Origin of the sequence: Salmonella sp. 741265073_HBA, assembly GCF_046569105.1 — a bacterium.
Taxonomy (GTDB): Bacteria; Pseudomonadota; Gammaproteobacteria; order Enterobacterales; family Enterobacteriaceae; genus Salmonella; species Salmonella enterica.
In genome coordinates this window covers 1-203,873 of sequence record NZ_JBKFRY010000008.1, presented here as the reverse complement: position 1 = coordinate 203,873, position 203,873 = coordinate 1, and the positions used below count along the sequence as shown (strand labels likewise).

Annotated in this window: 170 protein-coding genes and 5 pseudogenes; 68 read left to right on the top strand and 107 right to left on the bottom strand. The window is 54.1% G+C overall.

What is annotated here, in order from left to right; all coding sequences use genetic code 11:
• The 9 genes from ACLD3P_RS13335 to fkpA form a co-directional block, all read right to left on the bottom strand.
• On the bottom strand, positions 1-282 hold a 282-nt coding region (locus tag ACLD3P_RS13335), incomplete at its 3' end, for a GTP-binding protein (RefSeq protein ID WP_001707331.1).
• Between the two features lie 71 nt (positions 283-353).
• Positions 354-2,468 (bottom strand): elongation factor G, encoded by a 2,115-nt coding sequence (gene fusA, locus ACLD3P_RS13330; RefSeq protein WP_000124693.1) that lies wholly within the window; start codon positions 2,466-2,468, stop codon positions 354-356.
• Between the two features lie 96 nt (positions 2,469-2,564).
• Positions 2,565-3,035 carry a 30S ribosomal protein S7 gene (rpsG, locus tag ACLD3P_RS13325; protein WP_411006708.1) on the bottom strand — a complete coding sequence of 157 codons (471 nt, stop codon included), beginning with the start codon at positions 3,033-3,035 and terminating at the stop codon, positions 2,565-2,567.
• Between the two features lie 95 nt (positions 3,036-3,130).
• Entirely contained in the window at positions 3,131-3,505 is a 375-nt protein-coding gene (gene rpsL, locus ACLD3P_RS13320; RefSeq protein WP_000246815.1) for a 30S ribosomal protein S12, read from the bottom strand.
• A gap of 125 nt (positions 3,506-3,630) precedes the next feature.
• A complete protein-coding gene (tusB, locus tag ACLD3P_RS13315) occupies positions 3,631-3,918 on the bottom strand; it encodes a sulfurtransferase complex subunit TusB (protein ID WP_000903398.1) in 288 nt (95 codons plus the stop codon).
• A 7-nt stretch (positions 3,919-3,925) separates the two neighbouring features.
• Positions 3,926-4,282: a sulfurtransferase complex subunit TusC gene (tusC, locus tag ACLD3P_RS13310; RefSeq protein ID WP_000820705.1), complete on the bottom strand. Its 357-nt coding sequence runs from the start codon at positions 4,280-4,282 to the stop codon at positions 3,926-3,928.
• Positions 4,282-4,668, bottom strand: a complete 387-nt coding sequence (gene tusD / locus ACLD3P_RS13305) for a sulfurtransferase complex subunit TusD (RefSeq protein WP_001268010.1) — start codon at positions 4,666-4,668, stop codon at positions 4,282-4,284. Before tusD ends, tusC begins: the two co-directional genes overlap by 1 nt.
• A complete protein-coding gene (locus ACLD3P_RS13300; RefSeq protein WP_000091471.1) occupies positions 4,668-5,390 on the bottom strand; it encodes a transcriptional regulator in 723 nt (240 codons plus the stop codon). The genes tusD and ACLD3P_RS13300 overlap by 1 nt, the downstream gene beginning before the upstream one ends.
• A 276-nt stretch (positions 5,391-5,666) precedes the next feature.
• Entirely contained in the window at positions 5,667-6,485 is an 819-nt protein-coding gene (gene fkpA / locus ACLD3P_RS13295) for an FKBP-type peptidyl-prolyl cis-trans isomerase (RefSeq protein WP_000838222.1), read from the bottom strand.
• A gap of 219 nt (positions 6,486-6,704) precedes the next feature.
• On the opposite strand from fkpA, the gene ACLD3P_RS13290 reads away from it, so the two are divergent.
• Entirely contained in the window at positions 6,705-6,923 is a 219-nt protein-coding gene (locus tag ACLD3P_RS13290; RefSeq protein ID WP_001152701.1) for a protein SlyX, read from the top strand.
• A 187-nt stretch (positions 6,924-7,110) separates the two neighbouring features.
• Here ACLD3P_RS13290 and slyD read toward each other — a convergent pair whose 3' ends face one another.
• The 4 genes from slyD to kefG form a co-directional block, all read right to left on the bottom strand.
• Positions 7,111-7,701, bottom strand: coding sequence for a peptidylprolyl isomerase (gene slyD, locus ACLD3P_RS13285; protein ID WP_000861341.1), 591 nt, complete (start codon positions 7,699-7,701; stop codon positions 7,111-7,113).
• Positions 7,702-7,795: 94 nt separating this feature from the next.
• Positions 7,796-7,996: a YheV family putative zinc ribbon protein gene (locus ACLD3P_RS13280; RefSeq protein ID WP_001007735.1), complete on the bottom strand. Its 201-nt coding sequence runs from the start codon at positions 7,994-7,996 to the stop codon at positions 7,796-7,798.
• Positions 7,997-8,006: 10 nt separating this feature from the next.
• Positions 8,007-9,812, bottom strand: a complete 1,806-nt coding sequence (gene kefB, locus ACLD3P_RS13275) for a glutathione-regulated potassium-efflux system protein KefB (RefSeq protein WP_000398141.1) — start codon at positions 9,810-9,812, stop codon at positions 8,007-8,009.
• Positions 9,812-10,363, bottom strand: a complete 552-nt coding sequence (kefG, locus tag ACLD3P_RS13270) for a glutathione-regulated potassium-efflux system ancillary protein KefG (RefSeq protein WP_000081820.1) — start codon at positions 10,361-10,363, stop codon at positions 9,812-9,814. The genes kefB and kefG overlap by 1 nt, the downstream gene beginning before the upstream one ends.
• 265 nt (positions 10,364-10,628) lie before the next feature.
• Between kefG and ACLD3P_RS13265 the strand changes: the two genes are divergently transcribed.
• Positions 10,629-12,536: an ABC transporter ATP-binding protein gene (locus ACLD3P_RS13265; protein WP_023197510.1), complete on the top strand. Its 1,908-nt coding sequence runs from the start codon at positions 10,629-10,631 to the stop codon at positions 12,534-12,536.
• Positions 12,537-12,551: 15 nt separating this feature from the next.
• Positions 12,552-12,773, top strand: coding sequence for a LysR family transcriptional regulator (locus ACLD3P_RS13260; protein ID WP_001054021.1), 222 nt, complete (start codon positions 12,552-12,554; stop codon positions 12,771-12,773).
• 1 nt (position 12,774) lies between these two features.
• Here ACLD3P_RS13260 and ACLD3P_RS13255 read toward each other — a convergent pair whose 3' ends face one another.
• On the bottom strand, positions 12,775-13,086 hold the full coding sequence (locus tag ACLD3P_RS13255) for a monooxygenase (RefSeq protein ID WP_000047689.1): 312 nt from the start codon (positions 13,084-13,086) through the stop codon (positions 12,775-12,777).
• A gap of 197 nt (positions 13,087-13,283) precedes the next feature.
• Between ACLD3P_RS13255 and ACLD3P_RS13250 the strand changes: the two genes are divergently transcribed.
• The 3 genes from ACLD3P_RS13250 to ACLD3P_RS13240 are packed head-to-tail and all read left to right on the top strand — an operon-like array spanning position 13,284 to position 15,487.
• Positions 13,284-14,351: a hydrolase gene (locus ACLD3P_RS13250; protein ID WP_001214117.1), complete on the top strand. Its 1,068-nt coding sequence runs from the start codon at positions 13,284-13,286 to the stop codon at positions 14,349-14,351.
• Complete coding sequence (locus ACLD3P_RS13245) at positions 14,348-14,566, top strand: YheU family protein (RefSeq protein ID WP_000586568.1); 219 nt, start codon at positions 14,348-14,350, stop codon at positions 14,564-14,566. The genes ACLD3P_RS13250 and ACLD3P_RS13245 overlap by 4 nt, the downstream gene beginning before the upstream one ends.
• Positions 14,567-14,617: 51 nt before the next feature.
• Entirely contained in the window at positions 14,618-15,487 is an 870-nt protein-coding gene (locus ACLD3P_RS13240; protein ID WP_001274690.1) for a phosphoribulokinase, read from the top strand.
• A 95-nt stretch (positions 15,488-15,582) separates the two neighbouring features.
• On the opposite strand, the gene ACLD3P_RS13235 is transcribed toward ACLD3P_RS13240, so the two are convergent.
• Positions 15,583-15,987, bottom strand: coding sequence for an OsmC family protein (locus ACLD3P_RS13235; RefSeq protein WP_001148919.1), 405 nt, complete (start codon positions 15,985-15,987; stop codon positions 15,583-15,585).
• 307 nt (positions 15,988-16,294) lie between these two features.
• Between ACLD3P_RS13235 and crp the strand changes: the two genes are divergently transcribed.
• A complete protein-coding gene (crp, locus tag ACLD3P_RS13230; RefSeq protein WP_000242758.1) occupies positions 16,295-16,927 on the top strand; it encodes a cAMP-activated global transcriptional regulator CRP in 633 nt (210 codons plus the stop codon).
• A 48-nt stretch (positions 16,928-16,975) separates the two neighbouring features.
• Complete coding sequence (locus ACLD3P_RS13225; RefSeq protein ID WP_000269311.1) at positions 16,976-19,063, top strand: YccS/YhfK family putative transporter; 2,088 nt, start codon at positions 16,976-16,978, stop codon at positions 19,061-19,063.
• A 42-nt stretch (positions 19,064-19,105) separates the two neighbouring features.
• Here ACLD3P_RS13225 and ACLD3P_RS13220 read toward each other — a convergent pair whose 3' ends face one another.
• The 5 genes from ACLD3P_RS13220 to ppiA form a co-directional block, all read right to left on the bottom strand.
• Positions 19,106-20,323, bottom strand: coding sequence for an aspartate aminotransferase family protein (locus ACLD3P_RS13220; protein ID WP_411006647.1), 1,218 nt, complete (start codon positions 20,321-20,323; stop codon positions 19,106-19,108).
• A gap of 85 nt (positions 20,324-20,408) precedes the next feature.
• Positions 20,409-20,972 carry an aminodeoxychorismate synthase component 2 gene (pabA, locus tag ACLD3P_RS13215; protein ID WP_023203590.1) on the bottom strand — a complete coding sequence of 188 codons (564 nt, stop codon included), beginning with the start codon at positions 20,970-20,972 and terminating at the stop codon, positions 20,409-20,411.
• A gap of 31 nt (positions 20,973-21,003) precedes the next feature.
• On the bottom strand, positions 21,004-21,606 hold the full coding sequence (locus ACLD3P_RS13210) for a putative adenosine monophosphate-protein transferase Fic (protein WP_001280675.1): 603 nt from the start codon (positions 21,604-21,606) through the stop codon (positions 21,004-21,006).
• Positions 21,596-21,763, bottom strand: coding sequence for a YhfG family protein (locus ACLD3P_RS13205; protein WP_001519136.1), 168 nt, complete (start codon positions 21,761-21,763; stop codon positions 21,596-21,598). Before ACLD3P_RS13205 ends, ACLD3P_RS13210 begins: the two co-directional genes overlap by 11 nt.
• Positions 21,764-21,871: 108 nt before the next feature.
• Positions 21,872-22,444, bottom strand: coding sequence for a peptidylprolyl isomerase A (gene ppiA / locus ACLD3P_RS13200; RefSeq protein WP_000920478.1), 573 nt, complete (start codon positions 22,442-22,444; stop codon positions 21,872-21,874).
• A 276-nt stretch (positions 22,445-22,720) separates the two neighbouring features.
• On the opposite strand from ppiA, the gene tsgA reads away from it, so the two are divergent.
• From tsgA to ACLD3P_RS13165, 7 genes are all read left to right on the top strand, one after another.
• Positions 22,721-23,902, top strand: a complete 1,182-nt coding sequence (gene tsgA, locus ACLD3P_RS13195) for an MFS transporter TsgA (protein ID WP_000185268.1) — start codon at positions 22,721-22,723, stop codon at positions 23,900-23,902.
• Between the two features lie 319 nt (positions 23,903-24,221).
• A complete protein-coding gene (nirB, locus tag ACLD3P_RS13190) occupies positions 24,222-26,765 on the top strand; it encodes an NADPH-nitrite reductase large subunit (protein ID WP_411006646.1) in 2,544 nt (847 codons plus the stop codon).
• A complete protein-coding gene (gene nirD / locus ACLD3P_RS13185) occupies positions 26,762-27,088 on the top strand; it encodes a nitrite reductase small subunit NirD (protein WP_000084814.1) in 327 nt (108 codons plus the stop codon). The genes nirB and nirD overlap by 4 nt, the downstream gene beginning before the upstream one ends.
• Positions 27,089-27,352: 264 nt before the next feature.
• Positions 27,353-28,162 carry a nitrite transporter NirC gene (nirC, locus tag ACLD3P_RS13180; RefSeq protein WP_000493576.1) on the top strand — a complete coding sequence of 270 codons (810 nt, stop codon included), beginning with the start codon at positions 27,353-27,355 and terminating at the stop codon, positions 28,160-28,162.
• An 11-nt stretch (positions 28,163-28,173) separates the two neighbouring features.
• Positions 28,174-29,547 carry a siroheme synthase CysG gene (gene cysG / locus ACLD3P_RS13175; RefSeq protein WP_076935747.1) on the top strand — a complete coding sequence of 458 codons (1,374 nt, stop codon included), beginning with the start codon at positions 28,174-28,176 and terminating at the stop codon, positions 29,545-29,547.
• 337 nt (positions 29,548-29,884) lie between these two features.
• Complete coding sequence (locus ACLD3P_RS13170) at positions 29,885-35,527, top strand: autotransporter adhesin BigA (RefSeq protein WP_411006707.1); 5,643 nt, start codon at positions 29,885-29,887, stop codon at positions 35,525-35,527.
• A 193-nt stretch (positions 35,528-35,720) separates the two neighbouring features.
• Positions 35,721-35,891 carry a YhfL family protein gene (locus tag ACLD3P_RS13165; protein WP_000472323.1) on the top strand — a complete coding sequence of 57 codons (171 nt, stop codon included), beginning with the start codon at positions 35,721-35,723 and terminating at the stop codon, positions 35,889-35,891.
• 144 nt (positions 35,892-36,035) lie between these two features.
• On the opposite strand, the gene trpS is transcribed toward ACLD3P_RS13165, so the two are convergent.
• The 12 genes from trpS to ACLD3P_RS13105 all read right to left on the bottom strand — a co-directional run bounded on the left by trpS (position 36,036) and on the right by ACLD3P_RS13105 (position 46,321).
• A complete protein-coding gene (gene trpS / locus ACLD3P_RS13160; protein ID WP_000165562.1) occupies positions 36,036-37,040 on the bottom strand; it encodes a tryptophan--tRNA ligase in 1,005 nt (334 codons plus the stop codon).
• Positions 37,033-37,791 (bottom strand): HAD family hydrolase, encoded by a 759-nt coding sequence (gene gph / locus ACLD3P_RS13155; protein ID WP_411006488.1) that lies wholly within the window; start codon positions 37,789-37,791, stop codon positions 37,033-37,035. The genes trpS and gph overlap by 8 nt, the downstream gene beginning before the upstream one ends.
• Positions 37,784-38,461: a ribulose-phosphate 3-epimerase gene (gene rpe, locus ACLD3P_RS13150; RefSeq protein ID WP_000816286.1), complete on the bottom strand. Its 678-nt coding sequence runs from the start codon at positions 38,459-38,461 to the stop codon at positions 37,784-37,786. Before rpe ends, gph begins: the two co-directional genes overlap by 8 nt.
• 17 nt (positions 38,462-38,478) lie before the next feature.
• The gene (gene dam, locus ACLD3P_RS13145) at positions 38,479-39,315 is read right to left on the bottom strand and encodes an adenine-specific DNA-methyltransferase (protein WP_000742132.1); all 837 of its coding nucleotides are present in this window, start codon (positions 39,313-39,315) and stop codon (positions 38,479-38,481) included.
• Between the two features lie 180 nt (positions 39,316-39,495).
• Complete coding sequence (gene damX, locus ACLD3P_RS13140) at positions 39,496-40,773, bottom strand: cell division protein DamX (RefSeq protein WP_411006489.1); 1,278 nt, start codon at positions 40,771-40,773, stop codon at positions 39,496-39,498.
• Between the two features lie 97 nt (positions 40,774-40,870).
• The gene (gene aroB, locus ACLD3P_RS13135; RefSeq protein ID WP_000439820.1) at positions 40,871-41,959 is read right to left on the bottom strand and encodes a 3-dehydroquinate synthase; all 1,089 of its coding nucleotides are present in this window, start codon (positions 41,957-41,959) and stop codon (positions 40,871-40,873) included.
• A 56-nt stretch (positions 41,960-42,015) separates the two neighbouring features.
• Positions 42,016-42,537, bottom strand: coding sequence for a shikimate kinase AroK (gene aroK, locus ACLD3P_RS13130; protein ID WP_000818621.1), 522 nt, complete (start codon positions 42,535-42,537; stop codon positions 42,016-42,018).
• 464 nt (positions 42,538-43,001) lie between these two features.
• On the bottom strand, positions 43,002-44,240 hold the full coding sequence (hofQ, locus tag ACLD3P_RS13125) for a DNA uptake porin HofQ (RefSeq protein ID WP_017441586.1): 1,239 nt from the start codon (positions 44,238-44,240) through the stop codon (positions 43,002-43,004).
• Positions 44,155-44,556, bottom strand: a complete 402-nt coding sequence (locus ACLD3P_RS13120; RefSeq protein ID WP_000648140.1) for a HofP DNA utilization family protein — start codon at positions 44,554-44,556, stop codon at positions 44,155-44,157. The genes hofQ and ACLD3P_RS13120 overlap by 86 nt, the downstream gene beginning before the upstream one ends.
• The gene (locus ACLD3P_RS13115) at positions 44,546-45,019 is read right to left on the bottom strand and encodes a hypothetical protein (protein ID WP_134944500.1); all 474 of its coding nucleotides are present in this window, start codon (positions 45,017-45,019) and stop codon (positions 44,546-44,548) included. The genes ACLD3P_RS13120 and ACLD3P_RS13115 overlap by 11 nt, the downstream gene beginning before the upstream one ends.
• Positions 45,003-45,542: a PilN domain-containing protein gene (locus ACLD3P_RS13110; protein ID WP_111761321.1), complete on the bottom strand. Its 540-nt coding sequence runs from the start codon at positions 45,540-45,542 to the stop codon at positions 45,003-45,005. Before ACLD3P_RS13110 ends, ACLD3P_RS13115 begins: the two co-directional genes overlap by 17 nt.
• Complete coding sequence (locus ACLD3P_RS13105) at positions 45,542-46,321, bottom strand: DNA utilization protein HofM (RefSeq protein ID WP_134944499.1); 780 nt, start codon at positions 46,319-46,321, stop codon at positions 45,542-45,544. The genes ACLD3P_RS13110 and ACLD3P_RS13105 overlap by 1 nt, the downstream gene beginning before the upstream one ends.
• A gap of 120 nt (positions 46,322-46,441) precedes the next feature.
• Between ACLD3P_RS13105 and mrcA the strand changes: the two genes are divergently transcribed.
• The gene (gene mrcA / locus ACLD3P_RS13100) at positions 46,442-48,994 is read left to right on the top strand and encodes a penicillin-binding protein 1A (RefSeq protein ID WP_411006490.1); all 2,553 of its coding nucleotides are present in this window, start codon (positions 46,442-46,444) and stop codon (positions 48,992-48,994) included.
• 95 nt (positions 48,995-49,089) lie between these two features.
• Here mrcA and nudE read toward each other — a convergent pair whose 3' ends face one another.
• The gene (gene nudE, locus ACLD3P_RS13095) at positions 49,090-49,653 is read right to left on the bottom strand and encodes an ADP compounds hydrolase NudE (protein ID WP_000045725.1); all 564 of its coding nucleotides are present in this window, start codon (positions 49,651-49,653) and stop codon (positions 49,090-49,092) included.
• A 322-nt stretch (positions 49,654-49,975) separates the two neighbouring features.
• On the opposite strand from nudE, the gene igaA reads away from it, so the two are divergent.
• The 4 genes from igaA (at position 49,976) to hslO (ending at position 54,156) form a co-directional block, all read left to right on the top strand.
• A complete protein-coding gene (igaA, locus tag ACLD3P_RS13090) occupies positions 49,976-52,108 on the top strand; it encodes an intracellular growth attenuator protein IgaA (protein WP_000104092.1) in 2,133 nt (710 codons plus the stop codon).
• A 64-nt stretch (positions 52,109-52,172) separates the two neighbouring features.
• Positions 52,173-52,841 carry a GMP/IMP nucleotidase gene (gene yrfG, locus ACLD3P_RS13085; RefSeq protein WP_001520508.1) on the top strand — a complete coding sequence of 223 codons (669 nt, stop codon included), beginning with the start codon at positions 52,173-52,175 and terminating at the stop codon, positions 52,839-52,841.
• 10 nt (positions 52,842-52,851) lie between these two features.
• The gene (gene hslR, locus ACLD3P_RS13080) at positions 52,852-53,253 is read left to right on the top strand and encodes a ribosome-associated heat shock protein Hsp15 (RefSeq protein WP_000660719.1); all 402 of its coding nucleotides are present in this window, start codon (positions 52,852-52,854) and stop codon (positions 53,251-53,253) included.
• Positions 53,254-53,277: 24 nt separating this feature from the next.
• On the top strand, positions 53,278-54,156 hold the full coding sequence (hslO, locus tag ACLD3P_RS13075) for an Hsp33 family molecular chaperone HslO (RefSeq protein ID WP_001135571.1): 879 nt from the start codon (positions 53,278-53,280) through the stop codon (positions 54,154-54,156).
• Positions 54,157-54,266: 110 nt separating this feature from the next.
• Here hslO and ACLD3P_RS13070 read toward each other — a convergent pair whose 3' ends face one another.
• On the bottom strand, positions 54,267-55,976 hold the full coding sequence (locus ACLD3P_RS13070; RefSeq protein WP_411006491.1) for a DUF4153 domain-containing protein: 1,710 nt from the start codon (positions 55,974-55,976) through the stop codon (positions 54,267-54,269).
• Between the two features lie 379 nt (positions 55,977-56,355).
• On the opposite strand from ACLD3P_RS13070, the gene pckA reads away from it, so the two are divergent.
• Complete coding sequence (gene pckA, locus ACLD3P_RS13065; protein WP_411006492.1) at positions 56,356-57,975, top strand: phosphoenolpyruvate carboxykinase (ATP); 1,620 nt, start codon at positions 56,356-56,358, stop codon at positions 57,973-57,975.
• A 74-nt stretch (positions 57,976-58,049) separates the two neighbouring features.
• Here pckA and envZ read toward each other — a convergent pair whose 3' ends face one another.
• Positions 58,050-59,402: a two-component system sensor histidine kinase EnvZ gene (envZ, locus tag ACLD3P_RS13060; RefSeq protein WP_001253818.1), complete on the bottom strand. Its 1,353-nt coding sequence runs from the start codon at positions 59,400-59,402 to the stop codon at positions 58,050-58,052.
• A complete protein-coding gene (ompR, locus tag ACLD3P_RS13055) occupies positions 59,399-60,118 on the bottom strand; it encodes a two-component system response regulator OmpR (protein WP_001157751.1) in 720 nt (239 codons plus the stop codon). The genes envZ and ompR overlap by 4 nt, the downstream gene beginning before the upstream one ends.
• A gap of 225 nt (positions 60,119-60,343) precedes the next feature.
• Between ompR and greB the strand changes: the two genes are divergently transcribed.
• The 6 genes from greB (at position 60,344) to ACLD3P_RS13025 (ending at position 67,645) form a co-directional block, all read left to right on the top strand.
• The gene (gene greB, locus ACLD3P_RS13050) at positions 60,344-60,817 is read left to right on the top strand and encodes a transcription elongation factor GreB (RefSeq protein WP_000856695.1); all 474 of its coding nucleotides are present in this window, start codon (positions 60,344-60,346) and stop codon (positions 60,815-60,817) included.
• A 98-nt stretch (positions 60,818-60,915) separates the two neighbouring features.
• Positions 60,916-63,246, top strand: a complete 2,331-nt coding sequence (locus tag ACLD3P_RS13045) for a Tex family protein (RefSeq protein WP_350426728.1) — start codon at positions 60,916-60,918, stop codon at positions 63,244-63,246.
• Positions 63,247-63,682: 436 nt separating this feature from the next.
• Entirely contained in the window at positions 63,683-63,910 is a 228-nt protein-coding gene (gene feoA, locus ACLD3P_RS13040; protein ID WP_001160955.1) for a ferrous iron transporter A, read from the top strand.
• Between the two features lie 18 nt (positions 63,911-63,928).
• Positions 63,929-66,247 carry a Fe(2+) transporter permease subunit FeoB gene (gene feoB / locus ACLD3P_RS13035; RefSeq protein WP_000736970.1) on the top strand — a complete coding sequence of 773 codons (2,319 nt, stop codon included), beginning with the start codon at positions 63,929-63,931 and terminating at the stop codon, positions 66,245-66,247.
• A 12-nt stretch (positions 66,248-66,259) separates the two neighbouring features.
• A complete protein-coding gene (gene feoC, locus ACLD3P_RS13030; protein WP_000157589.1) occupies positions 66,260-66,496 on the top strand; it encodes a [Fe-S]-dependent transcriptional repressor FeoC in 237 nt (78 codons plus the stop codon).
• 234 nt (positions 66,497-66,730) lie between these two features.
• Positions 66,731-67,645 (top strand): Rpn family recombination-promoting nuclease/putative transposase, encoded by a 915-nt coding sequence (locus tag ACLD3P_RS13025; RefSeq protein WP_131046768.1) that lies wholly within the window; start codon positions 66,731-66,733, stop codon positions 67,643-67,645.
• Positions 67,646-67,680: 35 nt separating this feature from the next.
• Here ACLD3P_RS13025 and bioH read toward each other — a convergent pair whose 3' ends face one another.
• A complete protein-coding gene (gene bioH, locus ACLD3P_RS13020) occupies positions 67,681-68,451 on the bottom strand; it encodes a pimeloyl-ACP methyl ester esterase BioH (RefSeq protein WP_000998138.1) in 771 nt (256 codons plus the stop codon).
• Positions 68,452-68,488: 37 nt separating this feature from the next.
• On the opposite strand from bioH, the gene gntX reads away from it, so the two are divergent.
• The 3 genes from gntX (at position 68,489) to gntT (ending at position 71,499) form a co-directional block, all read left to right on the top strand.
• Positions 68,489-69,172 carry a DNA utilization protein GntX gene (gene gntX, locus ACLD3P_RS13015; protein WP_000958733.1) on the top strand — a complete coding sequence of 228 codons (684 nt, stop codon included), beginning with the start codon at positions 68,489-68,491 and terminating at the stop codon, positions 69,170-69,172.
• Positions 69,173-69,230: 58 nt separating this feature from the next.
• Positions 69,231-69,806, top strand: coding sequence for a Fe-S biogenesis protein NfuA (gene nfuA / locus ACLD3P_RS13010; protein ID WP_000619387.1), 576 nt, complete (start codon positions 69,231-69,233; stop codon positions 69,804-69,806).
• Positions 69,807-70,182: 376 nt separating this feature from the next.
• Positions 70,183-71,499, top strand: coding sequence for a gluconate transporter (gntT, locus tag ACLD3P_RS13005; RefSeq protein WP_001131737.1), 1,317 nt, complete (start codon positions 70,183-70,185; stop codon positions 71,497-71,499).
• Between the two features lie 118 nt (positions 71,500-71,617).
• Here the strand turns inward: gntT and malQ are convergent, their stop codons facing one another.
• Both malQ and malP read right to left on the bottom strand, forming a co-directional pair.
• The gene (gene malQ / locus ACLD3P_RS13000; RefSeq protein WP_411006493.1) at positions 71,618-73,696 is read right to left on the bottom strand and encodes a 4-alpha-glucanotransferase; all 2,079 of its coding nucleotides are present in this window, start codon (positions 73,694-73,696) and stop codon (positions 71,618-71,620) included.
• 9 nt (positions 73,697-73,705) lie between these two features.
• Positions 73,706-76,099 carry a maltodextrin phosphorylase gene (malP, locus tag ACLD3P_RS12995; RefSeq protein WP_080250467.1) on the bottom strand — a complete coding sequence of 798 codons (2,394 nt, stop codon included), beginning with the start codon at positions 76,097-76,099 and terminating at the stop codon, positions 73,706-73,708.
• A gap of 593 nt (positions 76,100-76,692) precedes the next feature.
• On the opposite strand from malP, the gene malT reads away from it, so the two are divergent.
• A complete protein-coding gene (malT, locus tag ACLD3P_RS12990; protein WP_000907030.1) occupies positions 76,693-79,398 on the top strand; it encodes an HTH-type transcriptional regulator MalT in 2,706 nt (901 codons plus the stop codon).
• Between the two features lie 67 nt (positions 79,399-79,465).
• Here the strand turns inward: malT and ACLD3P_RS12985 are convergent, their stop codons facing one another.
• The 3 genes from ACLD3P_RS12985 to glpE all read right to left on the bottom strand — a co-directional run bounded on the left by ACLD3P_RS12985 (position 79,466) and on the right by glpE (position 81,550).
• Positions 79,466-80,224 carry a DeoR/GlpR family transcriptional regulator gene (locus ACLD3P_RS12985; protein ID WP_000815084.1) on the bottom strand — a complete coding sequence of 253 codons (759 nt, stop codon included), beginning with the start codon at positions 80,222-80,224 and terminating at the stop codon, positions 79,466-79,468.
• A gap of 93 nt (positions 80,225-80,317) precedes the next feature.
• Complete coding sequence (glpG, locus tag ACLD3P_RS12980) at positions 80,318-81,148, bottom strand: rhomboid family intramembrane serine protease GlpG (RefSeq protein WP_000928701.1); 831 nt, start codon at positions 81,146-81,148, stop codon at positions 80,318-80,320.
• Between the two features lie 75 nt (positions 81,149-81,223).
• Complete coding sequence (glpE, locus tag ACLD3P_RS12975; RefSeq protein ID WP_000434523.1) at positions 81,224-81,550, bottom strand: thiosulfate sulfurtransferase GlpE; 327 nt, start codon at positions 81,548-81,550, stop codon at positions 81,224-81,226.
• A 198-nt stretch (positions 81,551-81,748) separates the two neighbouring features.
• On the opposite strand from glpE, the gene glpD reads away from it, so the two are divergent.
• The gene (gene glpD, locus ACLD3P_RS12970) at positions 81,749-83,257 is read left to right on the top strand and encodes a glycerol-3-phosphate dehydrogenase (RefSeq protein ID WP_000448178.1); all 1,509 of its coding nucleotides are present in this window, start codon (positions 81,749-81,751) and stop codon (positions 83,255-83,257) included.
• A gap of 91 nt (positions 83,258-83,348) precedes the next feature.
• Here the strand turns inward: glpD and glgP are convergent, their stop codons facing one another.
• The 6 genes from glgP to asd form a co-directional block, all read right to left on the bottom strand.
• Positions 83,349-85,796, bottom strand: coding sequence for a glycogen phosphorylase (gene glgP, locus ACLD3P_RS12965; RefSeq protein ID WP_000993424.1), 2,448 nt, complete (start codon positions 85,794-85,796; stop codon positions 83,349-83,351).
• Between the two features lie 19 nt (positions 85,797-85,815).
• A complete protein-coding gene (gene glgA, locus ACLD3P_RS12960) occupies positions 85,816-87,249 on the bottom strand; it encodes a glycogen synthase GlgA (protein ID WP_001197669.1) in 1,434 nt (477 codons plus the stop codon).
• The gene (gene glgC, locus ACLD3P_RS12955) at positions 87,249-88,544 is read right to left on the bottom strand and encodes a glucose-1-phosphate adenylyltransferase (RefSeq protein WP_109161860.1); all 1,296 of its coding nucleotides are present in this window, start codon (positions 88,542-88,544) and stop codon (positions 87,249-87,251) included. The genes glgA and glgC overlap by 1 nt, the downstream gene beginning before the upstream one ends.
• A gap of 14 nt (positions 88,545-88,558) precedes the next feature.
• Entirely contained in the window at positions 88,559-90,535 is a 1,977-nt protein-coding gene (gene glgX, locus ACLD3P_RS12950; RefSeq protein WP_017441607.1) for a glycogen debranching protein GlgX, read from the bottom strand.
• On the bottom strand, positions 90,532-92,718 hold the full coding sequence (gene glgB, locus ACLD3P_RS12945; RefSeq protein ID WP_000098553.1) for a 1,4-alpha-glucan branching enzyme: 2,187 nt from the start codon (positions 92,716-92,718) through the stop codon (positions 90,532-90,534). Before glgB ends, glgX begins: the two co-directional genes overlap by 4 nt.
• Positions 92,719-93,065: 347 nt before the next feature.
• Positions 93,066-94,172: an aspartate-semialdehyde dehydrogenase gene (gene asd / locus ACLD3P_RS12940; RefSeq protein WP_000799940.1), complete on the bottom strand. Its 1,107-nt coding sequence runs from the start codon at positions 94,170-94,172 to the stop codon at positions 93,066-93,068.
• Between the two features lie 234 nt (positions 94,173-94,406).
• Between asd and ACLD3P_RS12935 the strand changes: the two are divergent.
• Positions 94,407-94,481: pseudogene (locus ACLD3P_RS12935) on the top strand (MarC family protein); the annotation flags it as partial.
• 114 nt (positions 94,482-94,595) lie between these two features.
• On the opposite strand, the gene gntU reads toward ACLD3P_RS12935, so the two are convergent.
• The 5 genes from gntU to ACLD3P_RS12910 all read right to left on the bottom strand — a co-directional run bounded on the left by gntU (position 94,596) and on the right by ACLD3P_RS12910 (position 99,827).
• A complete protein-coding gene (gene gntU, locus ACLD3P_RS12930) occupies positions 94,596-95,936 on the bottom strand; it encodes a gluconate transporter (protein WP_000105950.1) in 1,341 nt (446 codons plus the stop codon).
• On the bottom strand, positions 95,933-96,466 hold the full coding sequence (gene gntK, locus ACLD3P_RS12925) for a gluconokinase (RefSeq protein ID WP_000108342.1): 534 nt from the start codon (positions 96,464-96,466) through the stop codon (positions 95,933-95,935). Before gntK ends, gntU begins: the two co-directional genes overlap by 4 nt.
• 138 nt (positions 96,467-96,604) lie before the next feature.
• Positions 96,605-97,600 (bottom strand): gluconate operon transcriptional repressor GntR, encoded by a 996-nt coding sequence (gene gntR / locus ACLD3P_RS12920; RefSeq protein WP_000730239.1) that lies wholly within the window; start codon positions 97,598-97,600, stop codon positions 96,605-96,607.
• A 370-nt stretch (positions 97,601-97,970) separates the two neighbouring features.
• Positions 97,971-98,666, bottom strand: coding sequence for a pirin family protein (locus ACLD3P_RS12915; RefSeq protein ID WP_000639789.1), 696 nt, complete (start codon positions 98,664-98,666; stop codon positions 97,971-97,973).
• A gap of 123 nt (positions 98,667-98,789) precedes the next feature.
• A complete protein-coding gene (locus ACLD3P_RS12910; RefSeq protein ID WP_220569591.1) occupies positions 98,790-99,827 on the bottom strand; it encodes an oxidoreductase in 1,038 nt (345 codons plus the stop codon).
• A 444-nt stretch (positions 99,828-100,271) separates the two neighbouring features.
• On the opposite strand from ACLD3P_RS12910, the gene yhhY reads away from it, so the two are divergent.
• From yhhY to ACLD3P_RS12885, 5 genes are all read left to right on the top strand, one after another.
• Complete coding sequence (gene yhhY / locus ACLD3P_RS12905) at positions 100,272-100,760, top strand: N-acetyltransferase (protein ID WP_001290279.1); 489 nt, start codon at positions 100,272-100,274, stop codon at positions 100,758-100,760.
• A 263-nt stretch (positions 100,761-101,023) separates the two neighbouring features.
• The gene (locus ACLD3P_RS12900) at positions 101,024-102,238 is read left to right on the top strand and encodes a PfkB family carbohydrate kinase (protein WP_000667440.1); all 1,215 of its coding nucleotides are present in this window, start codon (positions 101,024-101,026) and stop codon (positions 102,236-102,238) included.
• A gap of 15 nt (positions 102,239-102,253) precedes the next feature.
• On the top strand, positions 102,254-103,015 hold the full coding sequence (locus ACLD3P_RS12895; RefSeq protein WP_001066509.1) for a glutamine amidotransferase: 762 nt from the start codon (positions 102,254-102,256) through the stop codon (positions 103,013-103,015).
• Positions 103,016-103,068: 53 nt separating this feature from the next.
• Positions 103,069-104,040 carry a DMT family transporter gene (locus tag ACLD3P_RS12890; RefSeq protein ID WP_411006494.1) on the top strand — a complete coding sequence of 324 codons (972 nt, stop codon included), beginning with the start codon at positions 103,069-103,071 and terminating at the stop codon, positions 104,038-104,040.
• Complete coding sequence (locus ACLD3P_RS12885) at positions 104,037-105,071, top strand: phosphotriesterase (RefSeq protein WP_052921496.1); 1,035 nt, start codon at positions 104,037-104,039, stop codon at positions 105,069-105,071. The genes ACLD3P_RS12890 and ACLD3P_RS12885 overlap by 4 nt, the downstream gene beginning before the upstream one ends.
• 44 nt (positions 105,072-105,115) lie before the next feature.
• Here ACLD3P_RS12885 and ggt read toward each other — a convergent pair whose 3' ends face one another.
• Positions 105,116-106,858: a gamma-glutamyltranspeptidase gene (gene ggt / locus ACLD3P_RS12880; protein ID WP_411006495.1), complete on the bottom strand. Its 1,743-nt coding sequence runs from the start codon at positions 106,856-106,858 to the stop codon at positions 105,116-105,118.
• Between the two features lie 125 nt (positions 106,859-106,983).
• Here ggt and ACLD3P_RS12875 point away from each other — a divergent pair, with 125 nt between their 5' ends.
• Complete coding sequence (locus ACLD3P_RS12875) at positions 106,984-107,400, top strand: DUF2756 family protein (protein ID WP_000826041.1); 417 nt, start codon at positions 106,984-106,986, stop codon at positions 107,398-107,400.
• 12 nt (positions 107,401-107,412) lie between these two features.
• Here the strand turns inward: ACLD3P_RS12875 and ugpQ are convergent, their stop codons facing one another.
• The 11 genes from ugpQ to livK all read right to left on the bottom strand — a co-directional run bounded on the left by ugpQ (position 107,413) and on the right by livK (position 117,895).
• Positions 107,413-108,153 carry a glycerophosphodiester phosphodiesterase gene (gene ugpQ / locus ACLD3P_RS12870; RefSeq protein WP_000073548.1) on the bottom strand — a complete coding sequence of 247 codons (741 nt, stop codon included), beginning with the start codon at positions 108,151-108,153 and terminating at the stop codon, positions 107,413-107,415.
• A complete protein-coding gene (locus tag ACLD3P_RS12865; protein WP_411006496.1) occupies positions 108,150-109,220 on the bottom strand; it encodes a sn-glycerol-3-phosphate import ATP-binding protein UgpC in 1,071 nt (356 codons plus the stop codon). Before ACLD3P_RS12865 ends, ugpQ begins: the two co-directional genes overlap by 4 nt.
• A 1-nt stretch (position 109,221) precedes the next feature.
• Positions 109,222-110,067, bottom strand: a complete 846-nt coding sequence (gene ugpE, locus ACLD3P_RS12860) for a sn-glycerol-3-phosphate ABC transporter permease UgpE (RefSeq protein ID WP_000572196.1) — start codon at positions 110,065-110,067, stop codon at positions 109,222-109,224.
• Entirely contained in the window at positions 110,064-110,951 is an 888-nt protein-coding gene (gene ugpA, locus ACLD3P_RS12855) for a sn-glycerol-3-phosphate ABC transporter permease UgpA (protein ID WP_000094074.1), read from the bottom strand. The genes ugpE and ugpA overlap by 4 nt, the downstream gene beginning before the upstream one ends.
• A gap of 104 nt (positions 110,952-111,055) precedes the next feature.
• Positions 111,056-112,372, bottom strand: coding sequence for an ABC transporter substrate-binding protein (gene ugpB / locus ACLD3P_RS12850; protein ID WP_411006497.1), 1,317 nt, complete (start codon positions 112,370-112,372; stop codon positions 111,056-111,058).
• Between the two features lie 232 nt (positions 112,373-112,604).
• On the bottom strand, positions 112,605-112,883 hold the full coding sequence (locus ACLD3P_RS12845) for a hypothetical protein (RefSeq protein ID WP_000621260.1): 279 nt from the start codon (positions 112,881-112,883) through the stop codon (positions 112,605-112,607).
• A 163-nt stretch (positions 112,884-113,046) separates the two neighbouring features.
• Positions 113,047-113,760 carry a high-affinity branched-chain amino acid ABC transporter ATP-binding protein LivF gene (gene livF, locus ACLD3P_RS12840; RefSeq protein ID WP_000416114.1) on the bottom strand — a complete coding sequence of 238 codons (714 nt, stop codon included), beginning with the start codon at positions 113,758-113,760 and terminating at the stop codon, positions 113,047-113,049.
• 1 nt (position 113,761) lies between these two features.
• Positions 113,762-114,529: a high-affinity branched-chain amino acid ABC transporter ATP-binding protein LivG gene (gene livG / locus ACLD3P_RS12835; RefSeq protein WP_024797726.1), complete on the bottom strand. Its 768-nt coding sequence runs from the start codon at positions 114,527-114,529 to the stop codon at positions 113,762-113,764.
• Positions 114,526-115,803: a branched chain amino acid ABC transporter permease LivM gene (gene livM / locus ACLD3P_RS12830; RefSeq protein ID WP_000803764.1), complete on the bottom strand. Its 1,278-nt coding sequence runs from the start codon at positions 115,801-115,803 to the stop codon at positions 114,526-114,528. The genes livG and livM overlap by 4 nt, the downstream gene beginning before the upstream one ends.
• Positions 115,800-116,726, bottom strand: a complete 927-nt coding sequence (livH, locus tag ACLD3P_RS12825) for a high-affinity branched-chain amino acid ABC transporter permease LivH (protein ID WP_079787505.1) — start codon at positions 116,724-116,726, stop codon at positions 115,800-115,802. Before livH ends, livM begins: the two co-directional genes overlap by 4 nt.
• Before the next feature lie 59 nt (positions 116,727-116,785).
• Positions 116,786-117,895 (bottom strand): high-affinity branched-chain amino acid ABC transporter substrate-binding protein LivK, encoded by a 1,110-nt coding sequence (livK, locus tag ACLD3P_RS12820; protein ID WP_000822976.1) that lies wholly within the window; start codon positions 117,893-117,895, stop codon positions 116,786-116,788.
• A gap of 421 nt (positions 117,896-118,316) precedes the next feature.
• Here livK and panM point away from each other — a divergent pair, with 421 nt between their 5' ends.
• On the top strand, positions 118,317-118,700 hold the full coding sequence (panM, locus tag ACLD3P_RS12815; protein ID WP_000778873.1) for an aspartate 1-decarboxylase autocleavage activator PanM: 384 nt from the start codon (positions 118,317-118,319) through the stop codon (positions 118,698-118,700).
• Complete coding sequence (locus ACLD3P_RS12810) at positions 118,678-118,812, top strand: hypothetical protein (protein ID WP_131046763.1); 135 nt, start codon at positions 118,678-118,680, stop codon at positions 118,810-118,812. Before panM ends, ACLD3P_RS12810 begins: the two co-directional genes overlap by 23 nt.
• 83 nt (positions 118,813-118,895) lie before the next feature.
• Here the strand turns inward: ACLD3P_RS12810 and livJ are convergent, their stop codons facing one another.
• The 5 genes from livJ to ftsY all read right to left on the bottom strand — a co-directional run bounded on the left by livJ (position 118,896) and on the right by ftsY (position 124,615).
• Positions 118,896-119,999 (bottom strand): branched chain amino acid ABC transporter substrate-binding protein LivJ, encoded by a 1,104-nt coding sequence (gene livJ / locus ACLD3P_RS12805; RefSeq protein ID WP_001839269.1) that lies wholly within the window; start codon positions 119,997-119,999, stop codon positions 118,896-118,898.
• 321 nt (positions 120,000-120,320) lie between these two features.
• Positions 120,321-121,175 (bottom strand): RNA polymerase sigma factor RpoH, encoded by an 855-nt coding sequence (gene rpoH, locus ACLD3P_RS12800; protein WP_000159621.1) that lies wholly within the window; start codon positions 121,173-121,175, stop codon positions 120,321-120,323.
• 245 nt (positions 121,176-121,420) lie between these two features.
• Positions 121,421-122,476, bottom strand: a complete 1,056-nt coding sequence (gene ftsX, locus ACLD3P_RS12795; RefSeq protein WP_001081707.1) for a permease-like cell division protein FtsX — start codon at positions 122,474-122,476, stop codon at positions 121,421-121,423.
• Positions 122,469-123,137 (bottom strand): cell division ATP-binding protein FtsE, encoded by a 669-nt coding sequence (ftsE, locus tag ACLD3P_RS12790; protein WP_000617729.1) that lies wholly within the window; start codon positions 123,135-123,137, stop codon positions 122,469-122,471. The genes ftsX and ftsE overlap by 8 nt, the downstream gene beginning before the upstream one ends.
• Positions 123,138-123,139: 2 nt before the next feature.
• Positions 123,140-124,615, bottom strand: a complete 1,476-nt coding sequence (gene ftsY, locus ACLD3P_RS12785) for a signal recognition particle-docking protein FtsY (protein WP_079972306.1) — start codon at positions 124,613-124,615, stop codon at positions 123,140-123,142.
• Positions 124,616-124,740: 125 nt separating this feature from the next.
• Here ftsY and rsmD point away from each other — a divergent pair, with 125 nt between their 5' ends.
• Complete coding sequence (rsmD, locus tag ACLD3P_RS12780; protein WP_000743275.1) at positions 124,741-125,337, top strand: 16S rRNA (guanine(966)-N(2))-methyltransferase; 597 nt, start codon at positions 124,741-124,743, stop codon at positions 125,335-125,337.
• A complete protein-coding gene (locus ACLD3P_RS12775; RefSeq protein WP_000906759.1) occupies positions 125,327-125,596 on the top strand; it encodes a DUF1145 family protein in 270 nt (89 codons plus the stop codon). Before rsmD ends, ACLD3P_RS12775 begins: the two co-directional genes overlap by 11 nt.
• A 21-nt stretch (positions 125,597-125,617) precedes the next feature.
• On the opposite strand, the gene ACLD3P_RS12770 is transcribed toward ACLD3P_RS12775, so the two are convergent.
• The gene (locus ACLD3P_RS12770) at positions 125,618-125,989 is read right to left on the bottom strand and encodes a DUF2500 domain-containing protein (protein ID WP_076935788.1); all 372 of its coding nucleotides are present in this window, start codon (positions 125,987-125,989) and stop codon (positions 125,618-125,620) included.
• A 141-nt stretch (positions 125,990-126,130) separates the two neighbouring features.
• Here ACLD3P_RS12770 and ACLD3P_RS12765 point away from each other — a divergent pair, with 141 nt between their 5' ends.
• From ACLD3P_RS12765 to tcp, 3 genes are all read left to right on the top strand, one after another.
• Positions 126,131-126,757 carry a lysoplasmalogenase gene (locus ACLD3P_RS12765; protein WP_000964735.1) on the top strand — a complete coding sequence of 209 codons (627 nt, stop codon included), beginning with the start codon at positions 126,131-126,133 and terminating at the stop codon, positions 126,755-126,757.
• Between the two features lie 80 nt (positions 126,758-126,837).
• The gene (zntA, locus tag ACLD3P_RS12760; protein WP_000106652.1) at positions 126,838-129,036 is read left to right on the top strand and encodes a Zn(II)/Cd(II)/Pb(II) translocating P-type ATPase ZntA; all 2,199 of its coding nucleotides are present in this window, start codon (positions 126,838-126,840) and stop codon (positions 129,034-129,036) included.
• Positions 129,037-129,235: 199 nt separating this feature from the next.
• The gene (tcp, locus tag ACLD3P_RS12755; protein ID WP_001646581.1) at positions 129,236-130,879 is read left to right on the top strand and encodes a methyl-accepting chemotaxis citrate transducer; all 1,644 of its coding nucleotides are present in this window, start codon (positions 129,236-129,238) and stop codon (positions 130,877-130,879) included.
• Positions 130,880-130,902: 23 nt separating this feature from the next.
• Here tcp and tusA read toward each other — a convergent pair whose 3' ends face one another.
• Positions 130,903-131,148, bottom strand: a complete 246-nt coding sequence (gene tusA / locus ACLD3P_RS12750) for a sulfurtransferase TusA (protein WP_001541054.1) — start codon at positions 131,146-131,148, stop codon at positions 130,903-130,905.
• Positions 131,149-131,317: 169 nt separating this feature from the next.
• Between tusA and ACLD3P_RS12745 the strand changes: the two genes are divergently transcribed.
• Both ACLD3P_RS12745 and ACLD3P_RS12740 read left to right on the top strand, forming a co-directional pair.
• Positions 131,318-131,983 (top strand): 7-cyano-7-deazaguanine/7-aminomethyl-7-deazaguanine transporter, encoded by a 666-nt coding sequence (locus ACLD3P_RS12745; protein WP_076936452.1) that lies wholly within the window; start codon positions 131,318-131,320, stop codon positions 131,981-131,983.
• A 72-nt stretch (positions 131,984-132,055) separates the two neighbouring features.
• On the top strand, positions 132,056-132,613 hold the full coding sequence (locus tag ACLD3P_RS12740) for a DcrB family lipoprotein (protein ID WP_001245277.1): 558 nt from the start codon (positions 132,056-132,058) through the stop codon (positions 132,611-132,613).
• Positions 132,614-132,616: 3 nt separating this feature from the next.
• Here ACLD3P_RS12740 and ACLD3P_RS12735 read toward each other — a convergent pair whose 3' ends face one another.
• Entirely contained in the window at positions 132,617-133,876 is a 1,260-nt protein-coding gene (locus ACLD3P_RS12735) for an MFS transporter (protein WP_131046761.1), read from the bottom strand.
• Between the two features lie 89 nt (positions 133,877-133,965).
• On the opposite strand from ACLD3P_RS12735, the gene ACLD3P_RS12730 reads away from it, so the two are divergent.
• The 3 genes and pseudogenes from ACLD3P_RS12730 to nikR all read left to right on the top strand — a co-directional run bounded on the left by ACLD3P_RS12730 (position 133,966) and on the right by nikR (position 136,138).
• Positions 133,966-135,015, top strand: coding sequence for an AI-2E family transporter (locus tag ACLD3P_RS12730; RefSeq protein WP_000179589.1), 1,050 nt, complete (start codon positions 133,966-133,968; stop codon positions 135,013-135,015).
• Between the two features lie 51 nt (positions 135,016-135,066).
• Positions 135,067-135,645: pseudogene (gene acpT, locus ACLD3P_RS12725) on the top strand (4'-phosphopantetheinyl transferase AcpT).
• Positions 135,646-135,736: 91 nt separating this feature from the next.
• Positions 135,737-136,138, top strand: a complete 402-nt coding sequence (nikR, locus tag ACLD3P_RS12720; protein WP_001190057.1) for a nickel-responsive transcriptional regulator NikR — start codon at positions 135,737-135,739, stop codon at positions 136,136-136,138.
• Between the two features lie 102 nt (positions 136,139-136,240).
• Here the strand turns inward: nikR and ACLD3P_RS12715 are convergent, their stop codons facing one another.
• The 4 genes from ACLD3P_RS12715 to ACLD3P_RS12700 form a co-directional block, all read right to left on the bottom strand.
• Positions 136,241-137,365: an ABC transporter permease gene (locus ACLD3P_RS12715; RefSeq protein WP_001214750.1), complete on the bottom strand. Its 1,125-nt coding sequence runs from the start codon at positions 137,363-137,365 to the stop codon at positions 136,241-136,243.
• On the bottom strand, positions 137,365-140,106 hold the full coding sequence (gene rbbA / locus ACLD3P_RS12710; RefSeq protein WP_000202924.1) for a ribosome-associated ATPase/putative transporter RbbA: 2,742 nt from the start codon (positions 140,104-140,106) through the stop codon (positions 137,365-137,367). Before rbbA ends, ACLD3P_RS12715 begins: the two co-directional genes overlap by 1 nt.
• Complete coding sequence (locus ACLD3P_RS12705) at positions 140,103-141,170, bottom strand: HlyD family secretion protein (RefSeq protein WP_131046759.1); 1,068 nt, start codon at positions 141,168-141,170, stop codon at positions 140,103-140,105. Before ACLD3P_RS12705 ends, rbbA begins: the two co-directional genes overlap by 4 nt.
• Positions 141,171-141,475: 305 nt before the next feature.
• On the bottom strand, positions 141,476-142,672 hold the full coding sequence (locus ACLD3P_RS12700; RefSeq protein WP_131046758.1) for an NAD(P)/FAD-dependent oxidoreductase: 1,197 nt from the start codon (positions 142,670-142,672) through the stop codon (positions 141,476-141,478).
• A gap of 230 nt (positions 142,673-142,902) precedes the next feature.
• Between ACLD3P_RS12700 and pitA the strand changes: the two genes are divergently transcribed.
• A complete protein-coding gene (gene pitA, locus ACLD3P_RS12695; protein WP_000902764.1) occupies positions 142,903-144,399 on the top strand; it encodes an inorganic phosphate transporter PitA in 1,497 nt (498 codons plus the stop codon).
• A gap of 139 nt (positions 144,400-144,538) precedes the next feature.
• On the opposite strand, the gene uspB is transcribed toward pitA, so the two are convergent.
• Complete coding sequence (gene uspB, locus ACLD3P_RS12690) at positions 144,539-144,874, bottom strand: universal stress protein UspB (protein ID WP_000626193.1); 336 nt, start codon at positions 144,872-144,874, stop codon at positions 144,539-144,541.
• A 387-nt stretch (positions 144,875-145,261) separates the two neighbouring features.
• On the opposite strand from uspB, the gene uspA reads away from it, so the two are divergent.
• Both uspA and dtpB read left to right on the top strand, forming a co-directional pair.
• Positions 145,262-145,696, top strand: a complete 435-nt coding sequence (gene uspA / locus ACLD3P_RS12685; RefSeq protein ID WP_000323565.1) for a universal stress protein UspA — start codon at positions 145,262-145,264, stop codon at positions 145,694-145,696.
• Positions 145,697-146,019: 323 nt separating this feature from the next.
• On the top strand, positions 146,020-147,492 hold the full coding sequence (gene dtpB, locus ACLD3P_RS12680; RefSeq protein ID WP_001098275.1) for a dipeptide/tripeptide permease DtpB: 1,473 nt from the start codon (positions 146,020-146,022) through the stop codon (positions 147,490-147,492).
• Positions 147,493-147,583: 91 nt separating this feature from the next.
• Here the strand turns inward: dtpB and rsmJ are convergent, their stop codons facing one another.
• The 3 genes from rsmJ to ACLD3P_RS12665 all read right to left on the bottom strand — a co-directional run bounded on the left by rsmJ (position 147,584) and on the right by ACLD3P_RS12665 (position 151,844).
• Positions 147,584-148,342 carry a 16S rRNA (guanine(1516)-N(2))-methyltransferase RsmJ gene (gene rsmJ / locus ACLD3P_RS12675; protein WP_023181737.1) on the bottom strand — a complete coding sequence of 253 codons (759 nt, stop codon included), beginning with the start codon at positions 148,340-148,342 and terminating at the stop codon, positions 147,584-147,586.
• Positions 148,343-148,348: 6 nt separating this feature from the next.
• The gene (gene prlC / locus ACLD3P_RS12670; protein ID WP_000184178.1) at positions 148,349-150,391 is read right to left on the bottom strand and encodes an oligopeptidase A; all 2,043 of its coding nucleotides are present in this window, start codon (positions 150,389-150,391) and stop codon (positions 148,349-148,351) included.
• A 181-nt stretch (positions 150,392-150,572) separates the two neighbouring features.
• On the bottom strand, positions 150,573-151,844 hold the full coding sequence (locus ACLD3P_RS12665) for an acid phosphatase (RefSeq protein ID WP_000766150.1): 1,272 nt from the start codon (positions 151,842-151,844) through the stop codon (positions 150,573-150,575).
• Between the two features lie 210 nt (positions 151,845-152,054).
• Here ACLD3P_RS12665 and ACLD3P_RS12660 point away from each other — a divergent pair, with 210 nt between their 5' ends.
• On the top strand, positions 152,055-152,897 hold the full coding sequence (locus tag ACLD3P_RS12660) for a 23S rRNA (adenine(2030)-N(6))-methyltransferase RlmJ (RefSeq protein ID WP_000954233.1): 843 nt from the start codon (positions 152,055-152,057) through the stop codon (positions 152,895-152,897).
• 104 nt (positions 152,898-153,001) lie between these two features.
• Positions 153,002-154,354, top strand: a complete 1,353-nt coding sequence (gene gorA, locus ACLD3P_RS12655; RefSeq protein ID WP_411006498.1) for a glutathione-disulfide reductase — start codon at positions 153,002-153,004, stop codon at positions 154,352-154,354.
• Between the two features lie 46 nt (positions 154,355-154,400).
• On the opposite strand, the pseudogene ACLD3P_RS12650 reads toward gorA, so the two are convergent.
• The 3 genes and pseudogenes from ACLD3P_RS12650 to ACLD3P_RS12640 all read right to left on the bottom strand — a co-directional run.
• A pseudogene (locus tag ACLD3P_RS12650) lies at positions 154,401-154,731 on the bottom strand (asparaginase domain-containing protein); the annotation flags it as partial.
• Positions 154,664-154,891, bottom strand: a pseudogene (locus ACLD3P_RS12645) (phosphohistidinoprotein-hexose phosphotransferase); the annotation flags it as partial. The pseudogenes ACLD3P_RS12645 and ACLD3P_RS12650, both read right to left, overlap by 68 nt.
• 147 nt (positions 154,892-155,038) lie before the next feature.
• On the bottom strand, positions 155,039-155,758 hold the full coding sequence (locus ACLD3P_RS12640; RefSeq protein WP_076935806.1) for a GntR family transcriptional regulator: 720 nt from the start codon (positions 155,756-155,758) through the stop codon (positions 155,039-155,041).
• A gap of 325 nt (positions 155,759-156,083) precedes the next feature.
• Between ACLD3P_RS12640 and ACLD3P_RS12635 the strand changes: the two genes are divergently transcribed.
• Entirely contained in the window at positions 156,084-157,733 is a 1,650-nt protein-coding gene (locus ACLD3P_RS12635) for an alpha,alpha-trehalase (RefSeq protein WP_220569579.1), read from the top strand.
• 12 nt (positions 157,734-157,745) lie between these two features.
• Here the strand turns inward: ACLD3P_RS12635 and ACLD3P_RS12630 are convergent, their stop codons facing one another.
• Positions 157,746-159,347 (bottom strand): STY4199 family HEPN domain-containing protein, encoded by a 1,602-nt coding sequence (locus tag ACLD3P_RS12630; protein WP_411006499.1) that lies wholly within the window; start codon positions 159,345-159,347, stop codon positions 157,746-157,748.
• 280 nt (positions 159,348-159,627) lie between these two features.
• On the opposite strand from ACLD3P_RS12630, the gene ACLD3P_RS12625 reads away from it, so the two are divergent.
• Complete coding sequence (locus ACLD3P_RS12625; RefSeq protein WP_411006500.1) at positions 159,628-159,984, top strand: glycoside hydrolase family protein; 357 nt, start codon at positions 159,628-159,630, stop codon at positions 159,982-159,984.
• A gap of 5 nt (positions 159,985-159,989) precedes the next feature.
• Here ACLD3P_RS12625 and ACLD3P_RS12620 read toward each other — a convergent pair whose 3' ends face one another.
• Positions 159,990-160,592, bottom strand: coding sequence for a response regulator transcription factor (locus ACLD3P_RS12620; RefSeq protein WP_001196081.1), 603 nt, complete (start codon positions 160,590-160,592; stop codon positions 159,990-159,992).
• 631 nt (positions 160,593-161,223) lie between these two features.
• Between ACLD3P_RS12620 and ACLD3P_RS12615 the strand changes: the two genes are divergently transcribed.
• The 3 genes from ACLD3P_RS12615 (at position 161,224) to ACLD3P_RS12605 (ending at position 164,897) form a co-directional block, all read left to right on the top strand.
• On the top strand, positions 161,224-162,123 hold the full coding sequence (locus ACLD3P_RS12615; protein ID WP_001556251.1) for a LysR family transcriptional regulator: 900 nt from the start codon (positions 161,224-161,226) through the stop codon (positions 162,121-162,123).
• Between the two features lie 72 nt (positions 162,124-162,195).
• Positions 162,196-163,224, top strand: coding sequence for an inner membrane protein YhjD (gene yhjD, locus ACLD3P_RS12610; RefSeq protein WP_000191230.1), 1,029 nt, complete (start codon positions 162,196-162,198; stop codon positions 163,222-163,224).
• A 350-nt stretch (positions 163,225-163,574) separates the two neighbouring features.
• Positions 163,575-164,897, top strand: a complete 1,323-nt coding sequence (locus tag ACLD3P_RS12605) for an MFS transporter (RefSeq protein WP_001148981.1) — start codon at positions 163,575-163,577, stop codon at positions 164,895-164,897.
• 39 nt (positions 164,898-164,936) lie between these two features.
• Here ACLD3P_RS12605 and ACLD3P_RS12600 read toward each other — a convergent pair whose 3' ends face one another.
• Together ACLD3P_RS12600 and pdeH are read right to left on the bottom strand one after the other, a co-directional pair.
• Entirely contained in the window at positions 164,937-166,997 is a 2,061-nt protein-coding gene (locus ACLD3P_RS12600; protein WP_023225078.1) for an AsmA family protein, read from the bottom strand.
• Between the two features lie 109 nt (positions 166,998-167,106).
• The gene (pdeH, locus tag ACLD3P_RS12595; RefSeq protein ID WP_000595623.1) at positions 167,107-167,874 is read right to left on the bottom strand and encodes a cyclic-guanylate-specific phosphodiesterase; all 768 of its coding nucleotides are present in this window, start codon (positions 167,872-167,874) and stop codon (positions 167,107-167,109) included.
• A 228-nt stretch (positions 167,875-168,102) separates the two neighbouring features.
• Here pdeH and ACLD3P_RS12590 point away from each other — a divergent pair, with 228 nt between their 5' ends.
• Entirely contained in the window at positions 168,103-169,032 is a 930-nt protein-coding gene (locus ACLD3P_RS12590; protein WP_000037571.1) for a sugar kinase, read from the top strand.
• 60 nt (positions 169,033-169,092) lie between these two features.
• Here the strand turns inward: ACLD3P_RS12590 and ACLD3P_RS12585 are convergent, their stop codons facing one another.
• The 9 genes from ACLD3P_RS12585 to bcsR all read right to left on the bottom strand — a co-directional run bounded on the left by ACLD3P_RS12585 (position 169,093) and on the right by bcsR (position 184,949).
• Positions 169,093-170,580: a M16 family metallopeptidase gene (locus tag ACLD3P_RS12585; protein WP_001163182.1), complete on the bottom strand. Its 1,488-nt coding sequence runs from the start codon at positions 170,578-170,580 to the stop codon at positions 169,093-169,095.
• A 219-nt stretch (positions 170,581-170,799) separates the two neighbouring features.
• The gene (dctA, locus tag ACLD3P_RS12580; protein ID WP_000858228.1) at positions 170,800-172,086 is read right to left on the bottom strand and encodes a C4-dicarboxylate transporter DctC; all 1,287 of its coding nucleotides are present in this window, start codon (positions 172,084-172,086) and stop codon (positions 170,800-170,802) included.
• Between the two features lie 157 nt (positions 172,087-172,243).
• Positions 172,244-174,250, bottom strand: coding sequence for a sensor domain-containing phosphodiesterase (gene hmsP / locus ACLD3P_RS12575; protein ID WP_411006501.1), 2,007 nt, complete (start codon positions 174,248-174,250; stop codon positions 172,244-172,246).
• Between the two features lie 173 nt (positions 174,251-174,423).
• Positions 174,424-177,966 carry a cellulose synthase complex outer membrane protein BcsC gene (gene bcsC, locus ACLD3P_RS12570; RefSeq protein ID WP_131046753.1) on the bottom strand — a complete coding sequence of 1,181 codons (3,543 nt, stop codon included), beginning with the start codon at positions 177,964-177,966 and terminating at the stop codon, positions 174,424-174,426.
• Positions 177,948-179,057 (bottom strand): cellulose synthase complex periplasmic endoglucanase BcsZ, encoded by a 1,110-nt coding sequence (bcsZ, locus tag ACLD3P_RS12565; RefSeq protein WP_131046752.1) that lies wholly within the window; start codon positions 179,055-179,057, stop codon positions 177,948-177,950. Before bcsZ ends, bcsC begins: the two co-directional genes overlap by 19 nt.
• A 3-nt stretch (positions 179,058-179,060) precedes the next feature.
• The gene (bcsB, locus tag ACLD3P_RS12560; protein ID WP_131046751.1) at positions 179,061-181,361 is read right to left on the bottom strand and encodes a cellulose biosynthesis cyclic di-GMP-binding regulatory protein BcsB; all 2,301 of its coding nucleotides are present in this window, start codon (positions 181,359-181,361) and stop codon (positions 179,061-179,063) included.
• A 10-nt stretch (positions 181,362-181,371) separates the two neighbouring features.
• Entirely contained in the window at positions 181,372-183,996 is a 2,625-nt protein-coding gene (gene bcsA / locus ACLD3P_RS12555; protein WP_001275331.1) for a UDP-forming cellulose synthase catalytic subunit, read from the bottom strand.
• Positions 183,993-184,745, bottom strand: a complete 753-nt coding sequence (gene bcsQ / locus ACLD3P_RS12550; protein ID WP_000996123.1) for a cellulose biosynthesis protein BcsQ — start codon at positions 184,743-184,745, stop codon at positions 183,993-183,995. The genes bcsA and bcsQ overlap by 4 nt, the downstream gene beginning before the upstream one ends.
• On the bottom strand, positions 184,746-184,949 hold the full coding sequence (gene bcsR, locus ACLD3P_RS12545; protein ID WP_000282616.1) for a cellulose biosynthesis protein BcsR: 204 nt from the start codon (positions 184,947-184,949) through the stop codon (positions 184,746-184,748). It abuts the gene before it with no gap.
• A 244-nt stretch (positions 184,950-185,193) separates the two neighbouring features.
• Here bcsR and bcsE point away from each other — a divergent pair, with 244 nt between their 5' ends.
• From bcsE to bcsG, 3 genes are read left to right on the top strand one after another with little or no spacing between them, the layout of a single operon-like run.
• Positions 185,194-186,765 (top strand): cellulose biosynthesis c-di-GMP-binding protein BcsE, encoded by a 1,572-nt coding sequence (gene bcsE / locus ACLD3P_RS12540; RefSeq protein ID WP_023197652.1) that lies wholly within the window; start codon positions 185,194-185,196, stop codon positions 186,763-186,765.
• Positions 186,762-186,953, top strand: coding sequence for a cellulose biosynthesis protein BcsF (bcsF, locus tag ACLD3P_RS12535; RefSeq protein WP_023219985.1), 192 nt, complete (start codon positions 186,762-186,764; stop codon positions 186,951-186,953). The genes bcsE and bcsF overlap by 4 nt, the downstream gene beginning before the upstream one ends.
• Positions 186,950-188,629, top strand: coding sequence for a cellulose biosynthesis protein BcsG (gene bcsG, locus ACLD3P_RS12530; protein ID WP_000192021.1), 1,680 nt, complete (start codon positions 186,950-186,952; stop codon positions 188,627-188,629). The genes bcsF and bcsG overlap by 4 nt, the downstream gene beginning before the upstream one ends.
• Before the next feature lie 81 nt (positions 188,630-188,710).
• On the opposite strand, the gene ACLD3P_RS12525 is transcribed toward bcsG, so the two are convergent.
• A complete protein-coding gene (locus tag ACLD3P_RS12525) occupies positions 188,711-188,818 on the bottom strand; it encodes a type I toxin-antitoxin system toxin Ldr family protein (protein WP_001537650.1) in 108 nt (35 codons plus the stop codon).
• A 372-nt stretch (positions 188,819-189,190) separates the two neighbouring features.
• Between ACLD3P_RS12525 and ACLD3P_RS12520 the strand changes: the two are divergent.
• Both ACLD3P_RS12520 and ACLD3P_RS12515 read left to right on the top strand, forming a co-directional pair.
• Positions 189,191-189,343: pseudogene (locus ACLD3P_RS12520) on the top strand (PLP-dependent transferase); the annotation flags it as partial.
• A gap of 117 nt (positions 189,344-189,460) precedes the next feature.
• Entirely contained in the window at positions 189,461-190,759 is a 1,299-nt protein-coding gene (locus ACLD3P_RS12515; protein WP_131046750.1) for an aromatic amino acid transport family protein, read from the top strand.
• A 309-nt stretch (positions 190,760-191,068) separates the two neighbouring features.
• On the opposite strand, the gene dppF is transcribed toward ACLD3P_RS12515, so the two are convergent.
• The 7 genes from dppF to ACLD3P_RS12480 all read right to left on the bottom strand — a co-directional run bounded on the left by dppF (position 191,069) and on the right by ACLD3P_RS12480 (position 199,831).
• The gene (dppF, locus tag ACLD3P_RS12510) at positions 191,069-192,082 is read right to left on the bottom strand and encodes a dipeptide ABC transporter ATP-binding subunit DppF (RefSeq protein WP_000103561.1); all 1,014 of its coding nucleotides are present in this window, start codon (positions 192,080-192,082) and stop codon (positions 191,069-191,071) included.
• Complete coding sequence (dppD, locus tag ACLD3P_RS12505) at positions 192,079-193,062, bottom strand: dipeptide ABC transporter ATP-binding protein (RefSeq protein WP_001196509.1); 984 nt, start codon at positions 193,060-193,062, stop codon at positions 192,079-192,081. Before dppD ends, dppF begins: the two co-directional genes overlap by 4 nt.
• Positions 193,063-193,072: 10 nt before the next feature.
• The gene (dppC, locus tag ACLD3P_RS12500; RefSeq protein WP_000084690.1) at positions 193,073-193,975 is read right to left on the bottom strand and encodes a dipeptide ABC transporter permease DppC; all 903 of its coding nucleotides are present in this window, start codon (positions 193,973-193,975) and stop codon (positions 193,073-193,075) included.
• Positions 193,976-193,984: 9 nt separating this feature from the next.
• Positions 193,985-195,004: a dipeptide ABC transporter permease DppB gene (gene dppB / locus ACLD3P_RS12495; protein WP_000938843.1), complete on the bottom strand. Its 1,020-nt coding sequence runs from the start codon at positions 195,002-195,004 to the stop codon at positions 193,985-193,987.
• 156 nt (positions 195,005-195,160) lie between these two features.
• Complete coding sequence (gene dppA / locus ACLD3P_RS12490) at positions 195,161-196,768, bottom strand: dipeptide ABC transporter periplasmic-binding protein DppA (RefSeq protein ID WP_000028049.1); 1,608 nt, start codon at positions 196,766-196,768, stop codon at positions 195,161-195,163.
• Positions 196,769-197,323: 555 nt separating this feature from the next.
• On the bottom strand, positions 197,324-198,649 hold the full coding sequence (locus ACLD3P_RS12485; RefSeq protein ID WP_001136079.1) for a uracil-xanthine permease family protein: 1,326 nt from the start codon (positions 198,647-198,649) through the stop codon (positions 197,324-197,326).
• A 57-nt stretch (positions 198,650-198,706) separates the two neighbouring features.
• Positions 198,707-199,831 carry an aryl-sulfate sulfotransferase gene (locus ACLD3P_RS12480; protein ID WP_023212599.1) on the bottom strand — a complete coding sequence of 375 codons (1,125 nt, stop codon included), beginning with the start codon at positions 199,829-199,831 and terminating at the stop codon, positions 198,707-198,709.
• 150 nt (positions 199,832-199,981) lie between these two features.
• On the opposite strand from ACLD3P_RS12480, the gene ACLD3P_RS12475 reads away from it, so the two are divergent.
• The gene (locus tag ACLD3P_RS12475; RefSeq protein ID WP_411006502.1) at positions 199,982-200,989 is read left to right on the top strand and encodes a substrate-binding domain-containing protein; all 1,008 of its coding nucleotides are present in this window, start codon (positions 199,982-199,984) and stop codon (positions 200,987-200,989) included.
• Between the two features lie 72 nt (positions 200,990-201,061).
• Here the strand turns inward: ACLD3P_RS12475 and ACLD3P_RS12470 are convergent, their stop codons facing one another.
• Together ACLD3P_RS12470 and ACLD3P_RS12465 are read right to left on the bottom strand one after the other, a co-directional pair.
• A complete protein-coding gene (locus ACLD3P_RS12470; protein ID WP_134944473.1) occupies positions 201,062-203,029 on the bottom strand; it encodes a helix-turn-helix domain-containing protein in 1,968 nt (655 codons plus the stop codon).
• Between the two features lie 339 nt (positions 203,030-203,368).
• Positions 203,369-203,873: phage integrase central domain-containing protein (locus ACLD3P_RS12465; RefSeq protein WP_411006706.1), on the bottom strand; the 505-nt coding region annotated here is incomplete at its 5' end.

The window sequence follows — 203,873 nt, the reverse complement described above, 5'->3', positions numbered from 1 at the left end:
GGTGATCATGTTTTTAACATAGTCGGCGTGCCCCGGGCAGTCTACGTGTGCGTAGTGGCGGGTTGGGGTATCGTATTCAACGTGAGAAGTGTTGATGGTGATACCACGCGCTTTTTCTTCCGGAGCGTTATCGATCTGGTCGAATGCACGAGCAGCACCGCCGTAGGTTTTAGCCAGTACGGTGGTGATTGCAGCGGTCAGGGTAGTTTTACCGTGGTCAACGTGGCCGATGGTGCCGACGTTAACGTGCGGTTTTGTACGTTCAAATTTTTCTTTAGACACGGCTATATTCCTTACTATAGCGCTCTCCCCTTCAGGAGAGAGCACGGGATTTTGGTTTTTAACCCTGCGGCTTATTTACCACGGGCTTCGATTACGGCCTGAGCAACGTTGTTCGGCGCATCATCATACTTCAGGAATTCCATAGTGTACGATGCGCGACCTTTGGTCAGAGAACGCAGCTGAGTTGCATATCCGAACATTTCAGACAGCGGTACTTCAGCGTGGATCTTAACGCCTGTAACTTCAGATTCCTGACCTTTGAGCATACCACGACGGCGGCTAAGGTCGCCGATAACGTCACCGGTATTCTCTTCAGGTGTTTCTACTTCAACCTTCATGATCGGCTCAAGCAGAACTGGTTTTGCTTTCTTAAAGCCTTCTTTAAAGGCGATAGACGCAGCCAGTTTAAACGCCAGCTCAGAGGAGTCAACGTCATGGTAAGAACCGAAGTGCAGACGCACGCCGAGATCAACTACCGGATAACCCGCCAGCGGGCCAGACTTCAGCTGCTCCTGGATGCCCTTATCAACGGCCGGGATGTATTCGCCAGGAATTACACCACCTTTGATATCGTTGATGAACTCGTAACCTTTCGGGTTAGAGCCCGGCTCCAGCGGGTACATGTCGATAACAACATGACCATACTGACCGCGACCACCAGACTGTTTCGCGTGTTTACCTTCGATGTCGGTAACTTTCGCGCGAATCGCTTCGCGGTAAGCAACCTGAGGTTTACCCACGTTAGCTTCAACGTTGAATTCACGCTTCATACGGTCAACGATGATATCCAGGTGAAGCTCACCCATACCAGCGATGATGGTCTGGTTAGATTCTTCATCAGTCCATACGCGGAATGACGGGTCTTCTTTCGCCAGACGGCCCAGAGCCAGACCCATTTTTTCCTGGTCAGCTTTGGTTTTCGGTTCTACCGCGATGGAGATTACCGGCTCAGGGAATTCCATACGTTCCAGAATGATCGGGTTTTCCGGATCACACAGGGTGTCACCGGTAGTCACGTCTTTCAGGCCGATAGCAGCCGCGATGTCGCCCGCGCGAACTTCTTTGATCTCTTCACGTTTGTTAGCGTGCATCTGAACGATACGACCGAAACGCTCACGTGCGGTTTTCACGGAGTTCAGTACGGTATCACCAGAGTTAACCACACCGGAGTACACACGGAAGAAGGTCAGGTTCCCCACAAACGGGTCGGTAGCGATTTTGAACGCCAGCGCAGAGAACGGCTCGTCGTCGCTTGCGTGACGCTCAGCCGGAGTATCTTTACCGTCGTCCAGAATACCGTTGATCGCAGGTACGTCTACCGGGGATGGCAGGTAATCAATTACCGCATCCAGCATCGCCTGAACACCTTTGTTCTTGAATGCAGAACCACAGGTTACCAGGATGATTTCGTTGTTCAGAACGCGCTGACGCAGAGCTTGTTTGATCTCTTCTTCAGTCAGTTCTTCACCACCCAGGTATTTTTCCATCAGCTCTTCAGAAGCTTCTGCGGCGGACTCGATCAGGTTCTGGTGCCATTCGTTAGCCAGGTCCTGCATGTCAGCCGGGATATCTTCGTATTCGAAGGTAACGCCCTGGTCGGCATCGTTCCAGTTGATGGCTTTCATTTTCACCAGGTCAACAACGCCGGTGAAACCTTCTTCAGCACCAATTGCCAGCTGCAGCGGAACCGGGTTCGCGCCCAGACGGGTTTTGATCTGACCAACAACTTTCAGGAAGTTCGCACCCATGCGGTCCATTTTGTTAACGAACGCAATGCGCGGAACTTTGTATTTGTTTGCCTGACGCCATACGGTTTCAGACTGCGGCTGAACACCACCAACTGCGCAGTAAACCATTACCGCACCATCGAGAACACGCATGGAACGTTCTACTTCGATAGTGAAGTCAACGTGCCCCGGGGTGTCGATGATGTTGATGCGATGCGGTTCATACTGCTTAGCCATACCAGACCAGAATGCAGTAGTCGCTGCGGAGGTGATAGTAATACCACGCTCCTGCTCCTGCTCCATCCAGTCCATGGTAGCTGCGCCGTCATGAACTTCACCGATTTTGTGGTTTACACCGGTGTAGAACAGAATACGTTCGGTAGTAGTGGTTTTACCGGCGTCGATGTGCGCACTGATACCGATATTACGGTAGCGTGCGATGGGTGTTGTACGAGCCATTTGATTCCTCGTTGATATCTTTAGGCGTTCAGTTAAGTTATCCAAAACGGGCGACTTACCTGAAGCGCCCGCCTGGTGACTATGACTCCGAAGGGATTACCAACGGTAGTGTGCGAACGCCTTGTTGGCTTCTGCCATACGGTGAACGTCTTCACGTTTCTTAACTGCAGTACCTTTGTTGTCTGCAGCATCAGAAAGTTCGTTCGCCAGGCGCAGAGCCATGGATTTATCACCGCGTTTACGAGCAGCTTCTACGATCCAACGCATTGCCAGAGCATTACGACGGACCGGACGGACTTCAACTGGTACCTGATAAGTAGAACCACCTACACGGCGGGATTTAACTTCTACAGTCGGGCGAACGTTTACGAGAGCGACTTCGAAAGCTTCCAGTTCAGATTTACCAGAACGCTGAGCCAGGGTCTCCAGCGCGCTGTATACGATTGATTCTGCAGTAGATTTTTTACCATCTACCATCAGGATATTGACAAATTTAGCCAGCAGTTCTGATCCGAACTTCGGATCCGGCAGAATTTTACGCTGACCAATGACGCGACGACGTGGCATGGAAATACTCCGTTGTTAATTCAGGATTGTCCAAAACTCTACGAGTTTAGTTTGACATTAATTTAAAACGTTTGGCCTTACTTAACGGAGAACCATTAAGCCTTAGGACGCTTCACGCCGTACTTAGAACGAGCTTGCTTACGGTCTTTAACGCCGGAGCAGTCAAGCGCGCCACGAACGGTGTGGTAACGAACACCCGGGAGGTCTTTAACACGACCGCCACGGATCAGGATCACGGAGTGCTCCTGCAGGTTGTGACCTTCACCACCGATGTAGGAAGTCACTTCAAAACCGTTAGTCAGACGAACACGGCAAACTTTACGCAGTGCGGAGTTCGGTTTTTTAGGAGTGGTAGTATATACACGAGTACATACGCCACGTTTTTGCGGGCATGCTTCCAGCGCAGGCACGTTGCTTTTCGCAACTTTGCGAGCACGTGGTTTGCGTACCAGCTGGTTAACTGTTGCCATTAAATAGCTCCTGGTTTTAGCTTTTGCTTCGTAAACACGTAATAAAACGCCCTCACACAATATGAGGACGCCGAATTTTAGGGCGGTGTCGAAAAGGTGTCAAGAAATATACAACGATCCCGCCATCACCAGGCCATCTGGTTGGCATACTTAACCGTGAGTCTGACAAACTCAGTATAGTCAACCCTGACGACACTGTCTGAAATTTGACCACCCAGGCCGCGGGCGTCAATGTCTTCTTTCAAGGCATAGACCGTTATGGGGGCATCGCGCAGACTTTCAAGGAAGCGGTTACCTTCAATCGCGACGGTAACGCCATCCTGGAGCAACAAAAGCGCATCACCCTCTTTTAGCAGGCGCAGCAAAGCGGGAAAATCAACGCCCGAAGCGCAATGAGGTAAGGTATGCAGCATAAACGCCTCAGAATCTCAGGATGACATCATAGTTGCCAAGCTCGCGGCGTAACGCCACGGGTTCCAGCGGCGTGGCGTCTACCACAAAATTAACGTTTTCCAGACCACGCTCGCGCAGCGATGCCGCGCAGATCCAGCATTGATCAATATCGTACAAATCAAAGAGCTTGAAAGTAGCAATATAGTCACGCGCCAGCACAGCGTCTGGTTTTTGTCCCGGTAATAACTGAAAGACGCCGTCGCTGATAAAAAAGACGCCCAGCGCTTCCGTTAGCGCTGACGTCGCCAGCAGCGCATCCAGCCCTTCACGACCTGAGGCGCTACCATGTGGCGCGGTGGAAAAGACAAATGCAATACGTTTCATTAAAACTGCACCACCCGATCGCAGGTGAGAGATGCCTCCGCCAGCGCGCCCAGTCCGCTTAGCGTAAAGCCCGGCTGAAGATTGGCGGACGGCAACGCCAGTCTGCCGGCTTCAGTTTCATCAATAATACCGCGACGAAGCGCCGCCGCGACACAGATGTTCAGCGCTACGCCATGCTGCGTATTCAATTTCTGCCAGGCGCGTACCAGATCATATTCATCGCTCGCCGGCGAGGTCAGGAGATTGGCGTTATAGACACCTTCCCGATAGAAAAAGACGCTGGCTAACTCATGCCCCTCATTGAGCAGCGCGTGGGCGAACTGCAATGCGCTACTGGCCTGCTGGGTGCCATATGCCGGCCCGGTGACCATAATGGCATAACGCATTATTTATCCTGCCCCTGAAAGTCGCCGCTTTTGAACTGGCGAATATAGAGGTAAACCGTGTGTTTTGAGATATTCAGACGATCGGCTACCTGATTAATGGCATCTTTAATATCGAAAATGCCTTTTTCGTACAGGTTAAGGACGATCTGACGATTTTTCGCATTGTTAGAGACATTACGATCGGCATTTACCTCTTCGATCGTGAACTCCAGCGTCTGGGTGACTAAATCTTCGACTGAGGAGGCAAAATTAACCGCTGAACCCACTTCCGGCGTTTCCGGCGGAATAAAGGTATTCATAATCTGTGAAAATGGCACATCAAGATTCATGTTGATGCACAGTAGACCAATGACGCGCTGCTCGCGGTTGCGAATGGCAATCGTCAACGACTTCATCAAGACACCGCTTTTCGCGCGCGTAAAATAGCATTTCGACACGCTACTGTCCGCCCCTGTCATGTCGTGCAACATGCGCAACGCCAGGTCGGTAATCGGCGAGCCAATTTTACGGCCCGTATGTTCGCCATTGGCAATACGAATGGCTGAACATTTTAGATCCTGCAAAGAGTGCAATACGATTTCACAATGGGAACCTATAAGCATCGCTAACCCGTCCACTACCGCTTCGTAGGATTTCAGAATATCGAAGTCGGTTTGCTCGAAGGGACGCTGATCCAGCAAATCAAGTTCACTGGTTTCGTTGGTTAAAAGCGACCTGGACATGAAAAAAAACACTCCTTTTCAGGAGCCTGTCGTTATGTTTTCAGGGCAGGCTCATTATTTACGCGGATGATTAAATTAATACAGTGAGGGTTCATCTTTCCAGTACTAATTTGCTCGTCTATTTCAGACTACGTGTGCGTTGGCGGTCATTCAGCCTACGGTCTCGCCCTTAACGACCAGCGCAAGCGCCGTTATCCGCAAATCAAATTATGGTGAGTAATATATCCGGCCTGAATAAAAAAAACCGCCGCTATTACAAGCGGCGGCTCTCAGTTTTTATTTTTTAGCAGCATCTGCGGCTTTAGCGTCAGCCGCATCGGCAGGTTTAGCATCCGCTTTCGGCGCTGGTTTGATATCCAGCAGCTCTACGTCGAATACCAGGGTGGAGTTCGCCGGGATACCCGGGACGCCCGTTTTACCGTAGGCCAGCGCCGGTGGGATAACCAGCTTGATCTTGCCGCCTTTCTTAATATTTTTCAGGCCTTCAGTCCAGCCAGGGATAACGCCGTCCAGACGGAAGGAGAGCGGTTCGCCGCGCGTGTAAGAGTTATCAAACTCTTTACCGTCGATCAGCGTACCTTTGTAGTTCACCACAACGGTATCGCTATCTTTCGGCGCCTCGCCTGTGCCTTCTTTCTCTACTTTGTAAAGCAGACCGGTAGAGGAGGTTTTCACGCCTTTCTCTTTAGCAAAAGCGTCGCGGAACGCTTTACCTTTTGCTTCGTTATCGGCAGCGTCTTTTTCCATCTTCGCCTGAGCAGCGCTCTTCACGCGTGCTTCAAACGTCTGCAGCGTTTGCTCAATTTCCTGATCGGACAGTTTGCTCTTATCGGCAAAGGCATCCTGAACGCCGGCAATCAACTGATCTTTATCCAGTTTGATGCCTAACTTTTCCTGCTCTTTAAGCGAATTTTCCATGTAACGACCCAGCGAGGCGCCCAGCGCATAAGCCGCTTTTTGATCGTCGTTTTTAAATGCTGCTTTGCTATCAGCGGTAGCTGCCGGTTTCGCCGCATCAGCAGCAAAAGTGATCGGTGCGTGCATAGCAACGGCCATCGTAGTTGCCAGCAGCGTGGCTTTAAACAGTGATTTCATCCATATCTCCAGGGCCGGGGCATCTCACCCCATGTTAACTTACGTAAGAAGCGTACTATAAATCGTTGCAGAACAAATCAACATACGAACACGCCCTATTATCACTTCTTTTCAGACTCTTTTTGTTTAAATTAGTTTCGTAGGGCGCGTAATGGTTGCTGTGAAAGCCGGTAAAGTTAAGTAGAATCCGCCGACGGAGACAACATAAAGAGGTACATCATGCAGGATATCACGATGGAAGCTCGTCTGGCTGAACTGGAAAGCCGTCTGGCGTTCCAGGAGATTACCATAGAAGAACTAAACCTGACGGTAACCGCACATGAAATGGAGATGGCGAAGCTGCGCGATCATCTGCGTTTGCTCACGGAAAAGTTAAAAGCCAGTCAGCCGTCAAATATCGCCTCTCAGGCAGAAGAAACGCCGCCGCCGCATTATTGAGACGGAAAAAAAGCGGGGATAACCCGCTTTTTTGTGCCCGATGATTTATCGAACCAATGATAATACCCTAAGGATTTCGAGTCACAGCAAGGCGGCAAGCTTGAAAATTCCCCGGGAGCATAGATAACTATGTGACCGGGGTTTGAAAGCGTAGCCAACACCGCGGTGGCTTGAAAGACGACGGGGATTAATGGCAACCGCAACCGCCTTTACCACCACCGCCGCAGCAGCCTTCGCCGCCGTGCTCGTGACCATGGTCATGACCATGACCGCCACAGCAGCCGTCTTCACCGTGATCGTGGTGGTGATCGTGCGCGCCGTGAACATGACCGTGAGCCAGTTCTTCTTCAGTCGCTTCACGAATCGCAACAACTTCTACGTTAAATTTCAGATTCTGGCCCGCCAGCATGTGGTTACCATCAACCACAACGTGATCGTCTTCCACTTCGGTAATCTCTACCGGTACCGGGCCCTGGTCGGTTTCCGCCAGGAAACGCATCCCTACCTGCAGTTCATCAACGCCCATAAAGACGTCTTTAGGCACACGCTGCACCAGATTTTCGTCATACTGGCCGTAAGCGTCGTTCGCGCCAACAGCGACATCAAATTTGTCGCCAACTTCATGGCCTTCCAGCGCGGTTTCCAGACCAGAGATCAGGGAGCCGTGACCGTGCAGGTAATCCAGCGGCGCACTCACCGGAGACTCATCAACCAACACACCGTCTTCTGTACGTACCTGATAGGCCAGGCTGACCACCAGGTCTTTTGCTACTTTCATGATATCTCCTGAGCATGGGAAGAATAGTGGCGCAGATTGTAGCGGAATTCTGCAGCCGTGTACCCCTTAGCTTAAAAAAACCTGCGGCATATCGCTAGTCCGGATGAAAAATCCCGATCACTTGCTCTTCTTTGCGAACATGCTCGCGAACGTCTTTATCCGCTTCCCGCATTTGATGCCCGCACTTAACGCATTCAACAATATCGACATTATTTTCACGCCACATCGCCATTGTGTCCTGCGCCTGACAGGCCGGACATTTCGCGCCTGCAATAAAACGTTTACGGATTGCCATTGTTTTACCCCTACTCAAATTCATCCCAGCCATCCAACTGGCGCCGTTCCTGTTGCATTTCGCGCTGAAAAATCTCCTCCAGTTCGCGTCGGGCCTCTCTGGCGCGCGAAATCTGTACCATGTCGCTATGCTCCGGGATCAGCTCCCGCAACATTCGCATATCCAGCCGACGAAAATGCAACTGCGCGCGTTGCGCCTGATGCGGATGCATACCTAACGACACCAGAGTTTTACGTCCCAATTCCAGCGCGCTGGAAAACGTTTCACGGGAAAACTGCGTGACGCCAGCCTGTAATAACTCATGGGCCTCCACACGTCCACGCGCTCGCGCAAGAATATGCAGATGAGGAAAATGCTGCTGACACAGCGCCACCAGCTTCATCGTGTCTTCCGGTTCATTACACGTGATGACTATCGACTCCGCCGCCTCCGCGCCCGCAGAACGCAGCAGCTCGACTTGTGTAGCGTCGCCGTAATACACTTTATAACCATATTTGCGCATCAGATTAACGGCGCCGATATCGCGTTCCAGCACGGTGATACGCATCTTATTCGCCATCAATAAGCGAGCGATCACCTGACCAAAACGGCCAAAGCCGACGACAATCACCTGGGGCTTATCATCCTCAACCCACGGCTTTTCATCATTCTCTTCCGGGCCATTAAGGCGGCGCGATAACCACTTATCAATCCCTTTCATCAGTAGCGGCGTGGTCATCATTGATAACGTGACAGTCACCAATAATAACGCCATCTGATCGCCCTGAAACAGGCGCTGAGAAGAGGCGGTAGAAAAGAGCACAAAAGCGAACTCGCCCCCCTGACTCAGCACGCTGGCAAACTGCATCCGTTCAGAACTTCTTATTCCATATAGCCGCGCCAGCAGATACAGCGTCAGCATTTTTATGACGACCAGAATAACAACGCTCGCCGCCACCCACAGTAAATGGGTATAAAGTACGCCGAGATTTAGCGACATACCGACGGAGATAAAGAACAGCCCAAGCAGTAAACCTTTAAAGGGATCGATAGCGTTTTCCAGCTCATGCCGGTATTCGCTCTCTGCCAGTAAAACGCCGGCAATGAAGGTTCCCAGGGCCATCGACAGTCCCAGCGCGTCCATAAATAAGGCGGCGCTCAACACCAGCAACAACGTCGCGGCAGTGAAGACCTCCCGCACGCCGGACGCAGCAATAAAACGAAATACCGGGCGCAACAGGTAACGACCGCCAATCAGCATTACCGCGAAGGCCAATACCTTCATTGCCACTTTAAACCAGTCGAAATGCTCGTCGACCGATCCCGCCAGTAAAGGCACCAACGCCAGCGCGGGGATCACCGCTAAATCCTGAAACAGTAAGACGGAAAACCCTAACTGCCCGGACTCGCTACGGTTCATGCCTTTCTCGCGCATCAGTTGTAGCGCCATCGCCGTCGAAGACATCGCCAGGCCAATCCCGCCGACGACCGCCGCCTGCCATAAGAAATCAGCAAGCATCAATAACCCCGCCAGCACCGCCGCGCTTAACAGCACCTGAGCAGCGCCGACGCCGAAGATAGAGCGCCGTAGTTGCCAAAGCCGGGACGGATTGAGTTCGAGACCAATGATAAACATCAGAAACACGACGCCCAGTTCGGAAAAGTGCAGGATCTCGTCAACGTCGCTGATAAATCCCAGCCCCCACGGACCGATGGCGATTCCCGCCAGCAAATACCCTAGCACCGCGCCGATGCCCAGCCTCGCGGCTAACGGCACCGCCGCCACCGCCGCGAAGAGGAACAACACTCCCGCTGTCAATAAATCAGCACCTTCCATCAATAGCCTCCCGCGCTCACAGGATTCGCCAGCCACTCGCCATAGGCTTTCGCATGACTGGCCAGCGTCTGCGGCGACTGGCGGCGCGCCCAGTACACAATAATGGGCGGCATCCAGTGCATCCGGCACATGGCCGCGGTCAGTTCAAAAGGGCGGAGTACATCGCTCATTGGATAGCGGTTTAGCGCGTCATACCGGTAAGCGCTCTCCGGCTCGCCGGTCGTAATCACGCTACGCCAGTACTTTCCCACCAGTTGGTTTCCCCCTGGTCCGCTGGCGAACCCCCGACTCAAAACGCGATCAAGCCATTCTTTCAGTAAAGCCGGACAGCTATAGGTGTAAAGGGGATGCTGAAAAACAATGACGTCGTGCTCACGTAACAGGGCTTGTTCATAGGGCGTGTCGATAAAAAAATCAGGATAGCGCGCATAAAGATCGTGCACGGTTACGTTATTGTGCTGTATGGCCGGTTTAAGCAGTACCCGGTTAGCAACCGAGTCCTGAGATTCCGGATGGGCATACAACAGCAAGACTTTCGCTGGCTGAGACATCAATCCCCCTCCCGGTTGTTTTGGGTCGATACATGCCATTCTTCAGGCCGCTTCTACGTTGACAGCGTTTGTTCAACTCAGGAACGTACTCTATGTCCGCCGCTTGGGATTAATGAGAGATATTCTTGTCCCTCACCAAAGGCGGCCTGAATGATTTTGTGTATCGTTGTTGTTTTGAGCTACCATTGCGCTCCAGCGCGGCGGTACGCCCGAATATTACATTATCATAATGATAAATTAACATAGTCTGAACATACGGCGCCTTATGATTGTTTTCTCCTCGTTACAAATTCGTCGCGGCGTGCGCGTCCTACTGGACAATGCCTCGGCTACCATTAATCCAGGCCAGAAAGTCGGCCTGGTGGGTAAAAACGGCTGCGGTAAATCTACCCTGCTGGCATTGCTAAAAAATGAAATCAGCGCCGATGCCGGGAGTTTTACCCTGCCCGGAACCTGGCAATTAGCGTGGGTGAATCAGGAAACACCTGCGTTGCCTCAGCCAGCGATTGAGTATGTCATTGACGGCGACCGTGAATACCGGCAGCTGGAGGCGCAGCTTAACGACGCCAACGAACGTAACGACGGACATGCTATCGCCTCCATACACGGCAAGCTGGACGCCATCGATGCATGGACCGTTCGCTCGCGCGCCGCCAGCCTGCTACACGGCCTCGGCTTCTCTAACGATCAGCTGGAACGTCCGGTCAGCGACTTTTCCGGCGGCTGGCGGATGCGCCTTAACCTGGCTCAGGCGCTGATTTGCCGCTCCGATTTACTGCTGCTCGACGAACCGACCAACCACCTCGATCTGGATGCCGTTATCTGGCTGGAAAAATGGCTGAAGAGCTATCCGGGCACCCTGATTCTGATCTCCCACGATCGCGATTTTCTTGACCCGATAGTGGATAAAATTATCCATATCGAACAGCAGACTCTGTTCGAGTACACCGGCAACTACAGCGCGTTTGAAGTTCAGCGCGCCACGCGCCTGGCGCAGCAGCAGGCGATGTATGAGAGCCAGCAGGAGCGTGTGGCGCATCTGCAAAGCTACATCGACCGTTTCCGCGCCAAAGCGACCAAGGCCAAGCAGGCGCAAAGCCGTATCAAGATGCTGGAGCGTATGGAGCTGATTGCGCCGGCTCATGTCGACAACCCGTTCCATTTCAGCTTCCGCGCGCCGGAAAGCCTGCCGAACCCGCTGCTGAAGATGGAAAAAGTCAGCGCAGGTTATGGCGATCGCATCATTCTGGAATCCATCAAGCTGAACCTGGTGCCCGGCTCGCGTATCGGCCTGCTGGGCCGCAACGGCGCGGGGAAATCGACGCTGATCAAGCTGCTGGCGGGCGAACTGGAGCCGCTACATGGTGAAATTGGCCTCGCCAAAGGCATTAAGCTCGGCTACTTCGCCCAGCACCAACTGGAGTTCCTGCGCGCCGATGAATCCCCGTTGCAACATATGGCGCGTCTGGCGCCGCAGGAACTGGAGCAGAAGCTGCGCGACTATCTCGGCGGCTTCGGTTTCCAGGGCGACAAAGTAACGGAAGAGACGCAACGCTTCTCTGGCGGCGAGAAAGCGCGTCTGGTGCTGGCGCTGATCGTCTGGCAGCGTCCAAATCTGCTGCTGCTCGATGAACCGACCAACCACCTGGATCTCGACATGCGTCAGGCGCTCACCGAAGCGCTGATTGATTTTGAAGGCGCATTGGTCGTCGTGTCGCACGACCGCCACCTGATTCGCTCCACCACTGACGACCTCTATCTGGTGCACGACAAAAAGGTCGAGCCGTTCGACGGCGACCTGGAAGATTATCAGCAGTGGCTGAGTGACGTGCAGAAGCAGGAAAACCAGGCCGACGACGCACCGAAGGAAAACAACGCCAACAGCGCCCAGTCACGCAAAGATCAGAAGCGTCGCGAAGCCGAGCTACGCACTCTGACGCAGCCGCTGCGTAAAGAGATTACCCGTCTGGAAAAAGAGATGGAAAAGCTCAACGTCCAGTTAGCGCAGGCAGAAGAGAAGCTTGGCGACAGCAGCCTGTATGACCCCAGCCGTAAAGCGGAGATGACCGAGTGCCTGCAACTGCAGGCCAGCGCCAAATCCGGGCTGGAAGCGTGTGAAATGGCATGGCTTGAGGCGCAGGAGCAGCTTGAGCAAATGATGCAGAATGACTAACGCGCGGGGCGGACGATGAACCTGTCAATCACCGATGACATTATTTTCCGCAAGCTCACCATCTTCATGATGTTTGTGGAGAAGGGTAACATCGCCCGCACCGCCGAGGCGCTGCACACGCTGGAAGAGAACGTTCGGTGTCCGCTGTTCGTCCATAAAGGCCTCTTCGGTACTCGTCCCGGTATAAAGATTACCGTTGCGGTCGGCAGCACCGGAACAGAAGCCTGCGTTATGTGATTTAGCGGCAAAGGTTGCCGTGATTTATTTTCGTCAGCGCGTCGTTCACGCCAAATAATTTAAACGTCACCTCATCAACGCCAAGATTTTTCAGACGCGCAGTGTGTTTTTTAATATAAGCCTGCGCCGTTTCTTCGGATTCAAACAAGTAAATGCCGCCAGCTTGCTGGTTTTTCTCGCTTTCTGTCCAGATTTTCCAGATGAAGCCCGGCTCCTCATTGATAGACTCCGCCAGCCCGACCAGTTGCTGGGTCATCTCCTCGCCAAAAGGGCCGCTAAAGTTAAAATGGATCTGTAAAAGTGTCTTCGACATGCCTTCTCCTTGAGTCACATAACTATCGTGTTGCCACACTACCACGATTAATTCGGCTGATGCAGGGGTTCACGCGATTTCTGTGGGGTATTGCGCGCGCCTTGCATACCGCCCCCTCTGGTGAAATGAGGCGCAATTTTATTTCGCCAGACGACCAATTGAACGTAAAATCACATATTGACTAATCTGTGAACCTTATGCGCGGTATAGTATTGTTTCCAATTATCAATTGTTCTGGTGCTATGGTTGAGATCACGTCCACAGAAATGACCCCGCCTGTCAATGACTCGCATGAATTTATTCCCATGCGTGGCATTCGTAATCGCCATTTACAAACTATGCTGCCGCGCTTAATCCGCCGCAAAGTGAAGTTCAACGCCCACTGGCAGCGGCTGGAGCTACCGGACGGCGATTTTGTCGATCTGGCATGGAGCGAAGAACCGCAACAGGCAAAGCATAAACCGCGGCTGGTGGTCTTTCACGGTCTGGAAGGCAGCCTGAACAGCCCCTATGCCCACGGGCTGATTGAGGCGGCGCAAAAGCGCGGCTGGCTGGGCGTGGTGATGCACTTTCGCGGCTGTAGCGGCGAACCCAACCGTCTGAATCGTATTTACCACTCCGGTGAAACGGAGGACGGAGCCTGGTTTTTACGCTGGCTACAGCGGGAGCTCGGCGCCGTTCCGACAGCCGCCGTGGGCTATTCGCTCGGCGGTAATATGTTGGCGTGCCTGCTGGCGAAAGAAGGCCGCGATATTCCCATCGAGGCGGCGGTGATTGTTTCTGCGCCCTTTGTTCTCGAAGCCTGTAGCTACCACATGGACAAAGGGTTTTCCCGCGTCTATCAGCGTTATTTGCTTAATCTGTTAAAAGCGAATGCGTCACGCAAGCTGGCGGCGTATCCCGGTTCGCTGCCGGTGAATCTGGCGCAACTGAAATCAATGCGCCGCATTCGCGAGTTTGACGACCTGATCACCGCGAAAATTCACGGCTTTGCCGACGCCATCGACTACTATCGTCAGTGTAGCGCCATGCCGTTGCTTAACCAGATTGCTAAACCGACGCTGATTATTCACGCTAAAGACGATCCGTTTATGGATCATCATGTGATCCCTAAAGCGGAAGATCTGCCCCCGCAGGTGGAGTATCAGCTGACTGAGCATGGCGGACACGTAGGATTTATCGGCGGTACGCCGCTGCGCCCTGAAATGTGGCTGGAACGCCGAATTCCTGACTGGCTAACAACATACCTGGAGGCGTCATCATGATCATTCCCTGGCAGGGGCTCGCCCCCGACACGCTGGACAACCTGATCGAAAGCTTTGTGTTGCGCGAAGGCACCGATTATGGTGAACATGAACGTTCGCTTGAACAAAAAGTCGCTGACGTAAAACGCCAACTGCAATCCGGCGAGGCCGTGCTGGTATGGTCTGAATTACATGAAACGGTCAATATTATGCCGAAAAAGCAGTTTCGCGAATAAAACGCCTTTGCCGACAATACATTATTATTAAAGCTCAATCATGGAGTTGCCATGTCAGCCAAACATCCGGTGATAGCAGTAACAGGGTCAAGCGGCGCGGGGACCACCACCACCAGCCTCGCGTTTCGTAAAATTTTCGCGCAGTTAAATCTGCACGCCGCCGAGGTGGAAGGCGACAGTTTTCATCGTTACACCCGCCCGGAAATGGACATGGCGATCCGCAAAGCGCGTGACGCCGGGCGGCATATCAGCTATTTCGGGCCTGAAGCCAATGACTTCAGCCTACTGGAACATACTTTTATTGAGTACGGGCAGACGGGTAAAGGCCAGTCGCGTAAATATCTGCATACCTATGATGAAGCCGTACCGTGGAATCAGGTTCCCGGCACGTTTACCCCCTGGCAGCCGCTTCCCGAACCGACCGATGTGCTGTTTTATGAAGGACTGCACGGCGGCGTCGTCACCCCGCAACATGATGTCGCGCGTCATGTTGATCTGTTGGTTGGCGTGGTGCCTATCGTCAACCTCGAGTGGATTCAGAAACTAATCCGCGACACCAGCGAGCGCGGACACTCCCGTGAAGCGGTGATGGATTCCGTGGTGCGTTCCATGGACGACTACATCAATTACATTACGCCGCAGTTCTCGCGTACCCATATTAACTTCCAGCGCGTGCCGACCGTCGACACGTCCAATCCGTTCGCCGCAAAGGGTATTCCCTCGCTGGATGAGAGTTTTGTGGTGATCCATTTCCGCAATCTGGAAGGGATCGATTTTCCCTGGCTCCTGGCGATGCTCCAAGGCTCGTTTATTTCTCACATTAATACATTAGTGGTGCCGGGCGGCAAAATGGGGCTGGCGATGGAGCTGATTATGTTGCCGCTGGTGCAGCGACTAATGGAAGGCAAAAAAATCGAATAACCGCGGTGAAATGCCCGATGGCGCTACGCTTATCGGGCCTACGAGATAAAAACGGGTAGGCCGGATAAGGCCACGCCGCCATCCGGCATCACGTGTTACGCCGCAATCACTTCATACGAATGGGTAATATTGACCGCTTTTTCCAGCATTAGCGCCACCGAGCAATATTTTTCCGCGGAGAGATCGACAGCGCGTGCGACGGCAGCCTCTTTCAGATCGCTGCCGGTAACGATAAAATGCAGATTAATGTGCGTAAACAGGCGCGGCGCGTCTTCCCGGCGCTCGGATGTCAGCTTCACTTCGCAGTTGGTGACATTCTGACGGCCCTTTTGCAGGATTGATACCACATCAATAGCGCTACATCCACCAGCCGCCATTAATACCATCTCCATCGGACTCGGCGCTTTGTCACCGGAGTTGCCATCCATTAAAATCTGGTGGCCGGAGGAGGACTCTCCGAGGAACGTGAGCCCTTCAACCCACTTTACACGCGCTTGCATATTTCGTAACTCCAATGTTTCAATTTTCCTGAAAGATTACGCGCATACAACAAAAGTCGCAATGGAAGGCGACCTGGGTCATGCTGAAGCGAGACACCAGGAGACACACGGCGAAAGCTATGCTAAAACAGACAAGATGCTACAGTAATACATTGACGTACTGCATGTATGCAGAGGACATCACATTACAGGCTACAATCTATTTTCGTAGCCCCCTTCCCAGGTAGCGGGAAGTATATTTTTGCAACCCCAGAGACAGTGCCGTTTTCTGGCTCTGGAGACAGCTTATAACAGAGGATAACCGCGCATGGTGCTTGGCAAACCGCAAACAGACCCGACTCTTGAATGGTTCTTGTCTCATTGCCACATTCATAAGTACCCGTCAAAGAGCACGCTGATTCACCAGGGTGAAAAAGCAGAAACGCTGTACTACATCGTTAAAGGCTCCGTGGCAGTGCTGATCAAAGATGAAGAAGGGAAAGAAATGATCCTTTCTTATCTGAATCAGGGTGATTTTATTGGTGAACTGGGCCTGTTTGAAGAAGGCCAGGAACGCAGCGCTTGGGTACGTGCGAAAACCGCATGTGAGGTCGCTGAAATTTCCTACAAAAAATTTCGCCAATTAATCCAGGTCAACCCGGATATTCTGATGCGCCTCTCTTCCCAGATGGCTCGTCGCTTACAAGTCACCTCTGAAAAAGTAGGTAACCTCGCCTTCCTTGACGTCACCGGGCGTATCGCTCAGACGCTGCTGAATCTGGCGAAACAGCCCGATGCCATGACGCACCCGGATGGGATGCAGATCAAAATCACCCGTCAGGAAATCGGCCAGATCGTCGGCTGCTCCCGCGAAACCGTTGGTCGTATTTTGAAAATGCTGGAAGATCAAAACCTGATCTCCGCGCATGGCAAGACCATCGTCGTCTACGGCACCCGTTAATTCCGTCAGAATGGCGCGTTTTATCATGCGCCATTTTTGTTTGCATCGATGTGGCGAAGACTGATTTATCACCCAGAGATTAATTACGCACTACGGCAAACGCTGGTGCTGTGCCTGCCTGTGGCTGTTGGTTTATTGATAGGCCAGCTACACCTGGGCTTGCTTTTCTCTCTCGTTCCCGCCTGCTGCAACATTGCAGGTCTGGATACCCCGCACAAACGCTTTTTTAAACGCCTGATCATCGGCGCGTCGCTGTTCGCCGGATGCAGTCTGGTAACGCAACTTCTGCTGGCGGAATCCATCCCCCTGCCGTTGATCCTGACCGGGCTCACGCTGGTGCTTGGCGTGACGGCGGAAATTAGCCCGCTTCACGCGCGGTTACTGCCAGCGTCGCTGATTGCCGCCATCTTTACCCTGAGCCTTGCGGGGTACATGCCCGTCTGGGAGCCGCTGCTCATTTATGCGCTGGGCACGCTATGGTACGGCGTGTTTAACTGGTTTTGGTTCTGGCTATGGCGCGAACAGCCGCTGCGCGAGTCATTGAGTTTGTTATACCGTGAACTGGCCGATTATTGCGAAGCGAAATACAGCCTGCTCACCCAACATATCGATCCGGAAAAAGCGCTGCCTCCCCTGCTGATACGCCAGCAAAAAGCGGTCGATCTCATTACCCAGTGTTACCAACAGATGCATATGCTTTCGGCGCACAACAATAATGATTACAAGCGTCTACTACGGGCTTTTCAGGAAGCGATGGATTTGCAGGAGCACATCTCCGTCAGCTTGCATCAGCCGGAAGAGGTACAGAAACTGGTAGAACGCAGCCATGCGGAAGAGGTGATTCGCTGGAATGCGCAAACGGTCGCCGCCCGTCTGCGCGTGCTGGCGGATGACATTCTTTATCATCGTCTGCCGACGCGCTTCTCCATGGAAAAACAGATTGGCGCTCTGGAGAAAATCGCCAATCAGCATCCTGAAAATCCGGTAGGCCAGTTCTGCTATTGGCACTTCAGTCGAATCGCCCGTGTGCTGCGTACTCAGCGGCCGCTGTACGCCCGCGACCTGATGGCCGATAAACAGCGTCGTCTGCCGCTACTTCCGGCGCTGAAAAATTATATGTCTCTTAAATCACCGGCGCTACGCAACGCCGGACGCATCAGCGTGATGATGAGCATCGCCAGTCTGATGGGCAGCGCGTTGCACCTGCCTAAACCGTACTGGATACTCATGACAGTGCTGTTTGTCACCCAAAACGGCTATGGCGCGACGCGCGTACGTATTCTGCACCGTTCGGTCGGAACGCTGGTCGGCCTGGTGATTGCCGGCGTCACGCTGCACTTACATATTCCCGAAAGCATTACGCTGGCGGTCATGCTGGTACTAACGCTGGCAAGTTATCTGATTATTCGTAAAAACTACGGCTGGGCGACGGTCGGCTTTACGGTGACGGCGGTATACACCATCCAGTTACTGACGTTAAACGGAGAGCAGTTTATTGTGCCGAGGCTGATCGATACGCTGATTGGCTGTTTAATTGCCTTTGGCGGCATGGTCTGGCTGTGGCCGCAATGGCAAAGCGGGCTATTACGTAAAAACGCCCATGATGCGCTGGAAGCCGATCAAGAAGCTATCCGACTGATCCTCAGTAACGATCCGCAGGCCACCCCGCTCGCTTATCAAAGAATGCGGGTCAACCAGGCGCATAACACGTTATTCAACTCTTTAAATCAGGCAATGCAGGAACCCGGATTCAATACCCACTATCTGTCGGATATGAAACTGTGGGTCACGCACAGCCAGTTTATTGTCGAGCATATCAACGCTATGACGACGCTGGCGCGGGAACACACCATGCTGACGCCGGATCTGGCGCAGCGCTATCTGGAATCTTGCGAGATTGCGATTCAGCGCTGCCAGCAGCGCCTGGAGTACGACAGGCCAGGCGGCTCCGGCGATGTCAATATTCTGGAGTCGCCGGACATGCCGTCACATGGCTTATTGAGCACTCTGGAACAACATTTACAGCGCATCATTGGCCATCTGAACACCATGCACACCATTTCGTCGATGGCCTGGCGTCAGCGTCCGCATCACGGTATCTGGCTGAGTAAGCGGCTACGGGATACAAAAGGTTAAGTCCGACTGCCGGATGCGCTACGCTTATCCGGCAATCCGCCATCAGGCCACCACCTTCCCTACCGCCTGCGCAAAGCGCTGCATTCCTTCATTGATATCCGCCTCTTCCACCACCAGCGACGGGGCAAAACGCATCACGTCGGCTCCGGCATTGAGCACCATCACGCCGGCCTCCGCTCCTGCGTACAGAAAATCGCGCGCCCGGCCTTTGTACTTCGGCTTCAGTTCCGCGCCAATCAGCAGCCCCATGCCGCGAATATCGCTGAAAATGTCAAATTGCTCGTCAATCGCCTGCAAATGTTGCACAAACTGTTGCCGCTTAGTGTGAATGCCTTGTAGTACCTCTGGCGTATTAATAATATCGAATGCCGCGCCAGCCACCGCACAGGCTAGCGGATTGCCGCCATAGGTTGAACCATGCGAACCGACATGGAAGGCCGAGGCGATCTCCTGCGTGGTCAGCATGGCGCTCACCGGAAAACCGCCGCCTAACGCTTTGGCGCTGGTGAGGATATCCGGCATGACGCCGTAGTGCATATAGGCAAACAGGTCTCCGGTGCGCCCCATCCCGCACTGCACTTCATCAAACACCAGCAACGCCTGATGCTGGTCGCAGAGTTCACGTAAACCTTGCAGGAATTCTGGGGTTGCCGCAGTAACGCCGCCTTCCCCCTGAATTGGCTCAACCACCACCGCACAGGTGTGATCGTCCATCACCGCTTTTACCGCATGCAGATCGTTAAACGGCACATGGATGATATCCGCCGGTTTTGGTCCAAAGCCGTCGGAATATTTCGGTTGCCCACCAACAGATACGGTAAACAGCGAACGACCGTGAAACGCATTATGAAAGGCAATGATTTTGGTTTTGAACGGGCTGTGGCGTACACAGGCATAATGACGCGCCAGCTTAAAGGCGGTTTCGTTGGCTTCGGTACCGGAGTTCATGAACAGCACGCGCTCGGCAAACGTGGCGTCGATCAGTTTACGTCCCAGACGCAACGCCGGTTCATTGGTAAAAACGTTACTGGTATGCCACAAGGTTTCCCCCTGGGATTTCAGCGCCTCGACCAGCGCCGGATGGCAATGGCCCAGCGCAGTCACTGCAATCCCGCCGGCGAAATCGATATACTCTTTGCCCTGCTGATCCCATACGCGGCTGCCTTTACCTTTGACCGGAATAAAGTCCGCCGGTGCATAAACAGGCAGAATCACCTCATCGAAAGTTGCGCGCGTAATAGCCGTTTGTTCAGTTGCCATATCATTACCACCCGGTTAAGTAGAAACGCCAGTGAAATTATAATCACAAAATATGAATAAAAAATCACTCAATAGCAACCACAAATCAACGCCGGAGGAAATTTTCCAGCAGAGCGTGTCCTTGTTCGCTGAGAATACTTTCCGGGTGGAACTGCACGCCTTCCAGATCCCACTCGCGGTGGCGAATGCCCATAATCTCCTGCGTTTCGCTCCAGGCGGTGATCTCAAAACACTCAGGCAACGTGGCAGGGTCGACAATCAGCGAGTGGTAACGTGTCACGGTTAACGGGCTGGGCAATCCCCGAAACACGCCCTGTCCATTATGCGTAACAGGTGACGTTTTACCGTGCATCACTTTCGCTGCCCGCACCACCGTCGCGCCAAAGGCCTGCGCCATCGCCTGATGACCCAGGCAAACGCCCAGCATCGGAATACGTCCGGCATAATGGCGGATGACCGCCAGTGAAATGCCAGCGTCATTCGGCGTACAGGGGCCAGGAGAGATAACGATTTTTTGCGGGTTCAAAGCGTCAATGTGCGCCAGCGTCAGCGCATCATTGCGCCGGACCTGCACTTCCGCGCCCAGTTCACAAAAATACTGGTAGAGGTTCCAGGTAAAGGAATCATAGTTATCGATAAGCAGGATCATGGCGGCTCCGGGTCAGTAGAACCGCACTATTTTACTCAGTTTCGCGAGCTTCGCTTATCGCTTTCTGAAAAATCGCCTGCAAAGCGGAGAGATCGCCCATCGCGCCGCTCTGGTTCGCCTGCTTCCATGTTTCAACCGCAATACCTTGCCAACTCAGCGCGTAGCCTGCATGTAGCGCCAACTGTTCAAAGAAGATGCGCTGCGCCAGCCCGCTCCCCAAACGAAACGGATGAAGCACGTTAATTTCACAGTAGTAATGCGCCAGCCGCTCGACAAACTTCTCGTGCGCCAGACCGACCAGATAGCCCTCTTCTTCCAGATCCTGCATCAGAGCGTTGCCCTCTTTTTCGATATAGGCAAAGTGGCAGAAACGGGTATCGCCCTGGTAAATATCGACCTCCCGCAGTTGCCCTGCCCAGTCGAAAATATCCTGATAGAGCTGGCGATGAATCGCGCACAGATGAGGCAAGCCGCGTACCAGCGGCCCCAGTTCAATCGTGGCGGCGCGGAGCGCGGTCATTTCATATGCCGCTTGCGCCAGTCGCTGGGCCTGATGAATCCCCAGCCGATTACGCATCACATTCAGCCCCGGATAGAGGTACGGATCGCGCCCTTCGCCAAATTTATCGCTCATAGTGCCTCCGAAGCTCGTCAAGACGTGCCAGCGCTTCATCGGCGGTCAGGGTTACTAAGGGGATCTCAATACCTTCGAGACGGCGGCTTTGCTGGAAATTAACGTTGCGCCGCTGTTCCCAAAAGCGTGACTTTTGTTTATCGGTAAGTTTCTTCACCGGGCCTCCCTGAATATGTCTGTGCTTGACCACAAGTATAAGCAGCAATTTCAGGTTACGCTGAGACAGGGAGAAAACGCGGGCGGCTCGCGCCCGCGCTGGCATGTTTTATGGCAGGACTTTCGCGGAAAGGATAACGACTGGTTTTGTCGGCACATTCTGATAAGGCCCGACATCGTGCGTCGGTACCTGTGAGATTTTATCGGCGACATCCATACCTTTTACCACTTTACCAAATACCGCATAGCCAAAGTCGCGCTGGCCGTGGTCGAGAAAAGCGTTATCCGCGACGTTAATAAAGAACTGGCTGGTGGCGCTGTCTTTATCTGCGGTGCGCGCCATCGCGATCGTGCCGCGAGTATTACGCAGACCGTTGTCGGCTTCATTCTTAATCGGCGGATTCGGTTTCTTCTGCTGCATCTGCTCGTTAAAACCACCGCCCTGAATCATGAAGCCAGGAATAACGCGGTGAAACGTAGTGTTGTTATAGAAACCACTGTTGACGTAATCGACAAAGTTTTTCACAGAAACCGGCGCTTTCTGGCTGTTCAGCTCCAGCTCAATATTCCCGGCGGAGGTGGTTAACAGCACATGAGGATCGCCTTTTGCTGCCAACGCTGCGGGAGAAAGAGCAGAAAGAGCGAAAACAGCTGCGACAGCCGCCAGAGTCGATTTGAGCATGAGATTTCCTTAAAGAGAGCAGAAATAAAGCAAGTGGAATGATTTTAAAGAGCCTTCCTGGGCCAGGCCAGCCCTTTACCTAATTTTACGTATATGAAACAAATGTAACGTTACGACGCAACGCCGTATTCTTGCAATATGATGTGACAAACATCACATTAAAAAATGCAATGAACATTACTATCACTAATAATTATTTAAATGCATCACAAAAGCGCCTAAAATCTGCCCGCTTAACGCGCCCTCCACGCGCTTCACTTCTCTTCAAGGCCAGACATGACTAACAGCAACCGCATCAAGCTCACATGGATCAGCTTTCTTTCCTACGCCCTGACCGGGGCGCTGGTGATTGTCACCGGGATGGTGATGGGAAATATCGCAGACTATTTTCAGCTGCCCGTTTCCAGCATGAGTAACACCTTTACTTTCCTGAACGCCGGGATTTTGATCTCGATCTTCCTCAACGCGTGGCTGATGGAAATCATCCCGCTGAAAACACAGCTACGCTTTGGTTTTATCCTGATGGTGCTGGCGGTGGCCGGGCTGATGTTCAGCCACAGCCTGGCGTTGTTCTCAGCGGCGATGTTTGTGCTGGGGCTGGTCAGCGGGATCACCATGTCGATTGGCACCTTCCTGATTACGCAACTGTATGAAGGGCGTCAGCGCGGTTCCCGACTGCTGTTTACCGACTCCTTCTTCAGCATGGCGGGGATGATTTTTCCTATGGTCGCCGCCTTCCTGCTGGCGCGTAGTATTGAGTGGTACTGGGTCTACGCCTGCATCGGCCTGGTCTACCTGGCGATTTTCATCCTGACCTTCGGCTGTGAATTTCCGGCGCTGGGTAAACATGCGCAGCACTCTCAGGCGCCTGTCGTCAAAGAAAAATGGGGCATTGGCGTACTGTTTCTCGCCGTCGCCGCGCTGTGCTATATCCTCGGTCAATTGGGCTTTATCTCCTGGGTGCCGGAATACGCCAAAGGCCTCGGCATGAGCCTGAATGACGCCGGGGCGCTGGTGAGTGATTTCTGGATGTCCTATATGTTCGGCATGTGGGCGTTCAGCTTTATCCTGCGCTTTTTCGATCTGCAACGCATTCTGACCGTACTGGCGGGTATGGCAGCGGTACTGATGTATTTGTTTATTACCGGCACGCAGGCGCATATGCCGTGGTTTATTCTGACGCTGGGCTTCTTCTCCAGCGCCATTTATACCTCCATCATTACGCTGGGATCGCAGCAAACGAAAGTGGCCTCGCCTAAGCTGGTTAACTTTATTCTGACCTGCGGCACTATCGGAACGATGCTGACCTTCGTCGTCACCGGCCCGATTGTGGCGCACAGCGGTCCCCAGGCGGCGCTACTCACCGCGAATGGTCTGTATGCGGTGGTCTTTGTGATGTGCTTTGCGCTCGGCTTTGTGTCCCGTCATCGCCAACATAGTTCGCCAGCGGCGCATTGATAATGATTGCCGGATGGCGACGCGATGCGTCTTATCCGGCCTACAGCGTAAGCTGTTGGTGGGCCGGATAAGGCGACGTCGCCCTCCGGCACTCTCCCCCCCCTCCTGACGAGGTAGGCCTGTTGGTCTAAAAACCCCCTCATTTTGTATGTTATTTGTACAAACCTGAAAAACCTGACAATTCCGTCACTTATAAAAATCCAGACAAATCAGCCATATACCCATTAAGAGGTATATAAAGGTGAATTTGATTTACATCAATAAGCGGGGTTGCTGAATCGTTAAGGTAGGCGGTAATAGAAAAGAAATCGAGGCAAAAATGAGCAAAGTCAGACTCGCTATTATCGGTAATGGTATGGTCGGCCACCGCTTTATTGAGGATCTCCTTGATAAATCCGACGCTAGCCTGTTCGACATTACCGTGTTCTGTGAAGAACCCCGTAAAGCCTATGACCGTGTCCACCTGTCATCCTACTTCTCTCACCACACCGCGGAAGAGCTCTCTCTGGTGCGTGAAGGATTTTACGAGAAGCACGGCGTGAAGGTACTGGTTGGCGAACGCGCAATTACCATTAACCGTCAGGAGAAAGTGATTCACTCCAGCGCGGGTCGTACCGTTTATTATGACAAGCTGATCATGGCGACCGGTTCATATCCGTGGATTCCGCCGATTAAAGGCTCCGAAACCCAGGATTGCTTCGTTTACCGTACCATTGAAGACCTCAACGCCATTGAAGCCTGCGCCCGTCGCAGCAAGCGCGGGGCGGTGGTCGGCGGCGGTCTGCTGGGGCTGGAAGCCGCTGGCGCGCTGAAAAACCTCGGCGTGGAAACGCACGTCATTGAATTTGCGCCAATGCTGATGGCGGAACAGCTCGATCAGATGGGCGGCGAGCAGCTACGTCGCAAGATCGAAAGCATGGGCGTGCGTGTACACACCAGTAAAAACACGCAAGAGATTGTTCAGCAGGGTAACGAAGCGCGTAAGACTATGCGTTTTGCCGACGGCAGCGAGCTGGAAGTCGATTTTATCGTCTTCTCTACCGGTATTCGCCCCCGCGACAAGCTGGCTACCCAGTGCGGTCTGGCCGTCGCGCAGCGCGGCGGGATCGTGATTAACGACACCTGCCAGACGTCTGACCCGGATATCTACGCTATCGGCGAGTGCGCCAGTTGGAACAACCGCGTTTACGGTCTGGTCGCACCAGGCTATAAAATGGCCCAGGTCGCCGTTGACCATATCCTCGGCAGTGAAAACGCCTTTGAAGGGGCGGATCTCAGCGCCAAGCTGAAGCTGCTGGGCGTGGACGTCGGCGGCATCGGCGACGCGCATGGCCGCACGCCGGGCGCGCGTAGCTACGTTTACCTCGATGAAAGCAAAGAAGTCTACAAACGTCTTATTGTCAGCGAAGATAACAAAACGCTGCTCGGCGCAGTACTGGTCGGTGACACCAGCGATTACGGCAATTTGCTGCAACTGGTACTGAACGCCATCGAACTGCCGGAAAACCCGGATTCGCTGATTCTGCCGTCGCACGCGGGCAGTGGTAAACCCTCTATCGGCGTGGATAAACTGCCGGACAGCGCGCAGATCTGCTCCTGCTTCGATGTGACTAAAGGCGATCTGATCGCCGCTATCAATAAAGGCTGCCATACCGTGGCGGCGCTGAAAGCGGAAACCAAAGCCGGAACCGGCTGCGGCGGCTGCATCCCGCTGGTGACGCAGGTACTGAACGCCGAACTGGCGAAACAGGGTATTGAAGTCAACAACAACCTGTGCGAGCACTTTGCTTATTCTCGTCAGGAACTGTTCCACTTAATCCGCGTGGAAGGTATCAAAACCTTTGAAGAACTGCTGGCGAAACACGGTAAAGGCTACGGCTGCGAAGTGTGTAAGCCGACCGTCGGTTCGCTGCTGGCGTCGTGCTGGAACGAATACATCCTCAAACCGCAGCACACGCCGCTACAGGATACTAACGACAACTTCCTGGCGAATATCCAGAAAGACGGTACTTACTCGGTGATCCCGCGCTCGGCGGGCGGTGAAATCACCCCGGAAGGTCTGGTGGCCGTGGGGCGTATCGCCCGCGAGTTTAACCTCTATACCAAAATCACCGGTTCTCAGCGTATCGGTCTGTTTGGCGCGCAAAAAGACGATCTGCCGGAAATCTGGCGTCAGTTGATTGAAGCCGGTTTCGAAACCGGTCACGCGTACGCCAAAGCGCTGCGGATGGCGAAAACCTGCGTCGGCAGCACCTGGTGCCGCTACGGCGTGGGCGACAGCGTCGGTTTCGGCGTCGAGCTGGAAAACCGCTACAAAGGCATTCGTACCCCGCACAAAATGAAATTCGGCGTCTCCGGCTGTACCCGTGAATGTGCGGAAGCTCAGGGTAAAGATGTCGGCATTATCGCCACTGAGAAAGGCTGGAACCTGTACGTCTGCGGTAACGGCGGCATGAAACCGCGTCATGCGGATCTGCTGGCAGCCGATCTCGATCGCGATACGCTGATCAAGTACCTCGACCGCTTTATGATGTTCTACATCCGTACCGCCGACAAACTGACCCGTACCGCGCCGTGGTTAGACAACCTGGAAGGCGGCATCGAGTATCTGAAATCGGTCATCATCGACGATAAGCTGGGCCTGAACGAACATCTGGAGGAAGAGATGGCGCGCCTGCGCGCAGCGGTGGTCTGCGAGTGGACAGAAACCGTTAACACCCCATCCGCACAGGTTCGCTTTAAGCACTTTATCAACAGCGACAAGCGCGACCCAAATGTCCAGGTCGTCCCGGAACGTGAACAGCATCGACCGGCCACGCCGTATGAACGTATCCCGGTCACTCTGGTGGAGGAAAACGCATGAGCCAGTGGCAAAACATCTGCAAAATCGATGACATCCTGCCGGGAACCGGCGTCTGCGCGCTGTCAGGCGGCGAACAGGTGGCGATTTTCCGTCCTTACCATAGCGATCAGGTGTTCGCGATCAGCAACATCGACCCGTTCTTTGAGGCCAGCGTGCTGTCTCGTGGACTGATTGCGGAACACCAGGGCGAACTGTGGGTCGCCAGCCCGCTGAAGAAACAGCGCTTTCGTTTAAGCGACGGTCTGTGCATGGAAGACGAACAGTTTTCTGTGAAACATTACGACGCGCGGGTAAAAGACGGCGTGGTGCAGTTGCGCGGTTAATTATTTTTGGGAGGCGCAACGCCTCCCCTTTTTTGTATTTTTTTCATTTTAATTGTTATCACAAAATCATTTGTACTGCATCGCGGCGGCAACTGAGCAACAAATTCGTCAGGAACGAATTTGAACAGCCGCTGGCTGCCTTCGGTGAGGGACAAGGATGTCCCTCATTAATCCACAGGAGCATAGTTCACTATGTGACTGGGGTGAGCGAGGGCAGCCAACAAAGAGGCAGTGCAAAGGATGAAGTGAGAAAAGGATAATCAAATGTTTACAGACACTATTAATAAGTGTGCGGCTAACGCTGCGCGCATCGCACGCCTGTCGGCGAATAATCCGCTCGGCTTCTGGGTCAGTTCGGCAATGGCCGGGGCTTATGTCGGTCTCGGCATCATTCTTATTTTCACCCTCGGCAATCTGCTCGACCCGTCCGTGCGTCCTTTGGTGATGGGAGCGACCTTCGGTATCGCCTTAACACTGGTGATTATTGCCGGTTCCGAACTGTTTACCGGCCACACCATGTTCCTGACGCTGGGCGTCAAAGCTGGCACCATCAGCCACGGTCAAATGTGGGCTATCCTGCCGCAAACCTGGCTTGGCAACCTGGTCGGCTCCGTCTTTGTCGCTCTGCTTTACAGCTGGGGCGGCGGCAGTTTGTTGCCGGTCGATACCAGCATCGTTCACTCAGTCGCGTTGGCGAAAACCACCGCGCCCGCCACGGTACTGTTCTTCAAAGGCGCGCTGTGTAACTGGCTGGTTTGTCTGGCAATCTGGATGGCAATCCGCACCGAAGGCACGGCAAAATTTCTTGCTATCTGGTGGTGCCTGCTGGCGTTTATCGCTTCCGGCTACGAGCACTCCGTCGCGAATATGACGCTGTTCGCCCTCTCCTGGTTTGGTCATCACAGCGACGCTTATACCCTGTCCGGAATCGGACACAACCTGTTATGGGTCACTCTGGGTAATACTTTGTCCGGCGTCGTGTTCATGGGATTGGGTTATTGGTATGCTACGCCGAAATCGGAGCGTCCTGTTCCGCAAAAAACCAACCAAATTAAGGTTACAGCCAACCATTAAGGGGTAATGTCGTGGACCATTTGCCTATATTTTGTCAATTACGCGACCGCGACTGTCTGATCGTCGGCGGTGGCGATGTCGCAGAACGCAAAGCACGGTTATTGCTGGAAGCAGGCGCACGTTTAACGGTCAATGCGCTCACCTTTATTCCACAGTTCACCGTATGGGCAAATGAAGGCATGTTGACTCTGGTTGAGGGACCGTTCGACGAAACGCTTCTCGACTCGTGTTGGCTGGCGATCGCGGCCACCGACGACGATACCGTCAACCAGCGCGTCAGCGAGGCGGCGGAGTCACGCCGTATCTTCTGCAACGTGGTGGATGCGCCGAAAGCCGCCAGCTTTATCATGCCCTCCATTATTGACCGCTCGCCGCTGATGGTCGCCGTCTCCTCGGGCGGCACTTCCCCGGTGCTGGCGCGTCTGCTGCGCGAGAAACTGGAATCGCTGCTGCCGCAGCATCTGGGGCAGGTCGCGCGCTATGCCGGGCAACTCCGCGCCCGAGTGAAAAAGCAGTTTGCCACGATGGGCGAACGTCGTCGCTTCTGGGAAAAATTTTTCGTCAATGACCGGCTGGCGCAGTCGCTGGCGAATGCCGATGAGAAAGCGGTTAACGCGGCAACCGAGCACCTGTTTAGCGAACCGCTGGATCACCGTGGCGAAGTCGTGCTGGTCGGTGCCGGGCCGGGCGATGCCGGGCTGCTGACGCTGAAAGGATTACAACAAATCCAACAGGCGGATATCGTGGTTTACGATCGCCTCGTCTCCGACGACATTATGAACCTGGTACGCCGCGATGCCGATCGGGTCTTTGTGGGGAAACGCGCGGGTTATCACTGCGTCCCACAGGAGGAAATCAACCAGATCCTGCTACGTGAAGCGCAAAAAGGTAAACGCGTGGTACGCCTGAAAGGCGGCGATCCCTTTATCTTTGGTCGCGGCGGCGAAGAGCTGGAAACGCTGTGCCATGCCGGTATTCCTTTCTCGGTAGTGCCGGGGATTACCGCGGCTTCCGGCTGCTCCGCCTACTCCGGTATTCCGCTAACCCACCGCGATTACGCACAGAGCGTACGTCTGGTCACCGGTCACCTGAAAACCGGCGGCGAGCTGGACTGGGAAAACCTGGCGGCAGAAAAACAGACGCTGGTGTTCTACATGGGGCTTAATCAGGCAGCGACTATCCAGGAAAAACTGATCGCATTCGGTATGCAGGCCGATATGCCGGTTGCGCTGGTAGAAAATGGTACCTCCGTGAAGCAACGCGTCGTCCACGGTGTGCTGACGCAGCTCGGTGAATTAGCGCAACAGGTTGAAAGCCCGGCGCTGATTATCGTTGGCCGGGTCGTTGGCTTACGCGATAAATTAAATTGGTTCTCTAATCATTAATTAAAATAAAGCCCTGTTATTCAGGGCTTTATTTTACAACCACTCGTAATCTCAAATTATTTTTACTTAAAAGTTAATTAAGCAATCCATTTTAAATACATCAGGCGAATTTAAATAGTAACAATATTGCGTAAAAACCCTTTCATTCGTCAAATTCACCCCTTATTCATTCACTCAACAAATAATATCGTTAAGCATTCAATTTGACCTGACCTGGTTATCGGGTGATAAAATAAACACTAAAGCATAATTTTTCTTCTGGCCGTTTCATCACTGCCCGTATCTCTATCTGCATATATTTAGTACGCAAGGAAAATATTAATTAAGGATGAACCCTATGCAAAAGGAAAAAATTATTTCTATCGCTATCGCTATCGCGCTACAAAGTTATTACATTCCGGCCATCGCCGCAGAAAATAACGATGATGAAAAAGAATGTCCCAGTAATATCTCCTCCCTGCCTAAAGAAAAACGCGCAAAACTCTCACCGACCTGCCTTGCTACTTTACCTGAAAATGATAATCACTGGGGCTGGGTTGCTGGCGGCGTTGCTGCACTGGTCGCAGGTGTGGCTATTGGCGTTGAAAATAACGGTGGCGGAGATTCCACTCATTCTTATACCCCCCCTACGCCCGACAATGGAGGCAACGTCACTCCGCCCGACGATGGCGGCGATGATGATGTAACCCCACCCGACGATAGCGGCGATGACGATGTGACCCCGCCTGACGATAGCGGCGATGACGACGACACGCCCACAGATAATTCTGTTACTACCTTCAGCAACGGCGTCACCATCGATAAAGGCAAAGACACCCTGGCCTTCGATAGCTTCAAACTGGATAACAGCAGCGTTCTCGAGGGCGCCGTGTGGGGTTATTCAAAACAGGATGACCAGTGGCAGCTCACCACCCCGGACGGCAAAACTCTGAACGTCACCGGCTGGGACGTGACCGACGCCAATGCCGCCGTGATTGAAGGCACCCAGGAAAACGGTCTCTACTGGAAGTACGACAGCCGGGGCTATCTGATCCTTGCCGACGATAAAACCACAGTTATCAGCGGCGATGACCAATCGAATACCTCCGCTCGCGGCATGGATATCAGCGGCCAGGGTCGCACCGGCGTGATTATTTCCGGCGATCGAACCGTCAACACGCTCACCGGGGACTCCAGTGTGGCCGACGGTGCCACCGGCATGGTTATCTCCGGCGAAGGCACCACCAACACCATTTCGGGCCACTCAACGGTGGACAACGCCACCGGCGCTCTGATTTCCGGCAGCGGCACTACCACCGATTTCTCCGGTGACATTACCGTGAGCGGCGGCGGCACCGCCATCATCATCGACGGCGACAACGCCACGATTAAAAATACCGGTACTTCTAACATCAGCGGCGCAGGCTCCACTGGCACCGTCATTGACGGCAATAACGCCCGCGTCAACAACGACGGTGATATGACCATCACCGACGGCGGTACCGGCGGTCATATTATCGGCGACAACGTGGTTATCGATAACGCCGGGAGCACCATCGTCAACGGCGCGGACTCTACGGCGCTGTATATCGATGGCGACAACGCGCTCGTTATCAACGAAGGTAATCAGACTATCTCCGACGGCGCCATCGGTACGCAAATTGACGGCGACGACGCCCATATCGCCAATACCGGCGATATCACGGTGGATGGCGCGGACTCTGCCGCCGTAGTTATCAATGGCGACAACGGCAACCTGACCCAGGCGGGTGATCTGCTGGTCACCGACAGCGCGATGGGTATCGTCACCAACGGCACCGGAAATGAAGCAAAAAATACCGGCAACGCCACCGTGCGCGATGATAATTCCGTGGGTTTTGTGGTCGCAGGGAAACAAAATACCCTCAAAAATAAAGGGAATATCGACGTTAGCCTGAATGGTACAGGTGCGCTGGTGAGCGGTCATACGTCACAGGTGATGCTGGATGGCGATATTAACGTTATTTCCGCGCAGGACAGCGATGGCGTATTCCGTGGCGCGACGGGCGTAAACGTGGGCGGCGACAGCAACACCGTAGATATCACCGGCAATGTGAATATGAGCGCTGAGTACGAACTGGATTCTCTGATCGCCAGCGATACCCCGCTAACCGGTGTCGTCGTCAGCGGCACCAACAATGAGATCACCCTGAATGGCGCACTTGGCATCAACGTCAACGATCTGTCGACAGTCAGCGAACAGTATCTGGACGTTATCGGCCTGAACGTTATAGGCGATGGCAACAACGTGGATATCAGCGGCGGTATCAACATTACCCATAACGAAAGTCCGAACGGAGACACCGTCACCGTCACGGGTATCAATATCGACGGCAACAGCGAAGTCACGCTGAGCGGCCATTCTACGGTGGATACGGCCACAGTAGTAGGCGGCAATGTCATACTGGCGCGAGTCAACAACGGCGGTTCCCTGATACTGGATGACGATTCAGCTATTGATATTAATGCCGATTATGTTAACACCAGCGCTTACACCAGCAATGCGCTATTAATCGCGGACGGCGAAGATTCATCTATTAAAAGCCAGGCCGATATCACAAGCTTCGGCGTGTACTCGATTATGCGCGCCGACAATGGCGCAGATATCAGCAATAGCGGAAATATTCTCATCTATGCAACCAGTAACAGCGGCGGCGATGACCGTACCGCCGTTACCCGCGCCGACGGCACGGGTGCAATGATTCATAACCAGTCTGGCGGCGATATCACTATCATATCCGACCAGCAACCGGTAAAGGTTAGCGGCATGGGCGCATACCCGGTGAAATGGTACTCCCACACCTTCTACGCAATGCTGGCGACAGGAAAAGGCGGTGGTGACGTCATTAACGATAAAGGCGCAACCATCCATTTACAGGGCGCAGGCGTGTATGGCGTTAGCGCCAGTAAAGGAACGGCGTTAAACGAAGGCGATATTTATCTGGACGGCTTTGTCCCGACGCTGGATGACGAAAACAACATCACCAGTACAAGTTACTGGTCACCATCGCAGCTGTATCTCACCAGTTCAGGCATGGTTGCAGGCTCAACAGACGGTGATGGCGACGCCACGGCCACCAATACCGGTACCATTAACGTTAATAACGCCGGGTTCGGTATGATGGCGCTCAACGGCGGCACCGCCATTAACCAGGGCATCATTAATCTCACCGCCGATGAAGGCGTCACCAAAACCGATGACAATCAACTGGTGGGCATGGCAGCGCTCAACGGCGGGCTCGTCATCAACGATACCACCGGTATTATTAATATTGACGCAGATTATGGTAAGCCTTTCCTGACTGACAGCAGCAGCACCGTGGTTAACTACGGCACCGTGTGTTTTGACAGTGACTGCCAGAGCAGCGACGAATATAACCCAACGGATGCCTATATTAGCCTGGCGATGTTTGACGGGGTCATCGCGGAGACGGGCGAAACGGTTAATCTCCCCCAGGATATGGTTATTCTGGGGAATGTATCCAATAAAGGAACGGTTAATGATTACCAGATCGTTATTAAAAATAGTGACGGTATTCTGACCAATAATGCATCCGGCATAATTAACAGTACCGTCACCATTAATGGCGGCACACTGGATAATAAAGGCACCGTCGTAAATACAGTGACACTCAACAGCGGTATACTGGATAACGAAGGCACCGTAAATGCAGTAACGCTCAACGGCGGCACCTTCAATAACGAAGGAACCGCTGATGCTCATATTGCAGTAAATAATGGTACGTTTAATAATCTTGCCGGGGGTAACGTTAACCGCAGCGCCACGCTCAGCAACTATGCGGTTGTGAACAACAACGGCACCTGGCAGCTGGGTTATCAGGGGGAAGGCTCCGATAAGAGCACGCTGGATCTTAATCAAAGCTCGGTGTTTAACAACAGCGGCGAATTTATTATTGATAATACCCAAAACGCGGTAAACATGCGTGGTGCAAGTACATTTTACAACACGGGCCATATGCAGTTAACTACATCGGCCTATAATGGCGCAATAAACGTCTGGAATGGTTCAGGTCATTTCATTAACGATGGTGTTGTGGACGCCACCACAAAATCGGTATTTGCCAGCGGCGGTAACGCCAACGGCGATTACGATTCCTTCTTCTGGAACCAGACGAACGGCGTTATAAATTATGATCTTGATGGCGGAGCCGTAGTCAAAATCGCCCACAACAACTTCGTGGCACAAAACGACGGTACCATGAACGTTAGCGGCAATAACGCTTACGGCATGTACGGCAGCAAAAACGCGCAACTGGTCAATAACGGCACCATCAATCTGGGTACAAAAGGGACCACCGATACCGGCATGGTGGCCATGGCGCTGGATTCAGGCGCAACGGCTAGTGCGGTTATTGAGAACAACGGCATCATTAATATCTATGCCAGTGACTCTTATGCTTTCAGCGTGGCAGGCGCAGGGCATGTGGTCAATAACGGTACGGTCATCATTGACGATGGCGTAACGGGTTCCGGCCTGATCAAACAGGGCGACAGCGTCAACGTCGAAGGCATAAATGGTAATAACGGTAACGATACCGAAGTCCATTACACCGACTACCAGATACCAAACGATCCGGCGAATACCGTAGTTAACGCTTCCGGGAGCAGCGCTTCTTCCACCACCAACAACCTGTCCGGCTACGTGGTCGGCACCAGCGCCGACGGCAGCGCCGGTAAGCTTAAGGTCAGCAACGCCAGCATGAACGGCGTGGAAATCAACACCGGCTTTGCCGCAGGCACCGCCGACACCACCGTCAGCTTTGACAACGTGGTCGAAGGCAGCAACCTGTCTGACGCAGGCGCTATCCAGTCCACCACCGTGGTATGGAACGCCCAGGGAAGTACTGACAGCGACGGTAACATTGACGTCACGATGACCAAAAACGCCTATGCCGATGTGGCCACCGACGCCAGCGTTTCTGGCGTGGCGAGTGCGCTGGACGCCGGTTACACCAACAACGAGCTGTACACCAGCCTCAACGTGGGCACCACCGCCGAACTGAACAACGCCCTGAAACAGGTGAGCGGCGCTCAGGCAACCACCGTGTTCCGCGAAGCGCGCATCCTCAGTAACCGCTTCAACATGCTGGCCGACGCCGCCCCGCAGATGGGCAACGGCCTGGCGTTTAACGTGGTGGCGAAAGGCGACCCGCGCGCGGAGCTGGGCAACGACACCCAGTACGACATGCTGGCGCTGCGCCGGACGCTGGATTTGACCACAAGCCAGAATCTGACGCTGGAGTACGGTATTGCGCGTCTGGATGGCGACGGTTCGAAAACTGCGGGCGATAACGGCCTGACCGGTGGCTACAGTCAGTTCTTTGGTCTGAAGCACAGCATGGCGTTTGATGAAGGTCTGGCGTGGAACAACAGCCTGCGCTATGACGTCCACAACCTCGACAGCAGCCGTTTCGTCTCGTATGGCGATACCAACAAAGTGGCGGATTCCGACGTACGTCAGCAGTACCTTGAGTTCCGCAGCGAAGGGGCGAAAACCTTCACCCTGATGGACGACGCGCTGAAAGTCACGCCGTATGCCGGGGTGAAATTCCGTCACACGCTGGAAGATGGCTATAAAGAGCACAGCGCCGGAGATTTTAACCTGTCCATGAACTCTGGCAACGAAACGGCGGTAGACTCTATTGTCGGTCTGAAGCTGGATTACGCCGGGAAAGACGGCTGGAGCGCCACCGCTACCCTGGAAGGCGGCCCGAACCTGAGCTACAGCAAGAGCCAGCGTACAGCGTCATTACAGGGTGCGGCGGGTCAATCGTTCGGCATGGATGACGGTCAAAAAGGCGGCGGCGTTAATGGCCTGGCAACCATCGGCGTGAAATACAGCAGCAATGATACCGCGCTACATCTGGATGCGTACCAGTGGAAGGAAGACGGTATCAGCGATAAAGGCTTTATGCTTAACGTTAAGAAAACATTTCGTTAAATAAACGACATTATATAACACTAATACAGGCCGCTTATTATTAAGCGGCCTTTTTTAAATCAGATTTCCAGGTAAAGATGAAGTCCTTATTTGGACTACCTGCATGGTTTATTAATTGCTATCGTACTATACGCTAAATAGATCTTATATTTATTCCACCATTAGTGTTCGTTTTATCAACAAGGATTTTGACATGTTCAAATTTGTAAAAATTGCCGTTGTGGCAGGGGTTCTGGCAACGCTCACCGCCTGTACTGGTCATATCGAAAACAAAAAAAACAACTGCAGCTACGATTATTTGCTGCACCCTGCAATTTCTATTTCTAAAATTATTGGTGGTTGCGGCCCGGCTGCCGATCAATAATAGAACCGACTGCGCAGATACAAAAAAACCGGGATTTTCCCGGTTTTTTTACAGGTCTGATAAACGGTACGGCGCAGATGCCTTGTCCAACTTACGCTCGTTTGTAGGCCCGATAAGCTCGCGCCATCGGGCAAGCAATAACCCTTACGGTTTCGCCACAAAGCCAATGGCTTCGTAAACGGCTTTCAGCGTTTCGGCCGCACGTGCGCTGGCTTTTTCCGCCCCGTCTTTCATCACCTTCTGCAAGAACGCTTCGTCGTTGCGGAAACGGTGATAGCGCTCCTGCAACTCAGACAGCATTCCGGAAACCGCCTCCGCTACTTCGCCTTTCAAATGGCCATACATTTTACCTTCAAACTGTTTTTCCAGTTCAGGAATGCTCTGACCGGTCACGGCGGAAAGAATATCCAGCAGGTTAGAGACACCCGCTTTCTCTTTCACATCATAACGCACTACCGGCGGCTCGTCGGAGTCAGTGACCGCACGTTTGATTTTCTTCACTACCGATTTCGGATCTTCCAGCAGGCCGATCACGTTATTACGGTTATCGTCCGATTTGGACATTTTCTTTGTCGGCTCCAGCAGCGACATCACACGCGCGCCGGATTTTGGAATAAACGGTTCCGGTACTTTGAAAATATCGCCATACAGCCCGTTAAAACGCTGGGCGATATCGCGGCTCAGTTCCAGATGCTGCTTCTGATCTTCGCCTACCGGCACCAGATTGGTTTGGTACAACAGGATGTCTGCCGCCATCAACACCGGGTAATCAAACAGGCCGGCGTTAATGTTTTCCGCATAGCGCGCAGATTTATCTTTAAACTGCGTCATACGGCTCAGCTCGCCGAAATAGGTATAGCAGTTCAGCGCCCAGCCAAGCTGCGCATGTTCCGGCACATGGGACTGAACGAAAATAGTGCTCTTTTCAGGATCAATACCACATGCCAGGTACAGCGCCAGCGTATCCAGCGTCGCTTTACGTAGCTGCTGCGCGTCCTGACGCACGGTAATAGCATGTTGGTCTACGATGCAGTAGATGCAATGATAGTCATCCTGCATGTTTACCCACTGACGCAATGCCCCCATATAGTTGCCAATGGTCAATTCACCTGAGGGCTGTGCGCCACTAAAAACGATGGGCTTAGTCATTTTTTATTTCCTGGTTATCGCTATGCGGAAGCCCAAGTGCGGGCAAAAGATCGTTAAAACTGTAATAAATGACGTCCGGCTCGCTAAGGGCGATCGCTTCGCCATAATTGTAGCCGTATGTCAGGCCAACCGAAGGGCAGCCCGCCGCTTTTGCAGCCTGAATATCATTACGCGAATCGCCGACAAAAAGCATCTGCTCCGGCATCATGCCCAGCCGGCTTGCCACCAGCAACAGCGGCTCCGGATGCGGCTTCTTATTTTGCACATCATCGCCGCCGATAACCACACTAAAGTATTTGGCGATATCAAGCGATTCCAGCAACGGCGCGACGAACGGCGTCGGCTTATTCGTCACCAGGCCTAATGACAATCCGCTGGCGTGCAGCGCGCCCAGCGTGTCGGCGACATGCGGAAATAAAAAGGTGCCTTCTTCCGCCACTTCGCCATAATACCTGTCGAACAGTTTACGCAGAATGCGTACCTGTTCCTCGGCAGGAATATCTTCATCAACGGGCGGTTTCCCCATCGTCTTACGCAGCGTGGCGCGCTCCTCGCGAGCCCAGGTCAGCGCGCGTTCCATCAATACGTCTGCGCCGTTACCAATCCAGGTAATCACGCGCTCCTCGCCCGCGACCGGCAGCTCCAGCGCATACAGCGCCATATCCACCGCCGCGGCAAGACCCGGCGCGCTATCCACCAGCGTACCGTCAAGATCAAAGGCGACGCCCCGAATATTCTGTAACTTATCCATGACTTACCTTTGCCAGCTCACTGCGCATTTCATCAATCACTTTTTTGTAGTCGGGTTTATCGAAAATTGCCGACCCCGCAACAAACATGTCCGCACCTGCTGCGGCGATCTCGCCGATATTGTTCACCTTCACGCCGCCGTCCACTTCCAGGCGAATGTCGTAACCGGAGGCATCAATGCGGCGACGCACTTCGCGCAGTTTATCCAGCGTCTGCGGAATAAAAGACTGGCCGCCGAAGCCTGGGTTCACGGACATCAGCAGAATCACATCCAGTTTGTCCATGACGTAATCGAGATAACTGAGCGACGTTGCCGGGTTGAATACCAGCCCCGCTTTACAGCCGTGTTCTTTAATCAACTGTAGCGTGCGGTCAACATGTTCGGAGGCTTCCGGGTGAAAAGTAATGATGCTCGCGCCAGCGGCGGCAAAGTCGGGCACGATACGGTCGACTGGCTTGACCATCAGGTGGACATCAATAGGCGCGGTAATACCGTATTGACGCAGGGATTTCAGCACCATCGGGCCGATAGTCAGGTTCGGCACATAGTGATTATCCATGACGTCAAAGTGTACAACATCAGCACCGGCAGCCAGCGCTTTGGCGGTGTCTTCACCCAGGCGAGCAAAATCAGCCGACAGAATTGAGGGGGCAATCAAATACTGTTTCATCCGCTTCTCCTTGAGAATTATTTTCTTGCAGGCGTTGCGACTCCTGGTTGGTACAGAGCCAGCAGTTCGTCCACCTTTTTACGTGTGCCGCCGTTGCTGCTTATACTGCGTCTAACTTTGACGACATGCAATTTTGCGAGTTGATACCACTCGCGTGTGAGCGCCGTATCATGGTTGGAAATGAGCACCGGTATCCGGTTACTGACCAGATTCTCAGCGATTTCCGCCAGATGCGCTTGTTGCGTCAGGCTAAAACTATTGGTGTGATACGCTGTGAAGTTAGCCGTGGCGGACAACGGCGCATAAGGCGGATCGCAATAGACCACCGACGACTTGTCCGCACGCGCCATACTGTCTGCGTATGACTCACAGTAAAAGAACGCATTCTGCGCTTTTTCTGCAAAGTGGTACAACTCCGCTTCCGGGAAGTAAGGTCTTTTATAACGACCAAACGGTACATTAAATTCCCCGCGCAAGTTATAGCGGCAGAGTCCGTTATAACCGTAGCGGTTCAGATATAAAAACAGTACCGCCCGACGAAAGGGGTCCTGGCAGGTGTTGAACTCCTCGCGGAGTTGGTAATAGACCTCAGCCTGGTTAGTTTCAGGCATAAACAGCTCGCGCGAAGCCTGTACATACTCGTCAGTACGTAACTTCACGATGTTATAGAGGCTAATAAGGTCGCTGTTGATATCGGCGAGGATATAACGAGAAAAGTCGGTGTTAAGAAACACCGATCCGGCACCCACAAAAGGTTCGACAAGGCACTCGCCTTTTGGCAAATGTCGTTTGATATCATCAAGCAGAGGGTATTTTCCCCCTGCCCACTTCAAAAAAGCGCGATTTTTTTTCATGCTGACTAACTAATTACACCTTCTCCGGCTGTGGAGAAAGCTCCGACAGCATCCTGCGCTTTAGGCTGTGCCGCGTTGCTTTACGGCGCATTTGACGGTAGCAAATGCGCCCCTCGCGCCTGTCCTGAACAAAAATAGCTGTCAGCGACACTCACAGGCAATTGCAGGACACAGCCTGGATTATTTCAGATCGGCCTGAACCTGATGCAACGGTTTTGCCCACGGGTTTTTCGCCTGCACATCGGCAGGTAAGGTGGACACCGCACGTTTAGCATCTTCTTTCGAAGCATACATCCCCGTTACCAGCACATACCACGGTTGTCCATTACGCGTCGTCTCGTATACCACATAATTTTTCAGGTTCTCTTTCTTCGCCCAACCGTTCAGGTTGTCGTAATTTGAAGAACTACTGAGCTGCAATGTGTAGTGGCTGGATGGCGCGCTCTTTAATGCGCCAACGTTGCCGGCGCTTTTCCCGCCGCCTGCGACAGGCGTCGTCGAGGCTTGCGCTGGCTTCGCGGTTTGTACCGGCGCAGCGCTTGCCGTCGCTGTCGGCGCAGCCGTCGTGGTGGTCGCTTTCGGCGTCGCGGCTGGCGCTGCCGGTTCCGTGCGTTTCACTGGCGCGACCGGTTTCTTCGGTTCCGCAGTGGTGGTTTTCGCCGTGGTCTGCGGTTTCTTAGGTTCAATGACGGCCTGTTTACGTTCCGGACGCGTGGTATGACGCTCACCAGGTTCGCTAACCGCCGCCTGACGCGTCGTGCTGCCATTGCGAACTGGCGCGACGGTTGCAGGCTCTGTCGGCAACGTAGAGTTCACCGCAACATTGTTCATCTGCTCTGGATTCTGCGTCAGCGCATTATTCAGATCGCCCTGCACTTCCACGCGCTGCTGACCGTCAGCGACCACAGGCGACTGTCCCTGCGTCGGCGTTGAAGAAATCGGCGGCAACGAAATATTCTGCGACGTATTGCCCGCGGTTTGTTCTGCGGAGGTGGCGCCCGGCGCAGGCTGGGTCGCATTCGCCTGATCGGCGGCGTTACCGGAAAGATCGATACTCTTTTCGCCAGAGGCCGACGGCTCGCTGGAAGACGTTGAGGGGGCTTTCAGCGCGGAGCCGATACCGATAATCAATAGCAGCAGCACCAGTACACCAACGCCCATCATCATGTACTGACGAGAGGCTGGCTTATGGGCCGCTTTTTTACGCTTACGTGGACGGCGTTCAACACGCTCTTCGTCCACCATATCGTCTTCATCGGATTCGTACTCTTCTTCAACTTCAGGTTCTTCACTACGCGCTTTACGCGTACGCGTCGGACGGCGATCGTCGGCATCCAGATCAACGTCATCAAAGTTGATCTGCGGCTCATTATCGCGTTCTGAAGATTGACGAGAACGACCAGTACGACGATCGCTGGGATCGGGTTTCAGCTCGTCTTCTGGTTTGAATTCATCCATTTAACACCCCACTCAAAGGTTAATGCTTACGACATTGCACATAACCTGAAGCTAAAAGACTGACATCTACGCAATATCAGTCTGACCTTTCTTGTTGTTACGCCTGCTGACAGTCAGCAATCGCGCTAAGAACGACTTCGTGCGACACTCCGCCGCGCACTTCACTTTTCCCTATGGCCAGCGGAAGCACTAAACGCAGCTCCCCCGCTAACACTTTTTTATCTCGCAGCATGTGCGGCAAATAGTCCTGCGCGGACATCTCGCAAGGGCCATTGACTGGCAACCCGGCCCGTTCGAGTAGAGCGATGATGCGCTGCGTATCAGCAGAACTGAACTGCCCCAAACGCTCGGATGCGCGCGCAGCCATCACTATACCTGCGGCAACGGCTTCACCATGTAACCAATTGCCATATCCCATTTCCGCTTCAATGGCGTGGCCAAAGGTATGTCCAAGATTCAGTAAAGCACGTAAGCCCGCTTCACGCTCGTCGGCGGCAACAACTTCGGCTTTCAGCTCGCAACAACGACGAATACAGTACGCCATCGCCGGGCCGTCCAGACGCAATAGCGCATCCAGATTATCCTCAAGCCAGGTGAAGAAGTCTGCGTCGAGTATAATGCCGTATTTGATCACCTCTGCCAGTCCCGATGCCAGTTCACGTGCGGGAAGCGTTTTCAGGCAATCAAGATCGACAACCACAGAAGCGGGTTGGTAAAACGCGCCAATCATGTTTTTGCCAAGGGGATGGTTGACGGCGGTTTTCCCGCCCACGGAAGAATCAACCTGCGACAGTAAGGTAGTTGGCACCTGGATGAAACGTACGCCTCGCTGGTAGCTGGCCGCCGCAAAACCGGTGAGATCGCCAATCACGCCGCCGCCAAGCGCGACCAGCGTGGTATCACGACCATGCGGTTTTTTCAGTAACGCCGTAAACACCGTATCCAGCACCGTCAGGCTCTTATACTGCTCGCCGTCAGGAAGAATCACGCTGTCTACGTTAACGCCCGCCCGTTCGAGTACGCCGCGAACCTTGTCCAGATAAAGCGGCGCCAGGGTTTCGTTGGTCACTAACATGACCTGATCGCCTGATTTCAGCGGCAAGAATGAAGCTGGTTCGTTAAACAAACCAGCCGCGATGGTGATCGGGTAACTACGTTCCCCGAGAGTGACTGTAATCCTCTCCATGACGCGACATCCACCTTAGTTACTTGTGCCCGCTTACCCAGCGTATTCTGCTTGAATTAGTTGCTTTCCAGCATATGAATAATCTGGTTTGCCACAACCTTAGCGCTTTGATCGTCGGTGCGAATGGTGACGTCGGCAATCTCTTCGTACAGCGGATTGCGTTCGTTAGCCAGCGCTTCCAGAACTTCGCGAGGCGGCGCTTCAACCTGCAACAGCGGGCGTTTTTTATCACGCTGCGTGCGCGCCAGTTGTTTTTCGATGGTCGTTTCAAGGTAGACCACGACGCCACGCGCGGAGAGACGGTTACGCGTTTCACGCGATTTTACAGAGCCACCGCCGGTTGCCAGCACAATACCCTGTTTTTCCGTCAATTCGTTGATAACTTTTTCTTCACGATTACGGAAGCCGTCTTCACCTTCAACATCGAAGACCCAGCCCACATCAGCTCCGGTTCGTTTCTCAATCTCTTGATCAGAATCGTAAAATTCCATATTGAGTTGTTGAGCTAACTGGCGCCCAATAGTGCTTTTTCCGGCACCCATAGGCCCAACCAGAAAGATATTGCGTTTCTCTGCCATTTTTTCGGTACTACTAAGACTATTCGTTAATGGTAAACCCGCTTCACAGACACCCAGCGCAGCAGGACATGAACTGAAACCTCATAAGATATTGCGAGAGTCAGACTGAAAATTATCTCAATACTCAAGCGGGTTTGGCAACTGAATAAATCACCAAGCCTGATTGTTGCAAAACCCGAGTTAGCGTTGCCGGATGGCGACCAGAACAACATATCCGGCCTACAAATTGCTCTACTTTCAAACAATTGTGCGCAATCCGCAGAACCAATACGTCTGCATCAGCGGACATTCAGCCGTTTATCATCGGTCTTATGCACACCTTCGGCAAGGCAAAGCGCATTAATCAATGCGTCAGCAACGAAAAGCACGACTCTCAAATCGGTACTCCTTGTATGCTAAATACATCCGCACGTCAAATCCCGCAGATGCGTTCAGTGCAAAAACAGCGCTTTTTTATGCATAAATTATTCTGTCGCCACCAGTCTGGGGGTGATAAACACCACTAATTCGCGTCGCTCGTCCTCTTTGCCGTCATGGCGGAAGAGCTGACCAAGCCAGGGAATATCCCCCAACAGCGGCACGCTATCGCTACCCGATTTATTTTTTCGCGAAAAAATGCCGCCCAGCGCCAGCGTCTCGCCGCTTTTTACCTCTACCTGCGTTTCAATTTCCTGTTTATCTATCGCCAGCACTTCGCCGTCAGCCTGTTGTAGTACCTGACCGGGAACATTCTGGCTGATATGTAACTTCAGGCGGATGCGCCCTTTTTGCAAAACGGTGGGCGTCACCTCCATTCCCAGCACCGCTTCTTTAAATTCAACGGAGGTCGCGCCGCTTTCGCCGCTGGAAACCTGATAAGGAATTTCGCTGCCTTGCTTGATACTGGCTGGCTGCAGATGGGAAGCCAGCAGCCGGGGGCTGGCGATAATATCCAACTGCTGCTTTTGCTCCAGCGCTGACAGCTCTAAATCCAGCAAGCGTCCGTTAATGCGCCCGATATTAAACCCGACGCGTGAGGTGGCGGCGGCGACGGATAAATCACTGGAAAGCGTCGTCACGTCACCCACCGCGCCCGCTTGCGTCGCGTCAGCCAGCGTCCACTTTACGCCCAGTTCCCGTAGACTCTTTTCGTTAATGGTGACGATATGCGCCGCCAGCTCCACCTGCGCCACCGGCAGATCCATTTGCGATACCCATTTTTCCAACTCCGCCAGGGCCGCGCGGTTATCGCGCAACAGCAGGCGGTTGGTGCGCTTATCTACCATGATGGTTCCTTTCGCGCTCAGGAGTTTCTCGCCCGCTTTCGCCAGTTCGCCGGCATCGGCGTATTGCAGGCTAATGCTGCGGTTTTCCAGCGGTAAATTAGCCTGAAGCCTTAACCGCTCGGCATCCTGCCGCGCACTGTGTTCTTTCTGCCAGGCCTGTGAATGAACATGGAGAATATTCCCCTCCTGACGCAGCACCAGCCCCGCGCTATTGACCACCGTCTGTAGCGCCTGTTTCCATGGCACATCCGTCAGATGTAGCGATAATGTCCCGCTGACGTCCGGCGACACCACCAGATTCTGCCGCTCCTGCTCGGCTAAAGCCTGCAAAACCTGCACCACAGGGACGTCATCAACCACCAGCGTCACTTTCGCCGCTTTTCCCGCCTGCGCGGCGGGCATCAAGGCTATCAGTATTATGGCTATCCATCGCTTCATTGTCCGCTCCCTGACGTAGCCACCGCCACTGCGGCGGCGCACAATTTTTACCGGTCGTTAACGTTAAGGCTTCCGCCGTCAGGCGGACAATCGTCCAACCGTTTTCCAGCGTCTGCCCTTCTTCCACTCGTCGCCATTTTTGCTGACTGTCTTTAAGAATGCCTGTCCATCGCTCGCCTTTACGCACCGCGCCCTGATACCGCCACTGCGAGAGTTCCGCTATCCGGCAGCGATCTTCCGGCGGGCGGAAGGGATCGCGCATTCCCGTCAACGTCAGCAAACAAAAACAGAGCAATACACTGCGGCTAGCCTTCATTCGCCAGGCGCTCCAGTTGCAGAGTCATCAATAATTCCGCCCCCTCTTTACGCAATGAAAACCGACTTACGATCATCTCGCTTTCGGCCAACCGGACAAACAGCGACGGCACCGCATCCCAGGACGTTTTCAGCGCCATTTCTCCCCCCTGCGCCGATGGCTGCCAGTGCAGCAAACGTAGGGGAGGCGCCTGGAAATCTAACGGCGAAAAAGGACGCGGATTTTCAACGGTGCCCCCGAAAAGCGGTTCAGCCGCGACGCTCAGACGGCGCAGATGACGCCACTGTTGCCGGGCGGCCTCGCGCTGCTGGCTTAACCGCGTTTGTTGCGTATCCAACGTCTTCCAGCCGGGATAGCCCACAGATAACGCGACCGTCAGCGTCAGACACAGCACGCCTGCACACCAACAAAAAACCCGACCACGGCGCGACATCCCGTACCAGATATCAAAGAGCGCGTTCACGGGCGGCGCTCCTCGTTAACTGATAATGGAACTGCCAGCGCCCTTGCGCATCCTGCCGCGTGGCGCCCGTGCGGTTTAGCGTAAAACTGACATAGTGACGAAGCGATGTCTCAAGCGTGAGCAGGGCGTCAAACGTTCTCGCCAGCCCTTCCAGCTCTAGCGTCTCTTGCTGATAATTGAGGCTTGTCAGCCATGCCTGCTCTGGCAACAGGTTGGCAAGGTCAATCAACATAGATTGCCAGGCTTGCGTCAGTTCACGCTGCGCCTGACGTTGTAATCGCGCCTGTTGCTGTCGCTGACGCTGCTGCAACTGCGGTATGTTCGCCGCAAGTGCCGTCGTGCGTCCGTTTTCCGCCGTCAGTAGCAGCTCGTTAATCCTCCCCTCCTGCCAAAAAACCAACCGGGCGATCGTCGCGAGGCTTGCTATCAGCAGCAGGGACGCGCCCCATACCACGCACCACAGCCGCAGACGCGCTACATAATGTTGGCGCCGCCAGGGGAGCAAATTGACAGAATGCGCCATCAGCGTATCTCCCCCATGGCTAAACCCAGCGCAATCGCAAAGCGATAACCATCCGGCGGAACCGGCGGTTGGCGGACGGTAACGGCGCGCCAGGGGTCGAATTCGCCTTCGGCGCATAATGAAATATGTTCCGGCACGACGGATAACGTCGCGGCAAGGTCATGCAGCGTCGTCGCCTCGCGCGCCGATTTACGCCCCCACGCATAGCGCGTCGCCCACAGCCACTGGCTCTCATCGCGCCAGACCAGACATTGCCGCCCCGAAGGTATAAACGGCAGCAAGCGCTGTAACGCGCAGGCATCGGGCGTTACAGCAGCGATGCGCACATTGAGCGTTTGCGCCAGCGTTAACAGCTCTGAAATTTCTTTGCTTTGCACGGCGGTAACGTTGAACGCGGGGCTTAACGCATCGTCCTGAAAGTCGAAACGCAATAAGTCCGGATCCATATCCAGCTCACGCGCCATCGTTTGTGAAAGCCATGCGATTTGCTCACGTTCCCGCAGCCGCATCGGCGGATGTGGAAAAGCGCGTTGCAATGTCCGATTTGCGGGAAAAGAGAGATAAATACGGTGACGTAGCGGCAGCTCACGACTCCAGGGTCGCAGTACGTGAGCCAGCGATTGCGGGTCAGGAATCGTACCCTCTGCCGTCGAGGCGTTCATCAGCGGCAGTCGCCACCAACGTTGCAGAGACCAGCCCGATGCGCCGCGAATAACGGCGATGGCCAGCGCTTCATGCTGCTGAATATGCAATCCTATTTGCCAGGTTTTAAAAGCCATAACGGTCGATCTCCTTATCACCCGTCGCGTTAACGGGTATATCAATGCGTCTGGCTTGCCTTTATACTACCGCGCGTTTGTTTATAAACTGCCCAAATGACACTAAATGGGAAATCTCCAGTGAAGTTCGTAAAGTATTTATTGATCCTTGCAGTATGTTGCATCCTGCTGGGAGCAGGCTCGATTTATGGCCTTTATCGCTATATTGAGCCGCAGCTACCTGACGTCGCGACATTGAAAGATGTGCGTTTGCAAATTCCGATGCAGGTTTACAGCGCGGATGGCGAACTTATCGCGCAATATGGCGAAAAACGTCGTATTCCCGTTACGCTCGATCAAATTCCGCCGGAAATGATCAACGCCTTTATCGCCACCGAAGATAGCCGCTTTTATGAGCATCACGGCATTGACCCGGTAGGTATTTTCCGTGCGGCCAGCGTCGCGCTCTTCTCCGGTCACGCATCGCAGGGAGCAAGTACCATTACCCAGCAACTGGCGCGAAACTTCTTCCTTAGCCCCGAACGCACGCTGATGCGCAAGATCAAGGAAGCGTTTCTGGCGATTCGTATTGAGCAGTTGCTGAATAAAAATGAGATCCTCGAACTCTATCTGAACAAGATCTATCTCGGCTACCGCGCCTATGGCGTTGGCGCGGCGGCACAGGTCTACTTTGGTAAGACGGTCGACCAGCTTAGTCTAAGCGAAATGGCGGTTATCGCCGGACTACCTAAAGCGCCTTCTACCTTTAACCCGCTCTACTCGATGGATCGGGCGATAGCGCGCCGTAACGTAGTGCTTTCGCGAATGTTAAGCGAGGGATATATCACTCAGGCGCAGTACGATCAGGCACGTAGCGAACCTATCGACGCAAATTATCACGCGCCGGAAATCGCCTTCTCCGCGCCTTATCTGTCGGAAATGGTGCGCCAGGAAATGTATAACCGTTATGGCGAAAGCGCTTACGAAGATGGTTATCGTATTTACACGACCATCACCCGCAAAGTGCAGCAGGCCGCGCAACAGGCGGTGCGTAATAACGTGCTGGACTATGACATGCGCCACGGTTATCGCGGCCCGGCGAATGTGCTATGGAAAGTGGGCGAAACGGCGTGGGACAGTAAAAAAATTACCGATACGTTGAAAGCGTTGCCAACCTACGGACCGCTGCTTCCCGCCGTGGTCACCAGCGCTAATCCGCAAGAGGCGACCGCTGCGCTTGCCGACGGTACGTTCGTTTCGCTACATATGGAAGGAATGCGTTGGGCGCGGCCTTACCGCTCGGATACACAGCAGGGGCCGACGCCGCGTAAAGTTACCGATGTCGTCCAGACAGGTCAGCAAATCTGGGTTCGTCAGGTGGATAACGACTGGTGGCTGGCGCAGGTACCGGAAGTGAACTCCGCGCTGGTTTCGCTTAACCCGCAAACAGGCGCGGTACTGGCGCTGGTCGGCGGTTTCGATTTTAATCAGAGTAAATTTAACCGCGCGACGCAAGCTTTGCGTCAGGTGGGGTCGAACATCAAACCGTTCCTCTACACCGCCGCAATGGATAAAGGGCTGACACTCGCCAGTATGCTCAACGATGTGCCGATTTCCCGCTGGGACGCCGGGGCAGGTTCAGACTGGCGTCCGAAAAACTCCCCGCCGCAGTACGCCGGACCGATTCGTTTACGCCAGGGGCTGGGGCAGTCGAAAAACGTGGTGATGGTACGCGCCATGCGCGCCATGGGCGTCGACTATGCGGCGGAATATCTGCAACGCTTCGGCTTCCCGGCGCAAAATATCGTGCATACCGAATCGCTGGCGCTGGGCTCCGCCTCCTTCACGCCGATGCAGGTTGCGCGCGGTTATGCGGTGATGGCGAACGGCGGTTTCCTGATCGACCCGTATTTCATCAGCAAGATTGAGAACGATCAGGGCGGCGTGCTCTTCGAAGCGAAACCGAAAATCGCCTGCCCGGAGTGCGATATCCCGGTCATTTACGGCAATACGCAGAAATCCGACGTGCTGGAAAACACCAATGTGGAAGAGGTCGCGGTTTCGCAAGAGCAGCAAAACAGCGCCGTACCGATGCCTGAGCTGGAACAGGCAAACCAGGCGCTGGTCGCGCAAAACGGCACGCAGGAATACGCGCCGCATGTGATCAATACGCCGCTGGCGTTTCTGATCAAAAGCGCGCTGAACACCAATATCTTCGGCGAACCCGGCTGGATGGGTACCGGTTGGCGTGCGGCGCGCGACCTTAAACGTCGCGATATCGGCGGCAAAACCGGTACGACCAACAGCTCGAAAGACGCATGGTTCTCCGGCTATGGTCCTGGCGTCGTCACTTCCGTATGGATCGGCTTTGACGATCACCGCCGTGATTTAGGCCGCACCACCGCTTCCGGCGCGATCAAAGATCAAATCTCCGGCTATGAGGGCGGCGCGAAGAGCGCGCAACCTGCATGGGACGCCTATATGAAAGCCGTGCTGGAAGGCGTGCCGGAACAGCCGCTAACGCCGCCGCCGGGCATCGTCACGGTGAATATCGACCGCAGTACCGGACAACTGGCGAGCGGCGGTAACAGCCGTGAAGAGTATTTCATCGAAGGCACGCAGCCGACACAACAGGCGGTACACGAGGTGGGAACTACCATTATTGATAATGGTGAAACACACGAACTGTTCTGATCAAAAAAGGCGCTCCGGCGCCTTTTTTATTGTGTTTAGCGGATGACGGCGAACGGGGAGACAAACTTTCCGTTGGCTTGATCAACGCCGCGCCATCAGGCAATTCGGCCCTGCGCTTTCAACCACTCGCGTACCAGAAACAGCGCGCTGACGTTGCGGGCCTCGTTAAAATCGGGGTCTTCCAGCAGATCCATTAAATGCGCCAGCGGCCAGCGTACCTGCGGCAATGGCTCAGGCTCGTCGCCTTCCAGCGACTCCGGATAGAGATCTTCCGCCACCACGATATTCATTTTGCTGGAAAAATAAGAGGGCGCCATGCTGAGTTTTTTTAAGAAGGTCAGGTTATGCGCGCCAAACCCGACCTCTTCTTTGAGCTCCCGGTTCGCCGCTTCAAAAACGGTCTCGCCCGGGTCGATCAATCCTTTCGAGAAGCCCAGCTCATAGGATTCGGTTCCCACCGCATACTCACGAATAAGAATCAGATGCTCATCAACGATCGGCACAATCATTACCGCCTCACGGGTTGATGGTCGCATACGTTCATACACGCGACGCACGCCGTTGCTGAACTCCAGATCCACGCTTTCTACGTTAAACAGTCGGGATTGTGCGACGGTTTCCACTTTCAGAATGGTGGGTTTTTGTAATGATTTGCTCATTGTGAGAATCTTTGCAGTGTAATCTGTGGTCATTGTGCGACATACCGCACGGTTTCGGCAATGCGAATTGCCGTTTATTTACATTTATGTAACGTAATAAAAATTAATTCTTATTTCAAATTAAAAGTCAATAGGTTGAAATAACTCCAGGAATTTGCTGATATTCCGTTTTTGGTGGTATTGCTATGATTTGCCTTCACTGGGATGCGCTTTACAATGCTCAAGTTCAACTCCACGCTTGCCGATAGCCAACCACAGAAAAATGTTTATTGGACAGGGTGCGACTGACCACGCCTGACAGACTTAGTAAGATGGGGAAAGCATGAGCACCATTCTGATTTTTATAGCTGCTTTGCTGGCCTGCTCTCTACTGGCAATATGGCGGTTCCGGGTAAAGTCCAGACGAGGGAGCTTACCGTGGATCAGCGCCTTTCAGGACGCGCAAACGCGTAAACTGTTGCCCGAAGAGCGCAGCGCGGTAGAAAACTATCTCGATAACCTTAGCCAGATCCAGCAAGTTCCGGGGCCGACAGGCGCCAGTGCTGCGCCCATCTCGCTGACGCTGAACGCGGAAAGCAACAGTGTCGTGATACTGACCCACTCCATCACCCGCTACGGCATTACCACTGACGATCCTAATAAATGGCGCTACTACCTCGACTCCGTCGAAGTCCATCTGCCGCCTTTCTGGGAACAGTACATCAATGATGAAAACAACGTTGAGCTGATCCTCACGGATACGCTGCCGCTGGTGATCTCTTTAAACGGCCATACGCTGCAAGAGTATATGCAGGAGTCGCGCGGCTACGCGCTACAGAATACGGCCTCTACGCAGGCGTCGATTCGCGGCGAAGAGAGCGAGCAGATTGAGCTGTTGAATATCCGTCAGGAGACCCACGAAGAATATGCGCTCAGCCGCCCGGCTGGCTTGCGCGAAGCGTTGTTAATCGTCGCCTCCTTTTTGTTATTCTTTTTCTGTCTGATAACGCCAGACGTTTTTGTACCGTGGATGATAGGCGGCGCTATCCTGCTGCTGGCAGCCGGACTTTGGGGACTTTTTGCGCCGCCGTCGAAAAGCGCGCTGCGGGAAATTCACTGTCTGCGGGGAACGCCCCGCCGCTGGGGACTGTTTGGGGAGAATAATCAGGAGCAGATTAACAATATTTCGCTGGGCATCATCGACCTTATTTACCCTGCCCACTGGCAACCCTACATTACGCAGGATCTTGGGCAACAAACGGATATTGATATTTACCTTGATCGCCATGTCGCCCGCCAGGGCCGTTTTTTATCCCTGCATGATGAAGTGAAAAACTTTCCGTTGCAGCACTGGTTACGCAGCACTGTTATTGCTATCGGTTCGCTGCTGGTGTTGTTTATGCTGCTGTTCTGGATCCCGCTGGATATGCCAATCAAGTTCACGCTCTCGTGGATGAAAGGCGCGCAAACCATTGAAGCGACAACGGTAAAACAGCTTGAAAAAGCTGGCGTGCGGGTGGGCGATACGCTGCATCTGAGCGGTAAAGGAATGTGTAATATTCATTCCGGCGCGACCTGGAGCGGCCAGTCTAACTCACCGTTTATGCCGTTCGATTGCTCGCAAATCATCTGGAATGACGCGCCTGCGCTACCGCTGCCGGAATCAGACCTGGTGAATAAAGCGATGGCGCTAAGCCAGGCGGTAAATCGTCAGCTCCATCCCAAACCCGAAGACGACTCGCGCGTCAGCGCATCTTTACGCTCCGCGATCCAAAAATCGGGCATGGTATTATTAGATGACTTTGGCGATATTGTTCTGAAAACCGCTGATTTGTGCGCGGCGGAAGACGAGTGCGTGCGCCTGAAAAATGCGCTGGTTAATCTCGGTAACAGTAAGGACTGGAACGCGCTGGTGAAACGCGCGAACGCCGGCAAACTGGACGGCGTCAACGTGCTGCTACGCCCCGTAAGCGCAGAGTCGCTGGAAAATCTGGTCACGACCTCAACGGCGCCGTTTATTTCTCGCGAGACCGCGCGTGCCGCCCAGTCGCTGAATAGCCCCGCTCCCGGCGGATTCCTGATCGCCAGCGATGAAGGCAGCGAACTGGTTGATCAGGCCTGGCCGTCAACGCCGCTGTATGACTATCCCGCGCAGGAACAGTGGAGCGCCTTCCAGCGTCTGGCGCAAACGCTCATGCAGACGCCATTTAGCGCCGAGGGCATTGTCACCAGCGTGTATACCGATGCCAACGGCACGCAGCATATCAGCCTGCATCGTATCCCCGATAAATCCGGCTGGTGGCGTTACCTCGGCACCACGCTGCTGATGCTGGCAATGATAGTGAGCGCGGTCTACAACGGCATTCAGGCGTTCAGACGTTACCAACGCCACCGTACCCGTATGGCGGACATCCAGGAATACTATGAAAGCTGCCTCAATCCCAGGTTAACTGTCTCTCCGGAAAATCTCATCTGATAGCGCCGCCGTGCGACAGGGTATGCTACCCTGTCGCGCAAATTGCGTTACCCTGGAGTTCCCCATGCATATTGATATTGACTGGCAAAACGTGGATACCGTTTTGCTGGATATGGACGGCACGCTGCTCGATCTCGCGTTCGATAACTATTTCTGGCAAAAGCTGGTACCGGAAACCTACGGCGCGCAGCAGGGTATTTCGCCGCAGGACGCGCAGGAATATATTCGCCAGCAGTATCATGCCGTACAGCATACGCTAAACTGGTACTGTCTGGATTACTGGAGCGAGCGTCTGGGTCTGGATATTTGCGCCATGACGACGGCGCAAGGGCCGCGCGCCGTTTTGCGCGACGATACCGTACCGTTTCTGAATGCGTTAAAAGCCAGCGGGAAACGTCGGATTCTGCTCACCAATGCGCATCCACATAACCTGGCGGTGAAGCTGGAGCATACCGGTCTGGCCTCACACCTTGATTTATTACTTTCCACCCACACATTTGGTTATCCCAAAGAGGATCAGCGGTTATGGCGCGCTGTCACTGAGGAAACGGGAATAAGCGCAGAGAAAACGCTGTTTATCGATGACAGCGAACCGATTCTCGACGCCGCCGCCCGGTTTGGTATTCGCTACTGTCTTGGCGTGACGAATCCCGATTCCGGCCTGGCGGAAAAGCACTATACGCGCCATCCGTCCCTGAACGACTACCGCCGTCTGATCCCCTCGCTGATGTGAAGGAGACGCCATGAAAGAAAAGTCCTCCGTTGAGGTCAGACTGGATAAATGGCTGTGGGCCGCGCGTTTTTATAAAACCCGCGCGCTGGCCCGCGAGATGATTGAAGGCGGTAAGGTGCATTACAACGGCCAGCGCAGTAAGCCGAGCAAAATCGTCGAGCTGAACGCAACCCTTACCCTGCGTCAGGGAAATGACGAACGGACGGTGATCGTTAAAGCCATCACCGAACAGCGCCGTCCGGCCAGCGAAGCCGCCGCGCTGTATGAAGAGACGGCGGAAAGCGTGGAAAAACGCGAAAAAATGGCGCAGGCGCGCAAGCTTAACGCCCTGACCATGCCGCATCCGGACAGGCGACCGGACAAGAAAGAGCGCCGCGACCTGTTACGATTTAAACACGGCGACAGCGAATAACTGTCACCCGCAAGAGAGATGATTATGCCGCAACATGACCAATTACATCGTTATCTGTTTGAAAACTTTGCCGTTCGCGGCGAGCTGGTGACCGTTTCGGAAACCTTGCAACAGATCCTCGACAATCATACCTACCCGCAGCCGGTGAAAACCGTACTGGCCGAACTGCTGGTCGCCACTAGCCTGCTGACCGCGACGCTGAAGTTTGCCGGTGACATTACGGTACAGCTCCAGGGCGACGGGCCGTTAAGCCTGGCGGTGATCAATGGCAATAATCAGCAGCAGATGCGCGGCGTGGCTCGCGTTCAGGGCGACATCCCTGACAATGCGGATCTCAAAACGCTGGTTGGCAACGGCTATCTGGTGATCACCATTACGCCGGAAGAGGGTGAACGCTATCAGGGCGTGGTGGGTCTGGAAGGCGATACTCTGGCGGCGTGCCTGGAAGATTACTTCCTGCGCTCCGAGCAGTTGCCGACGCGCCTGTTTATTCGTACCGGCGATGTCGACGGTAAACCGGCGGCAGGTGGAATGTTGCTCCAGGTGATGCCGGCACAGAACGCGCAGGCGGAGGATTTCGACCATCTGGCCATGTTGACGGAAACCATTAAAAGCGAAGAGCTGCTGACGTTACCGGCAAATGACGTGCTGTGGCGTTTGTATCACGAAGAAGAAGTCACGCTCTACGATCCGCAAGATGTTGAATTCAAATGCACCTGTTCACGCGAACGTTGCGCGGGCGCGCTGAAAACATTGCCGGATGAAGAAGTGGACAGCATTCTGGCGGAAGAAGGCGAAATCGATATGCACTGCGATTACTGCGGCAATCATTATCTGTTCAATGCGATGGATATCGCGGAGATCCGTAACAACGCCTCTCCTGCCGATCCACAGGTTCACTAATCGCCTCGTAGTCAGCAACGTCATTGCCTGATGGCACTGCGCTTATCTGGCCTACAGCATCCCGCTCCGTAGGCCGGATAAGGCATTTATGCCGCCATCCGGCAAAAAGCTTACTCGTTGTAGTAATCCACATCCAACCGCTTACCATCAACAATGATATCGCGCCAGGCTTTGGGAGCTGAGTCTAACTGATGCCCGGCAATCGCGTGCAACAGTTGCGTCTTAGAAAACCCGTCCGGCAGTCGGGCTAACGCTTTCTGCGTCCATTTCCCCTCTTTTAAGCCGTAGACCTGGCTCTCGGCAACAATAAAGTTATACAGCACCTGCTCAGGCTGACCGTCACCGTTAAGATCCTGACTCACCAGCACGCAGGCATCCGGTTCAAGGCAGGAAGCGCCCGAATAACTCTGCTCTTTGACAAACGCCCAAAATGCGGCGTCCGGCTTCTGGCTACCGGGCGCAATCATCACCACCCGCGCTAAATCGTCCGCCGTCGGAGAGACCTTATTTCTCTGCAAAAACGTCATCAGTTCACGATTGCGCTTTCTGTTCTGCGTAAACGCATCGTCATCCCGCAACGATTTCAGCGCTTCCTGGCCAGGTTTGCCGCTGTGATCCAGCATATACAGGCTGATCTGATCCGCAGTAATTTTACCGCTATGGTAACGCGCCATATGGCTGTTGACGCTAATACGCCAGACATCAAGTACAGGCGAGGCCAGCAACAGCAATATCACCAGCGTTAACAAAGAGACGCTCAGTATCACCTTGCCTTGCCACTCACCAGGGTCGCGTCCGCGGCGTAACAGACCGATCAGATAACCGAAGGACCATACCAGCAAGACAGACACCGTCAGCGCGCCATACAGACGATCCGGCGTCCAGCCGTATTGCTGAATGCGTACCCATAACGCCCAGCCCGCCAGCAGCATATATATCGGGGCAACGCACAGCGAGGCGCTAATCATGCCGCGTAGTACGCGCGGATAGGGTAATACGCGCTTTTGCGGTTCGTTGACAATCGCCACGAGGAGCAGCAGCATCAGCGTCAGCGTGGATAGCAGCCCCGCAGCGGAAACACGCGCAGAAATCGCCTCCAGTCCGGTAAAGGGTAACGTCACAATAAACAGCAATGCCAGCAGCGACACCACTGGCAGTAAACCCGTCGCGATCAGCGTCAGCAGCTTTTGCACCGCCGCCACAAGGCGCGACTGCGTGCGGGCGAGAATGACCGCCAGCGCCGTAATTAAGCCGATGGTCACATAAATAAAGGCTTCAGTTTCAAAGAAAAGGGTGCTGAAAAAGCGGATGCCCACCAGCCTGAATAGCGCGCTCCAGAGCAGAAGCACCAGCCAGAACAGTCCGTTAGCGACCAGGACGATAAACAATGTCAGTACGTTATGCCATAACCGCAGATAAAACTGGGGATAACGCGCCGAACCGGTTTGCGAATGTAGCTGATATTGCATCCAGGGTAATACCAGCATCGCCATCAACACAAGCCGGAGACCATACAGCCAGAGGAGCTCGGCCAGGCGCCATTTCTCCACCGCCTCAACCTGCCATTTCAGCCAGCCGCTCATTGCCAGCACGACCACAAAGATCAGCCCCAGCCAGCCCCACAGCGCGCGCTGTTTAAAAGAGACCACGGTAAGCAATAGCATTGACGACAACGCTATCGTCGCAGGCATACCATAGAACAGCCAGTCGCTATTTTGTGGTACCAGCCAGGCCATCAGCAGGTAGCACAAGACGCCCTGCAGCAAACCGGTGAGCAACATACCCCAGCGAGTAGTACGTGAAAGCGCTACACTTTCCATGTCGTTATCCAGAATGATGAGAAAGTCGCATTATTGCATCATCTGTTCACCGCCAGGCGTCGTCATGCATAATTCAGAAAAAAACGCAGAGAGGTGAATCGATATTGTTAATGTTGGTGTTACGTAACTTTCTTACATGAATGCGATTACAGTCACATTATGTCGGTCAAAAACACTTCCTTTTAACGTTTTCAGAACATTTTCCACAACAAAAGTAGGTTTCCTGCCATAATAACCGCCGCTGCGTGACAGGAGTCACAGTGTTTTTCGTCAATCGTGATTTTGTCCAGATACGTAAATCTATGAGCCTTGTCGCGGTTAACCAACCTCAAAAAACCTTACTATTTTCGGTAATATATATTGGCTAAGGAGCAGTGATATGCGCGTTAACAATTTAACCCCGCAAGATCTCAAGGCTTATGGTATCAACGACGTCCAGGATATCGTTTACAATCCCAGCTACGACACCCTTTATCAGGAAGAACTTAATCCTGGTCTGGAAGGCTATGAGCGTGGCGTGTTAACTAACCTGGGCGCTGTTACCGTTGATACCGGTATTTTTACCGGTCGTTCGCCTAAGGATAAGTATATTGTTCGCGACGACACCACGCGTGATACGCTGTGGTGGTCCGATAAGGGTAAAGGTAAAAACGATAATAAGCCGCTTTCCCAGGAAACCTGGCAACACCTGAAAGGTCTGGTGACGCATCAGCTTTCCGGTAAACGCTTATTCATTGTTGATGCGTTCTGCGGCGCAAATGCCGATACGCGTCTTTCCGTGCGCTTTATTACGGAAGTCGCCTGGCAGGCCCACTTCGTTAAAAATATGTTCATTCGCCCAACGGACGAAGAGCTGGTAGGCTTCAAACCTGACTTTATTGTCATGAACGGCGCGAAGTGCACCAACCCGCAGTGGAAAGAGCAAGGGCTGAACTCGGAAAACTTCGTGGCGTTCAACCTGACTGAACGTATTCAGCTTATTGGCGGCACCTGGTACGGCGGCGAAATGAAAAAAGGGATGTTCTCGGTAATGAACTACCTGCTGCCGCTCAAAGGTATCGCCTCAATGCACTGTTCCGCCAACGTGGGTGAAAAAGGCGATGTCGCGGTCTTCTTCGGCCTTTCCGGTACCGGAAAAACCACTCTGTCCACCGACCCGAAACGTCGTCTGATTGGCGATGATGAGCACGGTTGGGATGACGACGGCGTGTTCAACTTTGAAGGCGGCTGCTACGCCAAAACCATCAAACTGTCGAAAGAAGCGGAGCCAGAAATTTATCATGCGATTCGCCGTGATGCGCTGCTGGAAAACGTCACCGTGCGCGAAGACGGCACCGTTGATTTCGATGATGGTTCCAAAACCGAAAACACCCGCGTCTCTTACCCGATCTATCATATCGATAACATCGTTAAGCCCGTGTCCAAAGCAGGTCACGCCACCAAGGTTATCTTCCTGACGGCGGACGCCTTCGGCGTGTTGCCGCCGGTTTCCCGTTTAACCGCTAACCAGACGCAGTACCACTTCCTGTCGGGTTTCACCGCTAAACTGGCCGGCACCGAACGCGGCGTCACCGAACCGACCCCCACCTTCTCCGCCTGCTTCGGCGCCGCGTTCCTGACGCTGCACCCGACGCAGTATGCTGAGGTGCTGGTGAAACGTATGCAGGCAGCAGGCGCGCAGGCTTATCTGGTTAACACCGGCTGGAATGGCACCGGCAAACGTATCTCCATCAAAGATACGCGCGCAATTATCGACGCCATTCTGAACGGTTCTCTTGATAACGCGGAAACCTTCCGTCTGCCGCTGTTCGATCTGGCGATCCCGACTGAACTGCCAGGCGTGGATACCCACATTCTTGACCCGCGTAACACCTACGCGTCGCCGGAACAATGGCAGGAAAAAGCCACCGCGCTGGCGAAACTGTTCATTGAGAACTTCGAGAAGTATACGGATACCCCGGCAGGCGAAGCGCTGGTTAGCGCCGGACCGAAGCTGTAAGGAACAGGCCGGATGGCGGCTTTGAACTGCGTCATCCAGCGTTAAGAAGAAAGGGAGGGTAATACCTCCCTTTCTTATGCCTCTTTTGTCGTCCCCTGGACGCGAGCCACAGGAACCGGTAGCCAGGCGCGAATCGACAATCCGCCACGCTCGCTGGTGCCAATCTCCAGCATCCCGTTATGGTTATCGATAATGCGCTGCACAATCGCCAGCCCCAGCCCTGTGCCGCTGGTGCTACGGGCGCTGTCGCCACGCACAAAAGGCTGGAACAGATGTTTACGCTGCTCCGGCTTAATGCCCGGCCCGTCATCTTCTACCTGGAACCAGGCGCGATGCGACTCAGTGCCGCTGCTGACCTTAATCCAACCGTTGCCATAACGGGCAGCATTGACCACCATATTCGCCACCGCGCGCTTAATCGAGAGCGGGTGCATTTTCACCTGGATACTGCCTGCCTGAAGCGCAGTGTTAATCTCACGCTCATAGCCGCTTTCAGCCGCAATCACCTCGCCCAGCACGGAATTGAGATCCGCCATCTCCATTGGCATTTCCTGACCGGTACGCAGATAGTCAATAAACTGTTCGATAATGGCGTTACACTCTTCGATGTCTTTATTGATCGACTCCGCGAGATAACCGTCTTCCTCGCCCATCATCTCCGTCGCCAGACGAATACGGGTCAGCGGCGTGCGCAAGTCGTGGCTGACGCCCGCCATCAATAGCGTACGGTCATCGGCCAATTGTTTCACGCCGGCGGCCATATGGTTAAACGCCCGGGTCACAGAGCGCACCTCAGAGGCGCCATATTCACGCAGCGGCGGCGGAATAATTCCCTTCCCTACCTGCAGGGCGGCATGTTCAAGATCCACTAACGGTCGGTTCTGTATACGAATAAATAGCCACGCGCCGCCTATCGCCAGGAGCATGATCGCCAGCGTGTAACGGAAAAGCGGAGAAAAATCGCCCTGATGAATCTCGGTCAGCGGCACGCGCACCCAGATATTGGGCGACAGCCAGGTTTTGAGCCACACGACAGGCGAGCTTTTGTTGACCTCAACGCGCACTTCCGTCGGGCCGCCTAATTGCTGCGCCATCTGGTGGCTTAAGAATTCGTAGTGTTGCGCCCAACGCAGCCCGGCCTCTTCGGCGGCTTCGTTGGTGTAGAGAGAGATCCCCAGCTCGCGATAGATTTCCCGACGAAACGCAGGCGGCACGACTAACTGCGTGCCGTCCTCCAGTTGCAGCTTATCGGTCATCAGCATACGGACTTCGTAAGCCAGAACCTTATTAAACTGCTGGAGGCTCGGCAAAATCGCGAAGTTCAACACCACCAGGTAGGTCGTCACCAGGCTGACGAACAGCAAGGTGACGATGAGCAACAGCGTGCGGGCAAATGAACTTCGCGGCGAGAAGCGCATTCGCCTCATGCTTTAGAACCGTCCGGTACGAAGACGTAGCCCAGGCCCCAGACGGTCTGAATATAACGCGGATGCGCCGGATCTTCTTCCACCATACGGCGCAGGCGGGAGATCTGGACGTCGATGGAGCGTTCCATCGCGGAATACTCGCGGCCACGGGCCAGATTCATCAGCTTATCGCGAGAGAGCGGCTCGCGCGGGTGGCTTACCAGCGCTTTCAGTACCGCAAACTCCCCGCTGGTCAGCGGCATCGGTTCATCTTCACGGAACATCTCGCGCGTACCGAGGTTCAGTTTAAACTTACCGAACGCGATAACGGCCTCTTCCTGCGACGGCGCGCCGGGCAGTTCGTTTGCCTGACGACGTAGCACGGCGCGGATACGCGCCAACAGCTCGCGCGGGTTAAACGGTTTAGGAATGTAGTCATCGGCGCCGATTTCCAGCCCGACGATACGGTCAACCTCTTCACCCTTCGCCGTGACCATAATGATCGGCATTGGATTACTTTGACTACGCAGGCGACGACAAATCGACAGACCATCTTCACCTGGCAGCATTAAATCCAGTACCATGAGATGGAAAGATTCACGGGTCAGCAGACGATCCATCTGCTCGGCGTTAGCGACGCTTCGAACCTGGAAGCCCTGCTCGGTCAGATAACGTTCCAGTAGCGCCCGCAGACGCATATCGTCATCAACCACCAGAATCTTATAATTCTCTTGCATTGTCTGTACTCCCAAAGGTTCGCAACAAATGTAAGTGTGTATTCTTAAAAAAGCTCACGTGAGTCACCAGCAAATTCTGGTATGAATTTCAGGCTAAATTGTTACAAAGCATATTTAACAGCAGCTTAAATATACAATTAATCGGCAACCCCATTATTTATTCTGTAGGGACGATCACGTTATACCCCGTGTGCGCAATATCGACAGCAAAGGTAAATCAACGAGATGAAAACGCCCCTGATCACCCGCGAAGGGTACGAAACACTCAAACAAGAGCTCAATTATCTCTGGCGTGAAGAGCGCCCGGAGGTCACCAAAAAAGTGACCTGGGCTGCGAGTCTGGGCGACCGCAGCGAGAATGCCGACTATCAGTATAATAAAAAGCGCCTACGTGAGATCGACAGACGCGTCAGATATCTGACCAAATGCATGGAAAATCTCAAAATCGTGGATTATTCCCCGCAGCAGGAGGGCAAAGTCTTCTTCGGCGCCTGGGTGGAAATTGAAAATGATGACGGCGATACGCTGAAGTTCCGCATTGTCGGCTACGATGAAATTTTCGGACGTAAGGATTACATCTCTATCGACTCGCCGATGGCGCGGGCGCTACTGAAAAAAGAAGTGGGCGATCTGGCGGTGGTCAACACCCCTGTCGGCGAAGCAAACTGGTACGTCAATGCGATCGAATACGTCAAATAAGACAAGAAGAATCCTAAGCCCCCGCTGATGGCTGGCATTTTTGCCAGCCAATCCGTATAACTATCCCCTGATTTTTATCCTGAAGACGAAGCTAACCCATGATGAATGATTCTTTCTGCCGCATTATTGCGGGTGAAATCCAGGCAAATGCCGGGCAGGTTGAAGCTGCCGTTCGCCTGCTTGACGAAGGGAACACCGTGCCGTTTATCGCACGTTATCGTAAAGAAATCACCGGCGGTCTGGATGACACGCAGTTGCGTAACCTGGAAACGCGTCTGGGCTATCTGCGTGAGCTGGAAGACAGGCGTCAGGCCATCCTCAAGTCCATTTCCGAACAAGGCAAACTGACCGATGAGCTGGCTGGCGCCATCAACGCTACGTTAAGCAAGACCGAGCTCGAAGACCTCTACCTGCCCTATAAACCTAAACGCCGCACCCGTGGACAAATCGCCATTGAAGCCGGCCTTGAGCCGCTGGCCGATCTGCTCTGGAACGAACCGTCCCACGATCCTGACGTGGAAGCGGCAAAGTACATTGATGGCGACAAAGGCGTGGCGGACACGAAAGCCGCGCTCGACGGCGCACGCTACATTCTGATGGAGCGCTTTGCCGAAGACGCCGCATTGCTGGCGAAAGTGCGTGATTATCTGTGGAAGAACGCCCATCTGGTCGCCACAGTCGTGAGCGGCAAAGAGGAAGAAGGGGCAAAATTCCGCGACTATTTCGACCATCATGAGCCCATTGCTAACGTCCCGTCTCACCGTGCGCTGGCCATGTTCCGTGGTCGTAACGAAGGCATTCTGCAACTTTCGCTCAATGCCGACCCACAGTTTGATGAGCCGCCGAAAGAGAGCTACTGCGAGCAGATCATCATGGACCATCTCGGCCTGCGGCTGAATAACGCCCCGGCGGATAGCTGGCGCAAAGGCGTAGTGAGCTGGACGTGGCGTATCAAAGTCTTAATGCACCTCGAAACCGAACTGATGGGCACCGTGCGCGAACGTGCGGAAGATGAAGCGATTAACGTGTTTGCCCGTAACCTGCACGACCTGCTGATGGCAGCCCCCGCAGGCCTGCGCGCTACAATGGGCCTTGATCCTGGCCTGCGTACCGGCGTAAAAGTCGCTGTCGTTGACGGCACCGGCAAGCTGGTGGCGACGGATACCATTTATCCGCATACCGGTCAGGCGGCCAAAGCGGCTACCGTGATCGCCGCGCTGTGCGAAAAATACCACGTCGAACTGGTCGCGATTGGCAACGGTACGGCCTCGCGTGAAACCGAACGCTTCTATCTCGACGTACAAAAACAGTTCCCGAACGTGACGGCGCAAAAAGTGATCGTCAGCGAAGCGGGGGCGTCCGTGTATTCCGCTTCTGAGCTGGCGGCGCAGGAGTTTCCGGATCTCGACGTCTCCCTGCGCGGCGCGGTCTCTATCGCGCGTCGTCTACAGGATCCGCTGGCGGAACTGGTGAAAATCGATCCGAAATCGATCGGCGTCGGCCAATATCAACACGATGTCAGCCAGACCCAGTTGGCCCGTAAACTGGATGCGGTGGTCGAAGACTGCGTAAACGCCGTCGGCGTCGATTTGAATACCGCCTCCGTGCCGCTGCTGACCCGTGTCGCGGGCCTAACGCGCATGATGGCGCAAAACATCGTCGCCTGGCGCGATGAGAACGGTCAGTTTCAGAACCGCCAGCAACTGTTGAAGGTGAGCCGTCTGGGGCCGAAAGCGTTTGAGCAGTGCGCGGGCTTCCTGCGTATTAACCACGGCGATAACCCGCTGGATGCCTCCACCGTCCACCCGGAAGCCTATCCGGTTGTCGAACGCATTCTGGCGGCGACGCAGCAAGCGCTAAAAGATCTGATGGGCAACAGCAACGAATTGCGTCACCTCAAGGCCGCTGATTTTACCGACGATAAATTCGGCGTACCGACCGTGAGCGATATCATCAAAGAGCTGGAAAAACCGGGCCGCGACCCGCGTCCTGAATTTAAAACCGCGCAATTCGCCGATGGCGTTGAAACCATGAACGACCTGCTGCCGGGGATGATTCTGGAAGGGGCGGTCACTAACGTCACTAACTTCGGCGCGTTTGTCGATATCGGCGTTCATCAGGATGGCCTGGTGCATATCTCCTCGCTCTCGAATAAGTTCGTCGACGATCCGCACACCGTGGTGAAAGCGGGCGACATCGTGAAGGTGAAAGTGCTGGAAGTGGATCTGCAACGTAAGCGTATTGCGCTGACGATGCGTCTGGACGAACAGCCCGGCGAAACCGCCGCTCGCCGCGGCGGCGGCACCGATCGCGCTCAGGGCAACCGCCCGGCATCAAAAGCGGCGAAACCGCGCGGTCGTGACGCCCAGCCAGCCGGTAACAGCGCCATGATGGACGCGCTGGCAGCCGCAATGGGAAAAAAACGCTAATCGGGTAATACGCAGGCCGGGTTACTTCTTATCCGGCCTGCGATTTTGCAATACGTCCAACCCTTTCTTTTTTAATTAACAATTAAATCTTACCCATTAGAATCTGTTAATTAATTTCCTTCTGCTATCCGCACTATTAATTATCACTTTATTAACAGATGAAACCTTAATTAAACATTAAAAACGGTGAATATTTGCACATTAGAGGTATTTGCAAAAAGACAAATAAATGTTGAGCCATATCAACATCGGCGCAAATTATCGCTTATTTGTACATTCCGTCACATTTTAATCGTTGAAGATAGAAACCATTCTCATTATCATTGTGTTGTTGATTATTTACTCTTTCCTTCGTTGGCTAAACATCGGGTCTCCTGCCGCCCCCCTGAGCGCCGCATGAGGTATACATCCAGTTAGTAAGAAACAAGTAGGTCGTATGCAATTCACTCCTGACACTGCGTGGAAAATCACCGGCTTTGCGCGTGAAATCAGCCCGGCGTATCGTCAAAAACTGCTTTCGCTCGGCATGTTGCCCGGCTCTTCATTTAATGTCGTCCGCGTCGCGCCCTTAGGCGATCCGATCCATATCGAAACACGACGCGTGAGTCTGGTTTTGCGTAAAAAGGATTTGGCGTTAATAGAAGTGGAAGCGGTTTCCTGTTAATACAGTGAGTCTATAAAAATGAAAAAATTAACCATTGGTTTAATTGGTAATCCTAATTCCGGCAAGACCACCTTATTTAACCAACTCACCGGCGCGCGTCAGCGCGTGGGGAACTGGGCGGGCGTCACCGTCGAGCGTAAAGAGGGCCAGTTCGCGACAACTGACCACCAGGTCACGCTGGTAGATTTACCCGGCACCTATTCTCTGACGACCATCTCGTCACAAACCTCTCTCGACGAACAGATCGCCTGCCACTACATCCTGAGCGGCGACGCCGACCTGTTGATAAACGTTGTAGACGCCTCCAATCTGGAGCGCAACCTCTATTTGACGCTGCAGCTGCTGGAGCTGGGTATCCCCTGTATTGTCGCGCTCAATATGCTGGATATCGCTGAAAAACAGCAGGTTCGTATTGATGTCGACGCTCTGTCCACGCGTCTGGGTTGTCCTGTCGTACCGCTGGTATCGACTCGCGGTCGCGGTATCGAGGCGCTGAAACTGGCCATTGACCGTCACAACGCTAACGACAACGTCGAACTGGTGCATTATGCCCAGCCGCTGCTGCGCGAAGCGGATTTCCTGGCCGACGCGATGGCCCAGGAGATGCCTTTACAACAGCGCCGCTGGCTGGGTCTGCAAATGCTGGAGGGCGATATCTACAGCCGGGCTTACGCAGGCGAGGCGGCGCAAAACCTGGACACCTCCCTTGCCCGTCTGAAGGACGAAATGGACGACCCGGCGCTGCATATCGCCGACGCCCGTTACCAGTGTATCGCCGCTATTTGCGACGTGGTCAGCAATACCCTGACAGCCGAACCCAGCCGCTTCACCAGGGCGGTCGATAAAATTATCCTGAACCGCTTCCTCGGCTTACCGATTTTTTTGTTCGTGATGTACCTGATGTTCCTGCTCGCCATTAACATCGGCGGCGCGTTGCAACCCCTGTTTGATGCCGGTTCCGTCGCCATCTTTATTCATGGCATTCAATGGATTGGCTACACGTTGCACTTCCCGGATTGGTTAACCATCTTCCTGGCGCAAGGTCTTGGCGGCGGGATCAATACCGTCCTGCCGCTGGTGCCGCAAATCGGGATGATGTACCTGTTCCTCTCCTTCCTTGAAGACTCCGGTTATATGGCGCGCGCGGCCTTCGTCATGGATCGCCTGATGCAGGCGCTGGGACTACCGGGTAAATCCTTCGTGCCGCTGATTGTCGGCTTCGGCTGTAACGTACCTTCCGTGATGGGCGCCCGCACGCTTGACGCTCCGCGCGAACGTTTGATGACCATCATGATGGCGCCGTTTATGTCCTGTGGCGCGCGCCTGGCGATTTTCGCCGTCTTTGCCGCCGCCTTCTTCGGGCAAAACGGCGCGCTGGCGGTCTTCTCGCTGTACGTGCTGGGTATTGTCATGGCGGTATTAACCGGCCTGATGCTGAAGCATACCATTATGCGCGGCGAAGCCTCTCCGTTTGTGATGGAGCTGCCGGTTTACCACGTCCCGCATATCAAGAGCCTGATCATCCAGACCTGGCAACGCCTGAAAGGTTTTGTACTACGCGCCGGTAAAGTCATTATCATCGTGAGTATTTTCCTGAGCGCGTTTAACAGTTTCTCGCTGAGCGGCAAAATCGTCGATAACATTAATGACTCCGCCCTCGCCTCCGTAAGCCGCATCATCACGCCAGTCTTTAAACCGATCGGCGTCCATGAGGATAACTGGCAAGCTACCGTGGGCCTGTTTACGGGCGCCATGGCGAAAGAAGTTGTCGTCGGTACGCTGAACACGCTCTACACCGCCGAAAATATTCAGGACGAAGCGTTTAATCCTGCCGACTTCCACCTCGGCGATGAACTGCTGGGCGCGGTTGACGATACCTGGCAAAGCCTGAAAGACACCTTTAGCCTGAGCGTACTGGCTAACCCGATCGAAGCGAGTAAAGGCGACGGCGAAATGGCGACCGGCGCGATGGGCGTGATGGATCAAAAATTCGGCAGCGCCGCGGCGGCGTACAGTTACCTGATTTTCGTCCTGCTTTACGTACCGTGTATCTCGGTAATGGGCGCTATCGCCCGCGAGTCCAGCCGCGGCTGGATGGGCTTCTCCATCCTGTGGGGGCTGAATATCGCCTATTCGCTCGCCACGCTGTTCTACCAGGTTACCAGCTTCAGTCAACACCCGACATACAGCCTGATCTGTATTCTGGCAGTGATCGTCTTTAACGTTGTGGTGTTAAGCCTGTTGCGCCGCGCCCGCAGCCGTGTAGACATTGAACTGCTGGCAACCCGCAAAAACGTCAGTTCCTGTTGTTCGGGCACTGCGGGCAATTGTCACTAAGGGATGTAAAAAATGGCTTCATTGATACAGGTTCGCGATCTACTGGCGCTACGGGGGCGTATGGAGGCAACGCAAATCAGCCATACGCTGCACGCTCCGCAGCCCATGATCGACGCCATGCTGAATCAACTGGAGATCATGGGTAAAGCGGTACGTATCCCGGAAGAACCGGACGGCTGCCTTTCAGGCAGCTGTAAAAGTTGTCCGGAAGGTAAAGCCTGCCTGCGCGAATGGTGGGCCTTGCGTTAACCTTCGCCGGGTAGCGACGTAACGCGTCCTATCCGGCCTTTATCCCGCGTTATGTTGCCCGGTACGCGTCACGCTGCCGGGCAATTTTGCGTCATGCCTTCCACAAAGATGAAAGCGTTACCGCCGTGCGCATTTATCTCCCCATGCGCCTCGCAAGCGCACTAATCCTCTACTGCAATCAGCACGGTCTGCGCGTAGTGTCACGCCATTGAACTTCACCGATGACGGATCGATATGGCGACCTCAACAACATTCACGCCGCATGACGCGGTATTCAAACAGTTTTTATGCCACCCCGATACTGCACGGGATTTTTTGGAAATTCATCTCCCGACGACATTACGTCAAATCTGTAATCTGAATACGTTACGGCTGGAGTCCGGTAGCTTTATTGAAGAGGATTTACGCCCCCATTATTCCGATATTCTGTGGTCGCTGGAAACGAGTGAAGGTGAAGGTTACATTTACGTGGTTATTGAACATCAGAGTACGCCGGACGCGCATATGGCATTTCGGCTGATGCGTTACGCAATGGCTGCAATGCAACGGCACCTGGAGGCCGGGCATAAGACGTTGCCGTTAGTGGTGCCAATGCTGTTTTATCACGGAAACCGCAGCCCGTATCCGTTCTCATTATGCTGGCTGGATGAATTTGCCGACCCGGTGATGGCGCGTAAGCTATACGCCACCGCCTTTCCTCTGGTCGATATTACGGTCGTGCCGGACGACGAGATTATGCGGCACCGACGGGTCGCGCTGCTGGAACTCATACAAAAACACATCCGCCAGCGTGATCTAATGGGGCTTGTCGAACAGCTGGTCGCCCTACTGGTTAAGGGATACGCTAATGACACCCAGCTTCAAAGTTTGTTTAATTACATGATGCACACTGGCGACGCCGCGCGCTTCAATACGTTTATCCGCCAGGTGGCTATGCGTATCCCACAGCATAAGGAGAAGATCATGACTATCGCAGAAAGATTACGTCAGGAAGGACATCGTAACGGGTTACAGCAAGGCAAGCAGGAAGGCCAACGGCTCGCCGCATTGCGCATTGCCCGTTCCATGCTAAACGATGGTTTCGATCGCGATACCGTGCTTAGGGTTACCGGGCTGGCGCCTGCCGATCTGGCATCTGAAAACCATTAATCTGGCAGAATGGTCCGGGCCCGGCAACGCCCTGGTTACAGCGATGATTTTAGCGTCATCAGCGCCTGACAAAACGCCGCCGGATGCGAGATAAACGGCGCATGGGCCGCCTTCGCCATTATCTGTGATGTACTGTGCGGCCATAACGTATCGAGCAAAGGCACAATTTTACGCGGCACCAGACCGTCCAGATAACCATACAAACGCAAAAACGGCATGTTCACATTTTTAAGCGCTTCTCGTAGATCGACCGTTTTTAAGATTTCCAGTCCGCCATTGAGCACGTCTACATCCGGCATAGGCTGCGCCAGCACCACGCTTTTTAAGGTGCGGGCATCCTGACGCGCCGTCTCCGTCCCTAACGTTTGCAGCGCCAGAAAACGCTCCACCGTGCGCTGAAAATCGTCGCTAAGCTGCTGCTGGAATCCACCGAGGATTTCCGGTTTTATTCCCGGCCACCCCTCACGCGCACTAAAGCATGGCGAAGAGGCGACTGTCACCAGCGCCTGAACGCGTTCAGGGTGTGTGAGCGCCATCTGACTCGCCACCAGGCCACCCAGGCTCCAGCCAAGCCAGATAGCCTGGTCCGGCGCGTTCTTCGCTACCTGCGCCGTCATCTCTTCAAACGTCATAGCGCCAAACCCCGAACTACGGCCATAGCCCGGCAAATCGACCAGATGCAGCGTAAAATGCGAGCCGAGTTCCTCGCGAATGCAATGCCATACCTCCGCGTTCAATCCCCATCCGTGCAGCAGCACAAGATGACAATTTCCCTCGCCGTAGGTCTGCCACCAGATGTCATTCATCAGTTACTGTTCTCTTTTGTCTAACAAGGATGCACCTATGCTAACAGTACCGGGATTATGCTGGCTATGCCGAATGCCGCTGGCGTTAAGCCACTGGGGGATTTGTTCCGTATGCGCGCGCGCCGTTCGTCAGCGCGTCAGCCTGTGTCCGCAATGCGGATTACCTGCCGCGCATCCTTCGCTCCCCTGCGGTCGCTGCCTGCAAAAACCACCGCCCTGGCAGCGTCTGGTGAGCGTCAGTGACTATACGCCGCCCTTGAGTTTACTGGTGCATCAGCTTAAATTTACCCGCCGCAGCGAAATTGCCGCCGCTCTGGCGCGTCTACTGTTGCAGGAAGTACTCATGGCGCGCCGCAGCACTGGCTTGCAGCTTCCCGACAGAATCGTCAGCGTTCCGCTCTGGTCGCGCCGACACTGGCGGCGGGGATTTAACCAAAGCGATCTGTTATGTCAACCGTTAGCGCGCTGGCTTGGCTGTGCGTGGGACAGCCAGACCATCACGCGGGTACGGGCGACCGCAACACAACATCATCTCAGCGCCAGGTTACGTAAGCGCAATTTGAAAAACGCGTTTCGCCTTGAATTGCCGGTACAGGGTCTCCATATGGTTATTGTGGATGATGTCGTCACTACCGGAAGTACCGTCGCGGAAATCGCGCAACTGCTTTTGCGCAACGGCGCAGCGACTGTCCAGGTATGGTGCCTGTGTCGAACCTTGTAGAGCCTCGATGATGGGCGTATTATAACCAACTAAAATAGTCAACTATTAGGCCATTACTATGATCCGTATTTCCGATGCTGCACAAGCGCACTTTGCCAAACTGCTGGCAAATCAGGAAGAAGGGACGCAAATCCGCGTATTTGTCATTAATCCCGGCACTCCTAACGCAGAGTGCGGCGTTTCTTATTGTCCGCCCGACGCCGTAGAAGCCACCGATACTGCACTGAAATTTGACCTGTTGACCGCTTATGTCGACGAGCTGAGCGCGCCCTATCTGGAAGACGCGGAAATTGATTTCGTGACCGACCAGCTAGGTTCTCAACTTACATTGAAAGCGCCAAACGCGAAGATGCGCAAAGTGGCCGATGACGCGCCGCTGATGGAGCGCGTGGAATATGCTCTGCAATCGCAGATTAACCCGCAGTTGGCGGGCCACGGCGGTCGCGTCTCGCTGATGGAAATTACCGATGAAGGCTATGCAATTCTGCAGTTTGGCGGCGGTTGTAACGGTTGCTCGATGGTTGACGTCACGCTGAAAGAAGGGATCGAGAAACAGTTGCTGAATGAATTCCCGGAACTGAAAGGGGTTCGCGATCTGACCGAACACCAGCGCGGCGAGCACTCCTACTACTAAGATTTTCCCTGTATCCATGCCCGATGGCGCTTGCGCCTGTCGGGCCTTGTCTGCCCTACCGTAGGCCGAATAAGGCGTTTACGCCGCCATCCTACGCTATCAGCCACATCTCAGAACAATGGTCCTTCTTCTTCCGCCGATAACATGACCTGTGTCTCATAATTTAAATTTTGCCTGCCAGGGTCATTTTCAACACCCATATGTTACCCGTATCATTCTTATGGGCACCTAACATCCATATAACATCTGACTACGCTCATTCGTTTCAACGGTAATCAGTATTGGTGCTATTGCGACTCTGTTCCCGTCGGGAACAACAGGAATTTGTCGTCGAAACAATGACGTTACCCATAACAAAGTAAAGGCCAGGTAAATCATGCCATTAGTCATCGTTGCTATCGGTGTTATCTTGTTACTTCTTCTGATGATCCGCTTCAAAATGAACGGATTTATCGCCCTTGTCCTGGTAGCGCTCGCTGTCGGGTTGATGCAGGGAATGCCGCTGGATAAAGTCATCGGCTCCATCAAAGCCGGTGTCGGCGGTACGCTTGGCAGTCTGGCCCTGATTATGGGGTTCGGCGCCATGCTGGGCAAAATGCTTGCCGACTGCGGCGGCGCTCAACGTATCGCCACTACCCTGATCGCGAAATTTGGTAAAAAGCATATTCAGTGGGCCGTAGTGTTAACCGGCTTTACCGTCGGCTTCGCTCTGTTCTATGAAGTGGGCTTCGTTCTGATGCTGCCGCTGGTATTCACCATTGCCGCAGCGGCGAATATCCCGTTACTGTACGTCGGCGTGCCGATGGCCGCGGCGCTCTCCGTCACACACGGCTTCCTGCCGCCGCACCCGGGTCCAACCGCGATCGCCACGATTTTCCATGCCGATATGGGTAAGACGCTGCTGTTTGGTACGATTCTGGCAATCCCGACCGTGATCCTTGCCGGACCGGTTTACGCCCGTTTCCTGAAAGGCATCGATAAGCCGATCCCGGAAGGCCTGTACAGCGCGAAAACTTTTACGGAAGAAGAGATGCCGGGCTTTGGCGTCAGCGTCTGGACGTCGCTGGTTCCGGTTATTCTGATGGCGATGCGTGCGATTGCCGAGATGATTCTGCCAAAAGGCCACGCTTTCCTGCCCGTTGCCGAGTTCCTGGGCGACCCGGTAATGGCTACGTTAATTGCCGTACTGATTGCGATGTTCACCTTTGGCCTGAACCGCGGGCGTTCAATGGATCAGATTAACGATACGCTGGTCTCTTCCATCAAAATTATCGCCATGATGCTGCTGATCATCGGCGGCGGCGGCGCGTTCAAGCAGGTGCTGGTCGATAGCGGCGTGGATAAATACATCGCTTCAATGATGCATGAAACCAATGTCTCTCCGCTGTTGATGGCGTGGTCTATCGCGGCGGTGCTGCGTATCGCGCTGGGCTCTGCGACTGTCGCGGCGATTACCGCAGGCGGCATTGCGGCGCCGCTGATCGCCACTACCGGCGTTAGCCCTGAACTGATGGTTATCGCAGTCGGTTCCGGGAGCGTGATTTTCTCTCACGTCAACGACCCGGGCTTCTGGCTATTCAAAGAGTATTTCAATTTGACTATCGGCGAGACCATTAAATCCTGGTCGATGCTGGAAACGATCATCTCCGTCTGCGGCCTGATCGGCTGTCTGCTACTGGGTATGGTGGTTTAAGCGAGACGGCTTGTAGGCCGGATAAGGCAGCAATGTGCGCCAGGATTGCCTGATGGCGCTGCGCTTATCAGACCTACGTACTCTCACCATCATAAAGCCGGGGAAATCCCCGGCTTTATTACTTCTTCTTCGCGGCCGCTTTTCGGCGCTTATCCAAATCCTTAATCAGCTTGTTTACGCCCTCATCGGCAAACATGGCCTCAAGAGATGCAGACAATTTCCGCCGCCAGTTTTTATACTGATCGCTGGTGCCCGGTACGTTAACCGGATCGGCCATATCCAGCCAGTCCTCCGGCTGAAGCCCCAACAGACCGCTGTTACTGTCGGCGATGTAGCGCTGAAGCCCGCGATTTAGCGTTGGCGTCATAGACATTAACGATGCCTTATGCCCGGCGCGTTTTGGCAGACAGCCATATTTATGCAGCGCGTCCAATAGCCCCTGTTTCGCCCGCTCGCGATCCTCATACAGCCCGCGCAGAATCACTTCATCCGGATAAAGCCCCAGAGCTTTACCCAACGTCAGGTCACCGCATTCCCAATAGCCGCGCAGCGTGGGGAGATCGTGCGTCGAGGCGACAGCCATCGATTGTTGCGGATACGCGCCTGGCGCGCGGAAGTTTTTCTCAAGGTCATTTTCAAACCACAACACTTTATAAGAATAGACCCCGCTATCGCGCAGCTTGCCGACAATCTCAACTGGCACCGTCCCCAGATCTTCGCCTATCACCATACAGCGGTGACGTTGGCTCTCCAGGGCCAGAATAGCCAACAGATCGTCAACCGGATACTGAACATATGCCCCGCGATCCGCGGTTTCGCCATACGGTATCCACCACAGACGCAGCAACGACATGACATGGTCAATGCGCAACGCGCCGCAGTTTTGCATATTGGCGCGCAGCAGGTCGATAAAGGGCTCATAGGCCCGGGCGACAATAATATGCGGGTCCATTGGCGGCAGCCCCCAGTTCTGACCGAGCGGGCCGAGGATATCCGGCGGCGCGCCGACAGATGCTTTCAGGCAGTACAGCTCCCGGTCGCACCAGGTTTCCGCGCCGCCTTCCGCTACGCCAACCGCCAGATCGCGGTACAGACCAATCGGTAGTTTAAAACTCTGGCAGGTATCCCAGCAGGCGGCGAATTGGCGCCAGGCCAGCCACTGAAGCCAGAGGTAAAACTCCACCTCTTCGCGGTGCGCTTCACAGAATTGTTTTACAGCGGGAGACTCTACCGACTGGTACGCCTCCGGCCAGGCTGGCCAGCCCCAGCGCTGCTCATCCTCTTTTACCTGATACGCATGCAGCGCGTCGAATGCCGCCTGCCAGTAAAGGCTCTCGCCTTCGCGGGCGATAAAGTGACGAAACTCCGCCATTTGCGCATCGTCGCGAGCGGCAAACCGCGTCCACGCCATCCGCAGCGCCGTGATTTTCAGCGCGGTAACGGTAGCGTAATCCACCCATTGCGCATCGCGTGCCTGTCGCAGCTTTTGCTGTGTGGCGGGCATTTGCCACCATGCCTGCGCCTCTTCGCTCAGGCGGAAATCTTCGACGGCGTTGACGTCGATATATATCACGTTCAGCCAGCGACGAGACGAGGGGCTGTAGGGACTGGCGCTCTCCGGATTCGCCGGATAAAGCGCGTGGATCGGGTTCAGGCCGATAAACGCGCCGCCGCGTGTCGCCACATCGACCAGCATCGACTTCAAATCGCCGAAATCGCCAATACCCCAGTTTTTTTCTGAACGCAGAGTATAAAGCTGGACGCAGGCCCCCCACAGTTTTTTCCCTTCCAGCAGCGCCTGCGGCTCATAGCATCGCGGCGGGGCGACGATAATCCGGCAGTGCGTACGCTGTTCATCCTGGGTCAACGTCAGGGTGTGGTAGCCCTCCGGCAATGTAGCCGGAAGGTTAAGTTTTTTACCGCCCGTCACGCGCCCTTTGTAATGCACGCCCTCTTCCGTAGTCAGCAGCCAGGCAAACTCACCGTGCCCCTCTACCGGCAACGCCATTTTTTTACCCGCGGTATAAACCTTCACATTCGGCACGACCGCCTGTGGTCCTGTTGTCGTGCCGTGCATCGCCGCCAGCAAACGTCTCTTGGTTTCAGCGTCAATAGACTGCGGTTTGCCATGAGCATTGATGTAACTGGGGCTGATCCCCGCCGCCAGCGCGGCACTATCGAGACGTTTATTTTCCATCGCGCTCCCTTAGCGTTTTGCCTGCCAGATACGGGCCTGATAATCGCGAATAGAGCGATCGGAACTGAACATACCGCAGCGCGCGGTATTGAGGATCGCGGCGCGCGTCCACGCTTCCTGGTCGCGATACAGCGCATCCACCTGCTTTTGCGCCTCGACATAAGCGGCGAAGTCCGCCATGACCAGGTACGGATCGCCCCCCTGTTTGCCGAGGCTATGCAGCATCTGGTCAAAGGCATGTTTATCGCCATCGCTGTATTGACCGCTTTCCAGCTCTTTTAGCACCGCATCCAGCACTTTGTCTTTTTTACGCCATTTCACCGGATCGTAGCCTTTGGCTTTGAGCGCCTTGACCTCTTCCACAGTATGGCCAAAGATAAAGATATTCTCTTCACCCACCTTCTCAGCGATTTCAACGTTAGCGCCGTCCAGCGTTCCCACTGTCAACGCCCCATTCAGCGCCAGTTTCATGTTGCCGGTGCCGGACGCCTCTTTCCCGGCAGTGGAAATTTGCTCGGAAATATCCGCCGCCGGAATGAGCATTTCCGCCGCCGAGACGCAGTAATCCGGCAGGAAAACCACCTTCAGCTTATCACCCACCGCCGGGTCGTTATTAATGGCTTCCGCAACCTTATTGATAGCAAAAATGATGTTCTTCGCCAGGTAATAGCCCGGCGCCGCCTTCGCGCCAAACAGGAATACGCGCGGTACGCGATCGGCCTGCGGGTTTTCGCGAATCTCTTTGTACAGCGCCAGAATATGCAACAGATTCAGATGCTGACGCTTGTACTCGTGCAGACGTTTGATCTGAATATCAAAAATCGCATGGCTCGAAATCTCAATCCCGGTACGGGCCTGGATAAATTTCACCAGCCGTTCTTTGTTCGCCCGCTTGATGTCGCGATACTGCTGACGGAATGTGGCGTCGTCAGCGTATTTTTCGAGGTTGATCAACTGGTCGAGATCGTTAGCCCACTCTTTTTTCAGCGTTTTATCCAGCAACGCCGCAAGCTGCGGATTGCACTGTTTGATCCAGCGACGCGGCGTAATGCCGTTGGTGACATTGTGGAATTTGTTCGGCCAAAGTTGGTGATATTCCGGGAACAGATCTTTCACCACCAGATCGGAGTGCAGCGCCGCCACACCGTTGACCGCAAAGCCGCTGACCACGCACATATTGGCCATGCGCACCTGACGGTCATGCACCACCGCCAGTTTTGCCCATACCTGCTTATCACCAGGCCAGGTGTTATCGACCAGCGTCTTAAAGCGGTCGTTAATCTGCTTGATAATCTGCATATGACGCGGCAGCAGCGCTTTCACCAGCTTCTCATCCCAGCACTCCAGCGCTTCCGGCATCAGGGTGTGGTTGGTGTAGGCGAAGGTTTTGCTGGTGATAGCCCAGGCGTCATCCCAGCTCAGCTGGTGCTCGTCAATCAGCACGCGCAGCAGTTCAGGGATGGCAATAGTCGGGTGGGTATCATTTAGCTGAATGACCTCATAATCCGCCAGCTCATGCAGTTTGCGTCCGGCCAGATGATGGCGACGCAGAATATCCGCTACCGAGCAGGCGCACTGGAAGTATTGCTGCATCAGACGCAGTTTTTTGCCCGCCGTGTGGTTATCGTTGGGATAAAGCACCTTCGTCAGTTTTTCCGCATCGATACCCTGCTGTTCCGCCCGCAGGAAAGCGCCGTCGTTGAATTTGGTCAGATCAAACGGATGCGCGTGGGTCGCCTGCCACAAACGCAGCGGTTGCGCGACGCCGTTACGATAGCCTAACACCGGCAGATCCCAGGCCTGGCCTGTAATCACAAAACCTGGCTCCCAGCGCCCTTCTTTGGTGACTTTACCGCCGATCCCAACCTGGACGTCCAGCGCCTCGTTGTGGCGGAACCACGGATAGCTGCCGCGATGCCAGTCATCCGGAGCTTCCATCTGCTTGCCCTCAACAAATGACTGACGGAACAGCCCATACTGGTAGTTCAGACCATAGCCCGTAGCGGACTGCCCGACAGTGGCCATCGAATCGAGGAAGCAGGCGGCCAGACGTCCCAGACCACCGTTGCCGAGCGCCGGATCGACTTCCTCTTCCAGCAGATCGGTCAGATTAATATCGTGCGCTTTCAGCACATCGCTAACGTCCTGGTACCATCCCAGATTTAACAGGTTATTTCCCGTCAGGCGACCAATCAAAAATTCCATCGAAATGTAGTTCACATGACGCTGGCCTTTCGTCGGCTGCGCTACCGGTTGCGCGCTCAGTAATTCCGCCAGCGCGCCGCTAACGGCCTGCCACCACTGACGAGGCGTCATGTCGGACGCCGACAGTAAACCGAAACGCTGCCACTGACGCGTCAGGGCGGCCTGGAATTGATCTTTATTGAAGGTTGGCTGTGACATAGGAAATCCGTCCTCGGGTAATAAAACAACGTTATCGCTAGTTTGCCAGGCTCGATGTTGACCTTCCTCCTCCCGGCAATGATTAGGGAGGGAGGAGGAGCGGGGATGAGCATAAAAGTGTGATCGCCGCCACTTACCCCTGTATAAACGCGCCGATTCCTGTCAACGACACTCAGTGTTACGCATAATCAAATGAATAAACAGAAATAACAGTAAATCGCGAAGGGGTATTTTCGAAGATTATATGAACGCCAAAATAGTTTCTTACCTGAAATATTCAGCGGCGGGAGATTCACTAACTAAACATAATTAATTAAACGCCTGGTATCGCCATTGTGTTAAATCCGCATCATGTCCAGGACATTATTTATAACAACGGAAATATGACCTCAGCCCAGCTCTGACGCTCGTTTCAACCGCGCCGAATACTTTTTTAATACCGTTATTTAGAATTGTGACAGAGTGCAAATTCAGACACATAAAAAGTCTGCTTAGCTTGCATTAAAATGCTTTCTGGCCGACCTTATATCTATTAATTACGAAGCGCAAAAAAAATCGCAGTTCCCCCCATTTCCCACAGTGAAGTGATTGCTATGTTGATTCCGTCTAAATTAAGTCGTCCGGTTCGTCTCGACCATACCGTGGTTCGTGAGCGGCTGTTGGCTAAACTTTCCGGCGCGAACAATTTCAGGCTCGCCCTGGTAACCAGTCCTGCTGGCTATGGGAAAACCACGCTTGTCTCACAGTGGGCGGCGGGCAAAAATGAATTAGGCTGGTACTCTCTCGACGAAGGCGATAACCAGCAAGAGCGGTTCGCCAGTTACTTAATTGCCGCAATCCAACAGGCCACCGGCGGACACTGCTCTACCAGCGAAGCGATGGCGCAAAAACGTCAGTACGCCAGCCTGACGTCCCTCTTCGCACAGCTCTTTATTGAACTGGCGCAGTGGCATCGCCCGCTTTATCTGGTGATTGACGACTACCATTTGATTACCAATCCGGTGATTCACGACGCGATGCGCTTTTTCTTACGGCATCAGCCGGAAAATTTCACCCTGGTGGTGTTATCGCGTAATTTACCGCAACTGGGCATCGCTAACCTGCGCGTGCGCGATCAGCTGTTGGAAATCGGCAGCCAGCAGTTGGCTTTTAACCATCAGGAAGCAAAGCAATTTTTTGACCGTCGCCTTTCGTCGCCCATTGAAGCCGCTGAGAGCAGCCGCATGTGCGACGATGTTGCCGGTTGGGCCACTGCGCTACAGTTGATCGCCCTCTCCGCGCGCCAGAACCATACCTCTGCGCATCACTCCGCCCGCCGTCTTGCCGGGATTAATGCCAGCCACCTTTCTGATTATCTGGTGGACGAAGTACTGGATAATGTGGATGTCAGCACCCGACATTTTTTACTTAAAAGCGCGATCTTACGCTCAATGAATGACGCGTTGATCGTACGCGTGACCGGCGAAGAAAACGGCCAGATGCGGCTGGAGGAGATTGAGCGCCAGGGGTTATTCCTGCAACGCATGGACGACACGGGCGAGTGGTTTAGCTATCACCCGTTGTTTGGTAGCTTTCTGCGCCAGCGTTGCCAGTGGGAACTGGCGGCGGAACTGCCGGAGATCCACCGTGCGGCCGCGGAAAGCTGGATGGAACAGGGTTTTCCCAGCGAAGCTATACATCATGCGCTGGCGGCGGGTGACGCGCAAATGCTGCGCGATATCCTGCTTAATCATGCGTGGGGGCTGTTTAATCACAGTGAACTGGCGCTGCTGGAAGAGTCATTAAAAGCGCTGCCGTGGGAAAGCCTGCTGGAAAATCCGCGGCTGGTGTTGTTACAGGCCTGGCTGATGCAAAGCCAACACCGCTACAGCGAAGTGAATACGTTGCTGGCGCGCGCCGAGCAAGAGATCAAAGGGGTCATGGACGGCACGCTACATGCTGAATTTAACGCGCTGCGCGCCCAGGTCGCCATCAACGACGGCAATCCGGAAGAGGCTGAGCGGCTGGCGAAACTGGCGCTGGATGAGCTTCCTCTCGCCTGGTTTTATAGCCGTATTGTCGCGACCTCCGTTCACGGAGAAGTGCTGCACTGTAAAGGCGATCTCAGCCAGTCTTTATCGCTGATGCAGCAAACCGAACAAATGGCGCGCCATCATGACGTCTGGCATTACGCGCTGTGGAGCTTAATTCAACAAAGCGAAATTCAGTTCGCCCAGGGATTCCTGCAGGCCGCATGGGAAACGCAGGAGAGAGCCTTCCAGTTGATCAAAGAGCAACATCTGGAACAACTGCCGATGCATGAGTTTCTGGTACGTATCCGCGCGCAATTGCTGTGGGCGTGGGCGCGCCTTGACGAAGCGGAAGCCTCGGCGCGCAGCGGTATCGCTGTGCTGTCCACCTTCCAGCCGCAACAACAGTTGCAGTGCCTGACGTTACTGGTGCAGTGCTCGCTGGCGCGCGGCGATCTGGATAATGCCCGTAGTCAGCTTAACCGACTGGAAAATTTATTAGGCAATGGCCGTTATCACTGCGACTGGATCTCTAACGCCGATAAGGTGCGTGTCATTTACTGGCAGTTAACCGGCGACAAAAAATCCGCCGCCAACTGGTTACGCCATACCCCAAAACCGGCGTTTGCCAATAACCATTTTCTGCAAGGGCAATGGCGGAATATCGCCCGCGCGCAGATCCTGCTGGGCGAATTCGAGCCTGCGGAAATCGTGCTGGAAGAGTTAAATGAGAACGCCCGTAGCCTGCGCTTAATGAGCGATTTAAACCGCAATCTGCTGTTACTCAATCAGCTTTACTGGCAATCCGGGCGGAAAAACGATGCCCAGCGCGTATTGCTTGATGCCTTACAGCTCGCCAACCGCACCGGATTTATCAGCCATTTTGTGATTGAAGGCGAAGCCATGGCGCAACAATTGCGTCAGCTGATTCAACTCAATACGCTGCCGGAGATGGAGCAGCATCGCGCGCAGCGCATCCTGCGAGAGATTAACCAACATCACCGGCATAAATTCGCCCATTTTGACGAAGGCTTCGTCGAGCGCCTGCTTAACCATCCGGATGTCCCGGAGCTTATTCGCACCAGCCCGCTCACCCAGCGTGAATGGCAGGTGTTAGGGCTTATCTATTCTGGTTACAGCAACGAACAGATTGCCGGCGAACTGGCGGTGGCCGCGACCACCATTAAGACGCATATCCGCAACCTCTACCAGAAACTCGGCGTCGCGCACCGTCAGGACGCGGTACAGCACGCGCAGCAGTTGCTGAAGATGATGGGGTACGGGGTTTGACGTGTGCCTGATGAGCTTATCAGGCCTACGATCACGCGCAGAGTGTAGGCCTGATAAGACAGTCTCTTTAGCACAGCTCTAATTGAATATGGTGGTCGGCAATCACCTGCATCACGCCCGGCGGCGGCAGGGTATCGGTGTAGACCGCATCGACCATACTAATGCTGCCCATGTTTACCATCGCATTACGACCAAATTTAGAGTGATCCACCACCAGCATCACATGGCGCGAATTTTCGATAATTGCGCGCTTGGTGCGTACCTCATGGTAGTCAAATTCCAGCAATGAGCCGTCACTATCAATACCGCTAATACCGAGAATGCCGAAATCAAGACGGAACTGGGCGATAAAGTCCTGCGTCGCTTCGCCAATAATGCCGCCGTCGCGGCTGCGGAGTTCGCCGCCGGCGAGGATAATACGAAAATCCTCTTTCGCCATTAGCGTGTTCGCTACGTTCAAATTGTTGGTCACGATCCGCAAATTACTGTGCCCTAACAGGGCGTGCGCTACGGCTTCCGGCGTCGTGCCGATATCAATAAACAGCGTTGAACCATTGGGGATCTGGGCCGCGACTTTGCGAGCGATGCGCTCTTTTTCTTCCGTTTGCGTCGCCTTACGATCGTGCCACGGCGTGTTCACCGAGCTGGAGGGCAACGCCGCGCCGCCGTGGTGGCGCAAAATCATATTCTGTTCCGCCAGATCGTTAAGATCCCGACGAATGGTTTGCGGGCTGACAGAAAAATGCTCCACCAGCTCTTCCGTACTGACGTACCCCTGTTTTTTCACCAGTTCAATGATCGCGTCATGCCGTTGTGTTTGTTTCATGAATAATCTCTGAAAGTAACCAACCTTGCGCCGGATAGCGGCATTCGCCCTACCCGGCCTGGAAAAATATCTCGACCACAGGCCGGATACGCCTCACGTTCGTTTTCGCGCATTCAGCGTATCAACAAAGGCCATCGCTAAACCGACGATAAGCCCGGCGATGTGCGCGCCGTTCGCCATAGACATGCCAAACCAGTCAAACCAACCAGCGACTATCCACAATAATGCAAAAATAATTAAGCCGCGCTGGAGGTAAATTCCGCTTTGCGGATCGCGCTCTCCGCGCAGCCACACGTAACCCATCAGCGCATAGACGACGCCAGACAGCCCGCCAAACCACGGGCCGCTAAATTTCTGCTGTACATAGCCGCTTAGTAGCGCGCTTATCACCGTAATGACGATTAATTTACCGCTGCCCAGGCGCTTCTCTACCGCCCCGCCGAGATACCACCACCACAGCAGGTTAAAAAGAATATGCATCAGTGAAAAGTGCATAAAGATATGGGTGAAGTAGCGCCAGAATTCAAATTTTAAAACCGGATCGAACGGCCACGCCAGCCACACCATCACCGTCTGATCGCCGATGAGACTCATCGCGATATAGACCAGCACGCAGGCGAGCATCACGATCCAGGTAACAGGGCCGGCTCGTTCACGCAGCGTGGCGAGAAAGGGAAAACGGCGATAGCGTAGTCCGCTGTTCGTCTGCCCGGACTGCCAGCTAGCCGCCAGATAACGCGGATCGCCGGGATTTTCTATAAACCGCGCCAGCTCGACCCGCACACGTTCGGCCTGCGATTCATCCGCCAACCAGATATCGCTTTGATTATGTTGCTGAATAGTAAGAATGACGCCCTGGGTGGCCATGTAATCAACAAATGCCTGCGCCACGCGAGGATTCGCAAAGGAAGTAATCATCAACATTATTGCTGTCGCTTAGTCCATACAAAAGAAGACAGTATATATACCCTTCTCGTCGGAGGCTGCATCTTTATGGGATTACGCGCCATTTGCGACATCGGCAGGGAAACGGCGATGCCAGGCCTCAAACCCGCCGTCAATGCTGTAAACCGCATCATAGCCTTGCTGGAGCAGATACTGCGCGGCGCCTTTACTACTGTTGCCGTGATAGCACATTACCATCACGGCGGTATCGAAACCATGCTCACGCATAAACGCGCCCAGCGTATCGTTAGTCAAGTGAAACGCCTGCGGCGCATGACCCATGGCATAACTTTGCGGATCGCGAATATCGACCAGCACCGCCGCGCCCTGGTGCAGTTTCTGATACGCCTCTTCTACAGTGATACATTCAAATTGTTCCATGAATCGCTCTTTCATTATTACCGGTGAAGCCAATTAAGGCATTTTATCGCCCAGTGTACGTTGACGGAGTAGCTTAACGCCATAATGTTATACATATCACTCTAAAATGTTTTTTCGATGTTACCAATAGCGCGTTTCTTTGCTATTATGTTCGATAACGAACATTTTTGAACTTTAACGAAAGTGCAAGAGGGCAGCATGGAAACCAAAGATCTGATCGTGATAGGCGGGGGCATTAACGGTGCAGGCATCGCGGCAGATGCCGCCGGACGCGGTTTGTCCGTACTCATGCTGGAAGCGCAGGATTTGGCCTGCGCGACCTCTTCCGCCAGTTCGAAACTTATCCACGGCGGCTTACGCTACCTTGAACACTATGAGTTCCGTCTGGTCAGCGAAGCGCTGGCAGAACGTGAAGTGCTGTTGAAAATGGCGCCGCACATCGCCTTCCCGATGCGTTTTCGTCTGCCGCACCGCCCGCATTTACGTCCGGCCTGGATGATCCGTATCGGTCTGTTTATGTACGATCACCTCGGAAAACGTACCAGTTTACCCGGTTCCACCGGTGTGCGGTTTGGCGCAGATTCGGTACTCAAACCTGAAATCGTGCGCGGATTCGAATACTCCGACTGTTGGGTAGACGATGCGCGTCTGGTGCTGGCTAACGCACAGATGGTGGTGCGTAAAGGCGGCGAAGTCCTTACCCGTACTCGCGCAACCGCCGCTCGTCGGGAAAATGGCCTGTGGATTGTCGAAGCGGAAGATATCGACACCGGTAAAAAATATGTCTGGCAGGCGCGCGGACTGGTTAACGCCACCGGACCGTGGGTCAAACAGTTCTTCGACGAAGGGATGCATCTGCCGTCACCGTATGGCATCCGCCTGATCAAAGGCAGCCATATCGTCGTGCCGCGCGTCCATAATCAGAAGCAGGCGTATATTCTGCAAAACGAAGATAAACGTATCGTCTTTGTCATTCCGTGGATGGAAGAGTTTTCGATCATTGGCACAACCGATGTCGAATATAAAGGCGATCCGAAAGCGGTAAAAATTGAAGAGAGCGAAATTAATTACCTGTTGAAGGTTTATAACGCGCACTTCCAGAAACAACTGGGGCGGGATGACATCGTCTGGACGTACTCCGGCGTCCGTCCGCTGTGCGATGATGAGTCCGACTCACCGCAGGCGATCACTCGCGATTATACCCTTGATATTCATGATGAAAACGGCAAAGCGCCGCTGCTTTCAGTGTTTGGCGGTAAGCTCACGACCTACCGTAAGCTGGCCGAACATGCGATGGAAAAACTGGCGTCTTATTATCCAGGCATCGGCCCGGCATGGACCAAAACGTGCGTACTGCCCGGCGGCGACATCGACGGCAGCCGCGAAGATTACGCGGCGAAGCTGCGTCGTCGTTATCCGTTCCTGACGGAATCGCTGGCGCGCCACTATTCGCGCACTTACGGCAGCAACACGGAGTGGATTCTCGGCGAAGCCACGTCACTGCTTGATTTAGGCGAAGATTTCGGTCATGAGTTTTACGAAGCGGAACTCAAGTACTTGGTGGATCACGAATGGGTGCGCCGTACTGAAGATGCTATCTGGCGTCGCACCAAAGAAGGCATGTGGCTGACCGCCGAACAGCAGTCCCGCATCACTCAGTGGCTGGCGGCGTATGTTGAGAAACACCAACTTTCACTGGCGTCCTGAGAAAAATGCCGGATGGCGGCTAACGCCTGATCCGGCCTACAAGGATACATAAACGTAGGCCGGGCAAGCGAAGCGCCGCCGGCATCGGGATTTACAACCGCACCGGATCAATATGCCAGATATTTTCGGCATACTCTTTGATGGTTCTGTCCGATGAGAAGTAGCCCATATTGGCAATGTTGAGCATCGCTTTCGTCGTCCACTCTTCCGGGCGACGATACAACTCATCCACCTTATCCTGGCAGTCCACGTAGCTGCGGTAGTCCGCCAGCACCTGATAGTGATCGCCAAAGTTAATCAGCGAATCTACCAGATCGCGGTAACGGCCTGGCTCTTCCGGATTAAAGACGCCGCTACCAATCTGCGTCAGTACCTGATGTAGCTCTTCATCTTTTTCATAATAGTCGCGAGGCTTATAACCCTGCCTGCGCAACGCTTCCACCTCTTCGGCAGTATTACCGAAGATAAAGATATTCTCCTCGCCGACATGCTCCTGCATCTCTACGTTCGCGCCATCCAGCGTACCAATGGTGAGCGCGCCGTTCAGGGCAAATTTCATATTACTGGTGCCGGAAGCTTCTGTTCCTGCCAGCGAAATCTGCTCAGACAGGTCGGCAGCGGGAATGATCACCTGCGCCAGGCTGACGCTGTAGTTCGGGATAAACACCACTTTCAGCTTGTCGCCAATCTGCGGATCGTTGTTAATCACTTTCGCCACGTCGTTGATCAGATGAATAATGTGTTTTGCCATGTAATAGGCGGAAGCCGCCTTACCGGCAAAAATATTCACCCGCGGCACCCAGTCGGCCTCCGGATTTTCTTTAATGCGGTTATAGCGGGTAATGACATGCAGTACGTTCATCAACTGCCGCTTGTATTCGTGAATACGCTTAATCTGCACGTCAAATAACGCTTTAGGGTTTACCACCACATTCAGTTGTTGCGCTATCACTACCGCCAGCCGTTTTTTATTTTCCAGCTTCGCCTGACGCACCGCATGATTGACCAGCGGATAATCACAATGCTGTTTCAGCTCGCTGAGCTGACTAAGATCGGTACGCCAGGTACGACCAATATTCTCATCCAGCACGTCAGACAGCGGCGGGTTTGCCAACGCCAGCCAGCGGCGCGGCGTAACGCCGTTAGTGACGTTACAAAAACGGGTCGGAAAAATCTTCGCAAAATCCGCGAACAGCGACTGCACCATCAGGTTGGAATGGAGTTCAGAAACGCCGTTGACTTTATGGCTGACCACCACCGCCAGCCAGGCCATCCGTACCCGGCGACCGTTCGACTCATCAATAATCGACGCGCGTCCAAGCAGGCTGGTATCGTTGGGATATTGCTCTTGCAACGTTTTCAGGAAATAGTCGTTAATCTCGAAGATAATCTGCAGGTGACGGGGCAGAATTTTCCCCAGCATATCGACAGGCCAGGTTTCCAGCGCCTCGCTCATCAGCGTATGGTTGGTATAAGAGAAGACCTGACAGCACACCTCAAACGCGTCGTCCCAGCTAAATTTATGTTCATCAATCAGCAGACGCATCAGCTCCGGAATTGACAGCACCGGATGCGTATCGTTGAGGTGAATGGCGATTTTATCCGCCAGATTCTCATAGGTTTTATGCAGTTGATAATGACGGTGCAGGATATCCTGCACTGTCGCCGAGACCAGAAAATACTCCTGGCGCAGGCGTAGCTCTCGTCCGGAATAGGTGGAATCGTCCGGGTAGAGCACCCGTGAAACGTTCTCAGAGTGGTTTTTATCTTCCACCGCCGCAAAGTAGTCGCCCTGGTTGAATTTACCGAGGTTGATTTCACTACTGGCCTGCGCATTCCACAGCCGCAGTGTGTTAGTGGCGTCGGTGTCGTAACCGGGGATGATCTGATCATACGCGACGGCCAGAATCTCTTCCGTCTCAATCCAGCGTGCTTTTTTACCTTCCTGCTGAATGCGCCCGCCAAAAAGCACCTTATAGCGCGTATTGTGGCGCTTGAACTCCCACGGGTTGCCATATTCCAGCCAGTAATCCGGAGATTCTTTTTGCCGCCCGTCGACAATATTCTGCTTAAACATGCCGTAGTCGTAGCGAATGCCATACCCGCGACCCGGTAATCCTAGCGTCGCCAGCGAGTCCAGGAAGCAAGCCGCCAGCCGTCCTAAGCCGCCGTTGCCAAGCCCTGGGTCATTCTCTTCATCGATCAGCTCTTCGAGATCTAAGCCCATGGCCTCCAGCGCGCCTTTAACGTCGTCATAAATGCCCAGCGAGAGCAGCGCGTTAGAGAGAGTACGACCAATCAAAAACTCCATCGACAGGTAATAAACCTGCCGGGTTTCCTGCGATAATTGGGCTCGATTAGAACGCAGCCAGCGCTCCACCAGACGATCGCGCACCGCGAACAACGTGGCGTTCAGCCATTCGTGTTTATTGGCAATGACCGGGTCTTTACCAATCGTAAACATCAGCTTATAGGCAATAGAATGCTTAAGCGCCTCAACGCTGAGAGTGGGCGATGCATAAGTAAACGGAGCATTCATATAAATGATTCCTGGATGACTATTTCAAGCGATAGTACAGCTCGCGGTATGATTTCGCGGCAACTTGCCAGCTAAAATCCATCGCCATCGCCTGCCGTTGTACAAACCGCCAAAGCGAAGGCCGTGACCACAACACAAAAGCACGCCGAATCGCGCGTAGCAACGACCAGGCGTTACTGTCTTCGAAGACAAAACCGCTGGCGATACCGTCCGCCAGATTTTCCAGCGAACTGTCGGAGACCGTATCGGCCAACCCCCCGGTACGCCGCACCAGAGGCAGCGTGCCATACTTTAAGCCATATAACTGCGTTAAGCCGCACGGTTCGAAACGACTGGGCACCAGAATAACGTCCGCGCCGCCCATAATGCGATGCGAGAAAGCTTCGTGATAGCCGATCTGTACGCCAACCTGCCCTGGGTGTTCCGCCGCCGCCGCGAGGAACCCCTCCTGAAGCACCGGATCGCCCGCGCCGAGTAGCGCCAACTGCCCGCCCTGCTCCAGCAGCCCCGGTAACGCCTCCAGCACCAGATCCAGACCTTTCTGGTTGGTCAGACGGCTTACCACGGCAAACAGCGGCACTTTGTCGTTAACCTTCAACCCCATCGCAATTTGTAGCTGACGCTTGTTTTCCGCCTTCTCTTCCAGGGTATCGCGCGTGTAGCGCGACGCCAGCAGCAGATCGGATTCCGGGTTCCAGATCTTCTCATCCACGCCGTTCAGTATGCCGGACAAGCGCCCTTCCAGATGACGCTGGCGCAGCAGGCCTTCCATACCATAAGCAAACTGCGGTTCGGTAATTTCACGCGCATAGGTCGGGCTCACCGCCGTAATATGGTCGGCATAGTACAAACCGGCCTTCAAAAAGGAGAGTTGTCCGTTGAACTCCAGCCCATGCATATTAAAGAATGACCACGGCAGTTCGATGTCATCCATATGCTTTGCATAAAACATGCCTTGATAGGCCAGGTTGTGTACGGTAAAGACCGATTTCGCCGGCCGCCCGCGCGCCGCCAGATAGGCGGGCGCCAGCCCGGCGTGCCAGTCATGGGCGTGCACCACGTCGGGGCGCCAGAATGGATCAAGTCCGCAGGCCATTTCACAGCCGACCCACCCTAACAGGGCAAAGCGCAGCACGTTATCGGTATAGGCATATAAATTCGTATCGTGATAGGGACTGCCTGGACGCTCGTACAGATGCGGCGCGTCGATCAGATAAATGCCCACGCCGTTATAATGCCCGAACAGCAGCGATATCTTACCGGCGAAAGTATCGCGGCGGCTCACCACATGCGCATCGGGTATCCCCCGACGGATATCGGGAAACCCTGGAAGCAGAACGCGAACATCAACACCATCCGCAATTTGTGCCGCAGGCAACGCGCCTATCACATCCGCCAGACCCCCAGTCTTCAGCAGGGGGAACATCTCTGAACATACATGTAAAACCTGCATTATCGCTCCTGTTTGACCTGCAGTTTGCGCAGCATTTCACGCGTGACCAGTACAATACCTTCTTCTGAACGGTAGAAACGACGAGCGTCCTCTTCCGCATTTTCACCAATCACCATGCCTTCCGGGATAATACAGGCACGGTCAATAACACAGCGACGTAAACGGCAGGAGCGCCCTACCCAAACCTCAGGTAACAACACTGCCGAATCAATATTACAAAAAGAATTTATTCTCACCCGTGGGAAGAGCACAGATTGCACCACCACCGAACCGGAGATAATGCAGCCGCCGGAGACCAGCGAGTTCAGCGTCATACCGTGGCTACCGGAGCGGTCCTGCACGAATTTCGCAGGCGGTAGCGATTCCATATGCGTACGGATAGGCCAGTTCTGGTCATACATATCCAGCTCCGGCGTCACCGAGGCTAAATCCAGGTTCGCCTTCCAGTAAGCTTCCAGCGTACCTACATCGCGCCAGTACGGTTCGGCTTGCGGATCGGACTGCACGCAGGAGAGCGGGAAAGGATGCGCGTAAGCCATACCTTCGCGGGTGATTTTGGGGATAATGTCTTTACCGAAATCGTGGCTGGACGCGTCATCTTTATCGTCTGCCACCAGCAATTCATACAGGTAATCGGCGTCAAAAACGTAAATGCCCATACTGGCCAGCGATTTGCTGGCGTCACCAGGCATTGCGGGGGGATTCGCCGGTTTTTCGACAAAATCAATAATCTTGTCGCTTTCATCGACCGCCATCACGCCGAACGCCGTCGCTTCTTTGATCGGCACCGGCATACAGGCCACCGTGCAACGCGCGCCCTTTTCAACGTGATCGATCAACATACGCGAGTAGTCCTGCTTGTAGATATGATCGCCTGCCAGGATGACGACATATTCCGCTTTATAGCGACGAATAATATCCAGGTTCTGGGTCACCGCGTCTGCCGTGCCGCGATACCAGTTTTCGCCCTTCATACGCTGTTGAGCTGGCAGCAGATCGACAAATTCGTTCATCTCTTCGCTAAACAGTGACCAGCCGCGCTGAATATGCTGCACCAGCGTATGGGACTGATACTGAGTGATCACGCCGATACGGCGAATCCCGGAGTTCAGACAATTAGATAAGGCGAAATCGATGATGCGGAACTTCCCACCAAAGTGGACGGCTGGTTTGGCGCGTTTGTTCGTTAAATCTTTTAGACGCGTGCCGCGGCCGCCGGCCAGGATTAGGGCAACAGATTTCAGTGGCAGCTGGCGCGCCAACATTACACGATCGTTCTTCTCTAAACTCACCATGATTAACTCCTTTTTTATCCTCTCTGGAACACACACAGTCCATGCGCAGGTCCCTGCCAGACCGCCGTTATCACCGGATTATCCTCTCCAGCGAATGGGGGAACGGCGCGCCATTCCCCTTCGGGTAAAACTATATCTGTCACCTCAAGCGTGGCATTTATCGCAATCAGAAAACGGTCCGACAACAGAATTTGCATCAGCTTAGGCCCGTTTTGCCACTCATCCGCACTCAAGGGTTGCGCGTTTTTATTCAGCCAACGCACGTTGCCATCGCCTTCTTCCCACCAGCTATTGCCGGTTAAAGCCGGTATCTGCTGACGCAAACGAATCAGCGCGGCGGTAAACGTGGTTAACCCACGGTTTGCCTGCTGCCAGTCCAGCCAGGTTAAGGCATTATCCTGACAGTAGGCGTTATTGTTGCCGTGCTGGCTATGGCCGTGTTCATCGCCTGCCAGCAGCATCGGCGTTCCCTGAGAGAGCAGTAGCGTCGCCAGCAGGGCATGAATGCTGTCGCGCCGCCGCTCCATTAAATCAAGCGGACCGCCTAATCCTTCTTTACCATGATTGTCGCTGTAATTGCTGTTGGTGCCGTCGCGATTTTCCTCACCGTTCGCCTCATTGTGTTTCTGATTGAAACAGACGCAGTCCCGGAGCGTAAAACCGTCATGCGCCGTGAGCAGATTGACAGAGGCGCCGGGCGCGCGGCCATTGCGTTTAAACACATCGCTGGAAGCGGCGAAACGACAGGCAAACTCCCCGGTCGTCAGGTTACGCGGCAACCAGAATCGGCGGGCCGCATCGCGAAAATGGTCGTTCCACTCGGCAAACGGTGGCGGAAAATTCCCGACCTGATAGCCGCCCTCGCCAATATCCCACGGTTCAGCAATCAGCTTGACCGTTGATAACACAGGACACGCTTTAATCGCGGCGAACAGCGGCGCATCCTGGCGAAACGTCGGCGTGCGCCCCATGACGGACGCCAAATCAAAACGAAAACCATCGACATGACAGGTTTCCACCCAATAGCGCAAACACTCGCACGCGTATTCCACCACGCCAGGATGGCTTAAATTGAGCGTGTTGCCGCACCCCGTCCAGTTGTGATAATCGCCATCGTCCCTTATCCAATAATAGCTACGGTTATCAATTCCGCGCAGGGAGAAGGTTGGACCGTCCAGATCCAGCTCGGCGCTATGGTTTAATACGATGTCCAGAATGACCTCAATCCCCGCGCGATGCAGCGCTTTCACCGCGTCGCGAAACTCGTCCAGCGCCGTCTCGGGCGAACTGGCCCAGGCGGGATGCAGCGCGAACATCGCCATCGGGTTATAACCCCAATAATTGGTCAGTCCCATACGTTGCAGGCGCGGCTCGCTGGCAAACTGCGCCACCGGCAACAGTTCCAGCGCCGTAATGCCAAGCTGTTTGAAATACGCCACCATGACCGGATGACCGAGCGCTTTATAGGTGCCGCGTATCTCCTGGGGGAGTTCCGGATGCAGGTAGGTAAGCCCTTTGACATGCGCTTCATAGATGACCGTTTTTCCCCACGGCGTGCGCGGCGCGGCGTCATCTTCCCAGTCATAATGGTCGCTGATTATCACGCTTTTCGGCGCCACCGCCGCGTTATCGCGGTAGTCCGGTTCATCGTGTCCGCCGTGCAACAGCGGATGATCTTTTAGTTCGCCCTCGACCCGGCGCGCATAAGGGTCAAGCAGTAACTTCGCCGGATTAAACCGATGCCCCTGCGCTGGCTGCCACGGGCCATGTACGCGATAGCCATAGCGCAAACCTGGCCTGGCGCCTGCCAGATAACCATGCCAGACATCGCCGCGACGTCCTGGCAGGTCATAGCGACGCTCATTCCCTCGGGAATCAAAAACGCACAGCTCTACGCGCTCCGCATGAGCGGAAAAGAGCGTGAAATTCACGCCATGACCGTCATACGTTGCGCCATGCGGCGTTGCTTCGCCGATCGCAAGCTGCGTCATTCCCCCTCCCGCATCAGCCAGATCGTCGCCAACGGCGGTAACGTCAGGCTAAGAGAGTGCTGACGGCCATGGCTTTCGATCTCATCGCTGTGCACCACGCCGCCGTTGCCGGTGTTGCTACCGTGATAATGCATCGAATCAGTATTGAGAATTTCACGCCAGCGTCCCGGCTGGTTGATGCCAAAACGGTAGTCGTGGCGAGGAACGGGCGTAAAGTTGCTGGCGACGATGATCTCGTTACCGGCTTTATCACGGCGTACAAAAATCAGTACCGAGCGTTCATTGTCATCGACCACCAGCCACTCAAAGCCGTAAGCATCAAAATCCAGCTCATGCAACGCTTTATGGTGGCGATAGGTGTGGTTGAGATCGCGTACCAGACGCTGAACCCCGTGGTGCCAGTTATCGCCCCCCTCCAGCAGGTGCCAGTCGAGGCTGGCGTCATGGTTCCACTCGCGTCCCTGGGCAAACTCATTCCCCATAAACAGCAGTTTCTTGCCGGGGAAGGCCCACATCCAGCCATAGTAGGCGCGCAGGTTGGCGAATTTTTGCCACGCATCGCCCGGCATACGATCGAGAATGGATTTCTTGCCGTGAACCACCTCATCGTGCGACAGCGGCAGAACAAAGTTTTCGGTATGGTTGTACAACATACCAAAGGTCAGCTTGTCGTGATGATACTGGCGGTACACTGGGTCCAGCTTCATATAGTCCAGCGTGTCGTGCATCCAGCCCAGGTTCCACTTGTACCAGAACCCCAGGCCGCCCGTTTCCGGTGGACGCGTCACGCCAGAGAAGTCTGTCGACTCTTCCGCCATGCTGACCGCGCCGGGCACCTGCTCGCCAATAATGCGGTTGGTATTACGCAGAAACTCAATGGCTTCCAGGTTTTCACGACCGCCGAACTCGTTCGGTATCCACTCGCCCTCTTTGCGGCTGTAGTCGCGGTAGATCATAGAGGCCACCGCATCGACACGCAGCGCATCAATCCCAAAACGCTCCATCCAGTACAGGGCGTTGCCCACCAGATAATTACTGACTTCACGACGACCATAGTTGTAGATCAGCGTATTCCAGTCCTGGTGATAGCCCTCGCGCGGATCGCTGTGCTCATAGAGGTGGGTGCCGTCAAACTCCGCGAGGCTAAATTCATCGGACGGGAAATGGCCCGGCACCCAGTCGAGAATGACGTTAAGGCCCGCCGCATGGGCCGCATTGATGAAATAGCGGAAGTCGTCCCGCGTACCAAAGCGGCGGGTCGGCGCGTAGAGGCCGGTCGGCTGGTAGCCCCAACTGCCGTCAAACGGATGTTCGTTGACCGGCAAGAGTTCAAGGTGCGTAAAGCCCATCCATTTGGCGTAAGGCACAAGCTGATCCGCCAGCTCACGATAGCTCAGCCAGAAATTGTTATCCGTATGGCGGCGCCATGAACCTAAATGCACCTCATAAATCGAGATCGGCGCATCAAACTGATTGGCTTTTTGTCGTTCTTCGCTTGGCGTCACTTTCTCCGGCAGTCCGCAAATCATCGACGCCGTTTCCGGACGCATCTGCGCCTCAAAAGCATAGGGATCGGCTTTAATGCGCAGATTACCGTTCGCATCAAGCAGCTCGAATTTATACAGTTGTCCATTATGCGCGCCGGGGATAAACAGCTCCCAAATACCGCTCTCTTTGCGCAGACGCATCGGGTGGCGACGCCCATCCCAATAGTTGAATTGCCCGACAACCGAAACGCGACGGGCATTAGGCGCCCAGACGGAGAAACGGGTGCCGGTGACGCCATCCATCGTATCGGCGTGCGCGCCCAGCGTTTCATAAGGACGCAGGTGGGTGCCTTCCGACAATAGCCAGGCATCCATTTCCTGTATTAATGGACCAAAACGGTAAGGATCGTCGATGAGGTTCTGCTGTCCGTGCCAGGTCACGGCGAGCTGATAGCGAAAGAAATTTTTACGTCGGGGTAAAACGCCGCAGAAAAAACCGCGAGCGTCGAGACATTCCAGTTTGCCGACTTTACGTCCGGTTTTGGGTTCAATCACCCATACGTCGGTGGCGTCAGGTAATAGGGCGCGGACTTCTAGTCCGGCTTGGGTCTGGTGCATTCCGAGTACGGAAAAAGGGTCCGCAAAATGTCCTGCAATTAGCGCATTAATCACGTCTCTATCGATACGACTGGACATGGTTTGTCATCCTGTTTTGTGGCGTCACTCCATCTCACTGAATTCAACATCAGGTAGTGACACTTCTTTGACCTGAACGGCGCAGCACACTGTGCATCCTATCTGCGTCGTCCTACCTTCAGGTTAGGCTTAATACCCGTGGGATTAAGCTACCCTTAAAGAATAGCCAATGCTCTGCTTAACTCCTGATAAAAATGAAACATCTGCGTTTACTCCTGTATTACGCAAAAAAAAGGGTGACGATGCACCCCTGGTTTAACACAAATTCCCCCGCCGGATGGCGGCGCGAGCGCGCCTTATCCGGCCTACAGAACCACACGCAGGCCCGATAAGCGCTGCAATAGCTACTACGCCAACTGGCGCAGCATTCGACGCAGCGGCTCGGCGGCGCCCCATAACAACTGGTCGCCTACGGTAAACGCCGACAAGAACTCTGGCCCCATGTTCAGCTTACGCAGACGACCAACCGGCGTAGTCAACGTGCCGGTCACCGCCGCCGGGGTTAATTCGCGCATAGTGATATCACGATCGTTCGGCACCACTTTCGCCCACGGATTATGTGCCGCCAGCAGTTCTTCCACCGTCGGAATGGATACCTCTTTTTTCAGCTTGATGGTGAACGCCTGGCTGTGACAGCGCAGTGCGCCGACGCGCACGCACAAACCATCAACCGGGATCACAGAGGCAGTATTGAGGATCTTGTTGGTTTCCGCCTGGCCTTTCCACTCTTCGCGGCTTTGGCCGTTATCGAGCTGTTTGTCGATCCAGGGGATCAGGCTTCCCGCCAGCGGTACGCCAAAGTTATCAACCGGCAGCTCGCCGCTGCGGGTCAATGCCGTAACTTTGCGTTCAATATCAAGAATTGCGGAAGACGGCGTCGCCAGTTCATCGGCGACATGGCCATACAACTGACCCATCTGGGTTAACAGCTCGCGCATATGGCGCGCGCCGCCGCCGGAGGCGGCCTGATAGGTCGCGACGGATACCCAGTCAACGAGATTATGGGCAAAGAGACCGCCCAGCGACATCAACATCAGGCTAACGGTACAGTTACCGCCCACAAAGGTCTTCACGCCATTGTTCAGGCCGTCGGTAATCACGTCCTGGTTGACCGGGTCGAGAATAATAATGGCATCATCTTTCATGCGCAGCGTAGAAGCCGCATCAATCCAGTAACCCTGCCATCCGCTTTCGCGCAGCTTTGGATAAATTTCGTTGGTATAATCGCCGCCCTGGCAGGTCACGATGATATCGAGCGCTTTTAGCGCATCCAGATCAAAAGCGTCCTGTAGCGTGCCGGTGGAGGTGTCGCCGAAGGTGGGCGCCGCCTGTCCAAACTGGGAGGTAGAAAAGAAAACAGGGCGAATAGCGTCGAAATCGCGCTCCTCTACCATGCGTTGCATGAGAACAGAGCCGACCATTCCGCGCCAGCCGATAAAACCAACATTTTTCATAGCGTTTTTTTCCTGCAAAGAGATGTGCTGTGTATGCGCGCCAGTATCCTGTGGCGCATCCTTCACCATACAAAAAGCAGCCAAAGTCGCAAGTGAAATTAATCAATGATAGCGAAGCCATCAGTAATGCGACATATCCTGCCTTACCGCGCAAGCAGAAAGTCCAGTGGCGATTATCAGGGAATTTGCGTTAGGAAGGGAATCATTTCCGTCGCTGTTTTATTGATCCTAATTATGGATCAGCGTAGAAATTTGCCTGTTTTTATGCGCGTACTGAAACATGGCGAGGCAAAACGTCGTTGGGCGATTGCCATGCACACCTCAATAAAAAAACCGGGTAGCGATTACGCCTTACCCGGCTTACGGTGTCGATATGTGCCCGTTTCCAGGCCCGGTAAGCACAGCGCCACCGGGCAACAAGACTCAACTCAGCAGTTGGAAAGCAATCATCCCGACAATCGCGCCGACCGTGCCGAGGATAGTTTCCATCATCGTCCAGGTCTTCAGCGTCTGTGCTTCGGTCGCGCCGGTAAATTTACCGAACAGCCAGAAACCGGCGTCGTTAACATGAGAAACCACAATTGAACCGCCGGCGATACAGATAGAGAGCGCCGCCATCTGCGCGCCGGAGAAATTCAGTTGCTCAATGACCGGCATCACCAGACCGACCGCGGTTAAACACGCCACGGTCGCGGAACCCTGAATGATGCGCACCGCCGCCGCCAGCACAAAGCAGGTAATGGCAATCGGCAGTCCCATGCCGGTTAACGCTTCGCCCAGCGCCGGGCCGACGCCGGAGTCAACCAGTACCTGTTTGAACACCCCGCCTGCGCCAATCACCAGCAGAATAATGCCCGCCGGTTGCAGCGCGTGGCCGCAGATTTCCATCACTTTGTCTTTCGGCATCCCCTGACGCATCGCCAGGCCGTAAATCGCTACCAGACAAGCGACCAGAATCGCAGTGAAGGGGTGGCCGATAAACTCAAACCATTCGTAAGCGGTGGAACCTTCCGGCACAAAACGCGCGGCGATCGTTTTCAGTCCTACCAGCACCAACGGCAGCAGGATCAGCGACAGGCTGAAGCCGAAAGAAGGCATTTTGCCTTCGCCCAGATGCGGCTCGGTAATGTCGTCAGGAATACGCAGCTCAACGTAACGGCTGATAAAATTCCCCCACAGCGGCCCGGCGATAATCATGCCAGGAATGGCGGCGCACAGCCCAATCAGGATCATCCAGCCGAAATCAGCATGCATCTGGGAAGCCAGCAGCATCGGCGCAGGCCCAGGCAACAAAAACGCCGCGGCTGCCGCCACGCCCGCAAACAGCGGAATGACCAGCTTCACCAGGTTTGTGCCGGTATGACGCGCCATTGAGAACGCCACACTTATCAGCAGCACAATCGCCACTTCAAAGAACAGCGGGAGCGCGCAAATCAAGCCGGCCAGGCCAATCGCATAGTGCGCGCGGTTATGGCCAAAGGATTTAAGCATCTTGACGGCTATCTGATCGACCGCGCCGGTTTCATGCAGAATTTTACCGAACATCGCCCCCAGCGCGACCACAATCGCCAGGAAGCCCAGCGTGCCGCCCATCCCTTTTTCCATGGTCGCGGCGATTTTATCAAGCGGCATCCCTGAAAAAAGCCCCGCGCCCATTGAGACGACCATTAACGCGACGAAGGCGTGCATACGCGCCTTCATCACGAGAAACAGCAGCAGTAAGACGGAACCGACGGCGGTTAAAACCAGTGTTAATGTACTCACAGCGTACTGCCTTTATTGATGACCTCAATGGTGCTCGCCACGACGCCTTCCAGCGGCTGGTCGATATCCACCACCAGAACATCGCGTTCGTCGGCACCCGGCTCTTGCAGCGTTTCAAACTGCGTCACCAGCATCTGGGTTTTGAAGAAATGACCTTTGCGCGCTTTCAGACGGCTTTCAATGACGTCGAAATCACCTTTCAGATAGATAAAGGAGAGGTTCGGGTTTCCCTCGCGCAGCAGGTCGCGATAGTGTTTTTTCAGTGCGGAACAGACGATCAGCGAGATTTTATTGGTACGCTGCATCGCGAAAGCGGCGTCGTTCAGCGCCTGCAACCACGGTTTGCGGTCATCATCATTCAACGGCTCGCCGGAGGCCATTTTTTCAATATTGCAGCGCGGATGCAGAAAATCGCCGTCCAGAAACGCGGCATGAAGCTGATGCGCCACGGCGCTTGCGACAGCGGATTTACCGCTGCCTGATACGCCCATCAGAACGTAAACGTGGTGATCATGATTAGTCGTGCTCAAAGCGGGCCCCCACTCTACAAGTTGCAAAATTTGTTACGGGTAACTGTTATCGGTAACATTGTCCAACCGCACCATTCACGACGCAATGACCATTCGTGCCAAAAGTGAATAAGTGTGAGCTACTTCAAAGTTGTCAGACTAAATAGATCCGCCCGGTGACAAGGTGAAACCTAAATCTAACATTTTCGGCGTGACCGTTTCGCCGCGAATGCGGGCCAACAGGCGTTCCGCGCCAATGCTGCCCATTCGCTCGCGCGGCGTCAGGACGCTTGCCAGACGCGGTTCCATCACCTGGCCGATGTCATGACCGTGGAACCCGGCGATCGCCATGTCGTCCGGGATTTTTAGCCCCAGGCGCTGGCATTCGAAGGCCGCCCCCACCGCCAGGTCATCGTTGGTGCAAAAAATACCGTCAAGCTGTGGGTATTCGCGTCGCGCCTGGCGCATGAGTTCGATACCGGAAGAGTAGGATGAAGATTGCTCCATCATCACACTGTAAGGAACCAGGCCTGCGTCCCGCATCGCCTGTTCATAGCCCTTCTGCTTGATGATAGTACGTTCGTCGAGGCGCGCCCCCAGATAGGCGATATGACGATGACCGCGCGCGATAATCGCGGCGGTCATCTGACGGGCGGCCTCGAAGTTGTCAAAACCAACGGCAATATCGAGACACGGCGACTGGCTGTCCATCAGTTCCACCACCGGAATCCCGGCGACTTCGATCATTTTTAAGGTGCGCGGCGTATGGGTACGCTCAGTGAGGATCAGGCCGTCGATATTCCAGGAGAGCATCGATTCCAGGCGCTCCTGCTCCATCTCCGGTTTATAGCCGTAGTGCGCCAGCATGGTTTGATACCCGTGGGCATCGGTGACGGCCTCAATGCCGCGTAACACTTCCGCAAAGACCTGGTTGGTTAAAGACGGCAGCAGAACGCCAATGGCGCGGCTGGTGGCGTTGGAAAGAATGTCAGGCGCGCGATTAGGAATGTACCCGAGCTCATCAAGCGCAGCCGCAATTTTACCCCGCAGCGCGACGGAGACCTGCTCCGGATTACGCAAAAAACGGCTGACCGTCATTTTGGTCACGCCCACACGGTCGGCCACATCCTGAAGTACGGGTCTTTTCTTTTTCATCGTCCTGAAAAGTATAAAAGGGATAGATTTGCCCAGTTTACCACGGACGTGCGTGAACCTTCGCAGAGAAAAAAAGTCGTTTTTTTATTGTGAGAAATACACAAAATCATTCGAGTTGCATCAAGGCGGCGACGCAGTGACAAATTCGTCAGGAACGAATTTGAACAACCGAAGGTTGCCTCTGGTGAGGGACAAGGATGTCCCTCAGTAAATCCCCGGGAGCGTACATTAAGTACGCGACCGGGGTGAGCGACAAATCTGCCGGGAGCAGATTTGAACGCTGCTCGCAGCGGCCCCGAAGGGGCGAGGCCTATGGATGGGCCGAGTAATAAAGCCAACACAGATGCGGCTTGAAGGATGACGTGTATTTTTAGACTGGCGGCAGGTCAAACAGCAACACTTCGCTGTCGCTGTCGGCATGAATCGAGATTGCCTGCTCATCCCAAATCGCCAGGCCGTCGCTGGTCGTCGCTTTGGTACCGTTAATGGTCACGTTACCTTTTACCACCTGGATCCAGACGCGGCGTTCAGCGGCAATCTGATGCACCGACTGCTCATCTTTGAGCAGCGCCCAGCGGTACAGCTCCATATCCTGGTGGACCTTCAGCGAACCATCGCGAGCATCTGGCGAAAGCACCAGTTGCTTGCCCTGCGCGGCGTCGAAGCGGCGTTGTTCGTAGCGCGGCGTGATGCCGGTTTCTTGCGGAATGATCCAGATCTGATACAGCCGCAGACGATCCGTTTTGCTCGGGTTGTACTCGGAGTGGCGAACGCCGGTCCCGGCGCTCATAATCTGGAATTCACCGGCCGGAACCTGTTCTTTATTGCCCATACTGTCCTGGTGTTCTACGGCACCTTCCAGCACATAGGTCAAAATTTCCATGTCTTTATGCGGATGCGTGCCGAACCCCTGGCCTGCGTCGATCACATCGTCGTTAATCACACGCAGCGCCGAGAACCCCATAAAGTTCGGATCGTAATAATCGGCAAAAGAAAAGGTATGCCAGGAGTCAAGCCAGCCATGATTCGCATGACCGCGGTCGTTTGCTTTGCGTAAGTAGATCATTGTGTTCACCCCCAGATGTTTTCGATGGAATAAGTGTGGACTCATTCCGTCCGGGATCATAGAGGGTGAAAATTGACTCCTCTGTTCAAAAAATATGAATAAGCGCAGAGGAGTCTGTAATGGCTATTTAGCGAGGGTTATCGTCGCAGGCGATGCCTGTTCGAAAGCACGTTCGAGGATTTCCAGATTGGTAAGAACTTCAGATTCCTTGACGTAATTAGGCGTACCGACGGTCAACGTCTGGTACAGCGCATCATAAACACGACCATAGTCACCCGTTTCCGGTTTCACCTCTTCTTTCACGGTCACGCCGTCATCGTTAACATATTCCAGCACACCGACGGATTCGTCAGCGGCGAAACCGGGTTCGCCAGGCATAATGTTCGCTTTCAGGCTGGTTTCTTGTTGATCGATACCGTATTTCACAAACGAACCTTTGGTGCCGTGAACAATAAACTTCGGATAGTCGATTTTCACCAGATGGCTGGTTTTAACGATAGCCTTCAAATCGCCATAAAACAGTTGCGCTTCAAAGGTGTCATCCGGGTTCGCTTTATTACGCAGGCTACGAATGTCATACGCGACATGATCCGGGCGGCCAAATAGCGAAATAATTTGATCCATGGTGTGGACGCCAAGTCCATAGAATGCGCCGTCCTGCGGCAGGCCCGGTTTGGTTTCTGCTACCGGGCGGTAATAATCGAAATGGCTTTCAATTTCGACAATCTTGCCCAGTTTCCCGCTCTCAATCGCTTTTTTAGCAGTGAGAAAACAGGAATCAAAACGCCGATTCTGATACGGCGTGACGGTCAGTCCTTTGCTTCGCGCCAGGTCGAACAACACTTTAGCCTCCGCCAGCGTCGGCGTGAAAGGTTTCTCAACCAGCACGCTTTTACCCGCTTCCAGCACGCGTTTAGCGTATTCGAAATGGCTGTCAGCATGCGTACAGACGATCACCAGTTTTACCTGCGGATCGCCCAACACCTCATCCAGATCGCTGGTGAAGTGAATATGTGAATACTGCGGCGCCTGCTCTTCCGGTTTAGCGTGACGACGGAAAATATGCGCGACATGCCAGGTATCTTTCCGATTCAGAACGTAGGGGAGATGGTAACGGGTGGTGCTTTTGCCGAATCCAATAAATGCGCAGTGTAAGGTCATGAGACGATCCTTTTGAAGATGATTGTTTACACCATAGCGCAAAGCGTGAGGAGACTGAATGTTGGATTCTTTGCCGGATGCGGAGAAGCCTTTTCGGGCCTACAAAAGCAGATGCCTCAAGATCGGCCGTCGGCGTCGCGGTCAGTTTGTTCACGGCAAGCGCGCAGGGCCGGAGCACGAGCACTTCCCGGGGACAAAATGACAAGTAAGCCAGGCTGAAACAAAACCCAAAAAAAAAGCCAGCAAAAGCTGGCCAAAATAATACTGGAAGCAATGTGAGCAATGTCGTGCTTTCAGGTTCTCCGTAAGGGTTTCCCTGAACGCAAGGCAATAATAATCATTCTCATTCGCACTTGTCTACTTCTTTTTGCAAAAAAATGCGGTTGACGGAATTTTCTTTCTCAGCGAGTGTAAATACACAATTACCCCTGCAGGAGATAAGGAATGAGTGAAATAGTGATACGCCACGCTGAACCGAAAGATTACGACGCCATTCGTCAGATCCACGCCCAGCCGGAGGTGTATCACAACACGCTACAGGTTCCTCATCCTTCCCTCGAAATGTGGCAGGCGCGGCTAACCGAGCAAGCCGGGGTTAAACAACTGGTTGCCTGCATTGACGATATTGTCGTTGGCCATCTTTCTATTCAGGTCACCCAACGTCCCCGCCGCAGCCACGTGGCCGATTTTGGTATCTGCGTGGATGCCCGGTGGCACAATCGCGGCATTGCCAGCGCGCTGATCCGCACGATGATCGACATGTGCGACAACTGGCTGCGCGTCGAGCGTATCGAGTTAACGGTGTTTGTTGATAACGAGCCCGCCGTGGCGGTGTATAAGAAGTACGGCTTTGAAATCGAAGGTACCGGTAAGAAATACGGCCTGCGCAACGGTGAGTACGTTGATGCGTACTTTATGGCGCGCGTGAAATAAAGTTTCCCCGCCCCACCCTGTGGGGCGAAACGTCACAAACCTTCATCACATTCCAGTTATTGCAACCTACTTCCCCTATATCAAAACAATAACCATCTGAATTTCATGGTTATTGCCACTTTAAGCTTTATCACCGTTTTTCCGTAATTTTAGCAATATTAATATTACATTTTTGTTTTTTTTTGGTTTCTGCCATCACTTTATGGTGACAATCACAACAATATACTCCTCCCGGGACTAATTTAACCACGGTGAGGTAAAAAATGAAATTTGAACGCCATCATAGAATATTGAAGGAACTCAGTATTTCGGGAGTTGTAAAAGTTTCAAATCTGGCGAAAAGTCTCAAGGTAACAAAGGAAACTATTCGTTCAGATCTCAATGAACTTGCCGGACAGGGATATCTTACTCGCTGTCATGGTGGTGCATTTATTACCCTTGATTCTCTTGATAACGTCGCAAAAAATGAAATTGCTTATGTGCTGGAAAAATATGAATCAGCGCAGAAAATAAAAAAAGGTCTCTCTGCCATGAAAAATAATGTATGTGTTATTGGCTCGTTCAATGTTGATATTATCAGTTATCTACCGAGATTACCCTCAACGGGAGAATCATTGCTTGCCGATAAATTTATTTTTTCACCCGGCGGTAAGGGATGTAATCAGGCATTAGCAGCAAGCTATGCCGACTCTGATGTACATTTTATTACTAAAGTCGGCTCAGATCATTTTAGTGATTACGCCATTAATTTTATAAACTCATCAAAAATCCATAAAAGTGTTATCTACCAGACCAAAGAAACACAAACAGGTACAGCAACCATCATGGTGAATGGAGATACCGGAGATAACGTCATCGCTATCTACCCTGGCGCCAACATGACAATTTCCCCTGATGAAATCACCATTCAGAAAGAAGCCATTGTTCATTCAGATATTGTTCTTGTCCAACTGGAGACGAACTACGAAGCGCTGCAGCAAACAATTCGTCTCGCACAAAAAAATGACATACCGGTCATCATCAATCCAGCGCCATACAATGACATGGTTAACACCATCATTGATAACATTGATTATATTACGCCAAATGAAACGGAAGCAGGCCTGCTGGCCAATATGGCGGTTAATGATATCGAATCAGCCAAATGCGCGGCCAAAATTATTCATCAGAAAGGCGTCAAAAATACCATTATTACATTAGGTAGCAAAGGTTCGCTTGCTTATGATGGCACACAATTCATCTATTCCCCGGCATTTCCGGCAGTTGTAAAAAATACTGCGGGAGCGGGTGACGCTTTCAATGGCGCCCTCGCATCTGGTCTTGCAAAAGGAAAGTCACTGGCATCCGCATTGTGCTACGCCAGCGCATTTGCCTCACTTGCGGTTGAAACGCCTAATGCCTCTGATATGCCGGAAAACGACTCCGTTCTTCATCGTATTCAGGGTTCACATTACAAACAAACTATCTCTACTCACTAAATCAAGGAGCAGACTATGAACAATACGCAGAAAAAACTAAAGGTGCTCTTTATTGGAGAATCCTGGCATATTCATATGATTCATTCAAAAGGTTATGACAGTTTCACCTCCAGTAAATATGAAGAAGGCGCTACATGGTTACTGGAATGCTTGAGGAAAGGCGGCGTTGATATTGATTACATGCCTGCCCACACGGTACAAATTGCCTTTCCAGAGAGTATTGACGAATTAAACCGTTACGATGTGATTGTTATTAGCGACATTGGTAGTAACACCTTCCTGTTGCAAAACGAGACATTTTATCAGCTAAAAATAAAACCAAACGCTCTGGAGTCCATTAAAGAGTACGTCAAAAATGGCGGAGGACTACTCATGATTGGCGGTTATCTGTCATTTATGGGTATTGAGGCAAAAGCCAATTATAAGAACACCGTTCTTGCTGAGGTTCTGCCAGTTATTATGCTTGATGGCGATGACCGGGTAGAAAAGCCAGAGGGTATCTGTGCTGAGGCTGTCTCACCTGAACATCCTGTTGTTAACGGGTTCTCAGATTATCCGGTATTTCTTGGATATAACCAGGCCGTCGCCAGAGACGATGCCGATGTCGTATTAACAATAAATAATGACCCATTGTTAGTGTTCGGTGAATACCAACAGGGTAAAACCGCCTGCTTTATGAGTGACTGCTCCCCACACTGGGGAACCCAGCAGTTTATGTCATGGCCATTTTATACCGACCTGTGGGTCAACACGCTTCAATTCATCGCCAGAAAATAAAAAACAATGGAGTAACGAAAGTTACTCCTTTTATAAAATATAAGGATTGATGTATGAACAAGAATAAGTACTCAACCCCCTTACTGATGCTTGCCACCATCTTAGCCGGTATGCTTTCCCCGATGCAGTCTGCCGTTAATGGGCAGTTAGGACATTGGTTACAAGACGGTAATGCTTGCGCAGTAATCTCGTTTGCCAGCGGTCTGGTCGTCATGTTTTTTATTATTATTGCGCGCAAAGAAACACGCCAGCAATTCGCCTCAATCCCTACTCTGATTAAAAAGAGAAAAATTCCGCTATGGAATTGGTTTGCAGGATTATGCGGGGCGATGGTCGTATTTTCTGAAGGCGCATCCGCCAGCGCGCTGGGCGTTGCCACCTTTCAAACGGCATTAATTTCTGCCCTGCTCCTTTCCGGCCTGCTGTGCGACCGTTTTGGCATCGGTGTGGAGGAGAAGAAATATTTTACGCCATGGCGCATTACTGGCGCATTGTTCGCCGTTATCGCCACCATTTTTGTCGTGTCGCCACAGTGGCACTCAACCTCGTTTATCCTGCTCGCTATCCTCCCCTTTTTGGCAGGGTTACTCGCTGGCTGGCAGCCTGCGGGAAATGCGAAAGTCGCCGAGGCAACGGGCTCCATGCTGGTGTCCATTACATGGAACTTCATCGTCGGCTTTTGTGTCCTGGGCGCGGCGCTGGCGATACGTATCGCATTAGGCCATGTCACCATCCAGTTACCCGATACATGGTGGATGTATCTCGGTGGTCCGCTGGGTCTGCTGTCCATCGGGCTAATGGCGATTCTGGTGAGAGGCTTAGGGCTATTGATGCTGGGCGTAGCGTCAACAGCAGGCCAACTGCTTGGCTCAGTGCTAATTGATGAATTGATCCCTTCATTAGGCAATACGGTCTACCTGGTCACCATCCTCGGTACGCTGTTCGCGTTAGTCGGTGCGATTGTGACCACCATCCCTGAATACAGAGCATCCAAAATGGCGCAAAGAATGGAGGTGTCAGAATGAAAGGTTTCCTGCAAACCGTAACAGGCCCGGTGGCGCATACGGATATGGGGCTGACGCTACCGCATGAACATCTGTTTAACGATCTGTCTTCGGTCGTAGACGAGCCACATTATGCTTTTTCACAGCAACTGGTGGGAAAGAAAGTCAGTGCTGACCTGCAGTGGGGGCTGAAACACGACCCATACTGCTGCGCCGATAATATGGACCGCAAAGAGATTGATGATGTTATCTTCGAAATCAATAACTTTATGTCTTTAGGCGGCAGGACGATTGTCGACGCCACCGGTTCAGAATCCATTGGGCGGGATGCCTCAGCGCTGCGAGAAGTTGCCTTAAAAACGGGTTTGAATATCGTTGCGTCATCCGGACCTTATCTGGAGAAATTCGAAAGTACCCGGATCCATAAACCTGTTGAGCTGTTAGCCTCACTCATTGATAAAGAACTGAGTCAGGGTATTGGCGAGACGGATATTCGCGCTGGCATGATCGGTGAAATCGGCGTATCTCCCGCGTTTACCCAAGCGGAGCGTAACAGCCTGCGGGCAGCGTCTCTGGCACAATGTAACAACCCCCACACGGCGATGAATATCCATATGCCAGGGTGGCTGCGACTGGGTGATGAGGTGCTGGATATCGTGCTGGAAGAAATGAACGTCTCTCCGGCAAAAGTCTCGCTGGCGCATTCGGACCCTTCAGGAAAAGATGTCGTCTATCAACGTAAAATGCTCGACCGCGGCGTATGGCTTGAATTTGACATGATTGGTCTGGACATCACCTTTCCAAAAGAAGGTGTCGCGCCGGGCGTTCAGGAGACCGCAGATGCAGTAGCGAATCTGATTGCACTGGGTTACGCCGACCAAATCGTTTTAAGCCATGATGTTTTTCTCAAACAGATGTGGGCGAAAAATGGCGGAAATGGCTGGGGGTTTGTCCCGAATGTCTTCCTCGCCTATCTGGCTGCTCGCGGAGTAGACAACGATACTCTGCGCAAGCTTTGTATTGATAATCCAGCCCGATTACTCACGGCATAATCTGCAAATAGCCCGGTGTCTGACACCGGGCCTGGAATTAAAAATCAGTATCCCGCCGTTAAATCATCCACGGAACGCGGGTCGGATGCGCCATACAGTTCGCCATCCGGTCCAACCATAATACTTTGGGTGCTGCCCATCGCTTCTTTCAGCGCGACTTTCTGCCCTTTCTGTTCCAGCAACTTCAGCGTATCGGGGCTGAAGCCCTTTTCTACCCGCAGTTCGTCCGGCAACCATTGATGATGGAAACGCGGCGCGTTGGTCGCTTCGGCGACGTTCATGCCAAAATCAATGCTGTTCACTACCATTTGCAGCACGGTAGTGATGATTCGACTCCCGCCAGGGCTGCCGGTCACCAGCCAGGTTTTGCCCTCTTTAACGACGATAGTCGGCGACATCGACGACAGCGGACGCTTCTTCGGACCGACCGCGTTAGCATCGCCGCCCACCAGGCCATAAACATTAGGTACACCGGGTTTAGCAGAAAAATCATCCATTTGATTATTCAGCAGAATACCGGTATTTCCCGCCACAATTCCTGTGCCGAAGGTGGTGTTCAGGGTATAGGTCACCGCCACGGCATTGCCGTCTTTATCCACCACCGAGAAGTGGGTGGTCTGGTTGCTTTCATACGGGGCGAGCTTGCCCGGTTTTATCTGGCTGGAAGGTTTGGCCTTGTTGATATCAATTTGATCGGCCAGCGTTTTCGCATAGGCTTTGTGGGTCAGCGCCTGCCACGGCACTTTCACAAAGTCCGGATCGCCCAGATACTCTGAGCGGTCAGCGTAGGCGTATTTTTCCGCTTCCGCCATGATTTGCATGGCATCGGCGCTGCCAAAGCCGTACTTCTTCATGTCGAAGTTTTCGAGGATATTCAGGATCTGTACGATGTGAATACCGCCCGAGGATGGCGGCGGCATGGAGAAGACCTGATACCCGCGATAGTCACCGCTGATTGGCGTACGCTCAACGGCTTTATAGTTGGCTAAATCCTCTTTGGTCATCAGACCGCCGTTCTTCTGCATTTCTGCGGCAATCTGGTCAGCAATCGCCCCTTTATAAAACGCATCCGGGCCGTTTTCGGCAATCATTTCCAGGCTTTTCGCCAGATTCTTCTGGACCAGCTTATCGCCTTTTTTCAGCGGCTCGCCGTCTTTCCAGAAAATGGCTTTGCTGTTCTCATGATTAGGGATCACTTCGCTGCCGTAAGTTTTTAAGTCGTCGGCCAGCGCATCGTTAACCACAAAACCCTCTTCCGCCAGCTTCATCGCCGGACGCACCACTTTATTCAGCGGCATCGTGCCGTATTTCTCCAGCGCCAGCGAGAACCCCGCCACGGTACCCGGCGTACCGGATGCCAGATGCGACGTCAGCGACTTTTTCGCATCGGCGTTACCCTGATCGTCGAGGAACATATCACGGGTCGCGCCAGCAGGCGCCATTTCACGAAAATCGATCGCCGTGGTAGCGCCATCTTTAGTGCGCAGCAGCATAAATCCTCCGCCGCCCAGATTCCCGGCTTGCGGATGCGTGACAGCCAGCGCATAGCCCACGGCGACGGCGGCATCCACGGCATTACCGCCCTGCTTTAAGATATCCACGCCAACCTGCGTCGCCATTGCATCCACCGAGGCCACCATCCCTTGCGTCGCCCTCACAGGATGAAAGACATCTTCTTCAACACCATAGGAGACTGGCGGCGCGACGGGAGGATTGGCCACCGCGCTAAACGTCCCCCCGGCCAGCAGAGCGGCGATCGCCACCCAGCGCATAAACGTTGGTTTCATCGTTGTTTTTCTCCAGATAAATGGGTGTATGTCCCGTTTAATCCTGGTCCACAACGCTTAAAAAATCATCATCATGGCGAAATAGAGGTACACTTAAAAAGAGACCTCATCGGGAGGAGACGACAATGAAACGCTTACTACTTATTACGGCTTTGTTACCCTTTGCTGTATTGGCCCAGCCAATTAACACTATGAATAATCCTAATCAGCCAGGTTATCAGATCCCCAGCCAGCAGCGTATGCAGACGCAGATGCAAACGCAGCAGATTCAGCAGCAGGGTATGTTGAAACAACAGATGCAAACGCAGGCGCGCAGCCAGCAGCAAAATCTACAGTCGCAGTTGAATGCCAATACGCAGCGGGTTCAGCAGGGACAGCCGGGCAACGGTATGCTCGGTCAGCAAACGCTGCCCAATACGCAGGGCGGAATGCTCAGCGGCAGCGGAAATCCGGACCGGATGCTAAACCATTCCCAGCCAATGTTGCAGCAGGACAGCGGGACGCCGCAGCCTGACATCCCGCTGAAAACCATCAGCCCTTAAAACTGACAGCCCTTAAAACTGAAAGTGAGGGCCGATGTCATCAATACGATCGGTGCAGATACAATCCACGCCCCAGCGCAGCAGCTCTGCCGCCCGCTGGGGCTGATTGACGGTATACACCAGAATCCGCAGACCCGCGGCCTTAATCTCTTGCACTCGCGTCTCATCGAGTAATTTATGGTTGAGATGGAGGGAAACACAGCCCAGACGGGTCGTCAGTTCACGCCAGTCTTCACGCCATTTATCCAGCAGTAACCCGCGCGGCAGTTCAGGTGCTGCCGCCTGCGCCGCTTCCAGCGCCTCTATCTCAAAGGAAGAAAGCAGCGGCGGCGTCATCCCGGCCCACAGTTCGCGGGCGGCCAACGCCACGACGCGTCCTGTTAGCCTTCCGCTCCCCGTTGTCGGTTTGATCTCAATATTCGCCATCATGCCGTGTTTACGGCAGCGCTCCGCCACCTGCGAGAGCAGCGGCAGCGGCTCGCCTTTAAATTCGCCGCTAAACCAACCGCCAGCGTCCACACGCAATAAATCCTGCCAGTTCAACTCGCCCGCCACGCCCCAACCATTGCTGGTGCGCTCCAGGTTATCGTCATGCAGCAGGAAAATTTCGCCGTCTTTCGACAGCTTGGCATCAAACTCAATCATGGTGTGCCCGTATCGCGCGCCCACGTCAATCGCCGCCAGAGTGTTTTCCGGCGCCAGTTTACCGCCGCCGCGATGGGCGACAATGTGGGGATAAGGCCAGTTACTCATACGCGTTGTCCTGTTTCGCCATCAAAAAGATGCCGCTGATGTTCCGGCAGATGCAGCCATAGCGTACTGCCCGCCGCCGGGCGCTGCTGATGCGCCAACCGCACCACCAGTTTCTGATCGCCCCAGCGCCCATGCGCCAGATTATCCGCGCCCAGAATCTCCAGCGTGTCTACCGTTAGCGGCACGCCGCCTTCCGCCTGCGAGCTTAACGCAATATGCTCCGGGCGGATACCCAGCGTCATTTTACGTCCGGCATGACCCCGATAGCCCGCACCAATCGGCAACGCCAGACCGCCAGGCAATTCGAAACGGTCGCCGGAAGCGCTGATAACGCCGTCCAACAGGTTCATCGCCGGGCTGCCAATAAAGCTCGCCACGAAGCGACTGGCCGGTTTTTCATATACCTCTACCGGCGTGCCAATCTGTTCTGCGACGCCTTTATTCATCACCATCACCCGCTGGGCCAGCGTCATCGCCTCTACCTGATCGTGAGTAACATAGAGCGAGGTGGTACGAAGACGACGATGCAGATGTTGTAACTCCAGACGCATCTGCACGCGCAGCTTGGCGTCGAGGTTAGAAAGCGGTTCGTCGAATAAAAAGACTGCCGGCTCGCGGACGATCGCGCGCCCCATTGCCACGCGCTGCCGTTGACCGCCGGAAAGCTCGCGTGGACGGCGTTTAAGCAGGCCGTCCAGCTCCAGAATGCGCGCCGCCTCCCGCACGCGTTCTTCAATATGCGCTTTACTCATACCGCGAATTTTTAGTCCCCACGCCATGTTCTCCTCTACGCTCATATGGGGATAGAGAGCATAGTTCTGAAATACCATCGCGATGCCGCGATCTTTGGACTCCATCTCGGTGACACGTTTGCGATCAATCCAGATATCGCCGCTGGTCACGCGTTCCAGACCGGCCACCATCCGCAACAACGTTGATTTGCCGCAGCCGGACGGCCCGACCATCACGATAAATTCGCCATCCGCCACGTCCAGCGTTAACGGTTGAATGACCTGGGTTTTGCCGTCCCAGCTTTTGGTTACTGCCTGTAATTTCAGTCCTGCCATGTTATTTCTCACTGTCCACTAAACCACGCACAAACGCCCGTTGCATGGCTAACACAATTACGACCGGGGGAATCAGAGTCAGCAGCATTGCCGCCATCACCTGGTTCCATTGCGTGGTACCTTCGCCGGTGGCGATCATCCCTTTGATACCCGCTACGGCAGTGCCAAGATTCACGTCGGTGATAATCAACAGCGGCCACAGATACTGGTTCCAGCCGTAGATAAAGGTGATGACGAATAACGCCGCCAGGTTGGTTTTTGACAGCGGCAACACGATGTCGCGGAAAAAGCGCATCGGCGACGCGCCGTCAATACGGGCCGCCTCCACCAGTTCATCCGGAAGCGTCATGAAGAACTGACGAAACAGGAAAGTGGCGGTAGCGGACGCCATCAGCGGTAGCGTCAGACCGGCATAGCTGTCGAGCATTTTCAGGTTGGCGATCACTTCCACCGTCGGGAAGATACGCACTTCAACCGGCAGCATCAGGGTGATAAAAATCATCCAGAAGAACAGGTTACGCAGGGGAAAACGAAACCAGACGATGGCGAATGCGGACAGCATAGATACCGTGATTTTGCCTACCGTAATGCTGAACGCCATAATGAAACTGTTAAGCATCATCAGCCAGAATGGCGCGCTATTAACACCGACGCCGTTGACCCAAATAGTTTTGATATTCTCCAGTAACTGCGTGCCGGGAAGCAGCGTCATCGGCGTCTCAAACACCGCGCGGTCGTCCAGCGTCGCCGCGACAAACGCGACATACAGCGGAAACAAAATGACCGCGATCCCCAGAATCAGCATGGTATGGCTGAATATTGTCAGCCCGCGACGATTCTCTATCATTGGTAACGCACCTTACTTTCCACATAGCGGAACTGCACCACCGTCAGAATGATGACGAGGAACATCAACACCACCGACTGCGCGGCGGACGCCGAGAGATCCAGGCCGGTAAACCCTTCGCGATAGATCTTATAAATCAGCGTCGTGGTGGCTTGTACCGGCCCGCCGGCGGTCGCGGCGTCGATCACCGGGAAGGTGTCGAAAAAGGCATACACCAGGTTGACCACCAGCAGGAAGAAACTGACCGGCGCAATAAGCGGCAAAGAAAGCCGGAAGAAACGACGAATCGGCCCGGCGCCGTCAATGGCCGCCGCTTCCACCAGCGAGCGGGGAATGGATTGCAGCGCGGCAAAGAAGAATAAAAAGTTGTAACTAATCTGCTTCCAGACTGACGCAAATACCACCAGGAACATCGCCTGACCGCTGTTTTGCGCGTGGTTCCAGTCATAGCCGAATTCGCCGAGGAAATGGGTGATTAATCCCCGCCCCGGGTTAAACAGGAAAATCCACAATACGGCGGCGACGGCGGGCGCGACGGCATAAGGCAGCAGCATCAGCGTCTGATAAAAACGGCTGCCGCGCACCACGTAATCCACCAGGGCGGCGAAAAACAGCGAGACCAGCAGGCCGCTAAACGTGACCAGCGCGCTGAATTTAATCGTCGTCCAGAAGGCGTCGAGATAATAACTGTCGTGAAAAAGCGCGACGAAATTCTCCAGCCCGACAAATTGGCTGGAAAAACCAAACGGATCGACGCTTTGCAGCGAATACCACAGCGCTTCGCCCGCAGGCCAGATAAAGAAAATAACGGTGATAACCAACTGCGGGGCAACCAGTAAATACGGCAGCCAGCGCGAGCGGAACACCGGACGGAATGATGACATGAAGGTTCTTTTCCTGGAAGGTGCCGGATGGCGGTGCAAGCACCTTATCCGGCCTACAAACGCTGTAGGCCTGATAAGCGCAGCGCCATCAGGCACTTATACACTTAAGATTTGCTCGCTTTCTCAAAACGACGCAGCAACTGATTCCCGCGATCCACTGCGGTATCCAACGCCTGTTGTGGGGTTTTCTTCCCGGTCCAGACGCTTTCCAGCTCTTCGTCCACGATGGTACGAATCTGCGGCATATTGCCCAGACGCAAGCCTTTGGTGAAGGGTAACGGCGGCTTATTCAACATCTGGCGAGTGGCGATATCCGCACCGAGGTTTTTATCGTAATAACCCTGCTCGCGGGTCAGCTCGTAGGCGGCGGTGGTAATCGGCAGGTAGCCGGTTTTTTGATGCCATTCAGCAGCGTTTTCCGGTTTTGCCAGGAAGTCGAGGAATTTGGCGACGCCGGTATAGGTTTCTTTATCTTTACCCTGCATGACCCATAGGCTGGCTCCGCCGATAATGGCGTTTTGCGGCGCGCCCTTGATATCAGCGTCGTACGGCATCATACCCACGCCATAGTTAAATTTGGCATACTGGCGGATATTGGCGAGCGAACCGGAGGACGCGGTTGTCATCGCGCAGTCACCGTTATAAAACTTCTCGGTAGACTCGTCCTTACGCCCAACATAGCTAAAATCGCCTTTTTTATTCATCTCTTCCAGCAGCGCGATATGTTTCACCTGCTCTGGCTTATTAAACTCCAGCACCGCATCTGTACCGTCAAAGCCATTGTTTTTACTGGCGAAGGGGAGACCGTTCCAGGCGCTGAAGTTTTCCAGTTGGATCCAGCCTTGCCAGCCGCTGGCGTAACCGCATTTCATGCCTGCCGCTCTCAATTTCGCGGTATAGTCAGCCAGCTCCTGCCAGGTTTTCGGCGGCTGTTCCGGATCTAAACCGGCTTTCTTAAAGGCGTCTTTGTTGTAGTACAGTACCGGCGTGGAGCTGTTAAAGGGCTGGGAGAGCAGATGCCCGCTTTTAGCATCGGTGTAGTAGCCTGCAACGGTTGGCACAAATTGGGACTCGTCAAAGTTAATACCGGCGTCTTTAAACACTTCATAAACCGGCTTAATGGCTTTCGAGGCCATCATGGTCGCTGTCCCAACCTCATAAACCTGCAATATTGCCGGCGCGTTGCCGGTACGGAATGCCGCGATCCCGGCGCTCAGGTTCTGTTCATAGTTCCCCTTATAGACCGGAACGATTTTGTAATCCGGATTGGCCTGGTTGAAACGTTGCGCCAGTGAATCAACTTCTTTGCCTAACTCCCCTTCCATTGAATGCCAGAATGGAATAGTGGTGACGGCCAACGCCTGACCCGTAAATGCCAGACTCAGCGCCAGTCCTAAAGCTGTATGTCGTAACGATATCATCGGTTATCTCTCTTTTTGTGCCGGGATGCGCGATATCACGCGTTTTATGTTCGCGGGGGTAACATGACATGCTCGAATGACAGAAAAATAACTTTTTTATTACAAAAAAAAGATAGTAAGGCGACAGAGAGATGGCAAGGCAGTGAAAGCGCCGGAAAAGAAAAGTGGGAGCTACGGCACGTCTGACAGCGTAATGCTGACCAGACATGCGTTATTTGGCTGGCGTCAGCAGTTAATCACGATGAGAATACTTTTTGTACAGATTTTGTAAGCGCCGCTGATCTCGCCGCTCGCGTTCACGCTGAATGTCGGATTTTTCATCCTCCCACGTTGCACAATCCGGATGATGACGTACTTCGCAGGTCGTTGCGGCCAGTGGATAAGGCGTTGCGGTTTCTTCTTGCCAGATAGCAGGATCGCGGGGATCAAAATCGTTTGAGGTTAAGGCGTTAACACTGAACGAAGCCGCGAACAACAGCGTTCCCATTATGCAGGCGCCTGAACGTATCATCCTTGCTCCTTCTTCGGTGGTTATAGTTGATAATTATTCTCAACTATAACATATTGGTACGAAAAATGTTCTACTGATTTGCCGAATGCCGAGTAATCCGCCAGGTCCGGTAAGCGGTAGCGCCACCGGGCGCGTTTGCCAGATGGCAGCTGTAAACTGCGCCTTATCCGCCCAGATAGGCGCTGCGCACCGCTTCGTTCGCCAGCAGTGCATCACCGGTATCGGATAGCACTACGTGGCCGTTTTCCAGCACATAACCGCGGTCGGCGAGCTTCAGCGCCTGGTTGGCGTTTTGCTCGACAAGGAAGATGGTCATACCCTGCTCGCGCAACTGCTCAATGGTGTCGAAGATCTGCTGGATGATGATCGGCGCCAGCCCCAGCGACGGTTCATCCAGCAGCAATAGCCTCGGCTGGCTCATCAGCGCGCGGCCAATCGCCAGCATCTGCTGTTCGCCGCCGGACATGGTACCCGCTCGCTGGATACGGCGTTCATGCAGGCGCGGAAACAGCTCGTACACCCATTTGATACGTTCCTGAAACCGATCGCGCTCGGCAAAAAAACCGCCCATCGCCAGATTCTCTTCCACCGTCATCCGCGAGAAGACGCGCCGCCCTTCCGGTACTATCGCCACCGCTTCACGCATGATTTTCGCCGTCTGCCAGTCGGTGATGTCTTTACCGTCAAACACCACCCGTCCGCTGGAGGCGCGCGGATCGCCGCACAAGGTGCCAAGCAGCGTCGTTTTCCCCGCGCCGTTAGCGCCAATCAGGGTAACGATTTCCCCCTGGTTGATGTGCAGACTGACGTCGTGCAGCGCCTGAATCTTGCCGTAGTGGGCGCTAACTTTTTCAAACGTTAACATCGTTTTTTCCATCTTATGCCTCACCCAGATAAGCGCGGATGACGTCCGGGTTGTTGCGAACCTCTTCCGGCGTGCCGTTCGCCAGCGGCGTGCCCTGATTCACCACGTAAATGCGATCGGAAATGCCCATCACCAGCTTCATATCGTGTTCAATCAGCAAGATAGTAGTGTTGTGATGGTTACGTAGTTCGGCAATCAGCTCATCCAGCTCTTTGGTCTCTTTCGGGTTAAGGCCGGCCGCCGGTTCGTCGAGCATCAGAATTTCTGGCTGCGTCACCATGCAGCGGGCAATCTCCAGCCGGCGCTGGTCGCCGTAGGCCAGATTACTGGCCTGGCGGTTGGCATGTTCCAGCAGGCCAATACGCTCAAGCCAGGTCGCCGCGCGGTCCAGCGCTTCGCTTTGCGCACGGCGGAAAGCGGGCGTTTTCAACAGGCCGGAAAAGAGGCCCGTTTTCAGTTGCTGGTGCTGCGCCACCAGCAGGTTTTCAATCACCGTCATTTCGCGAAACAGGCGCACATGCTGGAAAGTGCGTACCACGCCCATGCGGGCGATCTGCTGGCCTGGCAACCCTTCCAGATGCCGCTCGCGCAACGTGATCGTACCGCCTGTCGGCTTATAGAAACCGGTCAGGCAGTTAAACACCGTCGTTTTACCCGCGCCGTTAGGGCCAATCAGCGACACAATTTCCCGCTCACGCAATTCCAGCGATACATTGTTGACCGCCAGCAAACCGCCAAAGCGCATCATCAGGCCGTTAACCGCTAATAATGGCTGACTCATGCCTGCTCTCCTTTCGCCTGACCACTTTTCAGCTTCAACTGCGGACGCGTCATCGGCAGCAATCCCTGCGGGCGCCAGATCATCATCAACACCATCAAACCACCGAGCATCAACATGCTGTATTCGTTGAAGTCGCGCATCAACTCGCGCGACACCACCAGCAGAACCGCCGCCAGGATCACCGCAAACTGCGAGCCCATTCCGCCCAGCACCACAATCGCCAGCACGAAGGCGGATTCGGCGAAGGTGAAAGATTCCGGGCTGACAAAGCCCTGGCGGGCGGCAAACAACGTCCCGGCGAAACCGGCAAACGCGGCGCTGATAGTAAAAGCGGTCAGCTTGATGCGCGTCGGGCTTAAACCTAATGAGCGACAGGCGATCTCATCCTCACGCAATGCTTCCCACGCCCGGCCCAGCGGCATACGCAGCAGGCGGTTAATGACAAACAGCGACAGGACCACCAGCAACAGGGCCACCAGATAAAGGAAAATGACCCGGTCGGATGGGTCGTACTTCACGCCAAAGAAATTGCTGAAGGTATCCCAGCCGCCTTCGCGGGTGTTGCGGCTAAACTCCAGACCAAACAGCGTCGGTTTGGGGATCTGGCTGATACCGTTCGGGCCGCCAGTAATTTCAGTGTTGTTGAGCAACAGGATACGGACGATTTCGCCGAAGCCGAGCGTCACAATCGCCAGATAGTCGCCGCGCAGGCGCAGTACCGGGAAGCCGAGCAGGAAACCGGCGGCGGCGGAGACCAGTCCCGCCAGCGGCAGGCAGGTCCAGAAACCCAAACCATAATAGTGGTTGAGCAGCGCAAAGGTATAAGCGCCGATGGCGTAAAAGCCGCCGTAGCCCAATACCAGCAGGCCGGACAGCCCCACCACCACGTTCAGCCCCAGACCGAGGATGATATAAATCATGGTCATAGTGGCGATATCGACGCTACCGCGCGACACCATAAACGGCCACGCCACGGCGATAACCAACAGCGCCATCAGAAACAGCTTTTGCTTAACGGTAGAGCCATCGATCGCCGGCAGAATAAACTTCGGTCCGGAGACGTGCTTCACCGCTTTCTGGAACATCGGACGCAGCAACTGAAAGAAAAAAACCACTGCCGTACCGATAAAGATCCACTGCCAGCGGATGTCGGCGGCGGTATCCACCACCAGTTTGGTGCCGTCCAGCTCCAGTTGTACGCCCATGAAGACGCCAGCCAGAACGAAGAACATCGCCGCAGAGAACAGAGCCATCGCAATATGCATCGGTTTCATACTTTCTCTACCTCCGGACGCCCCAGGATACCGGTCGGCATCACCAGCAGTACCAGAATCAGCAGAGCGAACGACACGACATCTTTATATTCGGTACTTAAATATGCAGACGAGAGCGCTTCGGCGACGCCCAAAATCAGACCGCCGATCATCGCGCCCGGAATGCTGCCAATACCGCCCAGCACCGCCGCGGTGAACGCTTTCATCCCGGCCATAAAACCGATGTAGGGGTTAATCACGCCGTAAAATTGCCCAAGCAGCACACCCGCCACCGCCGCCATTGCCGCGCCGATAACAAACGTTAGCGCAATGACGCGGTCGGTATTAATGCCGAGCAGGCTGGCCATTTTCAGATCCTCCGCGCAGGCGCGGCAGGCGCGGCCCATCCGGGAGTAGCGAATGAAAATGGTGAGCGCCAGCATAGCCAGAAAGGTGACTATCCAGATAACCGCCTGCATGGTGGTGATGGACGCGGAAAAGTTTTCGCTGCTGCCCACAATCCACTGGCCGTTAAACAGGCTGGGTAGCGCCACGTCGCGCGAACCTTCCGTCAGGCTGACGTAGTTTTGCAGAAAGATAGACATCCCGATGGCGGAAATCAGGGCGATCAGGCGCTTGGAGTTGCGCACAGGCCGGTAAGCGACTCGCTCGATACTCCAGCCGTAGGCGCTGGCAATAATAATCGCGCTGATAAATCCGGCGGCCACCAGGAGCCAACTGGTGTCTATTCCCATCATCATTAGCGCGGCGATGATCATAAAAGAGACGTAGCTGCCGATCATATACACCTCGCCATGAGCGAAGTTGATCATGCCGATAATGCCGTACACCATCGTATAACCGATAGCAATCAGCGCGTAGGTGCTCCCCAGCGTGACGCCGTTAAACATCTGCTGCAAGAAATAGAGAAACTGCTCGGACATAAGGTAACCTTTTTAAACCCGCCCGGCGTGCGGGCGGTGGGATAACTTATCTTCTGGCATTACTTCGCGACGGTTGACGAGCCGTCGGCGTGCCACTGGAAGACGCCAAATTCAAATCCCTTAAGATCGCCTTTTTCATCCCATTTCAGCGGCCCAATAACGGTATCAGCCCCGTTCGCTTTAAGATCTTTCACCAGATCCAGCGGAGCATGGCTGGCGCTACGCGTCATTGCGGTCGCCAGCGACTGGACGGCGGCGTAGGTGATCCAGACATACGGACCGCTGGGATCTTTCTTGTCGGCTTTCAGCGCCTCGACAATCGCTTTATTCGCCGGGTCCTGGTCATAACGTTTTGGCATCGTCACCAACATGCCTTCCGCCGCACCACCCGCAATATTGGACAGCGACGCGTTACCCACGCCTTCCGGCCCCATAAATTGCGTTTTCAGGCCATTAGCCCGCGCCTGGCGCAGCATCTGCCCCATTTCCGGGTAGTAGCCGCCGTAATACACAAAGTCGATATTCTCTTTTTGCAAGCGAGCAATCAGGGCGGAGAAATCTTTTTCACCGGCGGTAATACCATCAAAAAAGACAATATTGGCATTGCCCTGCTTCAGACCATCCTGCACGGAGCGCGCCAGTCCTTCGCCGTATTGCTGTTTATCGTGAATGATAGCGATGCGCTGCGGTTTCACCGTTTCCAGGATATATTTCGCGGCTGTTGGCCCCTGGGAGGAGTCCAGGCCGGCGGTACGCATAATGTACTGATAGCCGCGCTGGGTCAGCTCCGGGTTAGTCGCCCCCGGGGAGATCATCAGAATACCTTCATCTTCATAGATATCGGATGCTGGCTGAGTAGAAGAAGAACACAAGTGACCAATAACGTACTGAATACCGTCGTTAACGATTTTGTTGGCCACCGCCACCGCCTGTTTTGGATCGCAGGCATCATCGTACTCTACGCCGACCAGCTTATCGCCTTTAATACCGCCTTTAGCGTTGATGTCTTTAATGGCCTGGCGCGCGCCGTTAAATTCCATATCGCCCCATTGCGCTACCGGGCCGGACATCGCCCCGACTATGGCGACTTTAATATCATCTGCCATTGCCCCCTGCGAGACTGCTAATGCAACAATCCCTGCGATTATCGTTTTCGCTTTCCGTTTCATGTGCCTGTATCCCCATTCGTGATGTTATATGTTTTGTTTTTTGCTGGTTAAAAAGCAGACTGTACTTTTTATAAATGGTGCGCTTTTTACTGACTCATTAATGAGTTAGCGCAGCATTTAAAGCATAATAAGATTAAAATCTCTATTTTTCAGTCTATTAAGGAAAGATAATATTCTGCTTTTCGCTATAGATAAACAAAAAAAAGCACGCTTGTCAGCATAAAATAACGGCATATTAAGCGGAATAATTCACTAGCATTCAGGGAATTATGCTGCCTGTTTTCCATTCTCTAATGCTTCAAACTGTAATTATCGTTGTTAAAAAATTAATAACCTGGTAAATGACACAAAAAAGAGAAAGCATCTGGCCTGCCTGTTTCGGTACACTGATCGCATCTTTTGAAATCGGGACAAGCCGTCGATGAAGCTGACTATCCTTCGTTTAGAACACTTTAGCGCTCAGGATCAGATCGATCTGGGCAAAATCTGGCCGGAATATTCCGCCTCCTCATTAAGCGTAGATGAAACGCACCGGATTTATGCCGCGCGGTTTAACGAGCGTTTGTTGGGCGCCGTAAGAGTGACGCTGAGCGGAACGCAGGGCGCGCTGGATTCCTTACGCGTGCGTGAAATCACCCGTCGTCGCGGCGTCGGACAATATCTGGTAGAAGAAGTCATCCGCGATAATCCCAACGTCTCGTCGTGGTGGATGGCAGATGTCGGTGTTGAAGACCGTAGCGTGATGGCCGCGTTTATGCAGGCGTTAGGCTTTACCGCCCAGCATGACGGCTGGGAGAAGCGCTAAAAGAAAGCCGGATGGCGCTGACGCTTATCCGGCCTACATGCCGGGAGCAAAGATAAAAACCACCTCGCAATTTTCCAAGAATTTCGCGTTGCAGGCAGGCGGCAAGTTATGAAATCCCCGGGAGCTTACATAAGTAAGTGACCGGGGTTGAATAACGTAGCCAACGCACCTGCAGCGCGAAAGGCGCCAGGAAAATTACTTAGCGTCTGTCGCCGTACCATTCGCATGCCAGTCAAACACGCCGAACTCAAATCCTTTCAGATCGCCTTTCTCATCCCACGACAGCGGTCCCATTACGGTGTCGACCGTGGCGCCTTTCAGGTATTTGGCGATTTCAGCCGGATCGTCGGAGTGGTTCAGCCCCGCCTGTAAGGATTGCAGCGCGGCGTAGGTGGTCCACACGAATGCGCCGCTAGGATCTTGTTTCTTGGCTTTGATGGCATCCACAATCGGTTTGTTCGCCGGGACCTGATCGTAGTTCTTCGGTTTGGTGACCAGTAAGCCTTCCGCTGACTCTCCGGCAATGTTAGACAGCGACACGTTCGCCACCCCTTCCGGCCCCATAAACTGGGTTTTCAGCCCTGCGGCGCGGGACTGGCGCAAAATCTGCCCCATTTCCGGGTGATAACCACCGTAGTAGACAAAGTCGATATTCTCTTTCTTCAGGCGCGCTACCAGAGTGGAGAAATCTTTTTCGCCGGCGGTGATGCCATCAAAGAATACGACGTTAACGCCGCCTTTCTTCAGACCGTCCTGCACCGCGCGCGCCAGCCCTTCGCCGTACTGCTGCTTATCGTGGATAATCGCGATGCGCTGCGGTTTTACCTTCTCCAGAATATACTTTGCCGCCGTTGGCCCCTGGTCAGAGTCCAGACCGGTGGTGCGCAAAACCAGCTTATAGCCGCGCGCGGTCAGCTCCGGCGCGGTCGCCGCCGGGGTTATCATCAGGATACCTTCGTCTTCGTAGATATCAGAGGCTGGCTGTGTGGAAGAGGAGCATAAGTGTCCGATAACATACTTGATGCCGTCGTTCACCACTTTGTTAGCGACAGCTACCGCCTGTTTCGGGTCACAGGCGTCGTCATATTTCACCGCGACGAGCTTATCGCCTTTAATACCGCCTTTCGCATTGATATCGGCAATTGCCTGCTCCGCACCGGTAAATTCCTGGTCGCCATACTGCGCCACCGGACCGGACATCGCGCCGACAACCGCGACTTTAATGTCCTCGGCGAATGCCATATGGCTTAATGACAGGGCGATACATCCTGCCAATAACGTTTTACCCTTCATATTCATCCTGATAATCCCCATTATTCTGGTTGTTACGTGTGTTGTGGTGTTATTGTTCAGCACTTTATTTCGATTATTGGCTAGCTACCCGTGCTTTAGCAGCATACTCTGCTAAAACATACCCGATTTTTATTATTTTGGAATAGCTAAATTTACATCCAGATAACAGATTTGTGTCGGTGGGGGAGAGGAAGGGCACGTAGGCCCGATAAGCGAAGCGCCATCGGGCAAACGTGTTGCCGGATGGCAGGGTAAACGCCTTATCCGGCCTACAAAAAACAAAACCCCCGAATTCACATTCGAGGGTTCATTGGCAATTCGCGAAGATTACGCTTCGATCGCAGCGCGAAGCTTTTTCATGGCGTTCTTTTCAAGCTGGCGCACACGCTCAGCGGAGACGCCGTAACGATCGGCCAGCTCCTGCAACGTAGACTTATTGTCTTCGTCCAGCCAGCGAGCGCGGATAATATCCTGGCTACGCTCGTCGAGCCCCTGCATCGCGTCGGTCAGTCGGTTGGCGGCCTGCTCTTCCCAGTTATCGTCTTCAATGCCGTCGGCAAAGTTAGACGATTTATCCTGCAGATACAGCACCGGCGCCATTGGCTGGCTGTCGGACTCATCGTCCGAAGACATGTCAAACGTCATGTCCTGCGCCGCCATACGCGACTCCATCTCACGCACGTCTTTACTGGAAACACCCAGTTCGCGCGCCACCATTTCAACCTCATCCTGATTAAACCAGCCCAGACGCTGCTTGGTTTTACGCAGATTAAAGAACAGCTTACGCTGCGCTTTCGTGGTTGCGACTTTAACGATACGCCAGTTACGCAGCACGTATTCGTGAATTTCTGCTTTAATCCAGTGTACGGCGAAGGAAACCAGGCGCACGCCTACTTCCGGGTTAAAACGACGTACGGCTTTCATCAGGCCGATGTTGCCTTCCTGGATCAAATCCGCCTGCGGCAGACCATAGCCCGCATAGTTACGAGCAATATGAACAACAAAGCGCAGGTGAGACAGGATCAGCGTTTTAGCTGCTTCCAGATCGCCCTGGTAATGCAGCCTTTCAGCCAATGCCCGCTCCTCGTCAGCCGATAACATCGGCCACGCGTTCGCCGCCCGGATATAAGATTCCAGGTTGCCAACAGGGGCTAAAGCTAAATTTTGCATTTCTTTGGTCATTCAAATCCTCTCAATCAGTATTGCCTGGCACCGTCAGCGAGCAACAACCGTGCCAAAGCCGATGAGCAACGAGAATATCACCCACTCTTTTATCAGACAGTGATTTTATCCACAAGTTCAATGTAACACTGTGCATAATTTGCACAAATCTTGTGACATAAAGATGACGCGCGGGGAAGAGACAACAGGGACTCTTTCCCTGCGAACGGAAGCCCATTGCAGGGAAAGATTATACCACGATTTTATCAATCGGGAGTAAAGTGACGTAAATGTTGCACCGTGGCCAGCCAGGCGGCGATCCAGCCAATCATGGAACAGACCAGCAGCAGCAATAGGCACTCATCGAACGATAAGCCATTGAGATCAAACTTCGTGCCGAAGACCTGCGCCACTTCAGTCACCGCCGATGATAAACGCATCACCAAAATTTCAGACAATATCAGTGAAAGAAACGCGCCGGAAAAACCGAGCAACGCGCCGCCGTAGAGGAACGGACGCAGGATAAAGCCATCGGTCGCGCCAATCAGCTTTTGCACGTTAATGGTGTCGCGACGGGCAAAAATGCTCAGACGCACGCTGTTGCCGATAACGAGGAAGACCGCCGCGACCATCAGCACGCCGATCATCGCCGACACACGGCCCACCAGCCCGGTGAGCGCCGCCAGGCGCGCAAACCAGCTATCATCCATGCGGACTTCGTCAATGCCGTTAATCTGCGAGATACGGTCGCGCAGCGTATTAAGCGAGGCGGTACTTTGAAAGTCCAGCTTGGGGATCACCACCGCCACCGCCGGTAGCGGGTTCTCTTCCAGCATATCCAGCGCGCCGCCAAAACCCGACCAGTTGCGGAATTCTCCCAGCGCGTCCTCACGGGACAGGTAGTTGACCTTCTCAACGCCCTGCTCGGCCTGAAGCTGCCCAACGACCCGCGCCGCCGCGTCATCATCCAGCGTTTTTTGCAGATAAACGGTGATCTGCGGCGACGGATAATACTGAGTCGCCGCCTGGTTGACGTTCTTATAGACCATGTAACAGACGCTGGGCAGCGTCAGGGAGATGGCGATCACCATCACCGTCAGAAACGTCGCCAGCGGTTTGCTTTTCAGATCCTGCAGCGCGCCGTGCCAGGCATAGCGCACCTGCTCATTAAAGACGTTCGTTTTACGTGAGTTCGGTTTCGGCGTCGGCTTCTGGCGTCCTGGCGCGTTGCGCCCGCCGCCTGTTCCGCCGCGAGACTTACGCAGTCGATCCAACCGTCCGCCGAACTGCCTGATTTGGTTAATCGCGTCGCGCCTATTCATTGGCCAGGCCTCCATGCAGATGTCCATCGCTCAGGACGAGCTGCCTATAGGAACGACGGGAGATAAGTCCAATATCGTGCGTCGCCATCAGTACCGTCACCCCTACGCGGTTAAACTCTTCAAACAGACGTAAAATCCCTTCCGACAACGCGTCGTCCAGGTTCCCGGTCGGTTCATCCGCCAGCAATACCGCTGGCTTATTGACCACCGCGCGGGCGATGCCCACGCGCTGTTGTTCGCCTCCGGAGAGTTGAATCGGGAAGTTTCTCGCTTTGTCCAGTAGTCCAACCTTATCCAGCGCCGCCGACACACGACGACGGATATCATCGCCGCTGGCGCCGGCAATGATTAACGGTATCGCCACATTGTCATAGACCGTGCGATCCATCAGCAGATGGTGATCCTGGAAAATCATCCCAATCTGGCGGCGCAAAAACGGCACTTCGCGGTTTTTCAGGCGCGTAATATCATGCCCGCTGAAGAAGATTTTGCCGGCGCTGGGCCGCTCAATCCCACAGATTAGCTTCAGCAGGGTACTTTTCCCCGCGCCGGAGTGGCCGGTCAGAAACGCCATCTCGCCTGGCCGCATATGGAATGTCACTCCCTGCAGCGCTTGTCTCCCGCCGAGATAGGCCTTGCTGACATGTTCAAAGCGAATCATTGTTAATCCTCTCGGGCAAAAAGTGCCTCAATAAAATCGTCCGCCTTAAACGGACGCAAATCCTCGATACGTTCGCCCACGCCAATGTAACGAATAGGAATGCCAAACTGGTCAGCTACCGAGAAAATCACCCCGCCTTTCGCCGTACCGTCCAGCTTGGTCAGGGTAATACCGGTTAAGCCTACCGCTTCATGGAACAGTTTGGCCTGGCTTACCGCGTTCTGTCCGGTGCTGGCGTCAATGGTCAGCATAACTTCATGTGGCGCTTCTTCGTCCAGCTTTTTCATGACGCGAACGATTTTTTTCAGCTCTTCCATCAGGTGCGACTTGTTCTGCAGACGCCCTGCCGTATCGGCAATTAACACATCCACATTACGCGCCTTCGCGGCCTGGATAGCGTCAAAAATCACCGAGGCGGAGTCCGCGCCGGTATGCTGGGCGATAACCGGAATGTTATTACGCTGTCCCCAGACCTGTAGCTGTTCGACCGCCGCCGCGCGGAAAGTATCCCCCGCCGCCAGCATCACTGATTTACCCTGCTGCTCAAACTGGCGCGCCAGTTTACCGATAGTGGTGGTTTTACCCACGCCGTTCACGCCAACCATCAGAATAACAAAAGGCGTTTTACCTTCAATATTAAGCGGTTCGTCTACCTTCGCCAGAATCTCGCCCATCTCGTCTTTCAACAGACCATACAGCGCCTCGGCATCTTTAAGCTGTTTGCGGCTGGCGCCTTCCGTCAGATTAGCGATAATCTTACGCGTGGTTTCCACCCCGACATCAGCGATGAGCAACTGCTCTTCCAGCTCCTCGAACAAATCATCGTCGATTTTCTTGCCGCGGAACAGACTGATAAATCCGGAACCGAGATTTTCTTTGGTTTTCAGCAGGCTGCGTTTCAGGCGGGCAAAGAAACCTTCTTTAGTCGGTTTTTCCTGCTCCTGAACGATCGCTTCCACCGGCGCGTCTTCTTCCGCTGGCGGAACAACCATCACCGCCTCTTCCGCCGCCTGAGCGGCCAGCGCCTGCGCTTCCAGCTCTTCGTCGGTGAATTTCGCCGCGTTTTCGCCCTCTTCTTCTACCGCGGCAATGACCTCTACGGTTTCCGCTTCGGCCTGCCACTCTTCCGGCGAGATAGCCTCGTCTTTGACCTCTTCCGGCAGCGGCAATTCCTCGCGTTCCACCGCGATCTGCGGCGCAGCCGTCTCAACAGCCGCCGCGGGCTCCGGCTCTACCGGCTGCGGTTTTTCGCTCTCCTGAACCTTCTCAGTAACGTCCACCACCTCTTCCGCAAAGGCTTCGGTTTCTGCTTTGCTGTGCGCGGGCGTTTGCGCGTCTATGTCTGCCGCCGTTTCAACAGGGGGCTCAACCGGTCGTTGTTCCTCAACAATCTGCTGTTCTTCGGTCTGTTCCTGCTTCTGCTCTTTATCACCGAAGCCCAACCAGGAAAAGAAGCCACGTTTTTTCTGTTTTGCCATCTGCGACTACACCCCTCGCGGCGCTATATACATGGAAGCTAAAAAAATGATGAAATAGTCTATCACTTAACTTAATTCACATCACCGCCTGGAATAACTTGCAACAGGCGGTTCGAGCAAGAGAAATGAAAAAACCGACTCACTCTGGCAGCGGCCAAATCCGCATTATTGGCGGGCAATGGCGTGGCCGTAAATTACCGGTTCCGGACAGCCCGGGTCTGCGTCCCACCACCGATCGCGTGCGCGAAACGTTATTTAACTGGCTGGCTCCGGTAATGGTAGACGCCCATTGTCTGGATTGCTTTGCCGGCAGCGGCGCTCTGGGCCTGGAGGCGCTATCGCGTTATGCGGCCCAGGCAACGTTACTGGAAATGGATCGCGCCGTTTCGCAGCAGTTGCAAAAAAATCTGGCGACGCTGAAAGCCAACAATGCTCGCGTCGTCAATACCAATACTCTGGCCTTCCTCAGCCAGCCGGGAACGCCGCATCACGTCGTCTTTGTCGACCCGCCGTTTCGTAAAGGGCTGCTGGAAGAGACGTTACAATTGCTGGAAACCCAGGGATGGCTGGCCGACGACGCGCTAATCTACGTAGAAAGCGAGGTGGAAAACGGTCTGCCGCCCGTTCCGGCGAACTGGGCATTGTATCGAGAAAAGGTGGCCGGACAGGTCGCTTATCGTCTGTATCAGCGCGACGCGCAAGGAGAAAATGATGTTGATTAATCTGGGCCGCTTATTAATGCTCTTCGTGTGGGCATTTTTGATTCTTAATCTGGTGCATCCCTTCCCGCGCCCGCTCAATATCTTCGTCAACGTGGCGTTGGTGTTCATGGCGCTGATGCACGGTATGCAGTTGGCGTTGCTGAAATCAACGATACCGAAAGAGGGTCCGCAGATGACGACGGGAGAGAAAATCCGCATTTTCCTGTTCGGCGTGTTTGAGCTGCTGGTTTGGCAGAAGAAGTTTAAGAACAAAAAATAACGTTTGCTGCCGGATGACGGTTTATTCGTTATCCGGGGTACGGCTAACAAACCCGACGAACCGCGTTCCCTTATAGCTCAGCGTACCTTGATCGCCCACCGTCAAAGCGTGGTACTGCTGCGCTTGTAAACGGAACGTTTTTTCCAGACCGCCATTGAGCGGCTTAAAACTGACCTCATAGCGCATACTGGTTCCCGCCGGGCTCACTTCCTGCTGGCGAGAGCGTCGGTCGTTAACCGGCTTCTCCCGTTTACTGCTGACCACGACCAGCTTTTGCTGTAACGGCGCCGCCTCATTAGCGGCTTTTTCCCGCCGTTGCTGAACGAAGCGAAACGACGCGGCAACTACGATTAATGCAATGATTATAATGAAGAAAAGCGGTGGCTTACTCATACTGTTAACCTGTCAGAAAATGCGGAAATAAGCATACCCTGCCCGTTATAGTGTTGTCATCTGACCGTCACGGCCTCTACACTGAATAATAGAGCCGCAAGCATACCGTTTGCGAAAAAATAACGAATTCAAGGAATTAAGATGCTTTGGTCGTTTATCGCTGTCTGCCTGTCCGCATGGCTGTATGTGGACGCCTCCTATCGCGGGCCAGCCTGGCAACGCTGGGTTTTTAAGCCCGTCACGTTATTACTATTGCTGTTACTGGCCTGGCAAGCGCCGATGTTTGACGCCATCAGTTATCTTGTGTTGGCCGGACTGTGCGCCTCGCTGGTCGGCGATGCGTTAACGCTCTTACCGCGTCAACGCCTGCTGTACGCCGTCGGGGCATTTTTCTTATCGCATCTGCTCTACACCATTTACTTTGCCAGCCAAATGACGTTGTCGTTCTTCTGGCCACTGCCGCTGGCGTTACTGATAGTCGGCGCGTTGCTTATCGCCGTTATCTGGACGCGACTGGAGGAGCTACGCTGGCCGGTATGTACTTTTATCGCCATGACTCTGGTCATGGTCTGGCTGGCGGGCGAACTGTGGTTCTTCCGCCCAACGGCGCCAGCCCTTTCGGCCTTTACCGGCGCGACGCTGCTGTTCATCGGCAATATCGTCTGGCTGGGTAGCCATTACCGCCGCCGTTTCCGGGCGGATAACGCGATTGCCGCCGCCTGCTACTTTGCCGGACACTTCCTGATTGTTCGCTCGCTGTACCTGTAAATAATAGCGCTTGACTCTGGAGTCGACTCCAGAGTGTATCCTCCGGTTAATGAGAAAATTATCATCAACCGGAGGACGTTATGTCGACCCCTGATACCGATGGCAAAAAAGTCCCGCCCTTTACCTCCTTCAGATTAGCCCCGGCAATACAGAAGGCCGATAGCTGCTGCTGCGAAGAACATTGCGCGTCCAGCGCGCCTGTTTCTACTGCCGTGGCAGGCACGCGCTATACCTGGAAAATCTCCGGCATGGACTGCGCCGCCTGCGCCCGAAAAGTGGAGAATGCGGTCCGCCAAATTCGCGGCGTCAACCAGGCGCAAGTGCTGTTCGCCACCGAAAAGTTAGTGGTCGATGCCGACGCCGACCTCCGCGCGCAAATTGAACGCGCCGTACAGAAGGCGGGTTATACCTTGCGTAGCGAAGATTCGCGCGACGCCGCGCCTGAATCTCGTCTTAAAGAGAACCTGCCGCTTATTACGCTGATCATTATGATGGCGATAAGCTGGGGGCTGGAGCAATTTAACCACCCGTTCGGCCAACTGGCCTTTATCGTCACTACCCTGGTCGGTCTGTATCCTATTGCCCGCCAGGCGCTGCGGCTGATGAAAAGCGGCAGTTGGTTCGCTATTGAAACGCTAATGAGCGTCGCCGCCATTGGCGCGCTGTTTATTGGCGCGACGGCGGAGGCAGCAATGGTATTGCTGCTGTTCCTCATCGGCGAGCGCCTGGAAGGATGGGCCGCCAGCCGCGCCCGTAAAGGCGTCAGCGCGTTAATGGCGCTTAAACCGGAAACGGCGACCCGTCTGCGCGACGGCGTACGGGAAGAGGTCGCGATTAATACCCTGCGACCGGGCGATATTATCGAAGTCGCCGCCGGGGGGCGTTTACCCGCCGACGGTAAACTGGTTTCCGGTTTCGCCAGCTTTGATGAAAGCGCGCTCACCGGCGAGTCTATCCCAGTGGAGCGCGCAACGGGCGACAAAGTCCCGGCAGGCGCGACCAGCGTTGACCGTCTCGTCACCCTGGAGGTGCTATCTGAACCTGGCGCCAGCGCGATTGACCGTATCCTGACGCTGATTGAAGAGGCGGAAGAGCGCCGTGCGCCCATTGAGCGGTTTATTGACCGTTTCAGCCGCATCTACACGCCAGTCATTATGGTCATCGCACTGCTGGTGACGCTTATTCCGCCGCTGATGTTCGATGGCGGCTGGCAGGAGTGGATTTATAAAGGGCTGACGCTGCTGCTCATCGGCTGCCCGTGCGCGCTGGTGATCTCCACGCCCGCGGCCATTACCTCCGGGCTGGCGGCGGCGGCACGGCGCGGCGCATTGATTAAAGGCGGCGCAGCGCTGGAGCAACTGGGCCGTATCACGCAGGTTGCCTTTGATAAAACCGGTACGTTGACCATCGGTAAACCACGGGTGACGGCGATTCATCCGGCAAGCGCTATCAGCGAGGCTGAACTGTTGGCGCTGGCGGCAGCCGTAGAACAAGGCGCTACGCACCCGCTGGCGCAGGCTATTGTCCGCGAAGCGCAGACACGCGATCTGGCGATCCCGACGGCGGAATCGCAGCGAACGCTGGCCGGCACCGGAATTGAAGCGCAGGTTAACGGCGAACGTATTCTGATTTGCGCGGCGGGAAAACAGCCTGCGGCAGCGTTTGCCGGGCAAATTAGCGAACTGGAAAACGCCGGGCAGACGGTGGTTCTGGTGCTACGTAACGAGACCGTTGTTGGCGTCCTCGCCCTCCAGGATACGTTGCGTGACGATGCGCGCGACGCCATCCGCGAACTGCATCAGTTAGGCGTTAACGGCGTGATTCTGACCGGCGATAACCCACGGGCGGCGGCAGCGATTGCCGGCGAGCTGGATCTGGCGTTTAAAGCCGGACTACTGCCGGAAGACAAGGTGCGGGCAGTCACCGCCCTTAACCAACAAGCGCCGCTGGCGATGGTGGGCGACGGCATTAATGATGCGCCCGCGATGAAAGCCGCCAGTATCGGAATTGCGATGGGCAGCGGTACTGACGTCGCGCTGGAAACGGCTGACGCCGCCCTTACTCATAACCGTCTGCGCGGGTTAGCGCAGATGATTACGCTGGCGCGCGCTACCCACGCGAATATCCGGCAGAACATCACCATTGCGCTGGGGCTGAAGGCCATTTTCCTGGTGACGACGCTACTGGGTTTTACCGGGCTATGGCTGGCAATCCTGGCGGATACGGGAGCCACGGTATTGGTGACCGCCAATGCGCTACGTTTGCTGCGTAAAAACTAATCTTCTCCCACCCGGCGGCGTCGTGTCGCCGGGTTATCCCGCGATATTCCTTTCTTTGTACATATTATTCACGCGAAAATTATTTATTTTCTATTACTTATCAAACCATTAATCAGAAATAGCGTGATTTGATGTAAGGTTAATTTTTATCCAACCGATATTGATCATACCGTCTACAAAATAAGGAATGTTAGGCACTATGAAAAATATCAAAGTCATCACCGGCGTTATCGCGACGCTGGGCATATTTAGCGCCTTATTGCTGGTGACAGGAATACTGTTTTATTCCGCCGTCAGCAGCGATCGGCTGAATTTCCAGAATGCGAGCGCGCTGAGTTACCAACAACAGGAACTGGGCGGCAGTTTTCAGACATTGATCGAAACCCGCGTCACCATTAACCGCGTGGCGATACGCATGTTAAAAAATCAGCGCGATCCCGCCTCGCTGGACGCCATGAACACGCTGTTAACCAACGCTGGCGCGTCGCTCAACGAAGCGGAAAAGCATTTCAACAACTACGTGAACTCCGAAGCGATCGCAGGCAAAGATCCGGCGTTGGATACCCAGGCCGAAGCCAGCTTTAAGCAGATGTATGACGTTTTGCAGCAGTCTATCCACTATCTTAAAGCCGATAATTACGCCGCCTATGGCAACCTTGACGCGCAAAAAGCGCAGGATGACATGGAGCAGGTATATAACCAGTGGCTCTCTCAAAATGCGCAATTAATAAAATTAGCCAGCGATCAGAACCAGAGCAGTTTTACCCAGATGCAATGGACGCTGGGGATAATTCTACTTATCGTGCTCATCGTACTGGCGTTTATCTGGCTGGGGCTGCAACGCGTTCTACTCCGCCCGCTGCAACGGATTATGGCGCACATTCAAACTATCGCCGACGGCGATCTTACCCATGAGATAGAGGCTGAAGGACGCAGTGAAATGGGTCAACTGGCCGCCGGTCTTAAAACGATGCAGCAGTCGTTAATCCGTACCGTCAGCGCGGTGCGCGATAACGCAGACTCTATCTATACTGGCGCAGGCGAAATTTCCGCCGGCAGCAGCGACCTCTCTTCCCGTACCGAACAGCAGGCCTCGGCGCTGGAGGAGACCGCCGCCAGCATGGAACAGTTAACCGCCACGGTACGGCAAAACACCGATAACGCACGACAGGCGACGGGTCTGGCGAAAACCGCATCAGAAACCGCGCGTAAAGGAGGACGCGTGGTGGATAACGTAGTGAACACCATGAACGATATCGCCGAAAGCTCGGAAAAAATCGTGGACATCACCAGCGTGATTGACGGTATCGCCTTCCAGACTAATATCCTGGCGCTGAACGCCGCGGTAGAAGCCGCCCGCGCCGGCGAACAGGGGCGAGGATTCGCGGTCGTGGCCGGAGAGGTACGCACGTTGGCCAGCCGTAGCGCGCAGGCCGCCAAAGAGATCAAAGTGCTGATTGAAAACTCCGTGTCGCGCATTGATACCGGCTCTACGCAGGTACGCGAAGCGGGAGAAACCATGAAAGAGATCGTTAACGCCGTGACCCGCGTGACCGATATTATGGGCGAAATCGCCTCTGCCTCCGATGAGCAAAGCAAAGGCATTGAGCAGGTGGCGCAGGCGGTATCGGAAATGGACAGCGTGACGCAGCAAAACGCCTCGCTGGTAGAGGAATCCGCAGCAGCAGCGGCGGCGCTGGAAGATCAGGCTAACGAACTTCGTCAGGCGGTCGCCGCGTTCCGCATCCAGAAACAGCCTCGTCGGGAGGCGTCGCCGACGCCGTTAAGCAAAGGTTTAACGCCACAGCCCGCCGCAGAACAGGCGAACTGGGAAAGCTTCTAATCAGAATGCTATCTGCCGTGCGGTTAATGCGCTTTACGCAATAAATAGCGGTACGGCAGACCCTCCGTCTCTTGCGCCAGCAAATCGTGTTCCATAAAGGTACAGAACCCCGGAATATCACGCGTTGTCGCCGGATCGTCGGCGATAATCAGCAATGTTTCGCCAGTTTGCATGTTGCGCACCGTTTTGCGCACCATCATTACCGGTTCAGGGCAACGCAGCCCCAGGGCGTCAAGCGTATGGTCAGGGGAGGAAAACAGATCGCTCATCTTCGTCTCAATGGTAGAAAAACGGCGATATTTTACGCCCATCTTCGTCAGTAAGCCAGGCAGGTTAACGATTGCGTGAAAATTAGCCATTGCAATGCCAGCGCAAAACAGTATTATGCGGCGGTTCTTTATTGGGTTCCCTCACCCCATCCAACAAAAAGGTCACAATATGACTCCGTTTACACAATCACAGCGCGTAAAAGCGTTGTTCTGGCTATCGCTATTCCATTTACTGGTGATCATTTCCAGTAACTATCTGGTGCAGCTCCCCATCACTATTTTTGGTTTCCACACGACCTGGGGCGCGTTTAGTTTTCCTTTTATTTTTCTCGCCACCGATCTTACCGTGCGTATTTTTGGCGCACCGCTGGCGCGCCGCATTATCTTCGCCGTCATGATCCCCGCGCTGCTGGTGTCGTATGTGGTGTCATCGCTGTTCTATATGGGCGCCTGGCAAGGTTTCGCCGCGTTGGCGAACTTTAATCTGTTTGTCGCCCGTATCGCCGCCGCCAGCTTTATGGCCTACGCGCTGGGACAGATCCTTGACGTCCATGTATTTAACCGCCTGCGCCAAAATCGTCGCTGGTGGCTGGCGCCGACCGCTTCAACTCTGTTTGGCAATATCAGCGATACCCTTGCCTTTTTCTTTATTGCGTTCTGGCGAAGCCCCGATGCCTTTATGGCCGGGCACTGGATGGAAATTGCGCTGGTGGATTATTGCTTTAAGGTACTCATCAGCATTATTTTCTTCCTGCCGATGTACGGCGTTCTACTGAATATGTTGCTAAAAAAGCTGGCAGATAAATCTGAAATTTTCCCATTACCGGCAAGTTAAAGGTTCGTTTTCCGAGTTGTGATAAGATGAGCGAATGAGCCGTTATGGCCGTTTATCGAAAGGAAGAAGTCAATGCGCAATTTGGTTAAATATGCCGGTATTGGCCTGCTGGTTATGGGGCTTGCGGCCTGTGATAACAACGATACAAAAGCGTCGGCAGAAAGCGCCGCCGCAGAAAGCCAGGCCTCCGGTCAGCCCATCAGCCTGATGGATGGCAAACTCAGTTTCTCACTGCCGGCGGATATGACCGATCAAAGCGGTAAGCTGGGCACCCAGGCGAATAATATGCACGTTTATTCTGACCCGACGGGCCAGAAAGCGGTGATTGTTATCGTCGGCGATAATACCGATGAAGCGTTGCCGGTGCTGGCGAACCGCCTGCTCGAGCAACAACGTAGCCGCGACCCGCAGCTTCAGGTCGTCACCAATAAGTCTATTGAGCTCAAAGGCCATACGTTGCAACAACTGGACAGCATTATCTCCGCGAAAGGCCAGACGGCGTACTCTTCCATCGTGCTGGGCAAAGTGGATAACCAATTGCTGACGATTCAGGTCACGCTGCCTGCGGACAATCAGCAAAAAGCGCAAACCACGGCTGAAAACATCATCAATACGTTGGTTATTAAGTAACCTTTACGACGATAATGCGGCCTCCGACAGTGCAGACGGAGGCCGTTTTTTTAAGCGCCAGGTCAGCAATAGCGCCATCGCTACCAGCCCGGCCGCCGCCAGATAAATCACCGGCACGCCCGCCCAGGTCATCACCAGCCCCGCCAGCGGCCCGGTAACCCCCAAAGACATATCCATAAAGACGGTATAGGTCGCCAGCGCCGCGCCCTGGTTCTGCGGCGGCACGGCTTTGACGGCCACCACGCCCAGCGCCGGAAAGACCAGCGAAAACCCCATCCCCGTGAGTAAAACGCCGATTTTTGCCATCCACGGCATGGCTGCTGTCCCCACCAGTAACAGACCAATAATCTCCACGCCAAAGCAGATCATGGCGACATTCAACCCGCCTAAACGATTGATACCGTTAGGGAACAACAAACGCGTGCCGACAAACGCGACGCTAAATAACGTGAGCGCAAAGGCGGCGCCATCCCAACCTTTAGCATCATAAAATAAGGTAATAAACGTCGCGATGACGCCAAACCCTGCCGAGGCCAGCGCCAACGCCATACCATACAGCCAGACACGCCCCAGCACCGCGCGAAACGGCAGCGGCTTGCCTTTGTTCGCCTTCACCGACGGACGTGGAAGGGCTAACAGTATCGCCAACAGCGCCACGCCCATCACCGTTAGCGCCAGTCCCTGTAACCCGCCCCAGGCATAACACAGCACGCCCAGCGGCGCGCCCATCGCCATTGCGCCGTAGGTGACGATACCGTTCCAGGAGATGACCCGACCAATATGCAACGACCCGACGACGCCGACGCCCCACAGTGTCGAACCGGTGCCGGCAAAACTTTGCCCAATCCCCAAAATCACGCGACCCAGCCCCAATAGTAACAAACTGATCAGCGGCCAGGCGCTGGCGATATCCGCCAGCAGGTAGCCGAGTCCGCTTAAAAAACAGCCGCATAAGCCAAAGACAACGATTTTTTTCGGCCCTAATACATCCGCATACCGCCCGGCATGGGGACGGCTTAACAGAGTGGCGAAGTATTGCAGGCTGATAATAAGCCCCGCCCAGAACGCGCTGAATCCCATCGCATCATGTACATAGCCGGGCAAGACGGCGAGCGGCAGGCCGATGGTCAGGTAGCTGGCAAAGTTAAACATCACAATGGAGACAATACGCAGATTGAGGCGCAATCCGTTTAGCGCCGGTTCAGCGACGGGTTCGGGCATGAGTATCACCGCATTTTTACAACATGTTTCCTTTTCTATCATGGCGCGCGGTGAAAATCAGTAGTGAGATTCAGATTATCGGTATCAGGGCAGCCGCTACACTTAGAAAAAAACACAACAAGGAAAACTTCATGGCAACCGCTCAACCCGACAAAACGGGTATGCATATTCTGCTGAAACTGGCCTCCCTGGTTATTATTCTCGCCGGGATTCATGCCGCGGCGGATATTATTGTACAACTCTTGCTGGCGCTCTTTTTCGCCATTGTTCTTAATCCATTAGTGACCTGGTTTATTCGCCGGGGCGTGAAGCGACCGCTGGCGATTACTATCGTGGTGGTTGTCATGCTGATCGTGCTTACCGCGCTGGTGGGTGTGCTTGCCGCATCGCTTAATGAATTTATCGCTATGCTGCCTAAATACAGCAAGGAGCTGACGCGTAAGGTCTTACACCTTCAGGAGTTAATGCCCTTCCTGAATTTACATATGTCGCCGGAACGTATGCTCCGCGGGATGGATTCCGATAAAATCATGCTCTTCACCACAACATTAATGACCGGCGTATCGGGCGCGATGGCAAGCATTGTGCTGCTGGTAATGACCGTGGTTTTTATGCTGTTTGAGGTGCGTCACGTGCCTTATAAATTACGTTTCGCGCTAAACAATCCACAAATCCATATTGCCGGCCTGCACCGCGCCCTGAAAGGCGTCTCGCATTATCTGGCGCTGAAAACGCTGCTCAGTTTATGGACGGGCGCGATTATCTGGCTGGGACTGGCGTTAATGGGTATTCAGTTTGCGCTAATGTGGGGCGTACTGGCCTTTTTGCTCAATTACGTTCCTAATATCGGCTCGGTGATTTCCGCCGTTCCCCCCATGATTCAGGCGCTGTTATTTAACGGTTTTTACGAGTGCGTACTGGTCGGCGCGCTCTTTTTGGTGGTCCATATGGTGATTGGCAACATTATGGAGCCACGCATGATGGGCCATCGTCTGGGAATGTCCACGCTGGTGGTATTTCTTTCGTTATTGGTCTGGGGATGGCTATTAGGCCCGGTCGGGATGCTCTTGTCCGTTCCTTTGACCAGCGTCTGCAAAATCTGGATGGAAACCACTAAAGGCGGCAGCAAACTGGCGATCTTACTGGGGCCAGGCCGACCGAAAAGCCGTTTACCGGGATGAGGCGACAGATGCTACAATCTCCTCTTCTTCATAGGCAACGTTGGTCCTGATATGTACCAGATCGTTCTGGGAAAAGTGTCAACATTAAGCGCAGGTCAATTGCCCGACGCGTTAATCGCTCAGGCGCCGCAGGGCGTTCGCCGGGCAAGCTAGCTGGCCGGGCGCGTGCTGCTTTCCCGTGCGCTCTCGCCGCTACCGGAGATGGTGTATGGCGAACAGGGTAAACCGGCTTTTTCCGCCGGAACGCCGCTGTGGTTTAACCTCAGCCATAGCGGCGACACTATTGCTCTGTTGCTTAGCGACGAAGGTGAAGTCGGCTGCGATATTGAAGTGATCCGCCCGCGCGATAACTGGCGTTCGCTGGCGAATGCGGTATTCAGCCTCGGCGAACATGCTGAAATGGAAGCGGAACGTCCGGAGCGACAACTGACGGCCTTCTGGCGTATCTGGACGCGTAAAGAAGCCATCGTAAAACAACGCGGCGGCAGCGCCTGGCAAATCGTCAGCGTGGACAGCACGTTGCCCTCTGCCTTGTCGGTCAGCCAGTGTCAGCTCGATACGCTCAGTCTGGCAGTCTGTACCCCCACACCGTTTACGCTGACGTCGCAGACGATAATGAAAGCACAATGACACATTAATTTTTCCCTCTGGCGGCGGACGTGTGTTACAAAATGCGGAGCTTCCCATGCGCCGACGCGCCATACCAAAAGGTTTAAGTCAGATGCAACGTGTCACCATCACCCTCGATGACGATTTACTGGAAACGCTGGACAGCCTGAGCCAGCGACGCGGCTACAATAATCGCTCCGAAGCGATCCGTGATATTCTGCGCGGCGCTCTGGCGCAGGAGGCCACCCAGGAACACGGCACACAGGGTTTCGCGGTACTTTCATATGTTTATGAACATGAGAAACGGGATTTAGCCAGCCGCATCGTCTCCACCCAGCATCATCATCATGATTTATCCGTCGCCACGCTGCACGTCCATATCAACCACGATGACTGTCTGGAGATCGCCGTTCTGAAGGGCGATATGGGCGACGTACAGCATTTTGCCGATGATGTTATCGCCCAGCGCGGCGTGCGCCACGGCCACTTGCAGTGTTTGCCGAAAGAAGACTAACGCCCCAGCGCCTTGCCGGGGGCGCTTCGCTTGCCCGGCCTACGCTCGCACGTCTGTCGTTTGTAGGCCAGATAAGGCGCAGCCGCCATCCGGCAATAATGTTTACGCCATTGTGCCAATCGTTTTTCTGAAGCGTAACAGCGCTATCAGGAAGAACACGCCGCCTATCGCCAGCAGGGTCAGGAACTGCGGCCAGACGATGCTCAAACCTGCGCCGCGATAAAGAATAGCCTGGGCAAGGCTGACAAAATGCGTCGTCGGCATGGTCAGCATAATATCCTGCACCGCCTGCGGCATACTTTCGCGCGGCGTGGAACCGCCGGAAAGCATTTGTAGCGGTAACAGTACCAGAATCATTAATAACCCCAGTTGCGGCATCGAACGGGCGATGGTGCCCATAAAAATCCCAATTGAAGTGGTGGCGAACAGGCTCAGCGCCACGCCCAACATAAACAATGGGATCGATCCTTCAATCGGTACGCCAAGTACGCCTTTCACCATCAGCATCAAAGACAAACCGGAAACCACCAGCACGACCAGCCCCATCGACCACACTTTTGCCATCATGATCTCAAAGGGCGTGACCGGCATCACCAACAGATGCTCTACCGTGCCGTGTTCTCGCTCGCGGATCAGCGCCGATCCGGTCAGCACTATCGCCAGCATGGTAATGTTGTTGATAATCGCCATCACGCCGCCAAACCACGCCGGGTCCAGATTTGGGTTAAAGCGCATCCGAATCTCCAGCGACACCGGCTGAACGTTATCTCCCCGCGCGCGCGCCACAAAGCTGTTGACCTCGCCGCTAATAATATTCTGGATATAACTGTTGCCGGTAAACGCCTGGCTCATGCGCGTCGCATCGACGTTAACCTGAATATCAGGCTGACGTCCGGCCAGCACATCACGCTGGAAATTCGGCGGAATATTGACCGCAAAGGTATAGCGTCCGGCATCCAGTCCGGCATCCATTTCCGTTGCCGTAATCATCTCCGGCGGCAGAAACCACGGGCGGTAAAAACTATTCACAATACGGTTCGACAACTGCGACTGATCCATATCGGCGATGGCGATAGGGGCAAGATGCAACGAACCGGGCAGGACGGTAGCGGAGGAGTAAACCGAAATCGTAAAGGCGAAGACGATCAGCGCCAGCATCGCTTTGTCGCCCAGCAGACTGCGCAGTTCTTTGACGCCGAGGTTATAAATATTACGTAATCCGCGCATTACCCCTCCTGTTTTTTCAGCAGCAGAATGCTCAGACCCATCACCACCGGGACGGCAATCAGTAACGGCATAAATAACGGCCAGAGATCGGACAGATCCAACGCTTTGGAAAACGTCCCGCGCGCGATCGTCAGAAAATGACTGGTCGGGTAGATCTCGCCGATCCATCTTCCCGGTCCTTCCAGCGAAGCCACCGGATCGATCATGCCGGAAAATTGTGTTGCCGGAATGAGGGTAATAATCGACGTCCCAAAAATAGCGGCGATTTGGCTCTTCATAAACGTGGAGATCAGCAGCCCCAGACCGGTGGCGATGATGACATAAAGCAGCGCCGCGAGGGTAAGCGTGAGAAAGCTGCCTTTCAGCGGCACGCCGAACACAAAGACCGACAGCGCGCACAGTAGCAAGAAGTTCAGCATACCCAGCGCGATATACGGCAGTTGTTTACCCAGCAAAAATTCGCTGCGCGTCGTCGGCGTTACGTACAGATTAATCATCGACCCCAGCTCTTTCTCCCGCACCACGCTCAGGGCACTAAGCATTGACGGGATCATCATGAGCAGCAGCGGAATGACCGCCGGAACGATAGCGGGCAGACTTTTCACATCCGGGTTATAGCGATAGCGCGTTTCAATGTTGAGCAGCCCGGTCTGTTTAACCGGGTTCGGCTGACGACTTGCCGCCTCCTGCAGCCAGCTTTGGTGCATCGCCTGAACGTACCCCTTCACCGTCTCGGCGCGGCTGGGCATGGCGCCATCCACCCAGACGCCAATCTGCGCTGGCGTACCGCGAGCAATATCGCGGCCAAAATTAGGCGGGATCTCAATGGCAACCGCCAACTCTCCCGAACGCATCCGCCGGTCAAGCTCGTCATAGCTGGCGAGCGGCGGCTGTTCGATAAAATAGCGCGATCCCGCCAGATTGAGCGACCATGCCTGACTACTGACGGTTTGATCGCGGTCGAGTACGGCAAAACGCAGGTTCTCCACGTCCATACTGATGCCATAGCCCATAATCAGCATCAGAATTACCGTTCCCAGCAGCGCCAGCGTCGAGCGTACCGGATCGCGGCGTAGCTCCAGCGCTTCGCGGCGACTGTAGCTGAACAAACGCCGGAAGCTCAATCCCTGCCGCGACGGTTTACCTGACGCGGCGGGCGTCTGGGATGGCGGTATTGGGGTTTCAGGAGCCGCTCCCGCAGCTTCCTGTAGCCAGGAAATAAACGCCGCCTCCAGATTGGCCGCGCCCCGCTGTTGCACCAATTCCTGCGGCGTACCGCTGGCGAGCACTTTACCGGCGTGCATCAATGACATTCGGTCGCAACGTTCCGCTTCGTTCATAAAATGGGTCGAGATAAAAATCGTCACCTTATCCTGACGCGAAAGATCGACCATAAGCTGCCAGAACATATCCCTGGCGACCGGATCAACGCCGGACGTTGGCTCATCAAGAATCAGCATTTCCGGGCGATGGATCACCGCTACCGCCAGCGATAAACGCTGGCGGATACCGAGCGGCAACGAAGCGGGGAGCGTATCTTCCACCTCCGTTAGCATAAAGCGTTCGATCATCTGCGCGACGCGCGCCGGGATCTCCGCTGGCGGAATATGAAACAGGCGGGCATGAAGTTCCAGATTCTGCCGCACGGTGAGTTCGTTATAGAGCGAAAAAGCCTGCGACATATACCCGACCCGGCGACGGGTATCGATGTCGTTCGGGTCTACCGGCTGGCCAAATAGCCAGGCCTGGCCTTCGCTGGCGGGAAGCAGACCGGTCAGCATTTTCATGGTGGTCGATTTGCCGCAACCGTTTGAACCGAGGAAGCCAAAAATCTCGCCGCGCGGAATGCGGAAATTAACATGGTCAACCGCGACGAACTTACCGAAGCGCATGGTCAGATCTTTCGCCTCAATGGCAATCTCTTCCTGCTCAGCGTGATACGGCGGGATCACCACTGGCTTATGCGCCTGGCGCTGCGCTTCTGGCAACAGGGCGATAAACGCCTGTTCCAGCGTCGCGCTATGAGTTTTTGCCCGCAGTTGCTGCGCGCTGCCGGTTGCCAGTATCTCGCCCGCATTCATCGCCACCAGCCAGTCAAAGCGCTCCGCCTCTTCCATATAGGCCGTTGCGACCAACACGCTCATATTGGTCTGGCGCTGGCGGATACTGTCGATTAAGTCCCAGAACTGAGCGCGGGAGAGCGGGTCCACGCCGGTGGTAGGCTCATCAAGAATCAGCAATTCCGGGTCATGAATCAGCGCACAGCACAGCCCCAGCTTTTGTTTCATCCCACCGGACAGCTTCCCGGCAGGACGGTCACGAAACGGCGCCAGGCCGGTGCTGTTCAGCAGCTCGGTAATACGCGCTTCGCGTTCAGCTTTGTCATGACCAAAGAGACGAGCGAAAAAATCGACGTTCTCATAAACCGATAACGTGTGATAAAGGTTTTTCCCCAGCCCCTGCGGCATCCAGGCGATGCGCGGACAGACGTCGCGGCGATGTTTCGCATCGCGCATATCGCCGCCCAGGACGATAACGTTCCCTTGCTCAATCACCCGCGCGCCAGAAATCAGCGACAGCAGGCTCGATTTACCCACCCCGTCCGGACCAATCAGCCCGACCATACTACGGGCGGGAATGTCCAGCGTGATATTGTTCAGCGCGACCGTTTTTCCGTAATGCTGGCTCACCCCCTCAAGCTGCGCCACGGGAGGAACAGGCACCAGCGTCAGCGACGTCATTGCGACAGCCTCACGTTCAGATCGTCAGGCCAGGGCACGCGCTCATCCAGATGAACCCAGGCCATTCCCGGCAAACCGGTTTTGACATATTCCAGATGCTGTCGCAGTAGCTCTGGCGGAATACGCGCTTTGACACGGAACATCAGCTTTAACCGTTCATCGTGGGTTTCCACGGTTTTGGGCGTGAACTGCGCCACGCTGGCGACAAAACTGATCGTCGCCGGAATACGCAGATCCGGCGCGGCGTCCAGCACCAGTCGCGCTTCGCCGCCGATCTTCAACAACCCCGCCTGTTCGGTCGGCAGGAAAAATGTCATATAAACATCGCTGAGATCGACCATGTTCAACACCCGGCCGCCAGCCGATAACACTTCACCCGGCTCCGCAACGCGGTACTGCACGCGTCCATCGCGCGGCGCTTTTAATTCGCTGTCGTCGATGTCGGCGACAATACGCCGCTCGGTCGCCTGCGCCGCTTCCACGCGCGTTTGCGCCTGGATAATACTGGTACGCGCCGCCTCAATCGCCGCTTTTGCCGCAGATACCTGCGCTTTGGCAGTCTCCAGGGCGGCGCGCGCGCTTTCCGCCGCCGCGCGATCGTCATCTAACTGTTGTACAGATACCGCGCCACGCTGTGACAGCGAACGGGAACGCACGTGACGTTTAGAGACGGAGTCCAGCTCAGCTTCCCGCTGTTTGACGACCGACTGCGCGGCGCGCATTTCACTCTGGCGTTGCTCCAGCAAGGCACGGGCGGCGGCAACTGCGCTCTCGGCCTCTTTAATCTGCGCAATCGCCTCCAGCCGCTGCTCCTGCAGCACGCGGGTATCCATTTTCGCCAGCACCTCGCCCTGACGAACGAACTGCCCTTCCGAAACGAGGATGGTATCAATACGCCCGGCAATCTTAGTGGCAATATCCACTTCGGTGGCTTCAATTCTGCCGTTGCTGGCGGCAAATCCCTCCGGTATTCCCGCAGGGCGCAGCATCCACCAGGCTATCGCGGCCACCGCCACAAGAATCCCCGCTCCCCACCACACCAGATGACGCTTCATTTTGTCCATAATCGACCCGCCGTAATCCCTGTTGTCTAACCATGCGTGTCACAAAGTCCGCCGGGCGTGCGCTCAGCGGGGGTTTCCATTCGGGATAAGAATGAAAAAAGAAAAGGGGCCAGACGACGAACAGACGCCGATGAAGCGCTCGCCGTCAAAGGGAGTGAATGATGTAGGTACCCGGAAAAGAGGGAGTAATGTTGTCATCATCAGCGTTCCTGGCCGTAAATGAAACACGCATACTCATAACTGCTATAAATCGATACTAACACCTCTGTCCGGGATGTCTATTCGCTTATTGTTTGTAATGGTACTTAGCGTTTTGCCGCCAAATCCTGCGCGCAGGCCCAGGCGCTCGACCACGCCCACTGGAAGTTATAGCCGCCCAACCAGCCGGTGACGTCCATCACTTCGCCGATAAAATAGAGACCCGGCACGCGGCGCGCTTCCATAGTCCGCGATGATAGTTCGTTTGTATCCACGCCGCCCAGCGTCACTTCCGCTGTCCGATAGCCTTCGGTGCCGTTAGGCTGCACTTGCCAGGCCGTAAGCGTGTTAACCAACGCCTGCTGGTCACGAACGTTCAACTGCCTGAGCGATACATCCGGGATCTGCCCCAACTGTTGTAAACACTCCACCAGCCGTTTCGGCAGATGCATCGCCAGCGTGTTCTTCAGACTCTGGTTCGGGTGCGCGTTACGCTGTTCATTGAGAACGTCTTCCAGCGAGAGGTCCGGCAATAAGTTAATGCTCACTAACTCGCCCGGTTGCCAGTAGCTGGAAATCTGTAAAACGGCGGGGCCGGACAGCCCACGATGGGTAAAAAGTAGGTTTTCCCGAAATACCGTACCATTGCGGGCGGTAATCACGCAGGGCACAGAGACGCCAGACAGCGTCTGGAGCTGTTCTAACAGCGGCTTATGCAGCGTAAAGGGCACCAGCCCGGCGCGCGTCGGCAACACCTTGAGACCAAACTGTTCGGCGATTTTATAGCCAAACGGCGATGCGCCAAGCCCCGGCATCGACAGGCCACCGCTGGCAATCACCAGCTTTTGCGTAGTCACCGTCTCGCCGTTCAACGCCAGTACGAAACCCGACTCATCACGCTCGACGCTCAGTACCTCGCTACGCAGGCGCATCGTTACGCCGCCTTTGTCACACTCGGCAACCAACATATCGACAATGCGTTGGGCGGAATCATCGCAAAAAAGCTGTCCCAGCGTTTTCTCATGCCAGGCTATCCCATACCTGCCGACCAGATCGATAAAATCCCACTGGGTATAGCGGGCTAACGCTGATTTACAAAAATGGGGGTTCTGGCTCAAATACGCAGCAGGCTCAACATAAAGATTAGTAAAGTTGCAGCGTCCACCGCCGGACATGAGGATTTTACGCCCTGGCTTCTTGCCATTATCGATGAGCAGCACGCGGCTACCCGCCTGTCCTGCCTGCGCGGCGCAAAACATGCCCGCTGCGCCAGCGCCTATAATAACGGCATCAAACCTTTCCACGTCGCCTTCCTCTCTCAAATTCGGGCGGGAATTGTAAAGTTTCCTCAGTGGTCGCACCAGCGCGAAAAGCGCCTGAAAATGGTATTTATCTGAAATATATAAGATAATTCTTTAGTGATATCAAACAAAGCACGAAGTACATCAAAAAAAGTCTATATTTCACTTTGCCCGCGCCGCCAAAGTCACTGATAATGCGCCGCGTTCATGTCCTCAAAATGGCGTAACGTCCTATGCTACATTTGTTTGCTGGCCTGGATTTACATACCGGGCTTTTATTATTGCTTGCTCTGGCTTTTGTGCTGTTCTACGAAGCAATTAACGGCTTCCATGACACAGCCAATGCAGTCGCAACCGTGATTTACACCCGTGCGATGCGTTCGCAGCTGGCGGTTGTCATGGCGGCGGTGTTTAACTTTTTTGGCGTTTTGCTGGGGGGTCTCAGCGTGGCGTATGCCATTGTGCATATGCTACCAACGGATCTCCTGCTCAACATGGGTTCCGCGCACGGCCTCGCTATGGTCTTTTCCATGTTGCTGGCGGCGATTATCTGGAACCTCGGTACCTGGTATTTCGGGTTGCCGGCGTCCAGTTCCCACACGCTGATTGGCGCCATTATCGGCATCGGTTTAACCAATGCGATGATGACCGGCACGTCAGTGGTGGATGCGCTTAACATCCCGAAAGTTATCAATATTTTCGGTTCACTCATTATCTCCCCTATTGTCGGTCTGGTATTCGCCGGCGGTCTGATTTTCTTGCTGCGCCGCTACTGGAGCGGTACTAAGAAACGCGCCCGTATCCACCTGACGCCAGCCGAACGTGAAAAGAAAGACGGCAAGAAAAAGCCGCCATTCTGGACGCGTATCGCGCTGATCCTCTCAGCTATCGGCGTGGCGTTTTCGCATGGCGCGAACGATGGTCAGAAAGGCATTGGCCTGGTCATGCTGGTGCTGATTGGCGTCGCGCCTGCGGGTTTCGTGGTCAATATGAATGCCTCCAGCTACGAAATCACCCGTACGCGCGATGCTATCAACAATGTCGAAACGTACTTTGAGCAGCGTCCTGACCTGCTGAAAGCCGTCACCGGCGTTGACCAACTGATTCCCTCTCCGGAACCGGGCGCGACTGAACCGACTGAATTCCACTGCCATCCGGCTAACACCATTAACGCGCTTAACCGTGCGAAAGGGATGCTGGCAAACGTGGAAAGCTACGACAAGTTAAGCGTTGAACAGCGTAGTCAGTTGCGTCGCATTATGCTGTGCATTTCCGACACGACCGACAAAGTCGTGAAATTGCCTGGCGTAAGCAGCGATGACCAGCGCCTGCTGAAAAAGCTGAAGACCGATATGTTAAGCACCATTGAGTATGCGCCGGTGTGGATCATTATGGCAGTGGCGTTGGCGCTGGGTATTGGTACGATGATCGGCTGGCGTCGCGTGGCGACCACTATCGGCGAGAAAATTGGTAAAAAAGGCATGACGTATGCGCAGGGAATGTCGGCGCAGATGACGGCGGCAGTCTCTATCGGTCTTGCCAGCTACACCGGTATGCCAGTTTCTACCACTCACGTACTCTCCTCTTCAGTGGCGGGAACCATGGTCGTTGATGGCGGCGGGTTGCAGCGTAAAACCGTGACCAGCATTCTGATGGCCTGGGTATTTACGTTACCGGCGGCGATTATTCTTTCCGGCGTGCTGTACTGGCTTTCCCTGAAGATTATTTAAGCCAAATGGGCCGGATAGCGCTGTCGCTAATCCGGCCTGTCAGGATGAAACGACACAGGCCTGACAGGCCGCTACAAGCGGCGTCATCCGGAGGCTTATCTAATACGAGCGGGTCAGGAAACTGGCCCGCTTTTTTTATTCAGTGCCAAATCATGAGCGCAATCAAGCTCACCACCACCAAACCGCATAACGCGCTGGTCAGCAGAAACTGGCGGCGCACGCGTTCACAACGGCGAATAAATTCTTCATCATGATGATCGCGATAGCGCTGAGCGTAGATATACCATACCAGGCGCACCTGTTTGTTGGGCTGACCATGCGTGGTAAAGAAGCCGCCGCCATCGACATATTGATAGAGCAAAGGATCGCAACCACGAAGTACCACTAACAGTGCGCGTAGCGATGAGAAATAGCGCGCCATATTAACAATGCAAACGACACATAAAGCCCAGAATAGTGAGACGGTGCTTATCATATCTCCTCCCCGGCGACCCGCCCACGGAGTTCCTCTCCGGGACTACCGCTCCCCGATACCCTGCCAGACAATCAGTGAAAGAGTACTACGAAAGCCGTCCATATTAGCGCTCCGCATTCGAACGGCTCTTATACACATTGTAGGAGATCAGTTAATTTTTTTACCAGAAGGTTAATCACTATCAATGCAATTCCCTAGAAATTTTGTTTAACTAACTGGCAAGCAAGGCAGATTGACGGATTATCCTGGTCGCTATAATGTAAGGATAGTTATGGTAAACGGCTGAGCTAGCCCCGCGCATAGAGTTCGCAGGACGCGGGTGACGCGGCGGCATAAGAAACGCCAGTAGCTCAATGGTCATCGACAACTTATGGAAGGAGTAACACTATGGCTTATAAACACATTCTTATCGCAGTTGATCTCTCCCCGGAAAGTAAAGTTCTGGTTGAAAAAGCGGTCTCTATGGCGCGCCCCTACAACGCGAAAATCTCCCTCATCCACGTTGACGTGAATTATTCAGACCTGTACACCGGTCTGATTGACGTCAATCTGGGCGATATGCAGAAACGTATCTCCGAAGAAACCCACCACGCGCTGACCGAGCTGTCTACCAACGCTGGCTACCCTATCACTGAAACCCTGAGCGGTAGCGGCGATTTGGGCCAGGTGCTGGTTGACGCCATCAAGAAATACGATATGGATCTGGTCGTTTGCGGTCATCACCAGGACTTCTGGAGCAAACTGATGTCTTCTGCGCGCCAGCTGATCAACACCGTTCACGTTGACATGCTGATTGTTCCGCTGCGCGACGAAGAAGAGTAATACTTGCCGTGCCGGCTGGCGGCTAAGACCGCGTCTGGTCTATAGTCAATCAGGTTGGCCTGACCACCAGGCAAATTCCGGCTATCAACAACAACGCCCGCTTATGTGGGCGTTTTGTTTATCCCCCCTTCTTCGCAGTACTCAGTACATCATTCCATCACACCAAACATAATTAGTGTGATCCACTAATTAGTTTGCGTATCATTTGTATAATAACCTATTGATCAGGCTAATAACCGCAGTCTATATCAGGGTAAGTCTTTTCGGCGCGTTTTGATATACGCGCTCATACGTTTCGGGATGGCATTAAAAGGCGAAGGAATATGAATACAACTGCACCTACGGGCTTGCTGCAGCAACCTCGTCCATTCTTCATGATCTTTTTTGTAGAATTATGGGAACGATTTGGCTATTACGGCGTCCAGGGCATCCTGGCGGTCTTTTTCGTTAAACAATTGGGGTTTTCTCAGGAGCAGGCCTTTATTACCTTTGGCGCTTTTGCAGCGCTGGTTTATGGCCTGATCTCCATCGGCGGCTATGTTGGCGACCATCTGTTAGGGACTAAACGCACCCTGGTCCTGGGCGCGATTGTGCTGGCGATTGGCTATTTTATGACCGGCATGTCGCTATTAAATCCCGATCTGATTTTTATCGCACTGGGTACGATTGCCGTGGGCAACGGGTTATTTAAAGCCAATCCCGCCAGCCTGCTCTCTAAATGCTATCAGCCTAAAGATCCCCGGCTGGATGGCGCTTTCACCCTGTTTTATATGTCGATTAACATCGGTTCTTTGTTATCGCTATCGCTGGCGCCGGTGATTGCCGATAAATTTGGCTATGCGGTGACCTATAATCTGTGCGGCGCTGGTTTAATTGTTGCGCTTCTGGTGTACTTCGCCTGCCGTGGCATGGTGAAAAATATCGGTTCTGAACCGGATCATAAACCGCTACGTTTTCGCAATTTGCTGCTGGTACTGCTCGGCACCGTCGTCATGATTTTCCTCTGCGCCTGGCTGATGCACAACGTTAAGATTGCCAATCTGGTGCTCATCGTCCTTTCTATCGTCGTCACTATTTTCTTCTTTCGCGAAGCGTTTCGTCTGGATAAAACCGGCCGCAATAAAATGTTCGTGGCGTTTATTCTGATGATTGAAGCCGTGCTGTTTTACATTCTGTATGCGCAGATGCCTACCTCGCTGAACTTCTTTGCGATTAATAACGTGCATCATGAAATTCTTGGATTCGCCATTAACCCGGTGAGTTTTCAGGCGCTGAACCCATTCTGGGTGGTCGTCGCCAGTCCGGTACTGGCAGCGATTTACACCCGACTGGGTAGCAAAGGCAAAGATCTGACTATGCCGATGAAGTTTACGCTTGGCATGTTCCTCTGCGCGCTGGGTTTTCTGACCGCCGCCGCCGCCGGGATGTGGTTTGCCGATGCGCAAGGATTGACGTCGCCGTGGTTTATCGTGCTGGTGTATCTGTTCCAGAGTCTGGGCGAGCTGCTGATTAGCGCGCTGGGGCTGGCAATGGTCGCCGCTCTGGTGCCGCAGCATCTGATGGGCTTTATTCTGGGAATGTGGTTCCTGACCCAGGCCGCCGCCTTCCTGCTCGGCGGTTATGTGGCGACCTTCACTGCCGTACCGGAAAACATCACCGATCCGTTACAGACGCTGCCCATTTATACCGGCGTCTTTAGCAAAATTGGTCTGGTAACGCTGGCGGTCACCGTGGTGATGGCCATTATGGTGCCGTGGTTAAACCGAATGATTAATACGCCAGGTACCGAACAGTAATACTCAGTGCCGGATGCGGCTTACGCCTTATCCGGCCTACAAATAATTGAGAATCGTAGGCCCGATAAGCGCAACGCCATCGGGCAATCCGTTACTCCGTCAGAGGGGTTCCGGCATAAATATCAAACCGATGCCCTTTGGTAACGATGGCGTTGGGCGTCGCGACATCCGCCAGCGGCGGCGCATAATCGGGACGTTTGACCACCACGCGTTTGGTCGCCAACTGACGCGCCGGTTCCAGCAGTCCGTCGGCGTCTAAATCCGGCCCCACCAACGACTGAAACACCCGCATCTCTTTCTTCACCAGCGCGCTTTTCTGCCGGTGAGGAAACATCGGATCGAGGTAGACCACCTGCGGGCGCGGCGTGATATCGGTTAACGCCGTCAGGCTGGAAGCATGAATCAACTGCAAACGTTGCTGCAACCACGGACCGATGTCCGCATCGGCATAGCCGCGCGTCAGACCGTCGTCGAGCAGCGCGGCAACCACCGGATTACGCTCCAGCATCCGCACGCGGCAACCGACGGACGCCAGTACAAACGCATCGCGCCCCAGTCCGGCCGTGGCATCAACCACATCCGGCAGATAATCGCCTTTGATACCAACGGCTTTCGCCACCGCTTCGCCGCGCCCGCCGCCGAACTTACGTCGATGGGCCATCGCGCCGCCGACAAAATCGACGAAAATGCCGCCGAGCTTCGGTTCGTCGCGCTTGCGCAGCTCCAGATGTTGCGGCGTCAATACCAGCGCCATTAGATTGTCTTCGTCATGCTCCAGTCCCCAGCGGGCAGCCAGAACAGATAAGGCGCCGTCTGTGGCGCCCGTTTCATCCATTAAGCAGATTTGCACGTAAAATTAGCCTTTAATCCCGTAATGCTCCAGCATCGCGTCCAGTTGTGGTTCACGGCCACGGAAGCGTTTAAAGAGTTCCATCGGCTCTTCAGAACCACCGCGAGTCAGGATGTTATCAAGGAACGACTGACCGGTCTCACGGTTGAAAATGCCTTCCTCCTCAAAGCGGGAATACGCGTCCGCCGCCAGTACGTCGGCCCACAGATAGCTGTAGTAGCCTGCCGCATAGCCGCCAGCAAAGATATGGCTGAACGCATGTGGGAAGCGGCCCCATGTCGGTGACGGCACCACGGCGACCTGTTTTTTAATTTCAAAGAGCGTCTCAAGAATTTTCGCTCCTTGCTGCGGGTTAAATTCCGCATGCAGACGGAAATCAAACAGGCCGAACTCCAGTTGACGCAGAATAAACAGTGCCGCCTGATAGTTTTTCGCCGCCAGCATTTTATCCAGCAGTTCCTTCGGCAACGGCTCGCCGGTTTCATAGTGGCCGGAGATAAACGCCAGCGCTTCCGGCTCCCAGCACCAGTTTTCCATAAACTGGCTTGGCAGTTCGACCGCGTCCCACGGCACGCCGCTGATACCGGAGACCCCGGCGGTCTCAATGCGGGTCAGCATATGATGCAGGCCATGACCAAACTCGTGGAACAGGGTGATCACTTCGTCATGGGTAAACAGAGCGGGTTTACCGTTCACCGGACGGTTGAAATTACAGGTCAGATAAGCGACCGGCTTTTGCAATGTGCCGTCCGCCTTACGCATCTGGCCGACACAGTCGTCCATCCACGCCCCGCCGCGTTTGTGTTCACGCGCGTACAGGTCAAGGTAGAAGCTGCCGCGCAGCTCGTTATTTTCGTCATACAGTTCAAAGAAACGCACTTCCGGGTGCCAGACATCAACGTCAGTACGCTCTTTGGCAGTGATGCCGTAAATACGTTTCACCACTTCAAACAGGCCATTCACGGCTTTGTTTTCCGGGAAGTACGGACGTAGTTGCTCATCGCTGATACTGTACAGGTGCTGTTTTTGCTTTTCACTGTAGTACGCGATATCCCACGGTTGCAGCTCCTCAACGCCAAATTCGGCTTTGGCGAAGGCGCGCAGCTGGGCCAGCTCTTTTTCCCCCTGCGGGCGGGCGCGTTTCGCCAGATCGGTTAAGAAATCGAGCACCTGCTGCGGATTTTCCGCCATCTTGGTGGCCAGCGATTCATGGGCATAATTTTCGAAGCCCAGCAGTTGCGCCAGTTCATGGCGCAGCGCAAGAATTTCTTCCATCACCGGGCTGTTATCCCACTTACCGGCGTTCGGCCCCTGGTCGGAGGCGCGAGTGGAATAGGCGCGATACATCTCTTCGCGCAACGCCTGGTTGTCGCAGTAGGTCATGACCGGCAGATAGCTCGGGATATCCAGGGTCAGCAGGTAACCTTCCTGCTCTTTGGCTTCCGCCTGGGCTTTTGCTGCCGCCAGAGCGCTTTCCGGCATTCCCGCCAGCTCGGCTTCGTCGGTGATGAGCTTCGTCCAGCCCATAGTGGCATCGAGCACATTATTGCTGTACTGGTTGCCCAGCTCAGACAGGCGAGTGGCGATTTCGCCGTAACGCTGCTGTTTCTCTTTCGGCAGGCCGATGCCGGACAGTTCAAAATCACGCAGCGCGTTATCGACCGCTTTCTTCTGCGCGGTATTCAGCGTGGCGTAATGATCGCCGTCGCGCAGGTCGCGGTACGCATTGTATAACCCTTCGTGTTGCCCAACCCAGGTGCTGTATTCAGACAGCAGCGGCAGCGTCTGTTCGTAGGCTTCACGCAGCTCCGGACTATTTTTCACCGAGTTTAAGTGGCTAATTGGCGAGAAAATACGCCCCAGAACATCGTCGGCTTCCGCCAACGGCTGGCAGAGGTTTTCCCAGCTATACGGCGCGCCATGCGCCACAACGCCTTCTACCGCTGCCCGGCAATCGGCCAACGCTTTGGTGACCGCAGGCACCACATGCTCCGGTTTAATTGCAGAAAAAGGCGGCAGTGAAAAAGACGTTAGTAATGGATTGGTCATATGCGCAGTCCTGTAGAAGAAGGTGAGTGGAGCGCGCTTTTGGCGCTCTCGCGATGAGATCTAGAATGGGGGATAGTAAGGGGAATTTCAATGATGGACAGCGTACAGACGTGGGTATCGCTGCAATAAGCCGCCCCTTTAACATCATCCCGGCTTACGTTTTATAAGCCGGGTGACAACGTCAGCGCGTTTTTCTCGCCATCTCGTAAGCAGCGGACAGATCCAGACGCTGCCAGAACTGTTGATCCTCGGTCTCGCCCGACAACGGATATCCTGCCGGTAACGCCGTCTCTTCCATTAACGCCTGACGCTGCGCTGGCGACAGGTTCGGCAGCGCTGTCTGTAGCAGAACATCGGCGCCTTTTGGTATTTTCAACGGCTGATGCTCGCCTTTCTGTTGCGGCAGGTTATAAGTCATGGTGAAGCGGTAGAAGGTATGCATAGCCGGATCGCGGTACGGATCGTCTTTTCCGGCCGATGCCGCGCATTCGACAATCGTCGTACCGCACTCTTTCACCAGCGCCTCGCGCAGTTGGGCGCGAGCTTCGTTGAATAACGTACGATAATACGGATCGTTAAGATAATGCGCGACATTACGCTGCGCGACCATCCGCGCGCCCATCACATCCAGCGGATAGTGTACGCCAAGGACCAGGCGAGAATAGCCATAACGCGCGCCACGAATCACCAGCGCATCAAAGCGTTCCGGGATCATTTCCGCCATCAACAGCGCATCCGTATAACCGGTATTCGTGTGTCCGCTGGGAAAAGCACCGCCACCTGCGGTATAAGGATGACCATCTTTTACCACCACATCATCCGGCGTCAAATGGATAGTATTACCCGGCACCTGGTAAGGACGCGGGTAATGAAAATATTTTTTCGCCGCGCCGGTGCTGACTTCCGAGGCTTTAATCAACGCTGCCGCTTTGCCCAACTCACCTTTATCATAAGCGGCGAGAAATGCCCGCCCCAGCCGTGGCCCCATTGCGTCGCTCAGGAAATAGAGATACTCCACGCTTTCCGCATCCGCCAGCGCCTGGTGACGGGTATTAACATCGGCATCGTGATTAATCGCCGTCACCGTCGCCAGATTGTCTTTCAATACTGCTTCCGGCAATGTATTGAAGGCGGAAAGTAGGGTAATCCCCATCTGTTGATTCTCAGTAGTATGAAAATCATAACCGCTAGCCTGTAACCAGGCATTATCCGCCTGGATGGAATTCTGTCGCATCTGAGCCAGGGCGTCGCGAGTCAACGCGGCGGTATCGCCTTGTAATGCCTTACGCAACTGTGTCAGCCATTGAGCCTCAAGGTCATTAAAGGCGACGCTCGCCGAGTCGGGCGTCACGCTTTTCGCTATCGACTCCGCCTGGGACAGGGGAATATCTTTCGCCAGTGCCGGCATCGCCAGCGCCAGAGATGACGCCAGTACAGTAATGTGTAGTTTCATTATGGTTCCTTTCATTAAGAATAACGCCAGGTCAAAACCACTACCTTGCCCACAGGCGATGCTGGCCTGCGCAGTTGACGGTTTGATGATACGAACACGTCTTGCAATACTTTCACAACGCGCGAAACAACATGGCGGTACTGGGGTAATCTGCGCGGATCTGCGGTAAACTATCGGCTAACTTGTTTACTTCCCGGAATATCTGCATCCATGCTCAGTTATCGTCACAGCTTTCACGCTGGCAACCACGCCGACGTCCTTAAACATACCGTTCAGAGCCTGATCATCGAGTCGCTAAAAGAGAAAGAAAAACCGTTTCTCTATCTGGACACGCACGCGGGCGCGGGGCGTTATCAGTTGGGCAGCGAACATGCTGAACGTACCGGAGAGTATCTGGAAGGCATCGCCCGTATCTGGCAGCAGGACGATCTGCCCGCCGAACTGGAACCGTATATTAGCGTCGTAAAGCATTTCAACCGCAGCGGGCAGTTACGCTACTATCCGGGCTCCCCGTTAATCGCCCGCCAGTTGCTGCGTGAGCAGGACAGTCTGCAACTCACGGAATTGCATCCCAGCGACTTCCCACTGTTGCGCGCGGAGTTTCAAAAAGACAACCGCGCCCGCGTGGAACGCGCTGACGGCTATCAGCAACTGAAAGCCAAATTGCCACCGGTTTCCCGCCGCGGTCTGATCCTCATTGACCCGCCTTATGAAATGAAAACCGACTACCAGGCGGTAGTCAGCGGCATCAGCGAGGGTTATAAACGTTTCGCCACTGGTACATACGCGCTATGGTATCCGGTGGTGCTCCGCCAGCAAATTAAGCGCATGATTCATGATCTGGAAGCCACCGGCATCCGTAAAATCCTGCAAATTGAGCTGGCGATCCGCCCGGACAGCGATCAGCGCGGGATGACGGCGTCCGGTATGATCGTGGTTAACCCGCCGTGGAAACTGGAGCAGCAGATGAACAACGTGCTACCGTGGCTGCACAGCAGGTTGGCGCCAAACGGTCACGGACACACTTCGGTAAGCTGGATCGTGCCGGAGTAATCACAGCCATCGGTGGAACCTTTCACCTTCAGGTATACAATCGCGAATATTTTGGCGGGTAGCGCAGAATCTATCCGTCCGACAACGAACATAAAGGAGCGGTCATGACCAAACACTATGATTACATCGCTATCGGCGGCGGCAGCGGCGGTATCGCCTCGATTAACCGCGCCGCTATGTACGGCCAGAAATGCGCGCTCATCGAAGCCAAAGAGCTGGGCGGCACCTGTGTTAACGTGGGCTGCGTGCCGAAGAAAGTGATGTGGCATGCCGCGCAGATTCGTGAAGCGATTCATCTGTATGGCCCGGACTACGGTTTTGACACCACGATTAATCAGTTCGACTGGAGCAAGCTGATTGCCAGCCGTACCGCGTATATTGACCGCATCCATACTTCATACGACAACGTGCTGGGCAAAAATAACGTGGATGTGATTAAAGGCTTTGCCCGCTTTGTCGATGCCAAAACCATTGAAGTGAACGGCGAAACCATCACCGCCGACCATATTTTGATCGCTACCGGCGGCCGTCCAAGCCATCCTGAGATTCCAGGCGTGGAATACGGCATTGATTCCGACGGTTTCTTTGCGCTGTCTGCCTTGCCGGAGCGCGTCGCGGTGGTAGGCGCAGGTTATATCGCCGTTGAACTGGCTGGCGTTATCAACGCGCTGGGGGCGAAAACGCATCTGTTTGTCCGTAAACATGCGCCGCTGCGCAGTTTTGACCCAATGATTAGCGAAACGCTGGTTGAGGTGATGAACGCCGAAGGCCCGCAACTGCATACTCACGCCGTGCCGAAAGCGGTGGTGAAAAACGCCGACGGCAGTCTGACTTTGGAACTGGAAGATGGCCGCAGTGAAACCGTTGATTGCCTGATCTGGGCCATTGGTCGCGAACCGTCGACCGACAATATTAATCTGGCGGCTGCGGGCGTGAAAACCAATGAAAAAGGTTACATCATTGTCGATAAATTCCAGAATACCAACGTTGAAGGCATTTACGCCGTTGGCGACAATACTGGCGCGGTAGAACTAACGCCAGTCGCCGTCGCCGCCGGTCGCCGTCTCTCCGAACGCCTGTTTAACAACAAGCCGGACGAGCATCTGGACTACAGCAACATCCCGACCGTGGTCTTTAGCCATCCGCCTATCGGCACCGTCGGGTTAAGCGAGCCGCAGGCGCGCGAGCAGTACGGCGACGAGCAGGTGAAAGTCTATAAATCATCGTTTACCGCTATGTATACCGCGGTGACGACGCACCGCCAGCCGTGCCGTATGAAGCTGGTCTGTATCGGGCCGGAAGAAAAAATTGTGGGTATCCACGGTATCGGCTTCGGCATGGATGAAATGTTGCAGGGCTTCGCGGTAGCGCTGAAGATGGGCGCTACCAAGAAAGACTTCGATAATACCGTCGCTATTCACCCGACCGCATCGGAAGAGTTTGTGACCATGCGTTAATATCTTGTGCGCCCATCTTCGAGGGTAGGCGCACAAGCCTGCATGATTAATACGTACTGAAATAACTCTGGATCAGTTCCGGATTACGCGTCTGAGTTAGTGCCGTCATCAGCAACACCCGCGCCTTCGCCGGGTTGAGCGAGTCAGACACCAGCCCTGGCTGCCCTTGCGCCATCGGCGCTGATTGCCGACGCGGGCCGCATTGCAGCGGTAAACACCACCGGTTTGTCGCTTTTCACGGTCAAATTAAGAAAATAGGCGGTTTCATCGAGCGTGTCAGTGCCGTGAGTAATGACTACACCGTCAACATCATCCCGCGCCAATAACGCATTCACCTTCTGTGAAAGTTTCAGGATAATATCGCTGGCCATATTTTTTCAGGAAGTTTAACGCGCGTTCATCCACCGCCCGCGTATTGCCCTCGGAAAACTGGAAGAAGAAAGGCGTATTCGCATCGGTAATTTCAAACGACCCGTGGAAAAACTCACCGCTATGAATACAGGCGGAATGTATCCATTGCATTTCCATAAAGATACAGGCGAGGATTCGCCATAAATGACTCATAATGTATTATTATTTTTATATGACATTTAAAGATATTTGATCAAGATGGAAACCAAAAAAAATCGGGATCCGCGATCTGGATCCCGATTCAGCCTACTCTTCGTTAGCGTAATGCTGACATCATACGGTAAACCGTATTTTATCGCCGACAATCAACTGTTGCGAAACGCAGGAGAGTTCTCCTTTGTTATCAATCATTTCACTTTTTATCAGGATCAGCGGATAACCTTCGTTGACGCCAAGATAATGGGCGACTTCAAAGCTGGCATAAACCAGTTCGATCATCTTACGGGAATGGGTAAACCATAAATGGTATTTCTCGCGTAAGCATTCATACAAAGAGTGATTATTAAGATCTTCGTCCAGCAAAAACGCAAAACGTGGGGGAAGATGTACGGTTTCCAGCGATACCGCCACATCGTCGGCATAGCGGATACGTTCAATGACGATCGCTTTTTCGCCATCGTTCATATTCAGTAACGCTTTTGTCTCATCGTCTACCGATTCAAAAACGGATTTGATAGTGCGTGACCCCGGGCGACGTCCCTGGGACTGGCATAACTCGCTGAAACTCATGATGCCGGTCATGCTACGCTGAAATTTCTCACCAGAGACAAAGGTGCCTTTGCCGGAGACACGGGTCAGCAAATTTTCACGCGTCAGCGCATCCAACGCCTTACGGACCGTGACCCTGCTCACCTGCCAGCGCGCGCTCAGTTCATTTTCCGTCGGGATCTGCTGGCCTGGTTTATACTCTCCACGCGCAATGGCCTCTTTTAAGGCGGCTTCAAGCTGCTTATAAAGCGGTTTGGCGCTTTTACTGTCGGGTTGCTCGATCATTTGTATCCATTTGTATTACCATAGTGCCATAGCTTGTATTATAACTATTTACGTTACCTTTGCTTGTGAATCCACGCCATGCGGCGACGTAGTGATACCGCTATGAAACGAATGTTCTGATTTTAGGTCTGGGGCGGGCGTCATGAAAATAGGATTTTCGCAATATTATTCAGTAAGTTATGAAGTGTTTTTCTTGAGAGACAAATTGCAAAATGTGATCTATCGCACACTTTGCCACTCAGGTATCGAAGCGAATGTCTACGCTTAATAGACAGCCGGGCAACACCCGTATCTTTTACGACGCAAGCCGGAGGTCCTTGTCATTATGCTCAACCAGAAATTAAACCCCACGCCTTCTGAAGATCTGACTATTGATGTCGATCTGCTTTATGAAACAGACCCGTGCGAGTTAAAGCTGGATGAAATGATCGAGGCGGAACCGGAGCCGGAGATGATCGAGGGGCTTCCCGCCTCTGACGCCCTGACCCCTGCCGATCGGTATCTCGAACTGTTCGAGCATGTACAGTCAACAAAACTGTTTCCAGACAGTAAAACGTTCCCGGACTGCGCGCCGAAGATGGACCCGCTTGATATCCTGATCCGCTACCGTAAGGTCAGACGCCACCGTGATTTTGACTTACGCCGCTTCGTCGAGAACCATTTCTGGCTACCGGAAACCTTATCCAGCGAGTATGTCTCTAATCCCGAAAACTCGCTCAAAGAACATATTGACCAGCTTTGGCCGATACTGACGCGCGAACCGCAGGATCATATTCCGTGGTCTTCGCTGCTGGCGCTGCCGCAATCCTATATCGTGCCGGGAGGCCGTTTTAGCGAAACCTATTATTGGGACTCTTATTTTACCATGCTGGGTCTGGCGGAAAGCGGGCGCGAAGACTTACTTAAATGTATGGCGGATAATTTCGCCTGGATGATTGAAAACTATGGCCATATTCCCAACGGCAACCGGACCTATTATCTGAGCCGCTCGCAGCCGCCGGTTTTCGCCCTTATGGTTGAACTGTTCGAAGAAGATGGCGTACGCGGCGCGCGGCGTTATCTCGACCATCTCAAAATGGAATACGCCTTCTGGATGGACGGCGCCGAATCGCTGGCGCTCAACCAGGCTTATCGCCACGTTGTGCGGATGCCGGACGGTTCCCTGCTGAACCGCTACTGGGACGATCGCGACACGCCGCGCGACGAGTCCTGGCTGGAAGATGTCGAAACCGCAAAACACTCCGGTCGTCCGCCCAATGAAGTCTACCGGGATTTGCGCGCCGGGGCGGCGTCCGGCTGGGACTATTCTTCACGCTGGCTACGCGATGCGGGCCGGCTTGCCAGCATACGTACGACCCAGTTTATCCCTATCGATTTGAACGCTTTTCTGTATAAACTGGAGAGCGCTATCGCCAATATTTCAGCGCTGAAAGGCGAATGTGACACCGAGGCGCTATTTCGCCAGAAAGCCAGCGATCGACGCGCCGCCGTGAACCATTATCTGTGGGATGATGAAAACGGCTGTTATCGGGACTATGACTGGCGACGCGAAGAAATGGCGCTCTTTTCCGCTGCCAGTATCGTGCCGCTGTATGTCGGTATGGCGAACCACGAGCAGGCCGACCGTCTGGCAAATGTGGTACGCAGCCGTCTGTTAACGCCCGGCGGGATTATGGCGACCGAATACGAAACCGGCGAACAGTGGGATAAACCGAACGGCTGGGCACCGCTGCAATGGATGGCGATTCAGGGCTTCAAACTGTATGGCGACGATATGCTGGGCGATGAAATCGCCCATAACTGGTTAAAAACGGTGAACCATTTTTATCAGGAGCACCATAAACTGATCGAGAAATACCATATTTCCGGCGGTACGCCCCGCGAAGGCGGCGGGGGCGAGTATCCGCTACAGGATGGGTTCGGCTGGACCAATGGCGTGGTGCGCCGCCTGATTGGCCTTTACGGAGAGCCTTAACCTGCTCCGGCCTCAGTGAATCGCATCATAAATGGCTGACTGAATTTTCAGCCATTTTTTATTGTCTGCGCTGGGCCGGGCCTGAGCGCGCAATCGGGCCTGCTCCGTATCGTGCTGCTGGCGCGTCACAACAGCCGGAACAGTGCAAAACGTTTGCAAATAGGTTTTATGCATCGCGGTCAGCGGCGCGCCGCTCGACATGTCATGACTTAACGTTGTGATAAATCGTCGGCAGGGTTTGACCTCATCCATCAGCGCGGGATAACGCAACAACAGTTGCAGCACCTCGGTATGTCCTGCCGCAAACGCCTGCTCCGTCCACGCGAGCTGCCAGTTCATTCCGCCCTGGAGGAACAGCGCCGTCACCCGCGTATCATTGCGCTCTATCGCCGCCCGCATGGTAAACGCATCCCAGGTAATCCCCATATGATTGAGCGTTTCCCGCGCGGAAGGCGCCTCGCGCGGCGGTTCATCCTGCGCCATTGCGGGAGTTTGCCCGTTATCGGAGCCTGGCGACGGCGAACTAAATAGCCAGAACGCGCCCGCCAGTATCGCCAGCGTCATGACGCCAACCCCGGCCCACAAAGTGCCGGAAATAAGTTGCTCACGCTCTTCAGGCGTACGCGGAGGCCGCTTACGCGGTGGTTCTATGCTCTCGCTAATCTCATGCTTATCTCCCCCGGCCTGCCGATCTTTAAGCCGCGCGGTTTCCCAGAACTGGCGCAATTCACGTTCATCCGCCAGCAGAAACGAAGCGGGATTCACGCGAGTACGTTTTTCGGCATAGGCGCGCTGGATGGGCCGAACGATTTGCTGATACTGAACGTTTAGCAGCATAAGCTGCGCTGAGGTGAGCGGCTGCCTGGCGATAACCTCGTTTCGCGCGAGGCGGCAATCATCCAGAAACATACGCAGGGTGGTGCGCGACTCGGCGAACAGCGTTAACGCTGAGGCGTCATTAAAAATTCTGACGTAATGACGGGCAAATAATTTTTTATCGACCACCATAAGCGCCAGTTCGCTGAACAACATGCCTTCCAGCGCATGTTGATCTTCTCCCTGTTTTAACCACTGGCGCAAACGGTCCGGGCCAAAATTTTGCTTGAGGTAGTGATTCAGCGACGCCCGATCCGGCCATGCGCGCGCAATAAGCGCTTTTAACGTCAGTTCTATCGCCCGAAGCTGACGCTGCGCTTCAAGATGCGCCTCAAGATGCGCCTCCTGGTCGGGGTCTTCCAGCTCAGTTTGATACGTCAGTAGCGGCTGCTGCTGACGTAGATGTTCCAGCGAGGTGACAAAACGCAACGCGGCAAGGAGTTGATTTTCGCTCACCTCTTGCCCGCTGTCATACTGGGGAACATGCTGCTGAAGGTGACGCAGTTGCAGCATAAACTGGCTCAACTGCGCGTCATTTATCCGCAATTTTTTCGCCACCGCGCCCCAACCGCCCAGGTTAAGACGCGCCTGCTCAAGTTGTTCCATGAACCACCGGGGCTCTTTTCCCTCTGTGGTATGAATACCCAGCAGCAGCAGGATTTCTATTGATGCCTGGCGGATAATCCCCAGGCTATGTTCAAAAGGCGCGCGTGTCGCCTGCGAAGCGCTATTCGTCATTATCTTCCCTAAAAAGACGATCCCGCGACGAGATCTTCGTTTTCTTTTAATTATGTTTTTTCATAGATATAACAGATTCAGCCACATTTCAGTGACTTAATCTTAATGATTGCAAATTTATAAGAAGATCGGTTACTAACCAAAAACATCAGTTTTTCATTCTGTCAACGCGGCGTGACGCTGAACGGCATAGACCTTTTCCCTGCCTGCGTTTGGCCGTCTGACCGCTAGCCACGCGTGCAGCACACTTTATAATCGCGCTTTTTATGAGAAAGATGCCATGCCGCACATTTCATCTCGCTTTAGCTCCGCCTGCATCGCGTTTATTAAACAGTGGCAGGGTCTGTCGCTGGAAAAGTATCGCGATCGGCAGGGTAACTGGGTGATTGGTTACGGGCATATGTTGACGCCGGATGAGACGCTGACGTTCATTACGCCCGAACAGGCGGAGGCATTCTTGCTGGATGACCTCAATAGCTGCGATATGCTGCTACAGAATTGTTTGCCGGAACTTAACGATTGGTTTCAACGCGAAACGCTTATTGCGCTGATGTTCAGCATCGGACATCAGCGTTTTTTATCATTAATCAATACGGGTGATATTTCACAGCCAGAAATAAGCGGGCTGCGAATTTAACGTCGCTAATTCGATTCATTTAACATCATGGCGGCCTGGGTACGATTTTTTACATCCAGCCGCCGGTAAAGCGACTCCAGATGCGCTTTAACCGTCCCGGTACTAATATTTAACGCCCGCCCAATTTGTTTATTTGATTCTCCTGCGGCAAGCATCTGTAAAATTTCCCGCTGGCGGGCGCTTAACGCTTTTATATCACGGGACTCCAGCTCCGTTGAATTTAACCAATCCCCCGGTAAAAACATCATCCCGCGAGCGACAGCATTGAGCGCAAGGACAAAGGTTTCGGCATCAGAATCGCGTGGCACCACGGCCTGAACGTTAAATTGCATGACTTCATGCAGCCACTTTTGACTGCCATCCATCGCCGTGATAATAATCTTCACCTCCGGAAATTGCTGCGCGATTCTTTGTAACACCTCGCGGCAAAATTCAGCATCCAGGCCGCTATCCAGCATGACCAGCGCATCCGGCGCGCTTTCTATTTTTTGCCAGAGTTCTTCTGCCTGACCGACACTCTGGATACTTATTCCTGGAATGTGCTGCTGCAAACTGATTTTCATTCCATGAATAAATATTGACTGCCTGTCAAACATGATTACCTGCATTACTTTTCTCCACCTGGGTAAGATAATAGTCTCAAGATGAGGAAGGGTATTACCCGTAGGGTAAAATAAGAAGTCGCCATTTGGTATAGGCCATTTTACCGATAGTCATTGGTTGAGGAAGGGAAAGGTTATGAATATTTACAGCTTCAACATCGGGATTACAGAATTCGCTAAAATTAGCGTTTTAAAGTAAGGAATATCTTATTAGTACAAACAGACAAGGCTAATTTGAATATTAATTCAATGAAGAGTACGCCTGGCGCGTCACAAAGGAAATATCTGCTTTTCACCTGATGTGTTACAAAAAATAAAGTAGCACATTTTGTTAAAAAATTAATCAATCCGCCTAAAAACTGCGACGATGGGTCAATGACAATACCGTGTATGTACATGCATTTCTCTGCCCCACTACACCCGCTGTTATCGGCGTGTTTTACCGCCCTCGTCCCGTTTATCGGCTTTTTGACGCTAAAAAGCCTGGCCGGAAGGCGATAAATCCGCCGCGCAACGCGATCAGACGTATTCGTCACGCGAGCAATGATTGCGAAAGGGCTTATTAGATGCTAGAAAATCAATAAAACCAGCCGCTTCAGCGTCACTGTTTCAATAAAAACAATAATAGAGCCTGATGATGGATAAAATATATGCAATGAAATTGTTTGTACGCGTGGCGGAACGGGAAAGTTTTTCCCGCGCAGCAGAGGATATCGGCCTTCCCAAAGGCAGCGTCTCACGGCAAATACAAGCGTTAGAACATCAACTGGGCATCCGCCTGCTCCACCGCACCACCCGGCGGGTACAGCTTACTCAGGACGGAATGGTTTACTACGAACGGGCAAAAGATTTGTTGAGTAACCTGGATGAACTGGAAGGTCTTTTCCAGCCTGATCCCGCCAGTATCAGTGGCAAAATACGGGTAGATATACCGCCATGTCTCGCAAACAGCCTCATCATGCCGCGCCTGCCCACTTTTTTGCATCAGTATCCCGGCATTGCGCTGGAACTTTGTAGTAGCGATCGACAGGTCGATTTACTACGGGAAGATTTCGACTGCGTGGTGCGTACAGATCCGCTACATGCGCCAGGGATACTTACGCGCCCGCTTGGCAAACTGAGAAGGGTGAACTGCGCCAGCCCACAATACCTGGCGCGCTTTGGGTATCCAGAAAACCTTGACGACCTCGCCTCACATGCGGTGGTGCATTATTCATTAACGCCGGGAGTCTCTTCACCGGGTTTTGCCTTTGAAACTCCCCACGGTATGCAGTGGGTAAAAACCGGCGGAATGCTAACGGTAAACAGTACGGAGACCTGGCATACGGCCTGTCTGGCAGGATTAGGGATCATTCAGACGCCGCGCATTGCTGTACGGGAGGCGTTACGCGCCGGAACGCTCATTGAAATTTTACCGCAATATCGCGCCGCTCCACTGCCGGTGACGCTGCATTATCCCCATCGCCGTAATCTTTCCCGCCGGGTACACCTGTTTATGGTATGGCTGACGGAAACCATTAAAGAGGCCGCAGAGTAGCCGCATTTTCAGCATCCACCGGGGAGAAGCTATACTGACATATTCTATTAATGATGAAGGACTACCGACCTGATGACGCAGGAAAATGACGTAAAACGCCCTATTCAGGAACTGGAGCACGACCCGATACAAAAAATAGAAACGCAGCCGCATGACGCCCCGGAAAAAAACGAAAAGGCAAATCAGGCGTTGCATTCCGTCACCTCCCTGGTGCAAAAAATTCAGCGTCAACCAATGGTGGCCCACCTCATTCGCGCGACCGAACGTTTTAACGATCGACTGGGTAATCAGTTTGGCGCGGCTATCACCTACTTTTCGTTTCTGTCGATGATCCCGATAATGATGGTGTCCTTTGCCGCGGCAGGTTTTATCCTCGCCTCGCACCCTAATCTACTGGAAGATATTTTCAGCAAAATATTGATGAATGTGAGCGATCCTACGCTGGCGTCCACGCTTAAAAATACGATTAATACGGCGGTTCAACAGCGTACCACGGTAGGGCTGGTCGGACTGGGTATCGCGCTCTATTCCGGCGTTAACTGGATGGGCAACCTGCGGGAAGCGATTCGCGCCCAGTCACGGGACGTCTGGGAGCGCAAGCCGCAGGATCAGGAGAAAATCTGGCTCAAATATCTGCGCGATTTTATCTCGCTGATTGGATTATTAATCGCTTTAATCATTACGCTGTCCATTACTTCCATCGCCGGTTCCGCCCAGCAGATGATCATCTCCGCCTTGTATCTCGACAGCATCGAATGGTTAAAACCGGCCTGGCATTTGATCGGTCTGGCCATCTCTATTTTTGCCAACTATCTACTTTTTTTCTGGATTTTCTGGCGACTGCCTCGCCATCGTCCCCGTAAAAAAGCGTTGATTCGCGGAACATTTATCGCCGCTATCGGTTTTGAGGTGATTAAAATCATTATGACTTATACGCTGCCGTCACTGGTGAAATCGCCTTCCGGCGCGGCGTTTGGCTCCGTACTCGGTCTGATGGCATTCTTCTACTTTTTTGCCCGCCTGACGTTATTCTGTGCGGCCTGGATAGCCACCGCCGAATATAAGGACGACCCGCGAATGCCGGGTAAAACGCAACGCTAGTCTGCGGCTTGCTGCCGGATGGCATGCACGGCGTCGTCATTCGGCCTACTGATGTGTAGACCCAGGCCGGGCAAGCAAAGCGTACCCGGCGGTACAATCAGGCACGTCCTTCCGTCTCATCTCATTGTTTCAGCATATAAATCCAGTAATTAACTTTTATTTAACCATAAACCAGTTTTATCCACTAATTCTAAAATTATGTGAAGCATTTCATAGACGCAAAATGGCTGGCTTAAACATTATCCCCTTTTTGCGCTTTTTTTGACCATTTTTGGCTTTTGTTACACATTGAAATATAACTTTTGCTGTGCGTAATATGGCTATTCGTTCGCTAAAAATAAGAAAATAGTATGCAAGCAACCGCCACAACACTCGACCATGAGCAGGAACATGTTCCGGTAAACTCACGCAATAAAGTCGTTATTGCCTCGCTTATCGGCACCGCGATTGAGTTCTTCGACTTCTATATTTACGCCACCGCTGCGGTGATCGTGTTCCCCCTTATCTTCTTCCCCCAGGGCGATCCCACTGCGGCAACGCTACAATCGCTCGCTACCTTCGCTATCGCGTTTGTGGCGCGTCCGATCGGCTCTGCGCTATTCGGCCACTTCGGCGACCGGGTAGGCCGCAAAGTCACGCTGGTGGCTTCGCTGCTGACGATGGGGATCTCCACGGTCATTATCGGTCTGTTACCGGGCTACGCGACGATAGGTATTTTCGCGCCGTTGCTGCTGGCGCTGGCGCGTTTCGGTCAGGGACTGGGGCTGGGCGGCGAATGGGGCGGCGCAGCGTTATTAGCGACGGAGAATGCGCCGCCGCGCAAACGCGCGCTGTATGGCTCCTTCCCGCAGTTGGGCGCGCCGATCGGCTTCTTCTTTGCCAATGGCACCTTCCTGTTGCTCTCCTGGCTGCTGACCGACGAGCAGTTTATGAGCTGGGGCTGGCGCGTGCCGTTTATCTTCTCGGCGGTGCTGGTGATTATCGGCCTGTATGTGCGCGTGTCGCTGCATGAAACGCCGGTGTTTGCGAAAGTCGCCGCAGCGAAAAAGCAGGTAAAAATACCGCTGGGCACGTTGCTGACGAAGCATGTCCGCGTAACCATTCTCGGCACGTTTATTATGCTGGCGACCTACACGCTGTTCTATATCATGACCGTCTATTCCATGACTTACAGCACTGCCGCCGCGCCGGTGGGGCTTGGCTTGCCGCGCAATGAAATACTGTGGATGCTGATGATGGCGGTGATTGGTTTCGGCGTGATGGTGCCCGTCGCCGGCCTGCTGGCGGACGCATTTGGCCGTCGGAAAAGCATGGTCATCATTACCACGCTCATCATTCTCTTCGCGTTGTTCGCCTTTACCCCGCTGCTGGGTTCAGGCAATCCAGCGCTGGTATTCGTGTTCCTGTTGTTAGGCCTGAGCCTGATGGGGCTGACCTTCGGCCCAATGGGAGCGCTGCTGCCGGAGCTATTTCCGACGGAAGTGCGCTATACCGGCGCATCGTTTTCCTACAATGTGTCATCGATTCTGGGCGCTTCCGTCGCGCCGTATATTGCCGCATGGCTACAAAGCCACTACGGGCTGGCGGCGGTAGGGGTTTACCTGGCGTCAATGGCGGCGCTGACGCTGATTGCACTGCTGTTAACCCATGAGACGCGTCATCAGGCGTTGTAATAGGGCGCCGGATGGCGTCATCCGGCGCTACGTTTCACGTTACTGCTTCATCTGCGTTAAAATCGTCCGGCACTGATTGGCTTCGCCTTCAGAGGGCGAAATGAGCGCCAATAGCGCGGCGGCGGGCGTTACCAACGTCGCCAGCGCTGCCGCAACCGCGCCGCGCGCAATCAGCGGGCCGGGCTTGACGCCCGCCTGCGGATTTTTAAATGTCCCACGCACGTACAGCGGCGATCGCAGCGTAATAATACGAATCCCCTTACTTTCCGGATCAATGGTTAAATCGAGCTGTTCAGAGGCGAAGCTCGCCGTACCGGTCACGTTAATCAGCGCATTTTCTGTATCAAAAGCAAAAATTTGCGGTCGCGCCACGCCGTTCGCAATATTGAGATTCGCCGCCGCGCAGTTAACCCGCACTTCGTCATCGCCAAAAATCTGCCCGACAATATAGTTGCCGACGTTCAGCCCCACGATTTCCATCAGGTTGCGGCTAATCAATCCATCATTCATCAATAATTTGAGATTGCCGTTACTGTTGCCAAGCAGCGCGGCGACCGAGTTGCCCGTCCCGCGAATATCCGCATCGCCGTTCAGCTCACCCAGCGTTTTCTGCATCAGCTCCACATCCGGCATCAGTTCTTTAAGCTTCAGCCGACGCGCCTGTATATCCGCCCGCCCCTGCATTGGCTTTTTATCCCCTTCCAGATGGATGTTGGAGACAATACTGCCGCCTGCCAGACCAAACTTCAGCGGCTGTAGACGTAAGTCGGCGTTTTTCAGGATGATATGGGTCGAAAGATCGCTAATCGGTAGACTGCCGCCATGCTCAATACGCCGGCCTTTAAACCGGACATCGGCGTCCATAACGTCCCATTTGTCGGTTTCAAAGCGATCGTAAGGCAACACTTTATCCGCCGGCTGAACATTCTTCTCGCCTTTGCGCTGTTCAGACCGTTTCGACTGCTCAGCGTCTTTCCCGGAATCCACGCCAATCAGCGGCCCAAGATCGGCCAGTCGTAACTGGCGCGATTCGACATCGCCTTCCAGTTTAGGGCGCGGTTTACCGGTGGTATAAGTGAGGGAGCCGTGGATATCACTGTCGCCAATGCGCCCGTTAAAACCGCGATAATCAAATACCGATGACTTTTCGGCGTCAATTTTCGCCACCAATCGCCCATCGGTCTCAAACGGCGGCGTATCCGGCAGCAGCACGCCGGTTAAATCATATAAATCACCCAGTGAATCGCCAGAGAATTTAAGCCGCAGATCGACGCCGCCCATTTTCATCGGTTCGTTCACCACGCCGCTAAAAGCCACCCGCGTATTACCAGAGCGGAAATCGGCCTGCACAGGAAAAGGCGTACTTTCGCTGCGTAGCGCCAGCATACCGCCTATTTTCCCCGTACCGGTCAACGGTTCCCCGTTATAACGCCCCTGCGCCTTCAGGCCGAAGACATAGTCGCCCACGGTGGATTTGTCTGCTTTGCCTTTCGTTCCCGTCACTTCGCTGAACGGCAACGGTTTGCCTAACGGATCGACCAGAATAGTGATATCCGCTTTGCTGACCTTATCATCGATCGCGATTCGCCCCTGGTCGAAGAGAATATTATCCAGCCGGAAGGACCAGGCGGAAGGTTTAGCATTGGGGTCCGTATTCTTGTCTTGCGCGAGGTTAAAGGTCCAGTTATTGGTTTTCTCGGACAGACGAATAAGACGCGCGTCGGGTTTCACCAGTTTGATCCACGGCAGCCAGACGGTTTTGGTCAGGAGCGCCAGCGGGGCAAGCGTCGCCTCAACGCGTGGCAAATGCACCATCGTGACTTCCGGAATATCCGGCGGATTGCCGAGAATGACGTCTTCCGCGTGAACATGCGGCCACGGTACCCAGCTTCGCCAGCCGGTCTCCTGTTTTTGGCGTTCCCACACCACGCCTAAATCGCCGCGAATAGCGAAAGGCCGGTTCAATTCGGTAGAGACTTTCTGGTTGATGGTCGGTTTGAGGCGGTTCCAGTCAAATGTTGCGATCAACAAAATCACTATGACGATCAACAACAAGAAAGTCCCTGTGATGGCGGCGGTTATTTTGCCTGCTTTAGTCATGTGTTATTTCCTCACTTCTTCCCTTGCCTGTCCTAAAGATAGTTCAGCCAGACGAAAAAGGAGGATGACCGCGCCTCGTAATACCACATATTACGGGAACAGTCTGGCGTTACAGGGTCAGAATCACCTCTTCGAGCGATATCAGCGGCACGGGTCGAGAAAGAAAATAACCCTGGGCGGCAAAGGCGGGCGAACGCTGCACATCACGCCACTCTTCCAGCGTCTCCACGCCCTCGACAATAACGCCGCGGCAGTAGCGGTTCATCAGTTGCAGCAGCAGAATGAACAGGTTGCGCCCCTCCGCGGACTGACGCAGCATGACAAACAGCTCGCGCGCCACTTTAATGTAGTCATAACGCACTTCGCTCAGCGCTGAAAAATTGGCCATACCAGTACCAAAATCATCCAGCCACAGCGGGCCGAACTCACACATCGAGGCGAAAGAGGAGTCTTTCGGCAAACGAATATGTTCCACCAATTCGAAACGCAGCCAGGGTAAACGCTCCATCGCTGCCAGAATGTCCGGCTGTCGTCGCATGGCAATCAGCGTAGGGCCGTCAACATTGACTGATGCCAATAAGTGATGGCGAGTGAAAAAATCCGCTTTTTGTTCAAGCTGATGAAGTTGTTCTTTCACTACGTCAATGCGGTGTCGAACCGCTAACTCCGCGAAATAACGATCCGGGGCAATACGTCTGGAAGGGTTATCAGGATGGGTGACGACAGTGAGAAGTTCAACCGCCATCAAACGGCCATCCGTCTGGTATATCGGCTGGTAAGTATAGGCACGCTCGCATTGCAGCCAATAGCGCCGTTCCTGCAAATTCTCTATACCTGCATCAGGAACGCGTAGCTGCTGGATAACCTGCTTTATCATCTCAGTTGTCCTGTTAATGGGAGTGTGACTGTCCGGACTCGTCAAAGGTTATCGGCGTTCAGGCAGAGAACTTTACCCTCGGTCCCTGGCAAAATAAAAACAGCCCCCGAAACTTGTCAAAAATACGCACTTGCTCAAAAAAATAATGGACCGATGTTTTAATATTATTGACCACTAAACATCCACAGCGCACACTAACGCTAATTTTTACAGATCAGGTTCACGACTATGTCTAAAAAGATTGCCGTGATTGGCGAATGCATGATTGAGCTGTCGCAGAAAGGCGCTGATGTTCAGCGCGGCTTCGGCGGCGACACGCTGAATACCTCCGTTTATATTGCCCGTCAGGCCGATTCTGCCGCTCTGGCCGTTCACTATGTGACGGCGCTGGGTACCGACAGTTTCAGCCAACAGATGCTGGAGGCGTGGCAGCATGAAAATGTGGATACCTCGCTAACGCAGCGGATGGAAAATCGTCTGCCAGGCCTCTATTACATCGAAACCGATGATACTGGCGAGCGTACCTTCTACTACTGGCGTAACGAAGCGGCAGCGAAATTCTGGCTGGAGAGCGAGCAGTCAGCGGCTATCTGCGAGGCGCTGGCGACCTTCGATTATCTCTACCTGAGCGGCATTAGCCTCGCGATTTTAAGCCCGACCAGCCGTGATAAGCTGCTGTCTTTATTGCGTGAATGTCGGGCCAACGGCGGGAAAGTCATTTTTGATAATAACTATCGCCCGCGTTTATGGACAAGTCGCGAAGAAACGCAGCAGGTCTATCAAAAGATGCTGGAATGTACTGATATCGCCTTCCTGACACTGGACGATGAAGACGCGCTATGGGGTCAGCAACCCGTGGAAGAGGTCATTGCCCGCACCCATGCGGCAGGCGTGCAGGAAGTGGTGGTAAAACGCGGGGCGGACTCATGCCTGGTCTCGATTCAGGGCGAGGCGCTCATTGACGTTCCGGCAGTAAAACTGCCGAAAGAGAAAGTGATAGACACCACTGCCGCAGGCGACTCCTTCAGCGCCGGTTATCTGGCCGTTCGTTTGACGGGCGGCAGCGCGACGGATGCCGCGAAGCGCGGACACCTGACGGCCAGCACGGTGATTCAGTACCGTGGGGCCATTATTCCGCACGACGCGATGCCGCAGTAAGTCATTCGCTCTTGCCCGGTGGCGCTGCGCTTACCGGGCCGGCAGGCGGCAGGCGGCAGCTTACTGTGCCGCCGGTGTCTCCGTCACTTCCGGATGCGCCTCATCTGCTTCAACAGCGGCGGCAGTTGTCGGGACCATGATTTCATCCCACGTCGCCTTTAACGCCTTCATATTAAACTCCGGCTCGCCTTGCGGTTGCAGCAAAATTAATGCCATCTCCTGCGATAGCTGCTGACGTAGATTCTGATTGAGCATATCGACGGTCAGGCTGTTGAGGAAATTCTGACGCAGCTTCTGATACTGCTCCGGCGCGATATCCACCACCTGATTCTGCAGCGAGCGCATACGCTGTCCAGTCAAAATGTCAGTATCGGTACGCGCGTAGGTCGCGAACAGCTTTTGCAATTCGAGATTTTTCTGCGCCACCAGAGCAGTAAACTCCTCTTCCGACAGACCTTTATCGCGTACTTTCGCCAGTTCATTCGCCACCAGGCTCAAATTGGTATTGAGCTTATCATTAGGTGATTCAATGTTGATGGCGCACTGCGCGCGCAGGAACAGAACCCGGCAGTCAAACCCCAGACCAATATCTTTCGCGTTATTTTTAGTAAGCTCTTGCTGGATATGCCAGAACAGCGCTTCGCGCGCCAGATCCGCCTGCCAGTAGCGCAACAGCGCCGCCGATTCGCGAATCGGTTGCCACGGCGTATCCCACATAATGGAGAGGCGATCCTGGCGCACCGCATCGGTCATAATGCTCACTGATTCCGCCCGCAGCGGCGAAAGCGTCGGCACCGGGGCGGGCGTTTCGCGTTTACCTTTCAGCGTACCGAACGTTTTATTGATCTGCTCGGCGACGGAGCGCGCATCAATGTTGCCGACAACAATCAGCGTCATGGCATCCGGGGTGTACCATTTTTCATAGAAAGCCTGAATTTTGGCTGCGTCTACCGGCTGCTTTAACGGTTCCGCGGGATCGTGCCCCAATAACGCCGACCCTTTCAGCCGATAACGCCACCAGCCCTCTTTAGTATCTGCTGGCCACGTCGCAACCATATCTTCGCTGCTTAACGCATGATTCACCGTCTCTGGCGTAATGGTTAATTTACCGGAGACGTTAGCCAGATAGGTCAGCGCTTCTTTCAGCAGATCGTTACGGTTATTGGGTAAACTGAGGTTATAGAGCGTGGAATCATAAGAAACAATAACGGGCGGCATGGGACGTTTCGGATCAAACCCTTGCTGCCATAAAGAACGTGCCTGTGCGGCATCCAGACCACCGCTTTGCGTCAGCGCGATACGGGGAATCGCATGGCTGAACCCGCTCTGTTGCGTACTTTCGGTGAGCGAACCGGTATTAACCTGGAGACGAACTTCAATACGATCGCTGGGGCGCTGAGGCGTAGCCAACACTTGCCACTGTAACCCATTAGCCAGCGTCCCCTGTTGCCATGCCGGATCGGGCTGGAGCGCATCTGCCTGCACATAGCCGGCAGAGGCCAACATCAACAGACTGCCCGCTAAGAGTCGAATTTTTGTGCCCTGCATGTGAACCCCTGATCAACAATCCTGGTAATAAAAAGACAGCCCCGGCAGGGATGCCTGAATATGACGTAAAAACACTTCGTGTTAGACCGCGAGAACCTAAAAATGTCACGGAAGAAGTGAAATAATCCCTAAGCATCATGCTGTATGCTTTGGGCGCAGGGGTCAATTATGCGCAAACACCCGCAGTCCTGGAAGGGACTACGGGCATAAGTGGCGAGATTAGGAGGAAATTTCGTGCGTTTTGCCATCCGGCGCACGATTATTAAGCACATCGTCCAGCTTTTGGTGATCTAACTCTTTCACCCATTTGGCAACCACCACCGTCGCCACGCCGTTACCCACCAGGTTAGTCAGCGCGCGCGCTTCGGACATAAAGCGGTCGATACCGAGGATTAACGCCAGTCCCGCAACCGGTAAATGGCCCACGGCGGAGATAGTGGCCGCCAGCACGATAAAGCCGCTTCCGGTCACGCCCGCAGCGCCTTTTGACGAGAGCAGCAGCACGACCAGCAACGTGATCTGGTGGAAGATATCCATATGGCTGTTGGTCGCCTGGGCGATAAACACCGCCGCCATCGTCAGGTAGATAGAGGTGCCATCGAGGTTGAACGAATACCCCGTCGGGATCACCAGTCCCACCACCGATTTACGGCACCCCAGTTTTTCCATCTTATCGAGCATACGCGGCAACGCTGACTCGGAAGAGGAGGTGCCGAGCACAATGAGTAATTCTTCCCGGATATAGCGAATAAATTTAAAAATGCTAAAGCCCGTTACCCGTGCAATCGTCCCCAGCACCACCACCACGAAGAGAATACAGGTGATATAGAAGCAGATAATGAGCTGCCCCAGTTGCACCAGAGAACCGACGCCGTATTTACCGATGGTGAAGGCCATCGCGCCGAATGCGCCAATCGGCGCCAGGCGCATGATCATATTGATGATGCCGAAAATGACCTGTGAAAAACTCTCAATCACATTGAAAATGAGCTGGCCTTTGCTGCCCAAACGGTGCAGCGCAAAACCAAACAACACCGCAAACAGTAAGACCTGCAGAATGTTGCCGCTGGCAAACGCGCCGATCACGCTGCCCGGTATGACATCCATCAGGAAGGCAATAATGCCCTGCTCCTTGGCTTGTGCGGCATAAACGGCCACCGCCTGCGCATCCAGCGTTGCCGGATCGACGTTCATCCCGGCGCCAGGTTGCACAACGTTGACGATGATAAGACCGATAATCAGCGCAATCGTACTGACAATTTCAAAGTAAAGCAGCGCGACCGCGCCGGTACGGCCCACCGCTTTCATGCTTTCCATGCCTGCGATGCCCGTCACGACAGTACAGAAAATGACAGGAGCGATGATCATCTTAATGAGCTTAACGAACGCGTCGCCAAGCGGTTTCATTTGTGCGCCCAGTTCAGGATAGTAATGGCCAAGGAGAATACCAATGGCGATTGCTGTCAGGACCTGAAAATAAAGACTTTTGAACAGAGAGGTTTTCATAGGGTGTCCTTGAAGTAAAAACCACAGGTCTTGTAAGGTTATGAGTAACCTGCGGCCTTAAAATAACACCCACACAACATGACAGAAATGCGCCAGGATCATAATTGAAACAAAAATGTTAAAAAGTTTGAGCTGGCTCGCACAAGCGCGACCTTTTTTAACTTTTGTAATCAGGATTTTCGTGCGACAGATACCGTTCTTCAAAGATATCCGCGGGAACGGGCCGAGCAAACAGGAAGCCTTGCGCGACGTTGACTCCCGCCTGTTCCAGCCACGCGCGTTGCGCCTCGTTCTCCACGCCCTCGGCAATCAATTGTAAATTAAGACTGCGGGCCATCAGAATAATCGCCGTCACCATACTGTGATCATCCGGTAACCCATCGACAAACATTTTATCAATTTTAAGGATATCGACCGGTAGCGACTTCATATGCTGTAACTGGCGCAGCCCCGCGTAACCCATGCCAAAATCATCCAGTGCGATACGCACGCCAGCATTACGTAACGGACGTAAGATAGCGACGGCAGCGTGCGGATCGTCGATACGGCGGCTTTCAGTGACCTCAAGAATCAGCGTACCTGGTTGAATACGATAGCGGTTTAACAATTCCAGCAGCTCCGACACCATGTCAGGGTGCATGAGCTGTAACGCGGAAAGATTGACGGAGAGCGGCAATGTCACGCCGCGCTCCTGCCAGGCGGCAAGCTGGCGACAGGACTCTTCCAGCACCCAATGGCCCACCGTGACCATCAGGCCGCAGGATTCAATGCGCTCAATCAGCCCATCTGGTAATTCCCAGCTACCGTCCGGCTGTTGCATACGTAACAAGGCTTCGGCGCTTAATACGTTGCCGCTGCGCATCTCGACCTGCGGCTGCAGCCAAATGGCAAACTGATGGTTATCCAGCGCGGTAAGGATATCGCTCTCTTCGGTAAGGCGCTGTTGAGCGGCCTCCATCTGTGCCGGGTCAAAGAACTGGATCTGATTTTTACCTTTTCGGCGCGCGGTAAACGCGGCGGAGACGGCGCGACCATAGAGCTCTTCGGCGGTCAGATCGCCATAATACATCGCAATGCCAATACTGCAGCTTGGGCGCAGTTGAATACCCTGGATGGGCAGTCGTTCATTAATGATAGTGAGTATTTGCTGACCTAATGTGATGGCGTGCCACGGCTCTTTAACGCCGTGGGCGATAATGGCAAAGTCATACCCGCTGACCTGCGTAAGCACCATGCGCGGCGCCAGCACCGACTTCAGCTTCTCAACCAGCGTCAGTAATAGAATCTCCCGCTGCGTTTCTTGCAGCACGCCTGCCGTGTCACGCAACGTTTCGCACGTCACGATGATAAGCGCGGTGGTCTGTTGGCGGGTAATAACCTGTTCCAGCAGCGCCATTAAAAAGGCTTTATTGGGCAACTCGGAAACCGGAAAACGCATCGCGTTGTCCGTTTGCTCCTCGCGTTGACGCTGCATAAGCTGCTGGTTGAGGTTATAGCTGCGCACCAGCATTCCAATTTCATCATCCTGATGCAGACGCGGCAACGCCAGCTGATGTCCGATCAGCTCCTGCTGCGGAATGTCGTTCAGCTCGCGGGCGATTTTGCGCAGCGGATGCACAATCAGGCGGTTTACGCACCAGGCGATGGCCACCGTCAGGATCAGCGATAGAAGTAAGTAAATGGTCACTAACGTAGAGAGCGCGCTCATGACGAACTTGTACATACGGTACGAATCCGCCTGCAATACAAGGTAGGCCAGCGGTTGCGGATTGGCAGGACGCTCCAACGAATAAACCGGCAAAGAAATTTGTACCGGCAGTTCGAAGAGACGCGTCACCATAACCGGGACGGGGCGTTCAGGAATGAAGCGCTTACGCAACGCCTGGAACTGATTCGGCAATACCACATCGGCGCGACTCACCACGCCCGCAGGTTTAATACTTTCCAGAATGGTTTCCGCGCCGGGGAGATCCGCTTTTAAAATCGCGGAAGAAAGAGGTTCCCGAACAGATCGCGCGATGCTTTCCAGTTGCGTAGCCGTGTTGTAGCGGTTCTGCTGTACCAGATGGAACAACAAAACGGTGCAAAAGACAAAAACAAACACCATGACAACGGCCGCAACCATTGCCATCTGTTTAATTGTTAACGAGCGGCTGACGCGCAAATTGACTCTCCCTGGATATCCCGGACTGCCGCCTGAGTATACCCGATTGCAGCGGCATTAAGAGAGGCTGTATCTGAAAAGGACTTTTCTGAATAACGGTTAATGATAGCGTCTGATGGCGCTGCGCTTCTCAGGCCTACGACGCCTGTCAATTCGTAGGCCTGACGCAATGATTACCAGTCAGCGTAAGGCACCAGAGGCTGCGGCGGTAAATCCATATCCCCCTGCCAGCCCGCCGCGGAATAACGGACATACAGCAGCAGATGACTGGGGGTATAATCTTTCGCCTGCTGAATATCGACAGCCGTACCCACAAACCAGTTGGCAGTAACACGGCGTTCAATGAGCGCCCGCGCGGTATAGCCAAATCCCTGGCTGCTACCGCCGCCGTTGGTCTGGTCACGCGCATCCTCCTGATAATCCGCCGGGATCAAATTCATCAGCGGATAACGCGGCATGGTACGGTTGCGGGAGTGCGACCAGGATACCGAGCCGCCTAACTCCCACGACCAGTTTTCCGTACGCTGCCGCCACATCACCGGCACCGCAAACGACAGGTATTCCTGCGGGCTATAATAACCGCCCTGACCCAGTGAATAACCGCTCAGATCTTTGTCGTAATGCCAGATCATGTTATTCAGCCCGACGGTAACGCGGCGGTTATTCTCGTTAATCACCTTATAGTAATAACCGGTCATCCAGCGCACGCGCCAGTTATCTTCCACATTTTTACCGCTCAACTGGTCGCCGCTGAGCGACGCCCAGACACCGTTTGCTTCGCCTTTATCATAGCTGAGACTGACGCCGCCGCCGTTGGCCCGCACGCCGCCCCATTTGGTGCCGGTATTGCTGCTGGCGTCCTTTTGCCCGCCAAACGCCAGCAGTGAGCTGGAGATCGGGCGACGATGCGCGTTCAGGGTATAACCCAACGGCCCGATATCGTCGCTATAGCTGACGCCACCGACCACATCAACGACATTAAAGCCCATCGGCGTCGTGCCGATATCCCAGCGCCAGGTCTCATTCTGCCAGCCGACCGCCACGCTCGTGCCCGTATCGGCCTGGCTACGATGTCCGCTGCATTTCTCCAGCGTACAGGTACCCCAGTTATTATCGTATTTTCCATCCGCATCCGTAGAGAAGCGGCCAACATCCATATTCACCATATCAGTACGAAAGAACGCCCGTCCGTCCGACCAGGGCGCATCCACCTGAAGCATCGTGGTATGCGCCTTCAGATCGGAGTAACCGCCAGTCCCGCTCGACCCCCAATAATCGTGCGCCAACGTGACATTGAGATCCTGCTGACGGTACAACTCCGCCGCATCGCTACGCACGCCGCGTTTTAGCCAGTCATCTTTTTCATCATTGCGCGTCAGGCGGGTAAAGGTATCGTTATCCTGGGGACGAACCGGCGTAATCGCTGCGGCGACCATTGCGTCTTTGTAGGTCTCCAGCGCCCGCTGCGGCTCGCCCGTTTGCGCCTGAAAAGCGGCGGCGTCACGCAATACCATCGCGCTTTCCATTGATGGCGGCTGTGCTTTTGCCTGCGGCGTAATGCGGTTAAAGGTCCGCGCCGCCGCCGTAATATCGCCAAGCTGGAGCTGCGCCAGCGCGACGCGACGCTGCATGTTAATAGAGGTGATTTGCGACGCAGGCAGCGCCGCCAGTTGAGCGCGCGCCGCGGCGTTATCGCCCTGTGCGATGTCGATTTCCACCCGCCCCAGCATGGCATCGACATTACCCGGTTCCCGCGCCAGAACGGCGTCATAAGCGGCGCGGGCCGCCGCATTATCGCCACGCTGCTGCGCCCAGTCCGCCAACGTTAACTCAATGCGCGTAGAGGGAGGCTGCTGACGTAACAACGCTTCCGCTTCGCGTTCTTTGCCGCTATCGCGCAAGCGGTTAGCGCTTTCCAGCACCTGGTTACTTTGCAATCGGCCCGCCAGTTCCTGAATATTGCTGTTCCACTGGCTGGTCGGCAGGGTATTGAGATGCGCCAGCGCCGCCCGGTCCCGATCGCTGCCGGAAAGATAAAGCCCATAAGCATAGACCTGTTCCGGATCGTTTGGCTTCTGCTGCGCCAGAGAGCGCATTTGCGCATCGGCCTGGGCGTGCTGCCCGGCCTGCCACAGATCGCGTGACAGTCGGTACGTCACCCACACGCTCCCCGGATCTAATGCCAGCCGACGACGGTGCAGTTCTGCGGCCTGCGCCCATTTGCCCTCGCTTTCCAGCGTTTCCGCCTGCTGCGCCAGACGGTCATTTTCCAGACTGCGTGCGATATCGTCGATACTGCGCCGCTGGCTGGCGGAAAGAGAAGCGATAAACGCGGCGGCTTTTTGCGGCGACTGCTGGCGATAAAGATTCGCCAGCCCGCGTACAGCATTGGTATTACCGCTATCCATACGCAGCGTCTGCTGATAATAACGTTCGGCGGCGGCATTATCTTTGCGCGCCATCGCCACATCCCCCAGCCCCAGCACCGCGTAGCTGTCGGTGTTATCCACTGCTCGCGCCTGCTGATAGAAACGCTCCGCCTGGGCCAGATTATTCGCTTTTAAGGCCGCGTCGCCCTGCTGAATTAACAGCCAGTAGCGATTGACCTTCAGCAGACTCTCCCACTTATCGCGGCTGCTGCTGTGCGGCGCCATCGCCAGCGCTTTTTCAAACTGCGCGACGGCGCGGGCGCGATCGCCACGCTGTGAGTATGCCTGCCCCAGCGCGCCGACCGCCTCGCTGTCGTCCTGCCGGGCGCTCACCGCCTGCTGCAATTGCGCAATGGCCTTACCGCCTTCTCCGGCATTAACCGCCGCGATGCCCTGCGAGCGCGCGCGGAACGCCGGATCGGCTAACTGTTTTTGCTGCTCGCTAAGCTGGGCGCGGGCGGCAGACACGCTATCGCCTTCGCTAAACTGCGTCAGATAGTCTTGCAACGCTTTTACGCTGGCGTCGCTAACCGGGAGATCTTTTATCTGCTGGTACCAGATGGCGGAGGCCGCGCTGCGTCCCGTACTGGATTTCGCCATCTGTTTTAGCACCGCGAATCCCTCATCGCGCCGCCCGCTGGCGAACAACAGTTGCGCCAGCGCATTTTGCAGAGCGTTATTACCCGGACTGACGGCATTGATTTTCTGTAGCTGGTTAATCGCTTCGTGACGGCGGGCGGGCAATTTCGCCACGGTCGTCCAGTATTCGACCGCCAGTTCGCCCTCCGGCGGATAACCTTTAAACAGCTTGTCGTAGCTGGCGATCGCTTGTTCAGTATGGCCGGTCGTCGCCAGTAAACGCGCCTCCTGCAAAGACTGGCGTCCTTGCGGCGTGGAGAGCAGCATCGCGGTGCGGGAAGATTGATACGCCGTCGACCCCGGCGCCAGTTGCGCCAGCTGGTCAAGTAGCTTCTGCGCCCCGTCGCTATCCCCCTGGCGCAACAGATAGCGGAAACGGGCGGCGATAACCTGTGGATCATTGGGGTCGATCAGCTCCAGGCGATAGAGCGACTGACGGACTAAGTCCTCACGGTGCGTGGCCTCGCCCAGCCGAACCTGCTCCAGCAACTGTTGCTGCGCGGAGGTCGCTGCGCCGGCAAGCGGTGTAAGCGCCATACCAAGCGATAAACTCAACAATGCCCGAGAAACGCCCCTTTTGCCAGGTAAGGCGTTTCGACCGCCAGCCGGCAAAAAAGCGTGCATGAGACTTAACGTGAACTTACGCATTCCTGGCCCCAGTCAGGTAATAATTCACCTTTGACGGTGAAGCGAAAACGGTGCTGATCCCAGCCTTGTCCAAAGAGAGTCAGCACATAGTTGTAATAGGCATCGCTGCCAGGAAAATGGTCTGCGACCCGCTGTCGCTGCACGGCCTGGGCGTCGCGATTTTGCAGGAAAGGCAGTAAGGCGGCGGAAAACCCGACCGGCCCCGTCCCTTGCGCGTTCCCGCTGACGACATCCACTTTCTCCGGTGGAACGCCGTTTTTCATCGTTAACGTCGCCATCGGTTTAAATCGCGCCAGTAAACGCGCTTTTTGCGGATCGCCATCATGCATCATTCCCGCCCATAAATAGACGCGAATCGCATCGTAGCTACTGATCAGCGTCTTTTCCGCTTTCAACTGCCAGCCTTGCTTGCTTTCATAACGCACCCAGTCCGGCGAGAAACCTTTCGGCGCGGTTTCCAGCAAAAGCCGCAAATTGGTTTCCCGTAACGTCGACCACGGCGCGCCAAAACGGCTAAAGTATTGCGCCAACTGCGGCGGCAGATAGCTTGGGTTAAAACGCCAGCTATTCGCCTCGGCAAAGCCGATTTTGCCAGGTAGCAGCATTGAGCCCAGCCCCGGCACATTCACGACCTCTTCGCGGGCGATGCGTTTTAGCAACGCCGTGCCCACCTCGGTATAACGCGTCTCTTTCCACAGACGACCGGCCTCCAGAAGCGACCATGCCATCCAGATATCGCCGTCGGACGCGGAGTTGCTGTCCAGCACCGACCAGGTGTCGGGATCTTTTTGCCCCCACAGCCAGGCGGGCAGATGTTCACGCAGCGATCCCTGCGCCAGATTGTTTTGCGTCCAGTTAAACAGTTGCGCGAACGCCGGTCGATCGTTCGCCGCCAGGGCAAAGAACATGGCGTAGCTTTGCCCTTCGGAGGTGGTAATTTTTCGCGCATCGCCCGGATCGATAACGCGTCCCTGCTGGCTAATGTAATCTTTCTTGAACTGTTCCCACGCAGGCCAGCTACAGACCGCCTGCGCATTTATTGCCGTCAGCATGACGATCATCGTTATCCATCCGCGCAGCATAGTCATCATGCGTTACTCATGGTCAGGGTCGAGACGACGGCGACTGAGAATACGTAGCAGACGCCACAATACCCACGCCAGTAATACCACACTGAGGGCCGCCAGTACCGCCAGCAGCACCGGGTGATTCGCCAGCGCATACCACAGCCGCTCAAACCACGGCAGATGTCCGACGTAATAGATATCGCCAACGCGCAGACTGTGAACGCCGGACTCGCGGATCACCGCCACGGAACCAAACATCGCGGCGCGTTTACCGCTGTCGTTCACAGCGTCGTTCAGTAGCTGGTAGCCGCGCGGGCTGTCAGCCAGCAGAGCAATCACGCTGCGCTGATCATTAAACGGCGACTGGAAGCCCACCACCGCCGCCATCGGGCCGCTGGCGGTGACGGTGGACTGCGCATCCGCCGCGCGATCGGCCTCATCCGGCATAATCGACGGGAAAGCGGTCTGCCGCATCGGGGTTTTTACCCAGCTTTGTGTCGCCTGCACCAACAGATCGATACGCTTATCGTCTTTTAGCTTGCCCGGAATAGCGCCAATAATCAGCAGATCGGCGTCTTTGTCGGCTATCTGAGCGCTATCATCGGTGATGGTCAGATTAATTGCCGGGAAACCGGTCTGCCCGCCAATGGCGCCGACCGTATTCAACAGCGTTTCCATTTGCGCTTCGGTTGGGGTCTTCGGCATCACCGCCAGCGTGTCAGACAGGTCGGCCATTCGGCTGAACGGGAAACCCGCATTGGCGAACGCGCGTAAATCCGGCATCGCGATAAAGTGGTAATATTTCGAAAAATCGATAGTGGAGTCATCCCCTATCACCACATGATTCGGTACCGGCTGGAAGGTAATACAGTTGTCCACCGACCCGCCCGGCATCGGGTTCATGTAGCGGAAGTCAAAACGTAGTTGGTTCATCGCCCCCAGTTTGAGCGCCGGAATAGACACATCCGTTTTACCATCCAGCAGTCCCTGAAGTACCGGCAAGCGCAACAGGAGTCGATTAGTTTCCTGCGTGCTATTAAGGCTAAAGGCTTGCAGGAACTGGTTATTCAGACTGATATCCAGCCGTGAACTGTCTTTGGTCGGCGGCGAGGTATAACGGTAGTTGAGATCCATATCAATACCGTTGCTACGCAGCAAATAGAGGTCCGGCGGCAGATTCAAAGAAACGTTGATGGGCGCCGGCTCCAGCCCACTCGACTGGAGCTGCTCTTCATAGGTTTTCAGCTCGCCAAAAGTGACCGGGCGATCGGTACGCACCCAGTTCGGCGCATCATACGGTTTGCGCGCCAGCAGCGGTTTTACATCGTTGACCACCACGCTGGAACCGCGGAAGAGAATATTCCCTTGCGCGATACCTTTTGCCGCCTGCAACAGGTCTTTATCATCTCGACCAAACACGATCAGCAACTTCACATACGGATTATCCGGATGGCTCATCATCTCGATAACCGGCGCGTTAACCGCAGGATGATCGCGCAGGAAATCGGGGCGTCGATCGTTGGTGGCGAACACGATCGCATTGCGATCCGGCAGGTGATTATACAACACCGGGAAGCGCTGACCGCGCCAGCCCGCCCGCGAGCCAAACCAGGACGCGACAATAGAAGCCGCCTGCTGCTGCGCCAGGTCCGGCATGTCAGCAAACACTATCGGCAACGTCACCGGACGGTTATCCCGCGGATCAAAAAACGGCACCGGGAAGTGGGACAGATCGTTATTCACCGCCAGCATGTTATAGGTCAGATCCAGGGCGCTATTTCGCCCGATGTCTAACCACAGAGTACTGCTGGCCGGGTTTTCACACACGTCGCGATAGTGGCCGACAAACTCCAGCCGCACCCGGTTAAAGTCGGTGATAAATAGCGGATTGATAGGTACCTGCGCCAGCGTCTTTTTCCCCAACTGCTCTTTTGTCACCGGCAATACGCCCATCAGTTCATCATTGAGATAAACCTTGAGCTGCGACTGAACCGGCAGGAGCGACGGCGAGGGCGTATATTCCAGATTCAGCACCGCTTTCGACGCCACTTCATCGCTGCGCATACCAAATTCAATGCCGCCGTTAGGGTTAACGCCACGCAGCGCCATACTGCCCGGCGGCGGCGCGATTTGCGCAAAGGTCAGCTTGACCTCGCGCGAAGGCGCGGTCCGCGCCACGACTGGCGCCTGAATTGCGGGCGACTGCGCAGGCTCGGTGGGTTCAGCATTTATCAATGGCGGCGTAGCAGGCGCCGCCGCCGTTATGAAAGCAGGAAACGCGCTTAATCCTATTACCGCCGCACAAATCCAGGACAATTTTCTTTTCATCACATTATCATCATTGTTGAGCCTGAGCCATAACCCGATCCGACGGCTGTATCGCCGCTTGCCGCTCCGGGCGACGCGGAATAAACGATACAATCCAGGCAATTAACGCCGTCAACGATCGGAAAATTACTTTTACTGAAGGCGGCGCGAACTCCGCGAGGTGGCGATATCCGCGGAAGCCCAGCTTCAGAATATCCAGCAAGCTTTCCAGCGGTTTATCTTCCGGGAAGCTATCTTGCCAAAGCGCCCACGTATCGGCGCGCGCGAAGGTACACTGCACAAAATCAATATGTTGTTTGGTGGTGAGCGGCATCAGTTGTAGCCCGACCTCATTGCCCGTTACGCGCACCACCTGCGTTGGAAAGACATATTCCTGCTGCCCGCGTTTAAGCAACAGATTCACTTTCTGCCCTTCCAGCACCTGCGCCTGACCGTTGATCTTGATGCCTAACCCGCCGTCGGAGAAGTCATGTACGGTACAGGAGAACAAATGTCCATCTTCGCGGGCGATGGCCCCCGGCATGGCAATCTCGACCCGATGCGCGCGCCTGACCTGTTTACTCTCTACCGAAACCGCAACCGCGCCGCCGAGAATGACCAGGTTATAGAAGACCCACACCAGGCTAACGATGACGGTCAGCGTTTCATTTTCCGGCCCGTAATAGTATCGCCATACGCCCGCCGCCACGCCGAGCAGGTTAAGCAAGACAAGGAAGATATACGGACGCGAGATTACCCAGTCGACGTACTTCTCTTCCACCAGCCCGCCTTTCGCCGTGACGTTAAATTTCCCTTTGTGCGGATTGATCAACGCGACCAGAGTCGGCGGTGCGATATACCATGCCAGTACCGTTTCATAGATTTCACTCCAGAAAGAGTGACGATACTTGCCCTGAATCTTCGAGTTAGTCAGGCTGGCGTGGACCATGTGCGGTATCACAAATAGCGCAATCATCAACGCAGGCGCATAAATGATATAGGCGTGCAGCAGCAGAAAAGCCAGCGGCGCGGTCAGAAAGATCAGACGCGGAATGCCGGACAAGAAATGGAACATCGCGTTGAGGTAGCACAGCCGCTGCGCCAGTTTTAAGCCTTTACCAAACAGAGGGTTATCGAGGCGGAAAATTTGCACCATGCCCCGCGCCCAACGAATACGCTGCCCGATATGCGCCGACAGGCTTTCCGTCGCCAGCCCCGCCGCCTGCGGAATGCGCATATACGCTGAGGTATAACCTCGCCGGTGCAGCCGGAGCGAAGTATGCGCATCTTCCGTCACCGTCTCAACGGCGATACCGCCAATCTCATCCAGCGGCTTACGGCGAATCACCGCGCACGATCCGCAAAAGAAAGTGGCGTCCCACATATCGTTACCGTCCTGCACCAGTCCGTAAAACAGCGTGCCTTCGTTAGGCGTTTTACGAAAACGTCCCAGGTTGCGCTCAAACGGGTCCGGGGAGAAGAAATGATGCGGCGTCTGCATCATCGCCAGTTGTTTTTCTTTCAGGAACCAGCCCATTGTCATTTGCAGAAACGAGCGTGTCGGCACATGGTCGCAATCGAAGATCGCCACAAACTCGCCTTTCGCGTGTTTTAGCGCATTGTTGATGTTGCCGGCTTTGGCGTGTTCGTGCGTGGCGCGGGCAATGTAATGCACGCCAACATGTCGGGCAAACTGACGAAATGATTCGCGCCCGCCGTCATCAAGGATCCAGATATTCAGCTTGTCCTTCGGCCAGTCAATGCCAAGCGAAGCGTAAATGGTATTTTTGACTACATTAAGGTCTTCGTTATAGGTCGGTACAAAAATATCCACCGTCGGCCACTGCGACATCTCTTTCGGCAACGGCACCGGTTGACGATTTAACGGCCACACCACCTGGAAGTACCCCAGCACCAGCACAATCCAGGCGTAGGTTTCCGCAAACAGTAGGATCAGCCCGCACACCAGACTGACCGGGTCGTCCCAATTTAGCGTCGAGGTATAGCGCCACCAGATATAACGACAGGAGACCGTTAGCGACAGCACGATGAGCATCAGCGCGGAAAAGCGTCCCGGCATACGTCGTACCAACAGCGCAACGCCCCACAGCAATAGCAGAAAGATAAATTGCGATAGCGGGTTAAATGGCTGCGTAATACAGATCAGCGCCAGTATCAGTGAAAAGGTCACGATAACGCCCAGAATAAAACGCCGGGCGCCGTTGCTAAGATGTCCCAGCTCTTTTTCCTTTTCCAGATGCGTTGTCTTTTGGCGCACCCGTTCCGGTAAGGTATCCATCCATTGATGGTAACGTCCACGAACGTCCTTCAGGCGCGCAAATGACCGCCAGCGCGGTTCATGACGTTCTTTAGTCGACGAGATCATCACCAGCCAGAGGGTCTGAATGAGGTAGCGGGCCGGGTCCAGCGGGCGCGGGCGGGCGGCGTTAATATGCGGGTAAAGCGCTTTATGCCCGTCGCGAATACGCTGCCAGCGCGGATGCTCAAGCGGAAACACTATCCACGCCAGAATCATCCACAGGCAGCCGAGCGCTGCGCTAAACGGCGACGCGCCGTGGCGGCGGTAACCCTGATAGCGCTCGCTCAAACGCGCGCTAACCGGCGGGATAAGCAGCCACCGGGAAAGGGCGCTCATCGCAGGCTCCCGGCGGACGTTTTGTCGCCCGCATCATGCAGCAGGCACCAGTTCGCCAGCGTTAACACCTCTTCGGCAGCTAACGAATCGCTGCGATATTCGCCTAACGGCTGTTTCGACGCCATGCACTCCGCCATCGCCTCATCGCGATGGATCACAATGGGCAGCAACCGGCGCTGGCTTTGCAGCCAGACTTGGTACAGATCGTCCTGTAACTGGCTGCCAATGCGTAAGTCATTGATCAGAATATGCGCTCCGGCAGGCAACGCCTGCTGATGAAGGCGAATATGGCAGTTAGCGTCAACCCGGGCTACCGCCAGCGTATGGTCGCAGAGGCTCACCAGTTGCCGTGTCAGCGGTGACGCGCCGTAGGGCAAGTCCAGTAAAATCCAGCTATAACGTCCGCTCGCTTTCAGCGCCTGGATAGCCGATCCGATCTCTCCCAGCGTCTCCTGCCAGGCCTGCGGATTTTCTCGCTCTTGCGCGGTGAGCTGTCCAAACGGCAGTAGATCAAGCTGTGAGGTATAACGTAATCCGGCATCGCGCCAGTCCTGGCCGTCCAGCAACGATCGCGCCCAGCCGCCCTGATGGACGAAGTCGACGTTAAACGACATGCGCAGCAGGTTATCGGGGCTGGCGTCAATCACCAGGACATTTTCCCCTAAGATTTGTAACGCCCAGGCGAGTGCTGCGGTGAGAGATGTGGTTCCCACCCCGCCGCGCACGCCCTGCAGTCCCAGAATCGCCATTCATGGCTTCCTTAATGAATGTGGTTGCGCAAATTCAGCCAGGAGTGGCCATCTTTTAATCGCCGCCGCCAACTGTTCGCGTTGGGAAATATCGGTATAATCTATTTCGGGTAGTGAAAACGCCTGGCTTAATGCCAGAAAATCATTTTGAAAAGTGTAGCCCAACGTTGGATCGGACTGAGCGCCAGGTTCATTGTTATACATTCTGGTTGCTCCTTTTTAAATATTTCTCACTGGCAGCATTACGCCCCGTCGTCAATACGGGAGAACGCGCATTTTTCATCTTTCCGTGACATCATTTATAATGTGTAAAAATGCAAAGCGCAGAGTTACAGGGCATCCTGCCGGACAAATTGATTCACATGCTAAATCTGATGCGTTTTAATTTCAATGTTAGGTTTATTTCTGTGCTTTCGCTAGTAAACTGATAAACAGTTAAAATAGTGACATGAGGGACACTGTGGACCCCGTATTTTCTCTCGGCATCTCATCATTATGGGATGAACTGCGCCATATGCCAACCGGCGGCGTCTGGTGGGTTAACGCCGATCGCCAGCAAGATGCCATCAGCCTGGTGAATCAAACGATTGCGTCACAAACGGAGAATGCAAATGTCGCCGTCATCGGCATGGAAGGCGATCCTGGCAAAGTAATCAAATTAGATGAATCTCACGGTCCGGAGAAAATCCGCTTATTTACCATGCCGGATTCAGAAAAAGGGCTATACTCTTTGCCCCACGATTTGCTTTGTTCTGTTAACCCGACGCATTACTTTTTCATTCTTATTTGTGCAAATAACACGTGGCGGAATATAACGTCAGAAAGCCTGCATAAATGGCTGGAAAAAATGAATAAATGGACTCGTTTTCATCACTGTTCATTGTTGGTTATTAACCCTTGTAATAATAGCGATAAACAGTCCTCGTTGTTGATGGGTGAGTATCGCTCACTTTTTGGCCTCGCCAGTTTACGTTTTCAGGGCGACCAACATTTGTTCGATATTGCCTTCTGGTGTAACGAAAAAGGCGTCAGCGCCCGACAGCAGTTATTGCTGTGTCAGCAGGACGAACGCTGGACGCTATCCCATCAGGAGGAGACGGCAATTCAGCCGCGTAGCGACGAAAAACGCATTCTTAGCCACGTCGCCGTCCTTGAAGGCGCGCCGCCGCTCTCGGAACACTGGACGCTTTTCGACAATAACGAAGCGCTATTCAACGACGCGCGCACGGCGCAGGCCGCGACAATTATTTTTTCGCTTACACAGAACAACCAAATCGAGCCGCTTGCTCGTCGCATTCATACTTTGCGACGCCAGCGGGGAAGCGCGCTGAAAATTGTCGTGCGCGAAAATATCGCCAGTTTGCGCGCCACCGATGAGCGCCTGCTGCTGGGCTGCGGCGCGAATATGATCATTCCCTGGAACGCCCCGCTTTCACGCTGTCTGACGCTTATTGAAAGCGTGCAGGGGCAGCAGTTCAGCCGTTACGTACCGGAAGACATCACCACGCTACTGTCGATGACGCAGCCGTTGAAACTGCGCGGTTTTCAGCCGTGGGATACCTTCTGCGATGCCATCCATACGATGATGAGCAACACCCTGCTCCCCGCCGACGGGAAAGGCGTTCTGGTCGCGCTGCGCCCGGTGCCGGGCATTCGGGTTGAGCAGGCGTTAACATTATGTCGGCCAAGCCGAACCGGCGATATTATGACCATCGGCGGCAACCGTCTGGTGCTGTTTTTATCATTCTGCCGGGTCAACGATCTGGATACCGCGTTAAACCATATTTTCCCTTTGCCGACGGGCGATATTTTCTCTAATCGTATGGTCTGGTTCGAAGATAAACAAATCAGCGCCGAGCTGGTGCAGATGCGCTTATTGTCGCCGGAACTGTGGGGAACGCCGCTACCGCTGGCAAAACGTGCCGACCCGGTAATAAATGCCGAACACGATGGCCGCATCTGGCGTCGTATTCCTGAACCCCTGCGATTGCTCGACGACACCGCGGAGCGTGCATCATGATGACCATCAGCGATATCGTGCAAATTATTCTTTTTTGCGCGCTGATTTTCTTTCCGCTGGGGTATCTGGCGCGTCATTCGCTACGCCGTATCAGTGATACGACCCGGCTGCTATTTGCCAAACCTCGTTATGTAAAACCAGCCGGAACTCTGCACCGCGCTACGAAAGTCAAGGCAGACAAAAAATGACTCAGCATACTCAAACTCCTTCAATGCCTTCTCCGCTCTGGCAATACTGGCGCGGTCTTTCCGGCTGGAACTTCTATTTTCTGGTCAAGTTTGGCCTGCTGTGGGCAGGCTATCTGAATTTTCATCCTTTACTGAATCTGGTATTCATGGCGTTTCTGCTCATGCCAATACCAAAATATCGCCTTCACCGGTTGCGCCACTGGATTGCCATTCCCGTCGGCTTCGCGCTGTTCTGGCACGATACCTGGCTGCCCGGCCCGCAAAGCATTATGAGCCAGGGGACGCAGGTGGCGGAATTCAGCTCCGGTTATCTGCTCGATCTGATCGCCCGTTTTATTAACTGGCAAATGATCGGCGCCATCTTCGTACTGCTGGTTGCCTGGCTTTTTTTATCACAGTGGATTCGGGTCACGGTGTTTGTGGTCGCCATCATGGTATGGCTGAATGTCCTGACATTAACCGGCCCGGTTTTTACGCTGTGGCCGGCAGGCCAGCCAACCGATACGGTGACGACGACTGGCGGTAATGCGGCCGCTACCGTCGCGACAGCGGGCGATAAGCCGGTCATCGGCGATATGCCTGCGCAAACCGCGCCGCCGACGACCGCGAATCTGAACGCCTGGCTGAACACCTTCTATGCCGCGGAAGAAAAGCGGAAAACGACGTTCCCGGCGCAGCTTCCGCCTGATGCGCAGCCGTTCGACCTATTGGTCATCAATATTTGTTCGCTCTCCTGGTCGGATGTCGAAGCGGCAGGCTTGATGTCACATCCGCTATGGTCGCACTTTGACATTTTGTTTAAACACTTTAATTCCGGCACGTCTTACAGCGGCCCGGCGGCCATTCGTCTGCTGCGCGCCAGCTGTGGTCAACCATCGCATACCCGACTTTATCAACCAGCCGATAACGAATGTTATCTGTTTGATAATCTGGCGAAACTGGGCTTTACTCAGCATCTGATGATGGATCATAACGGTGAATTTGGCGGCTTCCTGAAAGAAGTTCGCGAAAACGGCGGTATGCAGAGCGAACTGATGAACCAGTCCGGCCTGCCAACCGCCCTGCTGTCATTCGACGGCTCGCCGGTATATGACGATTTGGCGGTCCTGAACCGCTGGTTGGCAGGGGAAGAACGTGAAGCCAATTCCCGCTCCGCGACTTTCTTTAACCTGCTGCCGCTGCACGATGGCAACCATTTCCCCGGCGTCAGCAAAACGGCGGATTATAAAATCCGCGCGCAGAAACTGTTCGATGAACTGGACGCTTTCTTTACCGAACTGGAGAAATCCGGGCGTAAGGTGATGGTAGTCGTCGTACCGGAGCACGGCGGCGCGCTGAAGGGCGACAGAATGCAGATCTCAGGCCTGCGCGATATTCCCAGCCCCTCCATCACCAACGTCCCGGCGGGCGTGAAATTTTTTGGCATGAAAGCCCCGCATGAGGGCGCGCCGATTGATATTAACCAGCCGAGCAGCTACCTGGCGATTTCCGAACTGGTCGTACGCGCCGTGGACGGTAAGCTCTTTACCGAAGACAGTGTGAACTGGAACAAGCTGACCAGCAATCTGCCGCAAACCGCGCCGGTTTCAGAAAACGCTAATGCGGTGGTGATTCAGTACCAGGGTAAGCCCTACGTTCGTCTGAATGGCGGCGACTGGGTGCCTTACCCGCAGTAAACCGAAAAAGGCCGCAAGGTTTCCCCTGCGGCCTGGTTCGGGCGCATGTTGCCATTACGGCGGACAGACGCTCAAAACGCGTTACTTCCTGTCACGTAGCCAGTTGACGATCACACTGGCGATAATGCCAGCAATGATCGGCGCCGCCAGATCGTGCCAGAAGGCCACGCCCAACTGCGTAAGCGTCATATAGCCGCCTTGTTGCAATGGCAACCGTTCGCGGCTATCCTTGATGTGTTGAGGTTCAAGTTAGCCCCCGTCAGGTTGCCAGGTTTATACCAGTCAACGTGCGGGGGTTTTCTCTATCCAGCAACCTATGCCGCCGGGGATCAAGCCCCCGCAACATTGCGCCTCACCGGGTAAACCCGGCTTGCTGCTGATATTACGGCAAAATCCCCGTCCCGGCACGGCGCTAACGTACAATCTGCGTGACGCTTCGCAGACGATTACTTTTATTTGCCAGAATACATTCAGCATTGCTGAGGCTGGCAGTCAGCCGCTCAATTCTGTAAATTATGCCTCCTCGCGGCCAGTCCCGGTGATACCGAAACCCTCGTTCAGCATCCTGCGTCTATGACATATTCGCCTGTTGCGCCAGAGGAATGGCTAAAAGCAGGTATTACCGACGAACTTATCCGTCTTTCAGCGGGACCTGAAGATCCCGACGATATTATTCATGACCTTGAACGCGCCAGCAGAAAAGCAGCATTCTGACGATTGCTCGGCGAACCGCTGTCACCGGTTTGCCGCATCGGGTATCAAGGCACTATAGCCTGGTTATAGGCAGCATTCTTTATGAGAGAGCTGCCTATATTTTGGGCAGGGGGCTCTATGCAGGACGACACATTACCATTAAATAACAGTAACGCTACGACCACACCGCTTTCAACGAGATTACCGTTTACAAAATATGATTTTGGCTGGGTGCTCTTGTGTATCGGTATGGCGATCGGCGCCGGTACCGTCTTAATGCCAGTGCAAATCGGTCTCAAGGGGATCTGGGTATTTATTACCGCTTTTATCATCGCCTATCCCGCTACCTATATTGTGCAGGATATTTATCTAAAAACGTTATCTGAAAGCGAAACCTGTGACGATTATACGGATATTATCAGTCACTATCTTGGCAAAAACTGGGGCGTTTTTCTCGGTGTAATCTATTTTCTTATGATTATCCACGGGGTGTTTATTTACTCCCTGTCGGTGGTGTTTGATAGCGCCTCCTATATCAAAACCTTCGGCCTTACTGAGGCCGATCTTTCGCAGTCTATTATCTATAAAGTCGCGATTTTCGCCGTACTGGTGGCGATTGCCTCCGGCGGGGAAAAGTTATTATTTAAAGTTTCCGGCCCGATGGTGGTGGTAAAAGTCGGGATCATTCTGATATTCGGTTTCGCTATGATCCCACACTGGAATCTTGATAATATTTCCGCCTTTCCCGCCGCATCGGTTTTCTTTCGCGACGTACTGCTCACTATCCCATTTTGCTTCTTTTCTGCGGTCTTCATTCAGGTGCTAAACCCAATGAACATCGCCTATCGTAAGCGCGAGCCTGACCGTGTGCTGGCCACCCGGATGGCGATTCGCACGCATCGCATTAGCTATATTACGCTGATTGCCATTATTCTCTTTTTCTCGTTCTCGTTTACCTTTTCGATTAGCCATGAAGAGGCGGTATCAGCGTTCGAGCAGAATATTTCCGCCCTTGCGCTGGCAGCTCAGGTAATCCCTGGCCATATCATCCACATTACCTCTACCATCCTCAATATTTTTGCCGTACTTACCGCGTTCTTTGGTATTTATTTAGGTTTTCACGAAGCGCTTAAAGGTATTGTGCTGAATGTATTGAGTCGTATTATGGATGTCAAAAACGTCAACCCACTGTTACTGACATCTGGAATCTGTGTCTTTATCGTGGTGACTCTGGTTATTTGGGTTTCGTTTCGCGTCTCAGTATTGGTCTTTTTCCAGTTAGGCAGTCCGCTTTATGGCATTGTCGCGTGTATTATTCCCTTTTTCCTGATTTATAAAGTAGCGCAACTGGAAAAATTACGCGGCCTGAAAACCTGGCTTATTCTGTTATATGGAATATTGTTGTGCCTGTCGCCGTTATTAAAATTGATTGAATAAGAGCCTATCCCACCAGGCGTTATTGGCGCAGCCAGTTTGGACACGGACAGCGCGCAAAAACCGGAGCGTACACGTAGTACGTGAGGTTTGACTCGCTACGCTCGCCCTTCGGGCCGCCGCAAGCGGCGTTCAAAACGCTAACGCGTTTTGGCGAGCACTGCCCAGGACCAAAATGGCAAGTAAAATAGCCCTAATGGGATAGGCTCTAAGTCGTACCGGAGAGCCATGCCCCGTGGCGCTACGCTTACCAGGCCTACAGGTACGGTGTAGGCTTGATAAGGCGCAGCCGCCATCCGGCATAAAACGCAATTAACTCAACGGTTTCTGCGGGTTTTCATCCTGATCGACGGCAAAGCAGGCCACCAACTGGCCGTCGTACTCTTTAAGCTGCGGCTGTAACTGCGTGCAGGGTCCGAAGCGACGGCGGCAGCGGGCGTTGAAGGCGCAGCCCGGCGGCGGGTTCAGCGGACTTGGCAACTCGCCGGTCAGCTTAATCCGCTCACGGCGATCGTCCGGATTCAGCCGCGGCGTGGCGGAGAGTAACGCCTGGGTATAGGGATGACGTGGATTGTTAAAAATCTGCTCTTTGGTCCCTTTCTCCACGCAGCGGCCTAAGTACATGACCATCACTTCATCGGCGATGTGTTCCACCACCGACAGGTCGTGCGAGATAAAGACATAAGACAGCCCCATATCCTGTTGCAAATCCATCATCAGGTTCAGCACCTGGGCACGCACCGACACGTCGAGCGCGGAGACCGGTTCGTCGGCAATCACTACGTCCGGATCAAGCATCAGACCGCGGGCGATAGCGATACGCTGACGCTGGCCGCCGGAGAACATATGCGGATAGCGGTCGTAGTGCTCGGTTTTCAGCCCCACCTTCGCCATCATCGCCAGCGCTTTTTCACGACGCTGCGCTTTACTCAGGCTGGTATTGATCAGCAACGGCTCTTCCAGAATTTGCCCCACTTTCTTGCGTGGGTTCAGGGAACCGTAGGGGTTCTGAAACACAATCTGAATTTTCTGCCGCCGCAGTTTCTGCGCGTGCGGATCGTGTTTGAGCAGATCCTGCCCCTGGTAATAAAGCTCGCCGCCGGTTGGCGTTTCAATCATCGTCAGCAGGCGACCCAGTGTGGATTTTCCACAACCGGACTCCCCCACTACGGCCAGCGTTTTACCGCGTTCGAGATTAAACGACACGCCGTCCAGCGCTTTTACCAGCCGTTCCGGAGAAAAGATCCCCTTCTTCACCGGATAGTGTTTTTTCAGGTCGATAGCCCGCAACAGCGGCTGTTGCAAGGTGGCCTCATGCGTGCTCATAGTGTGGGCCTCCCGGCATCATCGAGTGGGTAATGACATTTTGACTGACGTCCATCGTCCAGTTGGTTGAGAGCAGGTTCTTCCGCACGACATCTGTCCGTGGCGTAGGGGCAGCGCGGGTTAAGCAGACAGCCCGTCGGTCGGTCATATTTCCCCGGCACCACGCCCGGCAGCGACGCCAGACGCGCTTTATCTTGCGCAAACTCTGGTAACGCACGTAGCAATGCCTGGGTATACGGATGACGCGGCGCGCGGAAAATATCCTGCGCAGCGCCAGTTTCGACGACCTGCCCGGCGTACATGACGATAATTTTGTGCGCCGCTTCCGCCACCAGCGCCAGGTCATGGGTAATCAGCACCAGCGCCATGTTCTCTTTTTGCTGCAACTCCAGCAGCAGCTCAATGATTTGCGCCTGAATGGTCACATCCAGCGCCGTGGTCGGTTCATCAGCAATTAACAGCTTTGGTCGACAGGCTATGGCCATCGCAATCATCACGCGCTGACTCATGCCGCCAGAAAGCTGGTGCGGATAGACATCCAGACGAGAGGCCGGATCGGGAATGCCCACCTGGTTCAACAGGTCAATCGCTCGCTGACGACGGGTTTTCTTGTTCCCGCCCTGATGTACCTTGATGGCTTCCATAATCTGAAAGCCAACGGTATAGCAAGGATTGAGGCTGGTCATCGGGTCCTGGAAAATCATCGCCACTTCAGCGCCCACCAGGTTGCGACGTTCCTTCTCGGAAATGCGCTTCAGATCCTGTCCGTTAAAGAGCAGGTTTTCCGCCATCACGCGGCCTGGGTAATCGATAAGCCCCATAATCGCCAGCGAGCTGACGGATTTGCCGGAGCCAGACTCGCCGACAATACCGACCACCTCACCCTGCTTCACGCTGTAGCTAATGCGGTCGACGGCTTTGAACGGTGTCCCTTCGTCGCCGAAGTGCACCGATAATTGATCTACATTTAATAACGCCATCTCGAACCTCTTACTGCTTCAGTTTGGGATCGAGCGCGTCACGCAGACCGTCACCCATCAGGTTAAATGCCAGTACCGTCAGCAGAATCGCCAGCCCCGGGAAGGTCACGACCCACCAGGCGCTTTGCGCGAACTGCAATACGTCAGAGAGCATGGTGCCCCACTCCGGCGTTGGCGGCTGTGCGCCCATGCCAAGAAAGCCGAGGGCGGCCATATCGAGAATGGCGTTAGAGAAACCGAGCGATGCCTGAACAATCAGCGGCGCAAGGCAGTTCGGGAAAATATTGACGAACATCTGACGCATTGCGCCTGCGCCCGCCACGCGGGAGGCAGTCACATAATCGCGGTTCACCTCTACCAGAACCGCCGCGCGGGTTAAGCGGACATAGTGCGGCAGCGCCACAAACGTCAACGCCAGCGCCGCGTTGCCGATGGAGGGGCCGAAGATCGCCACCAGCACCAGTGCCAGCAGCAGGCTCGGCAGGGCCAGCATAATATCGACCACGCGCATGATGATGTTATCGACCAGACCGCCGAAGTAGCCCGCGACCAGGCCGAGAATAATCCCCATTACCAGCGACAGGACGACCACCAGACAGCCGACCAGCAGTGACAAACGCGCGCCATACATCAGGCGCGAGAGGACATCGCGACCAACATCATCCGTTCCCAGAATATGCGCCCAACTGCCGCCTTCCTGCCAGACCGGCGGCGCCAGCAGCGCATCGCGGAACTGCTCTGCCGGGTTGTACGGCGCAATAAAGTTGGCAAACACCGCAATCAGGATCACGATGAGAACATACGCCAGCCCGACGACCGCGCCTTTATTGCGTTTGAAATAGTGCCAGAACTCCCGCAATGGCGTCATGGGCGCCGGTGCGGCATTAACATTATTTTCAGTAACCTGTGACATGATGGCCCCTTACTTCTTATGCCGAATACGCGGGTTCACCACGCCGTACAGCAGGTCTACCAGCAGGTTGACGAGAATAATCATCGTCGCTACCAGTAACACGCCGCCCTGCACTACCGGATAATCGCGGCGTTGCAGCGCATCGATCAGCCAGCGCCCCAGACCGGGCCACGAGAAGATAGTTTCTGTCAGAATCGCGCCCGCCAGCAGCGTCCCGACCTGCAGGCCGATCACGGTGACGACTGGCAGCATGGCGTTACGCAGAGCATGGACGATAATGACGCGCATCCTGGTCAACCCTTTGGCGCGTGCGGTACGGATGTAATCCTCCCCCAGCACTTCCAGCATCGACGAACGGGTCATACGCACAATGACGGCCAGCGGGATTGTACCGAGCACCATCGCAGGCAGGATCATATGCGCCAGCGCATCAATAAAGTTACCCTCTTCGCCCCAGATAGCGGTGTCGATCAGCATAAAGCCCGTCAACGGATTGGTATCATCAAGGAACACCATATCGCTCACGCGCCCGGAAACCGGCGTCAGGTTCCAGTGGACGGAGACCAGCATGATCAGCATCATGCCCCACCAGAAGATAGGCATAGAGTAACCGGTCAGCGCCAGGCCAACAGCAGTGTGATCGAAGATAGAACCGCGCTTCACTGCGGCCAGCACGCCCACCGGAATCCCCACGGCGACGGCAAAAATCATGGCGCAGACGCCAAGTTCCAGCGTCGCTTTAAAGCGAGGCACAAACTCGTCCCACACGGGGATTCGGCTTTTCAGCGAGATGCCTAAATCGCCATGCATCACCCCCCAGATATAATGGAGGTACTGCTGCCACATCGGTTTATCAAGACCGAGTTCAGCCAGCAGTTGAGCATGACGCTCAGGGGAAATACCTCGCTCACCCGCCATGATCATCACCGGATCGCCGGGGATCATGTGGACAAAGGCAAAGGTGAGAAGGGTAATACCGATAAACGTCGGGATAACGAGTCCCAAACGTCGGAGAATGAACTGCAACATAACCCGAATTCTCTCTCATGACCCACGGCCTGGAACCGTGAGTCTGTATTGCTCACAAATCTTATCCCACGCAAACTGCATCGCGGATAAAGCATTACGCCGGATGGCGCTGCGCTTATCCGGCCTACACAACACCGGGGCGCAGCGCTCTTTTAATTATTCGACAGAGACGTTTTCGAAGTGATGTTTGCCTAATGGATCAACCACATAGCCTTTAACTTCTTTACGCACTGGCTCATAAACCGTGGAGTGAGCGATGATCAGCGCTGGCGCCTGGTCATGCATCACAACCTGGGCCTGTTTATAGAGCTCAATACGCTTGTTGTGGTCATCGGTCGCACGCGCAGGCTGAATCAGGTCTTCAAACGGCTTGTAGCACCATTTTGAATAGTTGGAGCCTTGCTGGGCGGCATCGCAGCTGAACAGCGTGGCGAAGAAGTTATCCGGATCGCCATTATCGCCGGTCCAGCCCATCATCACCGTCTGGTGCTCGCCATCTTTAGCGCGCTTGAGGTATTCGCCCCATTCATAGGTGACAATTTTGGCCTGAACGCCAATCTTCGCCCAGTCCGCCTGGATCATTTCCGCCATACGACGCGCATTCGGGTTATAGGGACGCTGTACCGGCATCGCCCACAGATCGATGGTGAAGCCTTTTTCCAGACCGGCTTCTTTCAGCAGCGCCTTCGCTTTTTCCGGATCGTAGCCGTAGTCTTTAATATCGTCGTTGTAGCCCCACATTGTCGGCGGGATCAGGTTTTTCGCCGCAACGCCCGCGCCCTGATAAACGGCTTTGATGATGGCCTCTTTATTCACGGCATAGGTCAACGCCTGGCGAACTTTGACGTTATCCAGCGGTTTTTTCTGCACGTTATAGGAGAGATAACCCACGTTCAGACCGGCCTGCTCCATCAGGTTGATATTTTTATCCTCTTTCATGCGCGCAATATCCGCCGGGTTCGGATACGGCATCACCTGACATTCGTTCTTCTGCAGTTTGGCGTAACGCACAGAGGCGTCAGGGGTGATGGAGAAGACCAGACGGTCGATCTGCGGCTTCGTGCCCCAGTAGCCGTCAAAAGCTTTGTAGAGAATGCGGGAGTCTTTCTGATATTGCACCAGTTGGAACGGGCCAGTGCCGACCGGGTTCAGATCCACTTTTTCCGGCGTACCGGCTTTCAGCATGTTGTCAGCATATTCTTTGGAAAGAATAGAGGCGAAGTCCATGGCTAAATCGGCAAGGAACGGCGCTTCCGGACGCGTCAGCACAAACTGCACCGTGTGATCGTCTACCTTCTTCACTTCGCTAATCAGATCCGGCAACCCCATGCCTTCAAAGTATTCGTAGCTGCCGCCAGACACTTTATGGTACGGGTTCTGCTCGTTTTTCTGCCGGTCAAAAGAGAACACGACATCATCGGCGTTCAGCTCGCGCGTGGGTTTGAAATCCTTGCTGGATTGCCATTTCACCCCTTTACGTAGGTGGAACGTATAGGTTTTACCGTCTTCGCTGATATCCCACTTCTCAGCAAGACCCGGGATCACTTCCGTGGTGCCGGTTTTGAATTCAACCAGACGGTTATAGATAGGTACGGAACTGGCATCATAGGTGGTGCCAGACGTAAAGAGCTGTGGGTTAAAGCCTTCCGGCGAGCCTTCTGAACAATAAACCAGGGTTTTGGCCTGCACGCTTGCTGCAACGGTCATGGCCACCAGGCTCAAACCAAGCTTCAGCATCCCTGACTTCTTCAAGGAAATACTCATTCTTCTGCTCCAATTGTGATGTATGTTGTTTTGCCCTTTGCAAAGGCTTTTACCGCCCGGCCTTTTTTGTTTTTTACCTGGTCAGGTCAGTAGTGAGAGGTGGGGATTCCGTTCGCATAATCGACTGAGTTGCAGTGCGGATTCTCCATAAAATGCCCCTCATTCCCTACAATCTGTCAATAGAATGTCAAAACGTCAATACAGGTAACCAGCTTTTACAACAACGGTGAGAATTAACAAACAAAGATTAAAAAAAGTTCAGAAGGGTATTTTCAGCAGGGAAATTTGTGCTATAGGCAGAAAGGCAGAGTTATTCACTTAATATTTTGCAACAGTTAGTGATTAACAATTAGACATTAATTGAAAAATTTCTTTCGATATGTTGATTATCTGAGCGATTAATACCACTAACGCTAAAACGCACAGGCGAAAATGCTGAGGTTATCCATAAGCCGTGTGCAAAAAAGAGTTACCCGGACATTGAAAAACACCATCGAATATGTCACAAAATTGTAAATAAGTAGGCCGTCGTGCGGCCTACCGCGATCACAAAAACTAACTTTTGACCCTAGCCTGCGTGCGCTTTTCGCTCCAGTTAAACAACGAGTTCACCAGAATCGCCGTCAACGTCCCCGCTGCCATGCCGTTGCCAAAGACCATCTGTACGCCCGCCGGGAAATTCTGATACAGGCCGGGTACCAGTATAGGTAGCATTCCCATGGCCAGCCCCATCGCCAGCGCGTAGGTTTTACCCGGCGTATGCAGTGGCTCACGCGCAATCATATCAATACCGATAACCCCGATAATGCTGAAGACAATCACCGCCGTACCGCACACCACCGAACCTGGCAGACAGGTCGCCAGACGTACCAACGGTGCGAATATGGCAATCAGGATTAACAATCCTCCGGCAGCCGCAGTCACGAAACGCGATTTCACATTAGTGGTGCGTACCACCCCAATATTTTCGCCGGAGGTGATAATTAAGGAGGTGCCAAAAATCCCCCCCAGCAGCGACATTACCGCATCACCACGAATGGTACGTGGAATCGCCTGCTGCACATTTTGCGTGGAATTGACTATTTCCGCGGTCGCAATCGTTTGCCCGGTTGCTTCAGCCATAGAGATGACCGCGTAAATCAGCAACGGCAGCGAGGCGGAGAGATCAAAAATCGGCCAGCCGAACGGCAAAAGCTGTGGGAAACTAAACAGCGGCCCGTGACTAACACCGCTAAAATCGGTGCTGCCCAGCGCCATTCCCAGCAGCGTTCCCGCTAAAAGGCCGAACATCACCGCCAGCTGGCGCAAAATACCGCTAAACGCCAGCGCGAAAATCAGCGTTATCAGGATAGTCCCCAGCGATAAAATGATACTGGTTGGATGAGCGAAGTCGGCGCTCCCTGGCTGGCCAATGATCAACCCGCCGTACAGGCGAATAAGGTTAATCGACACCATTAGCAGCATGATGCCAATGATAAAGGGGGGAAAATGGTGCAGGCAGCGGCGGAAAATCGGCAACGCGATAAAGTAGAACAGCGAGGTCAGAATTACGGCGCCAATCGCGGTCTGGATATTGGTCTGTAAAGCGATCGCAACGAAAATCGCAATCGGCGCGCCCCCCGGTACCATAATAAACGGCAAACGCGCGCCCACCCCTTTCACACCCAGGCTTTGCAAAATAGCGCCCAGACCGCACATCAGAAAGGTCGCGCTAAGTACCGAGGCGGTCACCGTATCGGTAAAGTGGAGCGCTTTGGCGATCAGAAAGACGGAGGTAATGGGGGTGGCGGCAACGACCAGCACATGCTGAAGCGCCAAAAGTAAGGTGGTTTGCCAGGGTAATGCATCGTTATCCGGCGTAGTAAGGCCAGGTTGCGGCATGATTAACTCCCATAAAACATCAAAAAAATAACCGCCAGCGCGGGCTGGCGGTCTGTATTATTTCAACCAACTAATGGCATCAGCGGCATAGCGATGCGCACGGAAGGCGCTGTTCTGTTTTCCAGGAATAATGCCTTTACTGAGGTGCTCCGGATATTCATTAAAGAACGGAATGATATATTCCCATACCGTTTCGCCTTCCGGAGTAACTTCAAACAGGCGGCCAAACGCCGATTCACAGATAAAGGTGTTGCCGTTCGCCAGCCGCTGCGCGCTCCCCATATACGGCGAGAAAAACGCCGGCGGGAAGATATCGCGATACTGCCAGGTAATCGCTTTGGTCTGCGGATCGAACTCCAGCACCGTGGAATGCGGCGAGGTGACGCCGGGACGCAGGTTGCCGTTATCGAAAACCAGAATCGACCCGTTCTCCATCTCAACCGGCGTGTGCTGCTGCGCTACCACTTCCGGCCCTGCATGCCAGATAACCTTCCCGCTCTCTTTATCCACGGCAATGACGCCGGAAGTGGTACGCAGGCTCATCAGTACCAGGCCATCACGGGTGACGGACAGGCCGTTAATCATCGGCCAGTGGCGGCGGTCGAAAATATCATGAATCGGGAAATCTTCCGGATTCAAATGCTCCCAGGCACGCCATTCCCAGACCACTTCACCGTCGCGATTGACCTCTTTGACGACGTCGCTCTGAATCACGCCGTCCGGCGCATCGCGGCGCGGGTCGCCGCCGGTAACACGGGCGGCGATATCGGCAGGTAACGGCGACGCGGCGGTATACAGCAGGTTACCGTTTTCCAGCCACTGCGCATCGTGGTGATGGTAAATATCTTCGTAATGCCAGACGATTTCGTTATCCGGCGTCACTTCGTAGAAGTCGCCGCCGTGCCAGAGATCCCACGCCGGATAGAGGTTCGCTGAAGTGCGGTGGCTGCCGTTATAACCCAGATTACCGTTCGGCAGCAGCACCGCATCACGCCCGGCGCGAACCGGAAGCTGCCACTGATGCGCGACTTCGCCCTGCTCGTCCACCAGGTAAACCCGCCCTTCGGCGGTTTGCGGCGCAAAAAGCGTATAGCCGCCAAAGCTCTTCGCATTATCAGCGTAGATAAGGCCCGCCGGACGGCGTCCAAGGGTGAAAGTCGAGTCCTGAGTTAAGTGTGCCACATCGCCTCCTGAGGAATAAATTTGCGCCAAAATACCCCATTAAAACGTTTTAATGAAGAGTTTTTTACTATCCTCACTGAAAAAAAAGCAAACGTTACCGTCTGGTAAATATGCTACCCTGTGCGCAAATTTTCGCAGGTCAGGAAGCAGATGGCTGTTCAAAATAAAAAACGCGCAAAGTTGATTGATGTTGCCCGCCATGCAGGCGTGTCGCCAGGGACGGTATCCAATGCCTTGCACAACACCCGCTTTGTCGAGCCGCAGACGCGACGGCGTATTGAAGAGGCCATTGTTGCGCTCAACTACACGCCGAATATTCGCGCCCGCCAGTTGCGAACCGGCAAAACCAATACCATTGCCTTGCTCTCTTCGGTGCCGCTGGCGATTGCCTCCGGCGCATCACGACTGGGATTTATGATGGAGGTGGCGTTAACGTCCGCGATGATGGCGCTGGAAAAACAGCATGCGCTGATTCTGGTGCCGCCGGGGGCAAATCCACTGGATGCCGTCAGCTTTGACGCGGCGATCCTGATTGAGCCGGCGGAGAGCGACCCGCAGCTCCAGGCGCTGGCGCAAGCGGGCATTCCCTGCGTCACCATTGGCCGCACGCCGGGCACCGACACGCCTGTGCCGTGGGTGGAGCTGCACTCGGCGGCAACAGCACAGCTTCTGCTCGCTCATCTGGAGGCCTCCGGCGCCAGCAAATGTGCGTTATTTGTCGGTAACACACGGCGAACATCAGTTCTGGAGAGCGAAGCGGCTTACCAGCGCTGGTGCGCGGGGCGCCAGGACCCCGTCGTCTACTCTCTCAATGAAAGCGAGGGTGAAAATGCCGGCTACCAGGCCGCGCAGCAGCTATTACAGGCACATCCCGACGTTGACGGCGTGCTGGTGCTGATCGACACCTTTGCCAGCGGCGCGGTACGCGCTTTTCAGGAACAGGCAGTCGCTATCCCGGAGCGGATGCGCGTGGTCACCCGCTATGATGGTATCCGCGCGCGCGAATCGCTGCCGCCGCTGACGGCAGTGAATATGCATCTTGATGAGGTGGCGCGACAGGCAATCACGCTATTATTTGATTTGCTGGCGGGCAAGAAGGTCAGTCACAGCGACGGGATCATGCCTGAACTGGTGGTGCGAGCGTCCACTTCGCGATAAAACGCGTAGAAGATAGCTGAGCTACAGACGCAAAAAAGCCGCTCAGAGAGCGGCCCAACAGCCAGAAGCCTACTAAGATAGCGTATACCCCTGTCTTGGTGAATTCGGCTTGTTAGGAAACGCCAGCTTCAGTTGCTTTGAATCCACCATAGGTTTTAAGTAATTCTGGCGAATACTCTGCGCCTTACGTCCCAACAATATTTCCATTACCGCGACAGATAAATAGTGCCCATCGCACAACTGGACAAGCAGCGCCTTCATTACCCCGGCTTCCAGCCGACGGTGCTCCCGCGATGGCGCAGCTAATGCTTCAAGTACATCCCGAAATCCATCGCTCAGTTCGTCAAGATCATCAATAAACGGTTTATCTAGCAAGTGACTGATAAATCTGCCGTGTTCATCTCTTCCCTGATGACTATCCCCTAAGTCAGGAGCGCTATGCGTTAAGCTGATGTCACTATGCGTTAAGTCCTGTGCGTTATGCGTTAAGTTCGATGTAGAGCTTAACGCATTAGCGAAAACTTCTTCCGGAGACGGCAACTCCATTCCAGGTAAGCTGTATGATTTATCTCGCTTTTCACCACTGGCGACAAGAAAGCCCTTATCCACTAACTTTGGAAATGCCAGGGTAACATCACGGGAATGTCTGCTTGTGAGCTGACATGCTCTCTCATGGTTTACCCAACCTTCTGTCGCCGCTGTGATAACGATCATTCGTTCGAGATCATCAAGCAGATGAAAACGTTGACCAAATAAATTATCAAGCCGCTCAGTCACCTCCTGTGATACAAGACTTACCGTCGACAGCTCAAGCAGTGTTTGTTCAGAAGGCTCTGTTTTCTCATACAATTTTGGTGTGCGCCAGTTCGCCCATTTCCAACCGCTCATGATTTTGGGCACACCAGATCCTGCACGTTCACCTGCGCCAATCATTAAGAACATCTGGTGCATACGGCGGTTACGGCAATCGCTTTCCCCGCCCTTCACTGCAATTTCCGGCGGTATCCGCATCAGCCCAGGATTACGGAAGCCAAAAAGATCCGGCCGCCTGACGACCAGGATAGAGCTTCGGCCCGTGTAATCAGCATGCACCAGAGTATTAACAAGCGCCTCGCGGATAGCTTCATGAACCTTGGTTTCATCCAGCCGAATGCCATCCTGCAATTCAAAAGGCACCTTAAGGTCGGAAATGAGCTTTCGATATGTCCGGCGATAAAAATCGAAAATATTGCCTGACCATGAACCATCCGGATAGATGCGGTCGATCCAGCGGGAATCCGGTTGCGTGTCATCCCGCTCACGATAATCAACAAAATAGTTTGGAACCGCATCCTGAATAGCATTCCAGGTACCAAACATCAGGATACCCGCAAGAGTGATGCCTTCTTCCCCGCTCTGGCGGTTTTTTCGCCAGCCACCAATGTTCCTGAATAAATCGATGATATCCAGCTCCAGCCAGGGATGCTGAGGCTTCGCAACCGCAAAGAGGTTACGGTAAGCACGCAAACTGTCCTGATCGATATCGCTGAAATCAAACCCTGCCAGGATCCGGTCATCACGACTATCCTCGACCTGCTCCGCGAGCATTCTTTTGATTTGCTCTTCAGAACAGTGGCAGTCCCCTTCATGGCGACGGATGTATGTTTCCGTCATCGGCTGGTTATTAAGATAGACCGGTTTTTGCTCACGTCTTGCTATGGGGATCTCAATGACAATGACCATTTTATTATCAAGATTAATGACCTGTACCGATTGATCGGTCAGTAAATTGACATTTACTTTTTTCTTGTTATTGGCAATATCAAACAGTTGCTTCATAACAGTAGCAATATCGCCGATCCCCTCAACGATAAAATTCCCTTTCTTTTCTCTGACGCCCAGCACGACATAGCCACCACGGGTATTCGCCATCGCGCTGTATGTTCGCCAGAAATCCTCCGGCAGCTTACCTTTACCATCCGCTCCCTGCGCCAGCTTAAACTCCAGTTCAACTGATTCAGAAAGTGTTTGTAAATCCAGCAAATCACTGACAGGAAACATAATCGGGTCGGCACCTGTTTAATTTAACAATCCAGGAAGAGAGAAGGACAACCTGAGCGAATAGTTAATTGTATTATCAATACAAACGCCTGCGGCGCATCCAAAATTTCAGTATCCGTCTCAAAACGCATAATACATCATGCTCTCGCATGAATGATAAAACCATTAATTATCAAAATATTACAATAAACAATTGCTTGACCATTGCATCCTGAATGCTATGTTTACAGCAACTGACGCAGTCCCGGGACTGCAAAAGAGCCTTCAGGCGATGCCTGAAAAAGGGCAGCTGCCGAAAGCTACGATTGTGCGAACTTGAAGTTTTCAAGTATGTCTGCTCTAAAACGGTGACAGATGCCAGCAACAATTAATCTGCTTCACCTGCGCCCAAAACGCCGGAATTCGCCCGACAAACGCCAGTGTATCTGGCCGGGGCGTCACTTTGGATGCGCCTGATGCACAAAGTGACGCCGGTTCACTCCGCTGCGTCATTCGCTTTACGGTTTCCAGCTTACCGTCTGCGCGACAAGGCTCCAGCGCTGCAATAACCTGCTGTGCCGTGAGTTCATCAATGTTGATCTCTCCGATATGGGGAAACACATACCGGTTTAACGAGTTCCAGATATCCTGCAACGTATGGGGTTTCAGCCCCACCGCTTTTTTCATTTCATACCAGTTTGCGGCGACATTTTTAAACGTATTCATCCTGACGCGGCGGACTTTCTCCTGGCTGCCGCGCTGCTCTTCAAGCGGGTCGATAAACTTTGCCAGTAGCCTTGGCGTTCTCTCGCTTCGCTCGAGTCGAACCTCTTGCCCCCGGAGGTTCTCATCCTCGTCAGGCTTC

What these genes read in the sequence shown, in the direction of transcription:
- ompR (WP_001157751.1), bottom strand. Translation starts at nt 60,118, where the DNA reads ATGCAAGAGAATTATAAGATTCTGGTGGTTGATGACGATATGCGTCTG.
- ACLD3P_RS12770 (WP_076935788.1), bottom strand. Translation starts at nt 125,989, where the DNA reads ATGAGTAAGCCACCGCTTTTCTTCATTATAATCATTGCATTAATCGTA.
- ACLD3P_RS12765 (WP_000964735.1), top strand. Translation starts at nt 126,131, where the DNA reads ATGCTTTGGTCGTTTATCGCTGTCTGCCTGTCCGCATGGCTGTATGTG.
- greB (WP_000856695.1), top strand. Translation starts at nt 60,344, where the DNA reads ATGAAAACGCCCCTGATCACCCGCGAAGGGTACGAAACACTCAAACAA.
- ACLD3P_RS13170 (WP_411006707.1), top strand. Translation starts at nt 29,885, where the DNA reads ATGCAAAAGGAAAAAATTATTTCTATCGCTATCGCTATCGCGCTACAA.
- hofQ (WP_017441586.1), bottom strand. Translation starts at nt 44,240, where the DNA reads ATGAAGCGATGGATAGCCATAATACTGATAGCCTTGATGCCCGCCGCG.
- ACLD3P_RS12515 (WP_131046750.1), top strand. Translation starts at nt 189,461, where the DNA reads ATGCAGGACGACACATTACCATTAAATAACAGTAACGCTACGACCACA.
- ACLD3P_RS12630 (WP_411006499.1), bottom strand. Translation starts at nt 159,347, where the DNA reads ATGACGAATAGCGCTTCGCAGGCGACACGCGCGCCTTTTGAACATAGC.
- hslO (WP_001135571.1), top strand. Translation starts at nt 53,278, where the DNA reads ATGCCGCAACATGACCAATTACATCGTTATCTGTTTGAAAACTTTGCC.
- gorA (WP_411006498.1), top strand. Translation starts at nt 153,002, where the DNA reads ATGACCAAACACTATGATTACATCGCTATCGGCGGCGGCAGCGGCGGT.
- ACLD3P_RS13255 (WP_000047689.1), bottom strand. Translation starts at nt 13,086, where the DNA reads ATGTCGAAGACACTTTTACAGATCCATTTTAACTTTAGCGGCCCTTTT.
- ACLD3P_RS12640 (WP_076935806.1), bottom strand. Translation starts at nt 155,758, where the DNA reads ATGATCGAGCAACCCGACAGTAAAAGCGCCAAACCGCTTTATAAGCAG.
- ACLD3P_RS12735 (WP_131046761.1), bottom strand. Translation starts at nt 133,876, where the DNA reads ATGATAGAAAAGGAAACATGTTGTAAAAATGCGGTGATACTCATGCCC.
- dppB (WP_000938843.1), bottom strand. Translation starts at nt 195,004, where the DNA reads ATGTTGCAGTTCATTCTCCGACGTTTGGGACTCGTTATCCCGACGTTT.
- nirD (WP_000084814.1), top strand. Translation starts at nt 26,762, where the DNA reads ATGAGCCAGTGGCAAAACATCTGCAAAATCGATGACATCCTGCCGGGA.
- rsmD (WP_000743275.1), top strand. Translation starts at nt 124,741, where the DNA reads ATGAAAAAACCGACTCACTCTGGCAGCGGCCAAATCCGCATTATTGGC.
- fusA (WP_000124693.1), bottom strand. Translation starts at nt 2,468, where the DNA reads ATGGCTCGTACAACACCCATCGCACGCTACCGTAATATCGGTATCAGT.
- nudE (WP_000045725.1), bottom strand. Translation starts at nt 49,653, where the DNA reads ATGAGCAAATCATTACAAAAACCCACCATTCTGAAAGTGGAAACCGTC.
- ACLD3P_RS12715 (WP_001214750.1), bottom strand. Translation starts at nt 137,365, where the DNA reads ATGCGCGGATTACGTAATATTTATAACCTCGGCGTCAAAGAACTGCGC.
- ACLD3P_RS13025 (WP_131046768.1), top strand. Translation starts at nt 66,731, where the DNA reads ATGGCGACCTCAACAACATTCACGCCGCATGACGCGGTATTCAAACAG.
- gntT (WP_001131737.1), top strand. Translation starts at nt 70,183, where the DNA reads ATGCCATTAGTCATCGTTGCTATCGGTGTTATCTTGTTACTTCTTCTG.
- ACLD3P_RS12660 (WP_000954233.1), top strand. Translation starts at nt 152,055, where the DNA reads ATGCTCAGTTATCGTCACAGCTTTCACGCTGGCAACCACGCCGACGTC.
- ACLD3P_RS13290 (WP_001152701.1), top strand. Translation starts at nt 6,705, where the DNA reads ATGCAGGATATCACGATGGAAGCTCGTCTGGCTGAACTGGAAAGCCGT.
- ACLD3P_RS12895 (WP_001066509.1), top strand. Translation starts at nt 102,254, where the DNA reads ATGAACAATACGCAGAAAAAACTAAAGGTGCTCTTTATTGGAGAATCC.
- bcsQ (WP_000996123.1), bottom strand. Translation starts at nt 184,745, where the DNA reads ATGGCGATTCTGGGACTGCAGGGCGTGCGCGGCGGGGTGGGAACCACA.
- ACLD3P_RS13210 (WP_001280675.1), bottom strand. Translation starts at nt 21,606, where the DNA reads ATGAGCGATAAATTTGGCGAAGGGCGCGATCCGTACCTCTATCCGGGG.
- ACLD3P_RS13120 (WP_000648140.1), bottom strand. Translation starts at nt 44,556, where the DNA reads ATGAAGGCTAGCCGCAGTGTATTGCTCTGTTTTTGTTTGCTGACGTTG.
- ACLD3P_RS12605 (WP_001148981.1), top strand. Translation starts at nt 163,575, where the DNA reads ATGCAAGCAACCGCCACAACACTCGACCATGAGCAGGAACATGTTCCG.
- ACLD3P_RS13235 (WP_001148919.1), bottom strand. Translation starts at nt 15,987, where the DNA reads ATGCAAGCGCGTGTAAAGTGGGTTGAAGGGCTCACGTTCCTCGGAGAG.
- ACLD3P_RS12705 (WP_131046759.1), bottom strand. Translation starts at nt 141,170, where the DNA reads ATGGACAAAATGAAGCGTCATCTGGTGTGGTGGGGAGCGGGGATTCTT.
- glpG (WP_000928701.1), bottom strand. Translation starts at nt 81,148, where the DNA reads ATGTTGATGATTACTTCCTTTGCGAATCCTCGCGTGGCGCAGGCATTT.
- dppD (WP_001196509.1), bottom strand. Translation starts at nt 193,062, where the DNA reads ATGGCGTTATTAAATGTAGATCAATTATCGGTGCACTTCGGCGACGAA.
- prlC (WP_000184178.1), bottom strand. Translation starts at nt 150,391, where the DNA reads ATGACCAATCCATTACTAACGTCTTTTTCACTGCCGCCTTTTTCTGCA.
- tsgA (WP_000185268.1), top strand. Translation starts at nt 22,721, where the DNA reads ATGACTAACAGCAACCGCATCAAGCTCACATGGATCAGCTTTCTTTCC.
- ACLD3P_RS13280 (WP_001007735.1), bottom strand. Translation starts at nt 7,996, where the DNA reads ATGGCAATCCGTAAACGTTTTATTGCAGGCGCGAAATGTCCGGCCTGT.
- tcp (WP_001646581.1), top strand. Translation starts at nt 129,236, where the DNA reads ATGAAAAATATCAAAGTCATCACCGGCGTTATCGCGACGCTGGGCATA.
- ftsY (WP_079972306.1), bottom strand. Translation starts at nt 124,615, where the DNA reads ATGGCAAAACAGAAAAAACGTGGCTTCTTTTCCTGGTTGGGCTTCGGT.
- malT (WP_000907030.1), top strand. Translation starts at nt 76,693, where the DNA reads ATGTTGATTCCGTCTAAATTAAGTCGTCCGGTTCGTCTCGACCATACC.
- ppiA (WP_000920478.1), bottom strand. Translation starts at nt 22,444, where the DNA reads ATGCTCAAATCGACTCTGGCGGCTGTCGCAGCTGTTTTCGCTCTTTCT.
- yhhY (WP_001290279.1), top strand. Translation starts at nt 100,272, where the DNA reads ATGAGTGAAATAGTGATACGCCACGCTGAACCGAAAGATTACGACGCC.
- glgA (WP_001197669.1), bottom strand. Translation starts at nt 87,249, where the DNA reads ATGCAGGTTTTACATGTATGTTCAGAGATGTTCCCCCTGCTGAAGACT.
- ggt (WP_411006495.1), bottom strand. Translation starts at nt 106,858, where the DNA reads ATGAAACCAACGTTTATGCGCTGGGTGGCGATCGCCGCTCTGCTGGCC.
- trpS (WP_000165562.1), bottom strand. Translation starts at nt 37,040, where the DNA reads ATGACTAAGCCCATCGTTTTTAGTGGCGCACAGCCCTCAGGTGAATTG.
- dtpB (WP_001098275.1), top strand. Translation starts at nt 146,020, where the DNA reads ATGAATACAACTGCACCTACGGGCTTGCTGCAGCAACCTCGTCCATTC.
- uspB (WP_000626193.1), bottom strand. Translation starts at nt 144,874, where the DNA reads ATGATAAGCACCGTCTCACTATTCTGGGCTTTATGTGTCGTTTGCATT.
- ACLD3P_RS13300 (WP_000091471.1), bottom strand. Translation starts at nt 5,390, where the DNA reads ATGTCCAGGTCGCTTTTAACCAACGAAACCAGTGAACTTGATTTGCTG.
- rpsG (WP_411006708.1), bottom strand. Translation starts at nt 3,035, where the DNA reads ATGCCACGTCGTCGCGTCATTGGTCAGCGTAAAATTCTGCCGGATCCG.
- slyD (WP_000861341.1), bottom strand. Translation starts at nt 7,701, where the DNA reads ATGAAAGTAGCAAAAGACCTGGTGGTCAGCCTGGCCTATCAGGTACGT.
- uspA (WP_000323565.1), top strand. Translation starts at nt 145,262, where the DNA reads ATGGCTTATAAACACATTCTTATCGCAGTTGATCTCTCCCCGGAAAGT.
- ACLD3P_RS13250 (WP_001214117.1), top strand. Translation starts at nt 13,284, where the DNA reads ATGCGCGGTATAGTATTGTTTCCAATTATCAATTGTTCTGGTGCTATG.
- bcsB (WP_131046751.1), bottom strand. Translation starts at nt 181,361, where the DNA reads ATGAAAAGAAAATTGTCCTGGATTTGTGCGGCGGTAATAGGATTAAGC.
- tusC (WP_000820705.1), bottom strand. Translation starts at nt 4,282, where the DNA reads ATGAAACGTATTGCATTTGTCTTTTCCACCGCGCCACATGGTAGCGCC.
- kefB (WP_000398141.1), bottom strand. Translation starts at nt 9,812, where the DNA reads ATGGAAGGTGCTGATTTATTGACAGCGGGAGTGTTGTTCCTCTTCGCG.
- bcsZ (WP_131046752.1), bottom strand. Translation starts at nt 179,057, where the DNA reads ATGATGACTATGCTGCGCGGATGGATAACGATGATCGTCATGCTGACG.
- rbbA (WP_000202924.1), bottom strand. Translation starts at nt 140,106, where the DNA reads ATGACGTCGCTGACGCTGGTGCCTGTTCCTCCCGTGGCGCAGCTTGAG.
- malP (WP_080250467.1), bottom strand. Translation starts at nt 76,099, where the DNA reads ATGTCACAGCCAACCTTCAATAAAGATCAATTCCAGGCCGCCCTGACG.
- ACLD3P_RS12985 (WP_000815084.1), bottom strand. Translation starts at nt 80,224, where the DNA reads ATGAAACAAACACAACGGCATGACGCGATCATTGAACTGGTGAAAAAA.
- feoB (WP_000736970.1), top strand. Translation starts at nt 63,929, where the DNA reads ATGAAAAAATTAACCATTGGTTTAATTGGTAATCCTAATTCCGGCAAG.
- rpe (WP_000816286.1), bottom strand. Translation starts at nt 38,461, where the DNA reads ATGAAACAGTATTTGATTGCCCCCTCAATTCTGTCGGCTGATTTTGCT.
- nirC (WP_000493576.1), top strand. Translation starts at nt 27,353, where the DNA reads ATGTTTACAGACACTATTAATAAGTGTGCGGCTAACGCTGCGCGCATC.
- tusB (WP_000903398.1), bottom strand. Translation starts at nt 3,918, where the DNA reads ATGCTGCATACCTTACCTCATTGCGCTTCGGGCGTTGATTTTCCCGCT.
- ACLD3P_RS12775 (WP_000906759.1), top strand. Translation starts at nt 125,327, where the DNA reads ATGTTGATTAATCTGGGCCGCTTATTAATGCTCTTCGTGTGGGCATTT.
- ACLD3P_RS12730 (WP_000179589.1), top strand. Translation starts at nt 133,966, where the DNA reads ATGGCAACCGCTCAACCCGACAAAACGGGTATGCATATTCTGCTGAAA.
- ACLD3P_RS12890 (WP_411006494.1), top strand. Translation starts at nt 103,069, where the DNA reads ATGAACAAGAATAAGTACTCAACCCCCTTACTGATGCTTGCCACCATC.
- damX (WP_411006489.1), bottom strand. Translation starts at nt 40,773, where the DNA reads ATGGATGAATTCAAACCAGAAGACGAGCTGAAACCCGATCCCAGCGAT.
- fkpA (WP_000838222.1), bottom strand. Translation starts at nt 6,485, where the DNA reads ATGAAATCACTGTTTAAAGCCACGCTGCTGGCAACTACGATGGCCGTT.
- bcsC (WP_131046753.1), bottom strand. Translation starts at nt 177,966, where the DNA reads ATGCGTAAGTTCACGTTAAGTCTCATGCACGCTTTTTTGCCGGCTGGC.
- envZ (WP_001253818.1), bottom strand. Translation starts at nt 59,402, where the DNA reads ATGAGGCGAATGCGCTTCTCGCCGCGAAGTTCATTTGCCCGCACGCTG.
- pitA (WP_000902764.1), top strand. Translation starts at nt 142,903, where the DNA reads ATGCTACATTTGTTTGCTGGCCTGGATTTACATACCGGGCTTTTATTA.
- glgX (WP_017441607.1), bottom strand. Translation starts at nt 90,535, where the DNA reads ATGACGCAGCTTGCGATCGGCGAAGCAACGCCGCATGGCGCAACGTAT.
- ACLD3P_RS12665 (WP_000766150.1), bottom strand. Translation starts at nt 151,844, where the DNA reads ATGAAACTACACATTACTGTACTGGCGTCATCTCTGGCGCTGGCGATG.
- livK (WP_000822976.1), bottom strand. Translation starts at nt 117,895, where the DNA reads ATGAAACGGAAAGCGAAAACGATAATCGCAGGGATTGTTGCATTAGCA.
- yrfG (WP_001520508.1), top strand. Translation starts at nt 52,173, where the DNA reads ATGCATATTGATATTGACTGGCAAAACGTGGATACCGTTTTGCTGGAT.
- ACLD3P_RS13165 (WP_000472323.1), top strand. Translation starts at nt 35,721, where the DNA reads ATGTTCAAATTTGTAAAAATTGCCGTTGTGGCAGGGGTTCTGGCAACG.
- bcsF (WP_023219985.1), top strand. Translation starts at nt 186,762, where the DNA reads ATGATGACCATCAGCGATATCGTGCAAATTATTCTTTTTTGCGCGCTG.
- glgP (WP_000993424.1), bottom strand. Translation starts at nt 85,796, where the DNA reads ATGAATGCTCCGTTTACTTATGCATCGCCCACTCTCAGCGTTGAGGCG.
- ACLD3P_RS13245 (WP_000586568.1), top strand. Translation starts at nt 14,348, where the DNA reads ATGATCATTCCCTGGCAGGGGCTCGCCCCCGACACGCTGGACAACCTG.
- bcsR (WP_000282616.1), bottom strand. Translation starts at nt 184,949, where the DNA reads ATGTATAACAATGAACCTGGCGCTCAGTCCGATCCAACGTTGGGCTAC.
- gph (WP_411006488.1), bottom strand. Translation starts at nt 37,791, where the DNA reads ATGGATAAGTTACAGAATATTCGGGGCGTCGCCTTTGATCTTGACGGT.
- ACLD3P_RS12525 (WP_001537650.1), bottom strand. Translation starts at nt 188,818, where the DNA reads ATGACGCTTACGCAGTTGGGCGTGGCCTTCTGGCACGATCTGGCGGCG.
- zntA (WP_000106652.1), top strand. Translation starts at nt 126,838, where the DNA reads ATGTCGACCCCTGATACCGATGGCAAAAAAGTCCCGCCCTTTACCTCC.
- nirB (WP_411006646.1), top strand. Translation starts at nt 24,222, where the DNA reads ATGAGCAAAGTCAGACTCGCTATTATCGGTAATGGTATGGTCGGCCAC.
- asd (WP_000799940.1), bottom strand. Translation starts at nt 94,172, where the DNA reads ATGAAAAATGTTGGTTTTATCGGCTGGCGCGGAATGGTCGGCTCTGTT.
- aroK (WP_000818621.1), bottom strand. Translation starts at nt 42,537, where the DNA reads ATGGCAGAGAAACGCAATATCTTTCTGGTTGGGCCTATGGGTGCCGGA.
- malQ (WP_411006493.1), bottom strand. Translation starts at nt 73,696, where the DNA reads ATGGAAAATAAACGTCTCGATAGTGCCGCGCTGGCGGCGGGGATCAGC.
- livF (WP_000416114.1), bottom strand. Translation starts at nt 113,760, where the DNA reads ATGGAAAAAACGATGTTAACGTTTGAAAAAGTTAGCGCCCACTACGGC.
- ACLD3P_RS12475 (WP_411006502.1), top strand. Translation starts at nt 199,982, where the DNA reads ATGGCTGTTCAAAATAAAAAACGCGCAAAGTTGATTGATGTTGCCCGC.
- ACLD3P_RS12600 (WP_023225078.1), bottom strand. Translation starts at nt 166,997, where the DNA reads ATGACTAAAGCAGGCAAAATAACCGCCGCCATCACAGGGACTTTCTTG.
- rpsL (WP_000246815.1), bottom strand. Translation starts at nt 3,505, where the DNA reads ATGGCAACAGTTAACCAGCTGGTACGCAAACCACGTGCTCGCAAAGTT.
- livG (WP_024797726.1), bottom strand. Translation starts at nt 114,529, where the DNA reads ATGAGTCAGCCATTATTAGCGGTTAACGGCCTGATGATGCGCTTTGGC.
- ACLD3P_RS12635 (WP_220569579.1), top strand. Translation starts at nt 156,084, where the DNA reads ATGCTCAACCAGAAATTAAACCCCACGCCTTCTGAAGATCTGACTATT.
- ACLD3P_RS12845 (WP_000621260.1), bottom strand. Translation starts at nt 112,883, where the DNA reads ATGATACGTTCAGGCGCCTGCATAATGGGAACGCTGTTGTTCGCGGCT.
- ACLD3P_RS12740 (WP_001245277.1), top strand. Translation starts at nt 132,056, where the DNA reads ATGCGCAATTTGGTTAAATATGCCGGTATTGGCCTGCTGGTTATGGGG.
- livJ (WP_001839269.1), bottom strand. Translation starts at nt 119,999, where the DNA reads ATGAATATGAAGGGTAAAACGTTATTGGCAGGATGTATCGCCCTGTCA.
- rpoH (WP_000159621.1), bottom strand. Translation starts at nt 121,175, where the DNA reads ATGACCAAAGAAATGCAAAATTTAGCTTTAGCCCCTGTTGGCAACCTG.
- glgC (WP_109161860.1), bottom strand. Translation starts at nt 88,544, where the DNA reads ATGGTGAGTTTAGAGAAGAACGATCGTGTAATGTTGGCGCGCCAGCTG.
- ftsX (WP_001081707.1), bottom strand. Translation starts at nt 122,476, where the DNA reads ATGAATAGGCGCGACGCGATTAACCAAATCAGGCAGTTCGGCGGACGG.
- ACLD3P_RS12910 (WP_220569591.1), bottom strand. Translation starts at nt 99,827, where the DNA reads ATGACCTTACACTGCGCATTTATTGGATTCGGCAAAAGCACCACCCGT.
- igaA (WP_000104092.1), top strand. Translation starts at nt 49,976, where the DNA reads ATGAGCACCATTCTGATTTTTATAGCTGCTTTGCTGGCCTGCTCTCTA.
- ACLD3P_RS12615 (WP_001556251.1), top strand. Translation starts at nt 161,224, where the DNA reads ATGGATAAAATATATGCAATGAAATTGTTTGTACGCGTGGCGGAACGG.
- ACLD3P_RS12470 (WP_134944473.1), bottom strand. Translation starts at nt 203,029, where the DNA reads ATGTTTCCTGTCAGTGATTTGCTGGATTTACAAACACTTTCTGAATCA.
- ACLD3P_RS12620 (WP_001196081.1), bottom strand. Translation starts at nt 160,592, where the DNA reads ATGCAGGTAATCATGTTTGACAGGCAGTCAATATTTATTCATGGAATG.
- dam (WP_000742132.1), bottom strand. Translation starts at nt 39,315, where the DNA reads ATGAAAAAAAATCGCGCTTTTTTGAAGTGGGCAGGGGGAAAATACCCT.
- ACLD3P_RS12585 (WP_001163182.1), bottom strand. Translation starts at nt 170,580, where the DNA reads ATGCAGGGCACAAAAATTCGACTCTTAGCGGGCAGTCTGTTGATGTTG.
- ACLD3P_RS13225 (WP_000269311.1), top strand. Translation starts at nt 16,976, where the DNA reads ATGTGGCGAAGACTGATTTATCACCCAGAGATTAATTACGCACTACGG.
- ugpE (WP_000572196.1), bottom strand. Translation starts at nt 110,067, where the DNA reads ATGATAGAGAATCGTCGCGGGCTGACAATATTCAGCCATACCATGCTG.
- glpE (WP_000434523.1), bottom strand. Translation starts at nt 81,550, where the DNA reads ATGGAACAATTTGAATGTATCACTGTAGAAGAGGCGTATCAGAAACTG.
- dctA (WP_000858228.1), bottom strand. Translation starts at nt 172,086, where the DNA reads ATGAAAACCTCTCTGTTCAAAAGTCTTTATTTTCAGGTCCTGACAGCA.
- ACLD3P_RS13045 (WP_350426728.1), top strand. Translation starts at nt 60,916, where the DNA reads ATGATGAATGATTCTTTCTGCCGCATTATTGCGGGTGAAATCCAGGCA.
- dppA (WP_000028049.1), bottom strand. Translation starts at nt 196,768, where the DNA reads ATGAGTATTTCCTTGAAGAAGTCAGGGATGCTGAAGCTTGGTTTGAGC.
- yhjD (WP_000191230.1), top strand. Translation starts at nt 162,196, where the DNA reads ATGACGCAGGAAAATGACGTAAAACGCCCTATTCAGGAACTGGAGCAC.
- kefG (WP_000081820.1), bottom strand. Translation starts at nt 10,363, where the DNA reads ATGTCTCAGCCAGCGAAAGTCTTGCTGTTGTATGCCCATCCGGAATCT.
- pabA (WP_023203590.1), bottom strand. Translation starts at nt 20,972, where the DNA reads ATGATCCTGCTTATCGATAACTATGATTCCTTTACCTGGAACCTCTAC.
- tusA (WP_001541054.1), bottom strand. Translation starts at nt 131,148, where the DNA reads ATGAGCGATCTGTTTTCCTCCCCTGACCATACGCTTGACGCCCTGGGG.
- ACLD3P_RS12745 (WP_076936452.1), top strand. Translation starts at nt 131,318, where the DNA reads ATGACTCCGTTTACACAATCACAGCGCGTAAAAGCGTTGTTCTGGCTA.
- bcsE (WP_023197652.1), top strand. Translation starts at nt 185,194, where the DNA reads ATGAGGGACACTGTGGACCCCGTATTTTCTCTCGGCATCTCATCATTA.
- ftsE (WP_000617729.1), bottom strand. Translation starts at nt 123,137, where the DNA reads ATGATTCGCTTTGAACATGTCAGCAAGGCCTATCTCGGCGGGAGACAA.
- ACLD3P_RS12590 (WP_000037571.1), top strand. Translation starts at nt 168,103, where the DNA reads ATGTCTAAAAAGATTGCCGTGATTGGCGAATGCATGATTGAGCTGTCG.
- gntX (WP_000958733.1), top strand. Translation starts at nt 68,489, where the DNA reads ATGCTAACAGTACCGGGATTATGCTGGCTATGCCGAATGCCGCTGGCG.
- ACLD3P_RS12810 (WP_131046763.1), top strand. Translation starts at nt 118,678, where the DNA reads ATGACGGCTGGGAGAAGCGCTAAAAGAAAGCCGGATGGCGCTGACGCT.
- ugpB (WP_411006497.1), bottom strand. Translation starts at nt 112,372, where the DNA reads ATGATATCGTTACGACATACAGCTTTAGGACTGGCGCTGAGTCTGGCA.
- aroB (WP_000439820.1), bottom strand. Translation starts at nt 41,959, where the DNA reads ATGGAGAGGATTACAGTCACTCTCGGGGAACGTAGTTACCCGATCACC.
- ACLD3P_RS12915 (WP_000639789.1), bottom strand. Translation starts at nt 98,666, where the DNA reads ATGATCTACTTACGCAAAGCAAACGACCGCGGTCATGCGAATCATGGC.
- nikR (WP_001190057.1), top strand. Translation starts at nt 135,737, where the DNA reads ATGCAACGTGTCACCATCACCCTCGATGACGATTTACTGGAAACGCTG.
- panM (WP_000778873.1), top strand. Translation starts at nt 118,317, where the DNA reads ATGAAGCTGACTATCCTTCGTTTAGAACACTTTAGCGCTCAGGATCAG.
- ACLD3P_RS13105 (WP_134944499.1), bottom strand. Translation starts at nt 46,321, where the DNA reads ATGGCTTTTAAAACCTGGCAAATAGGATTGCATATTCAGCAGCATGAA.
- livM (WP_000803764.1), bottom strand. Translation starts at nt 115,803, where the DNA reads ATGAAACCGATGCATATTGCGATGGCTCTGTTCTCTGCGGCGATGTTC.
- ACLD3P_RS12625 (WP_411006500.1), top strand. Translation starts at nt 159,628, where the DNA reads ATGCCGCACATTTCATCTCGCTTTAGCTCCGCCTGCATCGCGTTTATT.
- bcsG (WP_000192021.1), top strand. Translation starts at nt 186,950, where the DNA reads ATGACTCAGCATACTCAAACTCCTTCAATGCCTTCTCCGCTCTGGCAA.
- ACLD3P_RS13110 (WP_111761321.1), bottom strand. Translation starts at nt 45,542, where the DNA reads ATGGCGCATTCTGTCAATTTGCTCCCCTGGCGGCGCCAACATTATGTA.
- ACLD3P_RS12865 (WP_411006496.1), bottom strand. Translation starts at nt 109,220, where the DNA reads ATGGCAGGACTGAAATTACAGGCAGTAACCAAAAGCTGGGACGGCAAA.
- ACLD3P_RS12485 (WP_001136079.1), bottom strand. Translation starts at nt 198,649, where the DNA reads ATGCCGCAACCTGGCCTTACTACGCCGGATAACGATGCATTACCCTGG.
- nfuA (WP_000619387.1), top strand. Translation starts at nt 69,231, where the DNA reads ATGATCCGTATTTCCGATGCTGCACAAGCGCACTTTGCCAAACTGCTG.
- feoC (WP_000157589.1), top strand. Translation starts at nt 66,260, where the DNA reads ATGGCTTCATTGATACAGGTTCGCGATCTACTGGCGCTACGGGGGCGT.
- hslR (WP_000660719.1), top strand. Translation starts at nt 52,852, where the DNA reads ATGAAAGAAAAGTCCTCCGTTGAGGTCAGACTGGATAAATGGCTGTGG.
- glpD (WP_000448178.1), top strand. Translation starts at nt 81,749, where the DNA reads ATGGAAACCAAAGATCTGATCGTGATAGGCGGGGGCATTAACGGTGCA.
- ugpA (WP_000094074.1), bottom strand. Translation starts at nt 110,951, where the DNA reads ATGTCATCATTCCGTCCGGTGTTCCGCTCGCGCTGGCTGCCGTATTTA.
- tusD (WP_001268010.1), bottom strand. Translation starts at nt 4,668, where the DNA reads ATGCGTTATGCCATTATGGTCACCGGGCCGGCATATGGCACCCAGCAG.
- dppC (WP_000084690.1), bottom strand. Translation starts at nt 193,975, where the DNA reads ATGTCACAGGTTACTGAAAATAATGTTAATGCCGCACCGGCGCCCATG.
- crp (WP_000242758.1), top strand. Translation starts at nt 16,295, where the DNA reads ATGGTGCTTGGCAAACCGCAAACAGACCCGACTCTTGAATGGTTCTTG.
- ACLD3P_RS12900 (WP_000667440.1), top strand. Translation starts at nt 101,024, where the DNA reads ATGAAATTTGAACGCCATCATAGAATATTGAAGGAACTCAGTATTTCG.
- bioH (WP_000998138.1), bottom strand. Translation starts at nt 68,451, where the DNA reads ATGAATGACATCTGGTGGCAGACCTACGGCGAGGGAAATTGTCATCTT.
- pdeH (WP_000595623.1), bottom strand. Translation starts at nt 167,874, where the DNA reads ATGATAAAGCAGGTTATCCAGCAGCTACGCGTTCCTGATGCAGGTATA.
- ACLD3P_RS13240 (WP_001274690.1), top strand. Translation starts at nt 14,618, where the DNA reads ATGTCAGCCAAACATCCGGTGATAGCAGTAACAGGGTCAAGCGGCGCG.
- gntR (WP_000730239.1), bottom strand. Translation starts at nt 97,600, where the DNA reads ATGAAAAAGAAAAGACCCGTACTTCAGGATGTGGCCGACCGTGTGGGC.
- dppF (WP_000103561.1), bottom strand. Translation starts at nt 192,082, where the DNA reads ATGAGCACGCATGAGGCCACCTTGCAACAGCCGCTGTTGCGGGCTATC.
- ugpQ (WP_000073548.1), bottom strand. Translation starts at nt 108,153, where the DNA reads ATGAGTAACTGGCCTTATCCCCACATTGTCGCCCATCGCGGCGGCGGT.
- ACLD3P_RS13220 (WP_411006647.1), bottom strand. Translation starts at nt 20,323, where the DNA reads ATGGCAACTGAACAAACGGCTATTACGCGCGCAACTTTCGATGAGGTG.
- ACLD3P_RS13070 (WP_411006491.1), bottom strand. Translation starts at nt 55,976, where the DNA reads ATGGAAAGTGTAGCGCTTTCACGTACTACTCGCTGGGGTATGTTGCTC.
- feoA (WP_001160955.1), top strand. Translation starts at nt 63,683, where the DNA reads ATGCAATTCACTCCTGACACTGCGTGGAAAATCACCGGCTTTGCGCGT.
- glgB (WP_000098553.1), bottom strand. Translation starts at nt 92,718, where the DNA reads ATGTCCAGTCGTATCGATAGAGACGTGATTAATGCGCTAATTGCAGGA.
- bcsA (WP_001275331.1), bottom strand. Translation starts at nt 183,996, where the DNA reads ATGAGCGCCCTTTCCCGGTGGCTGCTTATCCCGCCGGTTAGCGCGCGT.
- livH (WP_079787505.1), bottom strand. Translation starts at nt 116,726, where the DNA reads ATGTCCGAGCAGTTTCTCTATTTCTTGCAGCAGATGTTTAACGGCGTC.
- ACLD3P_RS13260 (WP_001054021.1), top strand. Translation starts at nt 12,552, where the DNA reads ATGAACCTGTCAATCACCGATGACATTATTTTCCGCAAGCTCACCATC.
- ACLD3P_RS13265 (WP_023197510.1), top strand. Translation starts at nt 10,629, where the DNA reads ATGATTGTTTTCTCCTCGTTACAAATTCGTCGCGGCGTGCGCGTCCTA.
- ACLD3P_RS12875 (WP_000826041.1), top strand. Translation starts at nt 106,984, where the DNA reads ATGAAACGCTTACTACTTATTACGGCTTTGTTACCCTTTGCTGTATTG.
- ACLD3P_RS12885 (WP_052921496.1), top strand. Translation starts at nt 104,037, where the DNA reads ATGAAAGGTTTCCTGCAAACCGTAACAGGCCCGGTGGCGCATACGGAT.
- pckA (WP_411006492.1), top strand. Translation starts at nt 56,356, where the DNA reads ATGCGCGTTAACAATTTAACCCCGCAAGATCTCAAGGCTTATGGTATC.